Here is a 230,686-nt window from a genome sequence, read left to right as displayed (position 1 = left end):
CCCGTCCGGCAGGTCGCGGACGGTCCAAGCCCAGCGTGCACCACGCGGCAAGTCCGTCACAGTGGTCGCAGTTGTCCCATGAGTATCTGCGTCGGCGGGTAGCCGATGTGCCCACCTTCGAGCGACAAGTCGCCCAGATGAGTCATTCCCAACCTGGTCGGTGGTCCTAGGCGATCGGTGATCGTTTGACTGGGCTGTTGATCTTCCGGTTGTGCCTGATCACAGCGCCGAGGGCGAGGAGGCGTTGGGCGACGCGGGCGTAGGCGCCTTCGGGTGTGCGCCCGCCGTGGGCGGTCGAGATTGAGTTGGTCCTTGCGGGTGTCGTGGCTTCGATCCATTGGCGCATGCCGGCGAGGTTGCCGTAGCGGCGTTTCTTGCTCGTCCTTGCGGTCGGGGCACACCAACAGCACGCCCAGCTGGTCGGGGCGGTAACGTTGCAACTCGGCGCCGGACACGCCCTTATCGGCCAGCACGACCATCTTCTCGCGCGGCGCCCCGAGGTCTCGGGGCATGCGCGAACAGCTCTGCGGCGACTTCTCTTTCGCCGAGCTTCGGGTCGGCCAGACACCACCCGACCGGCATCCCCTCCGCCGTGCTGATCAGATACGGCTTTCAACCCCCAAACCAGCGGGAGTGCGCGGCGCAGCAGCCGTAGTTGGGCCCACCCGGCCAGACCGGAACGCTTCACCGTCTCCCGGTAGGCAGCCGCACGGCACCGGGGTGGCGTCGACCGAGCGAACCTAGATCGTCGGCCCACGACGGACACTGGCTGGCCAGATACCGAATCGCCTGGCAGATCAGCGGTGCCGCGGCCTTGACCCGCTTGTGGTAGCCGGGCCGTTTGGGCGGGTAGGAAATAGGTGCTCGAGTCCGCCGAAACACATTGGCAGCCAATGATGTTCGCTGCGGGTGCCGAGCAGCACCTGGGCCACGGCCAGGCACACCGGCTCGGCGTCGGTCAATGGCTTCGGCCGTCCCGCACGCCGCCGGTCGGGTTGGACCACGTGGTCGTCGATCATCACCCGCCGAACGTGCAATCATGGCGGCATCGCCCGGCGTGTCCCCGCCACCAGTGCACGTTCGGCGCCGCCGGTGCACGCTCGGCGCGGAGTTAGGAATCACTCATCCAGGGGGCAGGGTGTTCGCCCACGGTCGCACCTCGTGCGCTGTCGCTCAGATGCGGGCACAGCGGGCATCCCTCGCGGCCCGAGGCTGCTGCGGCAGATGTGACCGTCGTCGTGGGGTTGGTCGCCTCCGGTCACAGCTCGGGCCGTGTCGGCCCGCATCGTCACCCGGCGGGGTCTGGATGGTCGGGTTCCTCCGCGGGCCGACACGGCCCGCATCGTCACCCGGCGGGTCTGGATGGTCGGGTTCCTCCGCGGCCGACACGGCCCGCATCGTCACCCGGCGGGGTCTGGATGGTCGGGTTCCTCCGCGGGCCGACACGGCCCGCATCGTCACCCGGCGGGGTCTGGATGGTCGGGTTCCTCCGCGGGCCGACACGGCCCGCATCGTCACCCGACTAGGCTGGTCGAACGTGGCTGAACCCGTCCAGGATGCTGATCTGTTGACCACCGCCGCGGTCGCCTTGAATCAGCATGCGCCCCTGCTGCGTGCGCTCGGGTCGGCTTTCGCCGACGCAGGGCATGAGTTGTACCTGGTCGGCGGTTCGGTGCGGGACGCGGTGTTAGGCCGGCTGAGCCCCGACCTGGACTTCGCCACCGACGCTTGGCCCGAGCAGGTGCAGAAAATCGTGCGCCCGTTCGCCGACGCGATCTGGGAGACCGGCGTCGAGTTCGGCACAATCGGCGTCGGCAAGGACGACTACCGCTTGGAGATCACCACCTTCCGGGCCGACACCTACGACCAGGTGTCGCGCCACCCGGAGGTGCGTTTCGGCGACCGGCTCGACGACGATCTGCTGCGCCGCGACTTCACCGTCAATGCGATGGCCGTCCGCATCACGCCGACCGGACCGGGCGAATTCCTCGATCCACTAGGAGGTTTGGCGGCGCTGCGGGCCCGCGTGCTGGATACCCCGGCAGCACCGGCGGTGTCCTTCGGCGACGACCCGCTGCGCATGCTGCGTGCCGCGCGATTCGTCTCGCAACTGGGCTTCACCGTCGCACCGCGGGTACGGGCGGCGATCGACGACATGGCGCAGCAGCTGTCCCGGATCAGCGCCGAACGGGTTGCCGCCGAGCTGGACAAGCTGCTGCTGGGCGCGGACCCGGTCGCCGGCATCGACCTGCTGGTGCAGACCGGGATGGGTGAGGTGGTGCTGCCCGAGATCGGCGGCATGCGGATGGCGATCGACGAACACCACCAGCACAAGGACGTCTACCAGCATTCATTGACCGTGCTGCGGCAGGCCATCGCGCTGGAGGACGACGGCCCCGACCTGGTGCTGCGCTGGGCGGCCTTGCTGCACGACATCGGCAAGCCCGCCACCCGGCGTCATGAACCCAACGGCGGCGTGAGCTTTCACCACCACGAGGTGGTCGGGGCCAAGATGGTCCGTAAACGGATGCGGGCGCTGAAGTACTCCAACCAAGTGATCGACGACGTCGCCCAGCTGGTGTATCTGCATCTGCGGTTTCACGGCTACGGCGACGGGAAGTGGACCGATTCGGCGGTGCGCCGCTACGTCACCGACGCGGGCCCGCTGCTACCGCGGCTGCACAAGCTGGTGCGCGCCGACTGCACCACCCGCAACCAGCGCCGCGCCGCCCGACTACAGGCCAGCTATGACCGGCTGGAGGAGCGGATCGCCGAACTGGCCGCCCAAGAGGATCTGGACCGGGTGCGCCCCGACCTGGACGGCCACCAGATCATGGCGCTGCTCGGCATTCCGGCCGGCCCGCAAGTCGGCGAGGCGTGGCGCTACTTGAAGGAGCTGCGGCTGGACCGCGGGCCGCTGAGCACCGAGGAAGCGACCGCGGAGTTGTTGGCCTGGTGGGAAGCGCGGGGGAACCGCTAGCTTGCGCGGTGCGTCAGAGCAGTCATGGAATATTGCCTGGGCGGCGACGACGGAACCGCGGCCATCTGGAATCGCCCGCCCGACCTCGACCTCGACGGCGATGGCCGGCTCGATGCGATCGGGCTGGACTTGGACGGCGACGGCCTGCCCGATGACGCGCTAGCGGATTTCGACGGTGACGGACTGGCCGACCACGCCGTGCTCGACGTCGACAATGACGGGACGCCGGAGAGCTATTTCATCGATGACGGCTCGGGAACGTGGGCGGTCACCGTCGACCGAGGCGGGCAAGTCCATTGGTTCGGTCTCGACGGGGTCGAGCACAGCGGCGGTCCGTTGGTCGACTTCGACGGCCTGGGCCAGTTGGATGACCGGCTGCTCGATACCGACGGCGACGGACAGGCCGACCGGGTGCTGTGTGCCGGTGAACAGGGGATGACCGGGTATGTCGACACCGACGGCGACGGGCGTTGGGACGTACGGCTGACCGACACCGACGGCGACGGCACCGCCGACGGGGCCAGCAGCCTGCGGGGCTGAGGCCGTCGCGCTCGGCTGGCTGAATTGTGGTGGCGCCGCGGCGTTGTTAGGTTGCCGCCATGGGTGCCGACGACACGTTGCGGGTGCGTGCCGCGGTGATGCAGGGTTTTGCGGTGTCGCTGCAGGGTGCGGCCGAGCATCTTGCGGTCCAGGTGGCCGAGCTGGATGCACAGGTTGGTCAGATGTTGGGTGGGTGGCGTGGGGCGTCGGGGGGTGCGTATGGGTCGGCGTGGGGGTTGTGGCATCGCGGAGCCGGTGAGGTGCGGCTGGGGTTGGCGATGTTGGCGGAGGCGATCGCTCAGGCGGGCGAGAGCTATCAGGCCAACGAGGACGCGGCGGCGCAGGCGCTGCGGGGGGTGGGCGGTGGCTGAACCGTTTCGGGTGGATCCGGTCGCGCTGGCTGATGCGGTCCAGCGGATGGCCGAATTCGGCCGCCATGTCGAGGACATGGGCGCCGAGATTGAGTCGTTGGTTTCCCGGCTGCAGGTGACGTGGACGGGGGAGGGTGCGGCGGCTCATGCTGAGGCGCACCGGCATTGGGCTGCCGGTGAGGCGATGATGCGTCAGGCGTTGGTCCAGCTCAAGGCCGCGGGGCAGAGCGCGCACGGCAATTACACCGCTGTGATGGCCACCAATTTGGGGATGTGGTCGTGAGCCGATGGCGCCGCTGGCGGTAGATCCCGCGGCCCTCGATGGCGCCGGTGCCGCGGTGGTGGCCGCGGGTGAGGGGTTGGGGACGGTGATCGCGTCGCTGACCGCGGCGCTGGCCGGGCGTGCGGGGATGGCCGGTGATGATCCAGCCGGCGCGGCGTTCGGACGCTCCTATGACGGGTCGGCGGCCGCGCTGGTGCAGGCGATGTCGGTGGTGCGCAACGGGTTGTGCAACCTCGGCGATGGGGTGCGGATGAGCGCGCACAACTATTCGCTGGCCGAGGCGATGTCCGATGTCGCCGGGCGGGCGGCGCCGCTGCCGGCGCCGCCGTCGACCGGCTGTGTGGCGGCCGGTGCGCCGCCGTCTGCGGTTGGTGCCGGCGGTGGCGCCCCGCCGGGCTGGGGGTGGGTGGCCCCGTATATCGGGATGATCTGGCCGAACGGGGATTCGGCAAGGTTGCGTGCGGCGGCCGCGGCGTGGCGCAGCGCGGGCACCGGGTTCGCGCTGGCTGAGATTCAGTCGACGGCCGCGCCGATGGGCGCGATTCGCGCCCAGCGGCTGCCGGAGGCGGGGCTGATCGAAGCGGCGTTTACGGATGCGTACGCCGCCACCACCGCCATCGTGGGGCAGTGCCAAGCGGTGGCGGCCCAGCTGGACGGCTATGCCGCCCGCATCGACGCGGTGCATGCGGCGATCCTGGATCTGTTGGCCTGCATCTGTGACCCGCTGACCGGGATCAAAGTGGTGTGGGATTTTCTGACCGACCAGGACGAGAACGAGATCAAGCGCATCGCCGAGGACATCGCCACGGTGGTCGGTCAGTTCAGCGCCGAAGCCAAGGCGTTGGGCGCTGAGATCTCCGCGGTGGTGTCGCAGGCCGGAGCGGTGATCACCGCGATGGGTCCGCACGCGGGCAGGGAATGGGATCGGTTCTTGCACGCCAACCCGGTGGGGCAGGTCATCGATGGCACCGGGCAGCAGATCAAGGGCTTCGGCGCGGAGGCCTACGGGATGGTCAAGGACTCGTGGGACCTAGGGCCGGTGCGTGCCTCGATAGACCCGTTCGGGTGGTATCGCTCGTGGGAGGAGATGCTGACCGGGATGGCGCCGCTGGCGGGCCTGGGCGGCCAGGACGCTCCCGGCGTGCTGGAGTCGTGGAAGCAGTTCGGCAAGAGCCTCGTCCATTGGGATGAGTGGGCGACCAACCCCCATGAGGCGCTGGGCAAGACCATGTTTGACGCCGCGACGCTGGCCTTGCCGGGCGGGCCGCTGTCGAAGCTGGGCAGCAAGGGCCGCGACATGCTCGCGGGCGTGCGAGGCCTCAGGGAGCCGCTGGACCCGCCCGCTCCGCACGTTGAGCCCCCAGCTGCGCCGCCGCGGCCAGGACCGCAACCACCACGGGTCGAACCACCAGAATCGGGCCGCCCAGCACCGGCGCCCGCGGCGAGACCAGCGCCCGTGCCCGCCAACGGTCCGCTGCCGCACAGCCCCACCGAATCCAAACCACCGCTCGTCGACAGACCCGCTGAATCGGCGGCGCCGTCGCCAGCGTCAGCAGGCCAGCCCCGGGTATCCGCACCGCCCCATGACCACCTACCGCCACCCCACCCGCAACCAGCTGACCTCGATACGGCCCAACCACCTGTGTCGCCCGGCGCATCTCCTGCCGAGCCAACCCGAGTCGCCGCGCACCCACCACCGGCCGCGCCCGCGGCAGCGACATCCCACGCGTTGCCCACGCATTCCCAGCCCGAAACTGGCCAGCTGATGGAGCTGTCCGCGGACGGGGGGACGCCTCCGACGGAAACCCTAGGCCGTCATGCCGCCGAACCATCGGTGCCCCATGCGCCCGACGTGTCGCACGACGGCGATGGAGGCGGCGTTGACGGGCACAGGGGTGACACCAATGCTTCGCCTAGCGATCATCACCTGCATAATGAATCGGACAGCCTTCCGCAGGTTGTTCAGGATCCTGGCAGGCCCGAATTCATCCTGGAAAACCCGCTAGACCACCTGACCGAGGAACTTCTGGTGCTGTCCGAACAGCACCTTACCGGAAGCGGCGAAACAGTCCTCGGACCATTTGCGCCAAGAGGCGGTGGCGGCCCGTCCTACATCGACGTCGCGCAGCAACGCGGAGCCAGCTACTTCGATATTGGGGAGGCGTGGAATGCAGCAACCCCCACCGAACGGCTCGCTGCGAATCAGCATGTGCTCGACGTAGCGATCTCGAACGGCGACACCGTCACCTTATCGGTACCATTCGATACCGTTGCGCCAAACACCTTTACGGCGGCCGAAATCAGGTATCTCGAGTTGCATGGATATCGTCAGATAAACGACACTACGTGGATTCCGCATTGGAGGCGCTAAAAAAATGAAGACCCTCTTAGAGTACTTCTTGAAATATTTCGATCTGTTATATCTTGATCCGCGCTACCATATTACAGATTCTATTAGTAGTGGCGTCGCCACGAATAATGCGTCCCTGACGCTTACAGGACCGATCCTCAGTTGGCAGCTTGCTAACGACAGAGGTCAGATCCTGCTAAGTGTCGCACCTACTCGGCTGGAGACATCCGATAAGTGGTTTAGTGTATCTCTCATTAAGCAATACTTGAATGGCGACGATGAAATCGAGTATCTGTCTGCTGCGGAGGAGATCGAATGGGTGCGTGAGAACGGAGGCCGTGTCGAACAACTATTTTCCGACGCCGCGACGAGCGAAACCGCGTGTGAACTGCTGAGAGCGCTGCGACGTTCCAACGCAAGTAAGTACTGGACCCAGTGGCGGGAACAACAGGGGCTGACGTGATGGCGGCGGCCTGCTCGGACAAGCGATCAACACACGCAATATGGCGATGGTCCGAAACCAATTGGTTTCTTGGAGAACTACTTTAGCCTCTCATTTTGTCCCCATCGCGGATAGGGCTGCGATCGAAGCGATGATGACCGGTGCAGACGACGGCGCCCGTGGAATCGTTTTCATGTGTCCCGTGGCCCTGGCAAGTCGGACATGTCTTCAATGTTGTCAATCAAAATGGAGTGATACGATTTCTTGACGGCCAGCCCGGAAGAGTAGCCTCATTCGGCGGCTACAAAAGCTTCTATTGTATGAGGTATCGATGAATGCAATAGACATCGAAGAGGCGCGAATACAAGCTACTGACGCAATTAACAAATTGGCAGAAAAAGAGCGGCTGGGGGATCTCATGATCGTCGATGCGGCGATCGTAGAAACAGAAGAAGCGTGGTATTTTCCGTATGACGCGGTAGCGTTCGTCGTACATGGGGATATTTCTGCTGCTTTGGCGGGGAATGTGCCAGTGAAGGTTGCCTAGAGACGGAAGTGCTGTCACGTACGAAGCGCCATACCAGCCGTGAGACGAATGTAGCAAGCTCGGTCGTCAGCTAATCGTGCTAGGCCAGGAGGTGTCGAGTGCTGTAATGACGGGGCGTCGGTAGTGCGGGTGGTCTCACCGATAACGTATCCGGCGCGGCATGTCCAGGGGTGGGGTGGCCTGGTGCAAGCGGGAAACCGGTGTCCAGCGCTACCGTCTGCCACGTGACCGCGCCAGCACCCTTGCCCATGCCACGCACACGTAGTTGGCCCGCCATCCTGGTGGCCGCGGTCGCTGCTGTGGTGGCGGTCGCTGCGCTGATCGTGGCTCTGACAAACGCCAGGCCCGCCGCTGCACCGGCTACGACTTCGCTGCCTACCTACACCGCTGCCGAGACCGCCGCGGCACAACGGCAACTGTGCGACACGTACAAATTGGCAGCCCATGCGGTGGAAGTTGATACGGGCGGCAACAACCGGGCACTGGCCCGTATCGCAGACACTAATGGCGCCGTAATGCTCGACTGTAGGTTCTCGCCGCTGGCTTCATGCAGCGATGCCCTGATCTGGCCGTCTTGCATTGTCTCAAATCAGTTGGGTACCGGTTTGTCTCACGGAGCGCTGTGATTCCTAGAGGCCCCTGCATTTAGGCTCACTGCTGGACTGATGGCATCGCCTGCAGCCCAAGGGCTTCCGAACCAGCCCCGGGCCGAGCGAGTTGGTGATGACGCAGTTCGGTCAAGTGGGGGCAACCTCCTGTGGGGGACTCCCGCAGAGAACGCGGCAGATGCGAAGCGGGACGGACGCCGTCGCCAGCATTGAGGCAGTGCCGCTAATCCGACTTCGTAGCGTCGAAGCCAGCTTTGAGAGAGTCGAAGATGTCGACTTTCTCGATGGGCACCGTAAACGGCTCACCGTCCGTGCGGTCGTGGTACTCGTACGCGGTGACCGTGTACGTCACCTGCACCGAGTCGAGGTTTTCGTCGCGGATCATCAGCACAATGTCGTCATCGTCGCTTGACCACACTTCGTGCGGCCTCAATTCACCCAGGGTGATCTTCACGATGAGATCGCCGTCGTCATTGTGCTCCCATTTGACGGGGTAGTCCTTGAGGGAACTCGGCAATAGCGGCGGTGCCACCCTGGAAACACTCATGCCGTATGGGTCGACAGGCTCCGTCCAGCTGGGGTCCTCAAGCCTCTCAAATACGAAACTCTCAATGTACTCGTGATCCAGCCCCGTCGCACCGTGGAAAGTCAGTACCACCTGGACGTTCGAGAGGAAGCCCTCGACATTGTGGATGCGGAACTTGAGACCCGGCCATGTCGTCGCCGCGAGATATTCCTTGCAGGCTTCCCACCGCGCTTCGAGTTTGGCACGGTAGTTTGCCACCTTCGCGTCGATCTCCTCGTCGCTCAACGCCTTTGGCGGCGGAGGTGGTTCTTTGCTGACCCCGTACCGTCCGCCAGCGAGTAGTGTTGCGGCGACGGGTTCGTACTTCGGGAAGTCGAACTTCGGCATGACGTCCTGGATGTTGAATCCCGCCGCGATGTTCTGGAACGACGATGGCATCGATGCCTGCGCGAGTTCCGCAAGACTGATCGGCCTGTTCTTGTCGCGGGCCTGCAGGGCCTCAGCGCGCGCCTTCTCGGCCTCGGCACGGACCTTGGCGGCCTCGGCGCGGGCTTTCTTTTCTTCCTCCGCCTTCACGATCGCCCAGCCTTTGTCTGACTCCTCGCGAATGTCTTTCTCGTATATCGCGACGAACCGTTCGAACAATTCGTCGTCGGAGGCGAACACCCGCGCAGCACCGATCACTTCTGCCTTCACCCGCACAGGTGGACGACCGGCTCCGATCCGCAAATACTGCTGGCGGATTTGCGCCATCTGCGACCTGTCCAGGATGGTGGCGACGCGGTACAGGTGGAACAGATCGACCTTGAGGTCGCCACCGAGGGCGCACAACTCCTTCCGTTCGGCCAGCTTGAGCTCCTGGTTGGTGACGAACGCGACGCCTTTGGGGTTGTGCTTAAGCGCGGCGGCCACGTCGTCTTTCAGCTTGGACTTGATCGTCTTCAAGTCCTGTTGCCCGCGTGGGAAGTACACCGCCCAGGTCCACGGTTCCCCGTTCTTGGTGCAGTGCCCGTCGCGGCCGCCATCGGGGCCGCCGAGGGGGTGAGACGGATCGATGTCCTTGTATCCCCCGGCATCGAGGATTAGGGCAGCCAAATACTCCGACGGAGTCTGGCCCTGCCTCCAATCCAAGAGGCGGATTTGTGTTTCGTCGCCACCCAACGCTTCGTCGTCCTGCGATGCCACAGCGGGTCCAATCCGAGTGTGGCCGAAGTCGCCGACTCGCCGTTCGGTTCCCTCTGAAGGAACTGAAGCGTCAGGTGTTAGCGTCGAGATCGCATCGGACAAATGGACATCGACGTAAACCCCGACTGGCGGGCCGAACCCCACCTGTCGGGGTTTCGTCACATCTCGGTAAAAACCCTATCGCCGGAGCGCGACAATTTACAGCATGAGACACCCGTGTCTCGCTCCCCCTCAGCGACACGGGCCGAAGAGCCGAGCCCGCCGTCGACATAGCGGCGGCGAATCCGGCTCTCGACGGCAGATAACGTGACGCTGCGCGTGCGTTAGCGAGGGCATACGGAACAGTTACGGCGAAGGGCAACAGTGTGATTGCTAGTGATGCCGAGTATCAGGCCGCGCTTGATGACGTTATCGCGAAGGATGCCGCGATGAAGAAGGTATGTGGTGGCGGGTGACCTTCCGCCTGGCAGGTGGACGGCGGCGCTGGTGGGGGCCGTGGCGGCCGGCCCCGTCGGCGGCCCTGCGTGCCGCCGCGCAACACTGGGCCACTTGGGCCATGCAAAAGCAAGAGCTCGCAGGGAATCTGATCAACCAACATGATCTTTTGTCGCGGAATCCAGGTGGCGGAAATCCAGGCGATCCAAGCCAGGTGTAATGTCGGGGTGACCTGGTGTAAGCGGGAAACCGGTGTGCAGCGTTACCATCTGCGACATGACCGCGCCAGCACCCTTGCCCATACCACGCACACGTAGTTGGCCCGCCATCGTGGTGGCCGCGATCGCTGCTGTGGTGGCGGTCGCTGCGCTGATCGTGGCCCTGACAAACGCCAGGCCCGCGGCTACACCGGCTACGACCTCGGTGCCTACCTACACCGCTGCCCAGACTGCCGCGGCTCAGCGGCAATTGTGCGACACATACAAGCTGGTGGCCCATGCTGTACAAGTTGACACGAACGGGAGCGATAAGGCACTGGCCCGCATCACGCTCACAAATGCTGCGGCAATCCTCGACAATGCAGCAGCCGATCCCGCCCTAGATGCCAAACACCGCGACGCCGCGCGCGCGCTAGCGACCGCTTACCGCACAACGATCGTAATGGCGAGTGGTGGCACTCAAGCTGAGTGGCAGGCTGCACTTGACGACGGCAACGTGAAAGATGCTGCTATGAAGCAGGTATGTGGTGGCGGCTGATCTTCCGCCCGGTAGGTGGACGGCGGCGCTGGTGGGGCCGTGGTGGCCGGCCCCGCCGGCGGCCCTGCGTGCGGCCGCGCAACACTGGGCCACTTGGGCCATGCAAAAGCAAGAACTCGCAAGGAAACTGATCAACCAACATGATCTTTTGTCGCGGAATCAGGGTAGAACGGCCGAAGATCTGATCGGCCGGTACCTTCGGGGAGCGAAATCCGAGGTCACTAAGGCAGAGAAGTACGAAATAAAGAAGGGCGCCTTCAATACGGCCGCTGACGCCATCGACTATTTGCGGAGCCGGTTGACCGAAATTGCAGGGGAAGGAAATAAGGAAATCGACGACGTTCTTGCGTCGAAAAAGCCGCTGCCGGAGCAGTTGGCCGAAATCCAGGCGATCCAAGCCAGGTGCAATGCCGATGCGGCGAATGCATCCCGGGACGCCGTCGACAACGTCATGACGGCCACGCAGGAGATCCTCGAAGCCGAAGATATCGGTGACGATCCCCGGACGTGGGCGCGGGCCAACGGCCTCAACGTCGACGACGCACCACCACCGTCTCCGATTGGTAAGGATGCCCTGGATGTGGCGCCGCCGTTGGGTCGTGGCACTGGTGGGCCTGGCACCGGTGATTGTGGCCCCGTGGAGGGTGGCGACCGGTCGGCACCAGCGTTGGGAGCTGGTACAGGCGGGCCCGGTAGCGGAGGTAACCAGATCGGTACCCAGGTCAACGCCTTGCCTCCTCGGGCAATTGGTGCTACCGGTGGGCCCCTCAGCGCAGGACCTGTACCAACCGGACCACCAGTCACAACACCCGCCGCTGCTACACCGCCAGTCATCGCCACTGGCCCCCCGGTGGCGATGCCCGGCGGGTCGCTGTCGCCGGCGGCCCTCGGACAGGGCGTATCGCCTACGTCGATTGGGCAATCGTTTGCGACCGGGATGGTGACGGGGCAACCGGCCGCGGCTGGCGCGCATTCGCTGTCGGAAGGGGCAACGACGGCGATGCAGTCGGGGTCGGTTCCCCCGCCGCAGGCCGCTCCTGCAATAACGACACCGCCCGTGGTCTCTGCGCCGACCATGGCTGCTGGCCTCGAAGCCACACACGGGCCAGTTGACACGCCGGCGAACACCCCGGGCGGTTCACCGGCGTCGACCGGTAATAGTGGGCCGGTCGCGCCGACCGTGGTGACCGCCGGGCCGGTGGCGGCACCCGCTGCGCCGGTGGTTGGTGGCTCGGCTGTCCCCGCGGGACCGCTGCCGGCTTACGGCTCTGATCTACGGCCCCCCGTCGTGGCAGCCCCCGCCATGCCCACGGTTCCTACGGCGCCCGTATCCGGCGCGCCGGTGGCGCCCTCGGCGTCATCGGCCCCATCGGCGGGTGGGGCGCTGGTTTCTCCGGTGGAGCGCGCAGCCTCGAAAGCTGTGGCTGGACAGGCTGGTGCGAGCTCGTCGACAATGGCCGGCGCCTCGGCACTGTCGGCCACCGCCGGCGCGACGGCGGGCGCGGCATCGGCTCGGGCGGCTGAGCAGCAACGCCTACAGCGAATCGTGGATGCCGTGGCGCGCCAGGAGCCGCGAATCTCATGGGCGGCCGGGCTGCGCGACGACGGCACCACCACCCTGCTGGTCACCGATTTGGCCGGCGGGTGGATTCCGCCCCACGTCCGGCTGCCCGCGAACGTGACGCTGCTGGAGCCAACCGCGCGACGCCGTGATGCCGGCGTGGTCGACTTGCTGGGCGCCGTCGTCGCCGTAGCAGCCCACGAGCCCAACACCTACGTTGCCGAGGCGGGGCCAGACGCGCCTGCGCTGACCGGTGATCGGTCAGCGCGCTCGGCGATACCCATGGTGGACGAGTTCGGGCCGACCTTGGTCGAAGCTGTGCGCCGCCGCGATAGCCTGCCGCGGATCGCGCAGGCGATCGCGCTGCCGGCGGTACGCAAAACCGGCGTGCTGGAAAACGAAGCCGAGCTGCTGCACGGCTGCATCACCGCGGTCAAGGAGTCGGTGCTCAAGGCCTATCCCGGTCACGAGCTCACCGCTGTCGGGGATTGGATGCTGCTGGCGGCGATCGAGGCACTGATCGACGATCATGAGTATCTCGCGAACTATCACCTGGCCTGGTTTGCCGTAACCACGAGGCGCGGCGGCTCATGAGGGTTTGCGGCCTGAACCGCTGCCAGAAGCTCCTTGATCACCGAGCGTGGTGCGGCATTTGGAGGTGAATACCGGTCGACGCGCGTTGTGACAAAATGGCGACGCTGCGGCCACTGTCGACAAGCATACGAAAGAGCGTCGGCAAGGGCGCTACCGATGAAGTTCGAGGTGTGATCATGACCGGAGATCAGAATCCCGCGCCGGGCCCGGCTCCTGGGCATGCTCCGGGCGTTCCGATCAAGGTGACGCCGGAAATCTTGTTGCAGATTTTGACGGCACCACCACCGTCAGGACCGGTGCCGTTTCCCGGCGTTCCTGCAGACCTACCCGCACCCGCCGACATGGCTTCCGGCGCACTTTTCGCCGCCGGCAATTCCGGTGTGCCCGGCGACGTGGAGTCCAGCACTCAGGAGGACCTGGACCGGCGGGCGCATGCGGCCGATGCCGTGCAAAAGTTTTCGGCGAACGAAGCTGATGCGGCCCAACAGTTCCAAGGCGTTGGCGCCCAGGCGGGTGCCCAGGGGGCGACGCAGATGATGCAACAAGCGGTATCGGGCATTACCGGTGCCGTCGGGGGCGCGGTTGGCGGCATCTTGGGGCCGCTGACCCAGCTTCCCCAACAAGCGATGCAGGCGGGGCAGGGTGCCATGCAGCCGCTGATGAGCGCGATTCAACAGACCCACGGCGCGGAAGGACTGGAAGCCGCGGACGGGGCGCGGTTTGTGGACGGCATCGACGGTGAACCCCTCCTCGGCGGCGGTGCAGGCGGTGCGGGCGGAGGGGACGTCGGTGCCGGCGGCGGGGGCGGTGGTGGGACGACCCCGACGGGCTATCTGGGTCCCCCACCGGTGCCGATGTCGTCGCCGCCGACGACCCCTGCCGGGGCGCCGTCCAAGTCGGTGACGCCGGCCCCGGCTGGTGGCACACCGCATGCGTCGGGGCCGGCCGGCATGACCGGCATGCCGATGGTGCCGCCGGGCGCGTTGGGCGCGGGCGGCGAAGCCGGTAACAAAGACAAGCCGGTCGAGAAGCGGGTGACGGCCCCGGCTGTGCCCAATGGCCAGCCGGTCAAGGGCCGCTTAACGGTGCCCCCGAGCGTTCCGGTGAAATCTGTCGACGGCAAGCCGCCAGTGGTTACCAGGTCCCCACGCCGGGTCATCGTGGTGCCGAACGACGACGAGGTAAAGGAATAGCCGCCCCGGGGCGAGGTCGGCGCTCGCCACGACTGAGTAGTCGGGTCGCGTCAACGGCAGTAGGGTCGTGGCGCAGGGGCACCGGCCGCAATCGGCGAGGTCGCGGTCTGGTGCGGTACGGCCGAGGTGATGGCACCCGGCTACGGATGTGAGCACATGGCACACGATTGACACCAAAGGCGAGTCGTTGACCGATCCCTTCACCGCGCAGGCGGTGGCGGCGCTATCCCGCGGCCACCGGTTGTTCGCTGGCGGCGTTTCCGGCGCCGACGTCGACGCGCCAGCACAGATCCGGCACTTTGCCAACGCGATATCCGGGGTGGCCAACGCCGTTCCTACCGTAGCGGCGCACCGGTCGGGCGGCGCTGCAAGAGTGCTGCGTCGGTTGGCCGACACCGATGAAGCGCTGGCACAGACCATCGCGGCAGCCCAGACCGATCATGCGCACGCCAGGACCGCGACGCGTGCAATCCTGGACGCCGCCAAGACCGATGCCATGGCTTCAACCGATACACCGCTGGGCCGGCGCGAGGCGATGGCCCGGATGGCGGCAAGGCTGCGGGCGCAGCATGGCCATATCGTGCGCTCGCGCTCCCAGGCGCGGCTGTTGGCGCTGCGACTGCGCCGGCTGCGCTACCTCCGGGCCGCCGCTAGGCGAAGGCACCACGAAACCGCAGCCAGCGGGCGCGCCCACGTGCTGACTGCCATTCAAAAAGCGCTGGACATCAAGGGAATTCACGACCCGGTGGCGCGGGCTCGGTGGACGCGCGGCATGGATTTGGTGGTCCGCCGCGAGTCGAACTACAACGCCCACGCGGTAAACAACTGGGACTCGAACGCGGCAAGGGGCACCCCCAGCAAGGGCGCCTGGCAGTTCATCGCTCCGACGTTCGCGGCCTATCACGAGCCCGGCACGTCAACCAACATCCACGATCTGGTCGCCCAGGCGTGCGCGTTCATCAACTACGCGCGCGGCCACTACGGGGTGGCCGCCGACGCGTCCAATCTGGCCGATCTGATCCAGCAGGCCGATCCTCGCCGCAGCCCCAGGGGGTATTGAGAATGCCGCTGAGTTTGTCCAACCGCGACCAAAATTCCGGTCATCTGTTCTACAACCGGCGGCTGCGGGCGGCCACGACCCGGTTTTCGGTGCGCATGAAGCACGACGACCGCAAGCAGACCGCCGCGCTGGCGTTGTCGATGGTGTTGGTGGCCATTGCCGCCGGATGGATGATGTTGCTCAACGTGCTCAAACCCACCGGGGTGGTGGGTGATTCGGCGATCATCGGGGACCGCGATTCCGGGGCGCTCTACGCGCGCATCGACGGCCGGCTGTATCCGGCGCTGAACTTGACGTCCGCGCGGCTGGCGACCGGGACGGCGGGGCAGCCGACATGGGTCAAGCCCGCCGAGATCGGCAAGTATCCGACCGGGCCGCTGGTCGGCATCCCGGGGGCGCCGGCGGCCATGCCGGTGAACCGGGGCGCGGTCTCGGCCTGGGCGGTGTGCGACACGGCAGGACGCCCGCGCAGCGGGGACAAGCCGGTGGTGACCTCGATCGCGGGCCATCTCACCGGCGGTGGCCGCGCCACACACCTGCGCGACGACGCCGGGCTGCTGGTGACTTTCGACGGCAGCACCTACGTGATCTGGGGCGGCAAGCGCTCACAGATCGATCCGACCAACAGGGCGGTCACCTTGAGTTTGGGGCTCGACCCCGGGGTGACATCACCAATTCAGATCTCACGGGCGCTGTTCGACGGCCTGCCCGCGACCGAGCCGCTGCGGGTGCCGCCGGTGCCCGAGGCGGGCACCCCGTCGACGTGGGTGCCGGGCGCTCAGGTGGGTTCGGTGTTGCAGGCCCAAAGCGCCGGCGGGGGCAGCCAGTTCTATGTGCTGCTGCCCGATGGGGTGCAAAAGATCAGCAGCTTCGTGGCCGATCTGCTGCGCAGCGCGAACTCCTACGGGGCGGCGGCGCCGCGGGTGGTCACCCCCGATGTGCTGGTCCACACCCCCGAAGTCACCTCGCTGCCGGTGGACTACTACCCGGCCGGGCGGCTGAACTTCGTTGACACCGCGGCGAATCCGACCACCTGCGTGGGGTGGGAGAAGGCGTCGACGGATCCCCAGGCCCGCGTCGCCGTCTTTAGCGGGCGGGGGCTTCCGGTGCCCCCGTCGATGGACAGCCGGATCGTGCGGCTGGTACGCGACGACCGCGCCCCGGCGTCGGTGGTGGCCACCCAGGTGCTGGTGTTGCCCGGCGCGGCCAACTTCGTGACGTCGACCAGCGGTGTGATCACCGCCGATTCGCGCGAATCGTTGTTCTGGGTGTCCGACAACGGTGTGCGATTCGGGATCGCCAACGACGAGCCGACGGTGCGGGCGCTGGGACTGGATCCGGCCGCGGCGGTGCAGGCGCCGTGGCCGTTGCTGCGGACGTTTGCCGCGGGACCGGCGTTGTCGCGGGAGGCGGCGCTGCTGGCTCGGGACACCGTGCCGACGCTGGGTCAGGTGGCGGTGGTGACGACACCAGCGAAAGCGGGCGCCTAGATGTCGAAGAAAGCGTTTCCCATCAACCGGGTCAAGATCGAGTCGCCCAAACCCGTTCGGGTGGCGCCCAATGCGCCGATCGCCCTGCCGGAACGCGAGCCGCGCAACATCTGGGTGATGATCGGCGTGCCGGCACTGATCGTGGCGCTGATCGGCACCATCGTGATGCTGTACGTCTCGGGCGTACGCAGCTTGTCCACCGGGTTCTTCCCGCTGATGGGCATCGGCGCGTTTAGCATGCTGGCGTTTTCCGGACGGTTCGGCCGGGCCCGCAGGATCACCTGGGGCGAGCTGGAACGGGGTCGCCGCCGCTATCTTCGCGACCTGGACACCAACCGTGACGAGATCCAGACCGCGGTGTGTGCGCAGCGCGAATGGCAGCACGCGGTGCACTCCGACCCTCGGGGGTTGGGCGCCATCATCGGAGGTCCGCGAATGTGGGAACGCGGCCGCGACGACGTCGACTTCCTGGAGGTGCGGGTCGGCACGGGTGTGCAGCACGCACCGGATTCGGTGTTGTCGGTGACGTGGCCGGACATTTCCTCCGATGAGGAGCTGGAGCCCGTGACCGGGCAGGCGCTGCGCGACTTCATCTTGGAGCAGCGCAAGATTCGCGATATCGCCAAGGTGGTGAACCTGCGGTCGGCCCCGGGCTTCAGCTTCGTGAGCGAGGACCTGGACCGGGGGCGGTCGCTGATGCGTTCGGTGCTGTGCTCGCTGGCGGTGTTTCACAACCCGCGTGACGTCAAGCTGATGGTGGTGACGCGCAATCCCGAGGTGTGGTCGTGGATGGTGTGGCTCCCCCACAACCTGCACGACGAGCTGTTCGATGCCTGCGGCTGGCGGCGGCTGATCTTTACCACACCCGAGGAGCTGGAGGCGGCGCTGGGAGCCGAGCTGCACATGAAGGGCAAGCGGGGGGCATGGACGCCGCCGACGGTGGCCAGCCCGACCGCGATGGGCTCGACGCTGGAGACCGGGCAGATCGGCGTGGATCTGGGGCCGCACCTGGTGATCGTCGACGACAACACCGGCAGCCCGGATGCGTGGGAGAGCGTGGTCGGGCAGGTCGGCAAGGCCGGCATTACGGTGCTGCGCATCGCGTCTCGGGTGGGTACCGGTGTGGGCTTCGGCGACGACCAGGTCTTCGAGATGGCCCGACGACATAAGCCGGCAACCGCGGTCAAGGCCGGTCGCGACGGCGCTGACGCCGATGACGACGAGGGCCCGGCACCGCTGTTGCGGACGCGCGGCACGTTTTTCGCGCATGCCGACCAGCTGTCCATCCACCGGGCCTACCGATATGCGCGGGCGATGGCGCGCTGGTCGCCGACCAGCCGCAGCGAGATCAGCGATTCCACCAGCGGCGCGGCCGAGCTGCTGCGATCGCTTGGCATCGGCGACCCCCGGGACTTGGATGTCGATCGGCTATGGGCCGAGCGGCGCGGCCGCGGTGACGAGCGGTGGTGCGAGATTCCGGTGGGCGCCAAACCAAACGGCGAGCTGCAGAACATCATCCTGCGCGCCAAGGACTTTGGCGGCTTCGGGTTTCACTCGGTGGTCATCGGTACCAGCGGCTCGGGCAAGTCGGAGTTCTTCTTGTCGCTGGTCTACGGCATCGCGCTGACGCACTCACCGGAGACGTTCAACGTCATCTTCGTCGACATGAAGTTCGAGTCGGCGGCCCAGGACATCCTGGGCATCCCGCACGTGGTGGCGGCGCTGTCCAACCTCGGTAAGGACGAGCGGCATCTGGCCGAGCGGATGCGCAGGGTCATCGACGGTGAGATCAAACAGCGCTACGAGCTGTTCAAATCGGTCGGTGCGCGCGACGCCAACGACTACGAAGAGATCCGCCTTGCCGGGCGCGATCTGCCGCCGGTGCCGGTGCTGCTGGTGATCGTCGACGAGTACCTGGAGCTGTTCGCCAACCACGAGAAGTGGATCAACCTGATCATCCACATCGGTCAGGAAGGCCGTGGCGCCAACGTCTTCTTCATGTTGGGTGGGCAGCGGCTGGACCTGTCGTCGCTGCAGAAAGTCAAGTCCAACATCGCATTTCGGATCGCGCTGCGCGCGGAATCCGGCGATGACAGCCGCGAAGTGATCGGCAGCGACGCCGCCTACCATCTGCCGTCGAAAGAAAACGGCTTCGCGCTGCTCAAGGTGGGGCCACGGGATCTGGAGCCGTTTCGCTGCTTTTACCTGTCGGCGCCGTTTGTGGTGCCGAAGAAGAAAGAGGCGGCCAAGACCATCGACATGACCCTGACCAAACCCCGGCTGTACAACTGGCAGTACCAGCCGCTGGACCCCGCCGACGCCGAGGCATTGGCGGCCGCCGCGGCTGCCGATGCGGAACCCGACGAATTCCTCTACCACGACGACGGTTTCAAGAAGAAAAAGATCGTCGACGTGCTACGGGAGTCGCTGCACAACGTGCCGCACCGATCGCCGCGCCGGCCGTGGCTGGAGCCGCTGGAACACCCCGAGCCCGTCGATGCCCTGGTGGCCGGGTTCCGCGGCAAACCGTGGCATGTCGACTACGGTCAGAACCCGGGGTTGACGTTTCCGGTCGGCATCATGGACATCCCCGAGGAATCCCAACAGGTGGTACACGCCGTCGACGCGCTGCGCAGCAACATCATCGTGGTGGGCGCCAAGCAGCGCGGCAAGACGACCACCTTGATGACGCTGATGTGCTCGGCGGCCGCGATGTACACCCCGGCGCGGGTGACGTTCTTCTGCATTGGCGGGGCGACCATGGCCCAGATCGGGTCACTGCCGCACGTCACCGACATCGTGTCGCCGAAGGACGCCGAGGGCATCGAGCGCATCTTGAGCACCATGGAGCAGCTCATCGATGCGCGCGAGGACGCGTTTCGGCGCGCCAAGATCGACATGGACGGGTTCCGCGAGCGTCGGTTCGGGGTGGGCAGCGACGGGGTGGGCGGTACCGATCCGCATGACCAGTTCGGCGATGTCTTCGTGGTGCTCGACGACTACGACGACCTATATGCGAAGGACACCCTCTTGGGCGATCGGATCATCTCGTTGAGCAGCCGCGGCCCGGAGTACGGGGTGCACCTGATGGTCAGTGCCGGCGGCTGGATCCATGGGCAGCGGCAGAGCCTGCTGCAGAATGTGACGGCCCGAATACAGCTGCGGCTGGCCGACCCGGGCGAGAGCCAGATGGGCCATTTGTCCATCGAATCGCGGGAGGCGGCGCGGCGCACGTTGAACCGCCCAGGGTTCGGTTTGACGGAGAGCCTGCACGAGCTGCGGGTCGGCGTTCCGGCGCTGGCCGATCCCGCCACCGGCGAGCTGGTCAGCACCACCGATGTTGGGGAGCGGGTCGCCGAGGTCGCCGGGGTGACCAAACACGCGAGCCTGCAGCGGCTGCCGCAGCGCGTCGAACTCAAGGCGATTCTCGAGCACGAGGCCGCACATCCGAGCGGCGACGATCTGTCGATTGCGTTCGCCATCGGGGAGCGCCACGAGCTGGGTCCGGTTCCGATTAAGCTGCGCGAAAGCCCCGGGCTGATGATCCTGGGCCGGCAAGGCTGCGGCAAGACCACGGCGTTGGTGGCCATCGGTGAGGCGGTGATGAGCCGGTTTAGCCCGCAGCAGGCGCAGCTCACGCTGATCGACCCCAAGACCGCTCCGCATGGTCTGCGCGACCTGCACGCCCCGGGGTATGTGCGCGCGTACGCCTATGACCAAGACGAAATCGACGAGGTGATCACCGAGCTGGCCCAACAGATCTTGTTGCCCCGGTTGCCCCCCAAGGGCTTGAGCCAGGAGGAGTTGCGCGCGCTCAAACCGTGGGAAGGGCCCCGGCACGTTGTGCTCATCGACGACGTGCAGGACCTGCGCCCCGCGCAGAGCTACCCGCAGAAGCCGCCGGTGGGTGCGGCGCTGTGGAAGCTGATGGAACGCGCCCGCCACATCGGTTTGCACGTGTTCACCACGCGCAACAGCGCGAACTGGGCCACGATGCCGATGGACCCCTGGGTGAAATCCCAGACCTCGGCGAAGGTGGCCCAGCTGTATATGGACAACGATCCGCAAAACCGGATCAACCGAGCGGTGCGAGCCCAAACGTTGCCGCCCGGACGAGGCCTGCTGGTCGGCGCCGATGGCGACGTCGAAGGGATTCTGGTCGGGTTGCCGTCAGCGGCCTCCCAACGGAAGGGGTAGCGATGTTCGTCGACACCGCAGCGCCGCACGCGGGCGCGAACGAGTCCAACCGTGCCGGTGAGCATGCCCACCTGGGGGCCGATCAGCTAGCGTGCGGGCCGCTGGCGGCTGGCATGTTCGGCGACTTCCCGGCTGCCGAGACGTTTCACGGCGCCGTGGCCATGGCGCATGCCGGCCACACCGAAGCCCTGCAGGCGCACCAGCAGATCCTCAACGCGGTCGGCCGCAAGGCGCAGTACGCGGCCCGCGGGTTCACCCAGATGGACCAGGGCAACGCGGCGGCACTGCGGGCGGTGCGATGCGGCTCCGGCACATAAGCGTCCCGCTGCTGATCGGCGAGGCCGGCGGCGACCCCTGGGCGATCAACAACAGCCTGCAGGCCGGGCGGCCGGCGCAGATTTCCGATCTGGCGCAAGCTTTTTATGACGCGGGCCGCTGCACCACCGAGGCCAGTGCCGCCTTCGACCAGGCGCGCCGCCGGTTTGAGGCCGCATGGAATCGGGAGAACGGCGATCACCCGATCAACGACTCCGCCGAAGTGCAGCGCGTGGCAAAGTCGATGGGCCTGCAGGCCGTGCAATTACCCAGGATCGCAGTCGATTTGGAAACCATCGCGGCCGCTTTGGCGCAGGCGCAACGATCCGCTAGTGGGCAGATCGCCACGCTGGAGGCGAAGCTGCAGCGGCTCGACGACGAAATCGGCGAAGCGCTGGAGCTGGAGAAAAACCCACACCTGACCGCCGCGGACAGATCCGCGCTGGATGCGCTCATCTCCGCTCTTGAGCAGCAGGCCATCGACGACACCAAGGCGGCGGTGGGCCAGCTGCAGTCGATCCGCAACGGCTACTCCGACATTCTGCAGGACTCGCTGATCACCCTGCGCATCGACGGCTACGACCCGGCCGTCATCGACGCTTTGGACGCTGCGCAATCGCCGGCCGAGTCGCCCATTCGGCCGCCGCTGTCGCAGCCGCTACCGGAGGATCCCAGGCGGTTTGCCGAGCTGTGGAACCGGCTGACTCCGGCGGAGAAGGACTGGCTGTACAGCCAGGACCACTACATCGGCAACCACGATGGGATGCCCGCAGCCGACCGGGATCACTACAACCGGCTGACGCTTGCCGACGAACTGGCGCGCGCCCAAACCGCCGCGGCACAGGCCGACGCGCTGCGGGCCCAGCACCCCGACTGGGCGGCGGGGGAAAACATTCCGCACCCCAACGAGCCGGGCGCAATCTTCGACGACCGCCTGGCCTATGAGGCCTGGCAGCGCCGATACGACGACGCCCGTGGCCGGGCAAACTCCCTTCCCGATCTGCGGGCGGTCGATCGGGCCATCACCGGTAACCCGGAGAGAAGGCTGCTGCTGTTGGACACCAAGAACGGCCGTCAGGCCCGCGCCGCCATCGCGGTCGGCGACCCCGACACCGCCACCCACGTCTCGGTCACCGCCCCCGGCCTGAACACCACCGTGCACGGCAGCATAGCCAGCATGACCGAGGAGGCGACCAACCTGAGGACCGAGGCGTTAAGGCAATTGAGCGTCACGCCGGGGCACGAGCATGACACGGTGTCGGCGATCGCGTGGATTGGCTATGACGCGCCCCAGATCCCTGGCTGGGATGACCTGGGCAAGTCGCTGGCGGGCGGCTGGGACGTCAGCCACGACGACCTGGCCCAGGCCGGCGCCCAAAATCTGGCCCGCTTCTACGACGGGCTGGGCGCCGCCCATCAGGGCACCCCGGCTCATCTGACCGCGATTGGGCACTCCTACGGCTCGCTGACCACCGGGCTGGCCCTGCAAGAACCCGGCAACCACGGCGTCAGCGACGCGCTGTTTTACGGCTCCCCCGGCATCGAAGCGGCCACGCCCCGGCAGCTGCAACTGGGGCCCGGCCACGTCTACGCCATGGAAACCCCCGACGACCCCATCCAATGGACCTATGACGGCAAAACCCTGGTGCACAGCCTGCCGTCCGGGCTCGCCCAGATCCTCGGGTTCGGCGCCGACGCAACCGGTACCGGAGACTTCGGGCCGAACCCGGCGACCAACCCCCACTTCACCCGCCTGGCAACCGGGCCGGCCACCGTGTCCGACGGCCACGGCGGCACCCTGAACCTGGAGGGCGCGCACGGCCACAGCGACTACCCCCGCCCGGGCAGCAACAACCTGCCCCGCACCACCGGGTACAACATCGCCGCCGTCGTCGCCGGGCTGGGCGACCAGGCGATCCGCGGACAATGAACACGAGCCCGAAAAGAAACCGTTCCCACGGCGGCCGCCGGAGACTCCTCGGCGCCGCGATCATCGCCACCGCTCTAGCCGCGACAGGATGCCACGTGTACCAGCCCTACCCGCCCACCCCACCCGGTGAGGCCGCACAAGCCCTCGAAGAGCTCAAAGCCCTGCCCTCCTTTGAGGACACCAAGGTCCAGGTGCAAGACGCCATGAACGAAATCACCGCGGCAGCAAGCAAACTCATTCCCTCGATAACCTGGGAGACACCACACGAGGGCTCGACCGGCAACTGTCAACAGCCCTACGAGCAAACCGACGGTAAGCGATACTTTCTGCCCGACCAAGTCGCCGTCCGGGTACCGGTCTCCGAGACGGACTGGGCCACGATCGTGGAGGCGGCCAAGGCGGCCGCCGCCAAGCTCGACGCCACCGACATGCAGGTGATCAAAGACCAGCCCGGCAACCATGACGTGTGGTTTTCCGGACCCACCGGGATATTCATCAAGATCGCCTACCGCGGCAACCTCGTCGTCTCCGGCTACACCGGCTGCCGGCTACCGCACGACAAGAAATAACACTCTCGTTGACAGGTGCCCGTCAGCCACGGTTGTCGCGTGTAGGCGGGCATATCGCAGACCCCTGACGCGCTGGAACGCGTGGGACGGGTGCGATAGGAGGGAAGACCCACTACCCTTCCGCGGCATGTGCTCGGCGAGATTGACGCCGTCAAGGGTGTGGATGTCCGGCTTGTGAACACGCGATCGGCCGACTCGCACTACACTGAGCGACCATTACTTGCATTGCAGAAGCAATCGGAGGGGCAACAATGGTTTGGTCTGTGCAGCCGGAAGCGGTTTTGGCATCGGCGGCCGCGGAGTCGGCGATCAGCGCGGAAACCGAAGCCGCGGCGGCGGCCGCGGCGCCGGCGCTGCTCGGAACGACGCCGATGGGTGGTGACCCCGACTCGGCGATGTTCTCCGCGGCGCTCAACGCGTGCGGCGCCGGCTACCTGGGCGTGGTCGCCGAGCACGCCGCCCAGCGCGGATTGTTCGCCGGCACGCAGGGCCTCGCGTCGGGCGTGTACGTGGCCACCGAGGCGGCACGCGCGGCGGCACAGGCGCTAGGTTAGCGACGCATGCCTGACCCTGGGTGGGCCGCGCGGACACCCGAGGCCAACGACCTGCTGCTCAAGGCCGGGACCGGGGTGGGAACCCACCTGGCTAACCAGACCGCCTGGACAACCTTGGGTGCCAGCCACCATGCCTCCGGTGTCGCGTCGGCGATCAACACCGCCGCCACCGCGGCGGGCTGGCAGGGCATCGGGTCGGCGGCATCGGCCACCAACGCCACCATGCTCAACGCCTCGCTGCACGGGCTGGCGGGCTGGGTGGACGTCAAGCCGGCCGTGGTGTCGGCCGCGATCGCGGCGTTCGAGACGGCCAATGCCGCCATGCGCCCGGCCCCGGAGTGCATGGCGAACCGCGACGAGTGGGGCGTCGACAATGCCATCAACCCGAGCGTGCTGTGGACGCTGACCCCACGGATCGTCTCGCTGGACGTCGAGTACTTCGGGGTGATGTGGCCGAACAACGCCGCGGTCGGCGCCACTTACGGTGGGGTCCTGGCCGCTTTGGCCGAGAGCCTGGCGATTCCCCCGCCGGTCGCGGCAATGAGCGCCTCGCCGGCGGCGCCGACGCAGGCGGCCACCGCGGTCGGCCAGGCGGTGGCCGAGACCGCGGCCGGCGACGGGATGCGCTCGGCCTACCAGGGTGTGCAGGCCAGCACCACCGGCGCCGGTCAATCAACGGCGGCCGGTGAAAACTTCGGGAATCAGCTCGGCGGCCTGATGCAGCCCATGCAGTCGATGATGGGGGCGGTCCCGCAGGCGCTGCAGGCCCCCGCGGGAATGATGCAGGCACCGATGAACGCCATGCAGCCGCTGCAGTCGATGATGGGCATGTTCGCCAGCCCCGGAGCTTTAGGCATGGGCGCGGCGGCCCCCGGCGCCTCGGCGGCTTCGGCGGCCGGCGGGCTCTCGGCCGCGGCGACCGAAGTCGGTGCGGGCGGCGGAGGCGCCTCCCTGGGCGGCGCGGGCGTACCCGCGACCAGCTTTACCCGCCCCGTCAGCGCCTTCGAATCCGGCACCAGCGGCCGACCGGTGGGGCTGCGGCCCAGCGGGGCGTTGGGCGCCGAGACGCTGCGCGCGCCGACCACAACGGCCGGCGGCACCCCCGTCGGGGGCATGCCGGTGGGTTATGCGGGGGGAGGCCCCCGAGGTTCGCACGGCAAGGCCGAACGGCCCGCAACGGTGCGGGTCGTCGACGACCGGCGGTAACCGGTAAGGCCGGGCCCCGGCACAGGGTGAATCGACAGGTCGACACAGCACCCATACACTTCGCCTCATGCCCGGCCTGCACAGGGCGAAACGACTAGTAGTAAGGAATAAGTCCCCGTGGCAGATAACACCATCCAGGTAACACCGCAGATGCTGCGCAGCACCGCCCACGATATCCAGGCGAATATGGAGCACGCCATAGGCATTGCCCGGGGGTATCTGGCTAACCAGGAAAACGTGATGAACCCGGCCACCTGGTCTGGGGCCGGTGTCGTGGCCTCACACGTCACCGCCACCGAGATCACCAACGAGTTGAACAAGGTGCTGACGGGAGGCACCCGGCTGGCCGAGGGCCTCGTCCAGGCCGCGGCGCTCATGGAAGGACACGAGGCGGACTCGCAGGCGGCGTTTCAGGCCCTGTTCGGCGGCGGCCACGGATCCTGACCGGCCCGTACCCCAGTTGACATCTCGCTTCGGAAAGGAAATTCACCATGTCAGACCAGATCACCTATAACCCGGGAGCCGTTTCCGACTTCGCGACGGACGTGGGCTCGCGGGCGGGCCAGTTGCTCGAGATTCACGCCGATACCGCGAATAAGACGAATGCGCTGCAAGAGTTTTTCGCCGGCCACGGTGCCCAAGGGTTCTTTGAAGCGCAAGCGCAAATGCTGTCGGGGCTGCAGGGGCTCATCGAAACGGTGGGTCAGCACGGGCAGACCACGGGCCACGTGCTGGACAACGCGATCGGCACCGACCAGGCCATCGCGGGCCTGTTCTAGGTCCGGCCACGCGACCGGTGGCCCGAGTCAAGGTGGGGCACACGCGCGGATCCGCGCGTGTGCCCCACCTTCTGCTTGTGGGTAGCCGGGCGAGGTGAAGGCGACATGCTGACGACGACGGTGGACGGCCTGTGGGTGTTGCAGGCGGTGACCGGGGTGGAACAGACCTGCCCGGAGCTGGGGTTGCGGCCGCTGCTGCCGCGGTTGGACACCGCCGAACGGGCACTGCGTCACCCGATGGCCGCCGAGCTGGCGGCTGTTGGCGCGCTCGACGAGGCCGGCAACGCCGACCCGATGATCCGCGAATGGCTCACCGTGCTCATGCGACGCGACCTGGGGTTGCTGGTCACCATCGGCGTGCCGGGCGGCGAGCCGACCCGGGCGGCCATCTGCCGGTTCGCCACCTGGTGGGTGGTGTTGGAGCGCCACGGTGAGCTGGTGCGGCTTTACCCGGCCGGCGTCGCCAGCGACGAGGCCGCGGCCAGCGAGCTCGTGGTGGGTCAGGTCGAGCGGCTGTGCGGTGTCGCCGAGGCGGCGCCGCTGCGGCCGGTCACCGTGGACGCCGAGGAACTCCTGCACTCGGTGCGTGACCCCGAAGGGCTGCGATCGTTTCTGCTCAGCCAGCGCCTGGACGTCGACCAGCTGCAGCTGGTTACCCTGGCCGCCGATCCCGCGCGCTCCGCGCATGCGGCCATCGTGGCGCTGCAAGCCGGGGTCGGGCCGGAAGCCATGGCGCGCCTCGTCGTCGGCGATTCCACGGTGGCGATCGTGGACACCCCCGCGGGTCGGATCTGTGTGGAATGCGTGCCGTCTGGGCGGCGACGCTACCAGGTGCTGTCGCCGGGGTCGCGAAGCGACATCGCCGGGGCGATCCAGCGGCTGATCCGCCGCCTGCCTGCCGGCGAGGAGTGGTACTCCTACCGACGGGTGGTCTGATCGGCAATGTCTTGTAATGAAAAGAATTAACGCATTCGTAACCGCGCCTGATGGGTTAGTCGGTGGGGAAACGCGGAATCGCCAATCATGTTAGCATCGCGGTCGTGACGAGCCCTTGGAATGACCCGAATATATCAGACGAAGGAGCGCTCAGACGGGCGGATCCGTCGGTGGCGCGCAACTTCGGTGATTCGGTGTCGGACACCATGCGTATTACCGACCTGGCCGCGCCTCGGAAAATTCCCCCGGGATCGGGGTGGCGGAAATTCGTGTACGCCGCCTCATTTCACAAAATTAACCCGGGTGAATCGCCCCGGGAACGACACTACCGTGATTTACAGGGCCGCATCCGACGGCACATCCGGCGGCAATATGTCATCACCGTCGTCTCCGGCAAGGGCGGGGTGGGCGTCACGACGATGGCCGCCTGCATCGGCGGGGTCTTCCGCGAATGCCGGCCGGACAACGTGATCGCGATCGACGCCGTGCCGGGTTTCGGCACGCTGGCCGACCGCATCGACGAGTCACCGCCGGGGGACTACGCCGCCATCATCAACGACACCGACGTGCAGGGCTACGCGGACATCCGCGAGCATCTGGGGCAAAACGCGGTGGGACTGGACGTGCTTGCCGGAAACCGCACGTCGGACCAGCCCAGACCGCTGGTGCCGGCGATGTTCTCCGGGGTGTTGTCCCGGCTGCGGCGAACCCACACCGTGATGGTCGTCGACACCTCCGTCGACCTCGAGCACGAGGTGATGAAGCCGGTGCTGCAGAACACCGACACCTTGGTGTTCGTCTCGGGGATCACCGCGGACCGGTCCCGGCCGGTGCTGCGGGCGGTGGACTATCTGCGGTCGCAGGGTTATCACGAGCTGGTCTCGCGGAGCACCGTGATCATCAACCACGCCGACACCATCACCGATAAGGATGCGCTGGCCTACTTGACCGAACGGTTTACCAAGGTCGGGGCAATCGTGGAAGCGATGCCGTTCGATCCGCACCTGGCCAAAGGCGGGATCATCGACACGGTGCATGAGTTGAACAAGAAGTCACGGTTGCGGCTTTTCGAAATCACCGCGGGCCTGGCCGACAAATATATTCCCGATGCGGAGCGAGCGGCGTCGTGACATCGCCACACAAGGTTGCTTTCCCGGCGCGCTGTGCGGTCAACATTTCCTACGACAAGCATCTGTGTTCCCAGGTGTTCCCGGCCGGAATTCCGGTGGAGGGATTCTTCGAGGGAATGGTGGAGCTGTTCGACGCCGACCTGAAACGGAAAGGTTTCGACGGCATTGCGCTGCCGGCCGGCAGCTATGAGCTGCACAAGATCAACGGGGTGCGGCTGGATATCAACAAGAGCCTAGACGAGCTGGGCGTGCAGGACGGCGACACGCTGGTGCTGGTACCGCGGGTCGCCGGCGAGTCGTTCGAGCCGCAGTACGAGTCGCTGTCGACGGGCCTGGCGGCCATGGGCAAGTGGCTCGGCCGTGACGGTGGGGATCGCATGTTTGCCCCGGTGACGCCGCTCACCGCCGCCCACACGGCCATCGCGATCATCGCCATGGCGGCCGGGGTGGTGGTGGCCCTGACGTTGCGGGCACGCACCTTCACCGATGGCCCGATTCCGGCCGCGGTGGCCGGCGGGTTCGGGCTGCCGTTGGTGATCGGGACGCTGGTGGTGCGCTGGGGCTGGCGCGACCGGCGCGACCTGTTCAGCGGGTTCGGGTGGCTGGCGGTGGCGTTGCTGGCCGTCGCAGCGGCCTGCGCTCCGCCCGGGGCGCTGGGCGCGCCGCACGGGCTGATCGGTCTGGTGGTGGTGATCCTGGGCGCCATCGCCATCGGCGTGGTGACGCGCAAGCGGTGGCAGACGGCCGTGGTCACGGCGGTGGTGACGGTGTGCGGGATGCTCGCGGCCGTGGCCGGTGTCCGCATGTTTTGGCCGGTGTCGGTGCCGGTGTTGGCGGTTTGTGTGCTGGTCGGGCTGGTCGTGTTGGTCAGGATGACGCCGACGATCGCGCTGTGGGTGGCACGGGTGCGACCGCCATACTTCGGATCGATCACCGGCCGGGACCTGTTCGCCCGCCGTGCGGGCATGCCGGTCGACACCGTGTCTCCGGTCAGTGAGGACGACGGTGAGGACGAGGACAACGAATTGACCGACATCACCGCGCGCGGCGCCGCGATCGCGGCCTCGGCCAGGCTGGTCAACGCGGTTCAGGTGGGAATGTGCGTCGGGATATCCGCCGTGCTGCCCGCCGCGGTGTGGGGGGTGCTGACGCCCGGTCGGCCGCTGGCCTGGTTGGCGTTGTTGGTCGCCGGCTTGGTGGTGGGCCTCTTCATCACCCAGGGCCGCGGATTCGCCGCCAAGTTCCAAGCGGTCGCGTTGGTGTGCGGGGCGTCCGCGGCGGTGTGCGCCGGGGTGGTCAAGTACGCGCTCGCCGCCCCGAAGGGCGTGCCCGGCGGGCTGTTGTGGCCCTCGTTGGCGGTCGCGGCTTTCGCCGCGTCGGGGTTGGCCGCGGCGCTGGTGGTGCCGGTGACCCGGTTCAGGCCGTTGATCCGGCTGGCCGTGGAATGGGTTGAGGTGTTGGCCATGATCGTGTTGCTGCCCGCGGCGGCAGCCCTGGGAGGGCTGTTCTCGTGGCTTCGCCACTAGGCCGGGTGGGCTTGCGAGTCGTAGCGGCGACGGCCGCCGTCGCCCTGGTCGCGTTGTCGGCCACGGTCCCTGCCGCACAGGCCATCCCACCACCGTCGGTGGACCCGGCGTTGGTACCCGCCGACGGGCCGCCGCGACCCGATCAGCCGATGCGGCGGGCCAATAGCTGCTCAACGCCCATCACCGTGAAAAACCCCGACGTGGCGCAGCTGGCGCCGGGCTTTAACCTGCTCAACATCGGCAAGGCATGGCAGTACAGCACCGGCAACGGTGTGCCGGTGGCGGTCATCGACACCGGGGTGTCGCCCAACCCGCGCCTGCCGGTGGTGCCCGGCGGCGACTACATCATGGGCGAGGACGGGCTGTCGGACTGCGACTCGCACGGCACCGTGGTGAGCTCGATCATCGGGGCCGCCCCGCTGGGGATGGTGCCGATGCCGCGGCCAATGCCGGCCACGCCGGCGTTCCCGCCGCCGGCCGGGCCGCCGCCGGCCACCGTGGCGCCGGCGCCGCCGGTGGAGGTCCCGCCGCCGGTGCCACCGCCACCGCCGCCGACACCGGTGACGATCACCCAGACCGTTCCACCACCGCCCCCACCACCGCCGGAGGAAGCGGGTGCGATGGCGCCCGCCCATGGGCCGCCGGATCCGCAGACCGAGGACGAACCCGCGGTGCCGCCACCCCCGCCGGGTGCCCCGGACGGGGTAGCGGGTGTCGCACCGCACGCGACCATCATCTCGATCCGCCAGTCGTCGCGAGCGTTCGAGCCGGTCAACCCGCCACCGGCGGACCCCAACTCCGACGAGCGGGTCAAGGCCGGCACGCTCAACACGGTGGCGCGCGCGGTGGTGCACGCGGCGAACATGGGGGCGAAGGTGATCAACATCTCGGTGACCTCCTGCCTGCCGGCGGTCGCCCCGGCCGACCAACGCGCCCTGGGCGCCGCATTGTGGTATGCGGCCACCGTCAAGGACGCCGTGATCGTGGCCGCGGCCGGCAACGACGGGGAAGCTGGCTGCGGCAACAACCCGATGTTTGACCCGCTGGACCCGTCGGATCCGCGGGACTGGCATCAGGTCAAGATCATCTCGTCACCGTCGTGGTTCGCCGACTACGTGTTGTCGGTCGGTGCCGTCGACGCCGAGGGCGCCGCACTCGACAAAAGCATGTCGGGTCCGTGGGTGGGTGTCGCGGCGCCGGGAACCCACATCATGGGCCTCTCGCCACAAGGTGGTGGACCGGTCAACGCCTATCCGCCGTCACGGCCGGGTGAGAAGAACATGCCGTTCTGGGGCACCAGCTTCTCGGCGGCCTACGTCAGCGGCGTCGCGGCGCTGGTGCGGGCCAAGTACCCCGAGCTGTCCGCCCATCAGGTGATCAACCGGATCGTGCAGTCGGCGCACAATCCGCCCGCGGGGGTGGACAACAAGGTTGGATATGGGCTGGTGGATCCGGTTGCCGCGCTGACGTTCAACATTCCCCCCGGGGAGCGGATGCCCCCGGGTGCGCAGAGCCGGGTGATCACACCCCCGTCGCCGGCCCCGCCGCCGGATCACCGGGCACGCAACATCGCCATCGGGTTCGTCGGCGCGGTGGCTGCCGGGGTGCTGGTGGCGGCGATCGCGGCCCGGCTGCGGAGGGCGCGATGACGGCTACGCTCACCGGATTCCGGACGGGCAGCAATCGGCGGGTCGCCGGGGTGTGGGCGGTTTTCCTGCTCGCGCTGGTCGGTTGGGCCCCGGGTGGCTACGTCGGCGCGGCGGTCGCCGCGGTGGTGGGCATCGCGCTGGTGTTCGTCGGGTGGTGGGGTCAGCCGGCGTGGTCGTGGGCGGTGCTGGGGCTGCGGGGCCGGCGCCCGATCAGCTGGGCGCCCCCGATCACGGTGGCCAACAACCGATCCGCCGGCGGGGTGCGCGTGCATGACGGCGTGGCCGTGGTGGCGATACACCTGCTCGGCAAGGCACACCAGGCCACCCGGGTGACCGGTTCGGTGAGTGTGCAGACCGCTAACGTCATCGACCTTGCCGAACTGGTCCCGATGCTGCACCACCCGCTGGGCCTGCGGCTGGACTCGATCAGCGTCGTCACCTTCGGATCCCGGCACGGCAATGTCGGTGACTACCCGCGGGTCTACGACTCCGAGATCGGCACCCCACCGTATGCGGGCCGTCGGGAAACCTGGCTGATCATGCGGCTGCCGGTGATCGCCAACACGGCGGCGTTGCGGTGGCGCACCACCGTTGGGACGGCGGCCGTGTCGGCCGCCCAGCGCGTCGCCGGCGCGCTGCGCTGCCAGGGGTTGCGCGCGAAGGTCGCCACCGCCACCGACCTGGTCGAGCTGGATCGCCGGTTGGGCTTCGACGCGGTGGCCGGGCGGGCGCAGCGGTGGAAAGCCATCCGCGGCGACGGCGGTTGGATGACCACTTATGGCTACCCGGTCGAGGCGATCAGCTCGCGGGTTCTTGCGCAAGCGTGGACGCTGCGCGCCGACGAGGTCATCCAGAACGTCACCATATTCCCGGACGCGACCTGCACCGCGACGGTCACCGTGCGGACCCCGACACCGGCGCATACCCCGCCCAGCGTGATCTTGCGCCGGCTCAACGGGGAGCAAGCCGCCGCCGCGGCGGCCAACATGTGCGGGCCGCGTCCGCGGCTGCGCGGATTGCACCGCGGCCCGCTGCCGGCGCGGCTGATCACCGAGATCGGACCGTCGGGCGTGCTGATCGGAAAGCTGGGCAACGGGGACCGGCTGATGATCCCGCTCACCGATGCCGGTGAACTGTCGCGGGTGTTCGTGGCCGCGCAGGACGCGGTCGCCAAACGGATCGTGATCCGTACCGCCGGAGCCGGCGAACGGGTCTGTGTGCACACCCGCGACCAAACACGCTGGGCCAGCGTGCGAATGCCGGAGGTCAGCGTGGTTGGCTCGGCACGGCCGGCGCCGCGCACCACCGTCAGTGTGGTGGAGTACGCTGCGCGGCAACGACGGGACGGCAGGCAGGAGGGCGCGGGCATCGATGCCGCGATTGCTCCGACGCCGCGGCCGGCCACCGTGATCACCATCGCCCCGGCCGGGACCACGCTGCCCGAGGGGCAGCGGCACGGCTTCGAGGTGACCATCGAGCAGGTTGATCGCGCGACGCTGAATGTCGGTGCGGCAGGGCACAGTTGGCTGGTTGAGATGGACCTGTTCCGCGCGGAGAACCGCTATGTCAGCCTTGAGCCGGTCAGCATGTCGCTCGCCACGAGATAGTGCGCGCCGAGGTTGGTGTAGACGATGGGCAATTTACTCACTGCGCGGAGGCATTTCGACCGGGCGATGGCGCTCAAAAGCCGGCAAGGGTGCGCGGCGGCGTTGCCCGAGTTCGTCGCCGCCACCGACGCCGACCCGTCGATGGCCGATGCGTGGTTGGGCCGCATCGCCTGCGGCGACCACGAGCTGGCCTCGCTGAAACGGCTGCACGCCACCAGCGAATGGTTGCACCGCGAGACCACCCGGATCGGCGCGACGCTGGGCGCCGACATCCAGCTGGGTCCCTACATCGGGATGACGGTGACCGACGCATCCCAAGTGGCGCTGGCGCTGTCGTCGGCGCTGACCATCGCCGGGGAGTACGCGCAGGCCGACACGCTGCTGGCCAACCGGGAACTGCTGGATTCGTGGGCCAACCATCAGTGGCATCAGCTGGCTAGGGCCTTCCTGATGTACGCCACGCAGCGTTGGCCGGACGTGCTGCTGACCGCCGCCGAGGAGCTGCCGCCGCAGGCGATCGTCATGTCGGCGGTCACGGCGTCGATTTGCGCGCTGGCCGCCCATGCCGCGGCGCATCTCGGGCAGGGCCGGGTGGCCCTGGACTGGCTGGACCGGGTCGACGTGATCGGGCACAGCAAGTCGTCGGCGCGATTCGGCGCCGAGGTGCTGACCGCCGCCATCGGCCCGGCCGACATTCCGCTGCTGGTCGCCGACCTGGCGTATGTGCGCGGGATGGTGTACCGCCAGCTGCACGAGGAGGACAAGGCCCAGATCTGGCTGTCGAAGGCCACCATCAACGGGGTGCTCACCGAGCAGGCCAAAGAAGCGCTGGCGGACCCGAATCTGCGCCTGGTCGTCACCGACGAACAAACCATCGCCAGCCGCACCGACCGGTGGGATCCCGCCACGGCAAAAAGCCGCGATCAGCTTGACGACGACGACGCGGCGGGGCGGCGGGCCGAGCTGCTGGCCGAGGGCCGCGAGCTGCTGGCTAAACAGGTGGGCCTGGCGGCGGTCAAGCAGGCGGTGTCGGCCCTGGAAGACCAGCTCGAAGTGCGCATGATGCGCCTGGAACACGGCCTGCCGGTGGAGGGGCAGACCAACCACATGCTGCTGGTGGGGCCGCCGGGCACCGGAAAAACGACCACCGCTGAAGCTCTGGGCAAAATCTATGCCGGCATGGGAATCGTGCGTCACCCCGAAATTCGGGAGGTCCGCCGATCCGACTTTTGCGGGCACTACATCGGGGAATCGGGCCCCAAGACCAACGCGTTGATCGAAAGATCGCTTGGGCGAATCATTTTCATGGACGAGTTCTACTCTCTGGTGGAACGCCACCAGGACGGCACGCCGGACATGATCGGGATGGAGGCGGTGAACCAACTCCTGGTCCAGTTGGAAGCGCACCGCTTCGACTTCTGCTTTATCGGGGCCGGCTATGAGGATCAGGTCGACGAATTCCTGTCGGTGAACCCAGGTTTGGCCGGGCGGTTCAACCGCAAGCTGCGTTTCGAGTCGTACTCGCCGGCGGAAATCGTGGAAATCGGGCACCGCTACGCCAGGCCACGCGCCAGCCTGCTGGACGACGCCGCCCGCGAGACCTTCCTGGACGCGGCGACCACCATCCGCAAGTACACCACCCCGAGCGGGCAGCACGGCATCGACGTCATGCAGAACGGCCGGTTCGCCCGCAACGTCATCGAGCGCGCCGAGGGATTCCGGGACACCCGGGTGGTCGCGCAAAAGCGTGCGGGCCAACCGGTGTCGGTGGACGACCTGCAGATCATCACCGCCACTGACATCGAGGCCGCGGTGCGCAGCGTGTGTTCGGACAACCGCGAGATGGCCGCCCTGGTGTGGTGACGCGGTTGCCGCGGGGAGCCGCCGCCGGCTCTTCAGGGTGCGGCCCCGGCGGGGAAAAGCGGCGGTTACGCACCCGTTACGTCTAAACTGCACGCAGGCCTGAGATGCAGATGCGCGGGCGGCGGCGCGGCTCAATGAATGGAGTGATTCGGGGGTGCACCGGATCGTGCTGGTGACGGTGGCGCTTGCGTTGCTGACCGCGCCGCCGGCGTTGGCCATCGACCCGCCCTCGATCGATCCGGGTGCGGTGCCGCCGGATGTGACCGGTCCCGACCAACCCACCGAACAGCGCGTGCTGTGTTCGGCGCCCACCACGTTGCCCGACTCCAATTTTCACGATCCGCCGTGGAGCGACACGTACCTGGGTGTCGCCGAGGCCCACCGGTTTGCGACCGGGGCCGGGGTGACGGTGGCCGTGATCGACACCGGTGTGGACGCGTCGCCGCGGGTCCCGGCGGAGCCCGGCGGCGATTTCGTCGATCAGGCCGGCAACGGGCTGTCCGATTGCGATGCCCACGGAACCCTGACCGCGTCCATCATCGCCGGCCGGCCCGCCCCGACCGACGGGTTCATCGGTGTCGCGCCCGATGCGCGCCTGCTGTCGCTGCGTCAGACATCGGAGGCATTCGAACCGGTCGGCTCCCAGCCCAACCCCAACGACCCCAACGCCACTCCGGCGGCCGGGTCGATCCGCAGCCTGGCCCGCGCCGTGGTGCACGCCGCCAATCTTGGTGCGAACGTGATCAACATCAGCGAAGCGGCCTGTTACAAGGTCAGCAGGCCGATCGACGAGTCCAGCCTGGGCGCCGCCATCAACTATGCGGTCAACACCAAGGGGGCGGTGGTCGTCGTCGCGGCCGGCAACACCGGCGGCGATTGCACGCAGAACCCGCTGCCTGACGCGTCCACACCCGCCGACCCGCGCGGCTGGAACAAGGTGCAGACGGTCGTCACGCCGGCGTGGTATGCACCGTTGGTGCTGACCGTGGGCGGCATCGGCCAGACCGGCGCGCCGAGTTCGTTTTCGATGCACGGACCCTGGGTGGGCGTGGCGGCTCCCGCGGAGAACATCGTCGCCCTGGGTGACCGCGGCGAGCCGGTGAACGCGTTGCAAGGCAAGGAGGGTCCCGTTCCGATCGCCGGCACGTCGTTTGCCGCGGCATACGTCTCGGGCCTGGCGGCGCTGCTGCGGCAGCGGTTTCCCGACCTGACGCCGGCGCAGATCATCAACCGGATCACCGCCACCGCGCGGCATCCCGGAGGCGGGGTTGACAACCTGGTGGGCGCGGGCGTGATCAACGCCGTCGCGGCGTTGACCTGGGACATTCCGCCCGGGCCCGCATCGGCCCCCGACGTCAGACGCATCCCGGCCCCGGCGCTGCCGCCGGGCCCCGATCGTCGGCCGATCACGGTGGTGGCGTTGGCGGTCGCGGGTCTGGCACTGGCCCTGGGCCTGGCCGCGCTGGCCGCACGGGCGTTGAGGCGCCGGTGAAAAGCCGATGAGAAACCCCATGCGGCTGCGCTTCAGCACCGGTCACACGTTGATCCTGGCGGCCTTGGCCCCGCCCTGCGTACTGCTGTTTCTGGATACCCGTTACTGGTGGGTGGGCATCGCGATCGTGGCGCTGGGGGCCGTCGTGGTCTTCGTGACCTTGTTCGGCCGTCGGGTAACCGGCTGGTTGGCCACGGTTTATGTGTGGCTGCGACGGCGACGCAAGCCGATCGAGATCCCCTCGGAGCCCGTTGTCGGCGCCACCGTGAAGCCGGGAGATCACGTGGCGGTGCGCTGGCGGCGCGAGCAGATGATCGCGGTCATCGAGCTCAAGCCCCGGCCGTTCACCCCGACGGTCATTGTCGACGGGCAGGCCCACACCGACGACGTGCTGGACACCCGGCTGTTGGAGGAGCTGCTGGCGGTGCACTGTCCCGACTTGGAGGCCGATGTGGTCTCGGCCGGCTACCGGGTTGGCAAGACCGCGGCACCCGAGGTGGTGAGTTTGTACCAGCGGGTGATCGGCGCCGACCCGGCCCCGGCGAACCGGCGGACCTGGATCATGCTGCGGGCCGACCCGGAACGGGCGCAGAGGTCGGCGCGGCGGCGCGACACCGGGGTGGCGGGGCTGGCCCGCTATCTGGTCGCCTCGGCGACCCGCATCGCCGACGGTTTGGCCAGCAACGGGGTCGACGCCGTGTGTGGGCGCAGCTTCGACGACTACGACCACGCCACCGACATCGGGTTCGTCCGGGAGAAGTGGTCGATGATCATCGGGCGGGACGCCTACACGGCCGCCTACACCGCGCCGGGCGGCCCCGACCTGTGGTGGTCGGTGCGTGCCGACCACACCGTCACCAGGGTCCGGATCGCCCCCGGGACTCCGCCCCAGGCCACGGTGCTGTTGACCACGGTGAACAAACCCAAGACGCCGCGCGGCTTCTCCCGCCTCTACGGTGGCCAGCGGCCGGCGTTGATAGGTCAGGACCTCGTCCCCAACCGGCACTGCCACCTGCCGATCGGATCCGCGGGTGTCCTGGTCGGCGAGACGGTGCACCGGTGCCCGGTCTACCTGCCGTTCGACGACGTCGACGTGAGCATCCAGCTCGGTGACGCGCAGACGTTCACCCAGTTTGTGGTGCGCGCGGCGGCCGCCGGCGGCGTCGTCACCGTCGGACCGCAGTTCGAACAGTTCGCCCGGTTGATCGGTGCCCACGTCGGGCCGGTGGCCAAGGTGGCCTGGCCGCATGCCACCACCTATCTGGGTCCGCATCAGGGCGTCGACCGGGTGCTGCTGCGGCACAACCTCATCGGCACACCGCGCCACCGCGAGCTGCCGATCCGGCGGGTCTCGCCGCCCGAGGAAAGCCGCTACCAGATGGCGCTGCCGAAATAAGGCACCCGCGCGCGGCCACCACGCGACCCGCGGGCCGGAATTTTTTGGTGCACTAACCAGCGGCCGCAACGGCGATAATGGCTGTAGCACTAAGGAGGGTGACCGAGATGTCGCAGCCGCAGACCTTGACGGTGGATCAGCAAGAAATTTTGTCGCGGGCTAACGAGGTGGAGTCCCCCATGGCCGAGCCACCAACCGATGTCCCGCAGCCACCGTGCGGCCTCACGGCGGCTAACAACGCGGCCCAGCAACTGGTGCTATCGGCCGACAATATGCGCACCTACCTGGCGGCCGGTCATCGGGAACGGCAACGCCTGGCGACCTCCCTGCGCAACGCGGCCAAGGCGTATGGGGAGGTGGACGAGGAGGCGTCGACGGCCCTGAACAACGACGGCGGCGGCACCGTGCAGGCCGAATCGGCCGGCGGTGTGGGCGGGGACAGCTCGGCGGGTCTAGCGGACACGCCGACGGTTGCGGCGGCGGGTGACCCCGACTTCACCGACCTCAAAACCGCGGCGACGAAACTCGAATCAGGGGATCAGGGCGCATCGCTGGCCGATTTCGCCGATGGGTGGAACACCTACAACCTGACGTTGCAGGGAGACCTCAAGCGTTTCCGGGCCTTCGATCACTGGGAAGGCGATGCGGCCACGGCCTGCGAGGCCTCGATGGATCAGCAGCGAGAGTGGGTGCTGCACATGGCGAAATTGAGTGCCGCGATGGCCAAGCAGGCCAGCTACATCGCGCAGCTGCAGCTGTGGGCCAGGCGGTCCCATCCCTCGTTGGCCGACATCATGAAGCTCGAAGAGTTATCCAAGGACCCGGCCTACAAAGACCAAGCCATCAAGTTGTACGCGGAGTATCAGGCGAAATCGGAGCAGGTGCTCACCGAGTACAACAACAAGGCGGCCCTGGAACCGGTGAATCCGCCCAAGCCGCCGCCCGCCATCAAGATCGACCCACCGCCGCCCGCTCAGCCGCAGGGGTTGATCCCGGGCTTCTTGATGCCGCCGGGCGACGGCTCCGGCGGGACACCGCTGAGCGGGATGACCCCGCCGATGATGCCGGCCACCGGCGGGACGGGTGGCGGCATGCCCGCCGACACGGCGGCCGAGCTGACATCGGCCGGACGTGAGGCGGCGGCGATGATGCCCGCAGAGCCGTCGGTCAAGGCGGCATCGCTGGGCGGTGGCGGTGGCGGCGGTGTGCCGTCGATGCCGTTGGCGCCCGCGACCGGCATCGACGCCGAATCCGTGCGGCCCGCCGCCGCGGGTGACCTCGGCGCTCTGGGCCAGGGGAAGGCCGCCGCGGGCAGCGCGCTGGGCGGCGGCGGCATGGGAATGCCGATGGGGGCCCACGGCCAGGGCCATGGCGGCGCCAAATCCAAGGGCGCACAGCAAGAAGAGGAGGCGCTCTACACTGAGGATCGGGCGTGGACCGAGGCCGTCATCGGTAACCGCCGTCGCCAAGACAGCAAGGAGTCGAAGTGAGTATGAAAGAGATGGACGAGATCGACCCGCATGTCGCCCAGGTGCTCGCGCTGGCCGCTCGGTTTCAGTCGGCCCTGGAGGGGACGCTGAACCAGATGAATACCGGATCCTTCCGCGGCGCCGACGAGGAAGGGACCGTCGAGGTGACGATCAACGGACACCAATGGCTCACGGGGGTGCGCATCCAAGACGGCTTGGTGAAGAAGCTGGGCGCGGAAGCCGTCGGGGTGCGGGTCAACGAGGCGCTGCAGAACGCGCAGTCGGCGGCAACCGCGTACAACGATGCGGCCGGCCAGCAGCTGGTCGCCGCGCTGTCGGCGATGTCAAAGACGATGAATCAGGGATCGGTCTAACACACCGTCGAATGCCGCCGGAATGAGCGCCGCAGCGCACGCGCTCGCATTTGCATTTCCCGCGGCCGGCTCGGCTCCATTTTTTCGACCACTATGGCCTTGTGATTTGTAATGCCCGGCGAGCGTCCCGATCACCAAAATTGCCGCGGCTGGCCGGCCTAAACGTCGGTTAGGCTTGTTAATCATGATGTCCGGTACCGCGAAACGACCGACGCGGCATCCGGGCCGGCGTGAACACGGCAACGTTCCCACCGTCGGCCCCCGCCGCGCTTGGGCGCCGCCCGCGGGACGTCACCGGACACGGCTGGCCGCTGCGGCCCGGCTGCTGGAAGGGAATTGAGCGATGGGCATTACCAGGCCGACGGGCGAGTATGCCAGTCAGATGCTGGAACCGGGCGGATGGCCGGAAGCAAACGAGGACATCCTGTACGACCGGGCGCAGGAGTACAACCGGGTGCTGCGCAAGGTGACCGACGTGATGGATGCCTGCCGACACCAGCAGGTTGAAGTCTTCGAGGGAGGCGTGTGGTCGGGTGGCGCCGCCAATGCCGCCAACGGGGCGCTGGGCGCAAATCTCAATCAAATGAGCACGCTGCAGGATTATCTCGCCACCGTCATTACCTGGCACCGCCATGTCGCGGGATTGATAGTGCAGGCCAAATCGGAAATCGGCAACAATGTCGACGACGCGCAACGGGAAATAAACATCCTGGAAAATGACCCGGAGCTGGACGCCGATGCGCGAACCGCGGCGATTAATGCATTGGTGCGTGCCACTCACCAGGCAAACGCCAGCCTGGTCGCCGAAACCGCCGAACAAGTCCTGGCGTCCAAGACCTGGAAGCCTCCGAAAAATGCGCTCGAAGAGCTGCTTCGCCAGGTGACGCCGCCAACGCCGGACATACCGACGTTGATCGTGCCGGCCCCGGACAGCACCACCCCGGTGATCCCGACGCCGACGCCTTTCCAACCGACCCCGGCCAACCCTTACACCCCGGTCACTCCCGGCGCACCGGTGACCCCGGTGCGGCCGACACCGGTCACGCCGGTGAACCCGACGCCGGTCACCCCGGTCACTCCCGGCGCGCCGGTCACGCCCGTCAGGCCGGGTGGTCCGGTTGCGCCGGTTTCGCCGGTGGGCCCGGGCGCGCCGGCGAGGCCGGTCACGCCGGTGACGCCGGGTGGCCCCGTCGGGCCGCCGACCCCAAGCAAGCCAACGCCAGACAAGCCGGGCGGCCCGGTCGAACCGGTCACTCCGGTCGGCCCGGTCGCGCCGACGCCGGGCGAGGTCACTCCCGCACCGGCCCCCCCGCAGCCCGCGCCGGGCCCGGCGCCGACCCCGGCCGGACCGCCGGCGCCGGATCGGCCGTCGACCCCGGGTGATGCCGGAACGCCGTCGACCCCGACCGCGCCGGGGACCGAGCCGGCGCACGTGAAGCCGGCGGCGGCCACACAGGCGCCCGCGGCGCCCGCCGCTGGGGGCCCGTCGGCACCCGCCCCCGGTGACGACGCGGCCGCGCCGGTGGCGCCCGCCGCGGCGGGTGGTATCCCGGCGGCGGCGCGCGCCGCCTCCGCCGGACCGGGCGGTGCCGTCGGGTCGGCCGGCGCGAGCCCGAGCGCGGGTCAGGCCGCGGCGTCGGGTGCGGCGTCGCGGGCCGCCTCCGGACGGGCACCGTTGGGGCCGGGCGGCAGGGGCCCGGCAACGCCGGGCCCGCGGGCGGCGTCGGCGCGCACCGCGCCGCCCGCGCGCCCGGCCCCGCCGCCCGAGCCCGGCGACACCGAGAAGGAGCGGAAAGAGTCGGCGGATGCCGTTACGCCCTCGCCGTCGGTTCCGGTGTCGGCGGCACGGGCGGCCCGCGATGCCGTTGCCGCGGCCGCGCGCCGCGGCGGCAAGGACGACCCGCTGCGGCTGGCACGGCGCATCGCGGCCGCGTTGAACGCGCCCGACGTCGGCGGCGAAGGCGACTACGGCTTCTACTGGATCACCGCGGTGACCACCGACGGCGAGATCGTGGTGGCCAACAGCTACGGGCTGGCCTACATACCCGAAGAGGTGCAGCTGCCGGACAAGGTGTACATGGCCAGCGCCGACCACGCGCTGCCGGCCGACGAGAAGGCTCGCAGTGCCACCTACCCGATTCTGGCCGTGCAGGGCTGGGCGACCTACCACGACCTGACGCTGCGGGCCGTGATCGGCACCGCGGAGCAGTTGGCCAATTCGGACCCGGGCGCAGCCAAGATCGTGCTGGAGCCCGATGACATCCCCGACAGCGGCAGGATGACCGGCCGGTCCCGGCTGCAGGTGGTGGATCCGTCGGCGGCGGCCCAGCTGGCGAACACCGACGATCGTCATCTGATCGACCTGTTGCCACCGGCGCCGGTTGCCGAGAACCCGCCGGATGACGAGCGGCACATGCTGTGGTTCGAGCTGATGAAGCCGATGACCAGCACCGCTACCGGACGCGAGGTCGCGCACCTGCGGGCGTTCCACGCCTTCGCCGCGCACAGCCAAGAGCTCGCGCTACACCAGGCGCACAGCGCGGCCGACCCGCAGGCGCAGCGCGGCGCCGTCGCCGACTGGCTGTATTGGCGCCATGTCGCCGGGCTGCTCGACAGCGCTCTGGCGGGGTCGTCGTCGTAAGGCAGGCCGAGGGAGAGTGCCCGGGCGGGCGGCCGGCGGTGAAATCCGGTGGTGTGTGTGACCGTGGAGCCGGCCCCTGGTCAGAAGTTAGCGTTAGCCGTTAGCGGTTAGCTGTTGTGCCCGCTCAGATCGGCATCGCTAGCCGAGCTCCGGAGGCTCCGGTGGCGCCTTCGGTGGAAACCCGTCCCACGGTCTGCACGCCAGCGGCGGCGGTTTCGTCACCCGACTCGGCTTGGCCGTCGCGGTCCGGGTCTTCGTCCTCGCGTTTCGTTTCGTCGACCAGCTGCGCGCGCTCGGCCGGTTTGGTGTCGCTGGCAAGCTGTGCCGGCGCGGCGCCGCCCTGCGACCCCGACGAGGCGCCTTGCTGCGCGCTTTGGCTGATGGTCTGCGCGATGGGAGCCGCCTGCTGCGCCATCGGACCGGCGTGCGGGGCCAGCTGAACCAGTTGCGGCACGGTGGCAGCGACCCGGGGCGACCACGCGGAGACCTGTTGGCTCACCGTTTGACTCAGCTGTGACGCGACGCCCGCCGGCGCGCCCAGCAGCTGCCCGCTGGTAGCCGTCTGGCCTGCTGCCGCAGCGGCACCCGGTGCTTGCCCGTCGGAGCCGAACTGGTACCGCGTCAACGCGTCGCCCAGCGACTGGTCGGCCTTCGCGTAGATGTCGGCCGCGGTGGACATGCCCGACGCCGTCCTCTTGAGGGCGGCCGTGACGCCGGGCAACCCGTCGGAGACGAGTGATTCGATGCCTGGCATTGTCGCGTTGATGGCGGCCGACACCGCGTCCGATCCCGGCACCGTGATCGGCGGTGGAGCCGCCGGGAACACAAGTTCGGCGAGCTTGCCACCGGCAAGGTTCAAGCGGGCGGGATCGACGGCCAATGGTTCAGCCATCGCAAGATCCCTTCGGTAGGTAACCCATCGAGCAAATTTTACCCGACGTGTCCGAATCCCTTTTGCGGCAATTTGTCGGCGACCGATCGCGGCCGCTGGTGGCTCAGAACCGGATATTCCGGACCATGTCGTAGACACCGGTGATCCACAGCAGCAGCGGAATGATCGAGGCGACCATGGCGCCGTCGATCAACTCCAGGATCCGCTTCATCACCGGCGAAACGCGACGAACCTGTGCGGTCGCCCCGACGACGAGCAGCCCAACCAGGCCGATCGCGAGATAGACGGTCAGCATCAGCCAGGCATAGTTCGGGTACCACACGCTGAGCCTGGCCGCCAGCCCCGCCGGGATGGCCACGGCCGCTGCCAGCAACGCCCACGCGCACCACCGCTCGGCGTAAAGACGCGACCGAAATCCGCAGATCACCGCGATAACGGCGGCAACGACCAGGCTGTGCACGAAGAAGTGCCCACGCACCAGCACACCGATGGCACCGGCGGCCAGGATCACGGTGCCCGCCGTCACGTACCCAATCAACAGTTGTTTGGCCAGCTTGCTGCGCTCGGTGAGCCTGGCGGCCGACGCCGGCACCGAGGCGATGATCGCCTGCCAGGTCGGCGTTTCCTCGTTGGTGGCCTCTTGGGCGGCGACGGGATCGAGCAGCTCCTCGTTGTCGACGGTCTCGCCGGGAACGGGAATCGGTGGTAGTGCGATGCGCGCGACGGCGACCGTCAGCTTGGCGGCGTTGGTCACGATGAACAGCCCAAACGCGATCGCTCCAGCGGGCACCCACTGTTGGTAGCCATAGCCGTAAGCAAACGCGGCGGCGACCGCCGCGACCATCGCGATGACGACGAACGATGCCAACTCGTGACGCCGCCGCGGGCCGCCCCGCACCATCAGGGTGACGAAGAAGACGGCCGTGGCGGCGGCGGCCAGCTGGGGGGCGCCCAACGAGGTTGCCCCGCGTGGCAGCGGAACGGCGATCGCTGCGGCCGCGGCGATCGGTGGGTACGCGGCGGCGAGCAAACATTCGGAAAGACGCGGACTGCGGTAAAACCGCTGGGCGACGAACGAGCCCACCAGCACGGCGATGCCCACGATGCCGATCGCCAGCGGCCAGAACGGGGTGCGCCCGGTGGCCCACCAGGCCCACATGGCGGTCACGGTGAGCGGCAGGGTCACGATCGGGATGGCCACCGCGATGAAGCGATTCAACGCCGCCCGGTCGAACTCGGGTGATTCGTCGAGCACCGCGATCGCGTCGATGACGTCCTCGACCAGTGGCCGATACCGTTCGGTGCGGCTGGCCGAGACCAGCGTCAGCAGCGATCCGTCGACCACCCCGGCGTCATCGAGTGATTGCTCGCGCTTCAGCGGTGGGAAGCCGGGGCGGGCAAATGTCCACACGCCCTGGGCGGAGAAGTCGAAGCCGGCCAGAACCTCCGGCGGGGTGTCGTCCAACAGGTCGGCCAGCACCGCGACGGTTTCGTCGATGTAGGTCTCCATCGGTGCCGCCGCCGGCAGCACCAAATCGGTCATCCGTTTGCCGGTGAGCACCGTCACTCGGGTGGTCGCGGGTCGGGCGGGCCCCGCCCCGGCGGCGGTCGAGCCAGCAGCAACGGCGGGTGCGCTCAACGACGTCCAGCCCTTTCAAAATCGTCGGATAGCGCCGCGGCCAGTTCGAGAACCCTGCGTCGATAGACCGGGCTGAGCAGGTCAAGCCGAATTTCGGTTCCGGCCGCGATGTGCTCGTCCCACGGCAAGACCACCACCCGGCCCGGTTGAACATGTTGTTCGAACTGCCTTACCAACCGCTTCTCCGAGACGTTGGTTTCGCCCACCGCGACATGGTTGATCACCACGCAGGCCCGCTTCAGCAGATCGTGGTAGCCGTGGTTGCGTAGCCAGTCCAGCGCGATCATGGCCTGCCGGGCACTGTCGAGCGACACATTGGTCACGATCACGATTGCGGACGCCGTTTCGAGCACGCCCAGCGTCACCGGGTCGAGCAGGCCGGCACCACAGTCGGCCAGGACGAGGTTGTAGAACTTCGAGACCGTGTCGACCGCCGACCGCAAGTCCTGGCCGCTGAGCCCGCGCCGTGCCGCGGTGTACTGTGCTGCGGGCAGGATTTCCAGGTTGTTCGCGTTCACGCTGGTGTGTGCACGGACGTCGTTGTAGTGCGAAAGCCGTCGGTCGGCAAGCAGATCGGCGATGGACGACGGCGATGAGCGGCCGGCGCGGTCGGCGAGGTTTCCGGCGCTCGGATCCGCGTCGAGCACCAGGATCCGGTCGCCGCGCACCCGGGCCAAGGTATTGCCCAAGGTGACTGTCGTGGTCGTTTTGCCGGCGCCGCCTTTGAGGCCCAGCACCCCGATCTGGTAGGAACCGCGGGGATTTCGACATATTCGCGCGCGCAAGTCGAGTTCGTATTTTTCGTCGCGGCTCAAGCCAAGGTTGATCCGTGTCAACGTGTGGACCCAGCGTCGCCAACCGTGGCGTGGCACCAACCTGGCGGGTTTCGTGATCTGCGGCCGCTCACCGACTTCGGGAGTCTGGGATGCGGCGCGGCCCCCGCCGGCCGGGGCGTCCGGCGCCGCGGCGGGCGCGGTGGCGACGGCAGGGGTCGACGGCTGCGCCTCGGCGGGTCGCTCGGCGTGCCGACCCCCGACGCGGTCACCCGGTGACTTGGTGGGGGTTTCGGCCGCACCGGGTGCTGGGGCCGCGGGTGGTGCCGGGTGAGGTTGCTGCCACCACGCAAACGAGGGCCGGGGGGCGGCGGTGGGTGCGACCTCTGCCGCGCCCGGGCGTGGCGGGACAGCCACCGCCGGTGTTCCGCCGTCACCGTCGTCCTCGTCGCGGTAGCGGTGGCCGCGGCGACGTTGTGCCGGGGCTGGGGGCTCCGGCCGCGGTTCGGCGGCAGGCGGTGGTTGCCGGGGCCCACCGATGCGGACCCGGCGTGGTGCTGGCTCACGTGCTGCGCCGCCCGGGGTCGGCGGCGGTTGGGGGGATCCCGCGGGGGGTCCGCCGGCCGGCGGGCGTTCGCGGGCGACCTGGGGGGATTCGGAGGGCGGGGTTGATGGGGGACCGGTGATCGGTGTCGGCGGCCAGGGCGGCTTGGGCGGCGACGGTTCCGCCGAGATCCGCTGGTGATCGGGCGGTGCCGGCTGGGCTGGCGTGGCTCCGCCGATGGGCATGGGGGGCACGCCTGGTTTGGCTCCCCTTGACGAGGGCCCGCTGAGCGCCGTCGGGGCCGGCGGTGGCTCCGGCATGGCCGGCGGTGGCTCGGCCGCGAACCGGGGAAGTTCCGGTGGGGTCGGCGGCGGTTCGGGCGCTGCCGGTGCTGGTCCGCCGACGGGCATGGCGGGCAACGGCGGCTTGGGCGCGGCCGGCGGCGCGGCGGGAGGGGCTTGAAGGAATTGCCGCGCCCAGTCCGACGTCGGTGGCGGGTTCTCGCCGTTGGGTCGCGCAGCGTTTGTCGGTGTGGGAGGACTCGCGTCAAAGTACGACGGCGCGGTCTCCCCGTCGGGGGGTTCCGCCCCTTCTGCGGGCCGAAAGAGCTGCTCGTAGTCGGCCGGCATGAGAACCTCTCCGAAGTTCGTCAAGAGAACTAAGCACGAGAAGGGGCGAGATCCCCGGAGGGGTTGAACTCGCCCGATCTCGTGCTTAGGTATTCTACGCGAACTTAAGGGGTGACCTACGCGAACATCCCCGTCACGCTGCCCTCGGTCGATTGCATCGCCTGACCGGCCTCACTGATGGTGCGCGCCAGGTTCTGCAGGGCGTTGTTGAGCTCGGTAGCGGTGGCGTCCCACTTCTGCTGAACGCCCTGGTAGGCCTCCGAACCGCTACCGCCCCAGGCCGCCGCCAGCTTGGTCAGCGACTGCTTGCCCTCGTCGAGCAGGGAATGAATGGACGTGACGTTTCCCTGAATTGCGCTTGCCGCGGCCTCAATGCCCGCGAAATTCCACTGCTGTTCTGTCATGTCTGTGCTCCGTTTCTTTGTGGTTGGGGAATTAGAAGCCCATTTGCGAGGACAGTGCCTGCTGCTGTTCCTCGTCGGCCTTGGAGTATTGGACGCCGGCCTGACGAATATTCGCCGAAATTTCGTCGAGTTCCTGCTTCTGCTTGTTGGCCGCCTCTTGGAAGCGCACCACCGCGGCCTGGGCGGCCGTGCCCGCGGCACCGCGCCACTGGCTCTGCAACGAAGCCGCCGTCGACTCCACCTGGTCGATCTGGGTCTTCAGGTCGCCGGAGATCCGCTCGAAGTTACCTGCCTCCTGCGCGAGGGTAGCGGCATCGGTCTTCATCTCTGCCATGCTGGACTACTTTCTCTCTTTCTTTTCCTCGCCAAAATGTTGGCAAGTCTTCCGGCCCGGGTGGCCGGGAAGCCTGTCGTTATCGTGGGCGCTCACCAGTCGTCCTGGTCGTCCCAATCTTCGTCGCCATGGTCGTCGCGCTCCTTGGTGAGCGGCGCCGGTGCCGTCAGCCCTGGCCTGGTCGAGCCGCCGGAGCCGGCGCCCTGACCCAGCGCGCCGGCGCCCACCGGGGCCGCGCCGCCGGTGGCCGAGGATCCGGCGGCCGCCGCCGGCATCACCGCGGGACCGGCGGGCTTTTCGATCAGGCCGGCCATCAGCGGCGTGCGCGCCAACGTCCCTCCGGCGCCGGGTAGGGCATCCGCGCGCAGCAGTCCCGCGCCCACGCTTGCGCCCGATCCGCCCGCCAACGGGTGGTTGGACAGCGGACTGGCACCGAGTAGGCCCATCTGGGCGGCTTCGTCGTCGCCAAGCCCGCTGCCGGGCCCGCCGCTGGAACTGCCCACCTGGCTGAACAGCGACGTCACCTGCTGCATCGGCTGGGTCAGCTGCTGCATCGGGCCGGTCATCTCGGCGACCTGTCCGACCGTTTCCTGCAGCTGGCCAGCGGGCACACCGGTGGCTTTGGACGCCATCCCCAGCAGCGGGCTGGACGTCATGCCTTGGCTGGTGCTGGGATCGAGGATCGCGGTCATCGGTTCGAGCTTTTCGAACAGCGTGTTGGCGATGGTCTCCGCCTGGTAGACGTCCATGGCCAGGGCGGCCTGGTTCCACATCCGGATGAAGTAGTCCATCTCGTTGACGGCGATCGGCACCGTGTTGATGCCGAAGAAGTTGGTGGCCACCAGCACCGCCCTGGTGATGTGGTTCGCCGCGATTTCCGGCAACGACGGTGTGGTCGCCATCGCCTGGGTGTAGGCGGCGGCCTGCGCCGTGGCCTGCATCGCGCGCACCTTCGCCTGCGCCGACGCGCTCTGCAGCCAGGTCACCATCGGCTTGGCGGCCGCGATCGCCTTGTCGCTGCTGCCGCCGGTCCACGCCTCTCCCAGCGAGTTCAGGCGCGCGGTCAGCTCGACGGCCTGAGCGTCCAGGGCCGCCGCAAGCGCCTCCCATCCCATGGCTGCCGCCAGCATCGGAGCCGGGCCCGCGCCGGCCATCAGCCGTGCGGTGTTCAGCTCCGGTGGCATTGCATGCCACAGCATGGTGATCACTCCTTCGTGTTGCGATGTGTGTAGGACTGTTAGACGAAGACGCGGGCAGCGCCGTCGCCGGGTTGCGAATAGGCGGCCGGATCGAGTGACATATCGTCCATTTGCCTACTTCGTCTCCCCTATTTGTGTCCCGGACACAAACCGTTCGCTTTCAGCCGGAAACAAAGCCGACTGTCAGCTCCGCCCCCGGGCTCGATTACCCGCTCGATTACAGGTCTTGGGTCCTGCTTCGCCGCGAATGAAATAATCTTAACCGGCGCTTGGGGGTGCTGCGAACACTTCTTCTACAGGCTCGATGTAGGGGGCCTGGATGACCTCTTTGCCCTCCGGGGAAACCAAAAATGCCTGGCCAGGGGGGCGCCGTTTGACCTTGAACTCGCTGGACGGGAATTCTTGCTTCTCGCCGGAAAGGAACATTGTCGGCGCGCCCGACCCGAATGCCGCGCCCACGAACTTGTCCATGGTCGCCTTGTACGCCTGGCTCATCTGGCAGGTCACAATGATGTGCAACCCGATATCGGCCGCCGCCGGCAGTAGCGGAGTCAACGGTGCCATGGGCGGCATCCCGCCGGCGGCCCCGACAATCATGTGCCAATCGTCGACCAGCAGCACCACGTCGAATCCGCTCCACCAGGAACGCGAGCGCAGCTGCGCCGTCGTCAGGTCGGTCGGGGGCAACCGCTTCTTCAGGTTCACCGCCAGCGCCTTGACCGCCTCGTCCAGGCTCGCGCTGTTGCGGTTGATCGCGCCGGCGGCCAGCAGATGGGTGTCCGGAACCGCGTCCAGCAGCCCGGAGCGGTAATCGGCGAGCATGAAGCGGACCTGCTGGGGACTGTTGCGGGCGCAGATCGCCCGGGCGATGGCGTGCGCGATGGTGGTCTTGCCCGACTTGGCCGCGCCGAAGATCAACAGGTGCGGGTTGGTGTGCATGTGGCTGTAGGCCACCGACAGGTCCGTCTCGCGCAGGCCGATCGGAATCTCCCAGCGGGTGCGGTAGTCGGACCCGGGGCCGGGCGGGTTGGGGTCGAGTTCGTGCAGATGGATGCGCGCCGGCAGCATCCGGACCGGCGGCGCCTGGTCGGTGTGCTGAGCCGAGATCTGCGCCACCCCCGCAGTCATCGCCTCCACCAGGTTCTCGGTGCTGTGCACGCCGTCAAACCGGGGCACCCCGATCATCAGGTGGTGCTTTTCCAGCGACACCGCCCGGCCGGGACGGTTCGCCGGGATCTCCCGGGCGATGCGGTCGATCTGGGTTTCGTTGACGTCGCCCAGCCGGAACTCGATCTTGGTGCCCAGGTAGTCGCGGACCCTCGACTTCAGTTCCGTCCAGCGTGGTGTGGAAATGATGACGTGAACGCCGAACGACAGCCCCTGCGCGGCCAGGTCCTGGACTTGCCCTTCAAGATCGGGAAACTCACTGACGAAGGCCGGCCAGCCGTCGATGATCAGGAATACGTCGCCGTATGGATCGGCCGCGACGGGTTGGCTCGGGTCGTCGCGCAACTGTCGATACATCGCGATCGAGCCCACCCGGTGTTCCTTGAAGGTGGCCTCGCGTTGCCGCATCACCGATTGCATCTCCGCGACCACCCGGTTGACCTTGTCCGGCTCGGACCGGCTCGCGACCCCGCCGACGTGCGGCAGGTTCTCCAGATAGATCAGACCGCCGCCGCCGAGGTCGATGCAGTAGAACTGGACATTGCGCGGTGAGTGCGTGGCGGCGGCCGACATCACCAGCGTCTGCAGCAGGGTGGACTTGCCGGTTTGCGGCGCGCCTCCGATGCCGATGTTGCCGCCCGCCCCGGACACGTCGACACCCCACACGTCCTGCAGATGCCGGCGCGGTTCGTCCATGATCCCCAACGCGAAGCGCAACGGCTGTCGCCGGTCGCGCGCGATCAGCTCGTTGAGCGGGGTGGGGTCGGTCAGCGGCGGCAGCCACATCTTGTAGGCCCGCGATTCGGCGGTGCTGAGCTGATCCAGGATCACCTCACGCAACGTCTGGGTTCCTGGTGGGGTGGTCATGACGTCAGCGCTCCCGCGCGAGCGGGGCTTGCCCCCGGCTCAACGACCGGGGCCGCGGTGAACCGGCGAATTCGCATGGCTTGCCGGGCGATATGCGGCCCACCCCCGCCGGCCTCGCCGTCGGTGTCGGCCTTCGTGGGCGGGACATAGGGGCCGCTGATGTAGAACGTGCTGAACTTGACCGGATCCTCCATGCCGACCCGCAGAAACCCGACACCGCTCTCTTTGTTGGTGATGTATTGCGCCTCCGGGGTGCCGATGACCGCCTTCGATTCGTGAGAGCTGGTGGTGCGCAACGCGATCCGGTAGGTCAGGTTGGGCTCGAGTTTGTCGATGCGCACACCGCCGGTTTGCAGTGACTGGGTCGCCAGCAACAGATGCACCCGCAGCGACCTGCCAACGCGGCAGATCCGGTCGAACAGGCCGATGAAGTCGGGGTGACTTTGCAGCAGTTCGGCGAACTCATCGACGACGACGAACAGCGTTGGCAGCGGCGGGAGGTCGGCGCCGCGCTCTCGGTACTTCTCGTATTCGGCCACACCGGACAGCGCGCCCGCCGCGCCCACCTGCATCCCGGCCTGGCGCAGAATCGACTGCCGGCGGTCGAGCTCGCCGGTGAGCACCTCACCCATCCTGCTGACCAGTTCGGCCTCCTCGGCCATGTTGGTCACGACGGCGGCGGTGTGCGGAAGCTTTTCCATCCCCAGAAATGTCGAGCCGCCCTTGAAATCGGTGAGCAACAGATTCACCTGGTCGGGGTGGGTCATGGCTACCAGCGACAGGATCAGGGTGCGCAGGAACTCCGACTTACCGGACCCGGTGGTGCCGATGAGCATCCCGTGCGGGCCAGCGCCGAACTCCGCTCCTTCCTTGATGTCGAGGTACATGACGTTGCCGGTCTTGAGTTCGTGACCGAACGGGATCCGCAGCCGGTCGCGGTCGGTGTCGGTGTACATCCGCCAGCGGGCGGGCGTGATGTCCTCGACGCTCTTGGCGCCGACAAGCTGGTGCCACTCGGTGGCCACCTTCCTCTGCACCCGCGACGTCTTGTCGAGGATGGTGCCGGTGATCGACCAACCGGCCAGCCTCCTGGCCAGGCGGGTGGCTTCGTTCGGTGTCATGCGGTCGGCCACCGAGGTCACCAGGCGAAACGACTGACCCGGCAGCCGGTCGTCGGCGGTCCCGTCCTCGGCGACCCTGATCCGGTAGGCCGAGCCGCGGTGGTTGCCGAGCGTGATCACGGTGACACCGGCCCTGCCGTCGGGTGGGAACCCGGCCTTGCCGCCGGTCAGGTCGACCACGACGATGTAGGGGCCGGTGGGCAGCGAATCCGGAGCGTGCGGGCCGCGGGCGGCCAGATCGGCCAGACTGTCCGGGCGGGTGCTGATCATCCGTGCCGGCCCGGCGGCGTCGGTTTCGGTCGGATGCTGAACGTGCGGGAGCCATTTCAGCCAGCACCAATCCGGGTCATCGGGATCGTCGGTGAGCACCCGGATCTGCAGCAGGTCCGGCGGATGAAATACCGCCAGGTGGCAGATCATCGCGCTCAACAATCCCGCCGCCCCCGCCGGGTCGCCACCGATCGCGATCGTCGGAAACGAGCGCAGCTGCACCAGTTTCGGGCAGTCGTGGATCAGACCATGGGTGCGCAGGAACTTGACCACCCACATGTGGCTGACCGGCTCCAGATACGGCTGAGGGGCGGCGGTGGCGGCCGCCAGTTCGCCGCCGACGGCCGGCCTCAACAGTCGATCGACCGCCGGCTGGTCACCGATCCCGATGCGGGCAGCCGCGTAAAAGTCGCTGTTGGCGGGCCGGGACCACTGCCGCTGGGTGCCCACCAGCGAGAGCAGATCGCCGGGATGGGGGGCGTGGTAGCTGAAGAACGTCACCTGCGAGCTGGCCGAGGACGTCACCCGCGAGCGCAATCCGGCCAGATAACGCAGGTATTCCTTACGGTCGGCGTTGATTTCGGGCACCTTCTTGCCGCCGCCGCCGGTGCCGCCGGCCATGGTGCCGACCATCATCACGATCATCATCAACGGCATCATCAGCATGTATGGCGATAACTGCCGGCCGCCGGCGAACATGATCGCGATCATGCCGAGCATCGCGCCACCCATCACGTACGGCAGGATCTTCTGCACGCCCGACGGCGGGATGTCGATCCCGAGGTCATCGGGAGGGGTGAGGTTGATCTCGCCCGGGGTCAATCGCGGGCCGCGGGTGATGGTCGGGGTGAACTTCTTCGTTGTCATCAGGGCGCTCCGGGGGTTCCGGCCGGCACTTTTCGGGGGTTGGGGTCGGCGGGCAGCGTGTCGTGCTCGAGTAGGGCGGCGTCTTTGGACAGCACCGGGCCGTCAACCAGCAGCCGCACGATTTCCCAGGGCGCGGTTTTGGGCGAGCCGAGCCCCAGCGCCTTGGCGGAATCCGCGTCGGGGATCCCGTACCGCACGCCCTCGGGGTCGATGTAATACATCGATTCGTGATAGCGCGGATCCGGTGACTGCAGCGCGATGAACTTGCCGCCATCGGTGTAAACGGTTGCCGTTCCCTGGATCTGCTTGATGCCGGTGTTCATCTGGGACGGCTGAATCGGCAGATGCCGACCGGCCAGCACCGTCGTCTTGGGTGATTGATCGCCGGCTCCGCGTTCCCACGTCCAGCACAGCACGGGCTCCTGCGGCCGATCCAGCAGCTTCAGCTGCTCGTCGGGCAGCGGGGAGTCATAAACCCGTTCGGGGATGGTGACGACCAGGCTGGGCACCACCGCAGGCGGGGCGACCAGCCCGTGCGACTGGGTGGCCCGCAACGCCGCGGCGGTGGTCGCGTTGACCTGCGCGATGCCGTTGGGCAGCACCACGAAGTATCGCGGCCCCTTGTCGGTGTGGATCTGGAACACCGAGCCGATCACCAGGGCCTCCGGCAGCCCGAGCGTGTTGGGTGCGCCCGCGCCCGGTATCGGCGGCAGCTGCCAGGACCCCATGTCGGGTAGCGCGTTGAACATGCCCTCGGAGATCGGGATTGGCTTGGCGGTGACCGGTATCCCCATCGACGAGGTGAGCGCGCGGTTGGCCAGGTCGATGGCGTGGCGACCCTTCGTCGTGACGATCCATTGCTGGCCGCCGTAGGACGCCAGCAGCGCCTCGTTCGGCTGAATCGGATCGATCGACGGATCGATCGTCAGCGGCAGCGCCAGGATCGCCGTCTGCACCGAGGGCGAAGACGTTTCGGCCCGGGCGACGGTGTCGCACAACGTCCAGGTCGAGGTGGTACCCCCGGACACCGGGGTGGCGTAGGGGGCGCCGGGGATTCCGATGGTCTGGCCCCGAGGCATCCGGCCCAGCTCGGAGGACTTCACGGTGGCGGGGCTGGCCGGATTGCCCAGCACCAGCCGCGCCGAGGTCAGGTTGTAGACAGGGTGCAGCTGACCGGACAGGATCACATAGAGCTGGTTGGTGGAGCGGTCGGTGAGCAGGCTGGTGCCACCGAGCTTTCCCTGGGGTTTGAAGTAGGCCAGCAGCCCGGCGCCAACCAGGATCAGCACCGCCACGACAATGCCGAGCCAGACCGAGCGGCTGTAGAACTGCAGCGGATCGTCGAACATGCGGGTGTCGCGTCGCACGATGGCGTGTTCGACCCGGCGGAGCAGGAAACGCCAGCCGCTGACCTGAACCTTGGTGGTCAGGCGAAGCCCCATGGTTCACTCTCTCATGTTGAGGTGGGCGTGCACCGCGGCGATCGCCTCGGCCATGTCGGCGCCGGTGATCTCACGCAGCCGGTCTTCGTCGAGGTCGTCGATGTTGAGGCTTTGGGCCAGGCGCATGTCACGGCACTGCTCGCCGCCCTCGACCAATTGCCGTGCGTAGCGACCGTTTCCGGCGACGTCCAGCGCCGGCCGGCCGCGCAGTGTGCGCTGGTCCAGCAGCTTGGCCGCTTCCAGGAACTGCTCGGCGGCCTCCGCGCTCAACGTCGAGTCATTGGCGGCGGCAAGGACTTTGGCGATCTCGAGCAGCTCTTCGGGGGAATAGGTGTCGAATTCGATGCGCGTGGCGAACCGCGACCGCAGGCCCTCGTTGGTTTCCAACAGCCGATCGATGTCGTTGGGGTAGCCGGCGATGATCACCACCAGCCGGTCCCGGTCGTTTTCCATGCGGGCCAGCAGGGTGTCCAGCGCCTCCTGCCCGAACGGGTCGGTGCGTCCGTCGCGTTCCTGCACCAGCGCATAGGCTTCGTCGATGAACAGCACGCCGTCGAGGGCCTGATCGATCGTCTTGGTGGTCTTGACCGCCGACTGCCCCTCGTACTCGGCGACGAAGTCTTTTCGCGAGGTCTCCACCAGCTTGGGTTGGGCGATCACACCCAACCCGGCCAAGATATTGGCCACCACCCGCGCGATGGTCGTCTTGCCGGTTCCCGGCGGCCCGGCGAAGATCATGTGCTTGCTCGGCTGGGCGACCTTCATGCCCTTGGCGGCCCGCACCCGGGCCATCATGGTCGCCGCGCGATAGCGTTCGATCTGGGTCTTGACCCGGGTCAACCCGATCTGGCGATCCAGCTCGGCCTGGGCCTCGGCCAGCAGCCGCTCCCGACCAGAGTTGTCGGTCACCACGCTGCCCGGATCCCACGGGTCGGCGCGGGCGGCGATCTGCTCGGCGGTGGTCGTCTTCAAGCGGTACGACGGATCCTTCAGCGCGGCGGCGACTTTGGGCTCGGGATGGGTGGTCTGCAACCACTCCAGCAGCGCCACCGCGGCCTCCTCGTTGCCCTGGCTGCGCCGGGCCATCGCCAGATACCAGGCGATCGCGGGCGCACACGCCTCACCGGCCGGTGAGTCATTGGCTTCGGTGAGGCGGCGTTCGGCTTCGGTGAACAACCCCAGATTCGCCGCAGCCACCCCATGCGCGACTCCGGCGGCACCGGTCAGGAACTTGTCCGGCCACTTGCCGGCCCCCTTGACCTCGTCGATCACGTCGGTCCAGCGTTCGGCGGCACCGTAGATCACCGCCTTGAGCCAGGCCACCAGATGCTCCGAACCGCTCACCGCGCTGGCCTCGATGGCCTCTAGGGCGTCGGCGTAGTTACCTTGCGCCGCTTCACACGCGGCGAAACCCATGGTGATCGCCAACGGCGAGGTGACCGGGTAGGTGATGTCGCCGTAGCGGCCCCCGATCGGCACCCGGGCACCCAGGGTGCTCATCGAAATCTGGGCCGAGCCCGCCAACTGACCGAAGTTTCGCCGCGAATACCAGGCGCGAAACAAGGTCACCCGATCGGTGTCACCGCACCGAATGCGGCCCACCCACGCGTCGCAGGCCGACTCGTCGTCGTTGGTGATCTCGGTGAACAGATCCAACGCCCGTGCCTCCGACAGCGGCAGCATGCTGACGGCACTTTCGAACAGTCCGGCCAAGCGATCAGTCATTTATCACCGTTATACCGGGCGGTGTAGTCAACGTCGTATCGGGTCGCGAACACTTCCGCTTCGGCCGCGGCGGCCTCCTCCGGAGTCGGCAAATTCAGTGTCATACCGACGAATTCATGCAGCAGGGCGCTTTCTTGTTCGTCCTCACCGGCCATTTCGCGCATCTGCTCCACCATGAAGGTGTGCTGGGCTGCCCGCGCCTTCTGCCGGGCCAGGTCGGCGATGACGAAAATCTCCTCGGCAAGCGCGGAGTCGCTCATGCTCGAAGCCTTGTCGGTCAGCGTGACCTGATGGATGATGCCGCCCATCATGGTCGTGACCGACACGCTGCCTTGGGGGTTGGTCACGGTGAACAACTCCAGCTCAGGCTCTTCCTGGAGCTCGGTGAGCCCATGCAGCGCGTCCAGGTCGGCTCCGGTGTCCGCGGGCTCAGCGGGCGTGTACTCGTCCAGCGCGTCAAGAGAAGACTCCCCGGCCGCACCGCGGGCGGAGAAATCCAGGGCGCCGAGGTCATCGTCGTAGTCGTCGTTCCCGGGCAGGTCCACGTGGCGTCCCTTTCTGAACTCGTAGCGGGGGAGGTCAGCCTCGGGGCGAGGCATGAGCGTGATCTGCGGCGTGATCCAACCAGGATCCCGCTGGCAACAGTTCCAGCAGGCTGTCCAGCGCGCGCTGCAGATTCTGCTGGGTGCCGGGTAGGAAGCTGCCGTACAACTCGCCGCCCACCCGACGGGGAAGCGATACCAACCGGCCGTAGCGTGAGTCGAGCACCCCGGCGGCCGCTTGGGTGTGGGTCGTCGTGCCGCCGGGGTGACGTTGGCTGGCGACGATCTCGACCCAGCCGGTCGGGTTGCTGACGATCTCCGTATAGAGGCGGGCCATGGCCGGCGCGACACCGTGCCGGGACAGTTGGGCGGCGGTCGTGCAGTCGGCCAGTTCACTGGCCACGCCGGTCAGCGGCTCGACGTTCGCGGGTTCGGCCTCCCCCAGCACGATCGTCACCATGCCGGCCAGACCAACCCGCGGAGCCACCCGCTGCAGCACCAGCATGTCGCCGTCGCGCGCCGCGACGACATGGGTTTCGTCCTTGCGGCACACCGCGAAACGGACCATCACGCCGCCCACATCGCGACGCCACCACCGACCTTCCAGCGCGCGATCGGGCCTACCGAGCGTGTCGACCATGGTGGCGACGGCCGGGTGGGGTTGGCCGTTGTGGTCCAGCACGCCCTGCGCGGTGAGGTCGCGCCGCACCTGGTCCCAGACGATGTCTCTGAGGTCCTCTTGCGGGATGTTGGGCCGGATGCCGAGGGCGACGGGGAATTCGACCAGGTGCAACCGGTCGGCGATCACCAGCATGCCGTCAATGGTCACCTCGACGCCGACGACGTCGTCGACGCGGCTCGCGCTACCGGGAGCGAGCGGACCGGACATGATCAGCCGAAGATCTTGTCGATAACGCCGGCGAGGCCTTCGTCGGAGTTGAGATAAGCGCTGGCGGCCGACAGCAGATTGTTGGCCAACCCAGTCGTCACCCCTTGCAGGCCCACGCCGGTGCTGTTGCGGGTGGTCTCCAACTCCTGCAGGGTGTCGTTGAATTTCGACGTGAACGAGCCGTGGGTGATCGCGACCCGCTGGCTGATCCCGGTGACCGTTGAGGTCGCCGTCTTGAGTTGGCCAGCGATCTCGTTATGCATGCCGGCTAGCACCTTCAGGAACGAAGGCACGACGCCGAGGACTCCTGTCATGGGGTAGACCCTCCTCTACGTTTTACTTTCTACTCGCCACGGCTGTGGCTCGCTATGGCTTGGATTGGTTGGGGGCGTGCGGGGTTAAAGGACGGTTCCCTGCTGTCGCTGCTGGCCACCGCCGGCGTCGATGGGTGCGCGCTCCGCGCCCGGCGTGCCCGCGCCCGCGCCTTCCTCCTCCTCTTCCTTCTTGTCGCCGACGAGGGTGGCCTGCTGCTGGCCGCCTTGCTGGGCCTGCGCGGAGATCATCTGTGCCTGTTGGCCGGCCATGCTGCCCAATTGGCCTGGCCCGCCACCGGCGGCGGTGAGTTGTTGCAGCTGACCGATGGTGGACGCGATCGACCCCACACTGGGCAACTGGGCAAAGCTGAGCAGGTTGGCGAAGCTCAACGCGGGCAGGCCCGCGAAGCCGCCCAAGAAGTCGGGCAGGGCTGCCAACTCGGTCCACGTGGGCAAATTGCCCAAGTTGCCGATGCCGGGGATCAAGTCGCCCAGCCCGGGCAAGCCCGGGAACAGGTCGGGGATGGTGGGCAGCCCGGGCAGGCTCGGGAACCCGGGGATGGGCAACCCGAAGCCGGGCACGTTGAGGTCGGGGAAACCCGGGATCGTTGGCCATTGGAAGTCGGGCAAGCCCGGGATGGGCAATTGGAAGTCGGGGACGCCGACCTCCGGCGGCCACTTGAAATCCGGTAGGCCCGGGAAGTCGGGCAGGCCCGGGATGGGAATATCGGGCAGCTTCGGCGGCCAGAGGTCGTCGATGATGCCGGGGATGTCGGGCAGGGGAATGCCGGGCAGACCGGGGAACTTGGGCAGGGTCGTCAGCATGTTCATCAGCCTGCCGAGAATCCCCCTCAGGTTGGTCACGTTCATCAGCGTCATGATCGTCAGGTACAGCAGCGCGCCGCCAACGACGGCCATCGCGATGCCGGACATGGGCAGGGCCAGCTCCCACGACCACAGCCAGCCGAGGATCGGCACCTTCTCGAGGCCCTTGCACACCTTGTAGACACCGTCGATCATCTTTTTCATCGCCCGCAGGACGTCGCGGGTGTTGGACACGTATTCGGCCTGATTCGAAATCAGATTGCCGGTCAAATAGTCGAGGTCACCCATCACCTGCGCGCGAAGTTGCTGGGCGATGTTCTGGTTCAAATAGGCTTCCGCCGCTTGGCCGATCCAGTTGGTGCCGGGAATCGCCAGCCCCATCCGCTCGCTGATTTGTTTGAACAGCGACGAACCGGTGTTGAAGACGTCGCCCGGGTCGGGGATTCCCTCGCCAAGCAAGAGCAACTGGCCCCAAATAAAGTTGCTCGTCGACTTGCAGAGATCGCTGCCTTTCATTTACGTGGTTCCTTACACTCGCCGTTCTGTGCATTGTCTTTTGATATGCACCTGTGCACCGCATGTTGAGCTTAGCAGCGCCGCGGCGGGGGTAGATGCACGAATTTTTCGGCGCGACGGGCGTTTTCGAGCGCACGACACGGAAAGACCGCACCAGGAAATCTCGGGGCGACGCCACCGCTCCCCCCGACCGTTGCCACCGGCGCGCCGCCACATACTTGTCCCGATCGGGCGCCCGGAACCCCTCAATTGATCTGACTTATGAGCGCTTCAATCTTGTCGGCGGCGCTGGCGGGCAAAACTTCCTCGGCTTCCGCGCGGACGATCATTTCTTCGGTCACTCCGGCGGCTTGTGCGGTCTCCGAAGTGGATAGGTTTGCCCGCCGGCGAGCGGCATATAAACGCTGCGCCAGCGTGGCGCCCGGGGCGGTCGCTCCGAGCGTCATTAATTCGTCGTGGTGGCGGCGCACCGCGCCCAGCGCCTTGATCAGTTCCGGGGTGATCCGGCTGATCCGGGTCGCCTGGACGGCGATCGCCTCGAGCTGGCGCAAATCGGCAAGGATCGGCGCCGCGCGTTCGGTGAACTCGGGATCCTGCGGCGACGGCAACGCCGCGATGGCCAGGCTGCAGGTGTCCACGGCCGCGGCCACGGCCTGCGCGATCAACGACGCTGGGGCGTCGGAGGGCGACGTCTCCCGGGTTGCCGGCGGGGGTGGTGAGCTTGCCGGGGGGTTTGGCTGGGTGACGGGCTGCTCGCCGCGACGGATGCGCGCGATGGTGCCGGCGGGCCACCGCAGCACCTCCTCGAGCTTGGCCCGGGTCCGTTCGCGCGGCCAACTGCGGCCCTTTTCGAAGGCGATGAGCGCGCCGGCGTTGATAATCCCGTCGGCGGCCAGGCTGCGCTGACTGATGTCGAGCTCGCGACGGCGCGCCGCGGCGGCCGCCCCGGCGCGGACCACGCCAGGATCGGGTTCGTTGGTCTGACCGTTCGACTTGTCCGCTGGTTGGTGCTGCTCTTCAGCCGAATTCGACGGCCTGACGACTTCGAACGTCAACGCCTTGCCTCCAGTGGGATCGCCGAACCGGACGATGGTCGTGTCGTTGATGGTCACCGAACTGCGGCGTCGTCCGTCGACGAACTTACCGGTGTGGCCGTCGTCCACGATCCGCCACCGTCCATCATCGGACACCGTTGGCGGCTGCGCCCGACGGACTCGCGGATCCTCGCGGCGTCCGCCGGCCGCCGTGCGGACAACGGCTGCGCGGCCGGTTACCGGGCCGCGGCCCGACGCGATCGCGCGCGACGACGCGCCGTGGTGCGCGACCAGCGGTGCTGGTCCGCCGGTCGATTCGGCGTCGGGCATCTGCGTCGATTCCTCGCTCGCGGACGGTAGGGCGGGCAGCAGGGTCCTTCCGCTTCCCACCATGCTAACCGTCGCACCCTTCCAATGCTATGACTTCGCTACGTTTTCGCGCCGGTGGCGGTGGCTCCCGCCTGGGAGCCACCGCCACGGGCAGCCGGGCTTCCGCTACGGTTCACTGTACCGCGAACTGTCGCAGACCGAAACAGTTTTTCCGCGGCCGTGCCCGGTGCCGGGAGGTCAATCCCAGCGTCTTCGGCGCCGATCCACAGCCGATTGACAGGAAGTAAGCCCTGGTAGACAGCGTGTAGAACGGTAAACTGTGGGATCCACAGGCAAAGTCGTAGCAGCGCCGGACCAGCGCGGATCAGTAACTGTTGCACTGCAACGGTTGGTGCTATACAGTTCTGCAGCAGAGGTAACCAACCTGCAACGCTTTCTGGAGGAAGGCAAGACATGACCGCTACAGCTCTATACGACGTCCCGCTGGGGGTTTGCACGCAAGACCCCGACCGGTGGACCGAGACCCCCGACGAGGAGGCCAAGGTGTTGTGTCGCGCATGCCCGCGCCGGTGGGCCTGTGCCCGCGACGCCGTCGAGTCGCCAGGCGCCGAAGGACTGTGGGCGGGGGTGGTGATTCCCGAGGCCGGCCGGGCCCGGGCATTCGCCCTGGGACAGCTGCGGTCCCTTGCCGAGCGCAACGGCTATCCCATCCGCGAGCGGGTGACAGCCCAATCGGCATGATCCACCACCGCCGGAGCCGCTGCTTCGAGGGGTCTGCGGTTCGGCGATGCGAGGATGCCAAGCGTGCGCACAGCGCGAGAAATCGACCGATTTCTCGCGCCGTGCGTGTGTGGGTGTGGGCCGCTGACCAGTTCGGTTGTTCAGTGCTTCGGTGTGCCCGCATCGTCGTCGGGCTGACGGTTGCGCGTCCCGTCGGGCCGTGCCGCGAAATACCCCGCGATCATCGCCGCGACCTGCAGAAACTTCAGCCGTGTCGCCGGGGCCATTTCATGGCTGACATCGATGACACCGCCGGGCCGCAGATGCGGATCGAACGGCACCTCGACCACGAGCTGGCCGTGATCGACGAACTCGCGGGCCAGCACCGACCTGGTGCGCTTGTCGGCGTGGCCGTCGGAGTCGTTGAGCACCACGACGCTGCGCCGCAACAAACCCGTGTGGCCCCGGTCCGCCAGCCACTCGATGATCTTGGCGGCGGCCGCGGCGCCGTCGGCCCACGGTGAGCTCACCACGATCAGCGCATCCAGATCTCGCAGGACCTCCTGGGTGACCGCGGAGTCCATCGTCGAGCCGCAGTCGACGACCGAAATCGCGAAGTGACGATCAAGCCGTAACGCGGCTTCCCGATAGATCGCCGGATCGAGCACCCGGCGCGGGCCGGACGCCGGCTCACCGGCCAGCACGTACAGGCCCGCGGAATTGCAGCCCACCCGGGCCGTCACGTCGCCGAAGGTCTGCAGGTTGGCGTCGGCGGTCAGTTCCCAGAACGAGCCGGTGACCCGCGGGTCGATTCGGCTGCTGAGCCGGCCAAAGGCGGTGTCGGCGTCGATAGCGACGATGCGGTCCTGCTTGCGCAGCTCAGCCAGGATCGATCCAACGCTGGCGGCGACCGACGTCTTCCCCACACCTCCCTTGCCCAGCACGCCGACCTTGTGGTTGCCGTGCAGGACGGTTCGTATCGCCGCCTCCAGGTGGGCGGCCTCGCGTTGCCGGGCTGACCGGCCCAGTAGGCCCAGGGGCACCATCCGAACGACGCGTCGCCAACCGCGGTCGCCTGAGCGTGCCCGGATGGGCACCGGTGCCGCAGCGGAGTCGGCCCAGGGACCCGGCGGCGGGGGAGCCGCGCGCGGTGCGGGTGCCGGCGGGTGTGACGGGGCTACCGGCGGTGCCGGGTCGGGCAGCGCGCGCGGCGGAGCTACCGGTGGGCGCGGTGATGACGCAGCCGCCGGCGCCGGCGACTGCGGCGACCGGGCCACCGGCGGGAACGGCGGCGGTGGCAGCGGACGGGCGGGGGGGGGAGTGCCGGGCCGGCGAGGCGGGGCCGGCGGGGAGGAGTCGGTGGTGGCGCCGGATAGGGACCCACCGACCGCGGATCGGGCCGGCCGGTGGCCGGGGCGGGTGGCTGCTGTGGCCGCAGACGGTCGCGGAGGAATTCGTCGCGCACGTGATGGGCTCCTCGAGGTGACAGGCGACCGATCGTCGCGCCCGCGGCGGGCTGCTGGCTCACGAGCCGCCCGGGGTGTCCGCCGACGACGGACGCTGACCAAACTATCCGTCCAGTATCGGCCACCGGCCGAGCCGCTGTCGGCGCTAGATCACCAACGCCCGTTGTGGTTTGGGCTTTAGACTCCTATTACTATCGTGCAAACTCAGCCCGGGGCCCGTGGGGGCCGCTGGGCAACGCCGTGGGTCCGGCGATCGGCGATCCCGACGGCATTGCTGCCACGTCTTATCTCGCGCAGTGTTGCCGGTGTGACGGACCTGCGCGCCGGCGACGAGGCCGGCAAACGGCCCATCCCCGTGAACGCAGCAAACTCGCCTAAGCGGTTGGTGTGGCCGGCGACCCGCGGAATGCGCTTCGCCATGGGCAGAGTCTGCGACGGGAAAACCGGGACGTCGAGTCGCCGCCGAGGGGTGGTTACGGGAATGTAGGATGCCGCCAGCCGGCAGGTTAGTATGAGAAAGTTGGCATGTCAGGCGGGTTTTGTCATATCGTTTTACGACTTGTCGAGACCGGTTCCGGGGCCACCGTTCAGCGTTGCACGGACCAATCACCAACCGGATCAGCCACGCCTGGCCAACAGCCTATCGACAAGACCACGGGGGTCTCGCCCGCAACCTTTGGGTGAGGCTCCGGCGGAGCCGCTGATAGGGCCGCGCGGAGAAGTCTGGTGAAGGGTTAGGTGGGAATGACGCCCAAGCGCGTCGGGCTGTACGACCCCGCGTTCGAACACGATTCGTGCGGGGTGGCCATGGTCGTCGACATGCACGGCCGACGAAGCCGCGACATCGTGGATAAGGCGATCACCGCCCTCCTGAACCTGGAGCATCGCGGTGCACAGGGCGCCGAACCGCGCAGCGGTGACGGTGCGGGCATCTTGCTTCAGGTCCCCGACGCATTCCTTCGCGAGGTGGTGGATTTCGACCTGCCCGCCCCCGGCAGCTACGCCACCGGTATCGCGTTCTTGCCGCAGTCGTCTCGAGACGCCGCGGCGGCCTGCGCCGCCGTGGAGAAGATCGCCGAAGCCGAGGGGCTGCAAGTGCTGGGTTGGCGCAGCGTCCCCACCGACGACTCCTCGCTGGGCGCGCTGTCCCGCGATGCCATGCCCACCTTCCGGCAGGTGTTCCTGGCCGGAGCGGCTGATATGGCGTTGGAGCGGCGCTGCTACGTGGTCCGCAAGCGCGCCGAGCACGAACTCGGCACCAAGGGCCCGGGTCAGGACGGACCGGGCCGGGAAACCGTGTACTTCCCGAGCCTGTCCGGCCAGACGTTCGTCTACAAGGGCATGCTGACCACCCCGCAGCTCAAGGCGTTCTACCTGGACCTGCAGGACGAGCGGCTGACCAGCGCGCTGGGCATCGTGCACTCGCGGTTCTCCACAAACACCTTCCCGTCCTGGCCGCTGGCGCATCCGTTCCGGCGGATCGCGCACAACGGGGAGATCAACACCGTCACCGGCAACGAGAACTGGATGCGGGCCCGCGAGGCGCTGATCAAGACCGACATCTTCGGGTCGGAAGCTGACGTGGAGAAGTTGTTCCCGATCTGCACACCCGGTGCCTCCGACACCGCGCGCTTCGACGAGGTGCTGGAACTGCTGCACCTGGGGGGACGCAGCCTGGCCCACGCGGTGCTGATGATGATCCCCGAGGCCTGGGAGCGCCACGAGAGCATGGACCCCGCGCGTCGGGCGTTCTATCAGTACCACGCGTCGTTGATGGAGCCGTGGGACGGCCCGGCCTCGATGACGTTCACCGACGGCACCGTGGTGGGTGCCGTGCTGGACCGCAACGGCCTGCGCCCGTCGCGGATCTGGGTCAGCGACGACGGCCTGGTGGTGATGGCCTCCGAGGCCGGCGTGCTGGATCTGGACCCGTCGAAGGTGGTGCGCCGGATGCGGCTGCAGCCGGGCCGGATGTTCCTGGTGGACACCGGGCAGGGGCGCATCGTCTCCGATGAGGAGATCAAGGCCGAACTGGCCGCCGCGCACCCCTACCAGCAGTGGCTCGACAAGGGCTTGGTTCCGCTCGACAAGTTGCCGGCGGGCAAGTATGTGCGCATGCCGCATCACCGGCTCGTGATGCGACAGCTGGTTTTCGGCTACACCTACGAGGAGCTGAACCTGCTGGTTGCGCCGATGGTGCGGAACGGCGCCGAGCCGATCGGATCGATGGGCACCGATACCCCGGTCGCCGTCCTGTCGCAGCGACCGCGGATGCTGTACGACTACTTCCACCAGTTGTTCGCCCAGGTGACCAACCCACCGCTGGACGCCATCCGTGAGGAGGTGGTGACCAGCCTGCAGGGCACCACCGGCGGGGAGCGTGACCTGCTCAACCCGGACGAGGACTCCTGTCACCAGATCCTGTTGCCGCAGCCGATTCTGCGTAACTACGAGTTGGCCAAGCTGATCAACCTCGACCCCGACACGGTGGTCAACGGACGCCCGCACGGCATGCGGTCGCAGGTCATCCGCTGCTTGTACCCGGTCGCCGAGGGCGGCGCCGGGCTGGCGGCCGCATTGGCCGAGGTACGCGCTCAGGCCTCGGGGGCGATCGCCGACGGGGCACGGATCATCGTGTTGTCCGACCGCGATTCCGACGAGCGGATGGCCCCCATCCCGTCGCTGCTGGCCGTTGCGGGGGTGCACCACCACCTGGTGCGTGAACGCACCCGCACCCACGTGGGTCTGGTCGTGGAGTCCGGTGACGCCCGCGAGGTGCACCACATGGCGATGCTGCTCGGGTGTGGCGCGGCCGCGGTCAACCCCTACCTGGTGTTCGAGTCGATCGAGGACATGCTCGACCGCGGCGTCTTGGAAGGTGTCGGGGACGGGATCGACCGCAAGACGGCGCTGAACAACTACATCAAGGCCGCCGGCAAGGGCGTCCTGAAGGTGATGTCCAAGATGGGCATCTCGACGCTGGCGTCCTACACCGGCGCGCAACTGTTCCAGGCGGTCGGCGTCTCCCAGGCGGTGCTCGACGAATACTTCACCGGGCTGCGCTGTCCAACCGGCGGCATCACCCTGGACGACATCGCCGCCGACGTCGCTGCCCGGCACGCGCTGGCCTACCTGGACCGACCGGGCGAACGCGCGCACCGCGAGCTCGAAGTGGGTGGGGAATACCAGTGGCGCCGGGAGGGCGAATACCACCTGTTCAACCCGGAGACCGTTTTCAAGCTGCAGCACTCCACCCGCACCGGTCAGTACAAGATCTTCAAGGAATACACCCGTCTGGTCGACGACCAAAGCGAGCGGATGGCGTCGCTGCGCGGGCTGCTGAAGTTCCGCACCGGCGTGCGTCCGCCGGTGCCGCTGGACGAGGTGGAGCCGGCCAGCGAAATCGTCAAGCGCTTCTCGACCGGGGCGATGAGCTACGGCTCGATCTCCGCTGAAGCGCACGAAACCCTGGCGATTGCGATGAACCGGCTGGGCGGCCGGTCAAACTGCGGCGAAGGCGGCGAGGACGCCCGCCGATACGACCGCGATCCCAACGGGGACTGGCGCCGCAGCGCGATCAAACAGGTCGCCTCCGCGCGGTTCGGCGTCACCTCGCATTACCTGACCAACTGCACCGACATCCAGATCAAGATGGCCCAGGGCGCTAAACCCGGTGAGGGAGGCCAGCTTCCGGGGCACAAGGTGTATCCGTGGGTGGCCGAAGTCCGGCATTCCACACCCGGTGTCGGTCTGATCTCACCGCCGCCACACCACGACATCTACTCCATCGAGGATCTGGCGCAACTGATCTACGACCTCAAGAACGCCAACCCGTCCGCCCGGGTGCACGTCAAGCTGGTCTCCGAGATCGGCGTGGGCACGGTGGCCGCGGGGGTATCCAAGGCCCACGCCGACGTCGTGCTGATCTCGGGGCACGACGGCGGCACCGGCGCGACCCCGCTGACATCGATGAAGCACGCCGGCGCACCCTGGGAGTTGGGTCTGGCCGAAACTCAGCAAACGTTGCTGCTCAACGGGTTACGTGACCGGATTGTGGTGCAGGTGGACGGCCAACTCAAGACCGGTCGCGACGTGATGATCGCCGCGCTGCTGGGCGCCGAGGAGTTCGGCTTTTCCACCGCCCCACTGGTGGTCGCCGGCTGCATCATGATGCGGGTATGCCATCTGGACACTTGCCCGGTCGGCGTGGCCACCCAGAACCCGGTGCTGCGGGAGCGGTTCACCGGCAAGCCCGAGTTCGTCGAGAACTTCTTCATGTTCATTGCCGAAGAAGTGCGGGAATACATGGCGCAGTTGGGCTTCCGCACCTTCAACGAGGCCGTCGGGCAGGTGGGGTCGCTGGACACCACACTGGCGCGGGCGCACTGGAAGGCGCACCGTCTGGACCTGACGCCCGTGCTGCACGAGCCGGAATCGGCGTTCATGAACCAGGATCTGTACTGCAGTTCGCGCCAGGATCATGGCCTGGACAAGGCGCTGGATCAGCAGCTGATCGTGATGAGCAGGGAGGCACTGGATTCCGGCACCCCGGTCCGATTCTCCACCACCATCAGCAACGTCAACCGCGCGGTGGGCACCATGCTCGGTCACGAGGTGACGAAAGCCTATGGCGGCCAGGGTTTGCCGGACGGAACCATCGACATCACGTTCGAGGGGTCGGCGGGGAACAGCTTCGGCGCCTTTGTGCCAAAGGGGATTACGTTGCGGGTTTACGGCGATGCCAACGATTATGTTGGCAAGGGCCTGTCCGGTGGTCGGATCGTGGTGCGGCCGTCGGACAATGCGCCGCAAGACTATGTCGCCGAGGACAACATCATTGGCGGCAATGTGATCCTGTTCGGCGCCACCAGTGGGGAGGTCTTCTTACGCGGGGTGGTCGGCGAGCGGTTCGCGGTGCGCAATTCCGGGGCACATGCCGTCGTCGAGGGGGTGGGCGACCATGGCTGCGAGTACATGACCGGTGGCCGGGTGGTCATCTTGGGCCGTACCGGCCGCAACTTCGCCGCCGGCATGTCGGGCGGCGTGGCCTATGTGTATGACCCCCACGGTGAATTGCCCGACAACCTCAACACCGAGATGGTCGACGTCGAAACCCTCGACGAGGACGATGCGGAATTCCTGCACGGCTTCATCGCGGCACACGTCGATGCCACCGATTCCGCTGTCGGGCAGCGGATCTTGGCCGACTGGGCGGTGCAGCAACGGCACTTCATCAAGGTGATGCCACGGGACTACAAGCGGGTGCTGCAGGCGATCGCCGAGGCCGAACGTGACGGCGTGGACGTCGACAAGGCGATCATGGCGGCCGCGCATGGCTGACCCGACCGGCTTCCTGAAATACACCCACCGGAGGTTGCCGAAGCGGCGGCCCGTCCCGCTGCGTCTGCGCGACTGGCGCGAGGTCTACGAGGAGTTCGACAAGGCGACCCTTCGCCAGCAGGCGACGCGCTGCATGGACTGCGGGATCCCGTTTTGCCACAACGGGTGTCCGCTGGGCAACCTGATCCCGGAGTGGAACGACCTGGTGCGCAGGAACCGCTTTCGGGACGCGATCGAACGGTTGCATGCCACCAACAACTTCCCCGACTTCACCGGCCGGCTGTGCCCGGCCCCGTGCGAGCCAGCGTGTGTGCTCGGCATCAACCAGGACCCGGTGACCATCAAGCAGATCGAGCTGGAGATCATCGACCGAGCCTTCGAGGAAGGCTGGGTGCAACCGCGGCCGCCGCAGAAACTGACCGGGAAGACGGTCGCCGTGGTGGGTTCGGGACCGGCCGGCCTGGCGGCCGCTCAGCAGCTCACCCGCGCGGGGCACACGGTGACCGTCTTCGAGCGCGAGGACCGCATCGGGGGCCTGCTGCGCTACGGTATCCCGGAATTCAAGATGGAAAAGCGCCACCTCGACCGGCGCCTGGAGCAGATGCGGGCCGAAGGCACCGAGTTCCGCGCCGGCGTCAACGTCGGCGTCGACATCACCGCCGATCAATTGCTCGCCGATTTCGATGCGGTGGTGCTGGCCGGGGGGGCCACCGCCTGGCGCGAGCTGCCCATTCCCGGCCGGGATCTCGATGGCATCCACCAGGCGATGGAATACCTGCCCTGGGCCAACCGGGTCCAGGAAGGGGACGACGTGCTGGGTGCCGACGGGCAGCCGCCGATCACCGCCAAGGGCAAGAAGGTCGTCATCATCGGCGGTGGTGACACCGGGGCCGACTGCCTGGGCACCGCGCACCGCCAGGGCGCGGTCAGCATTCACCAGTTCGAGATCATGCCCCGCCCCCCGGACTCTCGGGCGCCGTCGACCCCGTGGCCGACCTACCCGCTGATATACCGCATCTCCGCGGCGCATGAAGAGGGCGGCGAACGGGTTTTCTCGGTCAATACCGAGGAGTTCATCGGACGCGACGGGCACGTGAGTGCGCTTCGGGCGCACGAAGTGACGCTGCGGGACGGCACGTTCGTCAAGGTCGAGGGCACCGACTTCGAGCTCGAGACGGATCTGGTTTTGCTGGCGATGGGATTTGTCGGCCCGGAGAAGCCTGGCCTACTTACCGACCTGGGCGTGCAGTTCACCGACCGCGGCAACGTCGCCCGCGGCGACGACTTCGAGACGTCGGTTCCGGGTGTGTTCGTTGCCGGGGACATGGGGCGCGGCCAGTCATTGATCGTCTGGGCGATCGCCGAGGGCAGGGCCGCGGCGGCGGGTGTGGACCGGTACCTGATGGGTTCGAGCGCGCTGCCGGTCCCGATCAAGCCGACCGCCGCACCACTGCAGTAGTCCCATCAGTCGCACTAGCCTCATCAGAAACACGCGGGCAATCGCTCGGCGCGTCGCTCACGGTTTGCCAGATGGGAGGTGTCTAATTAGCCGTTGTGGGCTGTGTCACATAATGACCAGACGGTGGGTCATATGCGGCGTCCCAGTTGAATTGTCCGATAGCAGGAGTTGTCACTGTGCGTAGCAACCCAGTACCCCGGTCCCGAGTGGGACGAATTGCCTGGTCATGGTTACGTCACCCGGTAAAGAGCCACGAATTCCCCGCCAGAAATGAGCGCCTGATAACCGCCGAGGAGCTGCTGCGCTACGCCGTGTAGCCACCTGACGGGTGCCCAGATGCGCACCAGATGTTGTTTGCTCAGCTTTATCGGATTGTTATCTAGATGAATAGCCTCGAGGCCGATGTGCGATAAGCGGGTGTCGGCACCAGCGCGGGTGATGCTGATCGGCGCAGCGAGAGGTGCCGGCGCAGCATGGGGGCGGTCGAGCGCACGTTCAGCGAGGATGACGCGCAGGCCGAGCTCGGTTGGAAAAATGCTGGACACGCTGCCGCGATCTACACTGGCGACCAAGCACGATTGCGCCATCGTGCAATCGCGGAACACGCGGCGCTAGGCGTGCACGGGGAGGATGACCATGGCGACACCGCAGACGCAACCGGTGGCCGGCAGGACCCCGCTAGGTAGCCGGTCGGTACGCAATGCCGCTGCCAACGCGGCCGCGACCGTCAGTAAGAGGACCGGCCGGGAAGTCGACCCGCGGGTGAAGCAACTCGCCGAATCGCGGTGAGGCGCGGACCGGGCGCGCAAGGTAGCCCGAAGTGTTCATGGCCCTTGCTCATCCTCGCGAGATAGGTGGGTTCGCCGTGGTCTTCACCGGATTCGTCGTCGAGTAACCGCTCGGGAGCCCGAGGCCATGGACCCGGTAGCCGCGCTGCGTCAGATCGCCTACTACAAGGACCGCAGCCGTCACGACCCCCGGCGAGTCATGGCGTATCGCAACGCCGCCGACATCATCGAGCGGCTCGACGACGCCGCGCGCGAGCGGCACGGCCGGGCCAACAGCTGGCAGTCGCTGACGGGCATCGGACCCAAGACCGCGGAGGTGATCGCACAGGCGTGGTCCGGCCGGGAACCGGACCTGTTGGTCGAATTGCGAGCCTCCGCGCAGGATTTCGGTGGCGGCGCGATCCGTGCCGCGCTGCGCGGCGATCTGCACCTGCATTCGGATTGGTCGGACGGGTCGGCGCCGATCGAAGAGATGATGGCCACCGCGGCCGCGCTGGGCCACCAGTACTGCGCGGTCACCGACCACTCGCCGCGGCTGACCATCGCCAACGGCCTGTCGGCGGACCGGTTGCGCAAACAGCTCGACGTGATCGAGGAGCTGCGGGACAGGTTCGCACCGATGCGCATTCTCACCGGCATCGAGGTCGACATTCTCGACGATGGCACCCTGGACCAGGATCCCGAGCTGCTGCGGCGCCTGGACATCGTGGTGGCCAGCGTGCACTCGAAGCTCTCCATGGATTCGGCGGCGATGACCCGCCGAATGGTGCGTGCCGTCTCCAACGGCCGCGCGAACGTGCTCGGTCACTGCACCGGACGGCTGGTCACCGGCGACCGTGGCATCCGGCCAGAGTCGAAGTTCGACGCCGAGGCGGTGTTCAGTGCCTGCCGGGAGCACGGCACCGCCGTGGAGATCAACTCCCGTCCGGAGCGCCGAGACCCGCCGACCCGGCTGCTGAGGCTCGCGCGTGACATCGGCTGCGTGTTCAGCATCGACACCGACGCGCACGCGCCCGGGCAGCTGGACTTCCTCGGCTATGGCGCCCAACGCGCGCTGGACGCCGACGTGCCCGTCGACCACATCGTCAACACCTGGCCGGCCGAGCGGCTGCTGGCGTGGGCGGGGTCGACTTAGCTACCCGACGGGCTGCCCGGCTCGCTACCAGCTAGCTGGCCGCGCCGTAGATGCTGCTGACCCAGATGTGCACCAGGGTGTCCACCACGTGCGGTTCCGGGATGCAGGGCTGCTCGGCAGCAAACGATGCGCACAACGTCCGCTCGTTCATCAGGTTCAGCGCGGTGGCGAGCTCCTGGGACGGCAGGGTGTGGGGCGCGGCCCCGCGCTCGCGCTCCGCGTCGATCACGGCGGCGGTGTAGTTGATCCATTTCTGCATGAAGGTCGACCACAGCTCGCGGACCTCGGCATTGGTCGCCGCGGCGACCTGCGCCGCCCGGGTCACCGCCTTGTGCGCGCCGAACGTCTCGAAGAACACGTTGATCCCGGTGCGCCACATGGTGTCCCGATCGGCCGGATGTTCGATGAGGGCTTCCAGCGCGGAGTCGGCCTCGTTGATCACCCGATCCAGCAGCGTCAACAGCACCGCTTCCTTGGACGGGAAATAGAAGTAAAACGTCGGCCGGGAGATGCCGGCACCTTTGGCCAGGCCGTCGACCGAGATGTCGGCCAATGGCCGCTCCGCGAGAAGGCTCTCGGCGGTGGCCAAGATCGCCAGTTCGCGATCGTCGCCGGATGGCCGGGCACTGCGCCGACCGCGGTGGAGTGCGGGCTGGCTAGCGGCAGAGGTGGTCACGACGGGCAAGCTTACTCCGTGTCGAGACTTTCGACACTACGTTGACGACCTCGACATAGCGTTGATACCGTGCCTTCATGGGTCAGATGACTGAGCACCTGGACGTGGTGATCGTGGGCGCCGGCATCTCGGGGGTGAGCGCGGCCTGGCACTTGCAAGCTCGCTGCCCGACCAAGAGCTACGCCATCCTGGAAAAGCGGGCGGTCATGGGCGGCACCTGGGACCTGTTTCGCTACCCCGGCATTCGCTCCGATTCCGACATGTACACGTTAGGCTTTCGGTTCCGCCCGTGGACCGACCGCCAGGCCATCGCCGACGGCGGGCCGATCCTGGAATACGTCAAGAGCACGGCGGCCATGTACGGCATCGACAAGCACATCCGGTTCAACCACAAGGTGGTCAGTGCCGACTGGTCGAGCGGCGAGCGTCGCTGGACCGTGCACATCGACCGCGATGGCACGCCGAGCACGCTCAGCTGCTCGTTCCTGTTCCTGTGCAGCGGCTACTACAACTACGAGCAGGGCTACCTGCCGAAGTTCGCCGGCTCGCAGGACTACACCGGCCCGATCATCCATCCGCAGCACTGGCCCGAAGACCTCGACTATGCCGACAAGAACATCGTCGTGATCGGCAGCGGCGCCACCGCCGTCACCCTTGTGCCCGCACTGGTGAATTCCGGTGCCAAACATGTCACCATGCTGCAGCGCTCCCCGACCTACATCGTGTCCCAGCCAGACCGCGACAGCATCGCCGAACGGCTCAACCGCTGGCTGCCCCCGAAGGTGGCCTATACCGCGGTTCGGTGGAAGAACGTGCTACGCCAGGCCGCGGTGTACGCGGCCTGCCAGAAGTGGCCGCGCCGCATGCGGAAAATGTTCATGGGTTTGGCCCAGCGTCAGCTCCCGCAGGGCTACGACGTGCGCAAGCACTTCGGCCCGCACTACAACCCGTGGGAGCAGCGGCTGTGCCTGGTGCCCAACGGTGACCTGTTCCGCGCCATCCGACACGGGCAGGTCGAGGTCGTCACCGACACCATCGACCGGTTCATCCCAACCGGTATTCGGCTCAACTCGGGTCGCGAACTGTCGGCCGACATCATCATCACCGCAACGGGTTTGAATTTGCAGCTCTTTGGCGGGGCGACGGCCAGCATCGACGGCGAACCCGTGGACCTCACCCAGACCATGGCCTACAAGGGCATGATGCTGTCTGGCATCCCGAACATGGCCTACACGGTCGGATACACCAATGCGTCGTGGACCCTGAAAGCTGACCTGGTGTCCGAGTTCGTCTGTCGTCTGTTGAACTACATGGACGCCAATGGGTTTGACACCGTGGAGGTCGAGCGTCCGGGTTCCGATGTCCAGGAACGACCGTTCATGGAGTTCACCCCGGGTTACGTGCTGCGCTCCCTGCACGAGCTGCCCAAGCAGGGTTCGCGCACGCCGTGGCGGCTAAACCAGAACTACCTGCGCGACATCCACCTGATCCGGCGCGGCAAGATCGACGACGAGGGTCTGCGGTTCGCCAAAAAGCAAGCTCCGGTGCCGGTTTAGCATTTAGCTCGCGTCGGCGGAGACGACGACGATCCCGTCGTCGTCGCTGTAGGCGATCTCGCCTGGCACGAACGTCACACCGCCCAAGGTAACCTCGACGTCGCGTTCCCCCGCACCGGTCTTGGTGCTCTTGCGGGGATTGGTGCCCAGCGCCTTGATGCCGATGTCGATGCTGCGCAGGGCGGCGGCGTCGCGCACCGCGCCATACACGACCAGGCCGGCCCAGCCGTTGCAACGCGCCGATTCGGCGATGACGTCGCCGACCAACGCGGTGTGCAGCGACCCGGCACCGTCGATCACCAGCACCCCACCGGCACCCGGTTGGGAGAGAACCGACTTCAGCAGCGCGTTGTCCTGGAAACATCGCACGGTGCTGATGGGGCCGGCGAACTCGCTGCGGCCGCCGAACTGCCGGAACTGGAGGTCGCAGCTGCGCACATCGGGCCCGATATCATCGACCAAGTCGGCGGTGGGCCGGAAGGACACGGTCATCGTGGTGCCACCGGTGTTCAGTGGCGGCGCAGTTGCCGGACCAGCAGGATGGCCAACAGGCTGAGGGTGATCGCAATTATCACTGGCACGGGGAAATTCCTCGGTGACGGCCGCGATCCGTTTTGGGGAAGCGGGTTTTTGGCCCTGTCCACGGTTGACTTTGCTTGTGCCGCAGCATCTTTAGCGGCAGCGCCAAGCTGGCCGTTGGTTTCGATCTGCTGCCCGACGGGCGGCTTTGCCAGCTTCGGGGGCACGGGTTCGGGACGCTTGGCGGGAGCCTTCTTGGCGGGCGCTTTTTTCGCCGGCCCCTTCTTCGCGGGGGCTTTCTTGGCGGGGGCCTTTGCGGCCTTCTTGGCCGGCTGCCGTTTGGCCGGTGGCTGCGATGCCCCCCCGGGTTCGCTGTCGGGTCGATCCTGCGGGTCTGCCATGCGGCCGCTCCTTTGCAGCTTCGTCGTTGCTGTCGCCGGGTCCCATCATGCCAGGACAGATCGCTGCGTCGTCGCGGCTACCTTGGCATCAGGGTTTGCGTCGCGCCGCCCACAATGCGGCCGCGGCGACCGCTGCCACCGTGCCGAGCGCGAACGGCCAGGCCGGCACGTCGTCGCCGCCGCGAGCGTCGGCGGCGGGCCGATGCCATCCGATGGTGGGCCCGGCCTGCGCGGCGGCCACCTCCGTGGTCGGCGTCGTGAGCAACGCCACGGCCAGCAGCAGCGCCACCCACGCCGACAGCAGCCGCCTCACCGGTAGGCGGTGTCGTCCGGCGACGATCCGGGTGGCCCGTCGTGGGATGGCGCGCAGCGAAGTCATCGTTTCGGCCGGTTAGGTCAATCCGAGCCGAGCCATCAGGTCGGCCTCGATGCCGTCGAGCTGCGACGAGATCGCGGAGTGGGCGTCGCGGCGCCGGGCCGACGGCATGTTTTCGGCAGCGCCGACCGCCGCCGACAGAGCGGTCAGCCGCTCGGTGATGGCCGTCACGAACTGCTGGGTCTCGGCGTCCCTCGGCTTCTTTTCCCGCACCGTCCGCAGCGACTGTTCCGCGCCCGCGATCCGTGCCGACAATCGCGCGCCGTGCCCGGAGAACCGGCCGAGTTGGGCCAGCGGAATCCCCAGCCGGTCCGCGCGGCGTTGATCGATCAGCCCGCGCGCCGCCATGGCGGCCCGGTATATCAGCGGCGTGAGGATCGGCGCGAGCAGCCGAGACACCGCGAGCAGACGTCGAATTCGGGTGGGCGAGAGCAACCTACCTTCGCGCGCCACCTTGAGTTGGGTTTCGGCGACTTTCAGCGCCGCCCGGTCGCTGTCCCGCTGGGCCTTGAGCCGTGCCTTGAGGGCCTTCGTCTCGGCTCGCTGGGCGGCCTTGATGCGGCGCTTCTCGTTTTTAGCGGCCAGCCTGGCCTCCAGGCGGGCGCGGGCCCTGAGCGCGCGGGCTTCGGCACGACGCGTAGCGCGGCTCCTTCGCTTGCGGAACAGGCCCATTGCCGGCCGCCTCCCGGTATCTCGTGGACTATCGCGATGCGGATGCGCGATCGCTGGGCCAACCCTAATCGGGGTGGGCCGCCGCCAAGCCGTCAGGGCAGCGGGTCTAAGCGTCGAGCCCCTCCGTGCGGCGCAGCTCATCGATCCGCTCCAGAACCTGCTGTTGCGCCTGGGGCGACAAATCCTGGATCTTGGACGCGACCCGGCGCACGGCGTCGTCACGCATGGTGGCCAGCCACTGCAGTTCCTTGTCGAGCTTCTCGTAGTATTCGTCGTCGGTGAAGTAGGCGGGCTTGATGCGGAAGAAGTTGGCGAGGGCGGCCATGGTCGCCGCCGATGGGTTGGTGCGGTTGCCGGAACGTAGCTGCGATAGGTACGGAGCCGACATCGTGATGCCCTCCGCCTTGAGCGCGGCGATCACCTCCGCGGAGGTGTGCGCCCCGCGTCCGGGTGGATACACCGTGTCAAACAGGCGGTTCAAGCGGGCAGCAAATGTCGTGCTCATCGATATGACCTCCACCTGGCTGAAAGGGCTAACGATTATCTAGATGTATTTGCTGATCATGGTAGCGACAGTTGTGTTCACAACCAAGTGCAAACCTGACCGGATCGGCTGACGGGGTGCCGCGTGGCCGGTGAAGACGGCCTCTATGAGCCTCCAACCGATCGCGCTGGGTGTCCACAAGATGAACGGATTTCACAGGTTATCCGCAGAATACCCGCCGAGAACGTGCTCGGCGTTTTATCCTGCTCATCCTGGGAGGCGGGGTCGGCTGGCCGTTGTCGGAAGGGTTCAACCAACGTTGGGCAACCAGCACACCGCGGGGACCCGGCGAAACCGGCATTTGCTGTCCGGCATCGCGGGGCGCCCGCCCAGCGACCCGCGGCGCCGCCGGAGAGGCTCCCGAACCAACCCAGGGACGGCTGGGATGCCTGGGCTGGGTGGGGTGCGTGCGGTCACCCGCCGGTTAGCCGACATCCCCCGACCCGCGGGAGGTCCCAGCCGTCGCACGCCGCCTCCGAAGAGTTTGCGCGGTGCACCCAGTCGCCGCGACCAGCACCGCCGCTCCGGTGACCGCGATGGCGGCCGCGCGCCATCCCAACGCGTCGTCGAACAGCATCCACAGCCCGAAGACCAGAAACATCAGACTGGCCAGGGCGTGCAGCAGCCGCTCGGGCAACCGTTGATGCAGCAGCAATCCCACCCCGACGGCGAGCCCGTCAGCCACGATCATGCCAAGCGTGGTGCCCAGCCAGACACCGGCCCAATTGTGATCGCTGGCCAACATCACCGTCGCCAGCGTGGTCTTGTCGCTGGCTTCGGCCAGCACGAATGACGACACCACGGTGAGCAGCGCAAACCGGGGTTCACCAGCGGCCGATACGTTGCCGGCGTCGCGCGCCGCGCCTTCGCGCCAGGTCCACGCCGCGAAAACCAGGAAGGCGATCGCCGAGGCGATCGCCATCGGCCGAGCCGGCAGCGCGGCGCCCAGAAAATGACCGGCCGCCACGGAGACCCCGTGCATGGTGGACGCGGCGATCGCCACCCCGAGCAGCACCACCCACCAGCGGTAGCGCAGCGCATAGGTCATGGTGATCAGCTGGGACCTATCGCCGAGCTCGGCAAGAAAGACCACCCCGAGGCTCAGCAGTGTGGCGGCGAGCATGACGGGCAACCTTTCGACGCGTGGTCGACGACCTGTCGGTCATCGAACATCGGTCGAAGTCTCACCCACCGTCGCAACGGTTCGCCGGCCGGGCTGTCTGCCAGTATGTCGACTCGACGATTCGGGGCTACTCCCCTTCGCTGACGCCCCCAGGCTAGCGGACAATTGTGGCGTGCGCCAGGCGGGCGGCGAAGTTCGGACGGCCGAACCTATTGTTACTTCGTGGGCTGAACTAATTCGTTCGAATTCCCTTATGCCGCAAGCAGCATTGCCAGAATCGCGGTGTCTGGATGGCTGATCGGATCCACGCCGACACGGCTCACCATCGAGGTGATGGTGCCGTCGGCTTCCGCCTCCACCCAGGCGGCCCGATGCTCCAAGCCCAGATACGGCAAACCGGGCAGCAGCACACACCCGGAAGCGGCCCCCGCGCATTCCGGCAACGACGGCGTCGTTTCCGAGGGCGGATGCAGCATCAGCAAGGCGGGCGGCTGGTGGTCAGCGAAATATCCTGGCTGAATGGCGGATTCGCCGAAGACGGTGCCCTCGGCCAGCACCAGCCCGACGGTGCCCGGCGCGGGTTCGTCGGGCAACTCCTCGCGGGCTCCGAAAACGGTTGTGGTGGCAAGCAAGCCGGGCAACGAAGCCACCCGAACCGCCACCATCAACAGCTGCGCCCACTCTTTCGTCGAATCCGGCCAGCGTCCGGAGATGACAAATCCCTTCAGGGCGCCACGAGAATGAAAGGGGGCAACCCCTATAGGTCGACTTGACCCAGCATTCATGTCGCCCTCCGAAACGCCTCCGTCCGAATTGACCACGTTGGCAGCTCCAGTAAATGGTAGCTCGAATAACCAAGCATGCGGGCGGGTTACGCGCCCCCGCAACTCGACACGGCTACCCATCGCCGAGTTCACAAAATGGACACATGAGGGCCTGACTCACGGCGAGGGCGCCGCGCGATCCGGCGCGGCGCCCACGCCGGGCGCACCGGGCTCAGCCGAATATCAGCCCCTGGGTTTTCGAGGTCGCCGCCGCGTAGCGCGACTGCACGTCCGCCCAGTTCACGACGTTCCAGAACGCCTTGGCGAAGTCGACTTTGACATTTTTGTACTGCAGGTAGAAGGCGTGCTCCCACATGTCGAGGAGCAGCAACGGAATGATTCCCAGCGGGAAGTTGGTCTGATGGTCATACACCTGGAAGATCAACAGCTTGCCGGCCAGCGTGTCCCAGCCCAGCGCCGCCCAGCCCGACCCCTGCACGGTGGTAGCGGCCGCGTGGAACTGCGCACGAAACTTATCGAACGAGCCGAACGAGTCGTCAATGGCCGCGGCCAGTTCGCCGGTCGGCTTGTCACCGCCGTCGGGGGACAGGTTCTTCCACCAGATGGTGTGATTGACGTGACCGGCGAGGTTGAAAGCCAGATTCTTTTCGTTCAGCAGGATCGCCGAGTGGTCGTCCTGGGCGCGAGCCTCTGCCAGTTTGGCGACGGCGTCGTTGGCGCCCTTGACGTAGGTGGCGTGGTGCTTGCTGTGATGCAGCTCGTTGATCTGACCCGAGATGTGCGGCTCCAGCGCTCCGTAATCCCAGTCCAAGTCGGGCAAGGTGTATTCGGCCACGGCATTCCTTCCTTCGATCAAGCAATCGTCTGAGCGTCTTTTCGCGTCGGGATCCCCGACGCGATGGGCTGGCGTACACAACCCTGCTCCATGACCGCGCGCGCCGCAAGGACGACCCGGATGGGTTACTGCCCGGGATACCCGGCTAGCCAGAGTTCACGACAACACGATGAGGGCGAGTATCCCCAGCAAGGCCAGGGCGATCAGGCCTGCCCGCCACGCGGCCACGACGTAGGCGTGATTCCACGCCGGCGACCCGGAGTACGAGTTCGACGGTGTCGTCGACCCCGGACCGAACGAATGTGTGGCCATGACACGCCTTTCACCTGCACACTCACCCTGCAGTGAGGTGAGTCACAACGAAGTTCGCGTCCGCGATCATAGCGCGTAGTGCGTGGCTTGGAAAACCAGGCCGAAGGCCTGTGCCGGGGCTCAACCAAGGCGTCGTGGGGTTTGGGTGCCGCCGGGCGCAGCTGCGGGGTGTTTAGCGCGGCAAGGCACTTCGCTCGGATTACCGACCAGGCTGTCGATCGGCACGCCTGAAAGGGACGTTATCCACAGCGATAGCCCACGCTGGCCGAGGGAGACACCGGCAAAGACGCGGAGACGATCTCGCTAGCTGTGGATAAAGCTGTGGAAATTGTGGATAGCCGCAAAGTAGCTGGGAGCCCGTCGGGCTCGCATCGTCGCCGGGTTGGGCTGGATTGCCCGGCTCCTCCTCGAGCCCGACGGGCTCGCATCGTCGCCGGGCTGGGCTGGATTGCCCGGCTCCTCCTCGAGCCCGACGGGCTCGCATCGTCGCCGGGCTACGCTGGTGCGGTGATCCAGGTGTGCTCCCAGTGCGGCACTCGATGGAACGTCCGAGAACGGCAACGCCTGTGGTGCCCCCGCTGCCGGGGTGCGCTCATGGCGCCGCTGCCCGAGGGTCCGGTCCGCGACCCGCGGTGGCGTACGCCCGCTGGCCCGCAGCTGCCGACGGCGCCCGTCACGGGGCGCACACCGCCGCGGCTGCCACCCGGCTTTCGATGGATAGCCGTGCGTCCCGGCGCCCCGCCGCCGCGGCGGTCCGGGCGACGACACCGCGGGCCCACCCCCCATTACGCGGTGATGCCGCGTTGGGGGCTGGCCGACCGCGTCGACCAGGCCGTCCCGGCGGCCCGGCAGCCAACACTGGCGGCGGGGCCATCGGCTACGACGGTGCGTGCCACGCTTTTCATCACGCAACTGGTGCTGTGCATCGCGGCGATGGTGTTTGTGGTGCGGTATGTGCTGCTGGTCATCAACCGCAACACGTTGCTGAACTCCGTGGTGGCCGGCGCCTCAGTCTGGCTGGGCGTGGCGGTCAGCCTGGCGGCGATGGTGGCGGTCGGCACCAGCGCGGTGTTGCTCATCCGGTGGTTGACCGCGCGGCGGGCCGCCGCGTTGCGGCACCGGGGCCTTCCGGAACAGCGTTCCCGCCGGGCGTTATGGGTCGGCTGCCTGCTGCCGCTGGCCAACCTGGTGTGGGCGCCGGTGTATGTCATCGAGCTGGCCCTGGTCGAAGACCACTACCCGCGGCTGCGCCGCCCGATCGTGGTGTGGTGGGGCGTTTGGGTTTTCAGCAACGTGATATCGATCTTCGCGATCGCCACCAGCCGGGTCTCAGATGCCCAGGGCATCGCCAACAACACCGTCATGATGGTGCTCGGGTACTTGTGTGCGGCGGCCACCCTCGCCGCCGTTGTGCGGGTCTTCGAGGGGTTCGAGCGCAAGCCGGTGGAACGCCCCGCCCGTCGCTGGATCGTGGCAGGCCCCGCTTCGGCAGACCGGCCGGCCGCGTCCCCGGCTGCCGCTGCGGTTGAGTCGCAGGGGCAGGAACCGGCAGCATAGTGGCATGACGGGGGCCGACGGGGTGCTCGCCGGGCATCCATTCGTGGTTGCCCACCGTGGTGCGTCGGCCGCCCGGCCGGAACACACGCTGGCCGCCTACGACCTGGCCCTCAAGGAGGGCGCCGACGGCGTGGAATGCGATGTGCGGCTGACCCGCGACGGTTTTCTGGTGTGCGTGCACGACCGCCGCTTGGACCGGACCTCGACCGGGGCCGGGCTGGTCAGCACGATGACGCTGGAGCAGTTACGCGAGCTGGAGTACGGCGCATGGCACGAGAGCTGGCGTCCGGATGGCACGCACGGCGACACCAGTCTGCTGACCCTGGACGCGCTTGTTTCGCTGGTGCTGGACTGGCACCGGCCGGTGAAGATCTTCATCGAGACCAAGCACCCCGTCCGCTATGGGTCGCTGGTGGAAAGCAAGCTGCTGGCGCTGCTGCACCGCTTCGGGATCGCCACGCCCGCCTCCGCCGATCGATCCCGCGCGGTGGTGATGTCTTTTTCGGCCGCCGCCGTCTGGCGGATCCGACGGGCCGCGCCGCTGCTGCCGACCGTGCTACTCGGCAAGACCGCCCGTTACCTGGCCAGCAGCGCCGCCACCGCCGTCGGCGCCACCGCGGTGGGGCCGTCATTGCCGGCGTTGCGGGAATATCCGCTGCTGGTGGACCGGGCCGCGGCCCAGGGCCGGGCGGTGTACTGCTGGAACGTCGATCAGTACGACGACATCGACTTCTGCCGGGAGGTCGGGGTGGCCTGGATCGCCACCCACTATCCGGGCCGCACCAAGGCGTGGCTGCAAGACAGGCGGGCCACCGGCAGCAGCGGCTAGCGAAGCTAGCGGCTGGCGGTCCTGCGCGTCACGCGTGTCGGGGGTTGCAACCAGGGTGACCCCGCATGCGAGCGAGGCCGCTAGCCACACCCATGCTCTAGAGCTGGCCGCCGGCGACGTGTGGCGCGTCCGGCCCGGCCGGTGCGCGGCTCACCTCGCGGTCGACGAAGTTTTCCAGCTCGAACAGGTTGGCTCCTGCCCGATCGGCGACCCGGACCAGTCTGGACATCTGCGCGACCTCTTCGATCTGCTCCTTCAGAAACCACTGCATGAACTGCTCGCCCAAGAAATCACCCTCGTCGCGCGCGACGCCGGCCAGCCGGCTCACCTGGTCGGTGACGGCACGTTCCTGGTCCAGGGCGAGCGCCAGCGCGTCGCGCGGTCCGTCGAACTGGTTGCGCACCGCGTCCGCCCCGGGGATCTCGACACGCAGGCCACGGTCAAGCAGATGCTGCACGAGCATCATCGCGTGATTACGCTCCTCGACCGCTTGGGCGTAGAAGTGCTTCGCCAATCGGGGCAGGTCGGCGCCGTCGAAATAAACCGCGATCGCTATGTATTGCTGGGCGGCCGTGAATTCGTTGGAAATTTGTTCTTGTATTAACGCGTGGAATTTAGACCTGGGTCCGTCGTAATCGGTCATGGGTGCAGGCTATCCGAGGTCAATGGCTGTCTGCAAGGAAGGCATCGCTTACTCAGGAAAGGTTTTCCTCAGTGCGTCGCGAATGGTACGAATGGTCGACGAAGGCCAGGTTTTCCTAAGTAAAGCAAGGCTATATTGAAATGCACAATGTCATTGTCTGGCAATTTATGATTGCCCCGCCAGAGCGGCCGGCACCGGCGCATCGGCGGCCAGAGCGTCAAACAAGCCTCGGGCGCCGTCGTGGTCCCACACCACCACCGAGCCGGCGTCGCCGCTGATGAACTGGCCGATCGGGACGGTGATCGGGATGGTGTCGCGCAGCGCCCAGCCCAGCCGGGCCAGGTCCCATCCACGGTCACCACGGTCAACGGTCAAGGCCTCGGCGGCGGCGCGCGGCACCGAATACCAACGCCATGGACTCAGCCACACCACGGGGCGTGTGGCGCGGTGCAGCAGGGCCGTCAAGGCCAGCCGTTGGTTGATCATCCGGTCCAGATCCGCCCGTGGCGTGGCCCGGGTCCGCACGTAGCCCAGGGCAGCACGGCCGCCCAGCCGCTGGCAACCGGCTGGCAGGTCGATCCCGGCCAACGGATCGCGGATCGGCTCGGCCGGGCACACGGTGATCCCGCCCAGGGCGTCCACCAGGACGGCGAATCCGCTGAAGCCGACCTCTGCGTAATGGTCCAGCCGCAGACCGGTGGCCCCCTCGACGGTCCGGGTCAACAAGGATGCCCCACCCATGGCGAACGCGGCGTTGATCTTGTCGGTGCCATGGCCGGGGATCGGGACATATGAGTCGCGCGGGATGGACACCATCGTGGGCGCGGTGCTGGACCCCAGCCTGGGCAGGTGAACGAGCAGGATGGTGTCGGTGCGACCGGCGCCGACGTCGCCGCCGGTGGCCAGATCCCGCTGCTGTTGGGTGGTGAGGCCCTGGCGGCTGTCGGAGCCGACCAGCAGCCAGTTCGTGCCGCGGCCCGGTCCCGGGCGACCGGAGTAGTCGGTGAGGATCGGCTCGCGGTGCAACGCGGCGTCCAGCCACACCGCCCCGCCGACCATCCCGGTGCCGAGCAAGAACGCACCGATCAGCAGGCTGCGGGCTGCCACCCGGACCCAACGGTGTCGGCCGCGCGTGCGGCGTGGTTTCGGCGAGACCAGGCGTGGCGACGGCCCCGACGGCATCGCGGGCCGGCGCGGGGTGGGTGCCGGCGGGCGCCGTGGCGGGACGGCGTGTTCGGCCGCCGGTCGGGGCGGGCTGATCGGGCGCCGAATCACCTGCGAGGGCTCGGGATGGGTCGGATGCATGGGATGGGCAAGCCGCGGCGGCGCCGGTCGTCGGGATGTCCCGAGGTCCGGAAGCCCCGGTGAGCGGTCGCCGTTCACCCGGATACCGTACGTGGCCGCAGCCAGTTGGTGCAGCCAGCCGAGACGGCCCAGCGGAGGGCCGGCGCTACCTGCGGGCGTGCAGCCCGTTGATGAACGGGCACCCCATCAGCATCCGGATGGCCTGGCTGAGCCCGGCCATATCGTCCACCGGTCGATGAAACGGCAGCCGGACGTCGCGGTCGCCGTCGCTACCTTCGACGCGAAACCGCACGCCATACCGGTCGAGCCCAAGCGGGCGGACCTGTCCGCGCCGCAGCGGCGCCGGCAACCTGGACACCAGCCGCGCGACCACATCGTCGTGGGCGGTGGCCAGATGCCACAGCAACGCCGACTCCAGCTCGCAAAACGGGTCGGGTCGGGCCGCGAGCAGGTCCCCGACGGTGACCGACTCGGCGCCGGTGGCGTCGGTCACCACCACCGATGCGATCTCCAGCCGCAGCAGCGCGTGCCGGGCCTGCGTTCCGGGCGCCGCACCGGATTTGGGCGTTTGGACCTGCAGCAACGCCGGATTCGGGTGCTCGGTGGCGATCAGGTCCAGCAGCTTGGCCACCGCGCCGGGCGGTACTTGGTGGATCCGGCCGCGCACCCACACCAGCGAACGGACGGGCTCACGCACCGGCAGCGGCGCGTAGTCGGTCAGCTCCAGCAACGCCTGCGAACCACTAGCGGCGTCCGCGCCGCGATCGATCGGAACCGCCACGGCGAAGGATCCGTCGAACATCAAGTGGTGTACGGCGGTGGCCACCGGCTCCTCACGCTCGACCGCCAGCAGGGCGCCGCCGGCCCGTACACAGGCGCTGCGAATGCGTTCAGCGGTCGTCGGCGCGGCGGTGTTGAGCGGCAACATCGGACCTCCGAGTCTTAGGTAAGCCTAAGTTAACTTAGATGGGGAGCCTCTGCAAGACTCGTGGTACTCGGCGCGCCGTTAGGGTTGTCAGCGTGGCCCGCATCGCTTATCTCGGTCCGGAAGGGACCTTCACCGAGGCGGCCTTGCTGCAGATCGCGGCCAACGGAGGCATTCCCGGGCACGATCCGGATTCTCTGCGGCCGATGCCGGTCGAGAGCACCCCCGCCGCGCTGGACGCCGTCCGTGACCGCACGGCCGACTATGCGTGCGTGCCGATCGAGAACTCCATCGACGGGTCGCTGGCGCCCACCCTGGACAGCCTGGCCCTCGGTTCGCCGCTGCAGGTGTTCGCGGAGATGACGCTGGACGTGGCGTTCAGCATCGTCGTACGGCCCGGTCGCGGCGCCACCGAGGTGCAAACACTAGCGGCCTTTCCGGTGGCTGCCGCCCAGGTGCGGCGGTGGCTTACCACCCATCTGCCCGGGGTCGACCTGCGGCCGGCGTATTCCAACGCCGACGCCGCCCGGCAGGTGGCCGATGGCCAGGTGGACGCGGCGGTGACGTCGCCGTTGGCCGCCACGCGCTGGTCGCTGCAGACGCTGGCCGAAGGTGTCGTCGACGAGGCCAACGCGCGCACCCGCTTCGTGCTCATCGGCCCACCGGGGCCGCCCCCGGCCCGCACCGGTGCCGATCGCACGTCGGCGGTCTTACGCATCGACAACCGGCCCGGCGCGCTGGTGGCGGCGCTCACCGAGTTCGGCATGCGCGGCATCGATCTCACCCGCATCGAATCCCGACCCACCCGCACCGAACTGGGCACCTACATGTTTTTCGTGGACTGTCTTGGCCACATCGACGATCACGCGGTCGCCGAGGCACTTAAGGCGCTGCACCGTCGTTGTGCTGACGTGCGATACCTGGGTTCCTGGCCGACGGGCACGGCCACCGGCCCGAGGGCGGCGGTGCCGGCGCCGCCGGATCCGGCAGCGAGCTGGCTGGCGCGGCTGCGGGCGGGCAAGCCCGAGCCGGCCCAGGCCTACCGGGACGACGGGGGCGCGGGACGATGAGCGGTCGATTGGTGCTGCTGCGACACGGCCAGTCGTACGGCAACCTCGAGCGCCGGCTGGACACCCTGCCGCCGGGGGCTGCGCTGACGCCCCTGGGCCGGGATCAGGCCCGGGCGTTCGCGCGCGGCGGCAGCGGGCGGATGGCCATGCTCGCGCACTCGGTGGCCATCCGGGCGTCCGAGACGGCCGCGCTGATCGCCGCGGAGCTCGACATGCCCGTGCGCGAGGTTGCCGGGATTCACGAGGTGCAGGTCGGGGAGCTGGAAAACCGCAACGACGACGAGGCCGTCGCCGAATTCAACGCCATCTACCAACGATGGCACCGCGGTGAGCTGGACGTGGCAATGCCCGGCGGCGAGACCGCCCACGACGTCTTGGACCGATACGTCCCCGTGCTCACCGATTTGCGGCTGCGCTACCTCGACGACGACCGGTGGGATGGCGACATCGTGGTCGTCGCCCATGGCGCGGCGATCCGGCTGGCAGCGGCGGTGCTGGCCGGGGTCGACGGCGAGTTCGTGCTGGCCAACCATCTGGGCAATGCCGAGTCGGTGGTGCTGGCGCCGATCACCGACGGGCGCTGGAGCTGCGTGCGGTGGGCAGCCCGGACGCCGCCGTTCTACCCCGAGCCCGAGCGCGCGGTCGCCGACGCCGTGGCGTTGAGCAGCGATCCGATGGGCTGACGCTCACCTGTCCGATCACACCGCCAGCGCGATAGACCCGGCGCATCCGCACCCGATGGCATCGCAGTCGACGACGAAGGCGTGCGGTACCAGCTGGGGGCTGAGGCAGTCCACTTCGGTGCATTCCGCGCGACCCTGCAACGGGCCGTCAGCGTGGCGGATGAGGGTGCCGTGGCAGTGCTCCACGCCTGCCCGGCAGTCTCGGCAGCCTGTGCTCATACGCCGTTCCTAGCATCGCCGGGCGACAAATCCGGGACGCCGCGCCCGTCGGACTGACGAGAGCATCAACCATCAACCCCAGCCCAGTTCGTCCAGCCGGTCATCGTCGATGCCAAAGTGATGGGCGACCTCATGGATCACCGTGATCGCCACCTGGTTGACCACCTCGTCGACCGAGTCGCACGCGTCCAGCACCGCGTCACGGTAGATCGTGATGGCATCCGGCAGCGACCCGGCGTAGTGACTGTCCCGCTCGGTCAACGCCACCCCCTCGTAGAGGCCGAGCAGCCGATCGTCGCGGGGGTGGCGGTCGGCGACCAACACCACGACGTTGTCCATCGCGGCGGCCAGCTCGGGCGGGATGAGGTCGAGCGCGTCGGAGACCAGTTCGTCGAACCGCTGCGGGTCCATCCGCACGGCCACCCGGCTAGCCCGCCGGTACGGGCTCAGCGACCCCGGGTGCCGGGCCTTCGGGTGGCGGCTGCCCTCCGCCGTCCGCCGGGGGCGGCTGATTCTCCGCCGGCGCCTGAGTGGCCGGCGCCTGGGTGGCCGGCGGCCCGTGGGTGACCGGTGTCTCGGGTGCTTGGGTGGCCGGCCCCGACGGCGCCCGGGAGGGCGTCACCACCGGCTGTTGCTGGGGGAGATGCTGGTTACCCGGCGGGGTGGCCGGGATCTGCACCGGCGCGGGCTGCGGGATCGGCAGCTGCAGCGGAAGGGGCGGCAGGGTGAGCCGCTCTTCGGGGATGTCGGGCGGGGGAACCGGAGGCTGACCGTTGATCAGCAGCGCACCCTTGGCGCTGTTGACCAACGTGGCCCAGCCGCCGTTGCCGAGCGTGGCCCCGATGCTGCAGGCAACCTCGCGGCTGCCCGCCGACCAGCTGGACAGCGACACCGTGGGGTAGATCAGCGTCAGCGTGGTGGTGCGCAACGTGATGGGCGCCAGGTAGGCGTCCGTCATCCGGGTGCAGGCGTCCTTGATCACGCCGTCCTGGTCGGCTTCGGCAGGCGCGGCATTGGGGAACTTCTCGGCCAGGTTGACCGTGCCGGTGACCTCCATCGCGTGCGGCGCAGCACAGTCGACCGGGACATCGACCGGCTGGTTGGTGGTCGAGTCGATGCCCAGGCAGGTGCCCGCCGGCCAGACCTTGGACTGGTCGATGTCGGCGACCTTGCCCTTGAAGGAGACCTGCTGGTTGTTCGGGCCGGGCAGGTGCAGGCCGCACAGCATGCGGCGCTCGCCGGCCTGGCGCCATGCGACGTCGCCGGACCACAACATGCTCACGGTGAACTTGCTGTTGGGATCGAATTTCATGCCGAGGTAGCGCTGCACCGCGGGCACGCACTGCTCCTCGTTGATCTGCTGAATGCGCGCTGGCGACGGCGGCGCGGCGTTCGGCCCGTATTCCGAGCCGGGGAACGTTCGCATATCGACCGACTCGGCCACCTCAAACCGGTGGTCGTCGGCGCAGCTGACGATGGTCGCGGCGTCCGGCGTGCCATCCGGCCACATCAGGCAGTCGCCGCTGGTGGCGCGGTGGAAGGTGGCGTTGCGCTTGACGCCCGTGCTGGGCACCGGATTGTTGGCGAGATAGCCGGCGAGCAGCCCCGGCCCGGAGCCGACGGTGGGGATCGCGGTGACCAGGCCGGCGATCAGCAGGCCGCCCAGCGCGGTCAACAGCAGCGCACGCCTGGTCGCGGACGCCTGGAGGGTGCGCGGCCACCGGAACCCGGCCGCCTGCGACGCCAGGGGCGCCTCGGCGGAGGGTTCGCCGGCCGCGGGATCCGTCACTGGTGCGTCCAACATCCGCTCCATTCTGACAGGGCCCGCACGAAAGCGTGACCCATGTTGGTCAGGTGAGACTCGATCCCCGGCTGGCGCGAACCGACGGCGCCGTCAAAAGTAGTCTTGCGGCCGTGATCGACCTGAAGCTGCTCCGGGAGGATCCCGACGCCGTGCGCCGCTCGCAACTCAGCCGCGGCGAGGACCCGGCGCTGGTGGACGCCCTGCTGACGGCCGACGCCGCCCGCCGGGCCGCGATTTCTGCCGCCGATTCGCTGCGGGCGGAGCAGAAGGCCGCCAGCAAGAGTGTGGGCGCCGCATCACCGCAGCAGCGTCCGGCGTTGTTGCGGCGCGCCAAGCAGCTCGCCGAGCAGGTCAAAGCCTCCGAAGCGGACCAGGCGGCTGCCGAGGCGGCGTTCACCTCGGCCCACATGGCGATTTCGAACGTCATCCTGGACGCGGTACCCGCCGGTGGCGAGCACGACTACGCCGTCCTGGACGTCGTCGGCGAGCCCAGCCAGCTGGAAAACCCGAAGGATCATCTGGAGCTCGGCGAGTCGCTGGGCTTGATCGACATGCGACGTGGCGCCAAGGTGTCGGGTTCGCGGTTCTACTTCCTGACCGGTGCCGGCGCACTGCTGCAGCTGGGCCTGTTGCAGCTGGCGCTGAAGCTGGCCGTGGACAACGGCTTTGTCCCAATGATCACGCCGGTGCTGGTGCGCCCGCAGGTGATGGCGGGCACGGGATTCCTGGGCGCCCACGCCGAGGAGGTGTATCGGGTGGAGGGCGACGACCTCTACTTAGTGGGGACGTCCGAGGTGCCGCTGGCCGGCTACCACTCCGACGAGATCCTGGACCTGTCCGGCGGGCCGCTGCGGTATGCGGGCTGGTCGTCGTGTTTCCGCCGCGAGGCCGGCAGCCATGGCAAGGACACTCGCGGCATCATCCGGGTGCACCAGTTCGACAAGGTGGAGGGATTCGTGTACTGCACCCCCGCCGACGCCGAGGCCGAACATGACCGGCTGCTGGGTTGGCAGCGCGAGATCCTGGCGCGCATCGAGGTGCCGTATCGAGTCGTCGATGTGGCCGCGGGCGACCTCGGCTCGTCGGCGGCGCGCAAGTTCGACTGCGAGGCCTGGATTCCCACGCAGCGGACCTACCGTGAGCTGACGTCGACGTCGAATTGCACCACCTTTCAGGCGCGCCGGCTGGCGATCCGCTACCGCGACGCCGGCGGCAAGCCGCAGATCGCGGCCACCCTCAACGGAACGCTGGGCACCACCCGGTGGCTGGTTGCGATCCTGGAGAACCACCAGCAGCCCGACGGCAGCGTGCGGGTGCCCGACGCGCTGGTGCCGTACGTCGGCGCCGAGGTGCTCGAGCCCGTGCAATTGCGCCGAGCGTGATCGCAGGGCGACAAATCGCGGTGGAATTCGCCCTGAGCACACGTTCGGCGAGCGGCCGTTAAGCGTTAGCCTCGCTGGCTGAGCAGGTCATCCAGCAGCGCGGTGAATTCGTCGGGGCGTGCCGGGGTGAAGGCGGGCTGCCATCGGGCTCCCGGCACGTCGAGGGTGATCAACGTCGACTTCAGCGGCCGGTAGACGTCCAACGGCAGCCAGCGGCGCAGATCCGAGCTGCCCCAGATACGGAACCGATGCGTCAGCAGGCCCAGCGACTCGACCCGGTAGCCGCGGATGTTCGCCAGCGGGATGACCTTGGCCGTGCCCGAGGGAAAGTGGTAGCGGCGCAACGTGAGCGCTGCGCGGTCCAGCTGCACCACACCGTCGTCGTAGAACTGCATCATGACCGCGAACTCCGCAACTGGTGACCCCGGGTGGTCAGGCAGCGGCCATCGTCGAGCCGCCACTGCCACCCGTGCAGGTTGCAGGTCAGCGTGTTGCCCTCCACCACACCGAATTTCGACAGATCGGCCTTGAGGTGGGGGCATCGGCGCTGAATTTCCCAGCCGTCCAGGGTGATCGAGGCGCAGTCATCGTGGGCCTCGGCGAACCAGCCGTCGGCGTAGGCGATCCGCTCGTCGGTCAGGCACTTGAAGAACGTGTACAAGTATTCGTTGTAGCCGCCGACCCGCCATGCCCTAAACCGGGTGGATAAGAAGATGGTGTTGACCCAGTCGGGTTCCTGATCGCGCAGCACCGTGCGCACCAGCTCGGGCGCGATGGCGAACCCGTAGCGCACCTTCTCGTCGGAAATCCGCTCTCGCACCGCACGTTTCGGAAAGTCCAACACCACCGTTTGCGGGCCGATCACCAGTTCGACCGGGTAGCCGATGCCGTCGCAGATCTCGTTGCTTTGCAGCATGATCGGTTCGAACAGCGCGCGCAGTGGCTCGAGCAGCGGCTCACCCTCGGCCGGGGCCCAGCCCGCCTTCTCCGCGGCGAGCACCGGCGCCATTCGGTCGGCATAGTCGGCGAGGTATGCGGCCTTACCGGTGGTAAAGATAGCCTCGACTTGGTCGGCGGGCAGCGGGTGGCTCAGCGAGTTCAGCGCCGCGCCGGCGAAATCGGCGATCGAGCCGGGAATCATCAGCAGGCCGCGGTCGTGGCCGTGCGCCCGCATCTGCTCCAGGAACACCGTCTGGTCGGGGAAGATGTTGGCCGGATCGGTGCCGTCGTCGTTGAGGTGACTCAGTTCGGGGTCCAAGAAGCACGGCGGCCCGGCGGACGGCACCACCCAGGTCGCGCCCACCTGGGCGATGTACTGGCGGGCGCGGTCCATCTGCCGCTGCCGCTTTTGGATGCCGAACGCTGCCTTGGCCCGCGCCGGCATGTCGTAGACCATGGGGTACCAAATGGCCCCGGAGTACTGCAGCATATGCACGTCGATGTGGCCGAATTCGGCGGCCAGCACATCCAGGTCGACCGGCCTGGCGTCGTTCATGTTGAAAGCCGTTGTCTCGCCGTCCGACACCGCCAGCGCCGAGTCGCCGATCGGGCCGTCGGCCGGCGCCCGCAGCGCGATGATCATCACGTCGAGGTCGCCCTTGGGCCCCGACAGACGGTGCTTGACCGAATCCGTGGTCTCGAAGAACCGGTGAAACCCCAGCTTCTGCAACTCGTTTCGCAGGTCGGGCACCGGGTAGTCGGGCAGCAGCACGACCGCGTCCTTGTTGACGTGCGCCTCCAGCAGCTTGGCGTCGAAGTGGTCCTTATGCAGGTGCGAGACATACAGATAGTCACAGTCGCCCAGGGCGGGCCAGTCCAGCGCGCTGTTGTCCGGGAAGGGGAACCAGGAGCCGAAGTACGCCGGGTTGACCCAGGGGTCACACAGGATGCTGCCCGCCCGGGTCCGGATCAGAAAGCCAGCGTGGCCGACGCTTGTGACCTGCACAAATTCCCCTCCAACGACCTGCCCACCCAGCGCACGTTGGGCACAAAGCAGTGTCGAGCTTAGCGTGCGTCAGAGGGTCGGGTCTTGCCACAACCGCTGGTAGTAGTCGATCCGCGGTGGGTCGGGGGCGATGCCGTAGGCGGCGAAGAAGTCCGCCGCCCAGCTGCGGCCCGGGTAGTTCCAGCCCAACGACAGCGTTGCCACCGCGAGATCGGCCCACCGGTCGGCCACCCCGAGCTCACCGAAATCGACATGACCGCAATAGTGGCCGACGTCGTCAATCAGCGTGTTGGGTGCGCACGCGTCGCCGTGGCAGACCACCAGCCGATCGACCGGCGGCGGGTCGGGCAGGTTCGCCCGGTGCGCGGGATGCAGCACGGTCAGCCGGCTTTCCACCGACCAGTCGAACGGGCACGACGACACCGGCAAGCTGTCATGCAGAGTGCGCAACCCCACGGCAATCGCCCGCACGGCCACTGCCGGGGTGGCCTGCCAGCGCGGATGCACCGCAGACAGCCCGGGCAACCCGCGGGTGCGCAGCCACGTCCAGTCTTCGTCGACCCCGACCTCGAGCACGTGTGGCACCGGCAGGTACCGCGCCGCCCAGCGCAGCCGGCGTGCTTCGTTGGCGAAGTCGGCCGTCCCGGCCCTGGCCACCTTGATGAATTCGGCACCGGCAGCCACCCGGAAGGTGAGGCCGCCCAGCTCGTTGGCCCACACCGCGCGCACCGGTCGCCCGGCTGCGAGCCGGCGAACCACCGCGGGCACCGCGGGCGGGGACGCCGGGAAGGACAATGGGCACCTCCCTGTTGCCGGTTTCCCGCTTCAGGCAACCGGCCGCCGAGCACTAGGCTGACTTGCTGTGGAACCGGTATACGGGACGGTCATTCAGCTCGCCCGCTTGATGTGGCGCGTACAGGGTTTACGGATCACGGTGACCGGCGAAGATAACTTACCGGCCAGCGGCGGCGCTGTCGTCGCGATCAACCACACCAGTTACCTCGACTTCACCTTTGCGGGCCTGCCCGCCTACAAGCAGGGCCTCGGGCGCAAGGTGCGCTTCATGGCCAAGCAGGAGGTCTTCGACCACAAGATCACCGGCCCGATCATGCGTCGCCTGCGGCACATCCCGGTGGATCGGCAGGACGGGGCCGCGTCCTACGATGCCGCGGTCGGCATGCTCAAGGCCGGCGAGCTGGTCGGCGTCTATCCCGAAGCGACCATCAGCCGCAGTTTCGAGATCAAGGAATTCAAAACGGGCGCGGCCCGCATGGCCGTCGAGGCCGCCGTGCCGATCGTGCCGCACATCGTCTGGGGTGCGCAGCGAATCTGGACGAAGGGTCATCCCAAGAAGCTGTTGCGCCCGAAGGTGCCGATCACCGTCGTCGTCGGCGAACCGATTGAACCGACGCTGCCGGTAGCCGAGCTGAACGGGCTGCTGCATTCACGGATGCAGCACTTGCTCGAACGTGCACAAGAACTGTACGGACCCCATCCCGCCGGTGAGTTCTGGGTGCCGCACCGGCTGGGCGGCGGCGCGCCGTCGCTGGCCGAGGCGGCCCGCATGGACGCCGAGGAGGCCGCGATCAGGGCGGCGCTGCGCGCCCGGCGCGCCCATCCCGCCGGCGCCGCGGAGCAATGAGCGATGGCCCAGCCGACCTACCGGACGCTGGAAATCCTGGCCCAGCTGCTGGTCGTGGCCACCGGAACCCGGATCAGCTACGTCGGCGTGGACAACGTTCCGGAGCGGGGCGGCGCCGTGATCGCCGTCAACCACACCAGCTACGTGGATTGGCTACCGGTCGCGTTGGCCATGCGCCGGCGGCGCCGCAAGCTGCGGTTCATGATCAAAGCCGAGATGCAACGGGTGAAGGTGGTCAACTTCCTGATCAAGCGCACCCGGATGATCCCGGTGGATCGGGGCGCCGGGGCGGGCGCATACGCGGTGGCGGTGCAGCGGTTACGGGAAGGGGAGCTGGTCGCGGTCTATCCGGAGGCCACCATCAGCCGCAGCTTCGAGCTCAAGGAGTTCAAGACGGGGGCCGCCCGAATGGCGCTGGAGGCGCACGTCCCGATCGTCCCGGTGGTTGTGTGGGGCACCCAGCGGATCTGGACCAAGGGCCATCCCCGCAACGTGGGCCGCACCAAGGTGCCCGTCGCGGTGCACGTGGGGCCGCCATTGCGGGCCGCCGCCGACATCGCGCTGACCGGCCAGGCGCTGCGCGAGTCGATGACCGCCCTGCTGCACCAGGCGCAGCGGGACTACCCACACCCAGCCGGGGCGTACTGGGTGCCGCGCCGGCTCGGCGGTGGTGCTCCGACGCTGGCCGAGGCGGCTCGGATGGACGCCGCCGAGGCCGCAGCCAGGGCCGCTGGCCGGACGCAGCGGCAATCGGGTTAGCGGTGGGAGGGATAATTGCGACATGGCAGAGCCGTTCTTCCGAATGATGGAGGTTCTCGTTCCGTCGATCGTTGCGCTGAACGGAAACAAGATCACCTACCGTGGCCTGGAGAACATTCCGCTGCGCGGCGGAGCCTTGATTGCCCTCAACCACACCAGCTACGTGGACTGGATTCCCGCCTCGATCGCCGCCAAAGAACGCCGGCGGCGGCTGCGGTTCATGATCAAGGCCGAGATGCAGGAGGTCAGGGCGGTCAACTACGTGATCAAGCACGCCCAGCTGATCCCGGTGGACCGCACCGAGGGGTCGGAGGCTTACGCGATGGCCGTGCAACGGCTGCGGGACGGAGAACTCGTCGGGCTGCATCCGGAGGCGACCATCAGCCGCAGCTACGAGCTGAAGGAATTCAAGACCGGGGCGGCCCGGATGTCGATCGAGGCGCGGGTGCCGGTCATCCCGATGATCGTGTGGGGCGCACACCGGATTTGGCCCAAGGACCATCCAAAACAGTTGTTCCGCAACAAGGTTCCGATCGCCGTCGAGATCGGGGCCCCAATGTGGGCACGGGGCCAGGTCGAGCAATTCAACGCCGAGCTGCGCGACGTCATGAACGCGATGCTCTACCGGGTCCAGGAGGAGTACCCGCATCCCGCGGGGAAGCACTGGGTGCCGCGGCGGCTGGGCGGCAGCGCGCCGACCCCCGAAGAATCCCGGGAATTGCGGTTGGCCGAACTGGCCGAGCGGATGCAACGGCACGGGTACGACGGCGTGACGACGGCGAGGCGCGACCAAGGCGGACGACGCTGACCGCCTGCCCAGTATGAAGCCGTCCCCGCCGGGGCTGATCGCGTGTGACGTCGACGGCACCCTGTTCGACGACGATGAAACCGTCACCCCGCGAACTCGTGACGCCGTGCATGCCGCGGTCGCCGGCGGTGCGGCGTTCGTCCTGGCTACCGGTCGCCCGCCGCGCTGGGTGCGGCCGGTGGTCGACGCGCTCGGGTTTGCCCCGATGGCGGTGTGCGCCAATGGCGCCGTCATCTACGATCCCGCCACCGATCGGGTGGTGTCGGCGCACACGCTGTCCGTCGACGTGCTGGCGCAATTGGCGGAGATCGCGACGCGCGTGATCCCCGGTGTCGGGCTGGCCGTCGAGCGCATCGGCGAACGCGCGCACGACACCGCGACCCCCCAGTTCGTCAGCTCCCCGGGCTACGAGCACGCCTGGCTCAACCCGGATAACACCGAGGTGTCCCGGGAGGACCTGCTCAGCGCGCCGGCCATCAAGCTGCTGATCCGTCGAGCCGGCGCCAGCAGCGCCGAGATGGCGGCCGTGCTGGCCAAACACGTCGGCTTCGAGGGCGACATCACCTACTCCACCAACAACGGCTTGGTGGAGATCGTGGCGCTGGGTATCAGCAAGGCCACCGGGGTGGACGAGATCGCCCGGCCGCTGGGGATCGGTGAGGCCGACGTGGTGGCCTTCGGCGACATGCCCAATGACGTGCCGATGTTGCTGCGGGCCGGCCATGGCGTGGCGATGGGTAACGCGCATCCCGACGCGCTGGCGGCCGCCGACGAGGTCACCGCGCCCAACAGTGAGGACGGCGTGGCCCGGGTGCTGGAGCGTTGGTGGGCCTGACCGCGAACGCGGCGCCAATGAGGCGCGGCACTTCTGCCACACCGAATTCTCTTGCAACGAAAGGTGTTGATCGTCGATGACGACGACCCTCGTGGCGCTGCACCCGACTGGTCGGGATCGCCGCCCAGGTCGTGATGATGAGGATCGCGACCCTGGTCATCGGCATCGACATGGCCGCGTTGTTCCGCGCCGACGAGTTCAGCTACGAGGCGCGCGTCGTGGCGGCGGCCCAGTTCGCGCTCGGGTTGGTGGTCGCGGTCGCGATCCTGTGACCGCGCCCCGGCGCGGCTATCCCGCGGGCTTGATCGCCAGGGCGAGCTGTTGGGGGATGTAGTTGACGAACAGCGGCACCAGTCCTGAGAAGGGCGTGCCGAAGATGGTGACGTTGATCGGGTTAACACCACTGAGATGGGGGTCGATCGTTGCCGTGATGGGGTGGGGCGGAACGAGAATCCCGTCGAAGGGCATGTGCAGAATGATCGCTACGGTTTGGGGCAAACCGTTTGGCAGACCCGTTGGCACCAATATCGTCATATCGATGGGGGTGTTTCCGTTCAGGAAGCCGTTGAGTGCGACGGCTGGAGCATCGATGAGTACGCCGGCCGCTCCTAACACGTTCCCGGTCGCCAGGGCCTGGTTGAACACTTCCGCGCTGCTTGCGAGCGCGTTCAGGGTGGCGAACGGCGGACCCGCTGCGCCATAGGTGAGCACCAACGGCAACCCGAAGAAGGTACTCAGTGTTCCGGCCGAGGGGTTTAGCACCGGTATTGTGACGGTTGCTGAAATGCTGGGGGTCGTCAGCGTATTGAGCACGTTGGTGAAGTTCTGCGCCATCTGCCTGGGAATCGAGGGCGGCATCAGGTTGGTGAAGTACTGCGCCTCTTGTCCAGGAATGTTCATCAGGGTGAACAGATCACCCAGCGGGCCGAGCAGCACGGGTTTGGCCGTGATGATGACCGTGAGATTCTGCACGGTGATCGTTACGTTGCTGGTGTCGGCCCCGGTGACCAACAGATTGGCGAAGGCCTGCCCCAGGTCGGTGACCGCGCCGTAGTAATTGCCCACCAAGAGCTGTTGAAACGCCAACTCGAGCCCGGCCCCAAAATTGGGCAGCCCGGCCACCAGGCCGGTGACCGCGTGGTTGAGCGTGGCGCCAAACAGCTGGGCGAAGCCGATCTGGGTGCTGATGAACTGTTGGATGTAATAGGCCCAGTTGAACGCCAACAGCTGCTGGATGCCGGCCTGGATGGCCGCCGGCACGTTCGCCAAGCTGGCGGGCAAGTTCTGGATGGCACCGGCCATCGCGGCGGCGATCTGCTGCCAATAACCCAGCTGGTTGGCGAGGACCTGACTCAGGAAGGGAAACGGGTGGGCGGCCCAGGCATTGCCGAGGGCTTGCAGGTTGGTGGCCGTGTTGACGACGAGTTGCCCGTACGCGCCGCCCGGAACGGCGGCGACCGCGGCCGCGCCGGGCGTCCACAGCCCCGGCGGCGAGGTCGTGTTGAGCCCCTGCAGCCCGGGCACGCTCGCGACGGCCCCGGACACGGCCGTCGCACCCGCCTCGACCTGGCTGGACAGCAACGCGGCCGCGCTGCCGTGGGTCAGGGCCTGCCCGGCGTTGGCGATCTCGGCGCCCAGATACGCCGCCGCCCCACCGTTGAGCAGGCGGACGAACTCGGCATGAAACGCCGCCGCTTGGGCGCTGACCGCCTGGAATTCCTGGCCGAAGGTGCCGAACAGCCGGGAGATAGCGGTCGACACCTCGTCGGCGGCGGCGGCCGCGATCCCGGTCGTGGGGCCCGCGGCCGCCGCGGTGGCCTCCCGAACCGTGGAGCCGATGCCTACCAGATTCCTCGCCGCGTCCGCTATCGCCTCAGGTGCCGTGACCACGAACGACACGGTCATTTCCTCTCGAGATCTCACTGCCCGGTGAGTGGAGCGTAGTAGCGGGCGTCCCCGCGCCGCCGGGGATTCGGCGCAACACTTTGCTGCAATTTGGCCGCTTCGCAAAGACAACTTGCATAACCGTGGTTCAAAACCCCGTTTCGGATCGGCAGCCGTTGCGGTGCTCCAACTACGGCAGTACGACCCCGCCGGCCTGGCCCAGGATGATCGCTTGACCGCCGGGCGTCACGTAGCCACCGGTGGGCCCGTAGACGCCATAGATCGGGTTGGTCGGGCCCGCCCCGGCGTAGATGTCGTTGATCCAGCCCGAGGACAGGGTGTACACCGCCGCGGTGGCGCCGGGCGGGGAGAACCCGGTCAATAGCTGGGCCGCGACGTCGATGATGGGTTTTCCGCCCAGCATTGAGTCGACATGCGAGCCGTTGACGATCTCGATCCCGACGAACTGCCCGGGGTACAGACTGACCAGTTGATTGGTGGTGGCGCCGAAAGCGTTCCATGGCTGGGGCGGCGCGGCCACCACATAGACGGGGACACTCAACGTCTGCAGGCTGGCTACCGCGCTCCCGAAGGCCGCGGAATTGGATGCGACCCCGTCGAACATCAGCACGCCGAGAAGGTTGTTGTCGGCGGGGTTCGCCCCGATGGCCGCGATGTAATTGCCGCCGGCGATCGTCGCGAGGCCCCCGCCGGCGGAGTGTCCGGACAAGATGAAGTCCTCCGGTAGCGTGCCCTGGTAACCGGCCTGGTTCGCGCTGACGTTCAGCGCCGGCTGGCTGCCGAGGAACAACGCGGCGACACCCTGCTGCATCTGCGCGCCGCCTATCCAGGCGCCGAACGGCAACGGGATTGACGGCACGGTGGGCACGACCACGACGCTGTTGGTCTGCTGCGCCAGCTGGATGGCCAGCGGCTCGTAGAACCAACCTATTGCCCCGAAGCCGTGCTGCAGATAGATGACACCGGTGGCGTTCATCGAACCGTCCGCCTGCGTCGGGAAGTACCAGTGTGCCGGGGCGGGGTAGTTGAACTGGGGAATCGTTAGGCCCAGGAAGGAGGACGGGCCGATCGGAATTTGCAGGAAGGAGAACCCCGACTTGACTCCGGTCACCCCGTTGGTGGGCGGGGCGGCGAGGGCTTCGGTGGCTGCGTAGGTAACCGCCCCGCCGAGACCTGCCTCGTTGGTGGCGGTGCCGAGCAGCGTGCTGGGCTGCGCGGGGCCGGTGGCCCCGGTGCCCGCGGCGCCGCTCACCAGCAGCGGACGCCCCAGCAGCCGCTCAAGGGGTGGCAAAATCCCCGGACTCTCGGCCGGTGACAGCAGCGACCGCAGCGGCGACACGTTCGCGGCCTCGGCGGCCGCATACGCCGCCCCGGCCGCCCTCAACGCACGGACGAACTGGTCGTGAAACAGCGTCGCCTGCGCGGTCAGCGTCTGAAACTCTTGGGCGTAGCTGCCGAATAAACCCGCGATGGCCGCCCACACCTCATCGCCGGCCGCCGCGACCACCCCCGTCGTGGAGGGCGCCGCCGCGGCGGTGGCCGCCTCGATCGCCTCTGCGACACTCGGGGCTGCCACGGAATGGTGGCCCGTCAGAGCTGAGCGCGCCGCGATTGTGAATCTGACGACGCCGCAGCGGCCTGTTGCGTTGTCAGATTCACAGTCGGCGAGGGGCTTTAAGACTAGTCAGGGGATGGGATGGGTGGGCAGCGAGAAATGCTCGGGCGGCACCGTCGGGCCGCTGGGAGGTTGTGTCGCCAACGGCGTGGTGATCCCGTCGACGACCTCGGTGACATTGCCGGTGAGCCGTTCGAAGTTCAACGTTCCGTGCTGGAAGTTCTGCGTGATCCACAGCGGCTCCTGGATCTCGGCGCTGGTGGGCAGCCCGAGCGGACCGCGTTCATAGCTCAGCCGGGCCCAGGCGTCATAGATCGCGCCGGTGACCGGTTGGGCGCCGGTGACCGCAGACCAGTACATGGCGCCCTTGGCGAAGGTGGCGTATCTCCCCCCGCCCTCGGCGTCTGACTCCGGTGAGGTCGGCGGACCCAGCACGCTGTTCATCCCGCCCAGCTGCTGCCAGCGCTGGTAGATCGCGCCGCCCTCCAGCGCCTTGATCAGCTCCTCCGGCGGATCGTTGAAATGTGCTGCGATGTCGCGGATCTCGTCCATCAGTGCATAGCCGGCGTTACCGGGACAGTCGGTTTTGCCGACGTCGCGGTGGGTGAAGATGGCGGGCAACTTCGCGATGGCTCCGCCGGAGAAGGTGGTGTAGGAACCGCCCTCCGACTCCAGGTCCACCGTGCTCTTCGGGTCGACGTCGTCTAGCCCCAGCCGCCAGCCGAGCAGCCGGCCGACGGTGCGCAGCTGCACGGGCGTGGGCGGTGTGTCGTCGAAATTGCCGATCATCGCCACGCCCCAGGTGTCGCGGTTGAATCCGCCGGTGTGGAACCCTTCGACCGCCTTGGTGAGTCCGCCGGCGCTGCCCTCGAACACCTGGCCGTACTTGTCGACCAGTGCGTTGTAGGCGATGTCGCACCAACCCAGGGTCTTGCTGTGGTAGGTGTAGATGGCCTTGACGATCCCCGCCGACTCCAACGGTGAATAGTCGTTGCTGCCCGCGGTGTGGTGCAGCACCGCGGCGCGAACCTTACGGTCGTACTGTGGGCTACCGCATCGCAGCGACTCGTCGGCACCCCATTCCGCGCGGCCGATGATGGGCGGGGCCTGGCCGGGCATGGTGACACCGGTCGGCGGCGTCCACTGGGTACCGGCCGGCGCCCGCGGCGGCGAGATGAGGATCGCGGAGATGTTCTGCCCGAAGGGCCGTTCCTTGGTGGCGGGCCGGTAGCCAAGACCGCCTCGGCTGCCCTCGGTCGTGCCGCCTGGCGGTGGCTGGGTCACCGGGGCATCGATCGGGCGGGTGACCGCGAGCTGCACGGTCGTCGTGGTGCCCACGAAGACCGGGTCGGTGCTGCGCGGACCCATTGCCGGCTCACCGCCCTCCGCCGCAGCGGCCGTGCCCGCGTCCGGCGCTGAGGCTTGGTACTCGGCCTGGTACCAGGGTCCCCAGGATCCGTCGGGGCGCTGGGCGCGCACCCGGGTAGAGGTGCCGGCCAGGTCGCCGGTCAACGCAACCAAGGAGAACGGTGTGTCCTGAGTGAGTTCGCGGACGGTGATGCCGCCGCCGAGCCCGATCAGCGGCCGCTCGGCGAGTTTGGTGTCGTCGGGTTGCGGTGTCTGCTGGGCGCCGGCGGCGGGACGGTGCAGCGCCCACAAGACAACGAACACCGTTGCTGCGATGGCGGTCAGCAACATCGTGGGTGTGCGGCGGCCAGATGGCACCAATCGATGTTACGTGTGTGTCTAGTGTTTCGTATGAGGCGACACGGGATGCGCGCGGCGCATGCGGAAAATCCCGTCGACGACACCGCAGAGGAATGTCGCTGGATGGGTTGCCGGGATCCGGTCCAGCGGTGGCTCTGCGGTGTCGTCAGGTGACAGGCTCGCGGTGCGCTAGGTGACCGGGATGAGTTCCGGGGCGGCGGGTGCCGGCGCCGCCGGTGCCGGCGCCGCGCCGGCGTGCACGGCCGGTGCCGGCGCGGCCGGCGCGCCCCCGGCGGGCGCGGGTGGCGCGGGAACGGCTGGTGCGGCCGGCGGGGCCGCGCCCCCGGCGTTCTGCACACCCTGCATGATCGCCGGCATCACCAGGCCCTTGAGCAGGTCAATGGCCTGGCTGGCGCCCAGCTGGTTGGCGGCCTGTATCAGGTCGTTGACCAGCCCGCCGCCCCCGGTGCTGGCCGTGCTGGCCGGGCTGACCGGCGACAGACCGGTGCCACCGCCCAGCGATGGATCACCCAGGATCGGGTAGGTGCCGTCGACACCGGGGTCCAACCCGGCCGGCGAGGTGATCGGGATCTCGCCGGTGCCACCGGCTGGCGTCAAACCCGTCGGGCCGGTGAGGCCGGGCGTGATGCCCGCGGGGCTGGTCAGCGCGGGGTTGGTGAGCGCGGGGTTGGCTTCGGCACCCGGCATCGGCGGCAGCGGCGTGCCCGGCGTGGCAAGCGACCCCGGCGACGTGGGGGTCAGGCCCGGGCTGGTCAGGCCGGGGCTGGTGAGGCCGGGGCTCGTCAGGCCTGGACTTGTCAACCCGGGACCGGTCCCCAGGCCGGGACCGGTCCCCAGCCCGGTGCTGGCACCGCTGCTACCGCCCAGGGCGGGCACCGGCGGCACGTTGATCCCGAATTGCGACAGCCCCTGCGACAGCGCGCCAATCAGCTCGCTGGGCAGGTCGGCGATGTTGGCCGCCTGCGTGAACTCGTGGTGTTCGACCGGTGGTGTGCTGCCGGCCGTCGATTCGTAGACAAGAAAGTAGGCACATGGACTCGCAACGGCCAGGGCGGCGACCGCGCGGATGGCTGTCGAGAGCTTGCGTCGGCGTCGGTTCGGCACGGAAGTCTCCTCAATGTGGGCCGCAACATGGGCTGTGCAGGGTGTCGAGCCGCCTGCCCGGGTGTTTCGGAGTGCATGGCAGGAACCCCACCCGATCGATGGTACGAGTGTGATTGGTGTGACCAGAGTGGTTATACCGAATCGTGAGGCAATCGCGACCTTCGGTGCGGCCGGCGGTTGACGGCCCACATCCTGCCCGCGCAGCTGGCCGAAACCCGTTGAAACCCCGGCCCCCACGAGCCGCCAAATCGGGTTTTCGCAGCAAGGTCAGATACCCTAGGCAACCGATGACCGCTCGTTTCGACCTCTTCGTCGTCGGCTCCGGATTCTTTGGCCTGACGATCGCCGAGCGCGTGGCCACCCAACTGGATAGGCGGGTTCTCGTCATCGAGCGGCGGCCGCACATCGGCGGCAACGCCTATTCCGAACCGGAGCCGCAGACCGGCATCGAGGTCCACAAGTACGGTGCGCATCTGTTCCACACCTCCAACAAGAAGGTGTGGGACTACGTGCGCCAGTTCACCGACTTCACCAACTACCAACACCGCGTCTTTGCGATGCACAACGGGCAGGCCTACCAGTTCCCGATGGGGTTGGGCCTGGTCTCGCAGTTCTTCGGGCGCTACTTCACCCCCGAGGAAGCCCGCCGGCTGATCGCTGAGCAGGCTGCCGAGATCGACACCGCGGATGCGCAGAACCTCGAAGAAAAGGCCATCTCGCTGATCGGCCGGCCGCTCTATGAGGCGTTCGTCAAGGGCTACACCGCCAAACAATGGCAGACCGACCCCAAGGAATTGCCGGCGTCCAACATCACCCGGCTGCCGGTGCGCTACACCTTCGACAACCGGTACTTCAGCGACACCTACGAGGGTCTGCCGGTCGACGGCTACACCGCCTGGTTGACGAACATGGCCGCCGACGACCGCATCGAGGTCAGGCTGAACACCGACTGGTTCAGCGTGCGCGACCAGCTGCGCGCCGCCAGTCCCGAGGCACCAGTGGTCTACACCGGCCCGCTGGACCGCTACTTCGACTATGCCGACGGCCGGTTGGGCTGGCGCACCCTGGACTTCGAGGTCGAGGTGCTGCCGATCGGGGATTTCCAGGGGACCGCGGTGATGAACTACAACGACCTGGACGTCCCCTACACCCGCATCCACGAGTTCCGCCACTTCCACCCCGAACGTGATTACCCGACGGACAAGACGGTGATCATGCGGGAATACTCGCGGTTCGCCGACAACGACGACGAGCCCTACTATCCGATCAATACCGAAGCCGACCGCGCCCTGTTGGCCACCTATCGGGCCAGGGCGAAGTCCGAGACCGCGTCATCGAAGGTGCTTTTCGGCGGGCGCTTGGGCACCTATCAGTATCTGGATATGCATATGGCCATCGCCAGCGCGTTGAGCATGTACGAGAACGTCCTTGGGCCCCATCTGCGCGACGGCGCCCCGCTGATCGCTGAGGAAGCCTCGGCATGACCGCCGTCAGCCTGCTGTCCCGGATCATCCTGCCGCGCCCCGGCGAGCCGCTTGATGTGCGCAAGCTGTATCTGCAGGAGTCGACCACCAACTCTCGGCGCGCGCACGCGACCAGCCGCACCGCGTTGCAGATCGGCGCCGAGTCCGAGGTGTCGTTCGCCACCTATTTCAACGCGTTCCCGGCCAGCTACTGGCGACGCTGGTCGATCTGCACGTCCGTGGTGCTGCGCGTCGAGCTGGCCGGAGCCGGGCGTGTGGACGTCTACCGGACCAAGGCCACCGGGGCACGCATCTTCGTCGAGGGCCGGGAGTTCGCCGGCACCGAGGATCAGCCCGAGGTGCTCGACGTCGAGGTGGGGCTGCAACCGTTCGAGGACGGCGGCTGGATCTGGTTCGACATCACCACCGACAGCAAGGTCACGTTGCGCCGCGGCGGCTGGTATGCCACCGTCCCGGCGCCCGGGACCGCCAACATCGCGGTCGGCATCCCGACGTTCAACCGCCCCGCGGACTGCGTCAACGCGCTGCGCGAGCTCACCGCGGACCCGTTGGTGGACGAGGTGATCGGCGCGGTGATCGTGCCCGATCAGGGTGCCCGCAAGGTGCGCGACCATCCGGACTTCCCCGCCGCGGCTGCTCGGCTGGGCAATCGGCTGTCCCTGCATGACCAGCCCAACCTGGGCGGTTCCGGCGGCTACAGCCGGGTGATGTATGAGGCGCTGAAGAACACCGATTGCCAACAGATCCTGTTCATGGACGACGACATCCGCATCGAGCCGGACTCGATCCTGCGGGTGTTGGCGATGCACCGGTTCGCCAAGAGCCCGATGCTGGTGGGCGGCCAGATGCTCAACCTGCAGGAGCCGTCGCACCTGCACATCATGGGCGAGGTGGTGAACCGCACGAACTTCATGTGGACCGCGGCGCCGCACGCCGAGTACGACCACGACTTCGCCGAATATCCGCTCTACGACAAGGAGGACAAAAGCAAGCTGCTGCACCGGCGTATCGATGTCGACTACAACGGCTGGTGGACGTGCATGATTGGCCGCCAGGTCGCCGAGGAGTTGGGGCAGCCGCTGCCGTTGTTCATCAAGTGGGACGACGCCGATTACGGCCTGCGGGCCGCCGAGCGCGGCTACCCGACGGTCACGTTGCCGGGTGCGGCGATCTGGCACATGGCCTGGAGCGACAAGGACGACGCCATCGACTGGCAGGCCTACTTCCACCTGCGCAACCGGCTGGTGGTCGCCGCCATGCACTGGGACGGCCCAAGGGTGCAAGTCACCGGGCTGGTGCGCAGCCACCTGAAGGCAACGCTGAAACACCTTGCCTGCCTGGAATATTCGACGGTGGCAATCCAGAACAAGGCCATCGACGACTTCCTCGCCGGCCCCGAGCACCTCTTTTCCATCCTGGAGTCGGCGCTGCCGGAGGTGCACCGCATCCGCAAGGCCTATCCGGATGCGGTGGTGCTGCCGGCGGCCAGCGAATTGCCGCCGCCGTTGCACAAGAACAAGGTGATGAGGCCGCCGGTGAACCCGGTGACGATCGGCTACCGGCTGGCCCGCGGGATCGTGCACAACCTCACGGCCGCCGACCCGGCCCACCATCGGCGCCCGCAGTACAACGTGCCCACCCAGGACGCCCGCTGGTTTCGGCTGTGCACGGTCGACGGCGTGACCGTCACGACGGCCGACGGGTGCGGCGTGGTGTACCGGCAGCGCGACCGGGCGAAGATGTTCTCGCTGCTGTGGCAGTCGCTGCGGCGCCAGCGTCAACTGCTGCGCCGATTCGACGAGATGCGCAGGGTATACCGCGCAGCGTTGCCGGTGCTGTCCAGCAAGCAGAAGTGGGAGACGGCGCTGTTCCCCGCAAGCGGGTGCAAGCCCCGGCCGGCGGTCGGTAACGAGCCAGCGCATGGCTGAACCGGCGGCGCCGCCGCGCGGCGAAGTGGCCGCGATGGTCGCCGTCCAGTCGGCGCTGGCCGATCGCCCCGGGGTGCTGACCACCGCGCGCGTCATGTCCCACTTCGGCGAGCACAGCGTCGGGTGGCTGGCGGTGTCGCTGCTGGGTGCGGTCCTGGTGCCCCGTCGGCGCCGGGAGTGGCTGCTGGCCGGGGCCGGCTCGGTCGTCGCCCACGCGGCCGCGGTGCTGGTCAAGCGGCTGGTGCGGCGCCGGCGTCCACACCATCCGGCGATCGCGGTCAACGTCGGAACGCCGAGTCAGCTGAGCTTCCCGTCGGCGCACGCCACCTCCACCACGGCCGCGGCCATCCTGATGGGCCGGGCCGCCGGGTTGCGCAGCGTGGTGGCCGCGCCCGCGGCGCTGGTGCCGCCGATGGCGCTGTCGCGAATACTGCTGGGGGTGCACTATCCCAGCGATGTCGCGGTCGGTGTTGCGCTCGGCGCCGTGATCGCGGCCCTCGCCGTCTCACTCGACGGCCGGATGCCCGACCAGGACGTGCGCCGCCGCGGGGGTGCTCAGCCCGCCGCCGGCCCGAACACGGCCCCGAACACGAGAGGTGCGGCCGGATGAGTGACGACGTGGTGCCCGTGACCGGACCGCCGGCAAACCTGGTGGTCGGGGTGGTCAAAGCGATGCGCCCCCGGCAGTGGGTGAAGAACGTGCTGGTGTTGGCCGCGCCGCTGGCCGCGTTGGGCGGCGGTGTCCGCTACGACTACGCCGAGGTGCTGACCAAGGTGTCGGTGGCCTTCGCGGTGTTCAGCCTGGCGGCCTCCGCGGTGTATCTGATCAACGACGTGCGCGACGTCGAAGCCGACCGGGAGCACCCCACCAAGCGGTTTCGGCCGATCGCGGCCGGTGTGGTCCCCGAATGGCTGGCCTACGGCCTGGCGGCGGTGTTGGCAGGGGCGTCGTTGGCCGGTGCCTGGGCGCTGACGCCGAATCTGGCGCTGGTGATCGCCGTGTACATCGGCATCCAGCTGGGGTATTGCTTCGGCCTCAAACACCAGGCGGTGATCGACATCTGCATCGTGTCGTCGGCGTACCTGATCCGCGCCATCGCCGGCGGCGTGGCCGCCGACATCCCGCTATCCAAGTGGTTCTTGCTGACCATGGCGTTCGGGTCGCTGTTCATGGTGGCCGGCAAGCGCTACGCCGAGCTGCAACTGGCCGAGCGAACCGGCGCGGCGATCCGCAAGTCGCTGGAAAGCTACACCAGCACCTATTTGCGATTCGTCTGGACACTGTCGGCCACCGCGGTGGTGTTGTGTTACGGGCTGTGGGCATTCGAGCGTGACGGCTACCGCGGGTCCTGGTTCGTGGTGTCGATGATCCCGTTCACCATCGCGATCCTGCGTTACGCCGTCGACGTTGACGGCGGGCTGGCCGGGGAGCCCGAGGACATCGCGCTGCGCGACCGGGTGTTGCAGCTGTTGGCGCTGACATGGATCGGAACAGTTGGTGCTGCTGTTGCCTTCGGCTAGCGCCAAGCTCAAAGCCCTCCAGGCCGGTGCGTTGACCCGCCGGCCGGTGATCAAGCCGGTTGGCCGGCCGGTGTTTCCCTGTGAACCCGTGGTTCGGGTCAGCCTGTGGATCAGCGTGGCGGTGGTGGCCGCGCTGTTCGGCTGGGGGGCCTGGCAGCGACGCTGGATCGCCGACGACGGGCTGATTGTGCTGCGCACGGTGCGTAATCTACTGGCCGGCAACGGCCCGGTGTTCAACGTCGGCGAACGGGTCGAGGCCAACACCTCCACGGTGTGGACCTATCTGCTGTATGCGGCCAGCTGGGTGGGCGGGCCGATGCGCCTGGAGTACGTGGCGCTGGCTGTGGCGTGGACGCTTTCGGTGCTGGGTGTCGTGCTGCTCATGTTGGGAACCGCCCGGTTGTATGCGCCCAGTTTGCGGGGCCGCCGGGCGATCGTGTTGCCGGCCGGGGCGCTGGTCTACATCGCGGTGCCACCGGCGCGCGACTTCGCCACCTCGGGCTTGGAGAACGGCTTGGTGCTGGCCTATCTGGGGTTGCTCTGGTGGATGATGGTGTGCTGGTCGCAGCCGCTGCGGGTGCGCCCGGATGGCCGCGTCTTCATCGGTGGGCTGGCCTTCGTCGCCGGATGCAGCGTGCTGGTCCGGCCCGAGTTGGCGCTGATCGGCGGGGCAGCGCTGATCATGATGGTGATCGCGGCCCGCGACTGGCGCCGTCGCCTGCTGATCGTGCTCGCCGGCGGGTTGCTGCCGGTCGCCTACCAGATTTTCCGGATGGGCTACTACGGGCTGCTGGTGCCGGGTACCGCCCTGGCCAAGGACGCCGCCGGTGACAAGTGGTCGCAGGGGATGATCTATCTCGCCAACTTCAACCGGCCCTATGCGCTGTGGGTGCCGGTGGTCCTGTTGGTGCCGCTGGGAATTCTGTTGACGGTGGCGCGGCGTCGGCCGTCGTTCATGCGCCCCGCGCTGGCGCCGGACTACGGCCGGATGGCCCGGGCCGTGCAGAGTCCTCCGGCCGTGGTGGTGTTCATGTTGGCTAGCGGTCTGCTGCAGGCGCTGTACTGGATTCGGCAAGGCGGCGACTTCATGCACGGCAGGGTGCTGCTGGTGCCGTTGTTTTGTGTGCTGGCACCGGTGGCGGTGATCCCGGTGTTGATGCCCGACGGAAAGGACTTCTCCCGCGAGACCGGCTACTGGCTGGCCGGGGTCGTCGGCCTGCTCTGGCTGGGGGTAGCCGGCTGGTCGCTCTGGGCGGCAAACTCACCGGGCATGGGTGACGACGCCACCCATGTCACCTACTCGGGGATCGTCGACGAGCGCCGCTTCTACGCCCAGGCCACCGGGCGCGCACATCCGCTGACCGCGGCCGACTACCTGGATTACCCGAGGATGGCCGCGGTGCTGGTCGCGCTCGACAACACCCCGGACGGGGCCTTGCTGCTGCCGTCGGGCAACTACACGCAATGGGATCTGGTGCCGATGATCCCGCCGGGAACCGCCCCGGGCATTCCGGCCACTCAAAAGCCGCAACACACGGTGTTTTTCACCAACCTGGGCATGCTGGGCATGAACGTCGGCCTCGATGTCCGGGTGATCGACCAGATCGGTCTGGCCAATCCGTTGGCCGCGCACACCGAGCGGCTGAAGCACGCCCGCATCGGGCATGACAAAAACCTGTTCCCGGACTGGGTGATCGCCGATGGCCCGTGGGTGAAGTGGTATCCGGGTGTTCCCGGCTACCTCGACCAGCAGTGGGTCGCGCAGGCGGAGGCGGCGCTGCGGTGCCCGGCGACCCAGGCGGTGTTGAACTCGGTGCGCGCGCCGTTGACCCTGCACCGGTTCGTCTCCAATCTGCTGCACTCCTACCAGTTCACCCGGTATCGGATCGACCGGGTACCGCTCTACGAGCTGATCAGGTGCGGGCTGGAGGTGCCCCAGCTGCCCCCGGCCCCGCCCCGCGAGTAGCCGAACGGCAGCCGAGCGATGAAACGACGTTTCCGGCGGTGCCCGACCGGCGGTCCGCCGCGCCGAAGCGCCGCACGGCCCAATTGACAGCAACATCACATTTTGAGCGCCACCGGTGCGGGCCGAACGGCCGGCACATGCGAAAATGCCATGTCTGGCGGGCAGTCAAGGCCGGCACATCGCGCCGATTCGTCGCCGGACGGACGGATCGGCGACGCGGTCGGGGAGAGTGGACGCCCGAAGTTGTGGTTGACTACACGGGCACTGCTGCGCCCCGCGCCGGCAGTTCGACCCAGTTGAGGATGCGCCCAAAAGTTCAGGATGCGCCTAAAACTAAGGATGAGGAAGCAAGGATGAAGCTTGTTGACAGGTTTCGTGGCGCCGTGACGGGTATGCCGCGCCGACTCATGGTGGGCGCCGTTGGCGCGGCCATGCTGACGGGTCTGGTCGGTGTCGTCGGTGGCTCAGCGACCGCGGGGGCGTTCTCGCGGCCGGGCCTGCCGGTGGAGTACCTGCAGGTGCCCTCGGCGGCGATGGGCCGCAACATCTTGGTCCAGTTCCAAAGCGGCGGCCCCAATTCGCCGGCCCTGTATCTGCTCGACGGCCTGCGCGCGCAGGACGACTACAACGGTTGGGACATCAACACCCCCGCCTTCGAGTGGTACTACCAGTCGGGGCTGTCGGTGATCATGCCCGTTGGTGGGCAGTCCAGCTTCTACAGTGACTGGTACAACCCGGCCTGCGGCAAGGCCGGCTGCACGACCTACAAGTGGGAGACCTTCCTGACCAGCGAGCTGCCTCAGTGGCTGCACAGCAACAAGCAGGTCAAGCCCACCGGGGGCGCCGTTGTCGGCCTTTCGATGGCCGGAACGTCGGCGCTGACCCTGGCCACCTACCACCCGCAACAGTTCGTCTACGCGGGCGCGATGTCGGCCCTGCTGGACCCCTCCCAGGCGATGGGGCCGACGGTCATCGGCATGGCGATGGGTGACGCCGGGGGCTACAAGGCCTCAGACATGTGGGGGCCGTCCGGTGACCCGGCATGGCAGCGCAACGACCCGCTGTTGAACGTCGGCACGGTGATCGCCAACAACACCCGTCTGTGGGTGTACTGCGGCAACGGCAAGCCCTCGGACCTGGGTGGCAACAACCTGCCCGCCAAGTTCCTCGAGGGCTTCGTGCGGACCAGCAACATCAAGTACCAAGACGCCTACAACGCCGGTGGCGGCCACAACGCCGTGTTCAACTTCCCGGACAGCGGCACGCACAGCTGGGAATACTGGGGTGCGCAGCTCAACGCGATGAAGTCTGACCTGCAGCAGGCGCTGGGCGCCACCCCCAACGGCGGCACCACCAACGGCAACACCCAGCACACCTGATCGGGCTGGGTCTGGCAGCAACCACGACCAGCGGCGGCAACCCGGCCGGGTTGCCGCCGCTGGTCGTCTCATCTCCCCTTTATCCGAGCGTGCGCGGTGTGGTTAGCTACCTTGCGAGCCGGGCCTTGCCCGGACCCCGCGGGATGGAGGTGGACATGAGGGGTCTGTCGGTGCTGACACGGGCGCTCTGCGTGGTTGCGTTGTCCGTCGCGGCGGGCTTTGCGGCGGCGACGCCGGGATCCCTGGGCGTGGCCAACGCCGCCCCGTACGAGACCCTGATGGTGCCCTCGGCTGCGATGGGCCGCGACATCCCGGTCGCGTTCTTGGCCGGGGGACCGCACGCGGTGTATCTGCTGGACGCGTGCGACGCCGCCCCGGATGTCAGTAACTGGGTGACCGCGGGTAACGCGATGAACACCTTGGCCGGCAAGGGGATCTCGGTGGTGGCGCCGGCCGGCGGCGCCTACAGCATGTACACCAATTGGGAGCAGGACGGCAGCAAGCAGTGGGACACCTTCCTGTCCAGTGAGCTACCCGATTGGCTGGCCGCCAACAAGGGCCTGGCCCCGGGTGGGCACGGCGCGGTGGGCGCCGCGCAGGGCGGCTATGGCGCGATGGCGCTGGCCACCTTTCACCCCGACCGGTTCGGCTTCGCCGGATCGTTGTCCGGGTTTCTGTATCCGTCGAGCACCACGATCAACGGGGCGATCCTGGCCGGCCTGCAGCAATATGGCGGTGTGGACGGCAACGGGATGTGGGGCGCCCCACAGCTGGGCCGGTGGAAGTGGCACGACCCGTGGGTGCACGCCGCGTTGCTGGCGCAGAACAACACCCGGGTGTGGGTGTGGAGTCCGACCAACCCCGGGGCCAGCAATCCCGCCGCCATGATGGGTGCATCGGCTGAGGCGATGGGCAGTGCCCGGAATTTCTACCAGCAGTACCGCAACGTCGGCGGACACAACGGGCACTTCGATTTCCCCGGCGGCGGTGACAACGGCTGGGGCTCGTGGGCGGCCCAGCTGAGCGCCATGACCGGCGATATCGTCGGGGCCATCCGGTAACGCCGGCCAAGGGCGCAGGACCACGGCGTGGTTCCGGGAGCCGGTACCGTGTAAGGAGTGCGGCGCACGGCCGAATGGTCGCGTCGCGGCGGCGTGGATGACCCGGTCGGTATGCCAGCGGAGGCCACCGGGTCTGCCCGTCGATCGACCGGACACCCACCCAAGCCGCTGGCAGGAGAACATGGCCAAGAACGCCCGGCGTAGACGCCACCGTATCCTCGCCTGGACGGCGGCCTGTGCGATGGCGGTCGTCGTGGCGCTGGTCATCGTGGCCGGGGTGATGCTGCTGCGCCGCCCCGAGTCCCCGCCCAGCGCGGTGCCGCCCGGTGTATTGACGCCGGGTGCCACCCCGTCGCACCCGCGAAAACCCCGTCCCGCCTTCCAGGACGCGTCCTGCCCCGACGTGCAGCTGGTCTCGGTTCCCGGCACCTGGGAGTCGTCACCGCAGGACGACCCGTACAAGCCGGTCCAATTCCCGAAAGCGTTGCTGCTCACCGTGACCGGGCCGATCTCTGGGCAGTTCCCGGCGTCCAGGGTGCAGACCTATACGGTTCCGTATACGGCGCAGTTTCACAATCCGTTGAGCGCCGACAACCAGATGTCCTACAACGACAGCCGCGCCGAGGGCACCCGCGCGATGGTGCAGGCGATCACCGACATGGCCAACAACTGCCCGCTGACCAGCTACCTGCTGATCGGCTTCTCACAGGGTGCGGTGATCGCGGGCGATGTGGCCAGCGACATCGGCAACGGGCGTGGGCCGGTCGATGAGGACTTGGTCCTGGGAGTGACGTTGATCGCAGACGGCCGTCGTGAGCCCGGGGTGGGTAACCAGGTCCCGCCCAGCCCGCCGGGAGAGGGCGCCGAGGTCACCCTGCACGAGGTGCCGGTGCTGTCCGGGCTGGGCCTGACGATGACGGGCGCGCGGCCGGGCGGCTTCGGCGCCCTCGACGGTCGCACCAACGAGATCTGCGCCGCGGGCGACCTGATCTGCGCCGCCCCGCGGGAGGCGTTCAGTCCCGCTAACCTGCCGACCACGCTGAACACGCTGGCCGGCGGCGCCGGCCAGCCCGTGCACGCGATGTATGCCACCCCCGAGTTCTGGAACTCCGATGGGCAGCCCGCCACCGAATGGACGTTGAACTGGGCGCGGGGGCTTATCGAGAAGGCGCCCCATCCCAAGCATGGATGAACGGCCGGGCCGGGTAGGTGCGCCTTGCCGCGGCCGGACACAGCGTTGACACAGCGTTGAGTGCGGAGATAGCGGGGCCGATCGGCGGTACCTTGTGATTTGGTCTGCCGCGCACCGGCCCTTAACATTAAGAGAAACTTAAGAGCATGTGGTTGACCCGATCGGGTCGAAGGCAACGACAGGCGCGCCCACGCCAAGCGTGCGCCGGCCGAGGTCGGTGCGTGCGCAGGGGTAACCGTCGCGTGGTCGGCATCGGACCGTCGGCGCAGGCCGAGCCCACCGGCGCAAGCCGACGTTGAAGACAGTGTTGTGACAGGAGAGGGCGGCATGACGTACCACAACCCGTTCATCGTGCATGGCAAGATCAGGTTCCCGAAAGGGACCAACCTGGTTCGTCACGTTGAGCGGTGGGCGAAGGTGCGCGGCGACAAGCTGGCGTATCGGTTCTTGGACTACTCCACCGAACGTGACGGTGTTGCGCGCGACATCTTGTGGTCCGACTTCAGCGCGCGCAACCGCGCGGTCGGGGCCCGCCTGCAACAGGTCACCCAGCCGGGTGACCGGATCGCCATCCTGTGCCCGCAGAACCTGGACTACCTCATCTCCTTCTTCGGCGCGCTGTATTCCGGCCGGATCGCGGTGCCGCTGTTCGACCCCGCCGAGCCCGGTCACGTGGGGCGGTTGCACGCGGTGCTCGATGACTGCACCCCGTCGACGATCCTGACCACCAGCGATTCGGCCGAGGGTGTCCGCAAGTTCATCCGCAGCAGGTCGGCCAGGGAACGGCCGCGCGTCATCGCCGTCGACGCGGTGCCCAACGAGGTCTCGGCCACCTGGCAGGAGCCGGTGGCCGACGAGACCACCATCGCCTACCTGCAATACACCTCCGGCTCCACCCGCATTCCATCCGGTGTGCAGATCACCCATCTGAACTTGCCCACCAACGTGCTGCAGGTGCTCAATGCCCTGGAGGGATCGGAAGGCGACCGCGGGGTCAGCTGGCTGCCGTTCTTCCACGACATGGGCCTGATCACCGCCTTGGTGGCCCCGGTGCTGGGCCAGAGCTTCACGTTCATGACGCCCGCCGCGTTCGTGCGCCGGCCCGGCCGGTGGCTTCGCGAGCTGGCCCGCAAACCCGGGGAGACCGGCGGCACCTTCTCGGCCGCGCCCAACTTCGCGTTCGAGCACGCCGCGGTGCGCGGTGTGCCCCGCGACGACGAGCCGCCCCTGGACCTGAGCAACGTCAAGGGGATCCTCAACGGCAGCGAGCCGGTTTCGCCGGCGTCGATGCGCAAGTTCTTCAAGGCCTTCGAGCCCTATGGCCTGCGCCCGACCGCGGTCAAGCCGTCCTACGGCCTGGCCGAGGCGACGCTGTTCGTCTCGACCACCCCGATGAACGAGAAACCGACCGTCATCCACGTCGACCGTGAGGAGCTGAACAACCAGCGCTTCGTCGAGGTGTCCGCCGACGCGCCCAACGCCGTCGCGCAGGTCTCCGCAGGCAAGGTCGGGGTTGACGAATGGGCCGCCATCGTCGACCCCGAGACAGCCAGCGAGCTGCCGGACGGGCAGATCGGCGAGATCTGGTTGCACGGCAACAACCTGGGCATCGGCTACTGGGGCAAGGACGAAGAAACCGTCAAGACGTTCCGGAACATCCTCAAGTCCCGGATCAGCGAGTCACACGCCGAGGGCGCGCCCGACGACGGGCTGTGGGTGCGCACCGGCGACTACGGCGCCTACTACCGGGGCCACCTGTTTATCGCCGGCCGGATCAAGGACCTGGTCATCATCGACGGCCGCAACCACTACCCGCAGGACCTGGAGTACACCGCGCAGGAGGCCACCAAGGCCTTGCGGGTCGGCTACGTGGCCGCCTTCTCGGTGCCCGCCAACCAGCTGCCGCAGAAGGTGTTCGACGACCCGCACGCCGGCCTGAAATTCGACCCGGAAGACACCTCCGAGCAGTTGGTGATCGTCGGGGAGCGCGCCGCCGGCGCCCACAAGCTGGACTACCAGCCGATCGCCGACGACATCCGCGCGGCGATCGCCGTCGGGCACGGGGTCACCGTGCGCGACGTGCTGCTGGTCCAGGCCGGCACCATTCCGCGAACCTCCAGCGGCAAGATCGGCCGCCGTGCATGCCGCGCCGCCTACCTCGACGGCAGCCTGCGCAGTGGTGTGGGTTCCCCGACGATCTTTGCCACCGAGTCGGATTGAGCTAGGTACCCATGGCTGAGCTGGACGAACTCCACGCGAACGACGCACCCGTGCGGCACCCCGCAAAGACCGATATGACCGTTCCCGAGATGCGGGAGTGGCTGCGCACCTGGGTGGGCAAGGCCGTCGGGAAATCACCGGACTCGATCGACGAGTCGGTGCCCATGGTCGAGCTGGGGTTGTCGTCGCGGGATGCGGTGGCGATGGCCGCCGACATCGAAGACTTGACCGGGGTGACGCTGTCGGTCGCGGTGGCGTTCCAGCATCCGACCATCGAATCGCTGGCGACGCGGATCATCGAGGGCGAGCCGGAGACAAGCACATCTGCCGACGACGATGTGGATTGGTCGCGCACCGGGCCGGCCGAGCGGGTCGACATCGCGGTGGTGGGTTTGTCCACCCGTTTCCCCGGCGACATGAACAGCCCGAAGGAGACCTGGCAGGCGCTGCTGGACGGCCGTGACGGTATCACCGACCTGCCCGCGGGCCGCTGGTCAGAGTTCCTGGAAGAGCCGCGGCTGGCCGAGCGGGTGCGCAACGCCCGCACCCGGGGCGGCTACCTGAAGGACATCAAGGGCTTCGACTCCGAGTTCTTCGCGGTGGCCAAGACCGAGGCCGACAACATCGACCCGCAGCAGCGGATGGCGCTGGAGCTGACCTGGGAGGCGCTCGAGCACGCCCGCATCCCGGCGTCGAGCCTGCGCGGCCAGGCCGTCGGCGTGTTCGTCGGCAGCTCCACCAACGACTACAGCTTCCTGGCGGTCTCCGACCCGACGGTCGCGCACCCCTACGCCATCACCGGCACCGCCAGCTCGATCATCGCCAACCGGGTGTCGTACTTCTACGACTTCCGCGGCCCGTCGGTCACCGTCGACACGGCGTGCTCGAGTTCGCTGGTGGCGATCCACCAGGGCGTGCAGGCACTGCGCAACGGCGAGGCCGACGTGGTGGTCGCCGGCGGGGTGAACGCGCTGATCACGCCGATGGTGACGCTGGGTTTCGACGAGATCGGCGCGGTGTTGGCGCCCGATGGGCGGATCAAGTCGTTCTCCTCGGACGCCGACGGCTACACCCGCTCCGAGGGCGGCGGCATGGTGGTGCTCAAGCGGGTGGACGACGCCCGCCGCGACGGCGACCAGATCCTGGCCGTGATCGCCGGCAGCGCGGTCAACCACGACGGCCGGTCCAACGGCCTGATCGCCCCCAACCAGGACGCGCAGGCCGAGGTGCTGCGGCGGGCCTACAAGGACGCCGGCATCGATCCGCGCACCGTCGACTACATCGAGGCGCACGGCACCGGCACCATCCTGGGTGACCCGATCGAGGCCGAGGCGCTGGGCCGGGTGGTCGGCCGGGGGCGTCCGGCCGATCGGCCGGCCCTTTTGGGGGCGGTCAAGACCAACGTCGGTCACCTGGAGTCGGCGGCCGGGGTGGCCAGCATGGCCAAGGTGGTGCTGGCCTTGCAGCACGACAAGTTGCCGCCGTCGATCAACTTCGCCGGCCCCAGCCCCTACATCGACTTCGACGCGATGCGCCTGAAGATGATCACCGAACCCACCGACTGGCCGCGCTACGGCGGTTACGCGCTGGCCGGGGTGTCCAGCTTCGGCTTCGGCGGTGCCAACGCGCACGTGGTGGTGCGTGAGGTGCTGCCGCGCGACGTGATCGAACGGGAACCCGAACCCGTGCCCGAGCCGGCCGCCCACACCCCGGCGGCGCCGGCCGAGGCGCCCACGTTCGAAGGCCACGCGCTGCGGTTCGACGAGTACGGCCAGATCATCACCGACGCCCGGGTGGCCGAGGACGCCGAGCCCGAGCTGCCCGGCCTCACCGAAGAGGCGCTGCGGCTCAAGGACATCGCGCTGGAAGAGCTTGCGGCGCAGGAAGTGACACCGCCGCTGATTCCGCTGGCGGTGTCGGCGTTTTTAACGTCGCGCAAGAAGGCCGCGGCCGCCGAGCTGGCGGACTGGATGGAAAGCCCGGAAGGCCGGGCGTCGTCGCTGGAGTCGATCGGCCGGTCGCTGTCGCGGCGCAACCACGGCCGCTCCCGCGCGGTGGTGCTGGCCCGCGACCACGAGGAGGCCATCACGGGCCTGCGGGCGATCGCCGAGGGCAAGCAGCGGCCGAACGTGTTCAGCGTCGACGGGCCGGTGACCAACGGCCCGGTCTGGGTGCTCGCCGGGTTCGGCGCGCAGCACCGCAAGATGGGCAAGGGCCTGTATCTGCGCAACGAGGTGTTCGCGCAGTGGATCGACAAGGTCGACGCGCTGGTCCAGGACGAGCTGGGCTACTCGGTGCTGGAGCTGATCCTGGACGACTCCCGGGACTACGGCATCGAGACCACCCAGGTCACCATTTTTGCGATCCAGATCGCTTTGGGTGAGCTGCTCAAACATCACGGCGCCAAGCCGGCCGCGGTGGTCGGCCAGTCGCTGGGGGAAGCCGCGTCGGCCTACTTCGCCGGCGGCCTGTCGCTGCGCGACGCCACCCGCGCGATCTGCTCCCGCTCGCACCTGATGGGTGAGGGCGAGGCGATGCTGTTCGGCGAGTACATCCGGCTGATGGCGCTGGTGGAGTACTCCGCCGACGAGATTAAGACGGTGTTCTCCGACTTTCCCGATCTGGAGGTGTGCGTCTACGCCGCGCCCACCCAGACCGTCATCGGCGGCCCGCCCGAACAGGTGGACGCGATCATCGCCCGAGCGGAGTCGGAGGGCAAGTTCGCCCGCAAGTTCCAAACCAAGGGCGCCAGCCACACCTCGCAGATGGACCCGCTGCTGGGCGAGCTCACCGCGGAGCTGCAGGGCATCACGCCGATGAGCCTGACGTGCGGGATCTTTTCGACGGTGCATGAGGGCCGCTACATCAAGCCGGGCAGCGAGCCCATCCACGACGTCGAGTACTGGAAGAAGGGGCTGCGGCATTCCGTCTACTTCACCCACGGCATCCGCAACGCCGTCGACAGCGGGCACACCACCTTCCTGGAGCTGGCACCCAACCCGGTGGCGCTGATGCAGGTGGGTCTGACCACGGCCGCCGCCGGTCTGCATGACGCCCAGCTGATCCCCACGCTGGCCCGTAAGCAGGACGAGGTCGAGTCGATGGTCTCGGCGATGGCGCAGCTGTACGTCTACGGCCACGACCTGGACATCTGGACGCTGTTCCCCCGCGCCACCGGACCGCTTGACTACGCCGACATCCCGCCGACCAGGTTCAAGCGCAAGGAACACTGGCTGCCCGCGCACTTCTCCGGCGACGCCTCGGTGGTCATGCCGGGCAACCATGTCGCACTGCCGGACGGCCGACATGTCTGGGAATACGCGCCCCGGGACGGCGCGACGGATCTGGCCGCGTTGGTCACCGCGGCCGCGACGCAGGTGCTGCCGGACGCGGAGCTGACGGCCGCCGAGCAACGGGCGGTGCCCGGCGAGGGCGCCCGGCTGGTTACCACCATGACCCGGCACCCGGGCGGCGCGTCGGTTCAGGTGCACGCCCGCATCGACGAATCCTTCACGCTGGTGTACGACGCGCTGGTGGCCCGGGCGGGTCAAGAGTCGGTGTTGCCGACGGCGCTCGGTGCCGGCATGACGATCGCTGCCACGGCCACGCCCGCCGCGGCCGAACCGGCCGCCGAGGAGCCGGAAGCCGAGACCCTGACCGACAGCCTGACCAACCGGTACATGCCCAGTGACATGACCCGATGGTCCCCGGACTCCGGTGAGACCATCGCCGAGCGGCTGGGCCTGATCGTCGGGTCGGCCATGGGTTATGAGCCCGAGGACCTGCCGTGGGAGGTGCCGCTGATCGAGCTCGGCCTGGACTCGCTGATGGCGGTGCGGATCAAAAACCGCGTCGAATACGACTTCGACCTGCCGCCGATCCAGCTGACCGCGGTGCGTGACGCCAACCTCTACAACGTCGAGAAGTTGATCGAGTACGCGGTCGAGCATCGCGACGAGGTTCAGCAGCTGCACGAGTATCAGAAGACCCAGACCGCCGAGGAGATCGCCCGGGCGCAGGCCGAATTACTAAGCGGGGCAGCGCCTTCCATGCCCCCGGCGTCGGACGTTTCGATTCCACCGCCGCCGACTGATCCTGCTGGCCCGTCGGGTAGCGGACATCCCAACCTGGCTGCCGCCGCGGATGCGCTCAACCAGCAGGCCGTCGCCGAGGCGCTGAACTCCGACGTGCCGCCGCGTGATGCCGCCGAGCGGGTCACCTTCGCGACGTGGGCGATCGTCACCGGCAAGTCGGCGGGTGGCATCTTCAACCCGCTGCCCAAGCTGGACGAGGCGACCGCGGCCAAGATGGCGCAACGGCTCGCCGAACGCGCCGAAGGCCCGATCACCGCCGAGGATGTGCTGTCGTCGGAGACCATCGAGGCGCTGGCCGACAAGGTGCGCGGCTACCTCGAGGCGGGTGTGGTGGACGGGTTCGTCCGCACCCTGCGGGCCCGGCCAGAGGGCGACTCGAGGGTTCCCGTGTTCGTGTTCCATCCGGCCGGCGGGTCCACGGTGGTCTATGAGCCGCTGCTGAAGCGGTTGCCGGCGGACACCCCGATGTACGGCTTCGAGCGGGTCGAGGGGTCGATCGAAGAACGCGCCCAGCAGTACGTCCCCAAGTTGATCGAGATGCAGGGCGACGGGCCCTACATCCTGGTCGGCTGGTCGCTGGGTGGCGTGCTGGCCTACGCGTGCGCGATCGGGCTCAAACGGCTGGGCAAGGACGTCGCGTTCGTCGGGCTGATCGACGCGGTGCGCGCCGGCGAGGAGATCCCGCAGACCAAGGAGGAGATCCGCCGGCGCTGGGACCGCTACGCCCGGTTCGCCGAGAAGACGTTCAACGTGACCATCCCCGCGATCCCCTACGAGCAGCTGGAGGAGCTCGACGACGAGGGCCAGGTCCGGTTCGTGCTCGACGCCGTGCGCCAGAGCGGCGTGCAGATCCCGGCCGGGATCATCGAACACCAGCGCACGTCGTATCTGGACAACCGGGCGATCGACACCGCCCAGATCCAGCCGTACGACGGCCGCGTCACCCTCTACATGGCCGATCGCTACCATGACGACGCGATCATGTTCGAGCCGCGGTACGCCGTCCGCCAGCCGGACGGCGGCTGGGGCGAGTACGTCTCCGACCTCGAGGTGGTGCCGATCGGTGGCGAGCACATCCAGGCCATCGACGAGCCGATCATCGCCAAGGTGGGCGAACACATGAGCCGCGCGCTGGATGACATCGAGGCCGTGCGCGGCCGGAGTGAGGTAAGCAAGCAGTGACAGTCACCGAGCCAACCACGGGGCCGGCCACCACCGTCCACACCACCGCCGAGAAGCTGGCCGAGCTGCGTGAGCGGCTGGAGTTGGCCCAGGAGCCCGGCGGCGAGAAGGCCGCCGCCAAACGTGACAAGAAGGGCATCCCCAGCGCCCGCGCCCGCATCCACGAGCTGGTCGATCCGGGCACCTTCCTGGAGATCGGGGCGCTGTGCCGCACCCCCGGCGATCCGGGCGCGCTCTACGGCGACGGGGTGGTCACCGGTCACGGCCTGATCAACGGCCGGCCGGTCGGGGTGTTCTCGCACGACCAAACGGTGTTCGGCGGCACGGTCGGGGAGATGTTTGGCCGCAAGGTGGCCCGGCTGATGGAGTGGTGTGCGATGGTCGGCTGCCCGATCGTCGGGATCAACGACTCGGGCGGCGCCCGCATCCAGGACGCGGTGACGTCGCTGGCGTGGTACGCCGAGCTGGGGCGCCGCCACGAGCTGCTGAGCGGGCTGGTGCCGCAGATCTCCATCATTTTGGGCAAATGCGCTGGAGGAGCGGTGTATTCGCCAATCCAGACGGACCTGGTGGTCGCGGTGCGCGACCAGGGCTACATGTTCGTCACCGGTCCCGACGTCATCAAGGACGTCACCGGCGAGGAGGTCAGCCTGGACGAGCTGGGCGGGGCCGACCACCAGGCGAGCTACGGCAACATCCATCAGGTGGTGGAGTCCGAGGCCGCCGCGTTCGCCTACGTGCGCGACTTCCTGTCGTTTCTGCCGTCCAACTGCTTCGACGATCCGCCGATCGTCAACCCCGGGCTGGAGCCCGAGATTACCCCGCACGACCTGGAACTCGACTCGATCGTGCCGGACTCCGACAACATGGCCTACGACATGCACGAGATCCTGCTGCGGATCTTCGACGACGGCGACTTCCTCGACGTCGCCGCGCAGGCCGGGCAGGCCATCATCACCGGCTACGCCCGGGTCGACGGCCGCACCGTCGGCGTGGTGGCCAACCAGCCCATGCACATGTCCGGGGCGATCGACAACGAAGCGTCCGACAAGGCGGCGCGGTTCATCCGGTTCAACGACGCGTTCGACATCCCGCTGGTGTTCGTGGTGGACACGCCCGGTTTCCTGCCCGGTGTGGCCCAGGAGAAGAACGGGATCATCAAGCGCGGCGGGCGGTTCCTGTACGCGGTGGTGGAAGCCGACGTGCCGAAGGTGACGATCACGATCCGCAAGTCCTACGGCGGCGCCTACGCGGTGATGGGGTCCAAGCAGTTGACCGCCGACCTGAACTTCGCCTGGCCGACCGCGCGGATCGCGGTGATCGGCGCCGACGGCGCCGCGCAGCTGCTGATGAAGCGGTTCCCCGACCCGAGCGCGCCGGAGGCGCAGGCGATCCGCAAGAGCTTCGTGGAGAACTACAACCTCAACATGGCGATCCCGTGGATCGCCGCCGAGCGCGGGTTCATCGACGCGGTCATCGACCCGCATGAGACCCGGCTGCTGCTGCGCAAGTCCATGCATCTGCTGCGGGACAAGCAGCTGTGGTGGCGGGTCGGACGCAAGCACGGCCTGATCCCGGTTTAGCGGCGAGCAGACGTAAAAGCCCCCAATTCGTGCCGAATTTGGGGGCTTTTACGTCTGCTCGGCGGTGAACGCGCCCGCCACGAGTTCGTCGAAACGTTCGAGGGCCTCCTCGGACTCGTCGTCGATGCCGCGCAGCGGCCCGCGATCGGCCAGGTACCGCCGTGCGTATAGTCGGGCGACCAGCGCCTTGCGGTCGGCGCCCCGGGTTTCCCGCTCCCAGGCGGCCTGCTCGATGAGCAACGCGCCGGCGTAGACGTCGCCCATGAACCGGGCCAGCGGGAACAGCCGCGCCTCGGCCACCTCGGGGTCGAGTTTGGCCCACGCGGTGATCGCCGCGTCGAGGTCCTCGACGCGGCGGGCCACCAGCCGGGTGGTCGCCCCGCCATCCCCGGTGTCGTCGGACACCGACACCGCGTCGCGCAGCCGCGCCAACAGCGTCTCGTGGGCGTGTGCCTGCTCGATCCCGCGCCGCACGTCCAGGCACAGGATGTTGTCGGGGCCCTCCCAGATGGTGTTCACCTGCGCGTCGCGCAGCAGCCGGGCCACCGGCCAGGTCTCGATGTAGCCATTGCCGCCGTGGATCTCGATGGCGTCCGAGGCCGCGGTGATCCCGAGCCGGCAGACCTTGAGCTTGGTCACCGGCACCGCGATGCGCTGTCGCAGGCCGCGGGGCTGGCGGTGGTTGGTGGCGCCGGTACCGTCGAACACCAGCGCCTGGGCGGCTTCGACGTCGACGATCAGCTCGGCCAGCTTGCGGCGCATGAGCGGCTTGTCGATCAGCGCGCCACCGAAGGCGTGGCGCTGTCGGGCGTAGCAGAGCGACTCGACCAGGGCCCGGCGTGCGTTGCCGAGGGCGAACAAGGCGATGCCCAGCCGCGCGGCGTTGGTCAGCTCCATCATCCGGCCCAGCCCCTTGCCGTCGGCGGGGCCGGCGTCTGCGGAAGGTTCCCCTGACAGCAGGAAGGCCTCGGCGTCGACGAACTCGACCTCGCCGGAGGCGACCGAGCGGGTGCCCAGCTTGTCCTTCAGGCGGCGGATCCGCACCCCGTTGCGGGAGCCGTCACGACGGGTGCGCAGCACCAGGAAGGTCGCCACGCCGCGGGTCGTGTCGGGAGCGCCCTCGGGTTTGGCCAGGACGACGAACGCCTCCCCGGCGCAGTTGGACACAAACCACTTCAAGCCGTTCAGCAGCCAGGCATCACCGCGGCGGGTTGCCGTCGTTTCCAGCGCTCCCAGGTCGGAGCCGCCGGTACGTTCGGTCAGCAGCTGCGCCGTTTCACCGTCCCACTCGCCGGATTCGAACTTGGCCAGCACGTGGTCACGGACGTCGGCCGGCGCGTAGCGGGCCACCAGCGATTCGACCATGTCGCCACCGGTGCCCAGCGCGCAGCCCATCCCGATATCGGCCTGGTTGAGCAGGTAGTTGGCCGCGAATAGCGGCAGCGACGAACGCACTCCGGCGGCGCGCGCGTGCTGCCGCAACTCCCGTTGGGCGTGCAGCGCCGCGCGCTTGGATCGGGTGAACGATGCCGGCATCACCACCTGGCTGATGTCGTGTCCCCAGCGGTCGTAGCGTTCCAGCCGCGGCGGGTTGCGGTCGGTTTCGTCGGCCCACCGTGCAACCGGGCCGCCCATCAGCTCACCGATGCGCGCCAGGTGGGGCTCGACGACGGCCAGCTCGTCGGGCCGCAGGTAGTAGGCCATGATGAACCGCACGGTGGGATCGGTGATGTACCAATTGAGTCCCACGGCGCCGCGGAAGTTGTCCGTGTGGTAGCGCTGCGCCTTTTCCGGAGTGCAGAACGGCAGCCGGTCCACGGCCTCCGAGCCGTAGTCGCTCATGCCCGGACTCTATATGGGACCGCGTCACCGACGCGGGCTATACCGGCGCCACTATCTCAGAGCTGTAGTACTCGGCGGGAGATTGGGAGTGCGGGTTGGGGCGCTGGACAGCGACCCACACGCCGGTGGTGCCCGGCCGGATGCTGTCGTGAATGGTCACCGTTCCGCCGCCGGCCGCGTCGGTGTCAAGGCCGGCAAAGGCGGTGCCCGGGTCGCCGGGGCCGCAGGGAGCGGACGACGGCCGGGGCGCCTGGATCAGCCCGACGTCGTAGTGGGTGTCCGGCCGGTTGTAGATCACCACGCGTACCTCGGCGGTCACGCTCGAGCCGGCGGTGGTCATGACGACCGATCCGGTGCCTTGAAAGGGCAGCGGCACCTGGGGGGCGGTGGCGACGAAGCCGAAATCACAATATCGGAGAACGGGAAGGAGAGCCACGGTTTGGGTTTTGGTCGAGTTGGGCGACGCGGCGGCCGTGCCAATCGCAAGCGTCCCGGCTAACGAAGTCACCAGGCCGATGGTCGCCGTGGATAGACCCAAGCGTGTCAGCGTGCGCATCTGCCCCACCATCCCTGCTGCTGAGCGATCCGATCTCACGCTAGATATTGACGGAATTGGCTCAGCGAATCCAGACTAGCTCAGCTTTTCGGGTGGCCAGAGGCCGTCGCCGTGTAAGGGTGGAACCGCGTCGACCGGCCGGCCGCAGCAAGTGAAGCCGGCGAAGGAGTTTGATGACCGGGACGCATTGCACATCGAAAATGCCGCAATGACAACAGAATTCCGGATATCCCGGCGTCAGCTCGGGATGCTGGCGGGCACCGTGTTGACGGCCACCGCGTGCGGTTGGCGCGACAGCAAGTCGGCAACCCCGCAAGCATCCGCGGTCTCGGCGCGGTCATTGGGCTACACCGTCAACGTCAACCGGCCCGGGGGCGCGCCCGGCTACGTGTTCTTCGTCTCCGGGACCACGGCGGCCAATCCGGGCGTCGGCTCGCGGCCCGCGGTGCTCGTCGTCGCCGACAAGGCCGGAAACGTGGTGTGGCAACGCGAACTGCCCGCCGGCCAGACCGCCGGTAACCTCCGCGTCCAAAGCTACCAAGGCAAACCGGTGCTCACCTGGTGGCAGGGCCTCAAGCGAGGCAGTCACGGGCTGGGCGCCAGCTACATCGCCGACGCGCACTACAACGTGATCGCCACGCTGACACCCGGGTCAGCTCTGTCGTCGGACATTCATGAATTCCGGCTCACCTCCGACGGGCGCGCCCTGATCACCTGCTATCAGGAGGTCAGCGCCGACCTGACGGCCCTCGGCGGGCCCAACGACGGCAGGATTTACAACTGCATCGCCGCCGTGGTCGACGTGGCAACGAAAAAGACGCTGTTTCTGTGGGATGCGCGCAGTCACGTTCCAGTGAGCGACTCGCCGGCGAAATACAGCGCCGGACAGGTGCTCGACCCGTACCACATGAACTCGATCGCGCTGGACCCCGCGGGCAATCTGGTGATCAGCATGCGCGCGATGTCCACGGTCTTCAACGTCGACCCCCGCACCGGCGCGATCAACTGGCAACTCGGCGGGAAACACTCCACGTTCGAGCTGGGCGACGGCGTCGAATTCGGCTACCAGCATGACGCCGAGATGCCCGACGCCGACACGCTGACGTTGTTCGACAACCACTTCGAAGGCAACGCGGGGCAAACGGGCGGTGGACCGGTTCCCAGCAGTCTGAAATGGATCCGCCTGGACCGGACCGCCCGCCGGGCCACCCTGCTGCGGGCACAAACGCATCCCGACAAGCTCAGCGCCGGCGCCATGGGCAACCTGCAGCGGCGGCCGGGGGGCAACACCTTCTCCGGGTGGGGCACCGCCGAACACATCGCCGAGTTCGCGCCCGACGGCGACCTGGTCTATGACGCCACCCTGGCCGGGGGCACCTATCGCGCGTTTCTCGATGAGTGGACCGGCGATCCCGTCGAACCACCGCAACTGACCTTCACCGACCACACCGCCCACGCCGCCTGGAACGGCGCCACCGCGGTGCGCAGGTGGCGGCTGCTGCACGGCCCGGAAAGCACCGCCATGACAACGCTTTCCACCGTCGACTGGGCGGGATATGACACCGCGATCCCGCTTTCCGGAAGCATGGACGGCTACTACCAACTGCAGGCGCTCGACGAGGGCGGCGCCGTCATCAACCAGACACCGCCGATCACCCGTTAGGTTAGTTAGGGACCGATCCGGATCTTGCCCGGAGACCACCATCCGCTGCGGGTCGCGGTGCCCAGTTGGAGCCGCGCGGGCGGAGCGTCGACCAGGGTGTCGAACTTGCGCAGGGACCCCCAGTCGCGCGCCCAGTCGCGGGACAGGTAGGTGGCCATCACGTGGGCCCGCAGCAGCAGGTCGGTGATTCCGAGCAGGCCGCCGTTGGTGCCGTCCTGCCAGGTGTCGGTGTCCAGCTTCTTGGCCGAATAGTCCGGCGTGATGCGGAATTTCGGGATCTCGGTGACGCCGTTGACGTGCAGCATCGGCTGTTGGCACGGGAAGGCCAAACCCACCGCCCAGTCCAGCAGCACCGGCTGCGTGGAGCCGACGTATTCCTGCAGGGAGCGCAGGTCCGGCACCCGCGGCGGGGTGACCGCGATCCAGTCTTCCGGGGTCAGTGACAGGTCTTCGGCGATCACCCGGACCGCGACGGCGTCTGCGGGCATCTTGTCGCGGGCAAATCGCAGATTGCGCCACGCCTTGGGCTGCTCGCCGTACAGATCGTCGGGCACCACCCGGCCGGCGGGCACCAACGCGCCCGGCCCCGGCCGGGCGTATTCCAGCGCCACCGTCTGGCCGGGGGTGTAGCCGTGCAACACGCTATGGCCGGCGATCTTGCCGGCCGCGGTGATCACCACCAGCGGATGCCCGTGGTCCGGCGTGGGCAGCAGGTACCACGCCGATGCCAGGCGGCTTTGCTGCTGCGCGCCGGTGGTGTAGGTGCCGGCCAGCGGCACCCGGGCGGGATCGAGCTGGTACGGCAGCGGCACCGTGGAACCGTTGATGCCCGGCGTCGTCAGCTTGGTCGGCGCGTCCCAGTCGTAGTCGGTGCCGGGCTGGTTGGGCTTCATCACGATCGCCTCGGCCACGGTGTGTTCGGGCACCCCGTTGGGCGTGAAGCCGACCGGGTCGCTGCCACCGAGCGGTCCCAGCGGGCCGTAGTCGCCGGGCAACGCGGTCATGAAGCCGGCGTTGGGGTCCGGTTCCACGAGCACGTCGTCGGCCAGGCCGCAACCGCCGACGAAGGCCCGCAGGTTGGACCAGCCGTTGGAGTAGGTGGGGTACTGTCGCACGATCCCGGCCACCATGGACGCGACGAACACCACCGCCATGAAGCCGGCCACGATCGGTACCGGCGCGGTGGTCAGCGCCCGGGTCAACGGTCCCTCACCCGCGCCGCGGGGCGCGAAGTGCAACCAGGCCGCATAGCCGGCGGCGATCGCGAAGAGCGTGAAAAAGATTGTGCTGACCGTGATTCCGTCAATCCTCGGCATGGCGCTGTTGAACGGCACGCCGTAGCTGGAGACATACCACCAGCCGTTGGTGGTGGCCCAGCACAACGCCAGCATGAACAACAGCGCCGCCACAAACGCCATCCGGTTGCGCGACCAGCGCAGCACCGAGGGGGATACCAGCACCGTGGTCAGCGCCGCCATCGCCGCCCCCACCGCGGCGAACAACCCGAAGTGGTGCACCCACTTGGTGGGGGTGAACATCAGGAAGAACATGGTGGCGAAGATGACCCCCATCAGCCGCCACGCCGGGCCGCGGGCCACACCAGGAATCCGCTTGCGCCGCAACATGATAAACATCGCGGTGAACAGGCACAGCGCGGTGATCAGGAAGCCGAACCGGCGGGACAGCGAACCGTCGACGGTGGGCAGGATGAGGTAGTAGTAGCGCAGGTTCTCGGTGTACCAGGCCTGGCTGGGACCGATCTTGCCGCGAATCCTGGTGGCTTCCAACACCGCCCGCAGCGTCTGGTCGGCGAACACCACGGTGAGGATGATGGTGCCGGCGGCCAGCAGTGGGGCGACCAACGGCAACGTGCCCACCAGGCGATGGCGGCGCACCAGGATCCGCAGCATCGGGCGACCACCGGCCACCAGCGCGGCCACCGCGATCAGCCCGGTGGGTTGGACACCCAGCGTGAACGCGGCCGTGATGATTGCCAGCGCCGCCGGCGTGAGTCGGCTGTACCGTATCGACCGTTCGATCAGCACGTAGGTGACCAGCGAGCCCAACGCGATGATGCCCTCGGGGCGAAGTCCGTTGTTGAACGGCATCCACGCGGTCAACAGGACCATGGCCGCCGCCCAGGTGGCCGGCCTGCTGGCCGCCACCGCCGGCCCCAGCCGGGGCAGCACCTCACGCGAGAGCAGCAGCCAGCACACCAGGCCGGCGAACAGATCCGGCAACCGCATCCACAGGCTGGCGTCGCTCACGTGGGTCATCAGCGCCAGCAGGTTGTAGTACCAGCCGAACGGGTCCTCGGGGCTGCCGAACCAGCGGAAGTAGTTGGACATGTAGCCGGCGCGGTCGGCGACCCGGGCCATGCCGAGGATGTAGCCGTCGTCCGACGAGTTCGCACCAATGACATGCCAGAGCAGGAACGTGGCGATCACCACGGCGTCGGCCAGGGTGAAGGTGCGCCAGGTGGCCGGGATCAGCCGGCGCATCCGGCGCCCGTCGAGCCGGTCGAGGCGCCACAAGGCGATCAGCGCAACGACGGTGGCCACGATCGCACCGATGATCGCCAGCAGTTTCAGTGTGGTCGGCCGGGTGGAGAACCGGGTGTCGATGGTCGCCGAGACCGCCAGCCCGGGCGGCGCGGGCCCGGTCAGGTCGGTGAACACCCCGACGATCTGCGGGCGCAGGTTGGGGTCGGGGAAGCCGCTGCGCAGCGGCGCGCCCGACGGGTCCGTGAGCCCGACGAAGGTGGCGAAGGTTCCGGCGTGGGTGGAGGTGACCTCGATGCGTTGACACTGCGGGGACGTCACCTGCTCGCGCGACACGGACAGGATCACCACGTTGCGGTCGGTGACGTCCACGCGCTGGGCGCTGACGACGACGAACAACGCCTGCAAATTGGCGTCCTTGCCCTGCTTGGGTGCGGTGCCCAGCACCACCCCGCCCGCGGGTGGCAGGGCACGCACGATGCCGCACGGCACGCTGGCCGTCAGGTCGACCGGAGTCAACGAGATCAACGGCGCCGTCACACTGGCCAGCCGGCCCTGCTGCGGCCAGTTCAGCATGGCTGTGGTCTGCACGACCGGCAGCAGCGGTGTCGCCATCGACAACACGAAGCCGATCAGCCCGGCCATGGTCGCCACCCAGCTCGTCTTGCGAGCAGACGCAAAAGCACCCAAAATCGCCCGATTTGGGGTGCTTTTGCGTCTGTTCGCGCCCACGGTCACGGCAGGGCCCTAATCGGTCCGGGCCGGCTCCAGCCGGGCACGGTGATCACGCCCTGCTGAACGACGGCGTTGGGCGCCTGATCGGCCGGCACCAGGCGGTGGTACTGCTCCACCGATCCCCAGTCGCGGTACCAGTCATCACGCAGGTAGGTCGCGATCGTCGAGGTCCGCAGCAGCGCCTGGGTGAACAGGAACGGCCCGCCAGTGGAGCTGGACTGCCACAGGTTCGACGACACCGCCGTCTGCTTGTGGTCGGGCAGGATGCGGTACTGCGGAAGCTCGGCAATGCCAAGGTGTTCGGTGAACGGTCGCTGGCAGGGGAAGTTGGCCGCGGTGGCGATGTCCATCAACACCGGAGTCTGCGACCCGATCAGCCGCTGCAGGGTCTGCAGCACGGGGACGCGCGGCGGGGTGAAGGCGAACCACTGCTCGGAACTCAGGTTCGGGTCGTAGGCGACGATGCGCGCCACGTCGGCCTCCGGCGGGGCCCAGGTCAGCGGGAACCGCAGGTTGCGCCACGCGGGCTGCGGCCCCAGGTCGATCGGGTACACCTGCGCCAGCGGCTGGATGCCGCCGTCGGGTTTGGTGGCACCCCACTGCAGTTTCAGCGATTGTCCGTAGACGAAGTCGCCGTCCTCCTTGTAGGACCAGATGGCGCCGGCCGCGGACACCACCACCAGCGGCCGGTCGGGTGTGCGCGGCGGCAGTCGGTACCAGGCCGAGGTGGCCGTCGCGGCCAGGGTGTTTTCGCCGTAGCTGCCCATCACCGGGGTGCGGGCGGGGTCCAGCCCGAACGGCAGCGCGGCGTGTGACCCGTTGATCCCGACCGGGCCCTTGCCACCGGCGGTGCCCGCGGAGTCGGTGATGGCGGCGTTGGGCTTGTTGGGTGACGCGTCGGAGTTGACCACTCCGGGCTTGCTCACCACCGGGTCGGATTTCAGGTCGTCACCCACGCCCTCTGGTTTGAAGCCGACCGGGTTGATGCCGCCCAGCGGGCCGTCGGGTCCGAATGTCTGGCCCGGAACCGGTTGCAGCATGCCGGCATTCGGGTCGGGCTCGGCCAGCACGTCGTCGGCCATGGCGCAGCTAGCGGGTGAAAGGCCGGACGTGATAGCGACCAGGTTGGCCTTGGCGGTGGTGTAGAGCGGGTAGCGGAACACGGCGGCCTTGGCCATCGAGCCGACCTCGCCCAAGACCATGATCACCGCCACCACCAACAGCGGGGTGGAGGCCAGGATGCGGTTGCGACGGTTGTCGGTGACCTCGGTGTGCCCGGCGTAGTCCATGCGGAAGTGGTACCAAGCGGCCAGCAGGCCGGTGAGGATCGACAGCGTCAAAAACATCGACGTCACCGGGTGGCTGGCGATGACCGGCTGGATGTCATACCACGGCACCCCATAGTTGCCGACGTAGAACCAGCCGTTGATGCCCGAGGTGGCCCACGCCAGCACGAACAGCAACGCGGTGATGTACAGCGTGAGGTTGCGTCGGCTGTGCAGGCCGACCCGGGAGACGGTGAAGGCGGTGACCGCCCCCAGCGCGCCCGCCAGCCCGGCGAACGCGCCGAACTGCACGGCCCACTTCGTCGGCGTGAAGGTCAGCAGCAGCAGCCCGACCGCGCATGCGCCGATCAGCCGCCAGGCCGGGCCGCTGGCCAGCCCCGGCACCCGGCCGCGCCGCAACAGCACGAACAGCATCCCGAACAGGCACAGCAGCAGCACCAGCACGGCGAACCGGCGCGCCATCGAGCCGTCCGCATTGCTCTCGACGGTGAGGAAGTAGTAGCGCAGGAAATCCTGGTACCACGCGATCGTCGGGCCGACCTTGTATTTGATGCGGGCCGACTCGGCCACCGTGGCCAGCGTCTGGCTTCGGAACACCACCACGCTGATCAGTGACAACGACGCCGCCAGCACCGCCAGCGGGGCCAGCACGCCGTCGGTTCGCCGGCGGCGGCGGATCGTCTGGGCGATGGCGCGCGAACCGGTCAGCAGCGGGGCGATCGCGATCAGCCCCTGCGGTGCCAGCGTCGCGGTGAGCGACGCTGCGACGATGGCGACCGCGGCCGGGGCCAGCCGCCCGGACGCGATCGCGCGTTCCACCAGCACCCAGGTGACCAGCACACCCAGCGCGATCAGCGGTTCGGGCCGCAGACCGTTGTTGAACGGCAGCCAGGCGGCCACAAACACCGCGCCCGCGGTCAGCACCGCCACCCGATTGGCGGCCAGGCCACCCCGTGCCGGGCCCAACCGCGCCAGCACGCACCGGCTGATGAGCAGCCAGCACACGATCCCGGCCAGCGTGGCCGGTAACCGCATCCACACCCCGGCGGTGCTCACCCCCGCCATCCGGGCCAGCACCGAGAAGTACCAGTCGAACGGCGCCTCGGTGGTCCCGAAGTAGCGGTAGTAGTTAGCGATGTAGCCGGCTTTCGGCGCCACCCGGGCGATGGTGAGGTTGTAGCCGTCGTCGGAGGAGATGGCGCCGATGACATGCCAGAGCAGCAGCGTGGTGAGCACGCCCGCATCGGCCAGCCTGGTGGTGATGCCGACTCGCCGGCGCACCCGGGTGCGATGTCGGGCGCCCCGGCTGTGACGGTCCAAGACAGCCTGGGCGGCGATGGCGGCCAAGACGGCCAACGCTCCGGTGACCATTGCGATCGTCTTGAGCGCGGTGGGCGCGGTGATGAACCGGGTGTCGACGTCGATGCCGGCCGACAGGCCAGGCTGAGCGGGCACCTTTAGATCGGTGAAGATCCCGCCGACCTGAGGTTTCTTCTCCGGGGGCAGGGTCCCGACGGCGCCGGGGATGCCGATGAACTCCGCGCCCACGCCGCCGGTGTTGGCCCAGACGTGCAGCACGCCGCAGCCGCCGGCGGCGATCGCCGAGCGGGGCGCCATCGCGGCCACGGTGTCCCGGAACGCGACGACGACGGTGTCCTTGTCGGCGCGCACGAACAACCCGCTCTTGCCGGTGTCCACGCCGCCGGCGGGGAGCGTGGACAGCACCAGGCCGCCGGCGGCGGGCAGGGTGGCCATCGCCGAGCACGGGATGGAGATGTCCAGCGCACGCGGCGCACCGGAAACCAGTGGGGCGGTGATCCCGGTGATGGCGCCGTCGGCGGTGGCGCCTTGCGGCCACGCGATGGTCGCGGTGGTCTGCCGCACCGGAAGCAGCGGCACCAGGGCGCACACCAGCAGACCGGCCAAACCCGAAACGACGGCTACCAGCCGGGCGATCCGGTGGGATCGCTCATTACCGTCGTGGGGCACGAGGGTCGATGGTAGGCGACGCGGTTAAAGTGGTGTGGGGATGCCGGGCCACGAAACGGTTGGCGGGCCGTGCGGGCGGTCGCCTACGTCTACCGGTTACTGTGCATCCCTGTGTGCGACGAGCAGAACTGGCCCACGCGATGACGAGGACCGCGGTTGTGGCCGGGGCGAGCGGCCATGTCGGCGGCCAGCTGCTGCGGCTGCTGCTCGCCGACCCCACCTGGGACCGGGTGCATACCCTGGTGCGTCGCCCCGGCGGGTCCGAGGAGGCCAAGCTGGTCGAGCACGTGGTGGACTTCGACGATCTCGATCCGCACATCGGATTGTTCGCCGGCGCCGACGTCTTTTGCTGCCTAGGCACCACGATGGCCAAGGCGGGCTCACGAGAGGCGTTCCGCAAGGTGGACCACGGGTACGTCGTCAAGCTGGCCCAGCTGGCCTCCGACGGCCAGGCGCGGCAGTTCCTCCTGGTCACCGCGATTGGGGCCAGCGCACGGTCGCCAAGCTTTTACAGCCGGGTCAAAGCCGAAGCGGAGCGGGCCGTGTCGGCGATGACGTTGCCCACCGTGCACATCTTCCGGCCATCGTTGCTGCTCGGGTCGCGCGCGGAAGGCCGACGTGCCGAAGACCTCGGGAAGGTGCTGGTGCCGCTGGTGTCCCCGGTGATGGTCGGCCCGCTGGCCCGCTACCGGCCGGTGCATCCGGATGCCGTCGCGCGCCGCATGGTGCAGGCCGCCAAGGCCCAGCAGGCCGGCGTGCACATTCATTACCCGAGCGACTGACGCACCCGCGCACCGAGCGGCGGGCTGCCTGGTGGCTACCCGTGCCGCAGCGGCGCCGGGTTCCACAGCCCGTTGCGGGTCACCGTGCCCAGCCGTAGCCGGGCGGGGGTGGCGTCGGGGTAGTAGGGCGTCAACCGCTGCAGGGCTCCCCAGTCCCGGAACCAGTCGTCTTTGAGGTAGCTGGCAACCGTGGTCGCGTGCAGCAGGAGTTCGGTGATGCCCAGCGGTCCGCCGCCGTTGTTGTCCATCACCGGGGAGTTGGCCTCGGCGCCGAACCGGTCGGGCAGGATGCGCCACTTCGGCGTTTCGACGACGCCGTTGTGATGGCCGAACGGTCGCTGGCACGGAAAGGCCAAACCGACCAGCCAGTCCAGCAACACCGGATCCTGCGAGCCCACCACCTGCTGCAGCGTCTGCACCCGCGGAATCCGTGGCGGTGTCAAGGCGATCCAGTGTTGTGGCGCCAGGTCGTTGTCATCGGCGACCAGCCGGACCTGGGTGGCGGTGCTCGGGAATGCCGACAGCGGCGCTCGCAAATTGCGCCACGCCGGGGCGGCGCCGACGTCGGCGAATCCCAGCGACCCGCCGGGGTGTCCGCCGGCCGCGCCGTCGTCGGTGGCCCACTGCACCTGGACCTCGCGCGGATCGAATCGGCCGGCCGCGGTCACCACCAGCAGCGGGGCCCTGCCCCACCGATCTCGGGGAGGCAGTCGGTACCAGGCCGACCGCAGCATGGCGGGCACCTGTAGGCCGGATCGCCAGCTACCCAGCACCGGCGTGCGAGCCGGATCCAGGTTGTAGGGTAGCCGCGCTCGGGAACCGTTGATGCCCGGCGCGGCCGTGGTGCCGCCTTCGGTGCCGGGATCACTGCCGGTGATCAGCCCGTCGTTGCTGACGAAACTGCGATCACCCGGACGTTCCAGCACCGGGTCGGCGGAGACGTCGGCGGGAATACCGTTGGGTGTGAAGGCTTCCGACAGACCGTCCCCCAGGGCGTCGGCGACCGGGGCGGACGTCGGTGCCAGCATGCCGGCGTTGGGATCCTGCTCCACCAGGACGTCCTCGGCCAGCCCGCAGGTCTGTCCGGCCCCCAAAACCGGGAGGGCCTGCAGATTTGACCGGCCCACGGACCAGGCCGGGTACTGGGCCGTCATCGCCAGGGTCAGCGACACCACCTCGAAAGTCACCAGCGCCCACGTCGCAATTGCCAACGGGGACTGAATGATTCCCGCCAGCCGCGCCCCGTACCGGGTCTTTGGGGGCCCGTTGTCGGTGGCGACGAAGTGGAACCATGCCGCCAGCAGCAGCACAGCCACCGTCAGCCCGAGCAGCATGGTGGCAAAGCCGTATCGCCACTGTGGGAACGAATTTGACCACGGCACACCGAAATTGGACACATACCACCAGCCGTTGACGCTGGCGAACGACAACGCCGTCAAAAACAGCACGCCGGCGGCAAACACGGTGCGGTTGCGTCGGGATCGCATGGCCGCGCCCGTCACCGCGACCGCGGCCAGCGCACCCAGCGATCCGGCCAGGCCGGCGAACACCCCGAAGTGGTGTGTCCACTTGGTCGGTGTGAACATCATCGCCAGGAACGAGATGATGGTGATGCCGACGATCCGGCGGCTGGGGCCGGCCGCGGTGCCCGGAATTCGTCCCTTGCGCAACGACATTGCCACCGATATCGCCAGCGCGAGGACCACCGCCAGCACGGCGAAGCGGCGGGCCACCGATCCGTCCGGACTGGCCATGAACAATCGCTCGTAGCGGATGTGCTCGTCGAACCAGCTCAGGCTGGGCCCGACGGCGCGCTTGAGCAGACTGGCCTGGGTCTCCCCGGCCAGGGTTTGGTCACGGAAGATCAGGATCGCGGTGACGGTGGCCGCGGCCAGGAGGGGCGCCAGCAGCGGGAGCGCGCCGAATCGTTTGGAACGGCGGTGCAGGATGGTCCGCAGCGGCCCGATCGCGACCAGCAGCGCACCGATGGAGGCGATGCCCGTCGGCCCGGAGAACAGCGTCAGCGCGCCGATGATGCAGGCGATCGCCACCGGCAGCAGCCGGCTGGTGGCCACCGCGCGCTCCACCGAGCACCAGGTCAACAGGATGCCCAGGGCGATGATCGGCTCGGGCCGCAGGCCGTTGTCGAGCGGCAACCAGACGGCCAGGAACATGCCCGCCGCGGTCCACGCCGCCGCCCGGCTGCGTTTGACCGCGTGCCCTAGCCGGGGAATGACCTCGCGGCTGATCACCCACCAGCAGGTCAACGCCATCGCCAGGGTGGGCAGCCGCATCCAAATGCTGGCGGTGCTGACATGCGCCCACGCCGCCAGCAGGTCGTAGTACCAGCCGAACGGGGCCTCCGGGGTGCCGAACCAGCGGTAGTAGTTCGCCATGTAGCCGGCATGCTCGGACACCCGGGCCATGGTGAGGATGTAGCCGTCGTCGGAGGTGTTGGCCCCGACGAAGTGCCACCACACCAGGACGGTGATGACCAGGGCGTCCAGACCTCCGACCGACCACCAGCGGGGGGGCAGGAAGCGCCGGTGCCGGGTGCCGTCGGCGGTGTCCAGGACGTGCAGCGCGACCAGGGCGGCCGCGGTGGCCACCAGCCCGAGGATCATCGCGGCCAACTTCAGCGGTGTGGGGCTGCTGCTGTAGCGGGTGTCGACGGTCGCCGAGAAGTTCAGGCCTGGTGGTGTCGGTCCGGCCAGATCGGAGAACACCCCGACGATCTGCGGCCGGAAGTCGTAGCCGCTCTTCTCGCCGCGTAGCGGTTCGCCGGGATGCTCGGCGTTGGGCCCCTGTGTCAGCCCGACGAATTCGGCGGTGACCTTGTCGGCGTGGGCGGTGAAGGTCAGGCGCTGGCAGGCCGGGCTGAGCACTGCGCTCATCGGGGCGGTGACCACCGGGACGTTGCGCACCACCAGCACCAGGTCGTCGTTGGCGCGTTGCACCAGCAACCCACGGTCGACGGCCTTCGGGGCCTGCTTGGGCACCGTTGACAACAGCACTGTCGTGGCGGTGTTCGGCGGCCCGGCCAGCCCCGCGGCGGCCTGGCAGGGGATGGTGATGGCCAGGTCGGTGGCCACATAGCCGATCAGCGGCGCTTCGACGCTGCTGAAGGTGCCGTTTTGCGGCCAGTTCAGCTGGGCGGTGGTCTGGTTGACCGGTAGCAGGGGGGTGGCGAGCGCCAGGACGGCGCCCAGTAGGCCGGCGACGACGGCGACCAGGCGAGCGATTCGATAGTTTGCTCCCGCGTCGCTCACGGAGGTAGATGGTAGCCGGGCGACGATGCGGGCCGCCCGGCCCGCTGAGGAGTCCGGCAATTAGGCGGTAGCCGGGCGACGATGCGGGCCGCCCGGCCCGCTGAGGAGTCCGGCAATTAGGCGGTAGTTGTTTGACGGTGTCCGCCGCGGTTTCGGTGGCCATCACGCGCTCCCCGCCGGGTTGCGGATGGCCAGCATGAAGGGGCCGATGCCGTCGACGCTGAACCGCGGGTCGGCGAACAGCGCGGCCGGCAGGTGCACGGTGTAGCGGCGGACATTGGGCTGGTTGGGATAGACGTCCTTGGCCAGCCGCAGGGTGTAGGTGTTGTTCGCGCCGCGGCGCATCAGAAAGACCGTCGGCGCCGGCCAGGGCAGCCGGTCCAGCGCGCCGATGAATTCGTCGGAGGTCGTGAGCCTGGCCCAGCTCTCGATCTGCGCGGCCCGTTTGTCGAACTGTGCCAGCGGGTTGGCGTAGTGCGACGTCAACCCCTGAAACCCCCAGTACGGGTAGTACGACAGGAAGCTGTAGTCGGCGGTGAGCACCACGGTCTGATCACGCGGCCGGCCGGTGACACGCCGGATGGCCGCGTCGATCGCCGGATAGTACTTCTCGGAACCCGCCGGTCGCCGGTCGCCGCGCTGGCCGTTGCCGTCGGTGTCGGTGTAGGCGATGGTGAGATCGGGCCGCAGCACGTCGGGGATGTCCTGGCTGAAGGCGATCGCCCCGGCCAGCCCGATCGCCCCGGCCACCGGGACGACGGCGCGGCCCCACAGGTCTGGCGCGGCCAGCGCGCGAGCGGTTTCCACGAAGCCGAACACCCCGGCGGCCGCCAGCAGCACCGTCAACGTGGGCTGCAGCCGAAACGACAGCAGCGTGGTGCGCGCCAGGGTGGTCAGCATCGACAGCAGGGACCACAGGTATACGGCCAGCACGCCGATGGCCAGGGCGCCGGCCCGGACCGATGTTCGCGCCCGCACCACCAACCACAGGGTGCCCAGCATGCACAGCGAGCCCAACAGGGAGAACTGCAGCATCGGGAAGGCCAGTTCGGCCCCGTCGGCGGGAAGGTAGTGCTGGGCGCTGCCAGCGTTGCTGACTGGGTCACGGAGCGCCCGCGCCAGGTACGGCAGCCAGGTGGTGCACCCGATGGCCGCCGCGATGAGGCCGATGACGGCCAGCCGGCGCAGCGGGTCGCGCGCGGCTTTGAATCCGGCTTGCCGCCACCGCGTGCCAGCCAGCAACAGCGCCATCAGCGTGACCGTGAACGCCCCGTAGGCCACCAGCAGCGTGTACCAGGTGGCCGCAAAGCCCAGGAAGAGGCCGGTGCCGATGACCGCGGCCCAGCCCGACCCGGCCGGCTCACGCTCGCCGGCTCGCAAACCCGACCAGGCCAGCACCAGCATCGGTGGCAGCAACACCGTGATCATCGCGGCGTAGGGCTCCGGTGAGCTGTAGGCCAGCGTGACCGCCGCGGTGGCGATGGTGACCAGCAGGGCGTGCTCGAAGCGGATCATCCGCCACCACAGCACCAGCGCTACCGCGACGGCGACGGTGATCGAGGTGATCGCCCACGGTTTGAACATCTCCCAGGCCGGTGTCGCGGTGAGCGCGGCGACCCGCCCGCCGATCCAGAACCAGCCCGGCGGGTAGAACGGCGGCAGACCGATGTAGGTCATGTCGCGCAGGGCCGGGCTGTCGGCGAGCCGGGTCAGGTATTCGGTGCGAAACTGCTGGTCGACGGAGATGCCGAACAGGTAGAGCTTGGTGGCTCCCAGCGGCATGCCCAGCGTCACCACGACGAACGCGGACACAAACACCAGCCCACCCAGCCGCGCCAGCGGTCGGTAGCGTCCGGAACGCCACACCCATCCGGTGGCGATCAGCCCGGCCAGGCAACCCACCTGGCCGACGGTGGTCAGCGCATGCAGCTGGTTGGACGACGGGTAGGCCGGCCATTCCACCCGGGAGATGGCGAGCAGGGACACCGCCGCGACGGCGACGGCCACGCAAGTGGCTAGAATCCCCGCGCGAGCAGACGCAAAAGCCCCCAATTCGTGCCCGAATTGGGGGCTTTTGCGTCTGCTCGGCATGGTCAGATCGGCAGCTTACGGAAGATGCTCCGCGGGATATGACGCAACACCGCCATCACATACCGGAATGCTGCTGGCGCCCACACCAATTCCTTACCTTTTGCGGCCGCGGTCACCGCGAGGTCGGCGACGTATTCCTTGTCGACGGTCAGTGGAGCTTCCTTGAGGTGAGCGCTCATCCGGGTGCGCACCTGCCCGGGGCGGATCACCAGCACGCGGACACCGTACTCGCGCAACGCTTCTGACAATCCCAGATAGAAGCCGTCCAAACCGGCCTTGGTGGAGCCGTAGACGAAGTTGGCCCGGCGCACCCGCTCGCCGGCAACCGAACTCATGGCGATGATCTGGCCGAAGCCCTGGGCGCGCATCTTTTCACCCAACAGCACCCCCACCGAAACCGCGGCGGTGTAGTTGATTTCGGCGATCTGCACCGCCTTGCGCTGGTTTTGCCACAGCTCCTCGGCGTCACCAAGCAGACCGAACGCGACGATCGCCACGTCGACGTCGCCGTTGGCGAAGCACTGGTCGATCACCTTCGGGTGGCTGTCGGTGTCCATCGCATCGAAGTCGACCAGTTCCACCGAGCGTGCACCCGCTCCGTTCATCTGGGCCACCGCGTCGTCGCGACCCGGGTCGTCGGGCAGGCAGGCCAGCACGATGCGTGCGGGGGCGGTGCGCAGGTAGCGCTCGCAGATGGCCAGCCCGATCTCGGAGCTGCCGCCCAGCAGCAGCACGGTCTGGGGGTTTCCCACGGCATCAAGAACCATTTACAGCAGCTCCAAGCGTCGGGCCAGGTCGGAGGCGAACACCCGCAAGGGGTCGACCTTGCGGCGCACGGCGATCCACTCGTCGATGCGCGGATACATGGCGTGGAAGGTTTCGGCGGTGGTGCGGGAGTCCTTGGCGGTGTAGAGCCGGCCGCCGAATTCCAGTACCCGGCGGTCGAGTTCGCTGACGAACTCGCCCAGGCCGGGCTTGATTGGGAAGTCGACGCAGATGTTCCAGCCCGGCATCGGGAAGCTCAGCGGCGCCTGGTTGCCGGGCCCGAACAGCTTGAACACGTTGAGAAACGAGTAGTGGCCGCTGGTTTGGATATCGCCGATAATCCTCTTGAACTCGTCGACCGCCTCGGTGGGAATCACGAACTGGTACTGCAGAAAGCCGGCCGGGCCGTAGGCGCGGTTCCACTCGCCGAGCATGTCCAGCGGGTGATAGAACTTCGTGAGGTTTTGGATCTTGCCGCGGTAGGTGCCCGATGTGCGGTACCACAGCTCGCCGATCGGCCCGAAGGTGTACTTGTTGGCCAGCCCATTGGGGAAGATGTCAGGAAAGGTCAGCAGTTGGGGCGCATCGAATTTCAGCGGGTTGCGACGTAGCTTCGGCGGTAGCTGTTCGACGGTGGCCAAAGAACCGCGCGACACCGCCGCCCGGCCCAGCTTCGGCGGCGCGCTGATCGCGTCGAACCAGGCGCTGGAGTAGGTGTAGCGCGCCTCGCTGCCGTCGCGGTGCAGGGCGATGGTTTCGTCCAGGCTCGCGGTGACGTCACCGTCGGCGACGAAATACGCCGTCTCGGTGGGCGTCATCGCGATGGTGGCGCGCAGGATGATCCCGGTCAGGCCGTTGCCCCCGACGGTGGCCCAGAACAGTTCGGATTCCTCGCCGTCGGGGGTGAGGCGGCGGATCTGCCCGTCGGCGGTCAGCAGATCCAGGCTGCGGACATGGTTGCCGAAGCTGCCCGCGCTGTGGTGATTCTTGCCGTGAATATCGCAGGCGATCGCGCCGCCAATGGTGACTTGCCGTGTCCCGGGCAGCACCGGCACCCACAGCCCGAACGGCAAGGCCGCCTTCATCAACCGGTCCAGGCTGACCCCGGCGTCGACGTCGGCCAGCTTGGTGTCGGCGCTGATCGAGTGGATCCTGGACAGCGGGGTCATGTCGATCACCAGCCCGCCGCCGTTTTGGGCGTTGTCGCCGTAGGAGCGGCCCAGGCCGCGAGCGATGACGCCCCGGCACTGCGACGAGCCGCCGGCCTCGGCCACCCGGGCCACCGCCTTGGCGATCATCTCGGGATCGGGCGTGGACAGCACCCGGGCGACCGACGGAGCCGTGCGTCCCCACCCGGTCAGCCGGGTGACTTTGGTGCACGAGGCGGTGGCCTCGGAGGCGGTCAACATCGTCACAGAGGGTACCGCCTGCTCGACGTCAGCGGACCCGGAAGATCACGGTTCGCTGCACGACGAAATTGATCACCGTCGCGGTGCCCTGGGCGATGACGAACGCGACCGGCACCGCCCACCCCCGATAGTGCAACAGCGCCAGACACAGATGGTTGAGTCCGACCTGCACGGCGAAGGTGATCCCGTAGAGGATCATGACCGCGACGAACCGGGCGGTGCTGGGTGCGGCCTGAAAGGTCCAGCGGCGGTTGATCAGATACGCGGTGATGGTGCCGGCGACAAAGCTGATCGCCTTGGACAGGTCGACCTGCAGGCCCGCCACTTTGTAGAGCGTCACATACAGCCCGAAGTCGACGATCGCTGACAGGCCCCCGGTGACGACAAAACGCATCATCTGCGTGCTCAGGTGCAGGTGATGGCCCTCGTGCGGGCGCGACGGCGCGGTATCGGACTCTGGGGAAGGCATTGGGGGAAGTCTAGACGCGGCCGCGGCGGGCCCCGCTGCGGCGCGAGTGCGGGTTTGGCGACGGTTAGCTGGGCAGCTTGACCGCGATCAGCTCGACCTGGCTTGGCCCCTGCGGGGTGGAGTAGGTCACCGTGTCGCCCGGTTGATGCCCGGCCAGAGCCTGACCCAGCGGGCTGCGCGCCGTCAGCGTCTCGGCTTCGTGGCCCACCGGGGTCTCCTCGACGATGGAGATCACGTGCATGGTGACCACCTCGCCGTCGGGAAACCGCAAGGTCACCTCGGTCCCGCCGGGTAACGTCTCCGCTCCGTTCGACAGCCCGGAATGTGCGGGCCCGGCCTTGAGCCGCCGGTCGAGCTCGTTGATCCGGTCGCTCAGCACGGCCAGCTCGTCCGCGCGCTGGATTGCCTCGGCCGCGTCACCGTGATCGCCGACCATGCCGCGGTCATTTTTGACCTCGACCTCCAACCGGTCATGCCGTTGCCGGAGCCGGGCCAGTTCGGCGGCGAGGTGCTCGCGCGCCGCGGCGGCAAGCCCTGGTGATTCGACTTCCTCGCTCACGTGGTCGACCTTTCGTCCCAGGTGGAACTGCTTGTGGGTACCGATGAGCCATCGGGGTGCTGGCGTTTCAGTGTTACACCACCACGAGCCCGCCGTCACCCGTATTCGTCAACCGACCGCTGCGACGCCGCGGCTTCGGCCTCCGCGGGCTTGACCACCTGAGCACCCGGTGCTTGCTGGCGACGCCGCGCTCGCCCGGTTGTACGATCTTCAGCACCGCGCGCTGAGCCCGATGTTCGGCCAGCGGGCCCCGCCTGGACGGTCGCGGCCTGAGCCTGTCCACCTCGGCCTTGAATGGCGCCGCGACGATCACGGTTTCCCGAGCGAACTCGGCTTGTTTGCGCTGCGACTCGTGCTCGGCCGGGGCGGCACCGAGCGGGCCGCGGGTCGTGACGATCAACGTCCCAACGCAACCGGTCATCGAGCCGCCGCTAGCGTAGGATGCAACGTCCGCACCGCTCGTTAGAGTTAGACCCAATACGGCACCCGGGCGCGGTATTGCCGCATCGCGAAGGCCGCGAGCACCCAGCCGACCGCGGTCAGCACCGCCACCACCGCCCAGTGCCGCAACTCCTGGTGCGCGCCCAACAGGGGTGCCCGCACGATGTCGAGATAGTGCAGCAGCGGGTTGAGTTCGACCACCTTCGACCACTGCCCGGCGCCTTGGTGCCGCAGCGTGTCGTCGTTCCAAATGATGGGGGTCATGAAGAACAGCAACTGCACGACCGAGAACAGCAGCGGGCCGATATCTCGGTAGCGGGTGGCCAGGATGCCGAAACACAGCGACACCCAAATGCAGTTCAACACGATCAGCGCCAGCGCCGGAAACACCGACAGATCCGCCCACGACCACGGCTTAGGGAAGATGATCGCAACAACTGCATAGATCACGATGTTGTGGGCGAAAAAGATCATCTGCCGCCACACCAGCCGGTACACGTGCACGCTCAGCGGTGCCGGCAACTGTTTGATCAGGCCCTCGTTGGAGACGAACACATCCGCGCCGTCCAGGATGGCGGCGTTGATCAGGTTCCAGATGATCAGCCCGAGCGTCACATAGGGCAGATGCTGCGACAGCTCGAGGCGGAACAGTTTGGAATACAGCCCGCCCATGGCAACCGCGGTGGTTCCGGTCGCGATGGTGATCCAAAACGGTCCCAGCACCGAACGGCGGTACCGTTGCTTGATGTCCTGCCAGCCCAGGTGCAGCCACAGCTCATGGCGACGGAACCCCTCGATCAGATCGCCGCGGGCGCGCGCCAGCGTCCGCGACTGTGCCTTGAAGCTAGCTTCAGCGTCGATGAACGTCATCGGGTGCCTCCCGGTTGCCGAACTTTTCGCGACGTCCCAAGCGGCGCAACCGAATCCACTCCAGCAGGCCCTTGGGGTCCCGACGGGACACCAGGAAGAACCAGCCGAACCGCAGCCACTCCTGGGGCAGCAACTTGCGCAGGCCCGGTTGCCACAACACATAGCCCCGGTTGCGGTAGGTGAAGAAACGCTTGGCCGGGTCCTCTGGATATTGGGTGTGCATCCGGCCGCCCAGGATGGGTTTGAATTCCTCGGATCCACACGGGTGCAGGTACACCGCGTCCAGGCAGGTTCCGAACGGTAACCCCGACCGAACCAGCCGGCGATGCATTTCCACTTCGTCGCCGCGGATGAACAGCCTGACATCGGGCACCCCGACCGCCTCCACGGTGGCGGCCCGGAACAGGGCGCCGTTGAACAGCGACGCGATGCCGGGCAGCAGTTCCTGTCCCTCTTCGGTGCGTAATTCGCTTGCCCGCCTCCGCCATACCAGGCCGCGCCGCAGCGGAAACGCCAGCCGCTCCGGGTCGTCGATGTTGCAGACCATCGGTGACACCTCGGCCAGGCCGTACTTTTCGGCGCAGGCCAGCAGGGTCTGCAGCACGCCGGTGTCCCGTGGATGCCCGTCGTCGTCGGCCAGCCATATCCAGGTGGCGCCCTGCGCCAGGGCGAGCAACATGCCGAGGGCGAAACCACCCGCACCACCGAGGTTTCGGCGTGAATTCAGATAGACGGACGGGATCTCCTGTGCGGCAACCAGATGCTGAACCCCGCTCTCCCCGGAGTCGTCGTTGTCGATGACGATGAGCTTGTCCGGTGTCCGGGTTTGGGCGGTCAGCATTTCCAACGACCTGGCCAGCTCCGCGGGACGCCGGTGGGTGACCACCACGGCGAAAACGGTTTCACTCATTCCCGGTGGCTTTGTGTGCCAGCGACCCGTTGGCTGTGGCCGTGTTCCCGGTTTCGGCCAGCACTTCGCGCACATGGCGGGCGGCGTCCTCGCCCTCGTAGGCGCGCACCACGTCTTCGATGCCGCCGCTGAGCTTGATGACACCGTGGTCGATCCAGATCGCCGTCTTGCACAGTCGGGCCAAAAATTCGTTGGAATGACTGGCAAACACCAGGATTCCGGAACGCTCGACCAGACTCTGCAGCCGCGATTGGGCCTTCTTCAGGAACTCGGCGTCCACCGCGCCGATGCCCTCGTCGAGCAGCAGGATTTCGGGGTCGATGCTGGTGACCACGCCCATCGCCAGCCGGACTCGCATGCCGGTGGAGTAGGTCCGCAGCGGCATCGACAGGTAGTCACCCAGTTCGGTGAACTCGGCGATCTCGTCCACCTTGGCCAGCATCTGTTTGCGGGTCTGTCCCAGGAACAGGCCGCGGATGATGATGTTCTCATACCCGGAGATCTCGGGGTCCATGCCGATCCCCAGATCGAAGACCGGCGCCACCCGGCCGGTGACCCTCGCCCAGCCGCGAGTCGGTTCGTAAATTCCCGAAAGTAGGCGCAGCAGAGTCGATTTCCCGGCGCCGTTGTGTCCCACCAGGCCGACCCGATCACCCAGGTTCAGCTCCATGGTGATGTCCCGCAAGGCCTCGATGACGACGACGTTGGAGTTGTTGCGCCCGATCGTTCCGCCCGCCTTGCCCAGCACGGCCTTCTTCAAGGAACGCGTCTTGGCATCGAAGATGGGAAATTCCACCCACGCGTCCTGGGTCTGGATATGCGGATTCGACACGGGTTACAGGTACTGTCCGGTGCCGTGACCATGGTGGCCAGACTTGCCGATTCCCGGCGGCAGCGCACCCTGGCGCATCTGCTCGAGCTGCGCGCGGGCGGCCATCTGCTGCGCGAACAACGCGGTTTGGATGCCGTGGAACAGCCCTTCCAGCCAGCCGACCAGCTGGGCTTGGGCGATGCGCAGCTCGGCATCCGAGGGCGCGGTGTCCTCGCTGAACGGCAGGGTGAGCCGGTCGAGCTCCTCCCGCAGTTCCGGCGCCAGGCCGTCTTCGAGTTCACGAATGCTGGTGGCGTGGATCTCACGCAGCCGGTTGCGGCTGGCGTCGTCCAGTGGCGCGGCGCGGACTTCCTCGAGCAGCTGCTTGATCATCGTGCCGATGCGCATTACCTTGGCGGGCTGTTCCACCAGGTCGGTCAGGGAGCGTTCGTCGGAGTCCTCGTCGGGTGCGGCCATGAGTCGCGGATCGACGCCGCCGATAACCTCGATGTCCTCGATGCCGTTGGTATCCGGGCCATCGTTGCCGGTACTCAATCCCGTCACCATCCTCTTGCGTGCCATCTACGGGTGCGCCGCCGCGCTATCCCGGTGCCATTCGTAAATTCGCGCCCCGCCATTGTCGTAAATCATCGTCCACGACGGGGATTTCTCTAGTGAGACTAGTCCGTCGGGCACGGCGAACCCCCTGACCGTCGGGCTGCTGGTCAGGATGTAGCGAATGTTGAGGACCTTGATGGCCTCGAGCACCCGCGGATCCGCATCGCCGTTGCGGGCGTAGGCCCAGAAGATGAACCGGTGGTAGCCCGGACCCGCCTGCACGGGGTAGTCGTAGTGCGTCCACAGGGGGTGCAAGCCGGCCACGGCGTACATCCACGCGGTGCCGTCGGTGTTGGCGTTGCCGATCAGGGTGTCGCGGGCGCCGGGCAGTTTGGACAGGTAGGCCATGGCGGCCAGGTCTCGCCGGTCGATCATCACCGAGTCGTACTTGTCGCCGAACAGAAACCGGTGCCGCGGAAAGTAATGCCACGCGCTGACCAGGCTCGCGCCCACCAGCAGCAGCACGGTGGCCGACGCCCAGACGGGCGCCGGCTGGGGTCTGAAACGGTCGGTGACCCGTCGTGCCCCGGCCACCACCAGCAGCACCGTCACCAACAGCCCGACACCGGCCCCGGAGGTCAACAGCAGGGTGGTGGCCGCCGCGATCCGCCGCGGATCCTTGTAGAAAAACTCACCGAGTGCCCCGGCCACCGCCCCGACCGGGCCGCCCAACGGTGTGCCCGCGTCGACGTTCATCACGATCAGCAGCAGCCACACCGCCAGCGGCCACCAGATCTTGTTGACCAGCAGGATCACACCGCCGATGACGGCCAGCACGATCAGCCCGTATTGGACGGGAAAGTCGTTGAGGTGGCGGGAGTGCTGGAATATCGCGTCGAACAGGCCACGCCTGGTGCTGAGGTAGGTCAGAAACGAGTGCCCGGCAATGATGTCTTCCTGTTGTTTGACGCTAAGGAACTGCGGCAGCAGGATCAGCCCGGACACCATCGCCACGCCGGCCAGCGTCACGAAATCGGACAGCCGGCCGCGCACGGGGTGCCACAGTGTCTGCAGCAGCCACCAGGCCGACACCAGCAGCACGACGACGATGCCGCCGGTGATGTGCACCGAGAAGACACCGACCAGTGCCAGCACGGCCACCGGAATGCGGTCTCGGTGCCGCAACGTCGAGGTGATCAACACCATCGTCGGCACCGCGACACCGTAGGCCGCCAGGTTGGGCATGGCGGCGGTGTCGAATTCGACGTAGGGCACCGCGGTGAACGACGCCGACAGCGCCGCGGCGGTGGCCGCCGCTGCCGCGGTTCGCCATTCCGCCGACCGGGCCGGAAAGGCCGGAAAGGCCGGTGCCCGGATCGTGGTGGGTGACCGCAACACGTGCCAGGTGAGCACGGCCGCGCTGACCGGAAACAGCCAAACCGCGGCGGCCAGCGAGGTCAGCGTGTAACCGGTGGTCGGCGCCGCCGCGGTGAGCTGGCACAGCACCGACGCCAGGGCATGGAAGACCGACGGGTAGTACAGCAACGCATGGGTTTCGACGTTGCGCAGCTCGCCCATGTGGGTGGACGACGCCTGGCCGGTGTCCAGGATGAAGCGCACGGTGTTGGCGTGCCAGACCGCGTCCCAGGTGCTTGGGATGGATTGCCAGTGCGGGATGCCGCGATAGGCCGCCCAGCCGATGAGCACCACGCCCAGCAGCACCCCGGCCGCGACCACAAGCGTCGGACCGCGGCTGATCCCCCGCGCCTCGGCCTCGGTGTCGCGAAACCGATCGAGCAGCAGCTGCAAACCCGTGGCCGCCGCGCACACCGCGGCCAGGGCGGCCAGCGCCGTCCAACCGTTCCACGGGATGCCCACCGCGCCGTAGGGGATGATCGCCAGCGCCACCACCCCGTATGTCAGCGGCGGGCCCACCGCGACGGCAACCGGCCAGCTCAGCTGCGCGATCCGCGCGACGATTGCCCCCGGCGCGATCAGCAAAATCAATGCGATCAGCGTTCCGAACCACAAGCTCACTCGACTAGTATGGCTGGCCGGGTGACGTGGCTCGGGAACGCCGCAACGGCCGGAACGCCGCTGGCGCCCGCTTACCGTCACCGGTTTGCGGACAGTGCGAAAGCTCTAAGGTGGCTGGCATGGCCTATGACGTCGCCCGGGTGCGCGGACTGCATCCGTCGCTGGGTGACGGGTGGGTGCATTTCGACGCGCCCGCGGGGATGCTGATCCCGGATTCCGTCGCGACCACGGTGTCGACGGCCTTCCGCAGGTCGGGCTCCAGCATGCTGGGTGCTCACCCGTCGGCGCGGCGCAGCGCGGCGATCCTGGACGCGGCGCGCGAGGCGGTGGCCGATCTGCTCAATGCCGACCCGGGCGGGGTCGTGCTCGGCGCCGATCGGGCGGTGTTGCTGTCGTCGCTGGCGGAAGCCTCGGCCTCGCGCGCGGGCCTGGGATATGAGGTGATCGTCAGCCGCCTCGACGACGAGGCCAACATCGCGCCCTGGCTGCGGGCAGCACACCGCTACGGGGCCAAGGTGAAGTGGGCCGAGGTCGACATCGAGACCGGTGAGCTGCCGCCCTGGCAGTGGGAGAGCCTGATCAGCAAATCGACCCGGCTGGTCGCCGTCACCTCCGCGTCGGGCACGCTGGGCGCGGTCACCGACCTGCGGGCGATGACCAAGCTGGTCCATGACGTGGGCGGTTTTGTGGTGGTGGATCATTCGGCGGCCGCGCCGTATCGGTTGCTGGACATCCGAGAAACCGACGCCGACGTGGTGACGGTGAACGCCGTCGGTTGGGGTGGTCCACCGATCGGGGCGATGGTCTTTCGCGACCCGGCGCTGATCAACACCTTCGGCGGCGTCTCGACGGACCCGTACGCCGCCGGCCCGGCGCGCCTGGAACTTGGCGTGCACCAGTTCGGTCTGCTGGCCGGTGTGGTCGCCAGCATCGAATACCTGGCAACCCTCGACGAGTCGGCGCGGGGAACCAGGCGTGAACGACTGGCGATGTCAATGCAGTCGGCGGCCGCCTACCTGAACCACGTCTTCGAGTACCTGATGGTGTCGCTGCGGTCGTCGCCGCGGGTGGTGCTGCTCGGCCGTCCGGAGGTGCGGATCCCGGTGGTCAGCTTCGCGCTGCAGGACGTGCCGGCCGACCGGGTGGTGCAGCGGTTGGCGGACAACGGGATTCTGGCGATCGCCAATGCCAGCTCGCGCGTGCTCGACCTGCTGGGCGTCAACGACGTCGGCGGAGCGGTCACCGTCGGGCTGGCGCAATACACGACGATGTCCGAAGTCGACCAGCTGATGCGCGCGCTGGCGTCGTTGGGCTGACGACCCCGGTTACAGGGTCAACAGGATCTTTCCGAATGTCTTGCCCGACAGCATCAGCCGATGCGCCTCGGCCGCCTGGTGGATCGGCAGCCGGGCGCTGACGACCGGCCGGACCCGGCCACCGGCGATCATCGGCCAGACCGAGGCGGTCACCGCCGCGACGATGGCGCTCTTGCCGTTCGGGCCGCCCACCGGCCGGGCCCGCAGCGTGGTGCCGATGACCCGCGCCCGCTTGGTCAGCAGCTTGCCCAGGTTGAGTTCGCCCTTCACCCCGCCCTGTAGGCCGATGATGACCAGTTGACCGTCGGTGGCCAGCGCGTCGATGTTGCGGTCCAGGTAGGACGCGCCCATGATGTCGAGGATGACGTCGGCGCCGCCGGTGTGTTCCTTCAGCCGCGCGACGAAGTCCTCGTCGCGATAGTTGACGGTGATCTGGGCGCCCAGGTCGCGGCAGAGGTCCAGCTTTTCGCCCGACCCGGCGGTGGCCGCCACCCGGGCGCCCAACGCGCGGGACACCTGGATCGCGTGGCTGCCGACGCCGCTGGCCCCGCCGTGAATCAGCACCACCTGGCCCGGGCCGAGACGGGCGGTCATCACCAGGTTCGACCACACCGTGCAGGCCACTTCGGGCAGTGCGGCCGCGTCGACCACGTCGACGGTCGGTGGAATCGGCATCACCTGGCCGACCGGGACGGAGACGTATTCGGCGTACCCGCCGCCGGCCAGCAAGGCGCAGACCTCGTGGCCGGCAGCCCACTGCATGACCCCCGGACCGACCGCGGCGACGACGCCGCTCACCTCCATGCCGATGATTTCGCTGGCACCCGGCGGCGGCGGATATTTGCCGGCAGCCTGCAGCACGTCGGCGCGGTTGACACCGGCGGCGGCAACCTTGATGAGCACCTCGCCCGGCCCGGCGGACACGTCGGGAACTTCCTGCCACACCAGCTGATCGGCGGATTCGGCGACGATGGCGTGCATGACGGTCACGCTACCGCCCCGTCACCCTTGGCCTACCCTTTGTCCAGGGTGGCGTGGCAGAGCGGCCTAATGCACTCGCCTTGAAAGCGAGCGACGGCGAAACCCGTCCGGGGGTTCAAATCCCTCCGCCACCGCGGCCACCGTCACCTGCGCCGCACCGCCGCGTCAGCTTCAGCGAGCGTCCGTGTCTGTACGCCGACACGCCGGCACGGCTGGCATTTTGCGCGCGCTCGCGGGCAGGGTGGGCGCTAGTGCGTGAAGCCGGCGGATGCGCGGGGTATCTCGGCGGTGATGGTGTTCATCAGCGCGCTGTAGCGGCTGGCCTCGGGGTCCCGACCGGGTTTGCCACTGCTGATCAAGCCGGCCGCCAGGGCGCGCTCGGGGTCGGCCCACACCGCGACGTTGACCAGGCCGAGATGACCGAACGCGGCCGGAGCGTTGCGCCCGAACGGCCCAAACCTGGTCGACCCGAGCATGAATCCGGTGCCCCAGCGCAGCGGCATCAGCCCGGTCGCGAAATCCGGTCGCAACCGTCGGCATTCCTGAACCGCGCCGCGCAGCGTCTCCGGGCTTAGCACCCGCACACCGTCGAGCTCGCCGCCGCGACGCAGCATCTCCATGAAGCGGGACAGCTCGTTGGCGGTCGAGACCGTGTTGGATGACGGGATCACCGTGGTCAGGTACAGCGGCTTGTTCGTGTACGGGATGACCTCGTGCATGGTTCCGCCGATGGCCTTGCGGAAGACCGCGGCGATCAGCGGCGGCAGCGGCTTTCCGGTGGCGTGACTGGGTGCGACCAAGGGGAGGTCGTCCTTGGCGACCCCGTAGTTGGTCCACCGGAAACCGAGCGGATCCAGGATTTCGGCGGCGAGGATCTCGCGGATGTCCTTGCCGGTGGCCGCGTAGACGATCTCACGCACCAGCGGACCCCAGGTCAGCGCGTGGTAGATGTGCACCAATCCCGGCCGGTACAGCGGCCTCAGCTCGGCAAGTTGCTGTTGGGCGTACTCGTGGTCGTCGGCGCGCTTGACGTCGGGCCGCGGCCCGGTCGGAAACGGTACCCCCGCGCTGTGGGTCATCACGTGCCGGATGGTGGTGCGGTGCTTGCCGTGACTGGTGTAGCTGGGCAGGTACTCGCAGACCCGATCGTCGAGTGAGAAGTGTCCGCGCTCGACAAGCATGTGCACGACGGTCGCGGTGATGGCTTTCGCCGCCGAGTACGCGCAAAACGGGGTGTCGGTTGTGACGGGGATCTTTTCCGCGTCGGGTTGGTCGGTGGGGGCGTTGCCCCAGCCGTGGCCGATCGCGCGGTTGAGCACCACCCGGCCGTGGTGGCGGATGCACAACTGGATCGCGGGGTGCATGCCGGCCCGGTACCAGTGCCGTGCGGCCCGCCAGATCCGTTCGACGGCCGCGCCGCCGATCTCGGAGTGGTCTTCTGCGCCGATCGCCGTTACGGCGTCCAGGTCCACCGGGACCCGGATCTTGCCGTCTTCGTGTCCGCGATTGCCGTGCGCCACGGCCCTACTCGCCGGTGAACCGCGGCGGGCGCTTGGCAAACGCCGCCGAGATTCCCTCGGTCAAGTCGTTGGACGGCAGGAACGCCGCGTTCCAGGCGGCGACGTAGCGCAGGTTCTCCGACACCGCGGAGGTGCGCTGCTGATCGAGCACGTCCTTGATGCCGTAGACCGCCAACGGCGGGTTGGCGGCGATCTCGGCGGCGGTGGTATGGGCGGCGGCCAGCGTGGCCTCGGCGTCCTCGTAGACGTCGTTGACCAAGCCGATCTTCTCAGCGCGGGCGGCGTCGATGTCCTTACCCGTCAGCGCCAGCTCCCGCAGGTGACCATCGCCCAGGATCAACGGCAGGCGGGCCAGGCTGCCCATGTCCGCAACGATGGCCAGCTTGACCTCGCGCACCGAGAATTTGGCATCGGCGCTGGCGTAGCGGATGTCGACCGCGGAGATCAGGTCCACGCCGCCGCCGATGCACCAGCCGTGGATGGCGGCGATGGTGGGGGTGCGGCAGTCGGCGACGGCGTTGATCGCCTTCTGCATGCGCAGTATCTCGGTGTAGAAGTCGGCGCGCGGGCGGGCCAGCGCGCCCGCGGCCATCAGCGGGGTGAACATGCCGCCCATCGCGGGCACGTCCAGGCCATAGCTGAAGTTCTTGCCCGACCCGGTGATGACGATGGCCCGCACGTCTCGGTCGGCGTCCAGCGTTGCGAACACCTCCGGCAACTCCGACCAGAAGGCGGGCCCCATCGCGTTGCCCTTGCCGGGCCCGATCAGCGTCACCTGCGCGACCTGGTCGGTGGTTTCGACGGTGACGGATTCGTATGTTTCGCCCATGTCCAGACCGTAGCGTGGCCACCATGGCCCCAGATTTGCGACCCGCACCCGACTCCCCACCAGCCGACGAGTTGGCCAGCGCCGAAGCCACGCTCGCGGTGCTGCGGCGAGTCCTGCGCACCATCGCCAGCGGCGACATGTCCCGGCCAACACCCTGCACCGAGTACGACGTGGCGGGCCTGACCGGGCACCTGCTGAACGAGATCATGGTTCTGGGGGGCCTGGTGGGCGCGGACTTCGCGGATTGCCCGCATAGCGGTGACACCTATTCGGTGGAGCGGCAGGTGATCAGCGCGGCCCGACCGGCCCTGGACGCCTGGCACCGGCACGGCCTGGAAGGCGAGGTCGCGCTGGGGCCGGGTTCGATGACCGCCAGGGTTGCGGTATCGGTCTTTTCGATCGAATTCCTGGTGCACGCCTGGGATTACGGGGTCGCTGTGGGACGCTCCGTGCAGGTGTCGGATTCGCTGGCCGAATACGTGCTGGGGTTGGCGCGAAAGCTGATCAAGCCGCACGAGCGCGGCGCCGCCGGATTCGATGAGCCGGTCGATGTTCCCGACGATGCCAGCGGGCTGGATCGGCTGGTGGCGTTCACCGGCCGCAACCCGGCCCGCTAGGTTCGCTTGCGCCCAACCGTTGGTCGCGGAACTCCCGCGCATCCGCGGTGTTCCACGCGCGGGCAAACCGCAGGAAGGCGTCGTTTTCGTCGGGCGCGCCGACGGTGACCCGGACACCGTCGGTGCCGTACGGGCGGACCACGATGCCCGCTTCGGCGGCCTGCTCCACGAAGTCGCGGGTGCGCTGTCCCAGGGGCAGCCAGACGAAGTTGGCCTGCGACGGTGGCAGCCTGAACCCGGCGTCCCGCAACGCGGCGCTGACGCGGGCGCGCTCGGCTACCACGGCGTCGGTGCGGGCCAGTAGCTCGTCGGCGGCGTCCAGCGAGGCGATGGCCGCGGCCTGAGCCAGGCTGGACGCGGTGAACGGCACGTAGACCTTGTCCAGCGCGGTGATCACGTCCGGGTGGCCGATCGCGTAGCCGACCCGCAGGCCCGCCAGCCCGTAGGCCTTGGAAAAGGTGCGCAGCGCAACGACGTTGTCGTGGTCGCGGACCAGCCCCAAGCTGTCGGGCAGCATGCCATCGCGGATGTACTCGACATAGGCCTCGTCGATGGCGATCACGATGTGCGCTGGAACCGCCTGCACGAAGCGAGCCAGCGCGACCGGGTCGACGACCGTGGACGTCGGATTGTTGGGGTTGCAGACGAAAATCAGCCGGGTGCGTTCGCTGATCGCGGCGAGCATCGCGCCGAGGTCATAGGTGTGGTTGGTCAACGGCACCCGGACGGGGATGGCACCGGCGACCTGGACCTGCGGCGGGTAGAGCTCGAAGCTGCGCCACCCGAAGATCACCTCGTCGCCCACCGACGCGCTGATCTGAACGAGCTGCTGGCACAGGCTGACCGAGCCGCAGCCCACGGCGATGTGCTCGGCGGTGAAATCCGCCGTGCTCGCCGCGCTGAGGTGTTTGGCCAGCGCCGCTTTCAGCTGCACGCAGCCGTTGTCGGGATAGCGGTTGACCGCGTCGGTAGCGCGCTCGATGGCCGCGCGGACACTGGGCAGCGGGCCGAACACGGTCTCGTTGCTGGCCAGTTTGATGGCGCCGGGCACGGTCTTGCCGGGGACGTAAACTGGCAGCCCGGCCAGCTCGGGCCGCAGGCGGGCAGTCACTTCGACAGCATATGTTGTGGCTGTGTAGCCTATGCCTTCGGCGGCTGCGCGGTTCCGGGGTCGGGTACCCTCAGTACGTCCATGGAGGCGTGCCAGAGCGGCCGAATGGGGCTCACTGCTAATGAGTTGTCCCCCTTCAAGGGGACCGGAGGTTCAAATCCTCTCGCCTCCGCCGCGCAGATAACCGAATATCGGCGCCCGTAGCTCAACGGATAGAGCATCTGACTACGGATCAGAAGGTTGGGGGTTCGAATCCCTTCGGGCGCGCTCACGGCAAGCTCGCGAATCAAATAGGTGACCAATCGTCCCACCGGTTGTCGAAGCTCAGCGTCACCCGGGAGAACTGGGCGCCGCTGATGATCTCGCGAAAGTGATCTTGCCAGCCCCACCAGCCGTTGATCTGAAAGTTGTGCTGGTACCAGCTGAGCTGATAGTTGATGGGGATCGCTTCGCCCTTGTTCTCCGGCGCGAACACGGCGATCGCCAATAGCCCGAGGATGGCCCCGGCGGGAAGCTGGATCTTCCCGTCCCGCCAGATGTGCACACCAACGTCGGGAGATCCGTGGCGAGTCAATTCGAATCCCTTGGGCAGTTCGTCGACGTGGCCGTGGGTGTAGCGGTGGATGCCGAACAAGACGTCGGCGATGTCGGGACGACCGTCGGGCAGGTCCGACTTCACCTCGATGGGAAAGCGGGTCCGGTCGAAGTCGATACCGGGTGCGGCCATCGCATGGAAGATGTCCAACGAGTCCCGAATCGTGCGCTTGAACCGAGTGGCAACACCCAGCTGCGGATAACGCTTCTTGCCTGTTCCGTTGACGGCGTCGCAGGCGTGAAAGATGGCCCGCTCCCACTCCTGTCGAGCCCAGTGATCGAGTGACTGCCTGACCGAATCTCCTACGTTCACAGACCAGAGGCTAGCGAGGCCGGTGGCCGGCCTGGCCGGCGCTACCGACCGGTGGTCGCGAGGGTAAGGCCCTCGGGGTCGCGGCGGGCCGACGGCCTGCTCACGCGTCACACCGTCCTCATCTGCCCCACATGTACCCGATAGACCGGCCTGCACAGTGCCCGCCGTGCCGGAACGCGTGAGGCGAATGAGACAACAGGAGGCCATGCACCGCACGCACCGGGGCGCGTGCCGCCGCGCACGCGGGGTCACCCTGGTTCCGGTCCCTACGAACGTGCGAGCGAGACCCGCCGCGGGCTTGCGTCACGGAGGTGACACTGGACCAAGGCGGCGCGGGGCCAACGGTGTTCGTCGTCGCGCAGGTGTCGTCGACGGCCGCCCCGCGACCGATATGACGCAGACCTGCGCGTCGGCGCCGGTTACGCGGGCCCGACCAAAGTTTTCGTCGGTGTGTCAATCAGATCGACATTCGTCGGCGGCCTCTGTAAATCTCGTTGACAATAAGGGCACCTCTTATAACTGTTATATAACGGTTAGAACTCGGTGATATAACGTTGATTGCAATACGGCTCGTGCTCAATACGATTCGTTCATTCCCAACACGCAAATTCTTTGAAGGGCCTGCCATGTCGTTTTTGTTTACACAGCCAGAGCAGCTGAAGGCGGCGGCGACGGAATTGGCCGGCATTGGTTCGACGATCAACGCCGCCAACGCGGCGGCGGCGGCCCCCACCACGAGCGTGTTAGCCGCGGGTGCTGACGAGATCTCGGCGGCGGTGGCGGCCCTGTTCGGGGCGCACGGACAGATGTATCAGGGGCTGTGTGCACAGGCGGCGGTCGTGCATGACCAGTTCGTGCAGGCGATGAGCGCGGCCGGGCGGGCATATGCCAGCACCGAAGCCGCGAACGCGTCGTTGCAGGGTGGGCGGTAGGCAGGCTGACCTCGGTCGATACGTCGACCCAGGCGCAGCTGGCTCAGGCCGCCCGGGGATCGGCCCGCTTTAGCTTTAGCTGACCGGGTCTGTTTCGCCACCGGGGCGATGCGCGTCGAGCCCGACCGTCGGCATCTGAGGCTGCCGGTGATTGGCACCGTCCGCACCCATGAGAACACCCGCCGCGTCGAGCGCCTGATCGCTAAAGGCCGGGCGCGGGTGCTGGCACATCAGCGTGCGGCGCAACGGCGCCCGGCTGGACGCGAGCGTGCGGGTGCTGGTGCAGCGCCCCCGGGCTCGTTCCCGCTGCACCAAAGGCTCACGCCGCTATCGTGAGCGCACCACCGAGGTGTCCCGGCTGCATCGCCGGGTCAACGATGTCCGCACCCATCATCTGCATGCCCTGACAACGCGATTGGCCATAACTCACGGCCGTATCGTGGTTGAAGGTTTGGACGCCGCAGGGATGCAGCGACAGAAGGTGCTTGCCCGGCGCCGTGCCCGCCGGCGCGGACTTTCCGATGCCGCCCTGGGTACACCGCGCCGGCACCTGGCCTACAAGAGCCGCTGGTACGGGTCGGAGTTGGTGGTCGCAGACCGCTGGTTCCCGTCGTCGAAAACCTGTCACTTGTGTCGGCATGTGCAGAACATCGGCTGGGACGAACATCGGCAATGCGACGGTTGCTTGGCACGTCACCAGCGTGATGACAACGCCGCAGTGAACCTCGCGCGCTACGAGGACACCGACACCACGTCGGGTAGCGTCGTCGGCCCAGTTGGGGCCGCCGCGCCGTCGCGAAACACGAAGGTGTCGACGCCGTCGTCCACCCGGTTGAGCGCCGAATCGGCGGACCACTCCAGAAAGAGCACATCGCCTTCGAAGACTTGGGTTTTCACATCCCACGCCGCGTTGGGCACGTCGGCGAGCAAGTTGACGAACACTTCCCGGATACCGGCTTTGCCGCGCGCAACGGCCCGGGACGTGATCACCACCGAGTCGTCGGCGTAGTCGGCGACGATCTCGTCCAGGTCGCCCGCGGCGAGCGCTTTCCTGTGGTGGGCGAACACTTGCTGTGGTAGCGCGTCATCGCATCCCCCTCCGAGGCCTGTGCAACGTCTGGAAAAAGCGTAGGTCACCCTTGACGAACGGGCCGAGCCCCAGCGTCCCCCACGGTCTCGAAGACGCAATGCCGCCAGCCCTTTTCGTTTCAGTACGGCCGACCGGTCCGGTAACACTCGTCATGTCGGCGGCTGGAGACGTTCCACGTCGTTCTTGATCGCCGCGATCGCGTCGACGGGCGTGAGATCCTGGCCTCGGCTGTTCTGGCCCAGCTGTGGCCAGCCGGTGCCGTTGGGCCCGCGCAGCTGATCCCAGATCTCACGGACCTTCGTCAACAGTTCGGCCTGCTCCTCGTCGGTGAGCGCCATCAGCGGTCCTCCGTTCGTGGTGATGCCGCACGCGGCGGCAAACTGTTGTGGGGTCAGGCCATCGGCGGAGTTCATGTCGCAGCGGCCGAACGGCGGAGCGCCCTGCGGCAGATTGGGGCTATAACCCGAGCCGTCGGTGTACTGGTGGGCGACCTGTCCGGGAAGGTGCGGGTTGGATCCGTAACCCGCCGCGATGACACGCAGGCCGGGCGGGCGCACCCGCCACATGTTGTAGAAGTCATAGGCATTGGCGTAACCGATGATTCGCGCCGCGGATCCCGCGTAATCCGCTAGGTTCCAGTACAGCCGGTTGATCCAGCTGGACCCGTCGCCCGGCGGGTTACCGCCCGATTCGACGTCGAGCATTAACGCCACCCGGCGGTGCAAGCCGCCGTTGGCGTCGATCATCGTGCGCACGGTATTGGCGTTGGCTAACCAGTTGGGGCGGACATAGGTGTAGACGATTCCGAAGGTCAGTCGCCGGCTGTCCAACGCCGCGCGCATCCATGCGTAGTTGAGCGCAAAGTTGTGATCGCGATAGGTGCCGTCGCACACGCGAATCGAAAGAACCTGGTAGGGATATGAGTTATCCACGGGCACTTGGTATTCGGAGACGTCGGCGAACAAAGTGTCGACCACGCTGCGTCAGACCACCCTTCCCGCGCTACGTGTCGCCCATGCTACCGGCCGTTGGCCCGCCGTCGCCGCAGTCGGTGGGTAATGTCGCGGCTATGTCCGATCGACCCGCCGAAGTCGGCGATGTGCACCGGATCGCTGCGTCGATGCCGCACGTCAAACGCGTGGAAGGACCAAAGGGCAACGCGATCTATCAGGTGGGCGGCAGGTCGTTCGTGTTCTTTCGCACCCCACAACCGGACGCGACCGATCCGGTCACCGGTGACCGCTACACCGACGTGATCATGCTCTGGGTGGAATCGGAGAGCGACAAGCTCGCGCTGGTGCAGGATCCGGCTTCACCGTTTTTCACCACGGAGCGCTTCGATGGGCATCCCTCGGTGCTCGTGCGGGCCAGTCGACTAGCGGAGGTCAGCGTGTCGGAATTGACCGAACTGGTGCAGGACGCATGGTTGTCCCGGGTGTCGAAGCGGCGGGCCGCGGCGTGGCTCGCGTCCCGCCAGCCGTAGTGCCCGCCACGAAGCACCCCGGACGGCCAGCACCGCGCTATTTCACAGCCTGCACATAGCAACGGCTTAGCTTCGGTTTAGCCGGCCGCGGACACTGGAAGCCGTGACCGTGCCCAAAACCCGGGTTGAGCGCGTCGTCATGTGCCGTGCCGACGGACAGCCGGTCACCGTACTGGTCGTTGACGACGAACTTGTCCTCGCCGAGATGGTGTCGATGGCGTTGCGCTACGAGGGCTGGAACATCGTCACCGCCAGCGATGGCTCATCGGCCATCGCCGCGGCCCGCGCGCAGCGCCCCGACGTGGTCGTACTGGACGTGATGCTGCCCGACATGAGCGGCCTCGACGTGCTTCAGGCGTTGCGCGAGCAGAATCCCCGGTTGCCGGTGTTGCTGCTGACGGCCAAGGACGCGGTGGAGGATCGCATCGCCGGGCTCACCGCGGGCGGCGACGACTACGTCACCAAGCCGTTCAGCCTCGAGGAGGTGGTGCTTCGGCTGCGGGCGCTGCTGCGGCGCACCGGGGTCACCACAGCCGACGGCGGCGCGCAACTGGTGGTCGGGGACCTGGTGCTGGACGAAGACAGCCACGAGGTGACGCGCGCCGGCGAGCCGGTCACGTTGACCTCCACCGAGTTCGAGCTGCTGCGGTTCATGATGCGCAACTCCAAGCGGGTGCTGAGCAAGGCCCAGATTCTGGACCGGGTGTGGAGCTACGACTTCGGTGGCCGGTCTAATATCGTCGAGCTGTACATCTCCTACCTGCGCAAGAAGATCGACAACGGCCGCAAACCCATGATCCACACGCTGCGCGGCGCCGGCTATGTCCTCAAGCCGGCCCGCTGAGGCTAGGCGAGTCTGGTCGCTTCGGCTGCGGCTTCTGGTCGGGCAGATCGTGGTGCTGGCCATCGTGTGTCTGGGCATCACCGCGGCCACCGAGCTGGCGCTGCGCCATCACTTGCTGGCACAGCTCGACGGGCAGCTCAGCGGCACCAGCTACCGCTCCGCGCTGCTGTATCCCGAACTGCCCCGTCGCCACGAACCGCGCTACACCAGGGCCGGCCCCGGCCCCCGGTTCCTCGATGCGCCGGGCCAGCCGGCCGGAATGGTCGCTGCGGTGGTCAGCAACGGCAGGACCGTCGACGCGGGATATCTGACCAGCAGTGGCACCCGGGCCGCGTTGACCCCAACCGCGCAGGCGCAGCTGGAACGGATCGCCGGCAGCCGCACACCGGTCACCCTCAACCTCGACGGCCTCGGCCGGTATCGTGTCGTGGCCGCCCCGAGCCGCCACCGGGCCGACGTCATCGTCACCGGTCTGTCGATGGCGGGCGTCGACGCCACGATGTTCCAGATGCTGGTCATCTTCGGGATCCTCACGGTGATCGCGCTGGTCGCCGCGACGAGCGCGGGCGTGGTCATCATCAGGCGGGCGCTGGCGCCGTTGCGCCGCGTCGCGCAAACCGCGAGCGAGGTTGTCGACCTGCCGTTGGACCGCGGCGAAGTTGCGCTGCCCGTGCGGGTGCCCCAGCCCGACGCGAATCCCTACACCGAGGTCGGTCGACTCGGTTCGGCGCTGAACCGGATGCTCGACCACATCGCCGCGGCGCTGTCGACGCGACAGGCCAGCGAGACGCGGGTGCGCCAATTCGTCGCCGACGCCAGCCACGAACTGCGTACGCCGCTGGCCGCGATCCGCGGTTACACCGAGCTGGCGCAGCGGATGGGTGACGATCGTGCGGCGGTGGCACACGCGATGAGCCGGGTGGCGTCCGAGACCGATCGGATCACGCGCCTCGTCGAGGACCTGCTGCTGCTGGCCCGCCTGGACTCGGGCCGGCCGCTGGAACGCGAACCGGTGGACCTGTCCCGGTTGGCGGTCGACGCGGTCAGCGACGCACACGTCGCCGCATCGGATCACCACTGGGAGCTCGACCTGCCCCCCGAACCGGTGGTGGTCCCCGGTGATGCGCCGCGATTGCATCAGGTGCTGACCAACCTGCTGGCCAACGCCCGCGTCCATACCGGCGCCGGCACCGTCGTCACGACACGGCTGTGCACAGAGCCGTGCCACGCCGTGCTGCAGGTGATCGACAACGGCCCCGGCGTACCGGTGGCGCAGCAGTCGGAGGTGTTCGAGCGGTTCGTCCGCGGCGATACCTCACGCTCCCGCCACGGCGGCAGCACCGGGCTCGGTTTGGCGATCGTCTCCGCCGTGGTCAAGGCGCACCATGGAACGATCACGCTGAACAGCCGGCCCGGTCATACCGAGTTCACCGTGCGGCTGCCACTTAACGGGTGGCAACCGCACGCTTACCAGCTCTAGGTCACCGCGGGTGGCCTGATTGTGCCTCCTCGGGTCCGGTGCCGGGCCCGAGGAGGCGCCGCGGGTTAGGAACAGGTCACGTCGATTTCAAACGGCTTGGTCACCGGCGACATCGGGTTGGCCATGTCAACCCCGGTGGCGGTGCCGGTGATCTTGTAGGTGTTGCCGTTCTTGGTGGCCGTGGCGTTGCCCTGGCCGGTACCCGATGTGTATCCGAGCGTGACGCCGTTGACGTTGCCCAGCCCGACGGACTTCACCTCGGGCGGGTTGGTGTCGGTGAGCACGGCGGCGATGCCCGTCGCCGCTCCACCGATCGCGATGTTGACATTGCCGGCTGCCGTGGTGCACACCACCGAACCGGTGACGTTTTGGTCCTTGCCGTCGATGATGACCTTTGGCCCGCCGGCGGCGGGGCTTGCCGTTGTGCCTCCGGCAGTCGTGGTACCGCCGCCCGTAGTCGACTTGTTGCTCGAACATCCGGAAAGACCCACAACCAGAATGGCCGCTCCGGCTACCGCGACCGTCAGTCCACGCTTCACCCTGTGCTCCTTTGCCCGTCGTAGCGGTCCATCGGCATTGAGGACCGCTTCGGAGTATGCGGGTTAACTGGGCCTGAGGTCTAGGGACCGCGAAGAAATATTTCCCAGTTCGTCCGGTCGTGGCCACCGAATCGGATCTGGGGGGCTCTGTCGAAGATCGCCGCGGTAATGGCAAGGTAGTGCCGGTGGACCATAAACCTCCCACCGCGGTCATTGCGTCGGCACACGGCAAGCACTCGCTACCGTGGGATGACACAACGGATTTCGACGATGCCGACCGCGGATTCATTGCGGCGCTGTCGCCGTGTGTCATCAAGGCGGCCGACGGCCGTGTGGTATGGGACAACGATGCCTATGCGTTTCTCGGCGGGCCGCCGCCGACGTCGGTGCATCCCAGCCTGTGGCGGCAATCGACGCTGGCCGCCAAGCAGGGCCTCTACGAAGTGGTGCCGGGCATCTACCAGGTCCGCGGATTCGACATCTCCAACATCAGTTTCGTCGAGGGCGATACCGGACTCATCGTCATCGACCCGTTGATATCCACCGAGGTGGCCGCCGCGGCCCTGGAGCTGTATCGGGCTCACCGTGGCGGTGACCGCCCGGTGGTCGCGGTGATCTACACCCACAGTCACGTCGACCACTTCGGTGGCGTGCTGGGGGTCACCACCCAAGCCGATGTGGACGCGGGCAAGGTGGCGGTGCTGGCACCGGAGGGCTTCTCTGCGCACGCCGTGCAGGAGAACGTCTACGCCGGTCCGGCCATGACACGCCGCGCCACCTACATGTATGGCACGATGCTGGACCGCGGACCGCAGGGGCAGGTGGGCTGCGGGCTCGGCCAGGCCCCGTCGACCGGTGAGGTGGGCGTCATCAACCCGACCGTCAACATCCGCACGACCGGGCAGACACACCGCATCGACGGCGTGGAGATCGAGTTCCAGATGGCGCCGGGCACCGAGGCCCCCGCCGAGATGCACTTCTATTTCCCGAAATACCGCGCGTTGTGCATGGCCGAGAACGCCACCCACAACCTGCACAACCTGCTGACCCTGCGCGGCGCGCTGGTGCGCGACCCGCATGCCTGGTCGGGCTATCTCACCGAGGCGATCGACACCTTCGCCGACCGCACCGATGTGGTGTTCGCTTCGCACCACTGGCCGACCTGGGGCCACCAGCGCATCGTCGAATTCCTGTCGCTGCAGCGAGATCTGTACGCCTACCTACACGACCAGACGCTGCGGCTGCTCAACCAGGGCTACACCGGCGTCGAAATCGCCGAAATATTCCAGCTGCCACCAGCATTGGAGCGGGCCTGGCACACCCACGGCTACTACGGCTCGGTCAGCCATAACGTGAAGGCGATCTATCAACGTTACATGGGATGGTTCGACGGCAACCCGGCCCGGCTGTGGCCCCATCCCCCAGAAGCGCTCGGCCCGCGCTACGTCGACGCTATCGGTGGGATCGACCGGGTCGTCCAACTCGCTCAGCAGGCCTTCGACTCCGGTGATTTCCGGTGGGCGGCCACGCTGCTCGACCATGCGGTGTTCACCGACAGTGACCACGGCGGTGCCCGCGCGCTATACGCCGACACCCTAGAGCAGCTCGGCTACGGCGCCGAAAACGCGACGTGGCGCAACTTCTTCATGAGTGGGGCCGCCGAATTGCGTGTCGGAAACGTCGGCACCGCAACCCAAACCACGTCGTTGACGTTGTTGTCGCAGCTGACACCGGAGCAGATCTTCGACGGCCTCGCCATTCGGGTCAACGGGCCACGCAGTTGGGAGCTGGACATCGCTATCGATGTCACGTTCCGTGATGTGGACGCCAACTACCGGCTTACGCTGCGCAATGGCGTGTTGGTCCATCGCGAGCGTCCTGCTGATCCGGCCACCGCGACGGTTACCGTGAGGCTGGACACCAAGTCTCGGCTGCTGGGGGTGGCGGCCGGCGATTTCAGCTCGGCTGGGCTCGAGGTGTCCGGCGACCAGACGGCGCTGCGGTCGCTGTTGGGTGTGCTCGAGGAACCGGACCCCGGTTTCAACATCGTCACGCCCTGACCGTGCGCTGACCGTGCGCCGAGGTTGCCGTAGCGATGCGGAACCACATGCGAGGCTTGGACCATGCAGCTGCTGTTGGTCCGGCATGCGCTGCCGCGGCGCACAGAACACGGTGAAGGTTCCGACCCCGACCTGTCGGACGCCGGATTGGCGCAGGTCGCGCGCCTGCCGGGGGCGCTGGCCAGGTTCCCGATCTCCCGGGTGGTGAGCAGCCCGCAGCGCCGCGCCATTCAGACCGCCCAACCGATCGCGGCGACGCGTGACCTGGCCGTCGAAATCGACGACAGGTTTGCCGAATACGACCGCGACCTGTCCGCCTACATCCCCGTCGAGCAGATTCGCGCCGAATTCCCCGAGGAGTGGGCCCGGATGGCCCAGGGGCAGCTGCCCAGCGCGGTCGACGAAGACTCCTTTCGGGCGCGGGTTCGGGCGGCCGTCGCCGACCTCATCGCCGCCGCCGCACCCGAGGACACGGTCGCGGCGTTCAGCCACGGCGGGGTGATCAACGTGGTGTTGCACGAGATTCTGGGGACCGCCCGGCTGCTGTCGTTTCCCATCGATTACGCATCGGTGACCCGGCTATTGTTCTCCCGGACCGGTCAGGCGACGGTGGCCTCGGTCAACTCCACCGAGCACGTGTGGGATCTGTTGCCCCGGAATCAGCGGTGGTAAACAGGTCCGGTGACCTCGGCTGACCGACTCGACGGCCTCAACCTGGCCGCGCTGGACAAGTACCTGAGTTCACTGGGCATCGAGCGCAACGGTGAGCTCCGCGGCGAGCTGATCTCCGGCGGCCGGTCCAATCTGACGTTCCGGGTCTACGACGACGCGACGAGCTGGCTGGTGCGCCGGCCGCCGCTGCACGGGCTGACACCGTCGGCTCACGACATGGCCCGCGAGTACCGGGTGGTCGCCGCCCTGCAGCACACCCCGGTTCCGGTCGCCCGCACGATCGCGCTGTGTGCGGACGACTCGGTGCTGGGGGTTCCCTTCCAGATCGTCGAATTCGTCGCCGGCCAAGTGGTGCGTCGGCGCGCCCAGCTGGAAGCCCTTGGCAGCAGTTCGGTCATCGACGGCTGCGTGGACGCGCTGATCCGGGTTCTCGTCGACTTGCATGGCATCGACCCGAACGCCGTCGGGCTGGCCGAATTCGGCAGACCCAGCGGCTACCTGGAACGCCAGCTGCGCCGCTGGGGCTCGCAATGGGAGCTGGTCCGGCTGCCGGACGACCACCGCGACGCCGACGTCGGGCGGCTGCATACGGCGCTGCGGGAAACCATTCCACGGCAGAGCCGCACCTCGATCGTGCACGGCGATTACCGGATCGACAACGTCATCCTGGACGCACACGACCCGACGGTGATCCGCGCGGTCGTGGACTGGGAGCTCTCGACGCTGGGGGATCCGCTGTCGGACGCGGCGCTGATGTGCGTGTACCGCGACCCCGCGCTGGATCTGATCGTCAACGCGCAGGCCGCCTGGACGTCGCCGCTGCTGCCGACGGCCGACGAGTTGGCCGACCGGTACTCGCTGGCCTCCGGGCGGCCGCTGGGGCACTGGGAATTCTACTTGGCCCTGGCCTATTTCAAGCTGGCCATCATCGCCGCCGGTATCGACTTCCGCCGCCGCATGTCGGAGCGGGCCGCGGGCATGGAAGAAACGTATGACACACCTGACGTGGTGGCGCCGCTGATCGCTCGAGGGCTAGCGGAGATTGCCAAACCGAGCTCGTAGCCAGTTGACCGTTGCCATCATCCCACTAACCGATTCCGCCGCCATCGCGTAGCATTACCCGCGCAAGCGGGCCAAACCTGCTTCCAGCTAACTAATGTTGTATCGCATCTGGGACGCCATCTTCTCTACGCAGACAGGAGCTATCACCGATGAACAATCCGGAGCAGAGATACCAGTAGTAGCAAGTTGGAACGAATGGGTATTTTCGTGTGACGTGCTTTGGCGTGACACATAGCATCCTTAGTATTCGCTACTAGAAAAGTTAGGGATCCTTGGAATGCATACCTACGAAAATTGGCCACAAGGAAATCGTCCCGCGGATGTGAAAGCATATTTTAAAGATGAGATAGATATTGACGCTCCTACAAGTACTGTTTGGTCATGGCTCTCGCGACCCGCGTTGTATCCCTATTGGTACAAGGGATGGCCTAAGGTAGACTTCTCCACGAGCAAGGACGCCCAGTTGGGCCCCGGGGACACTTTCGTTGCCTACGTCAAAGGCATGAAAAGCCCAACCAATGTTATCGATTTCGAGCCTGAGCATACGATAGCATGGACCGGTAAGAGATTCGGCGTTCGCGGAGTGCACAGTTGGGTATTGGCAGGAAATGCCAATTCGACTCTGGTGGTCACCGAAGAAACGCTGCGCGGCGTACTTCCCAGCATGTTTCCCAAGGTATTTATTAATGCTGGCCATCAGATGCATCGGCACTGGCTAAAGCAATTAAAGGCAATTTCCGAGATCATGCCTTACGATAGATCGTTGTCGGTTGAAGATATTTATCGAATGTCCTATCCGTCGAAGTAGGCGCTTCGACAGACATGCTGACGCTCAGCGGCCGGTAACGCGCCGGCCCGGTCGTTGTCCCGCGCCGCTTCACGGACTGCCGCGGCCCGGCGTTACCGCACAACCGTGGCCTGACTTTTCTTAGCGGCGCGGCGCAGTTGAAGAATCCGCGCGGTGCCGACCGCTACGGTCAGCAGCCCACCGCCCACCGCCGCCAGCAGAATGGCCACGCCCAGCGGCAGACTCCAGTGCCAGCCGAAGAACGTGAACGGCGTTGACGTGGTGTTCTGCGCGATGAATATCAACAACACGATCAGAATCAAAAAGCCGACCGTCAACGCCGACCACAGCGCGCCGGCGCGGGTGAACTTGGCCGTCGGATCCTTGGTCGTCGGATGCGGTCGGGGCTCCGGGGGCGGTGGAACGGGCGAGCCAGGGGGATTGCTGGTCATGGTGTCATCTTCGTCGTAGCTTGCCCGGAATGAAACCAACCCACGCCGAGAAACCTTGCGCGCATCGGCTGGCGGCCGCGCCCCGACGCTTGTGGCGATAGTGTCAGCGGCATGGGGATGCTGCGGCGCGTGCGTCGCGTGACACCCGTCGCGGCCGCGGTGCTGGTGACGGTGAGCCTGGCTGGCGCCTGCGGCAGTTCCGATCCGCTCGGCACGATCGGCAACCTGAAATCCATCGTGGTCGGATCCGGCGACTTCCCCGAATCGGTGATCGTTGCCGAGATCTACGCGCAGGCGCTGCAGGCCAACGGCTTCGACGTCGGGCGGCGGATGGGCATCGGTAGCCGCGAGACGTATGTCCCGGCGCTCAAAGACCATTCCATCGACCTGGTGCCGGAGTACATCGGCAACCTGCTGCTGTATTTTCAGCCGGACTCCGCGGCCACCATGCTGGACGACGTCGAGCTGGAGCTGTACAAACGGCTGCCCGGCGACCTGTCGATCCTGACACCGTCGCCGGCCTCCGACACCGACACCGTCACCGTCACCGCCGCCACCGCGGCCATGTGGAACCTGAAAACGATCGCCGACCTGGCCACGCATTCCGCGGCTGTCAGGTTGGCTGCGCCGTCGGCGTTTCAGACCCGGCCGTCCGGGTTGCCCGGGCTACGACACAAATACGCGCTCGACATCGCACCGGGCAATTTCGTGACCATCAACGACGGCGGCGGTGCGGTGACCGTGCGGGCGCTGGTGGATGGGGCGGTCACCGCCGCCAACATCTTCAGCACATCGCCGGCCATCCCACAGAACCACCTGGTGGTGCTGGAAGACCCGGAGCACAATTTCCTGGCCGGCAACATTGTGCCGCTGGTGAATTCGCAGAAGAAATCGGATCGCCTGAAAGCGGTGCTGGATGCGGTGTCCGCCAAGCTGACCACCGCGGGCCTGGCCGAACTCAATGCCGCGGTGTCCGGTAACTCCGGCGTCGACCCCGACGAGGCGGCGCGGCAATGGGTGCGGGACAACGGCTTCGACCACCCGTCATAGGAAGCCGAGATGATCAGCTTTGACAACGTCGTCAAGGTCTACCCTGACGGCGCCACCGCCGTGGACGGGTTGAGCCTGGAGGTCCCCGACGGCACGTTGACGGTGTTCGTCGGCCCGTCCGGCTGTGGCAAAACGACAGCGCTGCGGATGATCAACCGGATGGTCGAGCCGACGTCGGGCACCGTCACCGTCGACGGCGTGGACGTGGCGGGCGTCAACCCGGTGAAGCTGCGTCTGGGAATGGGCTACGTCATCCAGAATGCGGGGCTGATGCCGCACCAACGGGTGATCGACAACGTGGCCACGGTGCCGGTGCTGAAAGGCCAATCACGACGGGCCGCTCGCCAAGCCGCCTATGAGCTGCTCGACCGCGTCGGGCTGGATCCTGCGGTCGCCACCCGTTACCCTGCGCAACTCTCCGGCGGCGAACAACAGCGTGTCGGCGTGGCGCGGGCGCTGGCGGCCGACCCGCCGATCCTGTTGATGGATGAGCCGTTTTCCGCCGTTGACCCCGTGGTCCGCCACGATCTGCAAAACGAAATCCTGCGCCTGCAAAGCGAATTGCACAAGACCATCGTCTTTGTCACGCACGATATCGACGAGGCGTTCAAGCTGGGTGACGTGGTGGCGGTGTTCGCTCCGGGTGGCCGTTTGCAGCAGTGCGGACAACCGGCCGCCCTGCTCTCGCGTCCGGCCAACGAGTTTGTGTCGAAGTTCATCGGCCTGGGCCGCGGCTATCGGTGGCTGCAGCTCATCGACTCGGCGGGGCTACCCGTGCACGACATCGACCGGATCTCGGTGAGCAGCCTTGGGAGCGCGCGTCTTCCAACCGGGTGGGCACTGGTGGTCACCGACGAGAATGTGCCGCTGGGCTGGATCGACGGCGACGGTTTGCGCCGCCACCGCGACGGCGCGACGTTGTCGGAGTGCCTGGCCGTCGTCGGTTCGGTGTTCCGCCCGCCCGCAAACCTCAGCCAGGCGCTGGATGCGGCGCTGTCCTCGCCGTCCTCGGTGGGTGTCGCCGTGGACGGGTGCGGCCGGGTCGTTGGTGGAGTGCTGGCCGCCGACGTGCTGGCCGCGTTCCACAAAGGCAAGCAGCCCGGAGGTTAGGCCGTGCACTACCTGATCACGCACCTCGGCAGCGCCTGGGCGCTGACCGTGGTTCATCTGCGGCTGTCGGTGGTGCCGCTGGTGAACGGGCTGGCGATCGCGGTGCCGCTGGGCCTGCTGGCGCATCGTGCGCCGACGCTTCGGCGGGTGACCACGGCCACCGCCAGCATCGTGTTCACCATCCCGTCACTGGCGCTGTTTGTGGTGTTGCCGCTGATCATGAGAACCCGGATCCTCGACGAGGCCAATGTCATTGTGGCGCTGACGGCATACACAACGGCGCTGCTGGTGCGCACCGTGCTCGAAGCGCTGGACGCGGTGCCGACCGTGGTGCGGGACGCGGCCATCGCGGTCGGCTACTCACCGATCAGCCGGATGCTCAAAGTCGAGCTGCCGCTGTCGATCCCGGTCCTGGTTGCTGGGTTGCGGGTGGTCGCGGTGACCAATATCGCGATGGTTTCGGTGGGATCGGTGATCGGCATCGGGGGGCTGGGTAGCTGGTTCACCGCCGGATACCAGACGAACAAGAGCGACCAGATCGTGGCCGGCATCATCGCGATGTTCACGCTGGCGGTCGTCGTCGACATGCTGATCAACCTGGCCGGCTGGCTGGCCACGCCGTGGGAACGGGCGGCGGGCGGTTGGCGGTGCCGGGTCGCGGCGCCGATAACGGGCGGCGCCCGATGAGCTTCCTCGAGCTGGCGCTGTCCTACCTTTTCACCGCGAGCAATTGGACCGGCCCCGTGGGCCTTGCGGCGCGCACCTGCGAACACCTGGAATACACCGCGATCGCGGTGGGGTTGTCGGCGGTCATCGCGGTTCCGGCCGGCCTGGTCATCGGCCACACCGGCCGCGGCCGGCTGCTGGTGGTGGGTGTGGTGAATGGGGTGCGCGCGTTGCCGACGCTGGGCGTGCTGCTGCTGGGCGTGCTGGCGTTCGGGCTGGGTATGGGACCGCCGATCGTTGCGCTGATGCTGCTGGGCGTGCCTGCGCTGCTGGCCGGCACGTATGCGGGCATCGCCAACGTGGACCCGCTGGTGGTGGATGCCGCCCGCGCCCTGGGGATGACCGAGTCCCAGGTGCTGACACGCGTCGAGGTACCCAATGCGCTGCCGTTGATACTCGGCGGGTTGCGGAGCGCGACGTTGCAGGTGGTGGCCACGGCGACGGTGGCCGCCTACGCCAGTCTGGGTGGGCTGGGCCGTTTCTTGATCGACGGGATCCGCGAGCGCCGATTCCACATCGCCCTGGTCGGCGCGCTGATGGTGGCCGTGCTGGCGCTGATCCTGGACGGCCTGCTCGCGTTGGCGGTGTGGGCGTCGCGGCCGGGCACCGGGCGGCTGGGCGGGCGCACCGGCCCGCCGGTTCGGCAAATTGACGCCGCGGTGAGCGACAAACCCGCCGTGGTGGCTGGACACGCCCTACGGTAGAAGCGTGAACACAGCCTCCTCTGGTTCGACTGGATGCAATCCTTCTGGGCGCGTCTGGCCGGCGATGTTGACCTGGCGCGCGCAGGACATCTCACGCATGGAGTCGGTGCGAATCCAGGTGTCCGGCAAGCGAATCAAGGCCAACGGCCGTATCGTGGCCGCGGCCACCGCGGCCAACCCGGCTTTTGGTGCCTTCTATGAGGTACAAACCGACGAATCCGGTGCCACCAAGCGGTTCGGGCTGACCGTGACGCTGGCCGAGCGGGAACGCCAGCTGGCCATCGCACGCGACGAGGAAAACATGTGGTTGGTCACCGACCACCAGGGTGAGCGGCGGGCGGCGTACAACGGCGCGCTGGATGTCGACGTGGTGTTCAGCCCGTTCTTCAACGCGCTGCCCATCCGCCGCCTGGGATTGCATAAACACGCGGAATCGGTGACGCTGCCGATGGTCTACGTGAACGTGCCCGAGATGTCGGTCACCGCGGCCACCGTGAGCTACGCCAGCCAGGGACGACTCAACGGGATCAAGTTGCGTTCACCGGTCGCCGACACGACGGTGACCGTCGACGCCGACGGGTTCATCGTGGACTATCCAGGGTTGGCAGAGCGGATCTGATCACTCCGCCGGCCCGCCCGGCGGCGGCCAGTTGCTCGCGCCAGTTTTCGGCGCCGATGACCACGGTGACGATGTCGGAGCGCGGGAAGCTTTCGTAGCGGGTGCGCGCGGCGTTGCCCGCGTCGACCAGGTCGGCTACCGAGCCGTTGTGGGCCAGCGAATCGCGGGCGCGGCTGAGCAGCTCGATGACCCGGTCGGTGACCGGCACCAGCTGGCCGGTGTTGGCCTCACACATCGCGCGTACCAGGTCCGGTGCGGTGCCGGCGACCCGGGTGGCATCGCGAAACGACCCGGCGGCCAGCGCAAAAGCCAGCGGCACCTCGGCGGCGGCGACGGCCAGCGCCTCGGCCAGCAGGTGCGGCAGATGTGAGATGGCGGCCGCCGCGGCGTCGTGTTCGTCGGATCTGGCCGGCACCACCACCGCTCCGCAGTCCAGCGCCAACGTCATCACCATCGACCACACCGTGGGATCCACATGATCGTCCACGCTGATCACCCAGGGTGCCCTGGTGAACAACCCGCCGTGACCGGCCCGCCACCCGGAGTGCGCGGTGCCCGTCATCGGGTGCCCGCCGACGAAGCGTGCCCGCAGACCGGCCGCGACGACCTCGTCAAGCACCGCGCACTTGACGCTGGTGACGTCGGTGAGCGGACAGTCGGGCGCCGATTCGCGGACGTGGGCGAGCATGTACGGCAATGCCGGCATCGGCACGGCCAGCACGATCAACGCCTCGGTGTCGGCGGCCCGGGTCAGGGCTTCGCCGAGGTCGGTTGTGGCGTCGAAGCCCTCGCACCGCGCGGCGTGCGCGCCCTCCACCGACCGGTTGTAGCCGAAGACCTCACGGCCCGCCCCCGCGGCGGCCCGCATGATCGAGCCGCCGATGAGCCCGAGACCGAGCACGCATACCGGTGTCTGCGCCGCACTCCTAGTCACGGTCCAAGGTTTGCACAGCTGGGCGGGTCGCGGCGCGTTCAGGTCGATTGCCGATCATCTCTTGTCTGGTCAAGGCACCTGGGCAGCGACTACCGTGGCGGCCATGGGAGCACAACGGGCCTCCGCGAAGGGCCCGTCCGCGGACGCGCCGGACGGTTTCGGCGTCGCCGTGGTGCGCGAAGACGGCAAGTGGCGCTGTACGCCGCTGGGGCCCAAGGCGCTGACCAGTTTGTCGGCCGCCGAGACCGAGCTGCGTGAACTGCGCAGCGCGGGCGCCGTGTTTGGACTTCTCGACGTCGACGACGAATTCTTCGTCATCGTGCGGCCAGCGCCCTCGGGCACCCGGCTGTTGCTCTCGGACGCTACCGCCGCGCTGGACTATGACATTGCTGCTGAGGTTTTGGACAAGCTGGACGCCGAGATCGATCCGGAAGACCTTGAGGAGGCCGAACCGTTCGAGGAAGGCGATTTGGGCTTGCTGTCCGACATCGGGCTGCCTGAAGCGGTGCTGGGGGTCATCCTCGACGAGACCGACCTCTACGCCGACGAGCAACTGGGTCGGATCGCCCGGGAGATGGGTTTTGCTGACCAGCTGTCGGCGGTGATCGACCGCCTCGGTCGGTGATCGCAAGCGCGGCGGAGCCGGGCGCGGCGGGTCGCCGCCCTCAGGCCCAGTCGGTGATCGCAAGCGCGGCGGAGCCGGGCGCGGCGGGTCGCCGCCCTCAGGCCCAGCCGGTGATCGCGGACGAAGACCTGATCCGTGCCGCACTGGCCGTCGCCGCGACGGCCGGCCCGCGTGACGTGCCGATCGGTGCGGTGATCATCGGGGCCGACGGAACCGAGCTCGCCCGGGCGGTGAACGCCCGCGAGGCGCTCGGGGATCCCACCGCGCACGCCGAGATCCTGGCCCTGCGAGCGGCGGCCGCCGCATGTGGCGACGGATGGCGGCTGGCGGGCAGCACGCTGGCGGTCACCGTCGAACCGTGCACCATGTGCGCGGGCGCCCTGGTGCTGGCCCGGGTCGCGCGGCTGGTATTTGGTGCCTGGGAACCCAAGACGGGGGCGGTCGGCTCGCTGTGGGACGTGGTGCGCGACCGGCGGCTCAACCATCGCCCGGCGGTGCGCGGCGGGGTCCTCGCGGCGGAGTGCGCCGCGCCGCTAGAGGCCTTCTTCGCCCGTCAACGACTGGGGTGAGTGGTGGTTGGTTCGGTAAGCTGCTCGTCGGTGGCGTGTCCGAGCGGCCTAAGGAGCACGCCTCGAAAGCGTGTGACGGCTAACACCGTCCGAGGGTTCAAATCCCTCCGCCACCGCCGTAGCTAGCCAGCTGTTAACACAGGTGAGCTGCACTTTCCAAGGTCGTCATAGGTGTCTTCACACGCACATGACACGGCTTGCACACGCCGACGAGCTGCGGCTTGCCGTCGGGGTAATCGGTGTCGGGTCCGCCGTCCTCCGCGTCGATGACATGCTGCACCCGTTGCGTCCATGCCATGTCTACCAGCGTGGTTGGGGTGCGGATAGGTGGCGTGCGACCCGCCCACCACTGAGCTGTGACAACCTCGCCAGGGCCGCCTCGCCCATGAGGAGCTGGATGCCGCTTTGCGGTATGACGACCGTCTAAGCTGCACAGTAATGAGCAACCAGGGGGCGCTACCGGACCCGTTCATCGGCCTGGTCGGCATGGTCGATGTGGGTCGGCGGTACTCAAACGCCCCGATAGTTGAAGCGACTGTAGACCTCCGTGTGTTGCTTTCAGATGATGTTGGAATCGATGATCTATCGGGTTTGTATCCTGACCTAGAAGAGCCGCAGCCATTCTTTGAGTTCATTCCGCGAGTTGAGGATAACCGCATAGTAGCTTCGAATGATCGACAGGCTGGGTTCACTTTTTCTAAAAAGAAGAGTTTTGGCATCATCGCCGGACTTGATCGCTTCGCGTATTCGCAATTGTCCAAGTATTCAAGCTGGGAGGATTTCATAGAAAACGTCCGGCCACGATGGCTGCGCTATAAACAAGTCGCGTCACCAGAGAAGGTCACTAATGTTGGAGTCCGCTACGTCAACAGGATCGTTATTCCAAAACGACAAGTGGAAATAAACGATTATCTACGCACCAAGGTCGATATATCACCGTATCTGCCGCAAGCGATTAACCGGTACTTTGCTCAGATTAGCTTCCCGATCAATGCATATGACGCAGAAGCTACCGTCAACACGGCATTAGTCGAGGCACCGGAACCTGATGCTACAGCGCTGGTCGTCGATATTGATGTATCTCGTGAGCTGGATCTTGATCCGGCCTCGGATTCGTTTGACGAGGACTTGACGGCTCAGCTAGGTACCCTGCGGAGCGCGAAGAACTACGTATTCGAGGCGTGTATAACTGATGCAACAAGAGGAGTGATTGACAGTGGCGTACACGAAGCCCAGCCACCTGCTTGATCCAAAGGCCTGTGAGTCGGCGCTTCAAGCTGCTAAGTTCGCAGCTTCCAGCGCGAAGACAGGACCAACGGTCTTTTGGCAAGGGCACCTCGCGCTCCTAGCCGGCACCCGGTGCTCGAAGGGAGACACTTTCTCTGAGGCTCCCTGCTTTGGCTTGGATGAGGGTCCCGTCCGCCGCGTCAGATTCCGTTCGGTTGAGGACGACACTGACTGGTGACATCGGCTAGGGGGATCGTCACGGAGGTATCTGCATGGCTTTGCCAAGGCGATCTTTTCAGTAGCGCGCCGGTACTTTACTACCCGAACCTGTCAAAGGATTTTGTTGTGCAGTTGCGCAGGGGTCCTGCGATGTTGGTCAATCATGATTGCGCATTGGATAAAATGAACAGTCGAGGCGAAGCGACAATTGAGCGCTTGTCGTTCGTCAAAGTCCACAACCTCTCTACAGCTCCGGATCACCGCCAAAACCTCCTGAGAACCAACGCCTCGCAACTGAAGCCCTTCGAAGCTCATTACCTCGGACATGTGCCTGGCCTTGGTGAAAGTTACGTGGTGCTCTCCGACCCTTACCACTTGCCTGCCGACTATTTTGGTGTCGAAGCGAGGTCGTTCCCCAACTTGGTTGCAGGTGAGAAACGCTTAGCGATCACAAACCACGACACTCGCATTGGGCGGCTTAGCGACGAATCGCTTACCCTATTCCGTATGAAGTGGAATGCTTACTGGACGCGCACAGTGCCAGACGAGTGACCTGCTGGTATGTCCGAGCCCACATGCCGCCAGTACAACACCTTGCCCACCATGTACGCGCGGTAACAGTTAACTGATGTTACCTACGGCGACGTATATGCGCAGCTAGAGGCTGTTTTGGCCCTGGGATGTCTACCCAGGTAGCCAAACAGGGTTCAAATCCCTTTGCCACCGCCAAGGCTGGCCCGGACTGCGTCCCGGCCCACCGGGTAAGCGTCAGCCGCTCACGATGAGCGGCAGAGAGATTGCTCCGGCGCCGCCGGTCACCACGATCACCCAACGGCCATCGGAGGGCAGGATGACGTCGATCGGGAAGATGGCGAATCCGACCTCGGCGGCGGTGGCGGCTTCTGGCAGCTCGAACTCCAAAAACAACGGCTCGTCGTCGGTGGGGGGCCTGATTTCCACTCCCACTCGCCGGTCCGGGTTATCCGTTTCGGCCTGTGTCAGGGTCACCAGCAGGAACTGGGCTGACCGGTCGGGCTCAACCGCAAACCGGTACAGCACTCCGCCCGACACATTGAGCTTGTTATCCACCACCGAAGCCGCTTCGGCAAGGAAGGCCCCGACTATCACATCGCAGAACCTACGCTGTTTCCGCCGTCACGTGGTCCTGCACGGCCACCAACGGAGCCGTGTCAACGGGGACTCAGCCCGCGCCGCAGGGCTGCGGCTGAGGGTGCGGCTGTTGTTGGGGCGGTGGGGCGCCGCCGTAACCCAGTTGGGAGGCGGTGTGACCGCGGCGTCGGTGACCGGTACCGCCTGAGCAGGCGTTTCGCGATCGGACGGTGAGCCCGACGACTTCACCGCACTACGCGTGGGATCTCCCAGCCGGGAATGTCATTGGTGGTCACGACCAGCACCGGACGGCCTTCCTGTCGAGATGAAATGGGGTGGTTCCCGGTGCACGGTACCGCCATACCCGTTAGCGCAGCTTCCCGCCGTGGTCGTCGCTGACTCTGCCGGTAAAGATCATGATCGGGGCACGCCATCCCCGGTGGACCGGGTGGATCGCCGTGCCGCGCTGGCTGCGTGCGGGGCGCCCACCCATGGCGCAACTACAAGCCGATCATCGGCGTCATCTGACTCACCAGGATCGGCAGTGAGATCGCCCCGGTACCGCCGGTCACCACGAGGACCCAACGGCCATCAACGGGCAGGCGCACCTGGATTTCGAAGAAGGCGAATCCGGGGAATTCGGCAACCGCGCTTGCCGGTGCCTCGAACTGCAGGCGGATCGGCTCGTCATCCGACGGAGGTCTCATCTCAACCTCCACCTGGCGGTCGGTGTTGCCAGGCTCCGACTGAGTCAGCACCACCAGCACGAACCGGGCCAACCGGTCAGGCCCGAGCGCGAATCGGGACACTACGCCACCCGACACATTGAGTTTGTTATCGACCGCGGCGGCCGCGTCGGCCAGGAAAGCGCCCGTGATTATCACGCCGCCGAACCTACCCCTGTGGCGGAGATCGGCACGCGCGAGGGTGACTCACGCATTTCCGCGAAGCTGGGTGCCACCCGTGCGACGGGCAGTCATGGCCGCCGAATTTCCCGCCGGAAGGCGCGATACTGAACCTATGCATGATCGCCGGCCTGACCGCAACGTGCTGGGCGGCCCGCTGGAACCGTGCGGCACCGACCCCCTCACCGGCTTCTACCGTGACGGCTGCTGCTCAACCGGACCCGAAGATCTGGGCCGACACACGATCTGCGCCGTGGTGACCGCCGAGTTCTTGGAGCACCAGCGCTCCATCGGCAACGACCTGTGCACACCGATGCCCGAGTATCGGTTTCCCGGTTTGCTGCCGGGAGACCGTTGGTGCGTCACCGCGGTGAATTGGCTGCGGGCCTACCGCGACGACCGGGCCGCCCCGGTGGTGCTGGCGTCCACGCACGCGCAGACCCTCGAGGTGGTGCCCCTCGAGGCGCTACAGGAGCACGCCGTCGACGTGCCCGACGACCTGGCCAACCTGTAGCGCTACACCGAGATTGCCGCCACGGCGCAGGTCACCGCGCTGTCCTGAAATATCAAAAAATTGTCCTGCGCTGTCAAGACGTGGACGTCGGTTCTCCGGGAAAGTGGCTAGCGGTGGGTCAAGCCACCGCCCCTCGACAAAGAAGTCCGGGGCCGTCAAACCCGAACAGGACACACGCATGAACTCCAGCAGCATCGAACACGTCGACGTGTTGATCGTTGGTGCCGGCATCTCGGGCATCGGCGCCGCCCACTATCTGCAGAAAATGCAGGCGGCCAAGACCTTCGCGATCGTGGAGGCTCGCGCCGACATCGGCGGAACGTGGGACTTGTTCCGGTATCCGGGGATTCGTTCGGACTCCGATCTGCACACGTTCAGCTACGAGTTCAAGGCGTGGGAGAACCCGAAGGCGATCGCCACCGCCGACGCCATCATGTCCTACCTCAGGGAGGCGGTCGCCGAGAACGGCATCGAAAACGCGATTCGCTTTGGGCACAAGGTGATTGAAGCATCCTGGTCCACCAAGGACGCCCACTGGCTAGTGGAAATCGAGCGCCGTGACCCCGATCAGCACACCGTCGGCCGGATCACGATGAGTTGCCGATGGCTGTTCTGCGCCAGCGGCTACTACCGCTACGACGCCGGCTACACGCCGGAATTGCCTGGCCGGCAACGCTTTACCGGGCAGATCGTACACCCGCAGCACTGGCCGCAGGACCTGGACTACCGGGGCAAGCGGGTGGTGATCATCGGCAGCGGCGCCACCGCGGTCACCCTGGTGCCGGCCATCGCCGAAACCGCCGGGCACGTGACCATGCTGCAGCGTTCGCCGACCTACATCGTGCCGGTGCCGTCGGAGGACCGCATCGCCAACGCCCTGCCCAGGCTGATCGGCCGCGATCGGGCCTACTCGGTGACCCGGCGCAAGAACATCGCCAAGCAGCGGCTCATCTGGCGGTTCTGCCAGCAGTACCCGCGGGCGGCCCGCAGGCTGATCCGCCACCTCAACGCCAAGCAGCTGCCGCCCGGGTATCCGGTCGACGAGCACTTCAGGCCCGCCTATAACCCGTGGGACCAACGGCTGTGCGCGGTGCCGGACGCCGACATGTTCCGGGCCATCCGCGACGGCCGGGCCTCGGTGGTCACCGACCGGATCGACACCTTCACCGAGCGGGGAATCCTGCTGCGGTCCGGGCGCGAGCTGGCGGCCGACATCATCGTCACCGCCACCGGCCTGAACCTGCTGGCCTTCGGCGGGATCAGCCTGACGGTGGACGGGCAGGCCGTCAACGTGGCGGAAACGGTGGCATTCAAGGGCTTCCTGCTCAGCGAGGTGCCGAACTTCGCCTACGTGTTCGGCTACACGAACTCGTCCTGGACGCTAAAGGTTGGGCTGGTGGGTGAGCACTTTTGCCGGCTGCTGGCGCACATGGACGCGCACGGTCACACCATCTGCTATCCGCAGCGGCCCGCATCCATGCCGACCCGGCCGCTGCTGGAAATCACCTCCGGTTACGCCAAGCGAGCGGCCGGCCAGCTGCCCCAGCAGGGCATCGACGGCCCCTGGCGGACCTGCATGGATTACCGGGCGGACCGAAAGATGTTGCGCGACGGCCCGGTCGACGACGATCACCTGCGCTTCACGAGGTCGGACTCCACGTCGGCACCGGAGCCGGCGCTAACCGGCTGACGGTCACCAGATTATGAGGAGCACAGCAATGGACCTGATGTCACCGGTCGACGCCTTGTTCTTGGCGGCGGAGACGCGTGAGCACCCGCTGCACGTCGGCGCGCTGCAACTGTTCGAGCCGCCACCGGGTGCCGGACGCGGGTTCGTGCGCGAGACCCACCGGGCGATGCTGGAGTGCACCGAGATAAGCCCGCTGTTCCGTAGGCGCCCCGCGTCGTTCTACGGTGCCCCCACCAACCTCGGCTGGTCGGCCGACAACGACGTGGACCTCGGCTACCACGTGCGGCGGTCCGCGCTGCCGGCTCCGGGACGGGTGCGCGAGCTGCTGGAGCTGACCTCGAGGCTGCATGCCAATTTGCTTGACCGGCACCGGCCGCTGTGGGAAACGCATGTGATCGAGGGCCTGCGGGACGGGCGTTTCGCGGTCTACGCGAAAATGCATCACGCGCTGATCGACGGGGTGTCCGGGCTCGCGTTGATGCGGCAGTCGCTGCCGACCGATCCCACCGACACCGGGGTGCGTGCCCCCTGGTCACCGGCGCCCCGGGGCAACACCCGCGATCAGGATCGCCGCGGCCCCCTGCACCACATCGGCGGCATGCTGGGAGCCGCCGCCGGCCTAGCCCCCTCGACGATTCGGCTGGCGCGCGCCGCGCTGCTGCAGCAGCGGCTGACGCTGCCGTTCGGGGCCCCGCGCAGCATGCTCAACGTCGCGGTCGGGGGAGCGCGGCGGTGCGCGGCGCAGTCATGGCCGCTGGATCGGGTCAAGACGGTCAAAGACGCCGCCGGGGTGACTCTCAACGACGTGGTGCTGGCGATGTGCGCCGGTGCGCTGCGAGCCTATCTCGACGATTACGACGCACTGCCGCAAACACCGTTGGTGGCCATGGTCCCGGTCAGCCTGCGCACCGCACGCGACGCCGTCGGCGGCAACATGGTGGGAGCGGTGTTGTGCAACCTGGCCACCCACTTCGACGATCCGGCCGATCGCCTCGACGCCATCCACGCCTCGATGCGCGACAACAAGCAGGTGCTGTCACAACTTCCGCGGGCTCAGGCGCTGGCGTTGTCGCTGGCGCTGCTGAGCCCGGCCGCACTCAACACCCTGCCCGGTCTGGGCAAGGCCAGCCCGCCCCCGTTCAACGTCTGCATCTCCAACGTGCCCGGCGTGCGTGAGCCCCGCTACCTCAACGGCGCGCGGATGGTCGGCAACTACCCAATGTCGTTGGTGCTCAACGGACAAGCGATGAACATCACGCTGACCAGCACCGCCGACAGCCTCGACTTCGGGCTCGTCGGATGCCGACGCGGCGTCCCGCACTTGCAGCGGGTGCTCAGCCACCTGGAAACGTCGCTGAAAGAACTTGAGCGCGCGCTCGGTCTTTGATGACGGGCCGCCGGGTCCGGTTGCGGTAGGCGGTCGGCCCGGTCCCGAACCATCTCTTGCAGGAGCGGGTGAGCACGCTCTGCTCGGCGTAACCCAATTCGCGGGCCAAGTGTGACAGGCTGATGCCGGTGGTCCGCAAGTAGCGATCGGCGGCGTCCTTGCGGACCTGGTCGACCAGCCCGGCGAACGTGGTGTTTTTCTCGGCAAGCCGGCGTTGCAGCGTTTTCGGGTGCAGGTGGAACTGCTCGGCGACCACATCCAGCGTCGCCGCCCCGGTGGGCAGCAATTGGCGGACGATGGTGCGCACCGATTCCACCATCCCGGCACCCAGCGGTGTGATGCTGCTCAGGTAGTCGACGACGGCGCGGTGGGCGATGTCGTCGCGGTTCAACGGCAGGCTCAGGTCGGCCGTGCGCACGGTGAAGCCGGCCCGACGTTCGGCGAAATACGGCGTGCAGCCGAAATACTGGATGTAGTCGGCCGGCGGGGTGAGCGGATCGTGCGGTAGGTGCACCGCCAGCGGTCGGTAGTGGTCGCCCATGAGTAGGCGAAACACCCCGAGTGAGACGCCCAGCGCCAGTTCCAGCGTCTGCGGGCTGCTCGTCGCCTCGTCGAGCAGGAACTCGAGGGCGATGAAGGACCGCTTCGGGTCGGCCAACGCGGTGATCTGGATGGAGATCACCGGGCTGTATGCCGCCATGAAGGTGTTGAAAATCGCCAAGGCATCGGCCACGGTCGCGGCCGTCCGGGCAGCCACCCCCACCGGTCCGAGGATCTCGATCCCCTGCCGCCGTGCTAATCGCCGTCCGAAATCCGGTGTGGCCGTGGCCTCCGCGGCCGATTCGGCCGCCCGAATTGCCGCGCGAAACGGTATGAACGTGTCATAGGTGCCGACATCCTGTTCCCGGATGCCCGCGGCGCGGAGCAGGCCGGCCGGATCACCCCCCAGCTCGGCAACCAGGCTCGGGTAGTTCGAGAGCGCGGTCCCACGCACCACCGACATGTCGTCGACATTCAGCGGATCGTGGCCCGGTGTCAAGGATGAGCGCAACGCCTCTGCAACAAGGCCGAGGTGCTGGACCGCACGGATTGTCCGTCGCGGCGGCGCGAGGTCTGGGTTGTGACCCGCTGGTTGCGCGCCGGTACCGCCGTTGCCGGCCGGGATGTCGCCGCTGCCACCAGGCACCCCCGGCCACCCGGAGCCATCCTAGATTCGGCAACGGCGTCGTCACTGCATGACCGACACGTTGGCGATCGGATGTCCCTGCACGAGTCGAGTCATTTCTTCGGCGAATGCTTCCGTGGCGATCGGTGGCCGTTCGACGACGAAGCGGATCGTCATGCCCAGCAGCTGGACCAAGATCCAGGACGCGGCGTTGACGTCCAGATCAACTGGCCGGTATTTGGGCTCTGGGCCGGTTGCGCTAACGCAGCCGGGGTAGGACATTGCTGCGGTAGAAGTCGATGGCGGTAATCGGGTCGTCCTGCGGGAAGTGCAGGAAAGGCGTTGCACCGGCGTCCAGCACCGCTTGCACCGCCCTGGTGTGCACGGCGGGGTCGGTGCCCACCGCCCAGTTGGCCAGCACCTTCTCGATCGGGTTCGACTCGGCGGTGCGCTGGATCTCGACGGGGTTGGGCTGGTCGACGGCTCCAGCGGTGAATCGCCACAAGGAGGCGGCCCGGTAAGCCTCGTTGTGGTCGCCGACGACGGCGAACAGCTCGGCCCGCTTGCCCAGGCCGGCCGGATCACGACCGGCTGCCTGAGCGCCCGCGGTGAACGCGGCGAGCAGTTTGGCGTTTGTGATGTCGTTGGCCTGGGCGATCCAGCCGTCGCCGTAGCGGCCGGCCAGGGCGGCGCTCTTGGGGCCACTGGCCGCGACGAAGATTGGCGGAGGCGTACCCGGTAGATCGTAAAGCCTCACCGCGTTCGTCTGAAAATACCTGCCCGCGAATGAGATTCGTTCTCCATGCCACAGCTGGCGGATCAGTCCGATGGCCTCGATCAGCCGGTCGTGGCGCTCGGCGTAGGTGCCGAAAGTGTTGGTGGCGGCCTGTTCGTTGAGCCGCTCGCCGGTGCCCACCCCCAGAAATACCCTTCCGGGACTCAGGATCGCCAGCGTCGCAAACGCCTGGGCGACCGTAACCGGGTGATAGCGGTAGAGCGGGCAGGTCACACCCGTGCCGAATGAGATGCGGCTGGTGCTGTTGCCCACCAACGCCAGGGTCAGCCACGGGAACATGGAGTGGCCCTGATTGTCTTGCCATGGCTGCAGATGGTCACTGGCCCACACGCAATGGAAGCCGGCCCGTTCGGCGGCCTGGGCTTGGGCCACCAGCTGATCGGTGCGGAACTGTTCATGCGACAACACCACACCTACCCCCTTGTTGGCCGGCCCTGACGCCGGCGCCGGACCGGTGCGGGTAGCGCATCCGCCAGACCACCCGCCGGCGCCGAGCGCACCGACCCCGACGGTCATCCGCCCGAAAGCCCGTCTCGAAATCCCGGTCACCGGATGGGCACTACCCGCGTCGCGATCCACCACACCTTAGAGATTGCCTACTGGCTGGCCGGCGGCGCTACCCGCTAGCCTGACCTAGGTGAGCCCGCAGGCACGCGCAGCACGCAGGACAGATGTCCGCGAACTGTCGCGTACCATGGCCCGGGCCTTCTACGACGACCCGGTCATGGAATGGATGCTTCCGGACGACACGGCGCGCACCGCTCAGCTGACTCGGTTGTTCGCGACGCTTGTCCGCCATCACCATCTGGCCGGCGGCGGTGTTGAAGTGGCCTGCGACGGGGCGGACATCGGCGCGGCGGCGTTGTGGGATGCCCCGGACCGGTGGCGGGCCACCCGCCGGCAGGATCTGGTGATGACGTTGGGGTTTGTTCGGGTGTTCGGCGTTCGGATGTCGCTGGCTCGCGCGGTGCAGCGGGTGATGATGCGGGTACATCCAGAGGAACCGCATTGGTATCTGGCCGCCATCGGCAGCGACCCGCCGGTGCGCGGCCAGGGCTTTGGTCAGGCGCTGATGCGGTCACGGCTGGACCGCTGCGACGCCGAGCATTGTCCGGCCTACCTCGAGTCGACGAAACCCGAAAATGTGCCCTACTACGAACGTTTCGGTTTCGCGGTGACCCGGGAGATCGCGCTGCCCGATGGTGGACCACCGATGTGGCCGATGTGGCGGGAACCGCGGTAGTGGCTGCAATGGCACGGTGGTCACCCGAGTCACGCGGGGACGCGGCGACGCTCATACCGCGTCTGCCTCTTCAATGTCGATTGGCGGCTTGGTGATGTCACATGTGGCACCGCTTTTCGGCGGCATGTCATGCTCAGCCGCCGGTATTGGTGTGACTGTTGGGTGCCGACCGACCGGCAGGGCAGACCGGTCGTCCGCGTAGATCGTCCGGCTGAGCTTACCCGAGTCGCTGCGGCCGAAATCGGCAGTCGACAAGTTGGTCGACTGCCTGACGCCCGCATGGGCCCGGGGCGACGTACCGGTCGTTGCGGGGGACAATGGGCGAGTGGAATGGACCGGCGCCCGCTATGCGGACACCCCGACGGTGGAAGCCTCGACGTGGATCGATGCCGATCCCGGCAGAGTGTGGAGCCTGGTCTCCGATATCGAGCTGATGCCGACCCTGAGCAACGAGTTGCAATCCGTGGAGTGGATCGACGGTGCCACCGGACCGCGGGTCGGGGCGCGGTTCGTCGGGTACAACACCCACGAAGCATTCGGACAGTGGAGCACCACGTCGCAGATCGTGGTCTGCCACGAATCGCGTGAATTCGCTTGGGCAGTAGGTGATCCCGACTATCCCTCGGCGACATGGTGGTTCCGGTTGACACGCCGAGATGGGGGCACCACCCTGACGTTCGGGACGCGCATGGGACCGGGCCGATCGGGGTTGTCAGCGGCGATCGAGGCCATGCCCGACAAGGAACAAAAGATCGTGTTCGTCCGGCTGAGAGAGTTCGAGGCCGCGATCGACAAGACCCTGGCGGCGATCAAGCGGTTGGCCGAGCACGGGGTGCGGTGATGCGGACCGCGACAACGGTCGAGTTGTCCGAAACCGCCCGCGATGTTGCCCAGTTCGCTGTCGAGGCCGAGAAGCTGGGCCTGGACGTCTGCTGGGTCGCCGAGGCCTGGGGTACCGATGCGCCGTCGGCGCTGGGCTACCTCGCGGCCCGCACCCAGCGGATGCTGCTGGGTGCGGGCGTGCTGCAGCTCGGCACCCGCTCGCCCGTCATCGTCGCGCAGACCGCGATCACGTTGTCCAACCTGTCGTCCGGGCGGTTCCTGCTTGGCCTGGGCGCGTCGGGTCCGCAGGTGATCGAGGGGCTGCACGGAGTCTCGTTCGCTCGTCCGCTGGCCCGGATGACTGAGACCGTCGAAATCATCCGCAGGGTATTCACGGGCGGCAAGATCTCCTACTCCGGCAACGAGTTTCAGCTCCCTCGCCCGGGTGGGGAGGCGGTGCCGATGCGGTTGTCGGCTCGAGCCGAGCACGAGATCCCGATTTACCTGGCGGCGCTGTCACCGGCGATGCTGCGCTTGACCGGTCGGATTGCCGACGGCTGGTTGGGCACCAGCTTCGTTCCGGAGGGTGCTGCCGCGGCGTATTTCGCCCACCTCGACGAGGGGCTGGCCGCCGCGGGTCGCACCCGCGGCGAGATCGACATTTGTCAAGGCGCCGAAGTCGCCTTCGCCGCCGACGAAGACGAACTGCGCGCCATGGTGGCCGCGCGTAAGAAGGAGCTGGCGTTCAGCCTCGGCGGGATGGGCTCGGCAAGCACCAACTACTACAACCGGGCCTATAGCCGGCAAGGCTGGACCGACGTGGCCGCCGAGGTGCGGCAACGCTGGCTGCGCGGTGACCGGGAGGGCGCGGCCAGGGCGGTCACCGATGAGATGGTGCTGGCTACCACGCTGATCGGGACCGAGGAGATGGTCCGCGCCCGCCTGGCGGTGTGGCGCGATGCGGGGGTGGACACCGTGCGGCTGTATCCCGCGGGCGACACGCTGGAGGCCAAGCTGGCCACCCTCGGCCGAGCCATCGAGTTGGTTCGCGAGACCTAGCGCGGCCGTGTCGGTGCCTCGGATGCCTTCACCATCCGCACCTCGGGCCTCCGGCACCCCGTCGGCGAGAAACCACCGGAAGGCGAGGTTGCCACGCGGATAGCCCAGCGCCGCCAAGGAGTTCGGGTGGCCCGTCATTCCGCGGGACAACACGATCGTCACGGAGCCGTCGCCGTCGCGTACGGCGCGCTGGCCGTTGATGGAGCACCCGGCGTCGGGGCCTTCCGAGGCGCCGTAGGTGGCCATGAACTGGTTCCACACCACCAGGTTCCAGAACATGACGGCGGGCGGTGCGTAATGACCAACGCTTCGTCGTCGAGCACGAAGCTGCCGCAGCAGTAGCAGGCGTCCCGGCCGACCACCCGAAGTTGGCGTCGGGCACCTGATAGGGGTCGGCGAATTGGTTTGCGGGGTAGGCAATCTCGTGCCCGAGCGGGGAATGGCGTCGACCCGTGCCCTGACGGCCAGCGGCACGATGGCAAACATGGTGCGCATCCAGGTGGCGACGGCCCGCAGCCTTGCCGCGGTCTCCGCGTCGCCGTGCCGGATCGGGGCGGCTTGGTCGAGCGCCTCGATATGCGGGTCGACCCGGCGGTCTGGCCGGGCATCGGCGCGGCCGGCGGCGGAACGTCGAAACGTCGTGCCAGCTGGTCGGGCTGGCGGAGGACAACTGCGGGCACGCCTCGCGCCCGACGTCGAAAGGTTCCTGGCATAGCCTCTACCAATGACCGCAATGCCTGTCCTGGACGGCGTCGAACACCGGTATGTGGATCTCGGGGATGGGGTCACCATCCATGTCGCAGACGCCGGCCCCGGCGAAGGTCCGGCGGTCATGCTGGTGCACGGGTTTCCGCAGAACTGGTGGGAGTGGCACGGGCTGATCGGTCCACTGGCCGCCGACGGCTACCGGGTGCTCTGCCCCGACCTGCGCGGCGCGGGCTGGAGCTCGGCGCCCCGGGGGCGCTACACCAAGGAGGAGATGGCCGAGGACCTGGCGGGGGTGCTGGATTGGCTGGGCGTCGCCAAGGTCAAACTGGTGGCGCACGACTGGGGCGGACCGGTGGCGTTCATCATGATGTTGCGCCATCCGGAGAAGGTGACCGGGTTCTTCGGTGTGAACACCGTGGCGCCGTGGATGAAACGCGATCTAAGCATGCTCCGGCACCTCTGGCGGTTCTGGTATCAGATCCCGATCTCGCTGCCGGTGATCGGCCCCCGGATAATCGCGGATTCCCAGGCCCGATACGCCCGGTTGGTGGTGTCGTGGGTGGGCGCCGGGTTCGGCCTCCCCGAAGAGGACCTGCGCATGTACGCCGAGCGCATGCGTCAACCCGGGCACGCGGACGCGGGTTCCAGGTGGTATCGCAGCTTCCAGACCCGGGAGGCGCTGCGCTGGATGCGCGGTCAATACGACGGTGCCCGCGTCGACGTTCCGGTGCGCTGGTTGCACGGCACCGGAGATCCGGTGATCACCCCCGATCTGCTGGATGGATATGCCCAGCGGGCATCCGATTTCGAGGTCGAGCTGGTGGACGGCGTGGGCCACTGGATCGTCGAGCAGCGACCCGAGCTGGTGCTCGACCGGCTGCGGGCCTTCCTTCGCCTCGGGATGTAACAGTCACATGCCCTCGTCCCTTGATCAGGCTCAGGCCGGAGTGGTAGATGCCGCGCACGGCAGCCTTGACCAGCACTTCGCCCGCCCCTGCTGGGGTCGGAACATCGGCCAGCTCAACCTTTAGTGTGGGCGTAGAAGCGTTCGGCGGGCAATGCTAATCGCCATTAGCGGGGCTACTCGACGCCGATCATCACATCGGTGGACTTGATGAACACCGTTGCCGGCTGACCGGCGGCAAGTCCAAGCTCAACCGCCGCGTCCTTGGTGAGCGAGGACGTGACGATCTGATCACCGCCGTCGAGCCGAACCTTCACGATTGCCATCACGCTGCCGAGGTTGACCTCGGTGATGGTGCCCTTGAGCTGGTTGCGGGTCGATAGCCGCATCGCAAAGTCCTCCAACGAATAGCCGACGTTGGCCGTTGAGCTTAGTGGTCTGCGCCGCAAGTTCGTCGGGGTCGCACCTGGCTCATCTGTCCCACGTGTACCCGGTGCTGCCGACATAGAAAGTGCCCGCCTTCGAGCGACAGCCACGGTTGTCGCTCGAAGGCGGGCACATCGCATATTCCTGCCGTACCGAAACGGGTGAGGCGAACGAGGCAACAGTGAACGCGCACCCTGCGCACCTGATAGCCAGCCAGCAGCCGCGGCGCGCTCGGTCATGGTGATTCCGACCCCCAGCGAACTCACCGGCGCGACCACCTAGCCGCGCGGGCCGAGCAGCGCGATCGCCGCATCGACCGCCGGTTCGACGATCTCCCGCACGGGTCGGCCGTCTTCGACGGCGAGCGCCACCAGCTCACGCAGGCCGCCGAGCAGGATCACCGCCAACGGCGCGGTCAGGGGCGGCAGGTTGGCCCGTCGGAACCCTGGGCTGCCGCTCAGATCGATCAGCAGGTTGGTCAGCAGCTCTAACCCGTGGCGCTGGACGGGGCGAGCGACATCCCCCAGCGACGGAAGTTCTCGGATCCAGCTCAAGGTGATGGCCGGCCGCGATTCGATATTGGCGACGTAGGCGTCGACGGCCTGACGGATCTGGCGGTGCCAGTCGGCCTCGGGGTCGACGGCGACTCGGATCTCCTCGGCCAGCTGGCCGATCTCCACGCGCAGCAGCTCGAGGAAGCACTGTTCCTTGCTGACGAACCGATCGTAGAAGGTGCGCTTCGAGGTGCGCGCGTGGCGGACGATGTCGGCGACGGTGGTCGCGCGGTAGCCACGCTGGCCGATCGAGGCGGCCAGGCCGTCGAGCAGCCGCAGCCGAAACGGGTCGGTGTCGGCCAGATCCGCCAGATCGGCATTGCTGGCCACCGCTGTCACGACTGAAACCCTCTCACGGATTGCGGCACCTTGTCATGCTTGGTACCAAAGGGTACCGTACTGGATAAGCCCGCGGTACACCGTCGTACCAACCCTTTGCGGGGCACATGTTGGGAGTCTTACCGGTCATGAGCCAAGCAATCACCGACGCGCCCGCATCGCCCGCACCCACCTTGCCCCCCGCCGCCCGGATGCCGAAAGTCTTGCAGGGCTTGGCCTTTGCGATGCTGCGGCGGGCGATGTTCCAACGCTACACCCGCCGCTATGGCAAGGTGTTCATGCTCGACATCCCCATCTATGGCCGCATCGTGGCGGTCTGCGACACGCAGCTGGCCAAGCAGGTCTTCACCACCGGCCCGGAAGTGCTCGGCAACATCCAGCCCAACCTGAGCCGGCTGTTCGGCTCCGGATCGGTGTTCGCGCTCGACGGCGACGACCACCGCAGGCGGCGGCGGTTGTTGGCCCCGCCGTTCCACGGCAAGAGCATGAAAAACTACGAGGCCATCATCGAAGAGGAGACCCTGCGGGAGACCGCCACCTGGCCTGACGGCACGCCGTTCGCGACGCTGCCGTCGATGATGCACATCACGCTCAACGCGATCCTGCGCGCGGTCTTCGGCGCGGGCGGCGCCGAACTCGACGAGCTGCGCCGTCTCATCCCACCATGGGTGACCCTGGGCTCGCGGATGGCGGCGCTGCCGCAACCCACCCGCAACTACGGCCGATTCAGCCCGTGGGGGCGGCTGGCCGAGTGGCGGCGCCAGTACGACCTCGTCATCGACAGGCTGATCGAGATCGAGCGCCACGACCCGAACTTCGCCGACCGGACCGACGTGCTCGCGCTGCTGCTGCGCAGCACCTACGAGGACGGTTCGGCCATGTCGCGCAAGGACGTTGGCGACGAATTGCTGACCCTGCTAGCCGCCGGCCACGAAACCACCGCGGCCACCTTGGGCTGGGCGTTCGAACGGTTGAGCCGGCACCCGCAGGTGCTGGCGGCCCTGGCCGAGGAAGCCGACACCGGCGGCGGCGAGCTGCGCCAGGCGACGATCCTGGAAGTCCAGCGGGCCAGGACGGTGATCGACTTCGCCGCTCGCCACGTCAACCCAGCGGTGTACCGGCTCGGCGAGTGGGTCATTCCTGGCGGGTACTCGATCCTGGTCAACATCGCTCAGATACACAGCGATCCCGACGTGTTCGCGGATCCGGACCGGTTCGACCCGCAACGCTTCATCGGATCCAAGCCGTCGGCCTTCGCGTGGATCCCGTTCGGCGGCGGGACCCGCCGCTGCGTGGGAGCCGCCTTCGCCAACATGGAGATGGATGTCGTGCTGCGAACGGTGTTGCGGCACTTCACCATCGAGACCACCACGGCGCCCGACGAACGGTGGCACGGCCGAGGTGTGGCGTTTACCCCCAAGGACGGCGGCCGGGTCGTCGTCCACCGACGCTGAGCCGGCAACCGATCAGTGGCTGCTGGCCGCCCGTCTCGGCAGTTTCCAGCCGGGCCGGACGAAGTGACAGGTGTAACCGTTGGGGTAGCGCTGCAGGTAGTCCTGGTGCTCGGGTTCGGCCTCCCAGAACTCCCCGGCCGGGCTGACCTCGGTCACCACCTTCCCGGGCCACAGGCCGGACGCCTCGACGTCGGCGATGGTGTCCAACGCGATGCGCCGCTGCTCGTCGTCGAGGTAGAAGATGGCCGACCGGTAGCTGGTGCCGCGGTCGTTGCCCTGCCGGTTTTTCGTTGTCGGATCGTGGATCTGGAAGAAGAACTCCAGTAGCGTGCGGTAGTCGGTGACCGCGGGGTCGAAGATGATCTCGACCGCCTCGGCGTGCGTGCCGTGGTGACGGTAGGTCGCGTTGGGGACGTCCCCGCCGCTGTAGCCCACCCGGGTGGAAACCACGCCGGGTTGCTTGCGGATCAGCTCCTGCATGCCCCAGAAGCAGCCGCCGGCCAGGATCGCCCTCTGGTTGCTCGTCATGTCGTGGCCTCCCGATTGGGCCCGGGGACTCCCGGACACCCGAGCCGACCCCAGGCTACACTCCGCCGGTGAGGTGTAGCGGCGCGTGACTGGCCGGGCGTTCTCCCGTGGCGAATTGGCCGCCGCCTTCGAGAAGTTCGAGGCGACGGTGGCACGCGCCGCCGCGACCCGAGACTGGGACGCCTGGGTGGAGCACTACACCCCCGACGTGGAATACATCGAGCATGCGGCGGGCACCATGCGCGGCCGCGAGCGGGTGCGCGCCTGGATCCGGCACACGATGACGACCTTCCCGGGCAGTCACATGGTCGCGTTCCCGTCGTTGTGGTCGGTCATCGACGAGTCCACCGGACGCGTCATCGCCGAACTGGACAACCCGATGCGCGACCCCGGCGACGGCAGCGTGATCAGCGCGACCAACATCTCGATCATCACCTACGCCGGCGACGGCCAGTGGTGCCGTCAAGAAGACATCTACAACCCGCTGCGCTTCCACCGGGCCGGACTGGCGTGGTGCCGCAAGGCGCAGCAACTGGGCACGCTGGACGAGGATGCGGCGCGCTGGATGCGCCAGAACAGCGGCCCCGGATGAGCCCCAAACCCAAGCTGGTCATCGGGGCCAACGGCTTCTTGGGCTCCCACGTCACCCGCCTGCTGGTCGCCGACGGCGCCGAGGTGCGCGCCATGGTGCGTCCGACCGCCAACACCCGCGGCATCGACGACCTGCGGCTCACCCGGTTCCACGGCGACGTCTTCGACACCGCCACCGTGGCCGAGGCGATGGACGGCTGCGACGACGTCTACTACTGCGTGGTCGACACCCGCGCCTGGCTGCGCGACCCGTCCCCGCTGTTTCGCACCAATGTGGAAGGCCTGCGCAACATCCTCGACGTCGCCAAAGACGCCGGCCTGCGCAGGTTCGTCTTCACCAGCAGCTACGCGACGGTCGGCCGCCGGCGCGGGCACGTGGCGACCGAAGACGACCGGGTGGACACCCGCAAGGTCACTGCCTACGTCCGGTCCCGGGTGGCGGCCGAGGACCTGGTGATGACATACGTCGCCCAGCACGGCCTGCCCGCCGTCGCAATGTGCGTCTCCACCACCTACGGCGGCGGCGACTGGGGCCGCACCCCGCACGGCGCCTTCATCGCCGGGGCGGTCTTCGGCAGGCTGCCCTTCCTGATGACCGGCATCCGGCTGGAAGTCGTCGGCGTCGACGACGCCGCCCGGGCGCTGATCTTGGCCGCCGAACGCGGGCGCATCGGCGAGCGCTACCTGATCTCCGAACGGATGATGCCGTTGGCCGACGTGGTGCGCATCGCCGCAGACGAGGCGGGTGTGCCACCGCCGCAGCGGTCGCTCTCGGCACCCATGCTCTACGCGCTGGGCGCGCTGGGCAGCCTGCGGGCCCGGGTCACGGGCCAGGATGCCGAGCTGAGCCTCGCGTCGGTGCGCATGATGCGCGCCGAAGCCGACGTCGACCACGGCAAGGCGGTGCGGGAATTGGGCTGGCAGCCGCGCCCGGTCGAGGAATCGATCCGGGAGGCCGCCCGATTCTGGGCGGCGATGCGCACGACCGGCACGACCGCCAGTGAGACGGGTCGGTGAGGTGAGGGCTGGACCAGCGGGGTGCCGATGGTTTGCCGAGGGTCCCTTGATGACATACACACAGCAGATCGGGCTACGGCAGAAGGGCTTCGCTATAGGCCCACGCAATCAGCGCCTCGCCTGAATCGAACGGCAGGTACATTTTCGTCTTAAGCAAGTCGTCGACCAGACTTATCACAGCGCGTTTGTCCCTGCTGTAGAGCGACTTGTACGCCTCGATGACAATCCACATCGTGTCGATGGACGTAACGCTGGCTGGACGACTTCCTGCACAGCCGAGCCGCTGGCGGCATTCTGACGGGGAATGTTCATGACCGAGAGCTGTTGCACCTGCCATGAGCAACAGGATTGTCTTGGAACCCAGCCCGCAGCACCCGATCACCATCGAGCCGACCAACGGACGGGTGCAGGTTCGGGTCAACGGGGAATTGGTCGCGGACACGTCCGCGGCGCTGCACCTGAAAGAATCCAATTACCCTGCGGTGCAGTATATTCCGTTGGCCGACGTGGCGCCCAACGTGCTGACCCGCAGCGACACCAGCAGCTACTGCCCCTACAAGGGCGAAGCCAGTTACTACGGTGTGACCACCGCGGCCGGCGGCACCGTCGACGACGTGGTCTGGACCTACGAACATCCCCATCCCGCGGTCGCCGCGATCGCCGGGCATGTCGCCTTCTACCCCGACAAGGCCGAAATCAGCATCGTCCCGGATTAGCGCTGGCTTCGGGGTACACCTCCGCCAGCGATTGCGTGTCGCTGTATTCGCGCAGCGCGACGATCAGTCCGTCGCGGGTTTCGAAGATGCAGACGAACGGGCTGTCGTATGGCGTGCCATCGGCGGTCGCGCCGCGGCAATGCCCCTCGATGACCACCGTTTCGCCCTCGTTGACGCAGCGGCGCAGCTCGATGTTGACCTCGAAGACCTTCTTGCGCCGCTGGACCGCTCTCCGCAGCGTTTGCTTGTCCAATTCGGTGCGGGTGACGATGCTCCAGTAGGTGAAGTCATCGCTGAGCAGCTCGAAGCCTTCGCCGATGTCCCCGCCCTCGCACAAGCTCTGCAGGAACATCCATGCGAGTTCGGCCTGCGGGTCGTCGAACGGCGTCATCACACCGCCATCCTGTCTCGGCGGACAGTTTGCGGTCAATTGACGTGGCCGTCGAAGCGGTGGTGACCTTCCCGGGGGCAGCCGGCTTCGGGCACACCCTGGCGCCACTGCGCCGGGGTCGCGGCGATCCGTGCTTTCGGGCCCTCGGCGACGGCACGATCTGGCGGACCAGCTTGCTGCCCAGCGGACCCGTCACGGCACGGATCAGCCGCGCGGGGCCCGACGCGGCACGGTGCGTGGCCTGGGGCGGCGGCGCCGAGCAGTTCCTCGACCTGCTGCCCGCGTTGCTGGGCGCCGACGACGACGCCCGCGATTTCGTGCCGCGGGAGCCGACGGTGGCCGCCGCGCACCGGCGGCTCCCGCATTTGCGGCTGGGCCGCACCGGGCAGGTGCTGGAAGCCCTGATCCCGGCGGTGATCGAGCAACGAGTGCCCGGCGCCGACGCCTTTCGGTCATGGCGGGTGCTGGTCAGCAAATATGGCACTCCGGCTCCCGGACCGGCGCCGGCCGGGATGCGAGTGCCGCCGTCGGCGGAGGTGTGGCGTTCCGTCCCGTCCTGGGAATTTCACCACGCCAACGTCGACCCCGGGCGGGCTCGGACGGTGGTGGCGTGCGCGCGGCGGGCGGCGTCGTTGGAGCGATTGGTGTCAATGCCCGCGGCGCGGGCGCGTGCGGTGCTGACGTCGCTGTCGGGAGTCGGGGTGTGGACGGCGGCCGAGACCGCGCAACGGGCGTTTGGTGACCCCGACGCGCTGTCGGTCGGGGACTATCACATTCCGAAAATGATCGGCTGGACGTTGCTGGGCCGGCCGGTCGACGACGCCGGGATGCTCGAGTTGCTGGAGCCGATGCGGCCGCATCGGCACCGGGTGGTGCGGCTGCTCGAGGCCAGCGGGCTAGCCCATGAGCCCCGCCGCGGGCCACGGCTGCCGGTGCAGGACATTCGGTCGCTGTAGCGGGTTGGCAAAGCGGCGCCTAACCTAACCGGTGCCCCGGACCGGCGTCGAGCCGCCCGCCGGCGCCACCGGAGGCGACGCGACCGCGATTACTCGACGAGGCACCGCGGCCAGTGGATCGAACTAGCTCCGCATCGTTGGGTCAGTCGCCGGGTGGGGCCTGACGCGCACGTTCGGCCTCGGCGGCCTGCCGGTTCAGTCGCTGTGCCGCATAGATCGTGACGTTGGTGCCAGACATCAGCAACGACGCGATCCCCACGGCCAGGATCGCTCCGGGCACCACCGAAAACGAGCCGGTCATCTCCGCGACCATGATCATGATCGCCAGCGGCGCGCGGGCGACGCTGCCAAAGCATGCCATCATCCCCACCACGACGAAGATGCCCGGCGCGTCCGGCACGCCCGGCAATCCGGAGAGCTCACCCAGCCGCCAGATCGCGGCGCCGACAAACGCACCGATGACGATGCCGGGGCCGAACAGCCCGCCGGATCCGCCAGTGCCGATCGACAGCGAGGTGGCAATGATCTTGGCGATCGGCAGGACGAGCACGATCCATAACGGGATGCCCAGCAGCGAGCCACGGTCGGCGGCCAACTGCGCCCAGCCGTAGCCGCTGGACAGGATCTGCGGGATCAGCAGTCCCAGCAGCCCCACCAGCAGGCCACCGATGGTGGGCTTGAGCACCGGCCCGCCGGGAAGGCGGTGGGTCAGGGCCACCGACGCGTGGAAGATGCGGGCATACAGGTAGCCGACGGCCGCGGCGATCAGGCCGATCACCACAAACCACAGCAGCGGCCACGCCCGTTCGAAGCGGTATTCCGCGTCGATGTAGCCAAACAGCGGGTCGAAGCCCAAGAAGGCGCCCAGCACCGCATACGCCGTCCCGGAGGTGATGAAGCCGGGCAGCAGGTTGCGGTAGTCGAAGTCGTCACGGTAGGGGATCGAGGCGGCCAGCACCGCTCCGCCCAGGGGCGCGGCGAAGATGGCGCCGATGCCCGCGCCGATGCCCAGCGCCACCGCGGTCCGGCCGTCCTCGTCGGACAGGCCCAGCCGGCGGGTCAGAAACGAGCAGAACCCGGCCGAGATCTGCGCCGTCGGGCCTTCGCGGCCACCCGAACCGCCCGAGCCGATGGTCAAGGCGCTGGCCACCATCTTCACCAGCACCGCCCGCGCACGGATGGCTCGAGGATCGCCGTGCACCGACTCGATCGCCTCGTCGGTGCCGTGGCCCATGGCCTCCGGGGCGAGCTTGGCCACCATCAACGCCGACAGCAGCGCCCCACCGGTGGTTACCAACGGAATCGCCCAGGGGCGGGCAAAGCCGGTGGATCCGCGGCCGCCGCCCTCCCCGATGGGGGTGGGGATGTGGTAGCCCCCCAGAGAGCCGAGGAGAAACTGGCCGGTGCACGTGAGCGCGAGGTAGAAGACGACCGCACCCAGACCGGCGATGACGCCGATCGTGATGCCCAGCGGAATCCACTTGCGCAGGTAGCCCGCGTTCCTGATCGCTGCGCCGAACCTCCCGGCGGCGGCCTCGGTTCCGCTGTCTTGTGCCTCCGGCATGGTCCGGACGTTAGCAGCACGTGGACGTCGGGCGGCTCAGCCGATTGCCGCCACGGAAATATGCCTCGTCACGGCGGGCCTTGAGCAGAGCGTAATCGCCCGTCACCACGGCGACGTCGGGATCACGGATCCGATCGGGCCGGCGAGGTGGACAGCGTCGTATCCGCACGAGCCGTGCAGTTCGGCCGGTAAGGACGGCCGACGCGACATGACAGACGTCGGTAAGAGGGCGCATTGTATGTGGCGAAACCTTGTCTGTCAAGACGATAAATTCTGGCGGCAGCGGTGAGCGACGCCCAGCGCTGGGTCAATCTGTCGAACCGAGTCACGTTCACGCCTTCTTGCTATCGGACCAGCGAAGGTGCCGACGTGACGTTGGGCGCGTTCGACGCCGACGCAGCGCTTCCGGGCGTCGTTGCCGGTGTGACCGGCGGCCGGGTGTCACTCGCACGCCGATCTGGCTGGCAGACGCGACGACTTGAAATCGTTGGGAGGCTTCATGTTTCGTGGTATTCATGACCTCTGTTCGCCCGGCAATCCGATCACCGTCGTTGCCGCGGCAATGTTGGTCGATCCTGGACGGACAGCCGGTTCAGGAGCCGTCAGGTCACCGCGAGCCATTCGTGATGAACACCGGCGCCGGCGTGTGCCAGGCATTTGAGGATTACCATGCTGGGAAGTTCCGTAGCATCCCGCCGAACGCGCGAATGCGCCATCGTGGCGGTGGCACACTTAGAAAATGCCGCAAACGGCGAGTCGCGGGCCTGGCCGACCCCCGGCGGCCAAAGCCGACGAGACGCGCAAGCGCATCGTGCGCGCCGCGCGTCAGGTGTTCAGCGAACGCGGCTACGACGGGGCGACCTTCCAGGCGATCGCCCTTCGCGCCGACCTGACTCGGCCGGCGATCAATCACTACTTCTCCAACAAGCGGGTGCTGTATCGGGAAGTGGTGGACCAAACCAACGAACTCGTCGTCACGGCTGCCATCGAACGCGCACGCCGGGAGACAACGCTGATGGCGCGGATGGCGACGTTCATCGGCGTCGCGTTGGACGCTGACGCCAAGAATCCTTCCTCGGCGGCCTTTTTAGTCACCGCCGTGCTGGAGTCCCAGCGGCATCCCGAATTGCGCCAAACCGAAAACGATGCCGTACGGATCACCCGGGACTTCCTGACCTGGGCCGTCGGCGATGCGATCGAACACGGCGAACTTGCCGAAGGTGTCGACGCGCCGACGTTGGCCGAGACGTTGTTGTTGGTGCTGTGCGGGGTGGGGTTCTATGCCGGCTTTGTGGGGACCTACAAGGAGATGGAGGACATCACCGCGTCGCTGGGACAGCTGCTGGCCGGCCGGCTTTGGTAGTCCCCAGATCCCGGACGACACCCCGATCGTGCGGATTGCCGGCCGGTGACGTTGCCCACAAAGAGTATAGATTGCCTAACTTACTAGGTAGCATGGTCGAGGCATCACCGTATCCGGCGAGTCAAGAGCTGCCGGGCCATCCAATTCACCACGGCTGGAGACATCACCCAAGCGAATACGCACAGAGCGGGAGCACGCGATGAGCACAATGCGTACCCATGACGACACGTGGGACATCAGGACCAGCGTCGGTGCCACCGCGGTGATGGTGGCCGCTGCCCGGGCCGTGGAAACCGACCGGCCCGACTCATTGATCCGAGACCCGTACGCCAAACTGCTGGTCACCAACGCCGGTGCCGGCGTGCTGTGGGAAGCGATGCTCGACCCGGCGATAGCGGCCAAGGTGGAGGCCATCGACGCCGAAACCGCGGCGATCGTGCGGCACATGCTTAGCTACCAGGCGGTGCGGACGAACTTCTTCGATTCGTTCTTTGCAGATGCTGTCGCCGCAGGGATCCGACAGGTGGTGATTTTGGCGTCCGGACTGGATGCGCGCGCCTACCGGTTGGATTGGCCGGCGGGCACGACGGTGTATGAGATCGATCAGCCCAAGGTGCTTACCTACAAGTCCATGACGCTGGCGGAAAACGGGGTGACGCCCAAGACAACTCGTCGGGAGGTGCCGATCGACTTGCGACGGGACTGGCCGGCGGTGTTGCGTGCCGCGGGCTTCGACCCGGCAGCGCGGACCGCGTGGCTGGCCGAGGGGTTATTGATGTATCTGACCGCCGACGCCCAGGATCGGCTGTTCACCCACGTCGGTGAGTTGAGTGCGGCCGGGAGCAGGGTCGCGGCCGAAACCGCGGGAACCCGCGCCGACCAGCGTCACCAACGGATGCGGGAGAGGTTCAAGAAGGTCGCCGACGTGCTCGGGTTCGAGCAGACGGTGGACGTGCATGAGCTGATCTACCACGACTCGGATCGAGCGGTCCTGGCCGACTGGCTCAGCAACAATGGGTGGCGCGCCAGCGCCCACAGCGCGCCCGACGAGATGCGCCGGTTGGGCCGCTGGGTGGACGGCGTACCGATGGCCGACGACAAGGATGCCTTCTCGGAGTTTGTGACCGCGGAGCGGTTGTCATGGCGCGCACCGCGGACGATTCCCGGGGCATCGGCCGCCGGCTGCGACGCTGCCCGGTAGGCAGCGCCAAGGGGCCGAGGGACCGTGGCCGTTTCTGCCCGCCGCTACCGCGAGCCGAAGACGGGCCGCCAGCGTGGCGGACTGGGGTTGCAACGGGCGGCAGACGTGCTGGATCTGCTAGAGCACGACCCGAATCGAGCGGTCGTCGCCGATTGGCTCGATGACCACGGCTGGCGGGCGACGGCGCACACCGCGCAGGACGAGATACGCCGGCTGGGCCGCTGGGTTGCCGGCGTCCCGGCGGTTGTCGAAAACGCGGTGGCCGAGCTGGTCACGGCGGAGCGGCGGTAGCGCCGGCGCACGACGCCGTGGTTCGGTCTCTTCCGGCTGCCGTCCTATTGCTGTCCCGACCGGGTGACTAGGATCGCGATTATCACCGGTGGGTGGCCGCACGTGACCGGCACCTGCGGGAAGGAAGGACAACGATGACCACCGACTCCCTGCCCACGACCGCACCCACGTCCGGGTCATCGCAATCGGATGTCGTCCAAACCGTGGCCCGGCTGCGCAAGACATTCGCGACCGGGCGCACCCGCGACGTCGAGTGGCGCAAGCGGCAGTTGCTCGCGTTGGCCAGGTTGATGGAAGAGAACGAGCGGGCGATCTCCCAGGCGCTGGCCGACGACCTGGACCGCAACCCGTTTGAGGCATACATCGCCGACATCGCGACCACCACCGCCGAGGCGAAGTACGCCGCCAAGCGGGTGCGCCGGTGGATGCGGCGCAAGTACCAGCTGCTCGAGGTGCCGCAGCTGCCGGGCCGGGGCTGGGTGGAGTACGAGCCCTACGGCACCGTGCTGATCATCGGCGCCTGGAACTACCCGTTTTACCTGACGTTGGGTCCGGCGGTCGGTGCGATCGCCGCCGGAAATGCCGTCGTGCTCAAGCCGTCGGAGATCGCGCCGGCGTCCTCGCGCTTGATGGCCGAGTTGGTGCCGCGCTATCTGGACAACGATGCGATCGCGGTGGTCGAGGGCGACGGGTCGGTGAGCCAGCAGCTGATCGCGCAGGGCCTGGACCGCGTGATGTTCACCGGCGGCACCGAGATCGGCCGCAAGGTGTATGAGGGCGCGGCACCACATCTGACCCCGGTCACCCTGGAACTGGGTGGCAAGAGCCCGGTGATCGTCGCGGCCGATGCCGACGTGGACGTCGCGGCCAAGCGGATCGCCTGGATCAAGCTGCTCAACGCCGGGCAGACGTGCGTCGCACCCGACTACGTGCTGGCCGACGCCGCCATCCGCGACGAACTCGTCGACAAGATCGCAGCGGCCATCACCAAGTTCCGCTCCGATCAGCCGCACGGAATGCGCATCGTCAACCAGCGCCAGTTCAACCGGTTGAGTGGCTACCTCGCCGAGGCGAAAGCTAGCGCGAAAGGCGAGGTGGTCGTGGGCGGCGAGTGTGACCCCTCGAGCCTGCGCATCCAACCGGCGGTGGTCGTCGACCCCGATCCGGCGGGCGCACTGATGACAAACGAGATCTTCGGACCGATCCTACCGGTGCTCACCGTCGAATCTCTAGACGAGGCAATACGTTTCGTCAACTCGCGGCCCAAGCCGCTGTCGGCGTATCTGTTCACCAAGTCGCGTCACGTCCGCGAGCGGGTGATCAAGGAGGTGTCGGCCGGCGGAATGCTGGTCAACCACCTGGCCTTTCACGTGTCCACGGCCAAGCTGCCGTTCGGCGGCGTCGGCGCCTCGGGCATGGGCGCCTACCACGGACGTTGGGGCTTCGAGGAGTTCAGCCACCGCAAGTCGGTGTTGACCAAACCGACTCGGCCCGACCTGTCGAGCGTTACCTACCCGCCGTACACCGAGCGGGCTTTCAAGCTGGCTCGCAGGCTGTTCTAGCGGTCCAACAACTGCAGAGAGGAAACTGATGCCCGGAGTGCAGGATCGCGTCGTCATTGTCACCGGAGCCGGTGGGGGACTGGGCCGTTCATACGCCCTCACCCTTGCCGCGGAGGGTGCCAGTGTCGTCGTCAACGACCTCGGCGGAGCCCGTGACGGCACGGGTGCCGGATCGGCGATGGCCGACCAGGTGGTCGCCGAGATTCGTGACGCGGGTGGCCGTGCGGTAGCCAACTACGACAGCGTCGCCACCCAGGACGGTGCGGCCAACATCATCAAGACCGCGCTAGACGAGTTCGGCGCGGTGCACGGTGTGGTGAGCAACGCCGGGATCCTGCGCGACGGCACCTTCCACAAGATGACGTTCGAGAATTGGGACGCCGTGCTCAAGGTGCATCTGTACGGCGGATACAACGTGATCCGGGCGGCTTGGCCGCATTTCCGCGAGCAGAGCTACGGCCGGGTGGTCGTGGCCACCTCTACCAGTGGGCTGTTCGGCAACTTCGGCCAGACTAACTACGGGGCGGCCAAGCTGGGCTTGGTCGGCCTGGTCAATACGCTGGCGCTGGAGGGGGCCAAGTACAACATCCACGCCAACGCGGTCGCCCCAATCGCGGCCACCAGAATGACCCAGGATATCATGCCGCCCGAGGTGCTGGAGAAGCTCACGCCGGAGTTCGTTGCGCCGGTGGTGGCCTACCTGTGCACCGAGGAATGCGCCGACAACGCATCGGTATTCGTCGTCGGTGGCGGCAAGGTACAGCGGGTTGCCTTGTTTCAGAACGATGGCGCCAACTTCGAGACCCCGCCATCGGTGCAGGATGTCGCGGAGCACTGGGCCCAGATCACCGACCTATCAGACGTGAAAAAAGCCGGATTCAAGTTGTAATGTAAATGAAAGCCTGTGTCGTCCAAGAGCTTTCCGGTCCATCCGGCATGGTGTACACCGACATCGATGACGTTACCGGTGATGGTGACAAGGTCGTCATCGACGTTCGGGCTGCCGGTGTGTGCTATCCGGATCTGCTGCTGAGCAAGGGCGAGTATCAACTGAAGTTGTCACCGCCGTTCGTGCCCGGCATGGAAACGTCCGGTGTGGTGCTTTCCGCACCAGTCAAGTCGGGTTTCCGTGTGGGCGAGCGTGTTTCGTCGTTCGGTGTGCTCGGCGGCTATGCCGAGCAGGTGGCCGTTCCGGTGACCAACGTGGTGCGCAGCCCCTCCGAACTCGATGATGCCGAGTCGGTTTCGTTGTTGGTGAACTACAACACCATGTACTTCGCGCTGGCTCGTCGCGCCGCGATGCGGCCAGGTGACTCGGTGTTGGTTTTGGGCGCTGCCGGAGGGGTGGGCACCGCGGCCGTTCAGCTCGCCAAGGCGATGTGCGCCAGCCAGGTGATCGCCGTGGTGCGCCGCGAAAGTGCCATCGACTATGTCTCCGCGCTTGGCGCCGACGTGGTGCTCGCGTTGGGCGAGGGCTGGGTCGAGCAGGTGTATGAGCACACCAACGGGCAGGGGGTGGACATCGTCGTCGATCCCGTCGGCGGTGCGGTCTTCGACGACGCGATTCGCGTGCTGGCGATCGACGGCAAGTTGCTGGTGATCGGCTTTGCGGCGGGCGAAGTTCCCACGCTCGCGGTGAGCCGCCTGCTGCTGCGCAACATCAGCGTGGTGGGCGTCGCGTGGGGCGAATACCTCAACAAGGTCCCTGGTTCGGCCGCCCTGTTCTCTTGGGGCCTGAGTCAGCTGGTCTTTTTGGGGCTGAGACCCCCTCCGCCGCAACGTTATCCGTTGTCCGAAGCGCCGACCGCATTGCAGAGCCTGGACGACGGGGGGGTGCTGGGCAAGCTCGTGCTCGAGCCGTGAGCGCACTCGCACGGGCTCGCTAGCCGAGCTGGGCAATCGATTCGGCGGCATTGAACAACACCAGGAACTCGAAACCGCCGGCGATTGTCACCAATGCGGCGCCGGCGGCGATCGGATGCCCAATCGCGTTGACCAGTCCGATGGGGTCACCGGTCGCCGCCTGGGCGATCCCGTCCAGGAAGAGATTGACGCCATAGGACGGCACGCTGGTCAGCAGGGAATTCGCGATGTCCGCCGTCGGCAGCGCCACCGCGTAGCCGGTCGCGGCCGCATCGCTAATGGTGTTGGCGATATTGGTGTTCGCCGCCTTCAGCGCACCGATGAAGCTGACGAGCGATAAGCCCGTGGGCGCCGGTGTGCTGGGCAGCGTCCACGGTATCGGCAGGCCGCCGGTTTGCGAAAGGTCCGGCAGCGACGGGCTGGGCGGCGATGTCGGCGCCATGGCGCTGAGGTCGCGCCCGAACGCGTTGACGCCCTGTTGGGTGCCGCTGAGCATATCCCCGGCGAAGGTTATCGGGTTGATCGAGGGGAACAGCCCGAACGGCGTGGGCACATCGGCATAGTCGGTCGAATAGCCATAGTGGGGGTCGCCATAGCCCAGGTTGACCAGATAGGTCAAATTCGGTTCGACCAGATTCGCCAAGGGATTGCCGAGCACCGGGACGGCCCGCAGCGGGTGCAGCAGCGGCAGACCGGGATAGGTGATCATGTAGTAGTGCTCGAGGCCGTTGTTGGTCGGGGATACCGGCAACTCGACAAGGTTGTAGCCGGGGGGCAGGTTGTTCGGATCCAAACCCGCGTAGGCGGTGTGCACGAACTCGATGCCGGCCATCGCGTTGAGCACCGACAAGACATTGAGCGGGTAGCGCGGGAAGTCGGCGAATCCGTCGTATTGCAGCGTGTACGAGCTCAGCGGGTAGCCGGTGTTCGACGGTGTCGCCCCGTAGAACTCCATACCCAGCGCCGGCATGGATAGACCGGGGAATCGTGCCAGCAGGCCGCCGTTGGGATTCATCGGGTTGGCCAACAGGGTGAAGCTGAGCTTGTCCGTATTCGGGCTACCCAGGGCTGCGAGGTGGCGCATCTCCAGCGAGGAGATGATCGAGCTTTGCGAGTATCCCAACACGCCAACGCTTTGTCCCTGCGCGGTGATCAGCCCCTGGGGTCCAAAGAGTGCGAGATCGAGGACCTCTACGCCCCGCGCGACCGACACGTTAGCCAGCAAGTCCTTGATTCCGGTAACCGGATAGAAGCCCTCGGGCGTGTCCAGGGGCAACGATGCGCCGGTCACCGGAGAGTTGGCGGCGATGTAGGGGAGGACGCCGGCCATCCACTCCACGCTCGGAATCGGCGTGCCGCTGCCGCTCATGATCAGCGCCACGTCGTAGGTCGCCGCCAAGGGCGCCCCGATCGCGGGCCCGCCACCAAGCACGCTCGCCACCGCCGCCGCGTTAGCGGCTTCGGCCGCCGCGTAGGCGCTCCCGGCGGCGGCCAACGCCTGCACGAATTTCTCGTGGAACGCCATCGCTTCGCCGATGACCGCGTGCCATTGCTGGGCATAGGCGCCAAAGAGCCTCGCGGCCGCCGCCGACACCTCGTCGGCGGCGGCCGCCACCAATCCGGTCGTCGGGCCCGCCGCGGCCGCGTTGGCCTCGGCGATTGCCGAGCGAATTCCTGCCACCGTCGCCGCGGTCTCTACGAGGAGCTGCGGTTGCGTCGCCAGGTATGTCATCAGCCAATTCCGTTCTCAACTGGGGCTTTCGCTGTGCTACCGACGCTATTGTGTTCCCGATGACCTGGCGAAGCTAACCATCAGCGAAGCCTGGCACCAGTCAGCGTAGATCGGTCTTGCCTTTCATGGTGCGGAAACCTGCGAGCTTCCCGGCCACTAGAAGTAGCGATGTAGAGCGGCGTCAAGGCCTTTCGCCCGGCCGCCCAAGCTAGAAGGTGAGGGCTTGCAGCTGCTGGATGTTGTCCATGATTGTGACCGCGACCGCGATGAACTCGATCAAACCGCCCAGTGAGACCAGTCCGACGGTGGCGGCAAGCGGGAATCCGATCGCGTTGACGAGGTTGCCCTGCAGCAGCTGGTTCAAGAACAGGGTGAGGTTGTAGGCGGGCAGGGTGGTAAGAAACGCCGTGGTGACATCTGCCGTGGGAAGCAGGACCGCGTAGTCGGTCGATATGACAGCTGCGAAGGTGTTGACGATATTGAGCGGCGTCGCGGGCACCGAGGGTGGCGGCGCCGGCGCGAGCGCCTGCACATATGGCGGCATGGCGGGAGCCGCGATCGTGGGCAGGGTGGTCAGCGCTGCCGGCAGCGCAACCGCGAAATCCTGGATGCCTTGCTGCGTTCCGGCGACCAGTGCATTGGCGATCACTTGCGGGGGAACGTCCGGCCACAAGCCGAACGGTGTGGGCACGTTCGCCGGGCTGGTCGAATAGCCAAAGTTCGGGTCGCCGTAGCCCAGATTGACGATCACCTCCAAATCCGGTTCGACCAGCGCCGCCAGGGGTGGGCCAATGACGGGGATTGCCCGCACCGGGGCCAGCAGCGGCAGATGCTCGGTTTCAATAATGAAGTACGTATTCGACGTCGTGCCCTGCGTCGGCAACAGCGTGGCCGACGCGATTTGTGCGGGCGTGAGGTCTGGATACTGGGTGTGGACGGTGAGGATCCCCATGAGTGCGTTGAGGTCGGAAACCACATTGAGGGGATAGCGCGGGAAGTCGGCGAAGCCGTCGTACTCGATCGTGTAGGTGGTCGTCGTGTACGGATTGTCCGGGGTTGCCCCGTAGAACGGCAAGCCGAGGGACGGGATGTTCAGACCGGGGAACCGCGCAAGGATGCCACCGTTGGGATTCATCTCATTGCCGGTCAGGATGAAACTGAGCTGACTCTGATAGGGAGCACCTTCGGAAATGAGGCGTTGCATTTCCAGTGACGCGATGACGGCGCTTTGCGAGTAGCCGAACACCGTGACGTTGTTTCCAGCGGCGATTTCTTCCATGATCGCGCTGTTGAGAATGGTGAGGCCCTCATCAACCGATATACGCAAGGGCAGGCTTTTGACTCCGGTGATCGGGTAGAGCTCTTCGGGTGTGAACAGCGCTCTGACGACAGGATTCATCACCACAGGGTCGATGAATAACGTCGTGATGGCGTTTAGGTAACCCGGCGTGGGTATCGGCATTCCGGTACCACCCATGATGATCGCCGTGTTCTGGGCGAGGGGCGGTACTGCCGGCGACGGGGTCGGCGCCAGGAGCCCACCGGCGGCCCCTTGCACCAGCGCGGCCGCATTGCTGGCCTCGGCATTGATGTAGGCGTTGGCGGCCGCCGTCAAGTTCTGGACGAACTGGTTGTGAAACGCGGCAAGTTGCGCGCTGATCGCTTGGTACTGCTGGCCGTAAGCGCCAAACACGTTCGCGATGGCCACGGACACCTCGTCGGCGGCGGCGGCCAGCAGGCTGGTCGTCGGGGCCGCCGCGGCAGCGGTGGCCTCGCTGACCGCCGAGCCGATGCCGGCGAACTCGGCGGCCGCCGCCGCCATCAGCGACGGCTGCGCGAATGTGAACGTCAACGCCTCATCCTTCCTGGCGCCGGAACCCGCTTGCGGGTTTGCTAAGGCGTATTCGTTGAGGGTAAGGCGATTTCGTGGCGGTGTCTGGCCTTTAGACCGACTTCATATCGGTTCAGCGCAGCAACGCGCCGCGCAACCGGTCCATGTCGGCGTCGCTGATTCCCGCGTCGCGCAGGTAACCCCGCAGCGATCCGTACGTTTCGTCGATCGCCTGCCACGCCGCGGCCAGGTACTCCGCCCGGACGCCGAGCACCCCGTCAGACAGCCGGGCCTTGGTGAACGTCACGACTTCCGGCGTCAGTTCGGCGTCGGAGCGCTGCCGGATCATCTCGGTGATCCGGTTCCGCAGCTGCGGCACGGCGTCGTTGCTCCGCAGGTAGTCGGCCAGAATGACGTCGCGGTCCAGACCGACCGCCGCCAACACGATCGCGACCACGAAACCGGTGCGGTCCTTGCCGGCAAAGCAGTGGGTGAGCACCGGGCGCCCGGCGGCCAGCAGCATGAACACCCGATGCACCGCGCGCTGCGCACCGGTGCGGGTAGGGAATTGGCGGTATTCGTCGGTCATGTAGCGGGCAGCGGTCTCCTCAATGGACTCGCCGGGCTCGTCGGGTTCGCGATCGGTCAGGAGCCGTGTGAAGGCGGTTTCGTGCGGTGCCGCGTCGCCGGTGGCGTCCTGGTCATCGGCAAGGTCGGGGAAGGGCAGCCGGTGGATGTCGATGCCGTCGGGCACCTGTCCGGGTCCGCGGCGGGCGACCTCCCGGGACGAGCGCAGGTCGGCGACGTCGGTGATGCCCAGCCGGCGCAACGTGGCGCGCCCGTGCTCGTCGAGGCGGCTCAGCTCGCTGGAGCGGAACAGCCGTCCCGGGCGCAGCGCCGCGGTGGCGTGGGCGACGTCCCGAAAGTTCCACGCTCCGGGCAGCTCGAGGTCAACCATCTCGGGTGACGGCGGCGGCCAACGCGGACTGCTCCCGGTCCAGTTCGGCGCGGGCAATGGATCGCAGGTGCACCTCGTCGGGTCCGTCGAAGATCCGCATGGCGCGATGCCAGCCGTACAGCCGGGCCAGCGGGGTGTCGTCGCTGACGCCGGCGGCCCCGTGCACCTGGATCGCGCGGTCGATGACGTCGCAGGCAACCCGTGGGGCCACCGCTTTGATCATCGCGACCAGGTGGCGCGCCGCCTTGTTGCCGTGCCGGTCGATCGTCCACGCCGCCTTCTCACACAACAGCCTGGCTTGGTCGATCTCGTTGCGGGACTTGGCGATTGCCTGCTGAATGACGCCCTGTTCGGCCAGCGGGCGGCCGAACGCCACCCGGCTGCGCGCCCGATCCACCATGAGCGCCAGCGCGCGTTCGGCCCCGCCGAGCGCCCGCATGCAGTGGTGGATGCGGCCCGGCCCCAGCCGGGCCTGGGCGATCGCGAAGCCGCTGCCCTCGTCGCCGAGCAGGTTGCTGGCCGGCACCCGAACGTTGTCGTAGACGATCTCGCAGTGGCCGTGCCGGTCCTGCCAGCCGAACACCGGCGTGGAGCGCACGATCGTCACCCCGGGGGTGTCGATCGGGACCAGGACCATCGACTGCTGCAGGTGAGCGGCCGCCCCGGGGTTGGTGCGGCCCATCACGATGAGGATTTTGCAGCGCGGGTCCGCCGCCCCCGATGTCCACCACTTACGGCCGTTGATCACGTAGTCGGCGCCGTCGCGCGCGATGGTGGTTTCGATGTTGCGCGCATCGCTGCTGGCCACGGCCGGCTCGGTCATCGAAAAGGCGCTGCGGATCTGGCCGTCGAGCAGTGGCCGCAGCCAGCGGGTTCGTTGCTCGTCGGTGCCGAAGAGGTGCAGGATCTCCATGTTCCCGGTGTCGGGAGCCGCACAGTTGAGCGCCTCGGGCGCGATGTCCAGGCTCCAACCGGTCAGCTCGGCCAACGGCGCGTACTCCAGATTGGTCAGCCCCGATTCCGTCGGCAGGAACAGGTTCCACAGACCACGTTCCTTGGCCTTGATTTTCAGTTCCTCGATGATCGGCGGCACGGTGTGGTCACCCGGGCCCGCCTGATGGCGGTGGCGGTGGTACTCGGCTTCCGCGGGGAAGACATGCTCGGTCATGAAGTCGGACAGCCGCTTGTGGTAGTCGATGGCCCTGGCCGACATCGCGAAGTCCATTCCGCCACGATAGGACACGTGCTGTGCGGTGCCCGCGGACATATCGGCCGTGACATGTGCATCACGCACACGACACGCCGCCGGGTCTCGCCGTGGCTGATAAGTTCGCGGCCGGCGGGTCTGCTGGCCGCCCGGCCGATCGGGATAGGGTGTCTGAGCAATCCATCACAGTTAGCAAGGAAAGTAGATGTACGCGCTATGACAGCAGCGCAGACGACCGTTGGGGTGGTGGCCGAATCAGGGCCGGAGGAGCGGCGGGTTGCGCTGGTCCCGAAGGCGGTGGCGTCGCTGGTGAACAGCGGTGTGACGGTCGTGGTCGAGGCGGGTGCGGGTGAGCGGGCGCTGCTTCCCGACGAGCTCTACACCGAGGCCGGCGCCAGCATCGGGGACGCGTGGGCGGCCGACATCGTCGTCAAGGTCGCACCGCCGACCGCCGATGAGGTCGCCCGGTTGCGCAGCGGGCAGACATTGATCGGCTTCCTGGCGCCGCGCAACGCCGACAACTCGATCGGCGCGCTGAGGGCGGCCGGGGTGCAGGCGTTTGCCCTTGAAGCCATTCCACGGATCTCGCGCGCACAGGTGATGGACGCGTTGTCGTCGCAAGCCAACGTGGCCGGCTACAAGGCTGTGCTGCTCGCGGCCTCGGAATCGACGCGGTTCTTCCCGATGCTGACCACCGCGGCGGGCACGGTGAAGCCGGCCACGGTGCTGGTGCTCGGAGTCGGCGTGGCGGGGCTGCAGGCGCTGGCGACGGCCAAGCGGCTGGGCGCGCGGACCACCGGTTACGACGTGCGGCCCGAGGTGGCCGACCAGGTCCGGTCGGTGGGTGCGCAGTGGCTGGATGTCGGCATCTCGGCCGCCGGTGCGGGCGGGTACGCCCGTGAGCTGACCGAGGACGAACGGGCGCAGCAGCAGAAAGCGCTGGAAGAGGCGATCAGCGGGTTTGACGTGGTGATCACCACCGCGCTCGTTCCCGGCAAGCCCGCGCCGCGGCTGGTGACCGCCGCGGCGGTACAAGCGATGAAGCCCGGCAGCGTGGTGGTGGATCTGGCCGGCGAAGCCGGCGGCAACTGCGAACTCACCGAACCCGGGCGGACGGTGGTCAAGCATGGTGTCACTATCGCGGCGCCGTTGAACCTGCCCTCGACGATGCCCGAGCACGCCAGCGAGCTTTACAGCAAGAACATCACAGCGTTACTGGATCTACTGATCAAGGACGGCAAGCTGACCCCGGACTTTGCCGACGACGTCATCGCGGAGTCGTGTGTGACCCGCGCCGGCGACGATGCAGAGCGAAGCGATGCGGAGGAGCGGCGCCAATGACCGGGGCCGGCGACGATGCAGAGCGAAGCGATGCGGAGGAGCGGCGCCAATGACCGGGGCCGGCGACGATGCAGAGCGAAGCGATGCGGAGGAGCGGCGCCAATGACCGGGGCCGGCGACGATGCAGAGCGAAGCGATGCGGAGGAGCGGCGCCAATGACCGGGGCCGGCGACGATGCACAGGACCGAGAGGACACCGACGAAGATGTATGACGAGCTGTTGGCCAACCTGGCGATTCTGGTGTTATCCGGATTCGTCGGGTTCGCGGTGATCTCCAAGGTGCCCAACACGTTGCACACCCCACTGATGTCGGGGACCAACGCCATCCACGGCATTGTGGTGCTCGGCGCCTTGGTGGTGTTCGGGCGGGTCGAGCATCCGTCGATCGCCGTGCAGACCATCCTGTTCGTCGCGGTGGTATTCGGCACGCTGAACGTCATCGGTGGGTTCATCGTCACCGACCGGATGCTCGGGATGTTCAAGAGCAGGAAGCCGGCCGGCCAAGCGAAGCCCGGGTACGACACGGGAGGGGCAGCGGCGCGGACGGGACAGTCGAGCCCAGCCGAGGAGCCGGCGGCGAAATGAGCTACACCGTCCTCGTCCTCTACGTCATCTCGTTCTCGCTGTTCATCTACGGGTTGATGGGCCTGACCGGGCCCAAGACGGCGGTGCGCGGCAACCTGATCGCCGCGGGAGGGATGACGATCGCCGTGGCGGCCACGCTGATCACGATCCGGCATACCAGCCAGTGGCCGCTGATCATTGCCGGCCTGCTGGTGGGTGTGTTGTTGGGGGTGCCGCCGGCGCGGCTGACCAGAATGACCGCCATGCCACAGCTGGTGGCGTTCTTCAATGGCGTCGGTGGTGGCACGGTGGCGCTCATCGCGCTGTCGGAGTTCATCCAGACCGCGGGCTTTTCGGCGTTCCGGCACGGGGAATCGCCGACCGTGCACATCGTGGTCGCCTCGCTGTTCGCCGCGATCATCGGGTCGATCTCGTTTTGGGGGTCGATCATCGCGTTCGGCAAGTTGCAGGAAATCATTTCTGGCAAACCGATCGGCCTGGGTAAGGCGCAGCAGCCGATCAACATCCTGCTGTTGATCGCGGCCATCGCCGCCGCGGTGGTCATCGGCGTGCACGCGCATCCCGGCACGGGCGGGGCGTCGTTGTGGTGGATGATCGGTCTGCTGGTGGCCGCCGGCGTGCTGGGCCTCATGGTGGTGTTGCCGATCGGCGGCGCGGACATGCCGGTGGTCATCTCGATGCTGAACGCGATGACCGGATTGTCCGCCGCGGCGGCGGGTCTAGCGCTGAATAACACCGCGATGATCGTGGCGGGCATGATCGTCGGCGCATCCGGCTCGATCCTTACCAACCTGATGGCCAAGGCGATGAATCGGTCCATTCCCGCGATCGTCGCCGGCGGCTTCGGCGGCGGTGGCGTGGCCCCCAGCGATGACGGCGGCGGGCAAAAGCACGTCAAGTCCACGTCGGCCGCCGACGCCGCGATTCAGATGGCCTACGCCAATCAGGTGATCGTGGTGCCGGGCTACGGCCTGGCCGTCGCGCAGGCGCAGCACGCCGTCAAGGATCTGGCCAGCCTGCTCGAAGACCGCGGCGTGCCGGTGAAATACGCGATCCACCCGGTCGCCGGGCGCATGCCCGGCCACATGAATGTCCTACTCGCCGAGGCTGAAGTCGATTACGACGCGATGAAGGACATGGACGATATCAACGACGAGTTCGCCCGCACCGATGTCACCGTCGTGATCGGCGCCAACGACGTCACCAACCCGGCGGCTCGCAACGATGCGTCCAGCCCGATCTACGGCATGCCCATCCTCAACGTGGACAAGTCCAAGTCGGTCATCGTGCTGAAGCGGTCGATGAACTCCGGGTTTGCTGGCATCGACAACCCGCTGTTCTATGCCGAAGGCACCACCATGCTGTTCGGCGACGCCAAGAAATCGGTGACCGAGGTCGCCGAGGAACTCAAGGCTCTCTAACTTGTCAGACCGGTGGATACGCCGGTGGCGGGTATCCACTGCCGGACTCGACGCCCCGGATACCCCAGGTTAGGTAGTTGAAGAAGAACTCGATCTCGTCGCTGAAGTCGTAGTCAGGACTCGGGTCCATGCGCTTCACCTTCTCCTCGACTCGCGACGTGGTCCGCCACGGAGTCTAGCCTTATCCGCGTCGCGGCAACAGGCGGCCACGGCCGTAAACTGTCCAACCAGTTGATTGGTACCCGGCTGCGACGATTGAGAGGACCGATGTCATCCGAAAGTGGCCTTTCGCGCCGTCAGGAGTTGCTGACCGTTGCCACCAAGCTGTTCGCGGCGCGTGGCTATCATGGCACCCGGATGGACGACGTCGCCGATGTCATCGGGCTGAACAAGGCCACCGTTTACCACTACTACGCCAGCAAGTCGCTGATCCTCTTCGACATCTACCGCGAGGCCGCCGAGGGCACCCTGGCCGCCGTGCACGACGACCCGTCCTGGACGGCCCGCGAAGCGCTGTACCAGTACACCGTGCGGCTGCTCACCGGGATCGCGAGCAATCCGGAGCGGGCCGCGGTGTACTTCCAGGAGCAGCCCTACATCACCGAGTGGTTCACCGCCGAACAGGTCGCCGAGGTCCGGGAGAAGGAGGCTCAGGTCTTCGAGCATGTGCGCGGCCTGATCGACCGGGGGATCGCCAGCGGCGAGTTCTACGAGTGCGACTCGCATGTGGTGGCATTGGGCTACATCGGGATGACGCTGGGCAGTTACCGCTGGCTGCGTCCGAGCGGCCGGCGCACGGCCAAGGAAATCGCCGCCGAGTTCAGCACCGCGTTGTTGCGTGGCCTGATCCGCGACGAGTCCATCCGCACGCACTCCCCGCTGGGACCTTAGCGCCGTTACGGAATCATCGGCGGCGGGATGAGTTCGAGGATGTCCCCGAGACCGCCGCTGAGCACAGAAAGCAGCGTCACCTGCGGTTGGCCGAAGTAGAAGTGCAGTCCCGGGTTGATGGACGGCACCCACGGGTAGGTGTCCGGGAACCATTCCGGCCCGAGCAACCCGGCCTCGACCCCAATCTCCACGACGGCACCGTAGGGCGCCTGCAGACTGCCCTTGATCAGGTAGTAGGTGACGGCGAACGGGTTGGGTATCGAGAACAGCCCGGCCGGGGTGGGAATGTCGGCGTACATGCCGCCCGGTCCGTAGTCGGCGTAGCCCAGGTCGACCAGCACCCGCAGCTGCGGCTGGAACAGATCGGCGATAGGGGGACCGGCGTAGGGGATGGCCCGAATCGGCTCGAGCAGTGGCAGGTTCTGCGTCAGGAACATGTAGTACTGGGTGTTGCCGGTATAGCCCGGCGACGTCGGCAACAGCACCGCGTCGTCGAGCTGGTTGGCCATGAGATCCGGGTAGCTGCCATGCACGAAGAAGTAGCCCATGAAGGCGTTGATGTCCGACAGGATGTGCAGCGGGTATTGCGGCGCGTGCGCGATCCCGTCGTACTGGGCGGTGTAAATGTAGGTCTCGTATGGGGTATTCGCCGGGGTGGCACCGTTGAACGGCACGTCCAAGAACGGGATGTAGAAACCGGGGAAACGGGCGAGCAGCCCGCCGACGGGATTGTTGCCGCTGCCGATCATCACGAAAGCCAGGTCGTCGGCATTGGGCGCACCCATCGCCATCAGCGAATTGATGTAGTTGTTGATGATCGTGGCGCTTTGCGAGTAGCCGAAAGCGACGACGTTCTGGTTCGCAGCCAATTCGGCGTTGACCGCGTTGCGAAGCAGGGTTACGCCTTCGGTGACGGACTGGTTGAACGTCATGTTGCCGAGATCGGGTGTGACGGGCCAGAACTGCTCGGGTGTGAACAACCCTTTCGCGAAGGCTCCCGGGAAGAGCGGCTGGATGAACTTGGTGTTGATGTCCGCCACGTATTCGAGGCCGGGCTCCGGGTTGTTGGTGCCGCCCAGGATCAGCGCGACGACCGGGTCGGCCAGCAGGGCCGAGCGCAGCGAACCTGCCGCGCTGATGCCGCTGGACCCAGCGGCGCCGACCGGCGCCGAGCCCAACAACGACTGGATCGGCGCGGCCAGCGCCGTCGAGGCGCCGGTGACCAGGGCCGCGTTGGCGGCCTCGGCCTGCGCGTAGGCGCCGCCCGCGGCGGCCAACGCCTGGGTGAACTGGCTGTGAAACACGCCGGCCTGCTGGACGGCTGCCTGATACTCCTGGGCGTATGCGCTGAACAGCGCCGCGGCCGCCGCCGACACCTCATCGCCGGCCGCGGCCAGCAGACAGGACGTGGGGCCCGCCGCGGCCGCATTGGCCGCGGCGAGTGTGGCGGCGATGCCCTCCACCTCAGTGGCCGCAGCCGCCAACATCTCGGGGGCCGTGAGCACGTGCGACATCACCGCGTCCTTCCCGACAAACCGGGCGCATCCCGGGTCAAACGGGATCGACCCGCTACCGCGGGTATGAGGTATCTACCGAGAGTAGAGCGCTCCCGCCGGCACGTCCGGCGTTTGGACAAGCTTCTTAGCCTCAGCCGGCGGGCTTGAGGTGTTTGTCGAGGAAGGCGAGTTGGTCGGCGACGACCCGCTCGAAGGCGTCGTCGAAGTAAATGGCGAAATGCCCGTCGGGATACGTCTTGACCTCACCGCGGGGGGCCATGGCCGCATAGCGCAGGGTCGGTCCGGCGGGTGCCACCGAGTCGGTTTCGCACACGCAGAACAGGATTGGGCAGCCGACCTTCGCGGCGCGTTGGCCCGGACGGTAGCCGAGGACCTTGATCCCGATGCGGGCGGCGACCTCGTTGCGCAACTCCACGCCGTCGGGCACCAGCCTCAGGTAGCCCGGGTAGGCGTCGGGTGCGGTCATCAACGCAACCTCCCCCGGATTGCCCGCGGTGGGAATCATCACCGGAGGCCTTCCCGCCCAGGCCCCGACCAGGTCGCGCGCTGCCCGCATGGTGATGCGTGCGACGGTCACCGGGTTGATCGCCCGCACGGAGGCAATGCCGTCGGTGAACGGGCACTGCGCCACCGCGGCGGCGATACCCGGCAGCCGCGCCGCCGTCGCGATCACATGGCCACCCCCAAAAGATGTGCCCCACAAGCCGATTCGGTCATGATCTACACCGGCGAGGGTGCGCGTATAGGCCACGGCGGCGGCCCAGTCGGCAAGTTGCATCCCGATGTCGAGCAACTGGCGCGGCCGGCCCTGGCTGTCGCCGAAATTGCGATAGTCGAACACCAGGCAGGCGTAGCCGGCCGCACAGAAGCGTTCGGCGTAGGCGTCCAACCGCATGGTGCGCACCGCGCCCAGGCCGTGCGCCATCACCAGCAGCGGAGCGGCATCGCTGGCCGGGCCGCCGGCCGGCCGGTACAGCCACGCGCTGATCCGGTCGTCACCGGACGTGAACCAGACATCCTCGCGCCGGGTCATAGCGCCAATTCTGCCCGCCCGGACGTGATTGCAGAATCATCGACTAGCGTCTTCACAAGTCCGCACCCGAAGTTCGGGGGGATCTACGGACCGTCCTCGTCGTCTTCGTCGTGCAGGAGTTTTTCGGGGTGGACGTAGTTATTGGTGCGGGGTTGTCCATGGTCGAGGTGGGCGGGGGGAATCCACTCGGTGGTGCCGTCGCGGTGTTTGCGGGTGGCCCAGCCGCCGGTGGTGGCCAGTTTGTGGTGGGGGCCGCAGGCCTGGGTGAGGTTGTTGATGTCGGTCTTCCGGCACTGGGCGAAATCGGTCACATGGTGCACCTCGGTGAGATAGCCGGGCACATCGCAATTGGGAAAGGAGCAGCCGCGGTCCTTGCCGTACAACACGATTCGCTGGGCAGGGGAGGCCAGCCGCTTGGTGTGATAGAGCGCCAGCTCGCGGCCGTGGTCGAAGATGCGCAGGTAGTGGTGGGCGTGGGCGGCCAGCCGGATCACCTCGCTCATCGGCAGCAGGCTGCCCCCGCCGGTGAGCGCGTGCCCGGCAGCCGATTGCAACTCGGCCAGGCTGGTGGACACGATGATCGCCGCGGGCAGCCCGTTGTGTTGGCCCAGCTCCCCCGAGCACAGCAGCGCCCGCAGCCCGGCCTGCAGGCCGTCGTGGTTGCGCTGGGCGGTGCTGCGGGTGTCGGCGTCGATGGCGGCCTGTGACGGGGTGCCGCTGAGGCAGGGGGTGGGGTCGGCGGGGTTGGCCATGCCGGGGGCGCCCAGTTTGGCCAACACGGCATCGAGGGTGGCGCGGGCTTCGGGGGTCAGGTAGCCGGTGATCGCCGACATGCCGTCGGCGCCCTGCTTGCCGAGGATGATGCCGCGGCGGCGGGCCCGGTCGGTGTCGCTGAAATTGCCGTCGGGGTTGAGGCAGTCGGCGAGTTTGGCGGCCAGCTTGTGCAGCTGGTCGGGCCGAAACCGGCCACCCAACTGAGCCAGTTCGGCTTCGGCTTTCTCCCGGGTGGGCAGGTCCACCCCGCTGGGCAGCTGATGCAGAAAGGCGCGGATGATCCGCACATGGTCGGGTCCGAGACGCCCGGCGCGTTGGGCTTCGGCGGTGGCGGGCAGCAGCGGCGGCAGCACCTGGCCGGTCAGCGCGCGCCGCGGCCCCAGCTCGGCGGCCTCGCCGATGCGCCGGGCTGCTTCGCCGCGGGTGATGCGCAGCCGCTCGGCCAGCGCGAAGGGGAGTTTGCCGCCCAGCTCGCTCGGGTCGGCTTGGTCGGCGAGCCTGTTGATGAACGGGTGCTCGATCGCGGGCAGGCGGCGGCGCAGGGTTTCGCAGCGTTCCAGCATGGTCAGGCATTCGGGGGTGGTCAACACCTCGATCGACAACTCCAGCGCCCGGCCCAGGGCGGTGTCGAGGGCGTCGAACACCGCGACGATCCCCTCCCGGCTACTCGAATGCATGTTCGAATGCTATCACGCTTCGCCGACACACACCAGGGTTATCCACAGGCAAACGTGCCGTTGCGCAAGCGGTTTCAGTGGACAGTGGGATCGGAGTGGTTTTCGTGTACGCCCCCTGCCCGAGCCCGGCGCCGCGCCCCAGCAACGACGAGTTTCACCCGGCCCAATGCTCGTGAGCGAGTGGCGATTCGTTCAGCTGATCCCACCGGGCGCGCGTCCGGCAGGAAGCCGTCCATCAGCTTGGCGAATCGCTCACCATGGTTGCGTTCGAGGAATCCGTGCGCACGGTTTTCCCACACAGGCTTACCGATGATCTTCTGGACATGGTTACGCAGCCTTCGCATCAGGACCACACTGGACTTGCCAGCGATGATCGCCACTCAAGCCGGAAGGAGTCCCCGTGGGACGGGTTGACGGAAAGGTCGCGCTCATCAGCGGCGGCGCCCGGGGGATGGGTGCCGCACATGCGCGGCTGCTGGTGGAGGAGGGCGCAAAGGTGGTGATCGGCGACATCCTCGACGAGGAAGGCAAGGCGGTGGCCGAGCAGATCGGAGACGCCGCGCGATACGTTCACCTCGATGTGACCCAGCCCGATCGGTGGGACGCCGCGGTGGCGACGGCAACAGGCGAGTTCGGCAAGCTCGACGTGCTGGTCAACAACGCGGGCATGGTGGCGTACGGGCAACTGAAAGATTTCGATCTGGCCAAGTGGCAGAAGGTGATTGACGTGAACCTGACGGGGACGTTTCTAGGGATGCGCGCGGCCGTCGAGCCGATGACCGCGGCCGGGGGCGGCTCGATCATCAACGTGTCATCGGTCGAGGGGCTGCGCGGCACACCCGTGGTGCATCCCTACGTCGCGTCCAAGTGGGCGGTGCGCGGCCTGGCCAAGTCGGCCGCATTGGAGCTGGCGCCGCTCAACATCCGGGTCAACTCGATCCACCCGGGCTTCGTCCGTACCCCGATGACCGCCACGCTCCCGGAGGACATCCTCACCATCCCGCTCGGCCGCCCGGCCGAGCCGAGGGAGGTGTCGACCTTCGTGGTGTTCCTGGCCAGCGACGAATCCTCCTATGCGACCGGCAGTGAGTTCGTGATGGACGGCGGCCTGGTGTCCGACGTGCCGCACAAACAGCTGCGGTGGTGAGCATGCTGCGCCGGCTGGCCGGTGCGGTCGGATCCAGCCACGTGATTACCGACCCGGACGTGCTGACCGGCCGCAGCGTCGACCTCACCGGCCGCTACCGGGGCCGGGCCAGCGCGCTGGTACGGCCGGGCTCGGCCGACGAGGTCACCGAAGTCTTGCGGGTATGTCGGGAAGCGGGCGCCTACGTCACCGTGCAAGGCGGCCGCACCTCACTGGTGGCCGGCACCGTCCCGGAGCACGACGATGTGCTGCTGTCCACCGAACGACTATGTGCCGTAGGCGAAGTCGACCTCGTCGAGCGCCGTATCAAGGTCGGTGCCGGGGCCACCCTAGCCGCCGTCCAGCAGGTCGCGAGCGCGGCCGGGCTGGTGTTCGGCGTGGACCTGTCGGCTCGGGACACCGCGACCGTCGGCGGCATGGCCTCGACCAACGCCGGTGGCCTGCGCACCGTGCGCTACGGAAACATGAGCGAGCAGGTGGTCGGCCTGGACGTCGCGTTGCCGGACGGTTCGCTGCTGCGTCGGCACAGCCGGGTGCGCCGCGACAACACCGGCTATGACCTGCCGGCGCTGTTCGTCGGCGCGGAAGGCACCCTCGGGGTCATCACCACGCTGGATCTGCGGCTGCACCCCAAGCCGTCGCACCGGGTGACGGCCGTCTGCGGGTTCGCCGACCTGGAAGCGCTGGTCGATGCCGGCCGGGTGTTGCGCGACGCGGACGGCGTCGCCGCGCTGGAATTGATCGACGGCCGGGCCACCGCGCTGGCCGCCGAGCATCTCGGGGTGGGCGCCCCGGTGGAGGGGGATTGGCTGCTGTTGGTGGAACTGGCCGCCGATCACGATCAGACCGAACGGCTCGCCGGGCTGCTGGGCGGCGTGCGGCTGTGCGGGGAACCCGCTGTCGGCGTGGATACCGCGGCGCAGCAGCGATTGTGGCGTACTCGCGAATCGGTGGCCGAGGTGCTCGGCGTCTATGGCCCGCCGGTGAAGTTCGACGTGTCATTGCCGTTGGCGGCCATCGCTGAATTCACCCGGGACGCGGTCGCTTTGGTCCAGGCCCAGCGGGCGATTGCGGTGTTGTTCGGTCACGTCGGCGAGGGCAACCTGCACCTTAACGTGCTGGGGTGCGCGCCCGAGCGGGAGCACGCGCTGTACGCGCCGATGATGGACCTGATCTCGGGGCACGGCGGCAATGTCAGCTCCGAACACGGTGTCGGCAGCCGCAAGCGTCGCTACCTCGGGATGTCCCGGGAGGCCAACGACATCGCCGTGATGCGGGCCGTCAAAGCCGCGCTGGACCCGACCGGTTATCTGAACGCCGCGGTGCTGTTCGACTGAGCAGACTGAGCGGTGGCCAACCGTCACCCATCGCACCTGGGCCGAGCGGTCAGAACGTGATGAGTTGACGTATCGCGGTGCCGTCGGCCAGGTGGTCCATCGCCTCGTTGATGTCGTCCAACCGAATCGACGACGACACCAGCGATTGCACCGGTAGCCGACCGGACCGCCACAGCGACACAAACCGGGGGATGTCGCGGCCGGGAACCGCCGAGCCCAGGTAGCTCCCGATCAGTGACCGGCCTTCGGCCACAAAGCCCAACGGCGACAGGCTGATCCGGGCATCCGGCGGCGGCAGCCCGACAGTGATGGTGCGACCGCCCGGCGCGGTCAGGTCGATCGCGGTCTGCAGCGCGGCGGGATGTCCGGCCGCCTCGACGACCACGGCGGCTTTCACCCCGGCCTCGGTGGCCCGCCGCGGCGGGTAGGTTTCGTGGGCGCCCAACGTCCGGGCCCCCGCCAGCTTTTCGGGCAGTTGGTCGACGCCGATGACCCGAACGTCGTCGTGCGTCAAGGCGGTGAGCAGCGCCGCCATGCCCACACCCCCCAGCCCGACAACGACCACCGTCTGTCCCGGCCGTGGTTTGCCGACGTTGAGCACCGCACCGCCGCCGGTCAGCACCGCGCAGCCGAGTAGGGCGGCCACGTCCGGTGGCACCTCCCGGGGCACCGGAACGGCGCTGGCCCGGTTGACGACGGCGTGGGTCGCGAAACCCGAGACGCCCAGGTGGTGGTACACGGGTTGACCGTTGCGGCTCAGCCGGATTCCGCCACCGAGCAGGGTCCCGGCGGTGTTGGCCGCGGCGCCCGGCGCACAGGGCGTCCGGCCCTCGGTCGCGCAGGCCGCGCAGCGGCCGCAGCGGGGCAAAAACACCAGCACCACCCGCTGGCCGACGGCGATATCGTCAACCCGGTCGCCGACCCGCTCGACGATTCCGGCGGCTTCATGACCGAGCAGCATCGGCACCGGCCGCGCTCGGGTGCCGTCGACCACCGACAGGTCGGAATGGCAGACGCCGGCCGCCTCGATGCGAACCAAAACCTCACCGCTTTGCGGCGGGTCCAGGTCGAGGTCGACGACGCTGATCGGTGTCGACGTCGCATAGGGCCGGGGCGCACCGATGCGGTCCAGCACCGCTCCCCGGATGTGGACCATGCTGGAATACAACCATGGCGTCGGCCCACAGGCTCACCAGCGCGGACTTCCCGGTGCGGTGGCCGGTGCTCACCCGCTGGGCCGACAACGACATGTTCGGCCACCTCAACAACGCGGTCTACTACCAGCTGTTCGACACCGCGATCAACGCCTGGATCAACACGACCACCGGGCTCGACCCGCTGACCGCGCCGGTGTTGGGCATCGTCGCCGAGTCGGGCTGCCGGTACTTTGCTGAACTGCACTTCCCGCAAAGCCTCGTGATCGGCCTGGCGGTGACCCGGCTGGGCCGCAGCAGCGTCACCTACCGGCTCGGGGTGTTCACGGCCGGCCAGGAAATCGAGCCACGGCCGATCACCGCGCTGGGTCACTGGGTGCACGTCTACGTCGATCGGAGGACCCGCAGGCCCGTCCCGATCCCCGACGCCATCCGGTCATTGTTGTCAACGGCGTGCGTGAGCGACTGAGATGGCAGCTGAGGCCGCCGCTTTCGGGTGAACCCGGCGCCAGTATGCTTCGCCAATGCCAGTTTTGAGCAAGACCGTCGAGGTCGGCGCCGACGCCGCGTCGATCATGGCCATTGTCGCCGATTTCGAGCGATACCCCGAGTGGAATGAGGGGGTCAAGGGCTGTTGGGTGCTGGCCCGTTACGACGATGGGCGCCCCAGCCAGCTGCGGCTCGACACCGCTGTTCAAGGCATCGAGGGCACCTACATCCAGGCCGTGTACTACCCGGGCCCCAACCAGATTCAAACCGTCATGCAGCAGGGTGAGCTGTTTACCAAGCAGGAGCAGCTGTTCAGCTGGGTGGAAAGCGGCGCAACCACCTTGGTGACGGTGGACATGGATGTCGAGACCAGCATGCCGGTGCCCGCGCCGATGGTGAAGATGCTGCTCGATAACGTGCTGGAGCACCTTGCCGAAAACCTCAAACAACGCGCCGAGCAGCTATCGGCCGGCTAGCGAAGCTACCCGGCGGAGCTGAAGATTCCCGTCCTGTCCAGGGTCTCGGTCAACCGGCGTGCCGCGTCGGTCAATTGCCAGATGGTGTGCTCGACCACCGCGGCCACGTCGTGGCGCCGCAGCGCGGCGATCAACCGTCGGTGATTGTCGACGGCGGCCGCACCCCACTGGGGATCGGTGGCGTACACCTGGGTTGGCATATACCGCGCGGCATTGAGCAGGAACCAGGCCAATTTGATTCGCCCGCTCGCCTGGTAGAAAACGCGATGAAACGAGAACTCGATCGCCGCGATGGTCTCAGCATCCGCGGACCCGACGGCCCCGGCCAGCGCATCATTGATGCGGTCCAGCTCCCCGATCTCCACCTCGGTGATGCGGCCGGCGGCCGCGACGGCAAGTTCTTTGGCGATGGTGGCCTGCAGCCAGCAGATGTCGTCGATGTCTTGTCGGGTCAGCGGCAACACCACGTGACCGCGGTGCGGCTCTAGCTGCACCATGCCCTCGCCGCGCAGCTTTACCAGCGCCTCCCGCACCGGCGTGACGCTGACCCCGAGCTCGGCCGCGGTCTCGTCGAGGCGGATGAACGTGCCCGGGCGCAGCGTCCCGGACATGATCGCCGCCCTCAAGTGGCCCGCGACTTCATCGGATAACTGTGCCCGGCGCAGCGGCCGCCGGCCTCGCGGATGCGCGGACAGGGGTGCGTTCATGGGGCCTGCCAGGACTTTCAGGGGCTTGGCGGGGCTTGTCTAACGGCGGCTCGGGCCGATACTGTGACCCAGGCAACACCATGTTTTATCAAATATCAGCCTGACGCAAGCGGTGCGCAAGTGAAGGGACTGCATAGTTGACCGCGCAACTGGCCAGCCACCCGACGCAGGTCACCGAGCAGCCTTATCTGGCTCGGCGGCAGAACTGGGTCAATCAGCTGCACCGGCACGCGTTGATGCAGCCGCGGGCCACCGCACTGAGGTTCTCGGGGCACACCGTGACGTGGGCCGACTTGCGGGATCGGGTCACCGCGCTGGCCGGTGCCCTGAGCCGCCGAGGGGTCGGACGTGGCGACCGGGTGATGATCCTGATGCTCAACCGCACCGAGTTCGTCGAGTCGGTGTTGGCCGCCAACATGCTCGGGGCCATCGCGGTCCCACTGAACTTCCGACTCACCCCCACCGAGATCGCCTTCTTGGTGGAGGACTGCGCGGCGCGCGTCATGATCACCGAGGCGGCGTTGGCTCCGGTGGTCACGGGTGTCCGCGACATCCAGCCGCTGGTGGAGATGGTCGTGGTGGCCGGTGACTCGCCGGGCGACACCATGCTGGGCTATGACGACCTCATCGGGGAGCCGGGCGACCCGCCCGAACCGGTCGACATCCCGAACGACTCTCCGGCGCTGATCATGTACACCTCGGGCACCACCGGCCGGGCGAAGGGTGCGGTCCTCACCCACGCCAATCTGACCGGCCAGGCGATGACCGCCCTGTACACCAGCGGCGCCAACATCACCGGCGACGTCGGGTTCATCGGTGTGCCGTTCTTCCACATCGCCGGGATCGGCAACATGGTGACCGGGATGCTGCTCGGGATTCCCACGGTGATCTATCCGCTCGGTGCGTTCGACGCGGGACGACTGCTCGACGTGCTGGCGGCGGAGAAGGTCACCGGCATCTTTCTGGTGCCCGCCCAGTGGCAGGCGGTGTGCGCCGAACAGCTAGCACGACCCCGCGATCTGAGGTTGCGGGTGATGTCGTGGGGAGCCGCTCCGGCCTCGGACGCGTTGCTGCGGCAGATGTCGGAGACCTTTCCGGGAACCCAGATCCTGGCCGCGTTCGGCCAGACCGAGATGTCACCGGTCACCTGTGTGTTGCTCGGCGAAGATGCGGTCGCCAAGCGCGGTTCGGTCGGCAAGGTGATCCCGACGGTCGCCGCCCGGGTCGTCGACGACGACATGAACGATGTGCCCGTTGGCGAGGTGGGTGAAATCGTCTACCGGGCACCAACTTTGATGAGCGGCTACTGGAACAACCCGGAGGCCACCGCGGAGGCCTTCGCGGGCGGCTGGTTTCACTCCGGGGACCTGGTTCGGATGGACTCCGAAGGCTACGTCTGGGTGGTGGACCGCAAGAAAGACATGATCATCTCCGGCGGCGAAAACGTCTACTGCGCCGAGGTGGAGAACGTGCTGGCCGATCATCCCGGCATCGTCGAAGTCGCCGTGATCGGTCGCGCCGACGAGAGGTGGGGTGAGGTGCCGATCGCGGTTGCGGCGGTAACGGATGAGGGCCTGCGGATCGAAGACCTCGACGAGTACCTGACCGAGCGGCTTGCGCGTTACAAGCACCCCAAGGCGCTCGAGATCGTGGACGCATTACCCCGCAACCCCGCCGGGAAGGTGCTCAAAACCGAGCTACGTTTGCGCTACGCATCTCCAGCCGATATCGAAACTCGATCTACGACAACGGATTTAACGAAAAGAACGGAATGTTGACGGGAGCTGTAACGTTTGCCTGCTGTTGACGAAGGGTTAATTGTGAGGATGCGGTTCACACCTGGACGACCATCAGGTACATTCCTGTGGTCTCCGTTACTACCTGTGGGTAGCGAGCCGGCGGTCACACACCGAGGGGACGGGCAAGGAGGTAAGGCGTGCCACATGATCGGCCGTTACGCCGCAGCCCGGGCGATCCCATCGTGAGGGAGCGATGGTGACCACGTCTACGCGTCCGCACCTGATGGGTTACCTCCGGGACCAGCTGGAGACGCCGCTGACGATGGTCGGCGGGTTCTTCCGCATGTGCGTGCTGACGGGAAAGGCGCTGTTCCGCAGGCCGTTCCAGTGGCGCGAGCTGATCCTGCAGTGCTGGTTTGTCATGAGGGTCGCGTTGCTGCCGACGATCATGGTCTCGATCCCGCTGACCGTGCTGCTGATCTTCACGCTCAACGTTTTGCTGGCCCAGTTCGGCGCCGCCGACATCTCGGGCGCGGGCGCGGCGATCGGCGCGGTCACCCAGCTCGGTCCGCTGACCACCGTGCTGGTGGTGGCCGGCGCGGGCTCCACCGCCATCTGCGCCGATCTGGGCGCCCGCACCATCCGGGAAGAGATCGACGCGATGGAGGTGCTCGGCATCGACCCCATCCACCGGTTGGTGGTGCCTCGGGTGATCGCCGCGACCTTCGTCGCCACCCTGCTCAATGCCTTGGTGATCACCGTCGGACTGGTCGGCGGCTTCCTCTTCGGTGTCTACCTGCAAAACGTTTCGGGCGGCGCCTACCTGGCCACGCTGACCACGATCACTGGCATGCCCGAAGTGGTCATCGCGATGGTCAAGGCGGCGACCTTCGGCCTGATCGCCGGGCTGGTCGGCTGCTACCGCGGGCTGACCGTGCGCGGTGGCTCTAAGGGTCTGGGCACCGCCGTCAACGAAACGGTGGTGCTGTGCGTGGTCGCCTTGTATGCCGTCAACGTCATCTTGACGACAATCGGTGTGCGATTCGGGACGGGGCACTGAGATGTCGACAGCCGCGGTGGTACGCGCCCGCTTCCCGCGTTTAGTCGCCAACGTCAATCGCTACGCGGGCAGCGTCACTCGAGGATTGGATGAGACCGGACGGCTGGCCTGGTTCATCCTGACCAGCGTCGGGCAGGTTCCGCACGCGCTGCACTTCTATCGGAAGGAGACGTTGCGGCTGGTCGCTCAGATCGGCATGGGCACCGGGGCGATGGCAGTCGTCGGCGGCACCGCCGCGATCGTCGGGTTCGTGACGTTGTCCGGCAGCTCGCTGATCGCCATCCAGGGCTTCGCGTCGCTGGGCAATATCGGTGTCGAGGCGTTCACGGGGTTTTTCTCCGCGCTGGTCAACGTGCGTATCGCCGGCCCCGTGGTGACCGGGGTCGCGCTGGCGGCCACGGTTGGCGCGGGTGCCACCGCCGAGCTGGGAGCGATGCGGATCAGCGAGGAGATCGACGCCCTCGAGGTGATGGGCATCAAGTCGGTCTCCTACCTGGCTTCCACCCGGATCATCGCCGGGCTGGTGGTGATCATCCCGCTGTACGCGTTGGCGATGATCATGTCGTTCCTGTCCCCGCAGGTCGTCACGACGCTGTTGTACGGGCAGTCGACCGGCACCTACGAGCACTACTTCCGGACGTTCCTGCGTCCCGACGACGTGTTTTGGTCATTCCTGGAGGCCATCATCATCGCCCTGATCGTCATGGTCACGCACTGTTACTACGGGTACAACGCCGGCGGCGGACCCGTCGGTGTCGGCGAGGCCGTCGGCCGATCGATGCGTTTCTCGCTGGTCTCGGTGAATGTCGTCGTGTTGTGTGCAGCGTTGGCGCTGTACGGCGTCAACCCCAACTTCGCCCTGACGGTGTAGCGCCATGACAACGCCCGGGAAGATCAACAAGGTCCGCAATCCGCCGTTCAAGACCGCGGGTATCGCCTTTGTGCTCGTCTTCTTTCTCGTCCTTGCCTTGGTGTACTTCCAGTTTCGCGGGGACTTCACCCCCAAGACCAAGTTGACGATGATGTCCGATCGGGCCGGGCTGGTGATGGATCCCGGCTCGAAGGTCACCTACAACGGGGTGCAGATCGGCCGGGTCGGCAGCATCACCGAGGTCACCCGGGATGGCAAGTCGGCCGCCAAATTCACCCTGGATGTGTATCCGCGGTACCTGTCGCTGATACCGGAAAATGTGGATGCCCAGATCAAGGCGACCACGGTGTTCGGCGGTAAGTATGTCTCCCTGACGACGCCGAGAGACGCCCAGGGCAACGTCATCTCCCGGGGTCACCTCACGCCGAAGAGTGTGATCAACGCCACGGGTGTGACGACGGAGATCAACACGTTGTTCGAGACCCTCACCTCGATCGCCGAGAAGGTTGATCCGGTCAAGCTGAACCTGACGCTGAGCGCGGCCGCACAAGCGCTGACCGGATTGGGCGACCGGTTCGGACAGGCGATCGCCAACGGCAACGCGATCCTCGACGACCTCAACCCGCAGATGCCGCAGGCCCGCCGCGATATCCAGCAGTTGGCGGCGCTGGGCGACGTCTACTCCGATGCCGCACCGGACCTGTTCGACTTCCTCAACAGTTCGGTGCCCACCGCGCGCACCTTCAACCAGCAGCAGTACGAGCTGGACGCCGCGCTGTTGTCGGCGGTCGGGTTCGGCAAGACCGGTGCGGACATCTTCGAGCGGGGCGGGCCGTATCTGGCGCGTGCGGTTAAAGACCTGGTGCCCACCGCCCAGCTGCTCGACACCTACAGCCCGGAGCTGGCCTGCACGCTGCGCAACTACCACGACATGGAGCCCAAGGCCTTCCAGTTCCTGGGCGGCAACGGCTACGCGCTCAACAGCCACACCGTGCCGCTGTCGGGGTTGGGATTCACGCTGAACCCCGCGGCGCTGTTGGCTACCAATGGGGCGGCGTTGGGAGCCGGACTGGTGCTCGGATTGTTGGCGCCGCCGCTCGCTTTGGGCGCGACGGCGGCGGCGTTGGCACCCGGCCTGGTGGGCGGGGCGCCGAATCCCTACATCTATCCGGAAAACCTGCCGCGGATCAACGCTCGCGGTGGGCCTGGAGGTGCGCCGGGTTGCTGGCAGCCGATCACCCGTGATTTCTGGCCGGCGCCCAATTTGGTGATGGACACCGGCAACAGCCTCGCGCCTTACAACCATTTGGACACCGGTTCGCCCTACGTGCTCGAGTACGTGTGGGGCCGTCAGGTAGGGGATTACACGATCAACCCATGAAAATCACCGGTACTGCGATAAAACTCGGCATCTTTTCGGTGGTGCTGCTGCTGTTCAGCCTGATGATCATCGTCGTGTTCGGTCAGATCCGGTTTGACCGGACCTATGGTTACTCGGCGGAGTTCAGCAACGTCAGCGGGCTGCGGGCGGGTCAATTCGTCCGCGCCTCGGGGGTGGAGATCGGCAAGGTCAAATCCGTATCGCTGGTCGACGGCGGCAAACGGGTGCGGGTGGATTTCGACGTCGACCGCTCGGTGCCCCTGTATCAGTCGACGACCGCGCAGATCCGCTATCTGGATCTGATCGGCAATCGTTACGTCGAGCTCAAGCGCGGCGAGGGCGAGGGCGCCGATCGCGTCATGCCGCCCGGTGGATTCATCCCGCTCTCGCGAACATCGCCGGCGCTGGACCTCGACGCGCTGATCGGCGGGTTCAGGCCGGTGTTTCGGGCGCTGGACCCAGACAAAATCAACACCATCGCCTCGGCCCTCATCACCGTGTTTCAGGGTCAGGGTGGCACCATCAACGACATTCTCGACCAGACGGCCCAGCTGACCTCGCAGCTCGCCGAGCGTGACCAGGCGATCGGCGAGGTGATCAAGAACCTGAACACCGTGTTGGACACCACGGTTCGGCATCGCAAGGATTTTGATCAGACCGTCAACAACCTGGAGGTGCTGATCACCGGGCTCAAGGAGCACGGCGACCAGCTGGCCGGTGGGACCGCGCGGGTCAGCAATGCCGCCGGCACCGTGGCCGATCTGTTGGCCGAGGACCGGGCTCTGCTGCACAAGACCATCAACTACCTGGATCCCATTCAGCAGCCGCTCATCGATCAGCGTGAGCAGTTGAGCGATTTCCTTCATCGATTGCCGACCGCTTTGAACATGATCGGGCGCGCCATCGGCTCCTACGGCGACTTTGTGAACTTCTACTCCTGTGACATCAGCCTCAGGATCAATGGGTTGCAGCCCGGGGGCCCGGTTCGCACGGTCCGCCTGTTCACGCAGCCATCGGGTAGGTGCGCACCGCAATGAGAACACTGGAACCGCCCAACCGGCTTCGGATCGGGCTCATGGGCATCATCGTCGTGATCCTCGCCGTCGGTGTGGGCCAAAGCTTCACCAGCGTCCCGGTGCTGTTCGCCAGGCCGAGCTACTACGGGCAGTTCAGCGACTCCGGCCAACTCAACAAAGGCGACAAGGTGCGCATCGCCGGGCTGGACGTCGGTCGGGTCGAAGGACTGTCGATCGATGGCGACCACGTCCTGATCAAGTTCGGGATCGGCACCCACACGATCGGCACCGAAAGTCGGCTGACGATTCGCACCGACACCATCCTCGGTAAGAAGGTCCTCGAGATTGAGGCCCGCGGCAACCGGTCGCTGCGGCCGGGCGGCACTTTGCCGCTGGGCCAGAGCACCACTCCGTACCAGATCTACGACGCCTTCTTCGACGTCACCAAGGCGGCCACCGGTTGGGACATCGACACGGTGAAAAGGTCGCTGCACGTGTTGTCGGAGACCATCGACCAGACCTACCCCCACTTGAGCGCGGCGCTGGATGGTGTGGCCAGGTTCTCCGACACGATCGGCAAGCGCGACGAGGAGATCAAGCACCTGCTCGCCCAGGCCAATCAGGTGGCAAGCGTCCTCGGTGACCGCAGCCAGCAGGTGGACCGGCTGCTGGTCAACGCCAAGACGCTGCTGGCGGCGTTCAACGAGCGCGGACGTGCCATCGACGCGCTGCTGGGGAACGTCGCCGCATTCTCGGTCCAGGTGCAAGGACTGATCAACGACAACCCGAACATCAATCACGTGCTGGAGGAGCTGCGCACCCTCAGCGACGTGCTGGTCCAGCGGCAAGACGACCTGGCAAACGGGCTCGTGATGGTCGGCGCATTTCTTCCGTCGTTGAATGAGACCATCGCTTCCGGGCCCTTCTTCAAGGTGGTCATTCACAACCTGGTCCCGGGGCAGATCATGCAGCCGTTCATCGATGCGGCGTTCAAAAAGCGCGGCATTTCCCCCGAAGACTTCTGGGCCAGTGCCGGGCTGCCGGAATTTCGGTTCCCGGACCCCAACGGCACCCGATTCCCCAACGGCGCGCCGCCGCCGGCCCCGCGCGTGCTGGAAGGAACCCCGGAACATCCGGGACCGGCCGTCCCGCCCGGATCGCCGTGCTCCTACACCCCGGCGGCGGGAGCGCTGCCCAGCCCGCAGATCCCGCTGCCGTGTGCGGGGGTGCTGCAAGGGCCATTCGGCGGTCCCGACTTCCCCGCGCCGCTGGACGTCCTCGACGTGTCGCCACCCAACCCGAACGGCCTACCGCCGGTGCCAGGCATCCCGATCGCCGGGCGGCCTGGCGAGCCGGCGCCGAACGCTCCCGGCACACCGGTGCCGCTGCCGCCGAACGCACCTCCGGGGGCCCGCACCGAGCCACTGGGACCGGCTGGGCCGACGCCGCCGCCGTCCACGTTCGCGCCGGGCTTGCCGCCCGGTCCGGCGGCGCCGCCCGGGCCCGGGCCGCAGTTGCCCGCCCCGTACATCACCCCAGAGGGAACGGGTGGTAGCGGCGCAGATGGAGGTAGCCAGAATTGAGCACCATCTTCGACATCCGCAACATCCGGCTACCCCAGCTGTCGCGGGCGACGGTGATCATCGGAACGCTGGTTGTGGTGCTGGGCCTGGTCGCGTTGTACGTCGGCAGGGAGCTCTATCAGAAGCTGACGAACAACACCGTGGTCGCCTACTTCCCTGCGGCCAATGCGCTCTATGCCGGTGACAAGGTCCAGATCATGGGCCTACAGGTGGGCAAGATCGACAGCATCGAGCCGGCGGGCGACAAGATGAAGGTCACGTTCCACTATCAGAACAAATACAAGGTGCCGGCCAATGCCTCCGCGGTGATCCTCAACCCGACCCTGGTGGCGTCGCGCACCATCCAGTTGGAACCGCCGTACCGGGGTGGGCCGGTGCTGGCAAACAATGCGGTCATTCCGATCGAGCGCACCCAGGTGCCGGTGGAGTGGGACGAGCTGCGCAACAGCATCACCAACATCATCGACAAGCTCGGCCCGAGCCCAGAGCAGCCCACGGGGCCATTCGGTGAGGTTCTCGAATCGTTCGCCAACGGCCTGGCCGGCAAGGGCAAGCAGATCAACACCACGCTGGACAGCCTGTCGCGGGCACTGACCGCGTTGAACGAAGGTCGCGGTGATTTCTTTGCGGTGGTGCGCAGCCTGGCGCTGTTCGTCAACGCACTCCACCAGGATGACAAGCAGTTCGTGGCGTTGAACCAAAATCTGGCGGAGCTGACCGGTCGGCTCGCGAGCTCAGACCGCGACCTGTCGAACGCACTGCAGCAATTCGACAGCCTGCTTACCACGATTCGTCCGTTCCTCGACAAGAACCGCGAGGTGCTGACCCACGACGTGAACAACCTGGCCGAGCTCACCAACACGCTGCTCCAACCGGAACCCCTCAACGGGCTGGAGACCGCCTTGCACGTGCTGCCGACGGCCGCGGCAAACGTGAACCAGATCTATCACCCGGCACACGGCTCGGTGGTGGCCGTCCCGGAGATTACCGCCTTCGCGAACCCGATGCAGTTCATCTGCAGCTCGATCCAGGCCGGCAGCCGGCTCGGTTATCAAGAGTCTGCCGAACTGTGTGCGCAATACCTGGCGCCGATCCTCGATGCGATCAAGTTCAATTTCTTCCCGTTTGGCTTCAACGCGTTCAGCACCGCCGAGATACTGCCCAAGCACGTCGCCTACTCCGAGCCGAGGCTGCAGCCCCCCAACGGGTACAAGGACACGACCGTCCCGGGGATTTGGGTTCCGGATACTCCGTTGTCGCACCGCAATACCCAGCCGGGCTGGATCGTCGCCCCGGGGATGCAAGGGCAGCAGGTGGGGCCAATCACGGCGGGCCTGCTGACCCCCGAATCGCTGGCGGAACTCATGGGTGGCCCGGACATCGAGCCGGTCCAATCGACGCTGCAGACGCCGCCTGGCCCGCCGAACGCGTACGACGAGTACCCAGTGTTGCCGCCCATCGGCCTGCAGGCGCCGCAGGTGCCGATACCACCGCCGCCGCCGGGGCCGAACGTGGTCCCGGGTCCGGTGGCTCCAACGCCGGCACCGGTTGGCGCACCGCTGGCCGCTGAGGCGGGAGCGGGCCAGTGAGGCGCGCGACGAGCGCGGTCGGCGCGAGGAGCAAGCCGAGCCATTGGGCACCGAGGCGCGCGACGAGCGCGGTCGGCGCGAGGAGCAAGCCGAGCCATTGGGCAGTGAACGCGCTCAGGGTGTTACGCCACCGGGGCTGGCAGGCAGTGGTGCTGCTGATCGCCACGATGATGCTGAGCTCGTGTGGCTGGCGCGGAATCTCCAACGTGTCCATCCCCGGGGGTCCGGGCAGCGGGAAGGGCGCCTACACCATCTATGTGCAGGTGCCGGACACCCTGGCCATTAACGGCAACAGCAAGGTGATGGTTGCCGACGTCCCCGTGGGCTCGATCCGCGGCATCCATTTGAAGAACTGGATAGCAACCCTGACGCTGGGCATCGACAAGGGCGTCAAGCTTCCGAAGAACGCCACCGCCAAGATTGGACAAACCAGTCTGCTGGGCTCGCAGCATGTGGAGCTGGCGTCACCACCCAACCCGTCGCGGGAGCCGCTCAGGAACGGCGACACCATACCGCTGAAGAACTCGTCGGCCTATCCCACCACCGAGCAGACGTTGGCCAGCATCTCGATGATTTTGCGCGGAGGCGGTATCGCGAACTTGGAGGTGCTGCAAAACGAGATCTACAACATCTTCTATAAACGGGGCGACCAGATCCGGGGTTTCCTCACCCGGCTGGACACCTTCACCGACCAGCTCAACCAGCAACGCGATGACATCACCCACGCGATCGACTCCACCAACCGACTGCTGACCTATGTGGGCGCCCGCGCGGATGTGCTGGATCGAGTGCTCACCGACTTCCCGCCTCTAATCAAGCACTTCGCCGACACACGCCAGCTGCTTATCAACGCGGTGGACGCGATAGGACAGCTTTCCCAGGTCGCCGGCCAGTACCTCGCGGAGGCGCGCAGCGGGCTGCACACCGACCTGCAAGCGCTGCAGTGTCCGTTGAAGGAACTCAGCCGGGGCTCGCAGTATCTGATCGGCGCGCTGAAGCTGATCCTCACCCAACCGTTCGACATCGACGCCGTGCCGAAGCTCTTCCGCGGTGACTACCAAAACGTGTCGGCGGTCCTTGACGTGACCTTC

General features: G+C 67.4%; 192 protein-coding genes, 4 tRNA genes and 16 pseudogenes (1 of these 212 running past the window's edge). 122 read left to right on the top strand and 90 right to left on the bottom strand.

Going from position 1 to position 230,686, the window contains the following annotated elements; genetic code table 11:
* Positions 1 to 166 precede the first annotated feature (166 nt).
* A pseudogene (locus G6N20_RS22460) lies at positions 167 to 1,019 on the bottom strand (IS982 family transposase).
* A 518-nt stretch (positions 1,020 to 1,537) separates the two neighbouring features.
* Here G6N20_RS22460 and G6N20_RS17355 point away from each other — a divergent pair.
* The 9 genes and pseudogenes from G6N20_RS17355 to G6N20_RS17320 all read left to right on the top strand — a co-directional run bounded on the left by G6N20_RS17355 (position 1,538) and on the right by G6N20_RS17320 (position 8,139).
* Positions 1,538 to 2,980, top strand: coding sequence for a CCA tRNA nucleotidyltransferase (locus G6N20_RS17355; protein ID WP_083049424.1), 1,443 nt, complete (start codon positions 1,538 to 1,540; stop codon positions 2,978 to 2,980).
* A gap of 24 nt (positions 2,981 to 3,004) precedes the next feature.
* Entirely contained in the window at positions 3,005 to 3,520 is a 516-nt protein-coding gene (locus G6N20_RS17350) for a pullulanase (protein WP_083049344.1), read from the top strand.
* Between the two features lie 59 nt (positions 3,521 to 3,579).
* On the top strand, positions 3,580 to 3,891 hold the full coding sequence (locus tag G6N20_RS17345; RefSeq protein WP_163663123.1) for a WXG100 family type VII secretion target: 312 nt from the start codon (positions 3,580 to 3,582) through the stop codon (positions 3,889 to 3,891).
* Complete coding sequence (locus G6N20_RS17340; RefSeq protein ID WP_083052445.1) at positions 3,884 to 4,174, top strand: WXG100 family type VII secretion target; 291 nt, start codon at positions 3,884 to 3,886, stop codon at positions 4,172 to 4,174. Before G6N20_RS17345 ends, G6N20_RS17340 begins: the two co-directional genes overlap by 8 nt.
* 4 nt (positions 4,175 to 4,178) lie before the next feature.
* The gene (locus G6N20_RS17335) at positions 4,179 to 6,545 is read left to right on the top strand and encodes a WXG100-like domain-containing protein (RefSeq protein WP_232065367.1); all 2,367 of its coding nucleotides are present in this window, start codon (positions 4,179 to 4,181) and stop codon (positions 6,543 to 6,545) included.
* 28 nt (positions 6,546 to 6,573) lie between these two features.
* Complete coding sequence (locus tag G6N20_RS17330; protein WP_232065366.1) at positions 6,574 to 6,987, top strand: hypothetical protein; 414 nt, start codon at positions 6,574 to 6,576, stop codon at positions 6,985 to 6,987.
* Positions 6,988 to 7,127: 140 nt separating this feature from the next.
* Complete coding sequence (locus tag G6N20_RS22010; protein ID WP_332102815.1) at positions 7,128 to 7,301, top strand: toxin glutamine deamidase domain-containing protein; 174 nt, start codon at positions 7,128 to 7,130, stop codon at positions 7,299 to 7,301.
* Positions 7,298 to 7,513: a YrhB domain-containing protein gene (locus G6N20_RS17325; RefSeq protein ID WP_142272234.1), complete on the top strand. Its 216-nt coding sequence runs from the start codon at positions 7,298 to 7,300 to the stop codon at positions 7,511 to 7,513. The genes G6N20_RS22010 and G6N20_RS17325 overlap by 4 nt, the downstream gene beginning before the upstream one ends.
* 183 nt (positions 7,514 to 7,696) lie before the next feature.
* Positions 7,697 to 8,139: pseudogene (locus G6N20_RS17320) on the top strand (hypothetical protein).
* Positions 8,140 to 8,344: 205 nt separating this feature from the next.
* Here G6N20_RS17320 and G6N20_RS17315 read toward each other — a convergent pair.
* Positions 8,345 to 9,832 carry a hypothetical protein gene (locus tag G6N20_RS17315; protein ID WP_083052447.1) on the bottom strand — a complete coding sequence of 496 codons (1,488 nt, stop codon included), beginning with the start codon at positions 9,830 to 9,832 and terminating at the stop codon, positions 8,345 to 8,347.
* A 441-nt stretch (positions 9,833 to 10,273) separates the two neighbouring features.
* Here G6N20_RS17315 and G6N20_RS21460 point away from each other — a divergent pair.
* From G6N20_RS21460 to G6N20_RS17190, 26 genes and pseudogenes are all read left to right on the top strand, one after another.
* Positions 10,274 to 10,454, top strand: a pseudogene (locus G6N20_RS21460) (hypothetical protein); the annotation flags it as partial.
* Positions 10,455 to 10,543: 89 nt separating this feature from the next.
* A pseudogene (locus tag G6N20_RS17310) lies at positions 10,544 to 10,953 on the top strand (hypothetical protein).
* Positions 10,954 to 11,009: 56 nt separating this feature from the next.
* Positions 11,010 to 11,967: pseudogene (locus tag G6N20_RS21455) on the top strand (hypothetical protein).
* 476 nt (positions 11,968 to 12,443) lie between these two features.
* Positions 12,444 to 13,178 (top strand): DUF5631 domain-containing protein, encoded by a 735-nt coding sequence (locus G6N20_RS21450; RefSeq protein WP_232065365.1) that lies wholly within the window; start codon positions 12,444 to 12,446, stop codon positions 13,176 to 13,178.
* 176 nt (positions 13,179 to 13,354) lie between these two features.
* Positions 13,355 to 13,696, top strand: a pseudogene (locus G6N20_RS21445) (hypothetical protein); the annotation flags it as partial.
* Positions 13,697 to 14,519: 823 nt separating this feature from the next.
* Positions 14,520 to 15,431 (top strand): transglycosylase SLT domain-containing protein, encoded by a 912-nt coding sequence (locus tag G6N20_RS17290; RefSeq protein ID WP_142272200.1) that lies wholly within the window; start codon positions 14,520 to 14,522, stop codon positions 15,429 to 15,431.
* Between the two features lie 2 nt (positions 15,432 to 15,433).
* Positions 15,434 to 16,921, top strand: coding sequence for a type VII secretion system ESX-2 subunit EccB2 (gene eccB2, locus G6N20_RS17285; RefSeq protein WP_083051977.1), 1,488 nt, complete (start codon positions 15,434 to 15,436; stop codon positions 16,919 to 16,921).
* Positions 16,922 to 21,118, top strand: a complete 4,197-nt coding sequence (eccC2, locus tag G6N20_RS17280) for a type VII secretion system ESX-2 FtsK/SpoIIIE family ATPase EccC2 (RefSeq protein ID WP_083051974.1) — start codon at positions 16,922 to 16,924, stop codon at positions 21,116 to 21,118.
* Positions 21,119 to 21,120: 2 nt separating this feature from the next.
* Positions 21,121 to 21,435: a DUF2563 family protein gene (locus G6N20_RS17275; protein ID WP_083051971.1), complete on the top strand. Its 315-nt coding sequence runs from the start codon at positions 21,121 to 21,123 to the stop codon at positions 21,433 to 21,435.
* Positions 21,417 to 23,363, top strand: coding sequence for a putative alpha/beta hydrolase (locus tag G6N20_RS17270; protein ID WP_083051968.1), 1,947 nt, complete (start codon positions 21,417 to 21,419; stop codon positions 23,361 to 23,363). Before G6N20_RS17275 ends, G6N20_RS17270 begins: the two co-directional genes overlap by 19 nt.
* A 95-nt stretch (positions 23,364 to 23,458) precedes the next feature.
* Positions 23,459 to 23,932, top strand: a complete 474-nt coding sequence (locus G6N20_RS17265) for an LppA family lipoprotein (protein WP_083051966.1) — start codon at positions 23,459 to 23,461, stop codon at positions 23,930 to 23,932.
* A 251-nt stretch (positions 23,933 to 24,183) separates the two neighbouring features.
* Positions 24,184 to 24,414: pseudogene (locus G6N20_RS17260) on the top strand (PE domain-containing protein); the annotation flags it as partial.
* 78 nt (positions 24,415 to 24,492) lie between these two features.
* Positions 24,493 to 25,692: a PPE family protein gene (locus G6N20_RS17255; protein WP_083051960.1), complete on the top strand. Its 1,200-nt coding sequence runs from the start codon at positions 24,493 to 24,495 to the stop codon at positions 25,690 to 25,692.
* Between the two features lie 150 nt (positions 25,693 to 25,842).
* Positions 25,843 to 26,136, top strand: coding sequence for a WXG100 family type VII secretion target (locus tag G6N20_RS17250; RefSeq protein ID WP_408632568.1), 294 nt, complete (start codon positions 25,843 to 25,845; stop codon positions 26,134 to 26,136).
* 47 nt (positions 26,137 to 26,183) lie between these two features.
* Positions 26,184 to 26,471: a WXG100 family type VII secretion target gene (locus G6N20_RS17245; protein WP_083051954.1), complete on the top strand. Its 288-nt coding sequence runs from the start codon at positions 26,184 to 26,186 to the stop codon at positions 26,469 to 26,471.
* Between the two features lie 105 nt (positions 26,472 to 26,576).
* On the top strand, positions 26,577 to 27,407 hold the full coding sequence (locus G6N20_RS17240; protein WP_083051952.1) for an ESX secretion-associated protein EspG: 831 nt from the start codon (positions 26,577 to 26,579) through the stop codon (positions 27,405 to 27,407).
* A gap of 104 nt (positions 27,408 to 27,511) precedes the next feature.
* Positions 27,512 to 28,537, top strand: coding sequence for a MinD/ParA family ATP-binding protein (locus tag G6N20_RS17235; RefSeq protein ID WP_083051980.1), 1,026 nt, complete (start codon positions 27,512 to 27,514; stop codon positions 28,535 to 28,537).
* A complete protein-coding gene (eccD, locus tag G6N20_RS17230) occupies positions 28,534 to 30,063 on the top strand; it encodes a type VII secretion integral membrane protein EccD (protein ID WP_083051949.1) in 1,530 nt (509 codons plus the stop codon). The genes G6N20_RS17235 and eccD (G6N20_RS17230) overlap by 4 nt, the downstream gene beginning before the upstream one ends.
* Complete coding sequence (gene mycP, locus G6N20_RS17225; protein WP_163663115.1) at positions 30,048 to 31,712, top strand: type VII secretion-associated serine protease mycosin; 1,665 nt, start codon at positions 30,048 to 30,050, stop codon at positions 31,710 to 31,712. Before eccD (G6N20_RS17230) ends, mycP (G6N20_RS17225) begins: the two co-directional genes overlap by 16 nt.
* The gene (gene eccE, locus G6N20_RS17220; RefSeq protein WP_083051986.1) at positions 31,709 to 33,319 is read left to right on the top strand and encodes a type VII secretion protein EccE; all 1,611 of its coding nucleotides are present in this window, start codon (positions 31,709 to 31,711) and stop codon (positions 33,317 to 33,319) included. The genes mycP (G6N20_RS17225) and eccE (G6N20_RS17220) overlap by 4 nt, the downstream gene beginning before the upstream one ends.
* Before the next feature lie 24 nt (positions 33,320 to 33,343).
* Positions 33,344 to 35,182: a type VII secretion AAA-ATPase EccA gene (gene eccA, locus G6N20_RS17215; protein ID WP_083051989.1), complete on the top strand. Its 1,839-nt coding sequence runs from the start codon at positions 33,344 to 33,346 to the stop codon at positions 35,180 to 35,182.
* A 154-nt stretch (positions 35,183 to 35,336) separates the two neighbouring features.
* A complete protein-coding gene (gene mycP / locus G6N20_RS17210) occupies positions 35,337 to 36,674 on the top strand; it encodes a type VII secretion-associated serine protease mycosin (RefSeq protein WP_083051991.1) in 1,338 nt (445 codons plus the stop codon).
* A gap of 7 nt (positions 36,675 to 36,681) precedes the next feature.
* Positions 36,682 to 38,070: a type VII secretion protein EccE gene (gene eccE, locus G6N20_RS17205; RefSeq protein ID WP_083051993.1), complete on the top strand. Its 1,389-nt coding sequence runs from the start codon at positions 36,682 to 36,684 to the stop codon at positions 38,068 to 38,070.
* Between the two features lie 107 nt (positions 38,071 to 38,177).
* The gene (gene espB, locus G6N20_RS17200; RefSeq protein WP_083052013.1) at positions 38,178 to 39,560 is read left to right on the top strand and encodes an EspB family ESX-1 secretion system-associated protein; all 1,383 of its coding nucleotides are present in this window, start codon (positions 38,178 to 38,180) and stop codon (positions 39,558 to 39,560) included.
* A gap of 11 nt (positions 39,561 to 39,571) precedes the next feature.
* Positions 39,572 to 39,913 (top strand): YbaB/EbfC family nucleoid-associated protein, encoded by a 342-nt coding sequence (locus tag G6N20_RS17195; RefSeq protein ID WP_142272203.1) that lies wholly within the window; start codon positions 39,572 to 39,574, stop codon positions 39,911 to 39,913.
* 343 nt (positions 39,914 to 40,256) lie between these two features.
* Positions 40,257 to 42,554 (top strand): secretion protein EspK, encoded by a 2,298-nt coding sequence (locus tag G6N20_RS17190; protein ID WP_163663111.1) that lies wholly within the window; start codon positions 40,257 to 40,259, stop codon positions 42,552 to 42,554.
* A 124-nt stretch (positions 42,555 to 42,678) separates the two neighbouring features.
* On the opposite strand, the gene G6N20_RS17185 is transcribed toward G6N20_RS17190, so the two are convergent.
* The 15 genes from G6N20_RS17185 to espM form a co-directional block, all read right to left on the bottom strand.
* The gene (locus tag G6N20_RS17185; RefSeq protein WP_083052004.1) at positions 42,679 to 43,446 is read right to left on the bottom strand and encodes a hypothetical protein; all 768 of its coding nucleotides are present in this window, start codon (positions 43,444 to 43,446) and stop codon (positions 42,679 to 42,681) included.
* A 103-nt stretch (positions 43,447 to 43,549) separates the two neighbouring features.
* Positions 43,550 to 45,085 carry a type VII secretion integral membrane protein EccD gene (gene eccD / locus G6N20_RS17180; protein ID WP_083052007.1) on the bottom strand — a complete coding sequence of 512 codons (1,536 nt, stop codon included), beginning with the start codon at positions 45,083 to 45,085 and terminating at the stop codon, positions 43,550 to 43,552.
* Positions 45,082 to 47,031, bottom strand: coding sequence for a MinD/ParA family ATP-binding protein (locus tag G6N20_RS17175; protein ID WP_083052009.1), 1,950 nt, complete (start codon positions 47,029 to 47,031; stop codon positions 45,082 to 45,084). Before G6N20_RS17175 ends, eccD (G6N20_RS17180) begins: the two co-directional genes overlap by 4 nt.
* A 116-nt stretch (positions 47,032 to 47,147) precedes the next feature.
* The gene (gene esxA, locus G6N20_RS17170) at positions 47,148 to 47,435 is read right to left on the bottom strand and encodes a type VII secretion system ESX-1 WXG100 family target ESAT-6 (protein ID WP_163663108.1); all 288 of its coding nucleotides are present in this window, start codon (positions 47,433 to 47,435) and stop codon (positions 47,148 to 47,150) included.
* Between the two features lie 31 nt (positions 47,436 to 47,466).
* Positions 47,467 to 47,769 carry a type VII secretion system ESX-1 WXG100 family target CFP-10 gene (gene esxB / locus G6N20_RS17165; protein WP_163663076.1) on the bottom strand — a complete coding sequence of 101 codons (303 nt, stop codon included), beginning with the start codon at positions 47,767 to 47,769 and terminating at the stop codon, positions 47,467 to 47,469.
* Positions 47,770 to 47,861: 92 nt separating this feature from the next.
* Positions 47,862 to 48,968 carry a PPE family protein gene (locus G6N20_RS17160; protein WP_083052331.1) on the bottom strand — a complete coding sequence of 369 codons (1,107 nt, stop codon included), beginning with the start codon at positions 48,966 to 48,968 and terminating at the stop codon, positions 47,862 to 47,864.
* A gap of 258 nt (positions 48,969 to 49,226) precedes the next feature.
* Entirely contained in the window at positions 49,227 to 51,002 is a 1,776-nt protein-coding gene (eccCb, locus tag G6N20_RS17155) for a type VII secretion protein EccCb (RefSeq protein WP_083052310.1), read from the bottom strand.
* Positions 50,999 to 53,260: a type VII secretion protein EccCa gene (gene eccCa, locus G6N20_RS17150; protein ID WP_083052311.1), complete on the bottom strand. Its 2,262-nt coding sequence runs from the start codon at positions 53,258 to 53,260 to the stop codon at positions 50,999 to 51,001. Before eccCa ends, eccCb begins: the two co-directional genes overlap by 4 nt.
* Complete coding sequence (gene eccB, locus G6N20_RS17145) at positions 53,260 to 54,702, bottom strand: type VII secretion protein EccB (RefSeq protein ID WP_083052312.1); 1,443 nt, start codon at positions 54,700 to 54,702, stop codon at positions 53,260 to 53,262. Before eccB ends, eccCa begins: the two co-directional genes overlap by 1 nt.
* A 3-nt stretch (positions 54,703 to 54,705) precedes the next feature.
* A complete protein-coding gene (gene eccA / locus G6N20_RS17140) occupies positions 54,706 to 56,427 on the bottom strand; it encodes a type VII secretion AAA-ATPase EccA (protein WP_083052314.1) in 1,722 nt (573 codons plus the stop codon).
* A complete protein-coding gene (locus tag G6N20_RS17135; RefSeq protein WP_083052317.1) occupies positions 56,424 to 56,972 on the bottom strand; it encodes a DUF2694 family protein in 549 nt (182 codons plus the stop codon). The genes eccA (G6N20_RS17140) and G6N20_RS17135 overlap by 4 nt, the downstream gene beginning before the upstream one ends.
* A 34-nt stretch (positions 56,973 to 57,006) precedes the next feature.
* Positions 57,007 to 57,858 carry an ESX secretion-associated protein EspG gene (locus G6N20_RS17130; RefSeq protein WP_083052319.1) on the bottom strand — a complete coding sequence of 284 codons (852 nt, stop codon included), beginning with the start codon at positions 57,856 to 57,858 and terminating at the stop codon, positions 57,007 to 57,009.
* A 2-nt stretch (positions 57,859 to 57,860) separates the two neighbouring features.
* Positions 57,861 to 58,172 carry an ESX-1 secretion-associated protein gene (locus tag G6N20_RS17125; RefSeq protein WP_083052322.1) on the bottom strand — a complete coding sequence of 104 codons (312 nt, stop codon included), beginning with the start codon at positions 58,170 to 58,172 and terminating at the stop codon, positions 57,861 to 57,863.
* Positions 58,173 to 58,256: 84 nt separating this feature from the next.
* On the bottom strand, positions 58,257 to 59,513 hold the full coding sequence (locus G6N20_RS17120; RefSeq protein WP_083052325.1) for an EspA/EspE family type VII secretion system effector: 1,257 nt from the start codon (positions 59,511 to 59,513) through the stop codon (positions 58,257 to 58,259).
* Positions 59,514 to 59,758: 245 nt separating this feature from the next.
* The gene (gene espM, locus G6N20_RS17115) at positions 59,759 to 60,877 is read right to left on the bottom strand and encodes an ESX-1 type VII secretion system transcriptional regulator EspM (RefSeq protein ID WP_083052328.1); all 1,119 of its coding nucleotides are present in this window, start codon (positions 60,875 to 60,877) and stop codon (positions 59,759 to 59,761) included.
* Between the two features lie 453 nt (positions 60,878 to 61,330).
* Here espM and G6N20_RS17110 point away from each other — a divergent pair, with 453 nt between their 5' ends.
* The gene (locus tag G6N20_RS17110) at positions 61,331 to 61,618 is read left to right on the top strand and encodes a WhiB family transcriptional regulator (RefSeq protein ID WP_083052663.1); all 288 of its coding nucleotides are present in this window, start codon (positions 61,331 to 61,333) and stop codon (positions 61,616 to 61,618) included.
* A gap of 140 nt (positions 61,619 to 61,758) precedes the next feature.
* Here G6N20_RS17110 and G6N20_RS17105 read toward each other — a convergent pair whose 3' ends face one another.
* Positions 61,759 to 62,643, bottom strand: a complete 885-nt coding sequence (locus G6N20_RS17105) for a MinD/ParA family ATP-binding protein (protein WP_083052661.1) — start codon at positions 62,641 to 62,643, stop codon at positions 61,759 to 61,761.
* A 1,164-nt stretch (positions 62,644 to 63,807) separates the two neighbouring features.
* Between G6N20_RS17105 and gltB the strand changes: the two genes are divergently transcribed.
* Positions 63,808 to 68,403, top strand: coding sequence for a glutamate synthase large subunit (gene gltB, locus G6N20_RS17100; RefSeq protein WP_083049247.1), 4,596 nt, complete (start codon positions 63,808 to 63,810; stop codon positions 68,401 to 68,403).
* Positions 68,396 to 69,862 (top strand): glutamate synthase subunit beta, encoded by a 1,467-nt coding sequence (locus tag G6N20_RS17095; RefSeq protein ID WP_083049249.1) that lies wholly within the window; start codon positions 68,396 to 68,398, stop codon positions 69,860 to 69,862. The genes gltB and G6N20_RS17095 overlap by 8 nt, the downstream gene beginning before the upstream one ends.
* Positions 69,863 to 70,092: 230 nt before the next feature.
* Here G6N20_RS17095 and G6N20_RS17090 read toward each other — a convergent pair whose 3' ends face one another.
* On the bottom strand, positions 70,093 to 70,407 hold the full coding sequence (locus tag G6N20_RS17090) for a hypothetical protein (protein WP_158084765.1): 315 nt from the start codon (positions 70,405 to 70,407) through the stop codon (positions 70,093 to 70,095).
* A 370-nt stretch (positions 70,408 to 70,777) separates the two neighbouring features.
* Between G6N20_RS17090 and G6N20_RS17085 the strand changes: the two genes are divergently transcribed.
* Positions 70,778 to 71,785, top strand: a complete 1,008-nt coding sequence (locus tag G6N20_RS17085) for a PHP domain-containing protein (protein WP_083049253.1) — start codon at positions 70,778 to 70,780, stop codon at positions 71,783 to 71,785.
* A 31-nt stretch (positions 71,786 to 71,816) separates the two neighbouring features.
* On the opposite strand, the gene G6N20_RS17080 is transcribed toward G6N20_RS17085, so the two are convergent.
* The gene (locus G6N20_RS17080) at positions 71,817 to 72,461 is read right to left on the bottom strand and encodes a TetR/AcrR family transcriptional regulator (RefSeq protein WP_083049255.1); all 645 of its coding nucleotides are present in this window, start codon (positions 72,459 to 72,461) and stop codon (positions 71,817 to 71,819) included.
* A gap of 86 nt (positions 72,462 to 72,547) precedes the next feature.
* Between G6N20_RS17080 and G6N20_RS17075 the strand changes: the two genes are divergently transcribed.
* Positions 72,548 to 74,017 carry a flavin-containing monooxygenase gene (locus G6N20_RS17075; RefSeq protein WP_083049258.1) on the top strand — a complete coding sequence of 490 codons (1,470 nt, stop codon included), beginning with the start codon at positions 72,548 to 72,550 and terminating at the stop codon, positions 74,015 to 74,017.
* Between the two features lie 3 nt (positions 74,018 to 74,020).
* Here G6N20_RS17075 and rraA read toward each other — a convergent pair whose 3' ends face one another.
* From rraA to G6N20_RS20485, 9 genes are all read right to left on the bottom strand, one after another.
* A complete protein-coding gene (gene rraA, locus G6N20_RS17070; protein WP_083049260.1) occupies positions 74,021 to 74,509 on the bottom strand; it encodes a ribonuclease E activity regulator RraA in 489 nt (162 codons plus the stop codon).
* Positions 74,510 to 74,526: 17 nt separating this feature from the next.
* On the bottom strand, positions 74,527 to 74,937 hold the full coding sequence (locus tag G6N20_RS21820; RefSeq protein ID WP_083049262.1) for an Rv3852 family protein: 411 nt from the start codon (positions 74,935 to 74,937) through the stop codon (positions 74,527 to 74,529).
* An 88-nt stretch (positions 74,938 to 75,025) separates the two neighbouring features.
* The gene (locus G6N20_RS17060) at positions 75,026 to 75,250 is read right to left on the bottom strand and encodes a hypothetical protein (protein ID WP_232065364.1); all 225 of its coding nucleotides are present in this window, start codon (positions 75,248 to 75,250) and stop codon (positions 75,026 to 75,028) included.
* Positions 75,251 to 75,328: 78 nt separating this feature from the next.
* A complete protein-coding gene (locus G6N20_RS17055; RefSeq protein WP_083049264.1) occupies positions 75,329 to 75,985 on the bottom strand; it encodes a DUF6474 family protein in 657 nt (218 codons plus the stop codon).
* A gap of 106 nt (positions 75,986 to 76,091) precedes the next feature.
* Positions 76,092 to 76,490, bottom strand: a complete 399-nt coding sequence (locus G6N20_RS17050; RefSeq protein ID WP_083049341.1) for a helix-turn-helix domain-containing protein — start codon at positions 76,488 to 76,490, stop codon at positions 76,092 to 76,094.
* A gap of 463 nt (positions 76,491 to 76,953) precedes the next feature.
* Positions 76,954 to 77,652, bottom strand: coding sequence for a TMEM165/GDT1 family protein (locus G6N20_RS17045; RefSeq protein ID WP_083049267.1), 699 nt, complete (start codon positions 77,650 to 77,652; stop codon positions 76,954 to 76,956).
* 251 nt (positions 77,653 to 77,903) lie between these two features.
* Entirely contained in the window at positions 77,904 to 78,437 is a 534-nt protein-coding gene (locus tag G6N20_RS17040) for a peptidase (RefSeq protein WP_083049268.1), read from the bottom strand.
* Positions 78,438 to 78,648: 211 nt separating this feature from the next.
* The gene (locus G6N20_RS17035; protein WP_083049270.1) at positions 78,649 to 79,272 is read right to left on the bottom strand and encodes a superoxide dismutase; all 624 of its coding nucleotides are present in this window, start codon (positions 79,270 to 79,272) and stop codon (positions 78,649 to 78,651) included.
* Between the two features lie 156 nt (positions 79,273 to 79,428).
* A complete protein-coding gene (locus G6N20_RS20485; RefSeq protein WP_169715461.1) occupies positions 79,429 to 79,584 on the bottom strand; it encodes a hypothetical protein in 156 nt (51 codons plus the stop codon).
* 507 nt (positions 79,585 to 80,091) lie between these two features.
* Here G6N20_RS20485 and G6N20_RS17030 point away from each other — a divergent pair.
* Both G6N20_RS17030 and G6N20_RS17025 read left to right on the top strand, forming a co-directional pair.
* Positions 80,092 to 81,141: a DUF4328 domain-containing protein gene (locus G6N20_RS17030; protein WP_083049272.1), complete on the top strand. Its 1,050-nt coding sequence runs from the start codon at positions 80,092 to 80,094 to the stop codon at positions 81,139 to 81,141.
* A gap of 4 nt (positions 81,142 to 81,145) precedes the next feature.
* Positions 81,146 to 81,970, top strand: a complete 825-nt coding sequence (locus G6N20_RS17025) for a glycerophosphodiester phosphodiesterase (protein ID WP_083049274.1) — start codon at positions 81,146 to 81,148, stop codon at positions 81,968 to 81,970.
* A gap of 97 nt (positions 81,971 to 82,067) precedes the next feature.
* On the opposite strand, the gene G6N20_RS17020 is transcribed toward G6N20_RS17025, so the two are convergent.
* The 3 genes from G6N20_RS17020 to G6N20_RS17010 all read right to left on the bottom strand — a co-directional run bounded on the left by G6N20_RS17020 (position 82,068) and on the right by G6N20_RS17010 (position 84,846).
* Positions 82,068 to 82,613 (bottom strand): ferritin, encoded by a 546-nt coding sequence (locus G6N20_RS17020; RefSeq protein ID WP_083049276.1) that lies wholly within the window; start codon positions 82,611 to 82,613, stop codon positions 82,068 to 82,070.
* Between the two features lie 165 nt (positions 82,614 to 82,778).
* Positions 82,779 to 83,996 carry an LCP family protein gene (locus G6N20_RS17015; protein ID WP_372516379.1) on the bottom strand — a complete coding sequence of 406 codons (1,218 nt, stop codon included), beginning with the start codon at positions 83,994 to 83,996 and terminating at the stop codon, positions 82,779 to 82,781.
* 67 nt (positions 83,997 to 84,063) lie between these two features.
* Positions 84,064 to 84,846: a DUF2470 domain-containing protein gene (locus G6N20_RS17010; protein ID WP_083049282.1), complete on the bottom strand. Its 783-nt coding sequence runs from the start codon at positions 84,844 to 84,846 to the stop codon at positions 84,064 to 84,066.
* Positions 84,847 to 84,938: 92 nt separating this feature from the next.
* On the opposite strand from G6N20_RS17010, the gene pheA reads away from it, so the two are divergent.
* Both pheA and G6N20_RS17000 read left to right on the top strand, forming a co-directional pair.
* A complete protein-coding gene (gene pheA, locus G6N20_RS17005; RefSeq protein ID WP_142272069.1) occupies positions 84,939 to 85,913 on the top strand; it encodes a prephenate dehydratase in 975 nt (324 codons plus the stop codon).
* On the top strand, positions 85,910 to 86,596 hold the full coding sequence (locus G6N20_RS17000) for a histidine phosphatase family protein (protein WP_083049288.1): 687 nt from the start codon (positions 85,910 to 85,912) through the stop codon (positions 86,594 to 86,596). Before pheA ends, G6N20_RS17000 begins: the two co-directional genes overlap by 4 nt.
* Positions 86,597 to 86,611: 15 nt before the next feature.
* On the opposite strand, the gene G6N20_RS16995 is transcribed toward G6N20_RS17000, so the two are convergent.
* The 3 genes from G6N20_RS16995 to G6N20_RS16985 form a co-directional block, all read right to left on the bottom strand.
* Positions 86,612 to 86,815, bottom strand: a complete 204-nt coding sequence (locus G6N20_RS16995; RefSeq protein WP_083049291.1) for a hypothetical protein — start codon at positions 86,813 to 86,815, stop codon at positions 86,612 to 86,614.
* A gap of 72 nt (positions 86,816 to 86,887) precedes the next feature.
* A complete protein-coding gene (locus G6N20_RS16990; RefSeq protein ID WP_083049294.1) occupies positions 86,888 to 87,238 on the bottom strand; it encodes a metallopeptidase family protein in 351 nt (116 codons plus the stop codon).
* Between the two features lie 4 nt (positions 87,239 to 87,242).
* Positions 87,243 to 88,619 (bottom strand): septum formation family protein, encoded by a 1,377-nt coding sequence (locus G6N20_RS16985; RefSeq protein ID WP_142272070.1) that lies wholly within the window; start codon positions 88,617 to 88,619, stop codon positions 87,243 to 87,245.
* Positions 88,620 to 88,729: 110 nt separating this feature from the next.
* On the opposite strand from G6N20_RS16985, the gene serS reads away from it, so the two are divergent.
* Positions 88,730 to 90,001, top strand: a complete 1,272-nt coding sequence (gene serS, locus G6N20_RS16980) for a serine--tRNA ligase (protein ID WP_083049300.1) — start codon at positions 88,730 to 88,732, stop codon at positions 89,999 to 90,001.
* Positions 90,002 to 90,066: 65 nt separating this feature from the next.
* On the opposite strand, the gene G6N20_RS16975 is transcribed toward serS, so the two are convergent.
* From G6N20_RS16975 to G6N20_RS16965, 3 genes are all read right to left on the bottom strand, one after another.
* On the bottom strand, positions 90,067 to 90,399 hold the full coding sequence (locus G6N20_RS16975) for a hypothetical protein (RefSeq protein WP_083049303.1): 333 nt from the start codon (positions 90,397 to 90,399) through the stop codon (positions 90,067 to 90,069).
* On the bottom strand, positions 90,396 to 91,946 hold the full coding sequence (locus tag G6N20_RS16970; RefSeq protein ID WP_083049306.1) for an MBL fold metallo-hydrolase: 1,551 nt from the start codon (positions 91,944 to 91,946) through the stop codon (positions 90,396 to 90,398). The genes G6N20_RS16975 and G6N20_RS16970 overlap by 4 nt, the downstream gene beginning before the upstream one ends.
* Before the next feature lie 69 nt (positions 91,947 to 92,015).
* A complete protein-coding gene (locus tag G6N20_RS16965; protein ID WP_083049309.1) occupies positions 92,016 to 92,741 on the bottom strand; it encodes a phosphotransferase in 726 nt (241 codons plus the stop codon).
* Between the two features lie 67 nt (positions 92,742 to 92,808).
* On the opposite strand from G6N20_RS16965, the gene G6N20_RS16960 reads away from it, so the two are divergent.
* The 5 genes from G6N20_RS16960 (at position 92,809) to G6N20_RS21815 (ending at position 96,262) form a co-directional block, all read left to right on the top strand.
* On the top strand, positions 92,809 to 93,588 hold the full coding sequence (locus G6N20_RS16960; protein ID WP_083049311.1) for a lysophospholipid acyltransferase family protein: 780 nt from the start codon (positions 92,809 to 92,811) through the stop codon (positions 93,586 to 93,588).
* Positions 93,589 to 93,591: 3 nt separating this feature from the next.
* The gene (locus G6N20_RS16955; RefSeq protein WP_083049313.1) at positions 93,592 to 94,347 is read left to right on the top strand and encodes a lysophospholipid acyltransferase family protein; all 756 of its coding nucleotides are present in this window, start codon (positions 93,592 to 93,594) and stop codon (positions 94,345 to 94,347) included.
* 22 nt (positions 94,348 to 94,369) lie between these two features.
* The gene (locus G6N20_RS16950) at positions 94,370 to 95,155 is read left to right on the top strand and encodes a lysophospholipid acyltransferase family protein (protein WP_083049315.1); all 786 of its coding nucleotides are present in this window, start codon (positions 94,370 to 94,372) and stop codon (positions 95,153 to 95,155) included.
* 13 nt (positions 95,156 to 95,168) lie between these two features.
* Complete coding sequence (locus G6N20_RS16945; RefSeq protein ID WP_083049318.1) at positions 95,169 to 95,990, top strand: Cof-type HAD-IIB family hydrolase; 822 nt, start codon at positions 95,169 to 95,171, stop codon at positions 95,988 to 95,990.
* Between the two features lie 137 nt (positions 95,991 to 96,127).
* On the top strand, positions 96,128 to 96,262 hold the full coding sequence (locus G6N20_RS21815; RefSeq protein ID WP_263992246.1) for a hypothetical protein: 135 nt from the start codon (positions 96,128 to 96,130) through the stop codon (positions 96,260 to 96,262).
* A gap of 16 nt (positions 96,263 to 96,278) precedes the next feature.
* Here G6N20_RS21815 and G6N20_RS16940 read toward each other — a convergent pair whose 3' ends face one another.
* The 4 genes from G6N20_RS16940 to G6N20_RS16925 all read right to left on the bottom strand — a co-directional run bounded on the left by G6N20_RS16940 (position 96,279) and on the right by G6N20_RS16925 (position 102,342).
* A complete protein-coding gene (locus G6N20_RS16940; protein ID WP_083049342.1) occupies positions 96,279 to 97,889 on the bottom strand; it encodes a PE family protein in 1,611 nt (536 codons plus the stop codon).
* 175 nt (positions 97,890 to 98,064) lie between these two features.
* Positions 98,065 to 99,471: a PE family protein gene (locus G6N20_RS16935; RefSeq protein ID WP_269474133.1), complete on the bottom strand. Its 1,407-nt coding sequence runs from the start codon at positions 99,469 to 99,471 to the stop codon at positions 98,065 to 98,067.
* 108 nt (positions 99,472 to 99,579) lie between these two features.
* Positions 99,580 to 101,235 carry an LGFP repeat-containing protein gene (locus G6N20_RS16930; RefSeq protein WP_232065363.1) on the bottom strand — a complete coding sequence of 552 codons (1,656 nt, stop codon included), beginning with the start codon at positions 101,233 to 101,235 and terminating at the stop codon, positions 99,580 to 99,582.
* Between the two features lie 171 nt (positions 101,236 to 101,406).
* On the bottom strand, positions 101,407 to 102,342 hold the full coding sequence (locus G6N20_RS16925) for a hypothetical protein (protein ID WP_083049322.1): 936 nt from the start codon (positions 102,340 to 102,342) through the stop codon (positions 101,407 to 101,409).
* A gap of 287 nt (positions 102,343 to 102,629) precedes the next feature.
* On the opposite strand from G6N20_RS16925, the gene glf reads away from it, so the two are divergent.
* From glf to G6N20_RS16870, 11 genes and pseudogenes are all read left to right on the top strand, one after another.
* The gene (glf, locus tag G6N20_RS16920; RefSeq protein WP_083049325.1) at positions 102,630 to 103,826 is read left to right on the top strand and encodes a UDP-galactopyranose mutase; all 1,197 of its coding nucleotides are present in this window, start codon (positions 102,630 to 102,632) and stop codon (positions 103,824 to 103,826) included.
* Entirely contained in the window at positions 103,823 to 105,754 is a 1,932-nt protein-coding gene (locus G6N20_RS16915) for a glycosyltransferase (protein WP_083049328.1), read from the top strand. Before glf ends, G6N20_RS16915 begins: the two co-directional genes overlap by 4 nt.
* Positions 105,747 to 106,271, top strand: a pseudogene (locus G6N20_RS16910) (phosphatase PAP2 family protein); the annotation flags it as partial. The gene G6N20_RS16915 and the pseudogene G6N20_RS16910, both read left to right, overlap by 8 nt.
* Before the next feature lie 89 nt (positions 106,272 to 106,360).
* Positions 106,361 to 107,275 carry a decaprenyl-phosphate phosphoribosyltransferase gene (locus G6N20_RS16905; protein ID WP_083049334.1) on the top strand — a complete coding sequence of 305 codons (915 nt, stop codon included), beginning with the start codon at positions 106,361 to 106,363 and terminating at the stop codon, positions 107,273 to 107,275.
* Positions 107,262 to 109,241 carry a terminal beta-(1->2)-arabinofuranosyltransferase gene (aftB, locus tag G6N20_RS16900; protein WP_083049343.1) on the top strand — a complete coding sequence of 660 codons (1,980 nt, stop codon included), beginning with the start codon at positions 107,262 to 107,264 and terminating at the stop codon, positions 109,239 to 109,241. The genes G6N20_RS16905 and aftB overlap by 14 nt, the downstream gene beginning before the upstream one ends.
* A 353-nt stretch (positions 109,242 to 109,594) precedes the next feature.
* A complete protein-coding gene (gene ag85A / locus G6N20_RS16895) occupies positions 109,595 to 110,620 on the top strand; it encodes a diacylglycerol acyltransferase/mycolyltransferase Ag85A (protein WP_083049336.1) in 1,026 nt (341 codons plus the stop codon).
* Positions 110,621 to 110,775: 155 nt separating this feature from the next.
* Positions 110,776 to 111,681: an esterase family protein gene (locus tag G6N20_RS16890; protein WP_083046772.1), complete on the top strand. Its 906-nt coding sequence runs from the start codon at positions 110,776 to 110,778 to the stop codon at positions 111,679 to 111,681.
* A 181-nt stretch (positions 111,682 to 111,862) separates the two neighbouring features.
* The gene (gene culp6 / locus G6N20_RS16885; protein WP_083046700.1) at positions 111,863 to 112,873 is read left to right on the top strand and encodes a carboxylesterase Culp6; all 1,011 of its coding nucleotides are present in this window, start codon (positions 111,863 to 111,865) and stop codon (positions 112,871 to 112,873) included.
* A gap of 327 nt (positions 112,874 to 113,200) precedes the next feature.
* Positions 113,201 to 115,093 (top strand): long-chain-fatty-acid--AMP ligase FadD32, encoded by a 1,893-nt coding sequence (gene fadD32, locus G6N20_RS16880; protein ID WP_083046701.1) that lies wholly within the window; start codon positions 113,201 to 113,203, stop codon positions 115,091 to 115,093.
* Between the two features lie 74 nt (positions 115,094 to 115,167).
* The gene (gene pks13 / locus G6N20_RS16875; protein WP_372516384.1) at positions 115,168 to 120,369 is read left to right on the top strand and encodes a polyketide synthase Pks13; all 5,202 of its coding nucleotides are present in this window, start codon (positions 115,168 to 115,170) and stop codon (positions 120,367 to 120,369) included.
* On the top strand, positions 120,366 to 121,952 hold the full coding sequence (locus G6N20_RS16870) for an acyl-CoA carboxylase subunit beta (RefSeq protein ID WP_083046703.1): 1,587 nt from the start codon (positions 120,366 to 120,368) through the stop codon (positions 121,950 to 121,952). Before pks13 ends, G6N20_RS16870 begins: the two co-directional genes overlap by 4 nt.
* A gap of 48 nt (positions 121,953 to 122,000) precedes the next feature.
* Here G6N20_RS16870 and G6N20_RS16865 read toward each other — a convergent pair whose 3' ends face one another.
* Both G6N20_RS16865 and G6N20_RS16860 read right to left on the bottom strand, forming a co-directional pair.
* Positions 122,001 to 123,794, bottom strand: a complete 1,794-nt coding sequence (locus tag G6N20_RS16865) for an acyl-CoA dehydrogenase family protein (RefSeq protein ID WP_163663105.1) — start codon at positions 123,792 to 123,794, stop codon at positions 122,001 to 122,003.
* 37 nt (positions 123,795 to 123,831) lie between these two features.
* Positions 123,832 to 124,350, bottom strand: a complete 519-nt coding sequence (locus G6N20_RS16860) for a hypothetical protein (RefSeq protein ID WP_083046773.1) — start codon at positions 124,348 to 124,350, stop codon at positions 123,832 to 123,834.
* A gap of 208 nt (positions 124,351 to 124,558) precedes the next feature.
* Between G6N20_RS16860 and G6N20_RS16855 the strand changes: the two genes are divergently transcribed.
* Positions 124,559 to 126,013, top strand: coding sequence for an arylsulfotransferase family protein (locus G6N20_RS16855; protein WP_083046774.1), 1,455 nt, complete (start codon positions 124,559 to 124,561; stop codon positions 126,011 to 126,013).
* Between the two features lie 5 nt (positions 126,014 to 126,018).
* Here the strand turns inward: G6N20_RS16855 and embB are convergent, their stop codons facing one another.
* Complete coding sequence (embB, locus tag G6N20_RS16850; RefSeq protein ID WP_142271911.1) at positions 126,019 to 129,252, bottom strand: arabinosyltransferase EmbB; 3,234 nt, start codon at positions 129,250 to 129,252, stop codon at positions 126,019 to 126,021.
* Positions 129,249 to 132,524, bottom strand: a complete 3,276-nt coding sequence (locus G6N20_RS16845) for an arabinosyltransferase domain-containing protein (RefSeq protein ID WP_083046705.1) — start codon at positions 132,522 to 132,524, stop codon at positions 129,249 to 129,251. Before G6N20_RS16845 ends, embB begins: the two co-directional genes overlap by 4 nt.
* Positions 132,525 to 132,682: 158 nt before the next feature.
* Between G6N20_RS16845 and G6N20_RS16840 the strand changes: the two genes are divergently transcribed.
* Positions 132,683 to 133,306: an NAD(P)H-binding protein gene (locus tag G6N20_RS16840; RefSeq protein ID WP_197745483.1), complete on the top strand. Its 624-nt coding sequence runs from the start codon at positions 132,683 to 132,685 to the stop codon at positions 133,304 to 133,306.
* A gap of 35 nt (positions 133,307 to 133,341) precedes the next feature.
* Here G6N20_RS16840 and G6N20_RS16835 read toward each other — a convergent pair whose 3' ends face one another.
* The 12 genes and pseudogenes from G6N20_RS16835 to G6N20_RS16780 form a co-directional block, all read right to left on the bottom strand.
* Positions 133,342 to 136,635: an arabinosyltransferase domain-containing protein gene (locus tag G6N20_RS16835; RefSeq protein WP_142271912.1), complete on the bottom strand. Its 3,294-nt coding sequence runs from the start codon at positions 136,633 to 136,635 to the stop codon at positions 133,342 to 133,344.
* A 102-nt stretch (positions 136,636 to 136,737) separates the two neighbouring features.
* The gene (locus G6N20_RS16830; protein WP_083046708.1) at positions 136,738 to 138,666 is read right to left on the bottom strand and encodes a galactan 5-O-arabinofuranosyltransferase; all 1,929 of its coding nucleotides are present in this window, start codon (positions 138,664 to 138,666) and stop codon (positions 136,738 to 136,740) included.
* Positions 138,667 to 138,668: 2 nt separating this feature from the next.
* Positions 138,669 to 139,433 carry a decaprenylphospho-beta-D-erythro-pentofuranosid-2-ulose 2-reductase gene (locus G6N20_RS16825; RefSeq protein ID WP_083046709.1) on the bottom strand — a complete coding sequence of 255 codons (765 nt, stop codon included), beginning with the start codon at positions 139,431 to 139,433 and terminating at the stop codon, positions 138,669 to 138,671.
* Positions 139,434 to 140,840 (bottom strand): FAD-binding oxidoreductase, encoded by a 1,407-nt coding sequence (locus G6N20_RS16820; protein WP_083046710.1) that lies wholly within the window; start codon positions 140,838 to 140,840, stop codon positions 139,434 to 139,436.
* A gap of 28 nt (positions 140,841 to 140,868) precedes the next feature.
* The gene (locus tag G6N20_RS16815) at positions 140,869 to 141,234 is read right to left on the bottom strand and encodes a GtrA family protein (protein ID WP_142271921.1); all 366 of its coding nucleotides are present in this window, start codon (positions 141,232 to 141,234) and stop codon (positions 140,869 to 140,871) included.
* 139 nt (positions 141,235 to 141,373) lie between these two features.
* Positions 141,374 to 141,868, bottom strand: a complete 495-nt coding sequence (locus G6N20_RS16810) for a GreA/GreB family elongation factor (protein ID WP_083046712.1) — start codon at positions 141,866 to 141,868, stop codon at positions 141,374 to 141,376.
* Positions 141,869 to 141,941: 73 nt separating this feature from the next.
* Positions 141,942 to 142,289, bottom strand: a complete 348-nt coding sequence (locus tag G6N20_RS16805; RefSeq protein ID WP_083046713.1) for a hypothetical protein — start codon at positions 142,287 to 142,289, stop codon at positions 141,942 to 141,944.
* Between the two features lie 47 nt (positions 142,290 to 142,336).
* Positions 142,337 to 143,179 carry a galactan export ABC transporter permease subunit Wzm/RfbD gene (wzm, locus tag G6N20_RS16800; RefSeq protein ID WP_083046714.1) on the bottom strand — a complete coding sequence of 281 codons (843 nt, stop codon included), beginning with the start codon at positions 143,177 to 143,179 and terminating at the stop codon, positions 142,337 to 142,339.
* Positions 143,176 to 144,089: pseudogene (gene glfT1, locus G6N20_RS16795) on the bottom strand (galactofuranosyltransferase GlfT1). The gene wzm and the pseudogene glfT1 overlap by 4 nt, the downstream one beginning before the upstream one ends.
* Positions 144,082 to 144,921: a galactan export ABC transporter ATP-binding subunit Wzt/RfbE gene (wzt, locus tag G6N20_RS16790; protein ID WP_083046716.1), complete on the bottom strand. Its 840-nt coding sequence runs from the start codon at positions 144,919 to 144,921 to the stop codon at positions 144,082 to 144,084. The pseudogene glfT1 and the gene wzt overlap by 8 nt, the downstream one beginning before the upstream one ends.
* Positions 144,922 to 144,924: 3 nt before the next feature.
* A complete protein-coding gene (locus G6N20_RS16785; protein WP_083046776.1) occupies positions 144,925 to 145,467 on the bottom strand; it encodes a bacterial proteasome activator family protein in 543 nt (180 codons plus the stop codon).
* Positions 145,468 to 145,482: 15 nt separating this feature from the next.
* Positions 145,483 to 147,495, bottom strand: a complete 2,013-nt coding sequence (locus tag G6N20_RS16780) for a DUF6541 family protein (RefSeq protein ID WP_083046717.1) — start codon at positions 147,493 to 147,495, stop codon at positions 145,483 to 145,485.
* A 119-nt stretch (positions 147,496 to 147,614) separates the two neighbouring features.
* Between G6N20_RS16780 and G6N20_RS16775 the strand changes: the two genes are divergently transcribed.
* A complete protein-coding gene (locus G6N20_RS16775; protein ID WP_083046718.1) occupies positions 147,615 to 148,811 on the top strand; it encodes a cysteine desulfurase-like protein in 1,197 nt (398 codons plus the stop codon).
* Between the two features lie 9 nt (positions 148,812 to 148,820).
* Here the strand turns inward: G6N20_RS16775 and G6N20_RS16770 are convergent, their stop codons facing one another.
* The gene (locus G6N20_RS16770; RefSeq protein WP_083046777.1) at positions 148,821 to 149,792 is read right to left on the bottom strand and encodes an NAD(P)H-quinone oxidoreductase; all 972 of its coding nucleotides are present in this window, start codon (positions 149,790 to 149,792) and stop codon (positions 148,821 to 148,823) included.
* A gap of 47 nt (positions 149,793 to 149,839) precedes the next feature.
* Between G6N20_RS16770 and G6N20_RS16765 the strand changes: the two genes are divergently transcribed.
* A tRNA-Ser gene (locus G6N20_RS16765) sits at positions 149,840 to 149,926 on the top strand.
* A gap of 114 nt (positions 149,927 to 150,040) precedes the next feature.
* Here G6N20_RS16765 and lipE read toward each other — a convergent pair.
* A complete protein-coding gene (gene lipE, locus G6N20_RS16760) occupies positions 150,041 to 151,312 on the bottom strand; it encodes a lipase LipE (RefSeq protein WP_083046719.1) in 1,272 nt (423 codons plus the stop codon).
* 4 nt (positions 151,313 to 151,316) lie between these two features.
* Positions 151,317 to 152,141 carry a crotonase/enoyl-CoA hydratase family protein gene (locus tag G6N20_RS16755; RefSeq protein ID WP_083046720.1) on the bottom strand — a complete coding sequence of 275 codons (825 nt, stop codon included), beginning with the start codon at positions 152,139 to 152,141 and terminating at the stop codon, positions 151,317 to 151,319.
* Between the two features lie 23 nt (positions 152,142 to 152,164).
* On the opposite strand from G6N20_RS16755, the gene G6N20_RS16750 reads away from it, so the two are divergent.
* Positions 152,165 to 152,758 (top strand): TIGR03086 family metal-binding protein, encoded by a 594-nt coding sequence (locus G6N20_RS16750; RefSeq protein WP_083046778.1) that lies wholly within the window; start codon positions 152,165 to 152,167, stop codon positions 152,756 to 152,758.
* On the opposite strand, the gene G6N20_RS16745 is transcribed toward G6N20_RS16750, so the two are convergent.
* Positions 152,733 to 153,869 (bottom strand): pyridoxal phosphate-dependent aminotransferase, encoded by a 1,137-nt coding sequence (locus G6N20_RS16745; RefSeq protein WP_083046721.1) that lies wholly within the window; start codon positions 153,867 to 153,869, stop codon positions 152,733 to 152,735. The genes G6N20_RS16750 and G6N20_RS16745 overlap by 26 nt on opposite strands.
* An 83-nt stretch (positions 153,870 to 153,952) precedes the next feature.
* Between G6N20_RS16745 and G6N20_RS16740 the strand changes: the two genes are divergently transcribed.
* Together G6N20_RS16740 and G6N20_RS16735 are read left to right on the top strand one after the other, a co-directional pair.
* Positions 153,953 to 154,041 (top strand) — tRNA-Ser (locus G6N20_RS16740).
* A gap of 22 nt (positions 154,042 to 154,063) precedes the next feature.
* Positions 154,064 to 154,136: transfer RNA gene (locus G6N20_RS16735), tRNA-Arg, on the top strand.
* 19 nt (positions 154,137 to 154,155) lie between these two features.
* Here G6N20_RS16735 and G6N20_RS16730 read toward each other — a convergent pair.
* Positions 154,156 to 154,776 (bottom strand): hypothetical protein, encoded by a 621-nt coding sequence (locus G6N20_RS16730; RefSeq protein WP_083046722.1) that lies wholly within the window; start codon positions 154,774 to 154,776, stop codon positions 154,156 to 154,158.
* A gap of 626 nt (positions 154,777 to 155,402) precedes the next feature.
* Between G6N20_RS16730 and G6N20_RS22305 the strand changes: the two are divergent.
* Both G6N20_RS22305 and G6N20_RS22300 read left to right on the top strand, forming a co-directional pair.
* Positions 155,403 to 155,690 (top strand): annotated as a pseudogene (locus G6N20_RS22305) (PE family protein); the annotation flags it as partial.
* A 99-nt stretch (positions 155,691 to 155,789) separates the two neighbouring features.
* Positions 155,790 to 156,582: pseudogene (locus G6N20_RS22300) on the top strand (RNA-guided endonuclease TnpB family protein); the annotation flags it as partial.
* Here the strand turns inward: G6N20_RS22300 and G6N20_RS16715 are convergent.
* Together G6N20_RS16715 and G6N20_RS16710 are read right to left on the bottom strand one after the other, a co-directional pair.
* A pseudogene (locus G6N20_RS16715) lies at positions 156,498 to 156,845 on the bottom strand (nuclear transport factor 2 family protein); the annotation flags it as partial. The pseudogenes G6N20_RS22300 and G6N20_RS16715 overlap by 85 nt on opposite strands.
* Before the next feature lie 102 nt (positions 156,846 to 156,947).
* Positions 156,948 to 157,775 carry a glycoside hydrolase family 25 domain-containing protein gene (locus G6N20_RS16710; protein WP_083046724.1) on the bottom strand — a complete coding sequence of 276 codons (828 nt, stop codon included), beginning with the start codon at positions 157,773 to 157,775 and terminating at the stop codon, positions 156,948 to 156,950.
* Positions 157,776 to 157,867: 92 nt separating this feature from the next.
* Here G6N20_RS16710 and G6N20_RS16705 point away from each other — a divergent pair, with 92 nt between their 5' ends.
* The 3 genes from G6N20_RS16705 to G6N20_RS16695 all read left to right on the top strand — a co-directional run bounded on the left by G6N20_RS16705 (position 157,868) and on the right by G6N20_RS16695 (position 160,605).
* Positions 157,868 to 158,281 (top strand): MmcQ/YjbR family DNA-binding protein, encoded by a 414-nt coding sequence (locus G6N20_RS16705; RefSeq protein ID WP_083046725.1) that lies wholly within the window; start codon positions 157,868 to 157,870, stop codon positions 158,279 to 158,281.
* 139 nt (positions 158,282 to 158,420) lie between these two features.
* The gene (locus tag G6N20_RS16700; RefSeq protein WP_083046779.1) at positions 158,421 to 159,125 is read left to right on the top strand and encodes a response regulator transcription factor; all 705 of its coding nucleotides are present in this window, start codon (positions 158,421 to 158,423) and stop codon (positions 159,123 to 159,125) included.
* The gene (locus tag G6N20_RS16695) at positions 159,103 to 160,605 is read left to right on the top strand and encodes a sensor histidine kinase (protein WP_083046726.1); all 1,503 of its coding nucleotides are present in this window, start codon (positions 159,103 to 159,105) and stop codon (positions 160,603 to 160,605) included. The genes G6N20_RS16700 and G6N20_RS16695 overlap by 23 nt, the downstream gene beginning before the upstream one ends.
* Positions 160,606 to 160,670: 65 nt before the next feature.
* On the opposite strand, the gene G6N20_RS16690 is transcribed toward G6N20_RS16695, so the two are convergent.
* Positions 160,671 to 161,144, bottom strand: coding sequence for a lipoprotein LpqH (locus G6N20_RS16690; RefSeq protein WP_083046727.1), 474 nt, complete (start codon positions 161,142 to 161,144; stop codon positions 160,671 to 160,673).
* 179 nt (positions 161,145 to 161,323) lie between these two features.
* Here G6N20_RS16690 and G6N20_RS16685 point away from each other — a divergent pair, with 179 nt between their 5' ends.
* The 4 genes from G6N20_RS16685 to G6N20_RS16670 all read left to right on the top strand — a co-directional run bounded on the left by G6N20_RS16685 (position 161,324) and on the right by G6N20_RS16670 (position 165,746).
* A complete protein-coding gene (locus G6N20_RS16685; protein WP_083046780.1) occupies positions 161,324 to 163,204 on the top strand; it encodes an alkyl/aryl-sulfatase in 1,881 nt (626 codons plus the stop codon).
* 63 nt (positions 163,205 to 163,267) lie between these two features.
* Positions 163,268 to 163,876: a histidine phosphatase family protein gene (locus G6N20_RS16680; RefSeq protein WP_083046728.1), complete on the top strand. Its 609-nt coding sequence runs from the start codon at positions 163,268 to 163,270 to the stop codon at positions 163,874 to 163,876.
* A gap of 9 nt (positions 163,877 to 163,885) precedes the next feature.
* Positions 163,886 to 164,938, top strand: coding sequence for a phosphotransferase family protein (locus G6N20_RS16675; RefSeq protein ID WP_083046729.1), 1,053 nt, complete (start codon positions 163,886 to 163,888; stop codon positions 164,936 to 164,938).
* A gap of 277 nt (positions 164,939 to 165,215) precedes the next feature.
* Entirely contained in the window at positions 165,216 to 165,746 is a 531-nt protein-coding gene (locus G6N20_RS16670) for an SRPBCC family protein (protein ID WP_083046730.1), read from the top strand.
* 92 nt (positions 165,747 to 165,838) lie between these two features.
* Here the strand turns inward: G6N20_RS16670 and G6N20_RS16665 are convergent, their stop codons facing one another.
* Positions 165,839 to 166,177, bottom strand: coding sequence for a LapA family protein (locus G6N20_RS16665; RefSeq protein WP_083046782.1), 339 nt, complete (start codon positions 166,175 to 166,177; stop codon positions 165,839 to 165,841).
* 111 nt (positions 166,178 to 166,288) lie between these two features.
* Between G6N20_RS16665 and G6N20_RS16660 the strand changes: the two genes are divergently transcribed.
* The 5 genes from G6N20_RS16660 to G6N20_RS16640 all read left to right on the top strand — a co-directional run bounded on the left by G6N20_RS16660 (position 166,289) and on the right by G6N20_RS16640 (position 170,386).
* Positions 166,289 to 167,227 carry an ABC transporter substrate-binding protein gene (locus G6N20_RS16660; RefSeq protein ID WP_083046731.1) on the top strand — a complete coding sequence of 313 codons (939 nt, stop codon included), beginning with the start codon at positions 166,289 to 166,291 and terminating at the stop codon, positions 167,225 to 167,227.
* Between the two features lie 9 nt (positions 167,228 to 167,236).
* Positions 167,237 to 168,337, top strand: coding sequence for an ABC transporter ATP-binding protein (locus tag G6N20_RS16655; protein ID WP_083046732.1), 1,101 nt, complete (start codon positions 167,237 to 167,239; stop codon positions 168,335 to 168,337).
* Between the two features lie 3 nt (positions 168,338 to 168,340).
* Positions 168,341 to 169,024 (top strand): ABC transporter permease, encoded by a 684-nt coding sequence (locus tag G6N20_RS16650; protein WP_083046733.1) that lies wholly within the window; start codon positions 168,341 to 168,343, stop codon positions 169,022 to 169,024.
* Positions 169,021 to 169,767 carry an ABC transporter permease gene (locus G6N20_RS16645; protein WP_083046781.1) on the top strand — a complete coding sequence of 249 codons (747 nt, stop codon included), beginning with the start codon at positions 169,021 to 169,023 and terminating at the stop codon, positions 169,765 to 169,767. Before G6N20_RS16650 ends, G6N20_RS16645 begins: the two co-directional genes overlap by 4 nt.
* 64 nt (positions 169,768 to 169,831) lie before the next feature.
* Complete coding sequence (locus tag G6N20_RS16640) at positions 169,832 to 170,386, top strand: putative glycolipid-binding domain-containing protein (RefSeq protein ID WP_083046734.1); 555 nt, start codon at positions 169,832 to 169,834, stop codon at positions 170,384 to 170,386.
* On the opposite strand, the gene G6N20_RS16635 is transcribed toward G6N20_RS16640, so the two are convergent.
* The gene (locus G6N20_RS16635) at positions 170,349 to 171,320 is read right to left on the bottom strand and encodes a prephenate dehydrogenase (protein ID WP_142271914.1); all 972 of its coding nucleotides are present in this window, start codon (positions 171,318 to 171,320) and stop codon (positions 170,349 to 170,351) included. The genes G6N20_RS16640 and G6N20_RS16635 overlap by 38 nt on opposite strands.
* Before the next feature lie 103 nt (positions 171,321 to 171,423).
* On the opposite strand from G6N20_RS16635, the gene G6N20_RS16630 reads away from it, so the two are divergent.
* The 5 genes from G6N20_RS16630 to G6N20_RS16605 all read left to right on the top strand — a co-directional run bounded on the left by G6N20_RS16630 (position 171,424) and on the right by G6N20_RS16605 (position 174,512).
* A complete protein-coding gene (locus G6N20_RS16630; RefSeq protein WP_083046735.1) occupies positions 171,424 to 171,945 on the top strand; it encodes a tRNA adenosine deaminase-associated protein in 522 nt (173 codons plus the stop codon).
* A gap of 110 nt (positions 171,946 to 172,055) precedes the next feature.
* Entirely contained in the window at positions 172,056 to 172,514 is a 459-nt protein-coding gene (locus tag G6N20_RS16620) for a nucleoside deaminase (protein WP_083046784.1), read from the top strand.
* A gap of 29 nt (positions 172,515 to 172,543) precedes the next feature.
* Positions 172,544 to 172,630: transfer RNA gene (locus G6N20_RS16615), tRNA-Ser, on the top strand.
* Positions 172,631 to 172,952: 322 nt separating this feature from the next.
* Positions 172,953 to 173,762 (top strand): TIGR04255 family protein, encoded by an 810-nt coding sequence (locus G6N20_RS16610; protein WP_083046736.1) that lies wholly within the window; start codon positions 172,953 to 172,955, stop codon positions 173,760 to 173,762.
* 213 nt (positions 173,763 to 173,975) lie between these two features.
* A complete protein-coding gene (locus G6N20_RS16605; RefSeq protein WP_142271915.1) occupies positions 173,976 to 174,512 on the top strand; it encodes a hypothetical protein in 537 nt (178 codons plus the stop codon).
* A 216-nt stretch (positions 174,513 to 174,728) separates the two neighbouring features.
* On the opposite strand, the gene G6N20_RS16600 is transcribed toward G6N20_RS16605, so the two are convergent.
* Together G6N20_RS16600 and G6N20_RS16595 are read right to left on the bottom strand one after the other, a co-directional pair.
* The gene (locus G6N20_RS16600) at positions 174,729 to 175,088 is read right to left on the bottom strand and encodes a hypothetical protein (RefSeq protein ID WP_083046738.1); all 360 of its coding nucleotides are present in this window, start codon (positions 175,086 to 175,088) and stop codon (positions 174,729 to 174,731) included.
* Between the two features lie 482 nt (positions 175,089 to 175,570).
* The gene (locus tag G6N20_RS16595; protein ID WP_083046739.1) at positions 175,571 to 175,954 is read right to left on the bottom strand and encodes a hypothetical protein; all 384 of its coding nucleotides are present in this window, start codon (positions 175,952 to 175,954) and stop codon (positions 175,571 to 175,573) included.
* 136 nt (positions 175,955 to 176,090) lie between these two features.
* Between G6N20_RS16595 and G6N20_RS16590 the strand changes: the two genes are divergently transcribed.
* From G6N20_RS16590 to G6N20_RS16580, 3 genes are all read left to right on the top strand, one after another.
* Positions 176,091 to 176,489: a DUF2237 family protein gene (locus G6N20_RS16590; RefSeq protein WP_083046740.1), complete on the top strand. Its 399-nt coding sequence runs from the start codon at positions 176,091 to 176,093 to the stop codon at positions 176,487 to 176,489.
* A gap of 178 nt (positions 176,490 to 176,667) precedes the next feature.
* On the top strand, positions 176,668 to 178,179 hold the full coding sequence (locus tag G6N20_RS16585; protein WP_083046741.1) for a flavin-containing monooxygenase: 1,512 nt from the start codon (positions 176,668 to 176,670) through the stop codon (positions 178,177 to 178,179).
* Between the two features lie 37 nt (positions 178,180 to 178,216).
* Complete coding sequence (locus G6N20_RS16580; protein ID WP_142271925.1) at positions 178,217 to 179,566, top strand: WS/DGAT/MGAT family O-acyltransferase; 1,350 nt, start codon at positions 178,217 to 178,219, stop codon at positions 179,564 to 179,566.
* Here the strand turns inward: G6N20_RS16580 and G6N20_RS16575 are convergent.
* The 3 genes from G6N20_RS16575 to G6N20_RS16565 form a co-directional block, all read right to left on the bottom strand.
* Entirely contained in the window at positions 179,514 to 180,569 is a 1,056-nt protein-coding gene (locus G6N20_RS16575; protein ID WP_083046785.1) for an AraC family transcriptional regulator, read from the bottom strand. The two genes, G6N20_RS16580 and G6N20_RS16575, sit on opposite strands and share 53 nt — an antisense overlap.
* A 225-nt stretch (positions 180,570 to 180,794) precedes the next feature.
* Positions 180,795 to 181,013 (bottom strand): hypothetical protein, encoded by a 219-nt coding sequence (locus tag G6N20_RS16570; protein WP_083046743.1) that lies wholly within the window; start codon positions 181,011 to 181,013, stop codon positions 180,795 to 180,797.
* Positions 180,991 to 182,076, bottom strand: a complete 1,086-nt coding sequence (locus tag G6N20_RS16565) for a F420-dependent hydroxymycolic acid dehydrogenase (RefSeq protein ID WP_083046786.1) — start codon at positions 182,074 to 182,076, stop codon at positions 180,991 to 180,993. The genes G6N20_RS16570 and G6N20_RS16565 overlap by 23 nt, the downstream gene beginning before the upstream one ends.
* Positions 182,077 to 182,164: 88 nt before the next feature.
* On the opposite strand from G6N20_RS16565, the gene G6N20_RS16560 reads away from it, so the two are divergent.
* The 3 genes from G6N20_RS16560 (at position 182,165) to G6N20_RS16550 (ending at position 184,651) form a co-directional block, all read left to right on the top strand.
* Positions 182,165 to 182,770, top strand: a complete 606-nt coding sequence (locus G6N20_RS16560) for a GNAT family N-acetyltransferase (protein ID WP_083046744.1) — start codon at positions 182,165 to 182,167, stop codon at positions 182,768 to 182,770.
* A gap of 325 nt (positions 182,771 to 183,095) precedes the next feature.
* Complete coding sequence (locus G6N20_RS16555; RefSeq protein WP_083046745.1) at positions 183,096 to 183,611, top strand: SRPBCC family protein; 516 nt, start codon at positions 183,096 to 183,098, stop codon at positions 183,609 to 183,611.
* Entirely contained in the window at positions 183,611 to 184,651 is a 1,041-nt protein-coding gene (locus tag G6N20_RS16550) for an LLM class flavin-dependent oxidoreductase (RefSeq protein WP_083046746.1), read from the top strand. Before G6N20_RS16555 ends, G6N20_RS16550 begins: the two co-directional genes overlap by 1 nt.
* Here the strand turns inward: G6N20_RS16550 and G6N20_RS21425 are convergent.
* Positions 184,648 to 185,314: pseudogene (locus G6N20_RS21425) on the bottom strand (DUF1214 domain-containing protein); the annotation flags it as partial. The gene G6N20_RS16550 and the pseudogene G6N20_RS21425 sit on opposite strands and share 4 nt — an antisense overlap.
* A gap of 61 nt (positions 185,315 to 185,375) precedes the next feature.
* Between G6N20_RS21425 and G6N20_RS16540 the strand changes: the two are divergent.
* Positions 185,376 to 186,266 (top strand): alpha/beta fold hydrolase, encoded by an 891-nt coding sequence (locus G6N20_RS16540; RefSeq protein ID WP_083046747.1) that lies wholly within the window; start codon positions 185,376 to 185,378, stop codon positions 186,264 to 186,266.
* A gap of 173 nt (positions 186,267 to 186,439) precedes the next feature.
* Here the strand turns inward: G6N20_RS16540 and G6N20_RS16535 are convergent, their stop codons facing one another.
* Both G6N20_RS16535 and G6N20_RS16530 read right to left on the bottom strand, forming a co-directional pair.
* Complete coding sequence (locus tag G6N20_RS16535) at positions 186,440 to 186,652, bottom strand: TOBE domain-containing protein (RefSeq protein ID WP_083046748.1); 213 nt, start codon at positions 186,650 to 186,652, stop codon at positions 186,440 to 186,442.
* Positions 186,653 to 186,967: 315 nt separating this feature from the next.
* A complete protein-coding gene (locus G6N20_RS16530; protein WP_083046749.1) occupies positions 186,968 to 187,582 on the bottom strand; it encodes a TetR/AcrR family transcriptional regulator in 615 nt (204 codons plus the stop codon).
* A 128-nt stretch (positions 187,583 to 187,710) separates the two neighbouring features.
* Here G6N20_RS16530 and G6N20_RS16525 point away from each other — a divergent pair, with 128 nt between their 5' ends.
* Positions 187,711 to 189,036 (top strand): cytochrome P450, encoded by a 1,326-nt coding sequence (locus G6N20_RS16525; protein WP_083046750.1) that lies wholly within the window; start codon positions 187,711 to 187,713, stop codon positions 189,034 to 189,036.
* 12 nt (positions 189,037 to 189,048) lie between these two features.
* Here the strand turns inward: G6N20_RS16525 and msrA are convergent, their stop codons facing one another.
* A complete protein-coding gene (msrA, locus tag G6N20_RS16520; protein WP_083046751.1) occupies positions 189,049 to 189,564 on the bottom strand; it encodes a peptide-methionine (S)-S-oxide reductase MsrA in 516 nt (171 codons plus the stop codon).
* Between the two features lie 85 nt (positions 189,565 to 189,649).
* Here msrA and G6N20_RS16515 point away from each other — a divergent pair, with 85 nt between their 5' ends.
* Together G6N20_RS16515 and G6N20_RS16510 are read left to right on the top strand one after the other, a co-directional pair.
* Entirely contained in the window at positions 189,650 to 190,156 is a 507-nt protein-coding gene (locus tag G6N20_RS16515; RefSeq protein WP_083046752.1) for a nuclear transport factor 2 family protein, read from the top strand.
* Positions 190,153 to 191,172 (top strand): NAD-dependent epimerase/dehydratase family protein, encoded by a 1,020-nt coding sequence (locus G6N20_RS16510; RefSeq protein ID WP_083046753.1) that lies wholly within the window; start codon positions 190,153 to 190,155, stop codon positions 191,170 to 191,172. Before G6N20_RS16515 ends, G6N20_RS16510 begins: the two co-directional genes overlap by 4 nt.
* Before the next feature lie 73 nt (positions 191,173 to 191,245).
* Here G6N20_RS16510 and G6N20_RS16505 read toward each other — a convergent pair whose 3' ends face one another.
* Positions 191,246 to 191,509 carry a hypothetical protein gene (locus tag G6N20_RS16505; protein ID WP_142271916.1) on the bottom strand — a complete coding sequence of 88 codons (264 nt, stop codon included), beginning with the start codon at positions 191,507 to 191,509 and terminating at the stop codon, positions 191,246 to 191,248.
* Here G6N20_RS16505 and G6N20_RS16500 point away from each other — a divergent pair.
* Positions 191,508 to 191,888 carry a DUF427 domain-containing protein gene (locus tag G6N20_RS16500; protein WP_083046754.1) on the top strand — a complete coding sequence of 127 codons (381 nt, stop codon included), beginning with the start codon at positions 191,508 to 191,510 and terminating at the stop codon, positions 191,886 to 191,888. The genes G6N20_RS16505 and G6N20_RS16500 overlap by 2 nt on opposite strands.
* On the opposite strand, the gene G6N20_RS16495 is transcribed toward G6N20_RS16500, so the two are convergent.
* Positions 191,869 to 192,279 carry a nuclear transport factor 2 family protein gene (locus tag G6N20_RS16495; protein WP_083046755.1) on the bottom strand — a complete coding sequence of 137 codons (411 nt, stop codon included), beginning with the start codon at positions 192,277 to 192,279 and terminating at the stop codon, positions 191,869 to 191,871. The genes G6N20_RS16500 and G6N20_RS16495 overlap by 20 nt on opposite strands.
* Before the next feature lie 29 nt (positions 192,280 to 192,308).
* On the opposite strand from G6N20_RS16495, the gene G6N20_RS16490 reads away from it, so the two are divergent.
* Complete coding sequence (locus tag G6N20_RS16490; protein WP_142271917.1) at positions 192,309 to 193,235, top strand: DNA-3-methyladenine glycosylase family protein; 927 nt, start codon at positions 192,309 to 192,311, stop codon at positions 193,233 to 193,235.
* A 142-nt stretch (positions 193,236 to 193,377) separates the two neighbouring features.
* On the opposite strand, the gene G6N20_RS16485 is transcribed toward G6N20_RS16490, so the two are convergent.
* Positions 193,378 to 194,799 (bottom strand): chloride channel protein, encoded by a 1,422-nt coding sequence (locus G6N20_RS16485; protein ID WP_083046757.1) that lies wholly within the window; start codon positions 194,797 to 194,799, stop codon positions 193,378 to 193,380.
* A 515-nt stretch (positions 194,800 to 195,314) separates the two neighbouring features.
* Here G6N20_RS16485 and G6N20_RS22295 point away from each other — a divergent pair.
* The 7 genes and pseudogenes from G6N20_RS22295 to G6N20_RS16450 all read left to right on the top strand — a co-directional run.
* Positions 195,315 to 195,431, top strand: a pseudogene (locus tag G6N20_RS22295) (hypothetical protein); the annotation flags it as partial.
* Positions 195,432 to 195,538: 107 nt separating this feature from the next.
* Positions 195,539 to 196,162: a TetR/AcrR family transcriptional regulator gene (locus G6N20_RS16475; protein ID WP_083046758.1), complete on the top strand. Its 624-nt coding sequence runs from the start codon at positions 195,539 to 195,541 to the stop codon at positions 196,160 to 196,162.
* A 208-nt stretch (positions 196,163 to 196,370) separates the two neighbouring features.
* Positions 196,371 to 197,300, top strand: a pseudogene (locus G6N20_RS16470) (class I SAM-dependent methyltransferase); the annotation flags it as partial.
* Positions 197,301 to 197,429: 129 nt separating this feature from the next.
* Positions 197,430 to 197,654, top strand: a pseudogene (locus tag G6N20_RS16465) (SAM-dependent methyltransferase); the annotation flags it as partial.
* 134 nt (positions 197,655 to 197,788) lie between these two features.
* On the top strand, positions 197,789 to 199,216 hold the full coding sequence (locus G6N20_RS16460; protein WP_083046761.1) for an aldehyde dehydrogenase family protein: 1,428 nt from the start codon (positions 197,789 to 197,791) through the stop codon (positions 199,214 to 199,216).
* A 28-nt stretch (positions 199,217 to 199,244) separates the two neighbouring features.
* Positions 199,245 to 200,105, top strand: a complete 861-nt coding sequence (locus G6N20_RS16455; protein WP_083046762.1) for an SDR family oxidoreductase — start codon at positions 199,245 to 199,247, stop codon at positions 200,103 to 200,105.
* Between the two features lie 5 nt (positions 200,106 to 200,110).
* Positions 200,111 to 201,079, top strand: coding sequence for an NADPH:quinone oxidoreductase family protein (locus G6N20_RS16450; RefSeq protein WP_083046763.1), 969 nt, complete (start codon positions 200,111 to 200,113; stop codon positions 201,077 to 201,079).
* A 19-nt stretch (positions 201,080 to 201,098) separates the two neighbouring features.
* Here the strand turns inward: G6N20_RS16450 and G6N20_RS16445 are convergent, their stop codons facing one another.
* The 4 genes from G6N20_RS16445 to G6N20_RS16430 all read right to left on the bottom strand — a co-directional run bounded on the left by G6N20_RS16445 (position 201,099) and on the right by G6N20_RS16430 (position 206,813).
* Positions 201,099 to 202,811, bottom strand: a complete 1,713-nt coding sequence (locus G6N20_RS16445) for a PE family protein (RefSeq protein WP_163663102.1) — start codon at positions 202,809 to 202,811, stop codon at positions 201,099 to 201,101.
* Positions 202,812 to 203,019: 208 nt separating this feature from the next.
* Complete coding sequence (locus tag G6N20_RS16440) at positions 203,020 to 204,663, bottom strand: PE family protein (protein WP_083046765.1); 1,644 nt, start codon at positions 204,661 to 204,663, stop codon at positions 203,020 to 203,022.
* Positions 204,664 to 204,775: 112 nt separating this feature from the next.
* Complete coding sequence (locus G6N20_RS16435; protein WP_083046766.1) at positions 204,776 to 205,600, bottom strand: tyrosine-protein phosphatase; 825 nt, start codon at positions 205,598 to 205,600, stop codon at positions 204,776 to 204,778.
* The gene (locus tag G6N20_RS16430; protein WP_142271927.1) at positions 205,593 to 206,813 is read right to left on the bottom strand and encodes an acyl-CoA dehydrogenase family protein; all 1,221 of its coding nucleotides are present in this window, start codon (positions 206,811 to 206,813) and stop codon (positions 205,593 to 205,595) included. The genes G6N20_RS16435 and G6N20_RS16430 overlap by 8 nt, the downstream gene beginning before the upstream one ends.
* A 210-nt stretch (positions 206,814 to 207,023) precedes the next feature.
* Between G6N20_RS16430 and G6N20_RS16425 the strand changes: the two genes are divergently transcribed.
* The 3 genes from G6N20_RS16425 to G6N20_RS16415 all read left to right on the top strand — a co-directional run bounded on the left by G6N20_RS16425 (position 207,024) and on the right by G6N20_RS16415 (position 210,154).
* Positions 207,024 to 208,148 (top strand): Re/Si-specific NAD(P)(+) transhydrogenase subunit alpha, encoded by a 1,125-nt coding sequence (locus G6N20_RS16425; protein ID WP_083046767.1) that lies wholly within the window; start codon positions 207,024 to 207,026, stop codon positions 208,146 to 208,148.
* Between the two features lie 204 nt (positions 208,149 to 208,352).
* Positions 208,353 to 208,733 (top strand): NAD(P) transhydrogenase subunit alpha, encoded by a 381-nt coding sequence (locus G6N20_RS16420; RefSeq protein ID WP_083046768.1) that lies wholly within the window; start codon positions 208,353 to 208,355, stop codon positions 208,731 to 208,733.
* Positions 208,730 to 210,154 (top strand): NAD(P)(+) transhydrogenase (Re/Si-specific) subunit beta, encoded by a 1,425-nt coding sequence (locus G6N20_RS16415; RefSeq protein ID WP_083046769.1) that lies wholly within the window; start codon positions 208,730 to 208,732, stop codon positions 210,152 to 210,154. The genes G6N20_RS16420 and G6N20_RS16415 overlap by 4 nt, the downstream gene beginning before the upstream one ends.
* A 4-nt stretch (positions 210,155 to 210,158) precedes the next feature.
* Here the strand turns inward: G6N20_RS16415 and G6N20_RS16410 are convergent, their stop codons facing one another.
* A complete protein-coding gene (locus G6N20_RS16410; protein WP_142271918.1) occupies positions 210,159 to 210,284 on the bottom strand; it encodes a hypothetical protein in 126 nt (41 codons plus the stop codon).
* 137 nt (positions 210,285 to 210,421) lie between these two features.
* Here G6N20_RS16410 and G6N20_RS16405 point away from each other — a divergent pair, with 137 nt between their 5' ends.
* On the top strand, positions 210,422 to 211,045 hold the full coding sequence (locus G6N20_RS16405) for a TetR family transcriptional regulator (RefSeq protein ID WP_083046770.1): 624 nt from the start codon (positions 210,422 to 210,424) through the stop codon (positions 211,043 to 211,045).
* Positions 211,046 to 211,050: 5 nt separating this feature from the next.
* On the opposite strand, the gene G6N20_RS16400 is transcribed toward G6N20_RS16405, so the two are convergent.
* The 3 genes from G6N20_RS16400 to G6N20_RS16390 form a co-directional block, all read right to left on the bottom strand.
* Positions 211,051 to 212,559 carry a PE family protein gene (locus G6N20_RS16400; RefSeq protein ID WP_083046788.1) on the bottom strand — a complete coding sequence of 503 codons (1,509 nt, stop codon included), beginning with the start codon at positions 212,557 to 212,559 and terminating at the stop codon, positions 211,051 to 211,053.
* Positions 212,560 to 212,692: 133 nt separating this feature from the next.
* Complete coding sequence (locus tag G6N20_RS16395) at positions 212,693 to 213,595, bottom strand: alpha/beta hydrolase (protein ID WP_083046771.1); 903 nt, start codon at positions 213,593 to 213,595, stop codon at positions 212,693 to 212,695.
* A gap of 83 nt (positions 213,596 to 213,678) precedes the next feature.
* Positions 213,679 to 215,046, bottom strand: a complete 1,368-nt coding sequence (locus tag G6N20_RS16390) for an HNH endonuclease signature motif containing protein (RefSeq protein ID WP_163663099.1) — start codon at positions 215,044 to 215,046, stop codon at positions 213,679 to 213,681.
* Between the two features lie 400 nt (positions 215,047 to 215,446).
* Here G6N20_RS16390 and G6N20_RS16385 point away from each other — a divergent pair, with 400 nt between their 5' ends.
* Both G6N20_RS16385 and G6N20_RS16380 read left to right on the top strand, forming a co-directional pair.
* Positions 215,447 to 216,193 carry a glucose 1-dehydrogenase gene (locus G6N20_RS16385; protein WP_083045817.1) on the top strand — a complete coding sequence of 249 codons (747 nt, stop codon included), beginning with the start codon at positions 215,447 to 215,449 and terminating at the stop codon, positions 216,191 to 216,193.
* Positions 216,194 to 216,195: 2 nt separating this feature from the next.
* Entirely contained in the window at positions 216,196 to 217,530 is a 1,335-nt protein-coding gene (locus G6N20_RS16380) for an FAD-binding oxidoreductase (RefSeq protein ID WP_083045816.1), read from the top strand.
* A 49-nt stretch (positions 217,531 to 217,579) separates the two neighbouring features.
* Here G6N20_RS16380 and G6N20_RS16375 read toward each other — a convergent pair whose 3' ends face one another.
* Positions 217,580 to 218,686: an alcohol dehydrogenase catalytic domain-containing protein gene (locus G6N20_RS16375; RefSeq protein ID WP_083045836.1), complete on the bottom strand. Its 1,107-nt coding sequence runs from the start codon at positions 218,684 to 218,686 to the stop codon at positions 217,580 to 217,582.
* A 14-nt stretch (positions 218,687 to 218,700) separates the two neighbouring features.
* Here G6N20_RS16375 and G6N20_RS16370 point away from each other — a divergent pair, with 14 nt between their 5' ends.
* On the top strand, positions 218,701 to 219,153 hold the full coding sequence (locus G6N20_RS16370) for an acyl-CoA thioesterase (RefSeq protein ID WP_083045815.1): 453 nt from the start codon (positions 218,701 to 218,703) through the stop codon (positions 219,151 to 219,153).
* A gap of 55 nt (positions 219,154 to 219,208) precedes the next feature.
* Entirely contained in the window at positions 219,209 to 219,649 is a 441-nt protein-coding gene (locus tag G6N20_RS16365) for an SRPBCC family protein (RefSeq protein WP_083045814.1), read from the top strand.
* Between the two features lie 5 nt (positions 219,650 to 219,654).
* Here the strand turns inward: G6N20_RS16365 and G6N20_RS16360 are convergent, their stop codons facing one another.
* Positions 219,655 to 220,356, bottom strand: a complete 702-nt coding sequence (locus tag G6N20_RS16360; protein WP_083045813.1) for a GntR family transcriptional regulator — start codon at positions 220,354 to 220,356, stop codon at positions 219,655 to 219,657.
* 137 nt (positions 220,357 to 220,493) lie between these two features.
* Here G6N20_RS16360 and fadD5 point away from each other — a divergent pair, with 137 nt between their 5' ends.
* The 8 genes from fadD5 to G6N20_RS16320 all read left to right on the top strand — a co-directional run.
* A complete protein-coding gene (gene fadD5 / locus G6N20_RS16355; RefSeq protein ID WP_083045812.1) occupies positions 220,494 to 222,134 on the top strand; it encodes a fatty-acid--CoA ligase FadD5 in 1,641 nt (546 codons plus the stop codon).
* A gap of 217 nt (positions 222,135 to 222,351) precedes the next feature.
* Complete coding sequence (locus G6N20_RS16350; RefSeq protein ID WP_083045835.1) at positions 222,352 to 223,155, top strand: MlaE family ABC transporter permease; 804 nt, start codon at positions 222,352 to 222,354, stop codon at positions 223,153 to 223,155.
* Position 223,156: 1 nt separating this feature from the next.
* On the top strand, positions 223,157 to 224,026 hold the full coding sequence (locus G6N20_RS16345) for an MlaE family ABC transporter permease (protein ID WP_083045811.1): 870 nt from the start codon (positions 223,157 to 223,159) through the stop codon (positions 224,024 to 224,026).
* Positions 224,027 to 224,030: 4 nt separating this feature from the next.
* A complete protein-coding gene (locus G6N20_RS16340; protein WP_083045810.1) occupies positions 224,031 to 225,407 on the top strand; it encodes an MCE family protein in 1,377 nt (458 codons plus the stop codon).
* Positions 225,404 to 226,444, top strand: a complete 1,041-nt coding sequence (locus G6N20_RS16335) for a virulence factor Mce family protein (RefSeq protein ID WP_083045809.1) — start codon at positions 225,404 to 225,406, stop codon at positions 226,442 to 226,444. Before G6N20_RS16340 ends, G6N20_RS16335 begins: the two co-directional genes overlap by 4 nt.
* Positions 226,441 to 228,006, top strand: a complete 1,566-nt coding sequence (locus G6N20_RS16330) for a virulence factor Mce family protein (RefSeq protein ID WP_083045808.1) — start codon at positions 226,441 to 226,443, stop codon at positions 228,004 to 228,006. The genes G6N20_RS16335 and G6N20_RS16330 overlap by 4 nt, the downstream gene beginning before the upstream one ends.
* Positions 228,003 to 229,595, top strand: a complete 1,593-nt coding sequence (locus G6N20_RS16325) for a virulence factor Mce family protein (protein ID WP_083045807.1) — start codon at positions 228,003 to 228,005, stop codon at positions 229,593 to 229,595. The genes G6N20_RS16330 and G6N20_RS16325 overlap by 4 nt, the downstream gene beginning before the upstream one ends.
* A gap of 167 nt (positions 229,596 to 229,762) precedes the next feature.
* Positions 229,763 to 230,686: the 5' portion of a virulence factor Mce family protein gene (locus G6N20_RS16320; protein ID WP_142271811.1), read on the top strand. Its footprint extends 174 nt past the window's final position; the window shows 924 of its 1,098 coding nt (coding positions 1-924); its start codon is at positions 229,763 to 229,765; its stop codon lies beyond the right edge, outside the window.

This window comes from Mycobacterium shinjukuense, assembly GCF_010730055.1.
Taxonomy (GTDB): domain Bacteria; phylum Actinomycetota; class Actinomycetes; order Mycobacteriales; family Mycobacteriaceae; genus Mycobacterium; species Mycobacterium shinjukuense.
This window is presented reverse-complemented; position numbering and strand designations above follow the sequence as displayed.

What these genes read in the sequence shown, in the direction of transcription:
- G6N20_RS17350 (WP_083049344.1), top strand. Translation starts at nt 3,005, where the DNA reads ATGGAATATTGCCTGGGCGGCGACGACGGAACCGCGGCCATCTGGAAT.
- G6N20_RS17345 (WP_163663123.1), top strand. Translation starts at nt 3,580, where the DNA reads ATGGGTGCCGACGACACGTTGCGGGTGCGTGCCGCGGTGATGCAGGGT.
- G6N20_RS17335 (WP_232065367.1), top strand. Translation starts at nt 4,179, where the DNA reads ATGGCGCCGCTGGCGGTAGATCCCGCGGCCCTCGATGGCGCCGGTGCC.
- G6N20_RS17325 (WP_142272234.1), top strand. Translation starts at nt 7,298, where the DNA reads ATGAATGCAATAGACATCGAAGAGGCGCGAATACAAGCTACTGACGCA.
- eccB2 (WP_083051977.1), top strand. Translation starts at nt 15,434, where the DNA reads ATGCCGCTGAGTTTGTCCAACCGCGACCAAAATTCCGGTCATCTGTTC.
- eccC2 (WP_083051974.1), top strand. Translation starts at nt 16,922, where the DNA reads ATGTCGAAGAAAGCGTTTCCCATCAACCGGGTCAAGATCGAGTCGCCC.
- G6N20_RS17275 (WP_083051971.1), top strand. Translation starts at nt 21,121, where the DNA reads ATGTTCGTCGACACCGCAGCGCCGCACGCGGGCGCGAACGAGTCCAAC.
- G6N20_RS17270 (WP_083051968.1), top strand. Translation starts at nt 21,417, where the DNA reads ATGCGGCTCCGGCACATAAGCGTCCCGCTGCTGATCGGCGAGGCCGGC.
- G6N20_RS17255 (WP_083051960.1), top strand. Translation starts at nt 24,493, where the DNA reads ATGCCTGACCCTGGGTGGGCCGCGCGGACACCCGAGGCCAACGACCTG.
- G6N20_RS17250 (WP_408632568.1), top strand. Translation starts at nt 25,843, where the DNA reads ATGCTGCGCAGCACCGCCCACGATATCCAGGCGAATATGGAGCACGCC.
- G6N20_RS17245 (WP_083051954.1), top strand. Translation starts at nt 26,184, where the DNA reads ATGTCAGACCAGATCACCTATAACCCGGGAGCCGTTTCCGACTTCGCG.
- G6N20_RS17240 (WP_083051952.1), top strand. Translation starts at nt 26,577, where the DNA reads ATGCTGACGACGACGGTGGACGGCCTGTGGGTGTTGCAGGCGGTGACC.
- eccE (WP_083051986.1), top strand. Translation starts at nt 31,709, where the DNA reads ATGACGGCTACGCTCACCGGATTCCGGACGGGCAGCAATCGGCGGGTC.
- eccA (WP_083051989.1), top strand. Translation starts at nt 33,344, where the DNA reads ATGGGCAATTTACTCACTGCGCGGAGGCATTTCGACCGGGCGATGGCG.
- eccE (WP_083051993.1), top strand. Translation starts at nt 36,682, where the DNA reads ATGAGAAACCCCATGCGGCTGCGCTTCAGCACCGGTCACACGTTGATC.
- espB (WP_083052013.1), top strand. Translation starts at nt 38,178, where the DNA reads ATGTCGCAGCCGCAGACCTTGACGGTGGATCAGCAAGAAATTTTGTCG.
- G6N20_RS17195 (WP_142272203.1), top strand. Translation starts at nt 39,572, where the DNA reads ATGGACGAGATCGACCCGCATGTCGCCCAGGTGCTCGCGCTGGCCGCT.
- G6N20_RS17190 (WP_163663111.1), top strand. Translation starts at nt 40,257, where the DNA reads ATGGGCATTACCAGGCCGACGGGCGAGTATGCCAGTCAGATGCTGGAA.
- G6N20_RS17185 (WP_083052004.1), bottom strand. Translation starts at nt 43,446, where the DNA reads ATGGCTGAACCATTGGCCGTCGATCCCGCCCGCTTGAACCTTGCCGGT.
- G6N20_RS17175 (WP_083052009.1), bottom strand. Translation starts at nt 47,031, where the DNA reads ATGCCGGCCGACTACGAGCAGCTCTTTCGGCCCGCAGAAGGGGCGGAA.
- esxA (WP_163663108.1), bottom strand. Translation starts at nt 47,435, where the DNA reads ATGACAGAACAGCAGTGGAATTTCGCGGGCATTGAGGCCGCGGCAAGC.
- esxB (WP_163663076.1), bottom strand. Translation starts at nt 47,769, where the DNA reads ATGGCAGAGATGAAGACCGATGCCGCTACCCTCGCGCAGGAGGCAGGT.
- G6N20_RS17160 (WP_083052331.1), bottom strand. Translation starts at nt 48,968, where the DNA reads ATGCTGTGGCATGCAATGCCACCGGAGCTGAACACCGCACGGCTGATG.
- eccCb (WP_083052310.1), bottom strand. Translation starts at nt 51,002, where the DNA reads ATGACCACCCCACCAGGAACCCAGACGTTGCGTGAGGTGATCCTGGAT.
- eccCa (WP_083052311.1), bottom strand. Translation starts at nt 53,260, where the DNA reads ATGACAACGAAGAAGTTCACCCCGACCATCACCCGCGGCCCGCGATTG.
- eccB (WP_083052312.1), bottom strand. Translation starts at nt 54,702, where the DNA reads ATGGGGCTTCGCCTGACCACCAAGGTTCAGGTCAGCGGCTGGCGTTTC.
- eccA (WP_083052314.1), bottom strand. Translation starts at nt 56,427, where the DNA reads ATGACTGATCGCTTGGCCGGACTGTTCGAAAGTGCCGTCAGCATGCTG.
- G6N20_RS17130 (WP_083052319.1), bottom strand. Translation starts at nt 57,858, where the DNA reads ATGTCCGGTCCGCTCGCTCCCGGTAGCGCGAGCCGCGTCGACGACGTC.
- G6N20_RS17125 (WP_083052322.1), bottom strand. Translation starts at nt 58,172, where the DNA reads ATGACAGGAGTCCTCGGCGTCGTGCCTTCGTTCCTGAAGGTGCTAGCC.
- G6N20_RS17120 (WP_083052325.1), bottom strand. Translation starts at nt 59,513, where the DNA reads ATGAAAGGCAGCGATCTCTGCAAGTCGACGAGCAACTTTATTTGGGGC.
- espM (WP_083052328.1), bottom strand. Translation starts at nt 60,877, where the DNA reads ATGCCCGACGCCGAATCGACCGGCGGACCAGCACCGCTGGTCGCGCAC.
- G6N20_RS17110 (WP_083052663.1), top strand. Translation starts at nt 61,331, where the DNA reads ATGACCGCTACAGCTCTATACGACGTCCCGCTGGGGGTTTGCACGCAA.
- G6N20_RS17105 (WP_083052661.1), bottom strand. Translation starts at nt 62,643, where the DNA reads ATGGTGCCCCTGGGCCTACTGGGCCGGTCAGCCCGGCAACGCGAGGCC.
- gltB (WP_083049247.1), top strand. Translation starts at nt 63,808, where the DNA reads ATGACGCCCAAGCGCGTCGGGCTGTACGACCCCGCGTTCGAACACGAT.
- G6N20_RS17095 (WP_083049249.1), top strand. Translation starts at nt 68,396, where the DNA reads ATGGCTGACCCGACCGGCTTCCTGAAATACACCCACCGGAGGTTGCCG.
- G6N20_RS17085 (WP_083049253.1), top strand. Translation starts at nt 70,778, where the DNA reads ATGGACCCGGTAGCCGCGCTGCGTCAGATCGCCTACTACAAGGACCGC.
- G6N20_RS17075 (WP_083049258.1), top strand. Translation starts at nt 72,548, where the DNA reads ATGACTGAGCACCTGGACGTGGTGATCGTGGGCGCCGGCATCTCGGGG.
- rraA (WP_083049260.1), bottom strand. Translation starts at nt 74,509, where the DNA reads ATGACCGTGTCCTTCCGGCCCACCGCCGACTTGGTCGATGATATCGGG.
- G6N20_RS21820 (WP_083049262.1), bottom strand. Translation starts at nt 74,937, where the DNA reads ATGGCAGACCCGCAGGATCGACCCGACAGCGAACCCGGGGGGGCATCG.
- G6N20_RS17055 (WP_083049264.1), bottom strand. Translation starts at nt 75,985, where the DNA reads ATGGGCCTGTTCCGCAAGCGAAGGAGCCGCGCTACGCGTCGTGCCGAA.
- G6N20_RS17050 (WP_083049341.1), bottom strand. Translation starts at nt 76,490, where the DNA reads ATGAGCACGACATTTGCTGCCCGCTTGAACCGCCTGTTTGACACGGTG.
- G6N20_RS17045 (WP_083049267.1), bottom strand. Translation starts at nt 77,652, where the DNA reads ATGCTCGCCGCCACACTGCTGAGCCTCGGGGTGGTCTTTCTTGCCGAG.
- G6N20_RS17040 (WP_083049268.1), bottom strand. Translation starts at nt 78,437, where the DNA reads ATGAATGCTGGGTCAAGTCGACCTATAGGGGTTGCCCCCTTTCATTCT.
- G6N20_RS20485 (WP_169715461.1), bottom strand. Translation starts at nt 79,584, where the DNA reads ATGGCCACACATTCGTTCGGTCCGGGGTCGACGACACCGTCGAACTCG.
- G6N20_RS17025 (WP_083049274.1), top strand. Translation starts at nt 81,146, where the DNA reads ATGACGGGGGCCGACGGGGTGCTCGCCGGGCATCCATTCGTGGTTGCC.
- G6N20_RS17020 (WP_083049276.1), bottom strand. Translation starts at nt 82,613, where the DNA reads ATGACCGATTACGACGGACCCAGGTCTAAATTCCACGCGTTAATACAA.
- G6N20_RS17010 (WP_083049282.1), bottom strand. Translation starts at nt 84,846, where the DNA reads ATGTTGCCGCTCAACACCGCCGCGCCGACGACCGCTGAACGCATTCGC.
- G6N20_RS17000 (WP_083049288.1), top strand. Translation starts at nt 85,910, where the DNA reads ATGAGCGGTCGATTGGTGCTGCTGCGACACGGCCAGTCGTACGGCAAC.
- G6N20_RS16995 (WP_083049291.1), bottom strand. Translation starts at nt 86,815, where the DNA reads ATGAGCACAGGCTGCCGAGACTGCCGGGCAGGCGTGGAGCACTGCCAC.
- G6N20_RS16985 (WP_142272070.1), bottom strand. Translation starts at nt 88,619, where the DNA reads ATGTTGGACGCACCAGTGACGGATCCCGCGGCCGGCGAACCCTCCGCC.
- G6N20_RS16975 (WP_083049303.1), bottom strand. Translation starts at nt 90,399, where the DNA reads ATGATGCAGTTCTACGACGACGGTGTGGTGCAGCTGGACCGCGCAGCG.
- G6N20_RS16955 (WP_083049313.1), top strand. Translation starts at nt 93,592, where the DNA reads ATGGCCCAGCCGACCTACCGGACGCTGGAAATCCTGGCCCAGCTGCTG.
- G6N20_RS16950 (WP_083049315.1), top strand. Translation starts at nt 94,370, where the DNA reads ATGGCAGAGCCGTTCTTCCGAATGATGGAGGTTCTCGTTCCGTCGATC.
- G6N20_RS16945 (WP_083049318.1), top strand. Translation starts at nt 95,169, where the DNA reads ATGAAGCCGTCCCCGCCGGGGCTGATCGCGTGTGACGTCGACGGCACC.
- G6N20_RS21815 (WP_263992246.1), top strand. Translation starts at nt 96,128, where the DNA reads ATGAGGATCGCGACCCTGGTCATCGGCATCGACATGGCCGCGTTGTTC.
- glf (WP_083049325.1), top strand. Translation starts at nt 102,630, where the DNA reads ATGACCGCTCGTTTCGACCTCTTCGTCGTCGGCTCCGGATTCTTTGGC.
- G6N20_RS16915 (WP_083049328.1), top strand. Translation starts at nt 103,823, where the DNA reads ATGACCGCCGTCAGCCTGCTGTCCCGGATCATCCTGCCGCGCCCCGGC.
- G6N20_RS16905 (WP_083049334.1), top strand. Translation starts at nt 106,361, where the DNA reads ATGAGTGACGACGTGGTGCCCGTGACCGGACCGCCGGCAAACCTGGTG.
- ag85A (WP_083049336.1), top strand. Translation starts at nt 109,595, where the DNA reads ATGAAGCTTGTTGACAGGTTTCGTGGCGCCGTGACGGGTATGCCGCGC.
- G6N20_RS16890 (WP_083046772.1), top strand. Translation starts at nt 110,776, where the DNA reads ATGAGGGGTCTGTCGGTGCTGACACGGGCGCTCTGCGTGGTTGCGTTG.
- culp6 (WP_083046700.1), top strand. Translation starts at nt 111,863, where the DNA reads ATGGCCAAGAACGCCCGGCGTAGACGCCACCGTATCCTCGCCTGGACG.
- fadD32 (WP_083046701.1), top strand. Translation starts at nt 113,201, where the DNA reads ATGACGTACCACAACCCGTTCATCGTGCATGGCAAGATCAGGTTCCCG.
- pks13 (WP_372516384.1), top strand. Translation starts at nt 115,168, where the DNA reads ATGACCGTTCCCGAGATGCGGGAGTGGCTGCGCACCTGGGTGGGCAAG.
- G6N20_RS16865 (WP_163663105.1), bottom strand. Translation starts at nt 123,794, where the DNA reads ATGAGCGACTACGGCTCGGAGGCCGTGGACCGGCTGCCGTTCTGCACT.
- G6N20_RS16860 (WP_083046773.1), bottom strand. Translation starts at nt 124,350, where the DNA reads ATGCGCACGCTGACACGCTTGGGTCTATCCACGGCGACCATCGGCCTG.
- G6N20_RS16855 (WP_083046774.1), top strand. Translation starts at nt 124,559, where the DNA reads ATGACAACAGAATTCCGGATATCCCGGCGTCAGCTCGGGATGCTGGCG.
- G6N20_RS16830 (WP_083046708.1), bottom strand. Translation starts at nt 138,666, where the DNA reads ATGCCGAGCAGACGCAAAAGCCCCCAATTCGGGCACGAATTGGGGGCT.
- G6N20_RS16825 (WP_083046709.1), bottom strand. Translation starts at nt 139,433, where the DNA reads ATGGTTCTTGATGCCGTGGGAAACCCCCAGACCGTGCTGCTGCTGGGC.
- G6N20_RS16820 (WP_083046710.1), bottom strand. Translation starts at nt 140,840, where the DNA reads ATGTTGACCGCCTCCGAGGCCACCGCCTCGTGCACCAAAGTCACCCGG.
- G6N20_RS16815 (WP_142271921.1), bottom strand. Translation starts at nt 141,234, where the DNA reads ATGCGTTTTGTCGTCACCGGGGGCCTGTCAGCGATCGTCGACTTCGGG.
- G6N20_RS16805 (WP_083046713.1), bottom strand. Translation starts at nt 142,289, where the DNA reads ATGACCGGTTGCGTTGGGACGTTGATCGTCACGACCCGCGGCCCGCTC.
- wzm (WP_083046714.1), bottom strand. Translation starts at nt 143,179, where the DNA reads ATGACGTTCATCGACGCTGAAGCTAGCTTCAAGGCACAGTCGCGGACG.
- G6N20_RS16785 (WP_083046776.1), bottom strand. Translation starts at nt 145,467, where the DNA reads ATGGTGACGGGATTGAGTACCGGCAACGATGGCCCGGATACCAACGGC.
- G6N20_RS16775 (WP_083046718.1), top strand. Translation starts at nt 147,615, where the DNA reads ATGGCCTATGACGTCGCCCGGGTGCGCGGACTGCATCCGTCGCTGGGT.
- G6N20_RS16770 (WP_083046777.1), bottom strand. Translation starts at nt 149,792, where the DNA reads ATGCACGCCATCGTCGCCGAATCCGCCGATCAGCTGGTGTGGCAGGAA.
- G6N20_RS16755 (WP_083046720.1), bottom strand. Translation starts at nt 152,141, where the DNA reads ATGGGCGAAACATACGAATCCGTCACCGTCGAAACCACCGACCAGGTC.
- G6N20_RS16750 (WP_083046778.1), top strand. Translation starts at nt 152,165, where the DNA reads ATGGCCCCAGATTTGCGACCCGCACCCGACTCCCCACCAGCCGACGAG.
- G6N20_RS16705 (WP_083046725.1), top strand. Translation starts at nt 157,868, where the DNA reads ATGTCCGATCGACCCGCCGAAGTCGGCGATGTGCACCGGATCGCTGCG.
- G6N20_RS16700 (WP_083046779.1), top strand. Translation starts at nt 158,421, where the DNA reads ATGTGCCGTGCCGACGGACAGCCGGTCACCGTACTGGTCGTTGACGAC.
- G6N20_RS16695 (WP_083046726.1), top strand. Translation starts at nt 159,103, where the DNA reads ATGTCCTCAAGCCGGCCCGCTGAGGCTAGGCGAGTCTGGTCGCTTCGG.
- G6N20_RS16680 (WP_083046728.1), top strand. Translation starts at nt 163,268, where the DNA reads ATGCAGCTGCTGTTGGTCCGGCATGCGCTGCCGCGGCGCACAGAACAC.
- G6N20_RS16670 (WP_083046730.1), top strand. Translation starts at nt 165,216, where the DNA reads ATGCATACCTACGAAAATTGGCCACAAGGAAATCGTCCCGCGGATGTG.
- G6N20_RS16665 (WP_083046782.1), bottom strand. Translation starts at nt 166,177, where the DNA reads ATGACCAGCAATCCCCCTGGCTCGCCCGTTCCACCGCCCCCGGAGCCC.
- G6N20_RS16660 (WP_083046731.1), top strand. Translation starts at nt 166,289, where the DNA reads ATGGGGATGCTGCGGCGCGTGCGTCGCGTGACACCCGTCGCGGCCGCG.
- G6N20_RS16655 (WP_083046732.1), top strand. Translation starts at nt 167,237, where the DNA reads ATGATCAGCTTTGACAACGTCGTCAAGGTCTACCCTGACGGCGCCACC.
- G6N20_RS16645 (WP_083046781.1), top strand. Translation starts at nt 169,021, where the DNA reads ATGAGCTTCCTCGAGCTGGCGCTGTCCTACCTTTTCACCGCGAGCAAT.
- G6N20_RS16640 (WP_083046734.1), top strand. Translation starts at nt 169,832, where the DNA reads ATGTTGACCTGGCGCGCGCAGGACATCTCACGCATGGAGTCGGTGCGA.
- G6N20_RS16630 (WP_083046735.1), top strand. Translation starts at nt 171,424, where the DNA reads ATGGGAGCACAACGGGCCTCCGCGAAGGGCCCGTCCGCGGACGCGCCG.
- G6N20_RS16610 (WP_083046736.1), top strand. Translation starts at nt 172,953, where the DNA reads ATGAGCAACCAGGGGGCGCTACCGGACCCGTTCATCGGCCTGGTCGGC.
- G6N20_RS16590 (WP_083046740.1), top strand. Translation starts at nt 176,091, where the DNA reads ATGCATGATCGCCGGCCTGACCGCAACGTGCTGGGCGGCCCGCTGGAA.
- G6N20_RS16585 (WP_083046741.1), top strand. Translation starts at nt 176,668, where the DNA reads ATGAACTCCAGCAGCATCGAACACGTCGACGTGTTGATCGTTGGTGCC.
- G6N20_RS16580 (WP_142271925.1), top strand. Translation starts at nt 178,217, where the DNA reads ATGTCACCGGTCGACGCCTTGTTCTTGGCGGCGGAGACGCGTGAGCAC.
- G6N20_RS16575 (WP_083046785.1), bottom strand. Translation starts at nt 180,569, where the DNA reads ATGTCGGTGGTGCGTGGGACCGCGCTCTCGAACTACCCGAGCCTGGTT.
- G6N20_RS16570 (WP_083046743.1), bottom strand. Translation starts at nt 181,013, where the DNA reads ATGTCCTACCCCGGCTGCGTTAGCGCAACCGGCCCAGAGCCCAAATAC.
- G6N20_RS16550 (WP_083046746.1), top strand. Translation starts at nt 183,611, where the DNA reads ATGCGGACCGCGACAACGGTCGAGTTGTCCGAAACCGCCCGCGATGTT.
- G6N20_RS16540 (WP_083046747.1), top strand. Translation starts at nt 185,376, where the DNA reads ATGACCGCAATGCCTGTCCTGGACGGCGTCGAACACCGGTATGTGGAT.
- G6N20_RS16535 (WP_083046748.1), bottom strand. Translation starts at nt 186,652, where the DNA reads ATGCGGCTATCGACCCGCAACCAGCTCAAGGGCACCATCACCGAGGTC.
- G6N20_RS16525 (WP_083046750.1), top strand. Translation starts at nt 187,711, where the DNA reads ATGAGCCAAGCAATCACCGACGCGCCCGCATCGCCCGCACCCACCTTG.
- msrA (WP_083046751.1), bottom strand. Translation starts at nt 189,564, where the DNA reads ATGACGAGCAACCAGAGGGCGATCCTGGCCGGCGGCTGCTTCTGGGGC.
- G6N20_RS16510 (WP_083046753.1), top strand. Translation starts at nt 190,153, where the DNA reads ATGAGCCCCAAACCCAAGCTGGTCATCGGGGCCAACGGCTTCTTGGGC.
- G6N20_RS16500 (WP_083046754.1), top strand. Translation starts at nt 191,508, where the DNA reads ATGAGCAACAGGATTGTCTTGGAACCCAGCCCGCAGCACCCGATCACC.
- G6N20_RS16505 (WP_142271916.1), bottom strand. Translation starts at nt 191,509, where the DNA reads ATGGCAGGTGCAACAGCTCTCGGTCATGAACATTCCCCGTCAGAATGC.
- G6N20_RS16495 (WP_083046755.1), bottom strand. Translation starts at nt 192,279, where the DNA reads ATGACGCCGTTCGACGACCCGCAGGCCGAACTCGCATGGATGTTCCTG.
- G6N20_RS16485 (WP_083046757.1), bottom strand. Translation starts at nt 194,799, where the DNA reads ATGCCGGAGGCACAAGACAGCGGAACCGAGGCCGCCGCCGGGAGGTTC.
- G6N20_RS16475 (WP_083046758.1), top strand. Translation starts at nt 195,539, where the DNA reads ATGCCGCAAACGGCGAGTCGCGGGCCTGGCCGACCCCCGGCGGCCAAA.
- G6N20_RS16460 (WP_083046761.1), top strand. Translation starts at nt 197,789, where the DNA reads ATGACCACCGACTCCCTGCCCACGACCGCACCCACGTCCGGGTCATCG.
- G6N20_RS16455 (WP_083046762.1), top strand. Translation starts at nt 199,245, where the DNA reads ATGCCCGGAGTGCAGGATCGCGTCGTCATTGTCACCGGAGCCGGTGGG.
- G6N20_RS16450 (WP_083046763.1), top strand. Translation starts at nt 200,111, where the DNA reads ATGAAAGCCTGTGTCGTCCAAGAGCTTTCCGGTCCATCCGGCATGGTG.
- G6N20_RS16445 (WP_163663102.1), bottom strand. Translation starts at nt 202,811, where the DNA reads ATGACATACCTGGCGACGCAACCGCAGCTCCTCGTAGAGACCGCGGCG.
- G6N20_RS16435 (WP_083046766.1), bottom strand. Translation starts at nt 205,600, where the DNA reads ATGGTTGACCTCGAGCTGCCCGGAGCGTGGAACTTTCGGGACGTCGCC.
- G6N20_RS16430 (WP_142271927.1), bottom strand. Translation starts at nt 206,813, where the DNA reads ATGTCGGCCAGGGCCATCGACTACCACAAGCGGCTGTCCGACTTCATG.
- G6N20_RS16425 (WP_083046767.1), top strand. Translation starts at nt 207,024, where the DNA reads ATGACAGCAGCGCAGACGACCGTTGGGGTGGTGGCCGAATCAGGGCCG.
- G6N20_RS16420 (WP_083046768.1), top strand. Translation starts at nt 208,353, where the DNA reads ATGTATGACGAGCTGTTGGCCAACCTGGCGATTCTGGTGTTATCCGGA.
- G6N20_RS16415 (WP_083046769.1), top strand. Translation starts at nt 208,730, where the DNA reads ATGAGCTACACCGTCCTCGTCCTCTACGTCATCTCGTTCTCGCTGTTC.
- G6N20_RS16410 (WP_142271918.1), bottom strand. Translation starts at nt 210,284, where the DNA reads ATGGACCCGAGTCCTGACTACGACTTCAGCGACGAGATCGAGTTCTTC.
- G6N20_RS16405 (WP_083046770.1), top strand. Translation starts at nt 210,422, where the DNA reads ATGTCATCCGAAAGTGGCCTTTCGCGCCGTCAGGAGTTGCTGACCGTT.
- G6N20_RS16400 (WP_083046788.1), bottom strand. Translation starts at nt 212,559, where the DNA reads ATGTCGCACGTGCTCACGGCCCCCGAGATGTTGGCGGCTGCGGCCACT.
- G6N20_RS16395 (WP_083046771.1), bottom strand. Translation starts at nt 213,595, where the DNA reads ATGACCCGGCGCGAGGATGTCTGGTTCACGTCCGGTGACGACCGGATC.
- G6N20_RS16390 (WP_163663099.1), bottom strand. Translation starts at nt 215,046, where the DNA reads ATGCATTCGAGTAGCCGGGAGGGGATCGTCGCGGTGTTCGACGCCCTC.
- G6N20_RS16380 (WP_083045816.1), top strand. Translation starts at nt 216,196, where the DNA reads ATGCTGCGCCGGCTGGCCGGTGCGGTCGGATCCAGCCACGTGATTACC.
- G6N20_RS16375 (WP_083045836.1), bottom strand. Translation starts at nt 218,686, where the DNA reads ATGGTCCACATCCGGGGAGCGGTGCTGGACCGCATCGGTGCGCCCCGG.
- G6N20_RS16370 (WP_083045815.1), top strand. Translation starts at nt 218,701, where the DNA reads ATGGCGTCGGCCCACAGGCTCACCAGCGCGGACTTCCCGGTGCGGTGG.
- G6N20_RS16365 (WP_083045814.1), top strand. Translation starts at nt 219,209, where the DNA reads ATGCCAGTTTTGAGCAAGACCGTCGAGGTCGGCGCCGACGCCGCGTCG.
- G6N20_RS16360 (WP_083045813.1), bottom strand. Translation starts at nt 220,356, where the DNA reads ATGAACGCACCCCTGTCCGCGCATCCGCGAGGCCGGCGGCCGCTGCGC.
- G6N20_RS16345 (WP_083045811.1), top strand. Translation starts at nt 223,157, where the DNA reads ATGTCGACAGCCGCGGTGGTACGCGCCCGCTTCCCGCGTTTAGTCGCC.
- G6N20_RS16340 (WP_083045810.1), top strand. Translation starts at nt 224,031, where the DNA reads ATGACAACGCCCGGGAAGATCAACAAGGTCCGCAATCCGCCGTTCAAG.
- G6N20_RS16335 (WP_083045809.1), top strand. Translation starts at nt 225,404, where the DNA reads ATGAAAATCACCGGTACTGCGATAAAACTCGGCATCTTTTCGGTGGTG.
- G6N20_RS16330 (WP_083045808.1), top strand. Translation starts at nt 226,441, where the DNA reads ATGAGAACACTGGAACCGCCCAACCGGCTTCGGATCGGGCTCATGGGC.